The 230,686-nt window shown below is 71.7% G+C and carries 171 protein-coding genes, 7 tRNA genes, 6 rRNA genes, 3 pseudogenes and 2 riboswitches (2 of these 189 cut by a window edge); of the genes and pseudogenes, 111 read left to right on the top strand and 76 right to left on the bottom strand.

The features are described 5' to 3' along the window. Positions 1–149, bottom strand: the 5' end (the start) of a protein-coding gene (locus DB32_RS45950) for a hypothetical protein (RefSeq protein ID WP_053237310.1). The gene continues 382 nt to the left of window position 1, outside the view; only the first 149 of its 531 coding nucleotides appear in the window; the start codon lies at positions 147–149; the stop codon falls past the left edge of the window. Positions 150–525: 376 nt separating this feature from the next. Here DB32_RS45950 and DB32_RS36690 point away from each other — a divergent pair, with 376 nt between their 5' ends. Then, positions 526–1,191: a hypothetical protein gene (locus DB32_RS36690; RefSeq protein WP_053237308.1), complete on the top strand. Its 666-nt coding sequence runs from the start codon at positions 526–528 to the stop codon at positions 1,189–1,191. Between the two features lie 16 nt (positions 1,192–1,207). After that, a complete protein-coding gene (locus tag DB32_RS36685; RefSeq protein ID WP_053237307.1) occupies positions 1,208–2,080 on the top strand; it encodes a hypothetical protein in 873 nt (290 codons plus the stop codon). Positions 2,081–2,086: 6 nt separating this feature from the next. Here DB32_RS36685 and DB32_RS36680 read toward each other — a convergent pair whose 3' ends face one another. Then, positions 2,087–3,277: a hypothetical protein gene (locus tag DB32_RS36680; protein WP_157069854.1), complete on the bottom strand. Its 1,191-nt coding sequence runs from the start codon at positions 3,275–3,277 to the stop codon at positions 2,087–2,089. A gap of 91 nt (positions 3,278–3,368) precedes the next feature. Here DB32_RS36680 and DB32_RS36675 point away from each other — a divergent pair, with 91 nt between their 5' ends. Then, a complete protein-coding gene (locus DB32_RS36675) occupies positions 3,369–3,962 on the top strand; it encodes a hypothetical protein (protein WP_053237305.1) in 594 nt (197 codons plus the stop codon). Between the two features lie 311 nt (positions 3,963–4,273). On the opposite strand, the gene DB32_RS36670 is transcribed toward DB32_RS36675, so the two are convergent. Further along, entirely contained in the window at positions 4,274–5,188 is a 915-nt protein-coding gene (locus DB32_RS36670; RefSeq protein ID WP_157069852.1) for a crotonase/enoyl-CoA hydratase family protein, read from the bottom strand. Positions 5,189–5,268: 80 nt separating this feature from the next. Between DB32_RS36670 and DB32_RS36665 the strand changes: the two genes are divergently transcribed. Beyond that, the gene (locus tag DB32_RS36665; protein ID WP_053237304.1) at positions 5,269–6,078 is read left to right on the top strand and encodes a PaaX family transcriptional regulator C-terminal domain-containing protein; all 810 of its coding nucleotides are present in this window, start codon (positions 5,269–5,271) and stop codon (positions 6,076–6,078) included. A 26-nt stretch (positions 6,079–6,104) separates the two neighbouring features. Next, the gene (locus tag DB32_RS36660; protein WP_053239083.1) at positions 6,105–7,115 is read left to right on the top strand and encodes a fatty acid desaturase family protein; all 1,011 of its coding nucleotides are present in this window, start codon (positions 6,105–6,107) and stop codon (positions 7,113–7,115) included. A gap of 6 nt (positions 7,116–7,121) precedes the next feature. Here DB32_RS36660 and DB32_RS36655 read toward each other — a convergent pair whose 3' ends face one another. Further along, positions 7,122–10,823 carry a DUF3857 domain-containing protein gene (locus DB32_RS36655; RefSeq protein WP_157069849.1) on the bottom strand — a complete coding sequence of 1,234 codons (3,702 nt, stop codon included), beginning with the start codon at positions 10,821–10,823 and terminating at the stop codon, positions 7,122–7,124. Then, complete coding sequence (locus tag DB32_RS36650) at positions 10,820–14,545, bottom strand: DUF3857 domain-containing protein (RefSeq protein ID WP_053237302.1); 3,726 nt, start codon at positions 14,543–14,545, stop codon at positions 10,820–10,822. Before DB32_RS36650 ends, DB32_RS36655 begins: the two co-directional genes overlap by 4 nt. 213 nt (positions 14,546–14,758) lie before the next feature. On the opposite strand from DB32_RS36650, the gene DB32_RS36645 reads away from it, so the two are divergent. From DB32_RS36645 to DB32_RS36620, 5 genes and pseudogenes are all read left to right on the top strand, one after another. After that, positions 14,759–15,643, top strand: coding sequence for a UbiA prenyltransferase family protein (locus tag DB32_RS36645; protein ID WP_053237301.1), 885 nt, complete (start codon positions 14,759–14,761; stop codon positions 15,641–15,643). A gap of 105 nt (positions 15,644–15,748) precedes the next feature. After that, positions 15,749–17,254 (top strand): M66 family metalloprotease, encoded by a 1,506-nt coding sequence (locus DB32_RS36640; protein WP_053237300.1) that lies wholly within the window; start codon positions 15,749–15,751, stop codon positions 17,252–17,254. 238 nt (positions 17,255–17,492) lie between these two features. Then, the gene (locus DB32_RS36630; protein ID WP_053237298.1) at positions 17,493–17,975 is read left to right on the top strand and encodes a hypothetical protein; all 483 of its coding nucleotides are present in this window, start codon (positions 17,493–17,495) and stop codon (positions 17,973–17,975) included. A 49-nt stretch (positions 17,976–18,024) separates the two neighbouring features. Continuing rightward, positions 18,025–18,588: pseudogene (locus DB32_RS50345) on the top strand (HEAT repeat domain-containing protein); the annotation flags it as partial. 199 nt (positions 18,589–18,787) lie between these two features. Continuing rightward, positions 18,788–19,219: a hypothetical protein gene (locus DB32_RS36620; RefSeq protein WP_157069844.1), complete on the top strand. Its 432-nt coding sequence runs from the start codon at positions 18,788–18,790 to the stop codon at positions 19,217–19,219. Positions 19,220–19,223: 4 nt separating this feature from the next. Here the strand turns inward: DB32_RS36620 and DB32_RS36615 are convergent, their stop codons facing one another. Then, complete coding sequence (locus DB32_RS36615) at positions 19,224–20,555, bottom strand: threonine/serine exporter family protein (protein WP_053237295.1); 1,332 nt, start codon at positions 20,553–20,555, stop codon at positions 19,224–19,226. A 48-nt stretch (positions 20,556–20,603) separates the two neighbouring features. Then, the gene (locus DB32_RS36610) at positions 20,604–21,623 is read right to left on the bottom strand and encodes a zinc-dependent alcohol dehydrogenase (RefSeq protein WP_053237294.1); all 1,020 of its coding nucleotides are present in this window, start codon (positions 21,621–21,623) and stop codon (positions 20,604–20,606) included. Positions 21,624–21,718: 95 nt separating this feature from the next. Between DB32_RS36610 and DB32_RS36605 the strand changes: the two genes are divergently transcribed. From DB32_RS36605 to sugE, 6 genes are all read left to right on the top strand, one after another. Beyond that, the gene (locus tag DB32_RS36605; RefSeq protein ID WP_053237293.1) at positions 21,719–22,648 is read left to right on the top strand and encodes a LysR family transcriptional regulator; all 930 of its coding nucleotides are present in this window, start codon (positions 21,719–21,721) and stop codon (positions 22,646–22,648) included. A gap of 38 nt (positions 22,649–22,686) precedes the next feature. Next, on the top strand, positions 22,687–24,525 hold the full coding sequence (locus DB32_RS36600) for an AMP-dependent synthetase/ligase (protein ID WP_083458237.1): 1,839 nt from the start codon (positions 22,687–22,689) through the stop codon (positions 24,523–24,525). Then, a complete protein-coding gene (locus DB32_RS36595; RefSeq protein WP_053237292.1) occupies positions 24,525–25,094 on the top strand; it encodes a hypothetical protein in 570 nt (189 codons plus the stop codon). The genes DB32_RS36600 and DB32_RS36595 overlap by 1 nt, the downstream gene beginning before the upstream one ends. 132 nt (positions 25,095–25,226) lie before the next feature. Further along, positions 25,227–25,940, top strand: coding sequence for a DUF4230 domain-containing protein (locus tag DB32_RS36590; RefSeq protein WP_075098113.1), 714 nt, complete (start codon positions 25,227–25,229; stop codon positions 25,938–25,940). Positions 25,941–25,955: 15 nt separating this feature from the next. Further along, the gene (locus tag DB32_RS36585; RefSeq protein WP_053237290.1) at positions 25,956–27,128 is read left to right on the top strand and encodes a saccharopine dehydrogenase family protein; all 1,173 of its coding nucleotides are present in this window, start codon (positions 25,956–25,958) and stop codon (positions 27,126–27,128) included. 61 nt (positions 27,129–27,189) lie between these two features. Further along, positions 27,190–27,252, top strand: a riboswitch (guanidine-III (ykkC-III) riboswitch). A 19-nt stretch (positions 27,253–27,271) separates the two neighbouring features. Beyond that, entirely contained in the window at positions 27,272–27,592 is a 321-nt protein-coding gene (gene sugE / locus DB32_RS36580; protein WP_053237289.1) for a quaternary ammonium compound efflux SMR transporter SugE, read from the top strand. Here sugE and DB32_RS36575 read toward each other — a convergent pair. From DB32_RS36575 to DB32_RS47540, 5 genes are all read right to left on the bottom strand, one after another. Continuing rightward, positions 27,576–28,772 carry a sigma-54-dependent Fis family transcriptional regulator gene (locus DB32_RS36575; protein ID WP_053237288.1) on the bottom strand — a complete coding sequence of 399 codons (1,197 nt, stop codon included), beginning with the start codon at positions 28,770–28,772 and terminating at the stop codon, positions 27,576–27,578. The two genes, sugE and DB32_RS36575, sit on opposite strands and share 17 nt — an antisense overlap. A 49-nt stretch (positions 28,773–28,821) precedes the next feature. Further along, complete coding sequence (locus tag DB32_RS36570) at positions 28,822–29,679, bottom strand: tetratricopeptide repeat protein (protein WP_053237287.1); 858 nt, start codon at positions 29,677–29,679, stop codon at positions 28,822–28,824. Next, complete coding sequence (locus DB32_RS36565) at positions 29,676–31,211, bottom strand: serine/threonine-protein kinase (protein WP_053237286.1); 1,536 nt, start codon at positions 31,209–31,211, stop codon at positions 29,676–29,678. Before DB32_RS36565 ends, DB32_RS36570 begins: the two co-directional genes overlap by 4 nt. 276 nt (positions 31,212–31,487) lie before the next feature. After that, positions 31,488–31,561: transfer RNA gene (locus tag DB32_RS36560), tRNA-Pro, on the bottom strand. 8 nt (positions 31,562–31,569) lie between these two features. Continuing rightward, positions 31,570–31,652: transfer RNA gene (locus DB32_RS47540), tRNA-Tyr, on the bottom strand. A 510-nt stretch (positions 31,653–32,162) separates the two neighbouring features. Between DB32_RS47540 and DB32_RS36555 the strand changes: the two genes are divergently transcribed. From DB32_RS36555 to DB32_RS36545, 3 genes are read left to right on the top strand one after another with little or no spacing between them, the layout of a single operon-like run. After that, positions 32,163–33,278 carry a pectin acetylesterase-family hydrolase gene (locus DB32_RS36555; RefSeq protein ID WP_053237285.1) on the top strand — a complete coding sequence of 372 codons (1,116 nt, stop codon included), beginning with the start codon at positions 32,163–32,165 and terminating at the stop codon, positions 33,276–33,278. A 13-nt stretch (positions 33,279–33,291) separates the two neighbouring features. Beyond that, a complete protein-coding gene (locus tag DB32_RS36550) occupies positions 33,292–33,753 on the top strand; it encodes a hypothetical protein (RefSeq protein ID WP_053237284.1) in 462 nt (153 codons plus the stop codon). Then, positions 33,753–35,474 (top strand): hypothetical protein, encoded by a 1,722-nt coding sequence (locus DB32_RS36545; RefSeq protein WP_053237283.1) that lies wholly within the window; start codon positions 33,753–33,755, stop codon positions 35,472–35,474. The genes DB32_RS36550 and DB32_RS36545 overlap by 1 nt, the downstream gene beginning before the upstream one ends. Here the strand turns inward: DB32_RS36545 and DB32_RS36540 are convergent, their stop codons facing one another. The 4 genes from DB32_RS36540 to DB32_RS36525 form a co-directional block, all read right to left on the bottom strand. Next, the gene (locus DB32_RS36540) at positions 35,475–36,503 is read right to left on the bottom strand and encodes a M29 family metallopeptidase (protein WP_053237282.1); all 1,029 of its coding nucleotides are present in this window, start codon (positions 36,501–36,503) and stop codon (positions 35,475–35,477) included. Between the two features lie 28 nt (positions 36,504–36,531). Beyond that, entirely contained in the window at positions 36,532–37,239 is a 708-nt protein-coding gene (locus DB32_RS36535; RefSeq protein WP_053237281.1) for a DUF4272 domain-containing protein, read from the bottom strand. A 22-nt stretch (positions 37,240–37,261) separates the two neighbouring features. Further along, the gene (locus tag DB32_RS36530; protein ID WP_169791674.1) at positions 37,262–39,550 is read right to left on the bottom strand and encodes an FG-GAP repeat protein; all 2,289 of its coding nucleotides are present in this window, start codon (positions 39,548–39,550) and stop codon (positions 37,262–37,264) included. 148 nt (positions 39,551–39,698) lie between these two features. Continuing rightward, positions 39,699–40,169, bottom strand: coding sequence for a hypothetical protein (locus DB32_RS36525; RefSeq protein ID WP_053237279.1), 471 nt, complete (start codon positions 40,167–40,169; stop codon positions 39,699–39,701). Between the two features lie 189 nt (positions 40,170–40,358). Between DB32_RS36525 and DB32_RS36520 the strand changes: the two genes are divergently transcribed. Continuing rightward, positions 40,359–41,384: a hypothetical protein gene (locus tag DB32_RS36520; RefSeq protein ID WP_157069841.1), complete on the top strand. Its 1,026-nt coding sequence runs from the start codon at positions 40,359–40,361 to the stop codon at positions 41,382–41,384. A gap of 54 nt (positions 41,385–41,438) precedes the next feature. On the opposite strand, the gene thiC is transcribed toward DB32_RS36520, so the two are convergent. Continuing rightward, positions 41,439–43,223, bottom strand: coding sequence for a phosphomethylpyrimidine synthase ThiC (gene thiC / locus DB32_RS36515; protein WP_053237277.1), 1,785 nt, complete (start codon positions 43,221–43,223; stop codon positions 41,439–41,441). Positions 43,224–43,253: 30 nt separating this feature from the next. After that, positions 43,254–43,358, bottom strand: a riboswitch (TPP riboswitch). A gap of 162 nt (positions 43,359–43,520) precedes the next feature. Then, entirely contained in the window at positions 43,521–44,612 is a 1,092-nt protein-coding gene (locus tag DB32_RS36510) for a Ca2+-dependent phosphoinositide-specific phospholipase C (protein ID WP_053237276.1), read from the bottom strand. A 68-nt stretch (positions 44,613–44,680) separates the two neighbouring features. Here DB32_RS36510 and DB32_RS36505 point away from each other — a divergent pair, with 68 nt between their 5' ends. The 3 genes from DB32_RS36505 to DB32_RS36495 all read left to right on the top strand — a co-directional run bounded on the left by DB32_RS36505 (position 44,681) and on the right by DB32_RS36495 (position 48,137). After that, positions 44,681–45,547, top strand: coding sequence for a hypothetical protein (locus DB32_RS36505; RefSeq protein WP_157069839.1), 867 nt, complete (start codon positions 44,681–44,683; stop codon positions 45,545–45,547). Positions 45,548–45,567: 20 nt separating this feature from the next. Then, a complete protein-coding gene (locus tag DB32_RS36500) occupies positions 45,568–46,677 on the top strand; it encodes a hypothetical protein (protein WP_053237274.1) in 1,110 nt (369 codons plus the stop codon). Positions 46,678–46,778: 101 nt separating this feature from the next. Further along, positions 46,779–48,137: a phosphatidylethanolamine N-methyltransferase family domain-containing protein gene (locus DB32_RS36495; RefSeq protein WP_053237273.1), complete on the top strand. Its 1,359-nt coding sequence runs from the start codon at positions 46,779–46,781 to the stop codon at positions 48,135–48,137. A 7-nt stretch (positions 48,138–48,144) separates the two neighbouring features. Here DB32_RS36495 and DB32_RS36490 read toward each other — a convergent pair whose 3' ends face one another. From DB32_RS36490 to DB32_RS36475, 4 genes are all read right to left on the bottom strand, one after another. After that, the gene (locus DB32_RS36490) at positions 48,145–49,683 is read right to left on the bottom strand and encodes a PQQ-binding-like beta-propeller repeat protein (protein WP_169791673.1); all 1,539 of its coding nucleotides are present in this window, start codon (positions 49,681–49,683) and stop codon (positions 48,145–48,147) included. 115 nt (positions 49,684–49,798) lie between these two features. Then, positions 49,799–50,170, bottom strand: a complete 372-nt coding sequence (locus DB32_RS48775) for a hypothetical protein (RefSeq protein WP_053237271.1) — start codon at positions 50,168–50,170, stop codon at positions 49,799–49,801. Next, positions 50,167–53,610 (bottom strand): sigma 54-interacting transcriptional regulator, encoded by a 3,444-nt coding sequence (locus DB32_RS36480; protein ID WP_157069835.1) that lies wholly within the window; start codon positions 53,608–53,610, stop codon positions 50,167–50,169. Before DB32_RS36480 ends, DB32_RS48775 begins: the two co-directional genes overlap by 4 nt. Before the next feature lie 326 nt (positions 53,611–53,936). After that, a complete protein-coding gene (locus tag DB32_RS36475; protein WP_157069834.1) occupies positions 53,937–54,965 on the bottom strand; it encodes a LysR family transcriptional regulator in 1,029 nt (342 codons plus the stop codon). On the opposite strand from DB32_RS36475, the gene DB32_RS36470 reads away from it, so the two are divergent. From DB32_RS36470 to DB32_RS36460, 3 genes are all read left to right on the top strand, one after another. Continuing rightward, positions 54,964–55,923: an NAD-dependent epimerase/dehydratase family protein gene (locus tag DB32_RS36470; protein ID WP_053237268.1), complete on the top strand. Its 960-nt coding sequence runs from the start codon at positions 54,964–54,966 to the stop codon at positions 55,921–55,923. The genes DB32_RS36475 and DB32_RS36470 overlap by 2 nt on opposite strands. Before the next feature lie 220 nt (positions 55,924–56,143). Then, positions 56,144–56,800, top strand: a complete 657-nt coding sequence (locus tag DB32_RS36465; protein WP_157069829.1) for a hypothetical protein — start codon at positions 56,144–56,146, stop codon at positions 56,798–56,800. After that, on the top strand, positions 56,797–57,852 hold the full coding sequence (locus DB32_RS36460; protein ID WP_053237266.1) for a TolB family protein: 1,056 nt from the start codon (positions 56,797–56,799) through the stop codon (positions 57,850–57,852). The genes DB32_RS36465 and DB32_RS36460 overlap by 4 nt, the downstream gene beginning before the upstream one ends. Positions 57,853–57,927: 75 nt before the next feature. Here the strand turns inward: DB32_RS36460 and DB32_RS36455 are convergent, their stop codons facing one another. The 6 genes from DB32_RS36455 to DB32_RS36430 form a co-directional block, all read right to left on the bottom strand. Next, entirely contained in the window at positions 57,928–58,287 is a 360-nt protein-coding gene (locus DB32_RS36455) for a hypothetical protein (protein WP_053237265.1), read from the bottom strand. Between the two features lie 77 nt (positions 58,288–58,364). Beyond that, the gene (locus DB32_RS36450) at positions 58,365–59,615 is read right to left on the bottom strand and encodes an NHL domain-containing protein (RefSeq protein ID WP_157069827.1); all 1,251 of its coding nucleotides are present in this window, start codon (positions 59,613–59,615) and stop codon (positions 58,365–58,367) included. A gap of 2 nt (positions 59,616–59,617) precedes the next feature. Next, complete coding sequence (locus tag DB32_RS36445) at positions 59,618–60,808, bottom strand: NHL repeat-containing protein (protein WP_053237263.1); 1,191 nt, start codon at positions 60,806–60,808, stop codon at positions 59,618–59,620. Beyond that, positions 60,808–61,836: a WD40/YVTN/BNR-like repeat-containing protein gene (locus tag DB32_RS36440; RefSeq protein WP_157069824.1), complete on the bottom strand. Its 1,029-nt coding sequence runs from the start codon at positions 61,834–61,836 to the stop codon at positions 60,808–60,810. The genes DB32_RS36445 and DB32_RS36440 overlap by 1 nt, the downstream gene beginning before the upstream one ends. After that, the gene (locus DB32_RS36435) at positions 61,784–62,329 is read right to left on the bottom strand and encodes a cytochrome P460 family protein (RefSeq protein WP_169791672.1); all 546 of its coding nucleotides are present in this window, start codon (positions 62,327–62,329) and stop codon (positions 61,784–61,786) included. Before DB32_RS36435 ends, DB32_RS36440 begins: the two co-directional genes overlap by 53 nt. Continuing rightward, the gene (locus tag DB32_RS36430) at positions 62,326–63,237 is read right to left on the bottom strand and encodes an Fpg/Nei family DNA glycosylase (protein WP_053237260.1); all 912 of its coding nucleotides are present in this window, start codon (positions 63,235–63,237) and stop codon (positions 62,326–62,328) included. The genes DB32_RS36435 and DB32_RS36430 overlap by 4 nt, the downstream gene beginning before the upstream one ends. A 139-nt stretch (positions 63,238–63,376) precedes the next feature. Here DB32_RS36430 and DB32_RS36425 point away from each other — a divergent pair, with 139 nt between their 5' ends. Next, positions 63,377–63,574, top strand: a complete 198-nt coding sequence (locus DB32_RS36425; RefSeq protein WP_053237259.1) for a hypothetical protein — start codon at positions 63,377–63,379, stop codon at positions 63,572–63,574. 179 nt (positions 63,575–63,753) lie between these two features. Here the strand turns inward: DB32_RS36425 and DB32_RS36420 are convergent, their stop codons facing one another. Continuing rightward, the gene (locus DB32_RS36420) at positions 63,754–64,251 is read right to left on the bottom strand and encodes a MarR family winged helix-turn-helix transcriptional regulator (RefSeq protein ID WP_053237258.1); all 498 of its coding nucleotides are present in this window, start codon (positions 64,249–64,251) and stop codon (positions 63,754–63,756) included. A 132-nt stretch (positions 64,252–64,383) separates the two neighbouring features. Then, on the bottom strand, positions 64,384–64,608 hold the full coding sequence (locus tag DB32_RS36415) for a hypothetical protein (protein WP_053237257.1): 225 nt from the start codon (positions 64,606–64,608) through the stop codon (positions 64,384–64,386). 41 nt (positions 64,609–64,649) lie between these two features. Between DB32_RS36415 and DB32_RS47535 the strand changes: the two genes are divergently transcribed. After that, positions 64,650–64,802 carry a hypothetical protein gene (locus DB32_RS47535; protein ID WP_157069820.1) on the top strand — a complete coding sequence of 51 codons (153 nt, stop codon included), beginning with the start codon at positions 64,650–64,652 and terminating at the stop codon, positions 64,800–64,802. A gap of 259 nt (positions 64,803–65,061) precedes the next feature. On the opposite strand, the gene DB32_RS36410 is transcribed toward DB32_RS47535, so the two are convergent. Then, complete coding sequence (locus tag DB32_RS36410) at positions 65,062–67,755, bottom strand: putative metal-binding motif-containing protein (RefSeq protein ID WP_083458233.1); 2,694 nt, start codon at positions 67,753–67,755, stop codon at positions 65,062–65,064. 52 nt (positions 67,756–67,807) lie between these two features. Continuing rightward, positions 67,808–69,946: a serine/threonine-protein kinase gene (locus tag DB32_RS36405; RefSeq protein ID WP_053237255.1), complete on the bottom strand. Its 2,139-nt coding sequence runs from the start codon at positions 69,944–69,946 to the stop codon at positions 67,808–67,810. Positions 69,947–70,026: 80 nt separating this feature from the next. On the opposite strand from DB32_RS36405, the gene DB32_RS36400 reads away from it, so the two are divergent. Continuing rightward, entirely contained in the window at positions 70,027–70,908 is an 882-nt protein-coding gene (locus DB32_RS36400) for a hypothetical protein (protein WP_157069818.1), read from the top strand. On the opposite strand, the gene DB32_RS36395 is transcribed toward DB32_RS36400, so the two are convergent. The 4 genes from DB32_RS36395 to DB32_RS36380 are packed head-to-tail and all read right to left on the bottom strand — an operon-like array spanning position 70,909 to position 76,546. Further along, the gene (locus tag DB32_RS36395; protein WP_053237253.1) at positions 70,909–73,959 is read right to left on the bottom strand and encodes a putative metal-binding motif-containing protein; all 3,051 of its coding nucleotides are present in this window, start codon (positions 73,957–73,959) and stop codon (positions 70,909–70,911) included. It abuts the gene before it with no gap. 41 nt (positions 73,960–74,000) lie between these two features. After that, positions 74,001–74,486, bottom strand: a complete 486-nt coding sequence (locus tag DB32_RS36390) for a GNAT family N-acetyltransferase (RefSeq protein WP_053237252.1) — start codon at positions 74,484–74,486, stop codon at positions 74,001–74,003. 7 nt (positions 74,487–74,493) lie between these two features. Further along, positions 74,494–75,366 (bottom strand): DMT family transporter, encoded by an 873-nt coding sequence (locus DB32_RS36385; protein WP_053237251.1) that lies wholly within the window; start codon positions 75,364–75,366, stop codon positions 74,494–74,496. Positions 75,367–75,409: 43 nt separating this feature from the next. Continuing rightward, on the bottom strand, positions 75,410–76,546 hold the full coding sequence (locus tag DB32_RS36380; protein ID WP_053237250.1) for a hypothetical protein: 1,137 nt from the start codon (positions 76,544–76,546) through the stop codon (positions 75,410–75,412). An 81-nt stretch (positions 76,547–76,627) separates the two neighbouring features. Here DB32_RS36380 and DB32_RS36375 point away from each other — a divergent pair, with 81 nt between their 5' ends. Beyond that, complete coding sequence (locus tag DB32_RS36375; RefSeq protein ID WP_053237249.1) at positions 76,628–77,563, top strand: hypothetical protein; 936 nt, start codon at positions 76,628–76,630, stop codon at positions 77,561–77,563. Positions 77,564–77,734: 171 nt separating this feature from the next. On the opposite strand, the gene DB32_RS36370 is transcribed toward DB32_RS36375, so the two are convergent. Continuing rightward, positions 77,735–79,759 carry a hypothetical protein gene (locus DB32_RS36370; RefSeq protein WP_053237248.1) on the bottom strand — a complete coding sequence of 675 codons (2,025 nt, stop codon included), beginning with the start codon at positions 79,757–79,759 and terminating at the stop codon, positions 77,735–77,737. Between the two features lie 273 nt (positions 79,760–80,032). Here DB32_RS36370 and DB32_RS48770 point away from each other — a divergent pair, with 273 nt between their 5' ends. The 3 genes from DB32_RS48770 to DB32_RS36365 all read left to right on the top strand — a co-directional run bounded on the left by DB32_RS48770 (position 80,033) and on the right by DB32_RS36365 (position 82,291). After that, entirely contained in the window at positions 80,033–80,194 is a 162-nt protein-coding gene (locus DB32_RS48770; protein ID WP_169791671.1) for a hypothetical protein, read from the top strand. Positions 80,195–80,711: 517 nt separating this feature from the next. After that, positions 80,712–80,843, top strand: coding sequence for a hypothetical protein (locus DB32_RS50100; RefSeq protein WP_275935513.1), 132 nt, complete (start codon positions 80,712–80,714; stop codon positions 80,841–80,843). A 65-nt stretch (positions 80,844–80,908) separates the two neighbouring features. Beyond that, positions 80,909–82,291, top strand: coding sequence for a site-2 protease family protein (locus DB32_RS36365; RefSeq protein ID WP_157069816.1), 1,383 nt, complete (start codon positions 80,909–80,911; stop codon positions 82,289–82,291). Between the two features lie 504 nt (positions 82,292–82,795). Here the strand turns inward: DB32_RS36365 and DB32_RS36360 are convergent. Beyond that, positions 82,796–84,397, bottom strand: coding sequence for an aldehyde dehydrogenase family protein (locus DB32_RS36360; protein ID WP_053237246.1), 1,602 nt, complete (start codon positions 84,395–84,397; stop codon positions 82,796–82,798). A gap of 163 nt (positions 84,398–84,560) precedes the next feature. Here DB32_RS36360 and DB32_RS36355 point away from each other — a divergent pair, with 163 nt between their 5' ends. Next, entirely contained in the window at positions 84,561–86,018 is a 1,458-nt protein-coding gene (locus DB32_RS36355) for an amidohydrolase family protein (RefSeq protein WP_053237245.1), read from the top strand. Between the two features lie 133 nt (positions 86,019–86,151). On the opposite strand, the gene DB32_RS36350 is transcribed toward DB32_RS36355, so the two are convergent. Further along, a complete protein-coding gene (locus DB32_RS36350; RefSeq protein WP_053237244.1) occupies positions 86,152–86,775 on the bottom strand; it encodes a glutathione S-transferase family protein in 624 nt (207 codons plus the stop codon). Between the two features lie 247 nt (positions 86,776–87,022). Between DB32_RS36350 and DB32_RS36345 the strand changes: the two genes are divergently transcribed. The 3 genes from DB32_RS36345 to DB32_RS36335 are packed head-to-tail and all read left to right on the top strand — an operon-like array spanning position 87,023 to position 90,569. After that, entirely contained in the window at positions 87,023–88,459 is a 1,437-nt protein-coding gene (locus DB32_RS36345) for a TldD/PmbA family protein (protein ID WP_053237243.1), read from the top strand. A 6-nt stretch (positions 88,460–88,465) separates the two neighbouring features. Continuing rightward, a complete protein-coding gene (locus tag DB32_RS36340) occupies positions 88,466–89,860 on the top strand; it encodes a TldD/PmbA family protein (RefSeq protein WP_240481294.1) in 1,395 nt (464 codons plus the stop codon). Positions 89,861–89,873: 13 nt separating this feature from the next. Next, complete coding sequence (locus DB32_RS36335; protein ID WP_053237242.1) at positions 89,874–90,569, top strand: GIDE domain-containing protein; 696 nt, start codon at positions 89,874–89,876, stop codon at positions 90,567–90,569. A gap of 3 nt (positions 90,570–90,572) precedes the next feature. On the opposite strand, the gene DB32_RS36330 is transcribed toward DB32_RS36335, so the two are convergent. Further along, positions 90,573–91,619, bottom strand: a complete 1,047-nt coding sequence (locus DB32_RS36330; protein ID WP_053237241.1) for a hypothetical protein — start codon at positions 91,617–91,619, stop codon at positions 90,573–90,575. A gap of 21 nt (positions 91,620–91,640) precedes the next feature. Here DB32_RS36330 and DB32_RS36325 point away from each other — a divergent pair, with 21 nt between their 5' ends. Further along, a complete protein-coding gene (locus DB32_RS36325; RefSeq protein ID WP_053237240.1) occupies positions 91,641–93,098 on the top strand; it encodes an oxidoreductase in 1,458 nt (485 codons plus the stop codon). Here DB32_RS36325 and DB32_RS36320 read toward each other — a convergent pair whose 3' ends face one another. Together DB32_RS36320 and coaE are read right to left on the bottom strand one after the other, a co-directional pair. Beyond that, complete coding sequence (locus tag DB32_RS36320) at positions 93,099–94,235, bottom strand: SDR family oxidoreductase (RefSeq protein ID WP_053237239.1); 1,137 nt, start codon at positions 94,233–94,235, stop codon at positions 93,099–93,101. It lies immediately after the preceding gene. Then, on the bottom strand, positions 94,232–94,849 hold the full coding sequence (gene coaE / locus DB32_RS36315; RefSeq protein WP_053237238.1) for a dephospho-CoA kinase: 618 nt from the start codon (positions 94,847–94,849) through the stop codon (positions 94,232–94,234). Before coaE ends, DB32_RS36320 begins: the two co-directional genes overlap by 4 nt. A gap of 68 nt (positions 94,850–94,917) precedes the next feature. Between coaE and dtd the strand changes: the two genes are divergently transcribed. From dtd to DB32_RS36245, 14 genes are all read left to right on the top strand, one after another. After that, a complete protein-coding gene (dtd, locus tag DB32_RS36310; protein ID WP_053237237.1) occupies positions 94,918–95,367 on the top strand; it encodes a D-aminoacyl-tRNA deacylase in 450 nt (149 codons plus the stop codon). Continuing rightward, the gene (locus DB32_RS36305) at positions 95,368–96,426 is read left to right on the top strand and encodes an arginine N-succinyltransferase (RefSeq protein WP_083458229.1); all 1,059 of its coding nucleotides are present in this window, start codon (positions 95,368–95,370) and stop codon (positions 96,424–96,426) included. 603 nt (positions 96,427–97,029) lie between these two features. Next, a 16S ribosomal RNA gene (locus tag DB32_RS36300) occupies positions 97,030–98,586 on the top strand. A 180-nt stretch (positions 98,587–98,766) separates the two neighbouring features. Continuing rightward, positions 98,767–98,840 (top strand) — tRNA-Ile (locus DB32_RS36295). A gap of 43 nt (positions 98,841–98,883) precedes the next feature. After that, positions 98,884–98,956: transfer RNA gene (locus DB32_RS36290), tRNA-Ala, on the top strand. A 247-nt stretch (positions 98,957–99,203) separates the two neighbouring features. Continuing rightward, positions 99,204–102,163 (top strand): 23S ribosomal RNA (locus DB32_RS36285). A gap of 129 nt (positions 102,164–102,292) precedes the next feature. Continuing rightward, positions 102,293–102,409, top strand: a 5S ribosomal RNA gene (rrf, locus tag DB32_RS36280). 487 nt (positions 102,410–102,896) lie between these two features. Further along, positions 102,897–104,453 (top strand): 16S ribosomal RNA (locus DB32_RS36275). A 180-nt stretch (positions 104,454–104,633) separates the two neighbouring features. After that, positions 104,634–104,707, top strand: a tRNA-Ile gene (locus tag DB32_RS36270). Between the two features lie 43 nt (positions 104,708–104,750). After that, positions 104,751–104,823 (top strand) — tRNA-Ala (locus DB32_RS36265). Between the two features lie 247 nt (positions 104,824–105,070). Further along, positions 105,071–108,030, top strand: a 23S ribosomal RNA gene (locus DB32_RS36260). 129 nt (positions 108,031–108,159) lie between these two features. Then, positions 108,160–108,276 (top strand): 5S ribosomal RNA (gene rrf, locus DB32_RS36255). Together the 16S, 23S and 5S rRNA genes with 4 tRNA genes alongside form the textbook arrangement of a ribosomal RNA operon. A 112-nt stretch (positions 108,277–108,388) precedes the next feature. Next, positions 108,389–110,710 (top strand): transglycosylase domain-containing protein, encoded by a 2,322-nt coding sequence (locus tag DB32_RS36250; RefSeq protein WP_157069814.1) that lies wholly within the window; start codon positions 108,389–108,391, stop codon positions 110,708–110,710. A gap of 48 nt (positions 110,711–110,758) precedes the next feature. Beyond that, positions 110,759–113,236, top strand: coding sequence for an efflux RND transporter permease subunit (locus tag DB32_RS36245; protein WP_053237235.1), 2,478 nt, complete (start codon positions 110,759–110,761; stop codon positions 113,234–113,236). Here the strand turns inward: DB32_RS36245 and DB32_RS36240 are convergent, their stop codons facing one another. The 4 genes from DB32_RS36240 to DB32_RS36225 form a co-directional block, all read right to left on the bottom strand. After that, a complete protein-coding gene (locus DB32_RS36240; RefSeq protein WP_053237234.1) occupies positions 113,237–114,148 on the bottom strand; it encodes a hypothetical protein in 912 nt (303 codons plus the stop codon). After that, a complete protein-coding gene (locus tag DB32_RS36235; protein ID WP_053237233.1) occupies positions 114,148–115,209 on the bottom strand; it encodes a hypothetical protein in 1,062 nt (353 codons plus the stop codon). Before DB32_RS36235 ends, DB32_RS36240 begins: the two co-directional genes overlap by 1 nt. Positions 115,210–115,248: 39 nt before the next feature. Continuing rightward, positions 115,249–116,283 (bottom strand): VWA domain-containing protein, encoded by a 1,035-nt coding sequence (locus DB32_RS36230; protein ID WP_053237232.1) that lies wholly within the window; start codon positions 116,281–116,283, stop codon positions 115,249–115,251. Positions 116,284–116,414: 131 nt separating this feature from the next. After that, entirely contained in the window at positions 116,415–118,940 is a 2,526-nt protein-coding gene (locus DB32_RS36225) for an FG-GAP repeat domain-containing protein (RefSeq protein ID WP_053237231.1), read from the bottom strand. A gap of 250 nt (positions 118,941–119,190) precedes the next feature. Between DB32_RS36225 and DB32_RS36220 the strand changes: the two genes are divergently transcribed. From DB32_RS36220 to DB32_RS36205, 4 genes are all read left to right on the top strand, one after another. Further along, positions 119,191–121,311 carry a sensor domain-containing diguanylate cyclase gene (locus DB32_RS36220; protein WP_053237230.1) on the top strand — a complete coding sequence of 707 codons (2,121 nt, stop codon included), beginning with the start codon at positions 119,191–119,193 and terminating at the stop codon, positions 121,309–121,311. A 492-nt stretch (positions 121,312–121,803) separates the two neighbouring features. Continuing rightward, positions 121,804–122,889 carry an OmpA family protein gene (locus DB32_RS36215; protein WP_053237229.1) on the top strand — a complete coding sequence of 362 codons (1,086 nt, stop codon included), beginning with the start codon at positions 121,804–121,806 and terminating at the stop codon, positions 122,887–122,889. Continuing rightward, complete coding sequence (locus DB32_RS36210; RefSeq protein ID WP_053237228.1) at positions 122,886–124,013, top strand: hypothetical protein; 1,128 nt, start codon at positions 122,886–122,888, stop codon at positions 124,011–124,013. Before DB32_RS36215 ends, DB32_RS36210 begins: the two co-directional genes overlap by 4 nt. A gap of 30 nt (positions 124,014–124,043) precedes the next feature. Next, positions 124,044–124,718, top strand: a complete 675-nt coding sequence (locus tag DB32_RS36205; protein ID WP_053237227.1) for an alpha/beta fold hydrolase — start codon at positions 124,044–124,046, stop codon at positions 124,716–124,718. Here the strand turns inward: DB32_RS36205 and DB32_RS36200 are convergent. Further along, entirely contained in the window at positions 124,705–125,310 is a 606-nt protein-coding gene (locus tag DB32_RS36200; protein ID WP_053237226.1) for a Type 1 glutamine amidotransferase-like domain-containing protein, read from the bottom strand. The genes DB32_RS36205 and DB32_RS36200 overlap by 14 nt on opposite strands. A 7-nt stretch (positions 125,311–125,317) precedes the next feature. Further along, positions 125,318–125,815, bottom strand: a complete 498-nt coding sequence (locus DB32_RS36195; protein ID WP_053237225.1) for an MOSC domain-containing protein — start codon at positions 125,813–125,815, stop codon at positions 125,318–125,320. Positions 125,816–125,884: 69 nt separating this feature from the next. Between DB32_RS36195 and DB32_RS36190 the strand changes: the two genes are divergently transcribed. The 3 genes from DB32_RS36190 to DB32_RS36180 all read left to right on the top strand — a co-directional run bounded on the left by DB32_RS36190 (position 125,885) and on the right by DB32_RS36180 (position 131,431). Beyond that, positions 125,885–129,445, top strand: a complete 3,561-nt coding sequence (locus tag DB32_RS36190) for a hypothetical protein (protein ID WP_157069812.1) — start codon at positions 125,885–125,887, stop codon at positions 129,443–129,445. Between the two features lie 66 nt (positions 129,446–129,511). Next, complete coding sequence (locus tag DB32_RS36185; RefSeq protein ID WP_053237223.1) at positions 129,512–129,982, top strand: aminoacyl-tRNA deacylase; 471 nt, start codon at positions 129,512–129,514, stop codon at positions 129,980–129,982. A gap of 117 nt (positions 129,983–130,099) precedes the next feature. Further along, positions 130,100–131,431: a spinster family MFS transporter gene (locus DB32_RS36180; RefSeq protein WP_053237222.1), complete on the top strand. Its 1,332-nt coding sequence runs from the start codon at positions 130,100–130,102 to the stop codon at positions 131,429–131,431. Between the two features lie 22 nt (positions 131,432–131,453). On the opposite strand, the gene DB32_RS36175 is transcribed toward DB32_RS36180, so the two are convergent. Further along, positions 131,454–132,956: a hypothetical protein gene (locus DB32_RS36175; protein WP_157069809.1), complete on the bottom strand. Its 1,503-nt coding sequence runs from the start codon at positions 132,954–132,956 to the stop codon at positions 131,454–131,456. Between the two features lie 791 nt (positions 132,957–133,747). Between DB32_RS36175 and ltrA the strand changes: the two genes are divergently transcribed. From ltrA to DB32_RS36120, 11 genes are all read left to right on the top strand, one after another. Next, positions 133,748–135,199, top strand: coding sequence for a group II intron reverse transcriptase/maturase (gene ltrA / locus DB32_RS36170; RefSeq protein ID WP_205627106.1), 1,452 nt, complete (start codon positions 133,748–133,750; stop codon positions 135,197–135,199). Positions 135,200–135,313: 114 nt separating this feature from the next. Then, positions 135,314–136,243 (top strand): alpha/beta hydrolase, encoded by a 930-nt coding sequence (locus DB32_RS36165; RefSeq protein WP_053237220.1) that lies wholly within the window; start codon positions 135,314–135,316, stop codon positions 136,241–136,243. A gap of 47 nt (positions 136,244–136,290) precedes the next feature. Beyond that, the gene (locus tag DB32_RS36160; protein WP_053237219.1) at positions 136,291–138,108 is read left to right on the top strand and encodes a cation:proton antiporter; all 1,818 of its coding nucleotides are present in this window, start codon (positions 136,291–136,293) and stop codon (positions 138,106–138,108) included. A 105-nt stretch (positions 138,109–138,213) separates the two neighbouring features. Further along, positions 138,214–139,623, top strand: coding sequence for an OmpP1/FadL family transporter (locus DB32_RS36155; RefSeq protein ID WP_169791670.1), 1,410 nt, complete (start codon positions 138,214–138,216; stop codon positions 139,621–139,623). Positions 139,624–139,835: 212 nt separating this feature from the next. After that, positions 139,836–142,301 (top strand): family 10 glycosylhydrolase, encoded by a 2,466-nt coding sequence (locus DB32_RS36150; RefSeq protein ID WP_157069807.1) that lies wholly within the window; start codon positions 139,836–139,838, stop codon positions 142,299–142,301. Positions 142,302–142,527: 226 nt separating this feature from the next. Further along, positions 142,528–144,798, top strand: a complete 2,271-nt coding sequence (locus DB32_RS36145; protein ID WP_157069805.1) for an Ig-like domain-containing protein — start codon at positions 142,528–142,530, stop codon at positions 144,796–144,798. A 14-nt stretch (positions 144,799–144,812) separates the two neighbouring features. Beyond that, positions 144,813–146,450 carry a glycoside hydrolase family 10-like protein gene (locus DB32_RS36140; protein ID WP_053237215.1) on the top strand — a complete coding sequence of 546 codons (1,638 nt, stop codon included), beginning with the start codon at positions 144,813–144,815 and terminating at the stop codon, positions 146,448–146,450. Between the two features lie 14 nt (positions 146,451–146,464). After that, on the top strand, positions 146,465–147,400 hold the full coding sequence (locus tag DB32_RS36135) for a hypothetical protein (protein WP_053237214.1): 936 nt from the start codon (positions 146,465–146,467) through the stop codon (positions 147,398–147,400). Next, positions 147,397–149,784 carry an FG-GAP-like repeat-containing protein gene (locus DB32_RS36130; RefSeq protein WP_053237213.1) on the top strand — a complete coding sequence of 796 codons (2,388 nt, stop codon included), beginning with the start codon at positions 147,397–147,399 and terminating at the stop codon, positions 149,782–149,784. Before DB32_RS36135 ends, DB32_RS36130 begins: the two co-directional genes overlap by 4 nt. Next, a complete protein-coding gene (locus DB32_RS36125) occupies positions 149,781–151,637 on the top strand; it encodes a VCBS repeat-containing protein (RefSeq protein ID WP_053237212.1) in 1,857 nt (618 codons plus the stop codon). Before DB32_RS36130 ends, DB32_RS36125 begins: the two co-directional genes overlap by 4 nt. A gap of 152 nt (positions 151,638–151,789) precedes the next feature. After that, positions 151,790–153,337, top strand: coding sequence for a serine/threonine-protein kinase (locus DB32_RS36120; protein WP_053237211.1), 1,548 nt, complete (start codon positions 151,790–151,792; stop codon positions 153,335–153,337). Between the two features lie 44 nt (positions 153,338–153,381). Here DB32_RS36120 and DB32_RS36115 read toward each other — a convergent pair whose 3' ends face one another. Further along, entirely contained in the window at positions 153,382–154,242 is an 861-nt protein-coding gene (locus DB32_RS36115) for a hypothetical protein (protein WP_053237210.1), read from the bottom strand. 92 nt (positions 154,243–154,334) lie between these two features. Here DB32_RS36115 and DB32_RS49225 point away from each other — a divergent pair, with 92 nt between their 5' ends. From DB32_RS49225 to metK, 4 genes are read left to right on the top strand one after another with little or no spacing between them, the layout of a single operon-like run. After that, entirely contained in the window at positions 154,335–154,868 is a 534-nt protein-coding gene (locus DB32_RS49225; RefSeq protein ID WP_053237209.1) for a thioredoxin family protein, read from the top strand. Further along, positions 154,865–155,497 carry an alpha-ketoglutarate-dependent dioxygenase AlkB family protein gene (locus DB32_RS49220; RefSeq protein WP_205627105.1) on the top strand — a complete coding sequence of 211 codons (633 nt, stop codon included), beginning with the start codon at positions 154,865–154,867 and terminating at the stop codon, positions 155,495–155,497. The genes DB32_RS49225 and DB32_RS49220 overlap by 4 nt, the downstream gene beginning before the upstream one ends. Positions 155,498–155,527: 30 nt before the next feature. Next, positions 155,528–158,578, top strand: a complete 3,051-nt coding sequence (locus tag DB32_RS36100; protein WP_169791669.1) for a cation-translocating P-type ATPase — start codon at positions 155,528–155,530, stop codon at positions 158,576–158,578. Between the two features lie 7 nt (positions 158,579–158,585). Continuing rightward, positions 158,586–159,785 carry a methionine adenosyltransferase gene (metK, locus tag DB32_RS36095; protein ID WP_053237207.1) on the top strand — a complete coding sequence of 400 codons (1,200 nt, stop codon included), beginning with the start codon at positions 158,586–158,588 and terminating at the stop codon, positions 159,783–159,785. Between the two features lie 2 nt (positions 159,786–159,787). Here metK and DB32_RS36090 read toward each other — a convergent pair whose 3' ends face one another. From DB32_RS36090 to DB32_RS36080, 3 genes are all read right to left on the bottom strand, one after another. Beyond that, complete coding sequence (locus tag DB32_RS36090; protein WP_157069803.1) at positions 159,788–160,258, bottom strand: hypothetical protein; 471 nt, start codon at positions 160,256–160,258, stop codon at positions 159,788–159,790. Continuing rightward, the gene (locus DB32_RS36085) at positions 160,255–160,560 is read right to left on the bottom strand and encodes a DUF5132 domain-containing protein (RefSeq protein ID WP_205627104.1); all 306 of its coding nucleotides are present in this window, start codon (positions 160,558–160,560) and stop codon (positions 160,255–160,257) included. Before DB32_RS36085 ends, DB32_RS36090 begins: the two co-directional genes overlap by 4 nt. Positions 160,561–160,635: 75 nt before the next feature. After that, positions 160,636–161,604: a hypothetical protein gene (locus tag DB32_RS36080; protein ID WP_053237204.1), complete on the bottom strand. Its 969-nt coding sequence runs from the start codon at positions 161,602–161,604 to the stop codon at positions 160,636–160,638. Between the two features lie 61 nt (positions 161,605–161,665). On the opposite strand from DB32_RS36080, the gene DB32_RS36075 reads away from it, so the two are divergent. Next, complete coding sequence (locus tag DB32_RS36075; RefSeq protein WP_157069801.1) at positions 161,666–162,781, top strand: tetratricopeptide repeat protein; 1,116 nt, start codon at positions 161,666–161,668, stop codon at positions 162,779–162,781. A 14-nt stretch (positions 162,782–162,795) separates the two neighbouring features. Here the strand turns inward: DB32_RS36075 and DB32_RS36070 are convergent, their stop codons facing one another. Further along, entirely contained in the window at positions 162,796–163,740 is a 945-nt protein-coding gene (locus DB32_RS36070) for a hypothetical protein (RefSeq protein WP_157069798.1), read from the bottom strand. Between the two features lie 76 nt (positions 163,741–163,816). Between DB32_RS36070 and DB32_RS36065 the strand changes: the two genes are divergently transcribed. Beyond that, positions 163,817–165,415 (top strand): NAD(P)/FAD-dependent oxidoreductase, encoded by a 1,599-nt coding sequence (locus DB32_RS36065; RefSeq protein ID WP_205627103.1) that lies wholly within the window; start codon positions 163,817–163,819, stop codon positions 165,413–165,415. Here DB32_RS36065 and DB32_RS36060 read toward each other — a convergent pair whose 3' ends face one another. Continuing rightward, on the bottom strand, positions 165,416–166,162 hold the full coding sequence (locus DB32_RS36060; RefSeq protein ID WP_157069796.1) for a hypothetical protein: 747 nt from the start codon (positions 166,160–166,162) through the stop codon (positions 165,416–165,418). It abuts the gene before it with no gap. Between the two features lie 90 nt (positions 166,163–166,252). Between DB32_RS36060 and DB32_RS36055 the strand changes: the two genes are divergently transcribed. After that, the gene (locus DB32_RS36055; protein ID WP_157069794.1) at positions 166,253–166,528 is read left to right on the top strand and encodes a hypothetical protein; all 276 of its coding nucleotides are present in this window, start codon (positions 166,253–166,255) and stop codon (positions 166,526–166,528) included. 78 nt (positions 166,529–166,606) lie between these two features. Continuing rightward, the gene (locus tag DB32_RS36050) at positions 166,607–166,882 is read left to right on the top strand and encodes a hypothetical protein (protein WP_157069792.1); all 276 of its coding nucleotides are present in this window, start codon (positions 166,607–166,609) and stop codon (positions 166,880–166,882) included. Here the strand turns inward: DB32_RS36050 and DB32_RS36045 are convergent, their stop codons facing one another. From DB32_RS36045 to DB32_RS47530, 3 genes are all read right to left on the bottom strand, one after another. Next, a complete protein-coding gene (locus DB32_RS36045) occupies positions 166,883–167,491 on the bottom strand; it encodes a response regulator (protein WP_075097709.1) in 609 nt (202 codons plus the stop codon). Positions 167,492–167,778: 287 nt separating this feature from the next. Continuing rightward, positions 167,779–167,852, bottom strand: a tRNA-Pro gene (locus DB32_RS36040). Positions 167,853–167,971: 119 nt separating this feature from the next. Next, complete coding sequence (locus DB32_RS47530; protein WP_053237198.1) at positions 167,972–169,291, bottom strand: porin family protein; 1,320 nt, start codon at positions 169,289–169,291, stop codon at positions 167,972–167,974. A gap of 115 nt (positions 169,292–169,406) precedes the next feature. Between DB32_RS47530 and DB32_RS36030 the strand changes: the two genes are divergently transcribed. Beyond that, on the top strand, positions 169,407–170,324 hold the full coding sequence (locus DB32_RS36030) for a DUF481 domain-containing protein (protein WP_053237197.1): 918 nt from the start codon (positions 169,407–169,409) through the stop codon (positions 170,322–170,324). Positions 170,325–170,328: 4 nt separating this feature from the next. On the opposite strand, the gene DB32_RS36025 is transcribed toward DB32_RS36030, so the two are convergent. From DB32_RS36025 to DB32_RS36015, 3 genes are all read right to left on the bottom strand, one after another. Further along, positions 170,329–171,033 carry a hypothetical protein gene (locus DB32_RS36025; RefSeq protein WP_157069783.1) on the bottom strand — a complete coding sequence of 235 codons (705 nt, stop codon included), beginning with the start codon at positions 171,031–171,033 and terminating at the stop codon, positions 170,329–170,331. A 118-nt stretch (positions 171,034–171,151) separates the two neighbouring features. Beyond that, entirely contained in the window at positions 171,152–173,785 is a 2,634-nt protein-coding gene (locus DB32_RS36020; protein WP_053237195.1) for an amidohydrolase family protein, read from the bottom strand. A 1-nt stretch (position 173,786) separates the two neighbouring features. Further along, positions 173,787–177,362 carry a hypothetical protein gene (locus tag DB32_RS36015; protein WP_157069780.1) on the bottom strand — a complete coding sequence of 1,192 codons (3,576 nt, stop codon included), beginning with the start codon at positions 177,360–177,362 and terminating at the stop codon, positions 173,787–173,789. A gap of 2 nt (positions 177,363–177,364) precedes the next feature. Between DB32_RS36015 and DB32_RS36010 the strand changes: the two genes are divergently transcribed. The 8 genes from DB32_RS36010 (at position 177,365) to DB32_RS47525 (ending at position 190,711) form a co-directional block, all read left to right on the top strand. After that, positions 177,365–178,144: a P-loop NTPase family protein gene (locus DB32_RS36010; RefSeq protein WP_053237192.1), complete on the top strand. Its 780-nt coding sequence runs from the start codon at positions 177,365–177,367 to the stop codon at positions 178,142–178,144. 3 nt (positions 178,145–178,147) lie between these two features. Next, positions 178,148–180,157: an AAA family ATPase gene (locus DB32_RS36005; protein ID WP_053237190.1), complete on the top strand. Its 2,010-nt coding sequence runs from the start codon at positions 178,148–178,150 to the stop codon at positions 180,155–180,157. Positions 180,158–180,190: 33 nt separating this feature from the next. Continuing rightward, a complete protein-coding gene (locus DB32_RS36000; RefSeq protein ID WP_053237189.1) occupies positions 180,191–180,967 on the top strand; it encodes a MalT transcriptional regulator family protein in 777 nt (258 codons plus the stop codon). Further along, on the top strand, positions 180,906–183,122 hold the full coding sequence (locus DB32_RS35995; protein WP_157069778.1) for an AAA family ATPase: 2,217 nt from the start codon (positions 180,906–180,908) through the stop codon (positions 183,120–183,122). The genes DB32_RS36000 and DB32_RS35995 overlap by 62 nt, the downstream gene beginning before the upstream one ends. A 68-nt stretch (positions 183,123–183,190) precedes the next feature. Next, the gene (locus DB32_RS35990; protein ID WP_157069776.1) at positions 183,191–184,060 is read left to right on the top strand and encodes a hypothetical protein; all 870 of its coding nucleotides are present in this window, start codon (positions 183,191–183,193) and stop codon (positions 184,058–184,060) included. A gap of 66 nt (positions 184,061–184,126) precedes the next feature. Further along, positions 184,127–188,446, top strand: a complete 4,320-nt coding sequence (locus DB32_RS35985; protein WP_157069775.1) for a CHAT domain-containing tetratricopeptide repeat protein — start codon at positions 184,127–184,129, stop codon at positions 188,444–188,446. 2 nt (positions 188,447–188,448) lie between these two features. Then, the gene (locus DB32_RS35980) at positions 188,449–190,410 is read left to right on the top strand and encodes a DNA/RNA non-specific endonuclease (protein ID WP_157069774.1); all 1,962 of its coding nucleotides are present in this window, start codon (positions 188,449–188,451) and stop codon (positions 190,408–190,410) included. Between the two features lie 127 nt (positions 190,411–190,537). Further along, complete coding sequence (locus DB32_RS47525; RefSeq protein WP_157069773.1) at positions 190,538–190,711, top strand: hypothetical protein; 174 nt, start codon at positions 190,538–190,540, stop codon at positions 190,709–190,711. Here the strand turns inward: DB32_RS47525 and DB32_RS35975 are convergent. Continuing rightward, on the bottom strand, positions 190,680–191,066 hold the full coding sequence (locus DB32_RS35975; RefSeq protein ID WP_053237180.1) for a hypothetical protein: 387 nt from the start codon (positions 191,064–191,066) through the stop codon (positions 190,680–190,682). The genes DB32_RS47525 and DB32_RS35975 overlap by 32 nt on opposite strands. Before the next feature lie 168 nt (positions 191,067–191,234). Between DB32_RS35975 and DB32_RS35970 the strand changes: the two genes are divergently transcribed. From DB32_RS35970 to DB32_RS35910, 13 genes and pseudogenes are all read left to right on the top strand, one after another. Then, a complete protein-coding gene (locus tag DB32_RS35970; RefSeq protein WP_053237179.1) occupies positions 191,235–191,663 on the top strand; it encodes a gas vesicle protein in 429 nt (142 codons plus the stop codon). Positions 191,664–191,672: 9 nt separating this feature from the next. Continuing rightward, positions 191,673–191,885 (top strand): annotated as a pseudogene (gene gvpA / locus DB32_RS50340) (gas vesicle structural protein GvpA); the annotation flags it as partial. Positions 191,886–192,095: 210 nt separating this feature from the next. Next, positions 192,096–194,195, top strand: coding sequence for a PAS domain-containing sensor histidine kinase (locus tag DB32_RS35960; RefSeq protein WP_053237178.1), 2,100 nt, complete (start codon positions 192,096–192,098; stop codon positions 194,193–194,195). Then, the gene (locus DB32_RS35955; protein ID WP_083458219.1) at positions 194,192–194,647 is read left to right on the top strand and encodes a response regulator; all 456 of its coding nucleotides are present in this window, start codon (positions 194,192–194,194) and stop codon (positions 194,645–194,647) included. The genes DB32_RS35960 and DB32_RS35955 overlap by 4 nt, the downstream gene beginning before the upstream one ends. A 31-nt stretch (positions 194,648–194,678) precedes the next feature. After that, the gene (locus tag DB32_RS35950) at positions 194,679–195,668 is read left to right on the top strand and encodes a GvpL/GvpF family gas vesicle protein (RefSeq protein WP_083458217.1); all 990 of its coding nucleotides are present in this window, start codon (positions 194,679–194,681) and stop codon (positions 195,666–195,668) included. Further along, positions 195,665–195,970 (top strand): gas vesicle protein GvpG, encoded by a 306-nt coding sequence (locus DB32_RS35945; RefSeq protein ID WP_053237175.1) that lies wholly within the window; start codon positions 195,665–195,667, stop codon positions 195,968–195,970. Before DB32_RS35950 ends, DB32_RS35945 begins: the two co-directional genes overlap by 4 nt. A 13-nt stretch (positions 195,971–195,983) precedes the next feature. Next, positions 195,984–197,927: an ArsA family ATPase gene (locus tag DB32_RS35940; protein ID WP_053237174.1), complete on the top strand. Its 1,944-nt coding sequence runs from the start codon at positions 195,984–195,986 to the stop codon at positions 197,925–197,927. After that, positions 197,924–198,694, top strand: a complete 771-nt coding sequence (locus DB32_RS35935; RefSeq protein WP_157069771.1) for a GvpL/GvpF family gas vesicle protein — start codon at positions 197,924–197,926, stop codon at positions 198,692–198,694. Before DB32_RS35940 ends, DB32_RS35935 begins: the two co-directional genes overlap by 4 nt. Next, complete coding sequence (gene gvpJ, locus DB32_RS35930; protein WP_053237172.1) at positions 198,694–198,933, top strand: gas vesicle protein GvpJ; 240 nt, start codon at positions 198,694–198,696, stop codon at positions 198,931–198,933. Before DB32_RS35935 ends, gvpJ begins: the two co-directional genes overlap by 1 nt. Beyond that, the gene (locus DB32_RS35925; RefSeq protein ID WP_053237171.1) at positions 198,930–199,598 is read left to right on the top strand and encodes a GvpL/GvpF family gas vesicle protein; all 669 of its coding nucleotides are present in this window, start codon (positions 198,930–198,932) and stop codon (positions 199,596–199,598) included. Before gvpJ ends, DB32_RS35925 begins: the two co-directional genes overlap by 4 nt. 5 nt (positions 199,599–199,603) lie before the next feature. Then, positions 199,604–199,936, top strand: a complete 333-nt coding sequence (locus tag DB32_RS35920) for a gas vesicle protein K (protein WP_083458215.1) — start codon at positions 199,604–199,606, stop codon at positions 199,934–199,936. A 2-nt stretch (positions 199,937–199,938) separates the two neighbouring features. Then, on the top strand, positions 199,939–201,729 hold the full coding sequence (locus DB32_RS35915; RefSeq protein WP_053237170.1) for a two-component system sensor histidine kinase NtrB: 1,791 nt from the start codon (positions 199,939–199,941) through the stop codon (positions 201,727–201,729). After that, complete coding sequence (locus DB32_RS35910; RefSeq protein WP_053237169.1) at positions 201,726–202,106, top strand: response regulator; 381 nt, start codon at positions 201,726–201,728, stop codon at positions 202,104–202,106. Before DB32_RS35915 ends, DB32_RS35910 begins: the two co-directional genes overlap by 4 nt. Here DB32_RS35910 and DB32_RS35905 read toward each other — a convergent pair. Further along, complete coding sequence (locus DB32_RS35905; RefSeq protein ID WP_053237168.1) at positions 202,084–202,950, bottom strand: alpha/beta fold hydrolase; 867 nt, start codon at positions 202,948–202,950, stop codon at positions 202,084–202,086. The genes DB32_RS35910 and DB32_RS35905 overlap by 23 nt on opposite strands. Positions 202,951–202,978: 28 nt before the next feature. After that, positions 202,979–203,416: a hypothetical protein gene (locus DB32_RS35900; RefSeq protein ID WP_053237167.1), complete on the bottom strand. Its 438-nt coding sequence runs from the start codon at positions 203,414–203,416 to the stop codon at positions 202,979–202,981. Between the two features lie 390 nt (positions 203,417–203,806). On the opposite strand from DB32_RS35900, the gene DB32_RS45930 reads away from it, so the two are divergent. Continuing rightward, positions 203,807–205,057, top strand: coding sequence for a Kazal-type serine protease inhibitor domain-containing protein (locus tag DB32_RS45930; RefSeq protein WP_053237166.1), 1,251 nt, complete (start codon positions 203,807–203,809; stop codon positions 205,055–205,057). Positions 205,058–205,168: 111 nt separating this feature from the next. After that, positions 205,169–205,831: a glutathione S-transferase family protein gene (locus DB32_RS35890; RefSeq protein WP_157069770.1), complete on the top strand. Its 663-nt coding sequence runs from the start codon at positions 205,169–205,171 to the stop codon at positions 205,829–205,831. Here the strand turns inward: DB32_RS35890 and DB32_RS35885 are convergent, their stop codons facing one another. The 7 genes from DB32_RS35885 to DB32_RS35855 form a co-directional block, all read right to left on the bottom strand. Next, positions 205,832–206,803, bottom strand: a complete 972-nt coding sequence (locus tag DB32_RS35885; RefSeq protein WP_157069769.1) for a hypothetical protein — start codon at positions 206,801–206,803, stop codon at positions 205,832–205,834. A gap of 419 nt (positions 206,804–207,222) precedes the next feature. Continuing rightward, the gene (locus tag DB32_RS35880; RefSeq protein ID WP_053237163.1) at positions 207,223–208,956 is read right to left on the bottom strand and encodes an N-acyl-D-amino-acid deacylase family protein; all 1,734 of its coding nucleotides are present in this window, start codon (positions 208,954–208,956) and stop codon (positions 207,223–207,225) included. A gap of 14 nt (positions 208,957–208,970) precedes the next feature. Continuing rightward, entirely contained in the window at positions 208,971–209,864 is an 894-nt protein-coding gene (locus DB32_RS35875) for an MBL fold metallo-hydrolase (RefSeq protein ID WP_053237162.1), read from the bottom strand. Positions 209,865–209,977: 113 nt separating this feature from the next. Then, the gene (locus tag DB32_RS35870; protein WP_053237161.1) at positions 209,978–210,982 is read right to left on the bottom strand and encodes a glycosyltransferase; all 1,005 of its coding nucleotides are present in this window, start codon (positions 210,980–210,982) and stop codon (positions 209,978–209,980) included. Between the two features lie 42 nt (positions 210,983–211,024). Continuing rightward, entirely contained in the window at positions 211,025–214,435 is a 3,411-nt protein-coding gene (locus DB32_RS35865) for an ATP-binding protein (RefSeq protein ID WP_053237160.1), read from the bottom strand. Between the two features lie 59 nt (positions 214,436–214,494). After that, positions 214,495–215,253: an enoyl-CoA hydratase/isomerase family protein gene (locus DB32_RS35860; RefSeq protein ID WP_053237159.1), complete on the bottom strand. Its 759-nt coding sequence runs from the start codon at positions 215,251–215,253 to the stop codon at positions 214,495–214,497. A gap of 146 nt (positions 215,254–215,399) precedes the next feature. Beyond that, positions 215,400–217,031, bottom strand: a complete 1,632-nt coding sequence (locus tag DB32_RS35855; protein WP_157069768.1) for an adenylate/guanylate cyclase domain-containing protein — start codon at positions 217,029–217,031, stop codon at positions 215,400–215,402. Positions 217,032–217,156: 125 nt separating this feature from the next. Between DB32_RS35855 and DB32_RS35850 the strand changes: the two genes are divergently transcribed. Next, positions 217,157–217,804: a hypothetical protein gene (locus tag DB32_RS35850; RefSeq protein ID WP_053237157.1), complete on the top strand. Its 648-nt coding sequence runs from the start codon at positions 217,157–217,159 to the stop codon at positions 217,802–217,804. 17 nt (positions 217,805–217,821) lie between these two features. After that, on the top strand, positions 217,822–219,018 hold the full coding sequence (locus DB32_RS35845; RefSeq protein WP_205627102.1) for an MFS transporter: 1,197 nt from the start codon (positions 217,822–217,824) through the stop codon (positions 219,016–219,018). A gap of 9 nt (positions 219,019–219,027) precedes the next feature. Here DB32_RS35845 and DB32_RS35840 read toward each other — a convergent pair whose 3' ends face one another. Beyond that, entirely contained in the window at positions 219,028–219,564 is a 537-nt protein-coding gene (locus tag DB32_RS35840) for a hypothetical protein (RefSeq protein WP_157069767.1), read from the bottom strand. 65 nt (positions 219,565–219,629) lie between these two features. Here DB32_RS35840 and DB32_RS35835 point away from each other — a divergent pair, with 65 nt between their 5' ends. The 3 genes from DB32_RS35835 (at position 219,630) to DB32_RS35825 (ending at position 221,340) form a co-directional block, all read left to right on the top strand. Beyond that, complete coding sequence (locus tag DB32_RS35835; RefSeq protein WP_053237155.1) at positions 219,630–219,914, top strand: DUF167 domain-containing protein; 285 nt, start codon at positions 219,630–219,632, stop codon at positions 219,912–219,914. 134 nt (positions 219,915–220,048) lie between these two features. Next, a complete protein-coding gene (locus tag DB32_RS35830; RefSeq protein ID WP_053237154.1) occupies positions 220,049–220,495 on the top strand; it encodes a hypothetical protein in 447 nt (148 codons plus the stop codon). A 119-nt stretch (positions 220,496–220,614) separates the two neighbouring features. After that, positions 220,615–221,340, top strand: coding sequence for a hypothetical protein (locus tag DB32_RS35825; RefSeq protein ID WP_157069766.1), 726 nt, complete (start codon positions 220,615–220,617; stop codon positions 221,338–221,340). Here the strand turns inward: DB32_RS35825 and DB32_RS35820 are convergent, their stop codons facing one another. Further along, the gene (locus DB32_RS35820) at positions 221,341–224,154 is read right to left on the bottom strand and encodes an ATP-binding protein (protein ID WP_053237152.1); all 2,814 of its coding nucleotides are present in this window, start codon (positions 224,152–224,154) and stop codon (positions 221,341–221,343) included. A gap of 9 nt (positions 224,155–224,163) precedes the next feature. Beyond that, a complete protein-coding gene (locus DB32_RS35815; protein ID WP_053237151.1) occupies positions 224,164–224,922 on the bottom strand; it encodes a hypothetical protein in 759 nt (252 codons plus the stop codon). A gap of 32 nt (positions 224,923–224,954) precedes the next feature. On the opposite strand from DB32_RS35815, the gene DB32_RS49795 reads away from it, so the two are divergent. The 3 genes and pseudogenes from DB32_RS49795 to DB32_RS49785 all read left to right on the top strand — a co-directional run bounded on the left by DB32_RS49795 (position 224,955) and on the right by DB32_RS49785 (position 226,130). After that, positions 224,955–225,455 carry an alanine--tRNA ligase-related protein gene (locus tag DB32_RS49795; RefSeq protein WP_075097708.1) on the top strand — a complete coding sequence of 167 codons (501 nt, stop codon included), beginning with the start codon at positions 224,955–224,957 and terminating at the stop codon, positions 225,453–225,455. A 51-nt stretch (positions 225,456–225,506) separates the two neighbouring features. Beyond that, positions 225,507–225,620: pseudogene (locus DB32_RS50335) on the top strand (alanyl-tRNA editing protein); the annotation flags it as partial. 171 nt (positions 225,621–225,791) lie between these two features. Continuing rightward, the gene (locus DB32_RS49785; RefSeq protein WP_240481376.1) at positions 225,792–226,130 is read left to right on the top strand and encodes a DHHA1 domain-containing protein; all 339 of its coding nucleotides are present in this window, start codon (positions 225,792–225,794) and stop codon (positions 226,128–226,130) included. Between the two features lie 272 nt (positions 226,131–226,402). On the opposite strand, the gene DB32_RS35800 is transcribed toward DB32_RS49785, so the two are convergent. Both DB32_RS35800 and DB32_RS35795 read right to left on the bottom strand, forming a co-directional pair. Continuing rightward, on the bottom strand, positions 226,403–227,329 hold the full coding sequence (locus DB32_RS35800; RefSeq protein WP_053237148.1) for a hypothetical protein: 927 nt from the start codon (positions 227,327–227,329) through the stop codon (positions 226,403–226,405). 119 nt (positions 227,330–227,448) lie between these two features. Further along, complete coding sequence (locus tag DB32_RS35795) at positions 227,449–228,819, bottom strand: FAD-dependent oxidoreductase (RefSeq protein ID WP_053237147.1); 1,371 nt, start codon at positions 228,817–228,819, stop codon at positions 227,449–227,451. A gap of 83 nt (positions 228,820–228,902) precedes the next feature. Here DB32_RS35795 and DB32_RS35790 point away from each other — a divergent pair, with 83 nt between their 5' ends. Beyond that, positions 228,903–230,686: the start of a serine/threonine-protein kinase gene (locus DB32_RS35790; protein WP_053237146.1), read on the top strand. It continues 2,104 nt past the right edge of the window; only the first 1,784 of its 3,888 coding nucleotides appear in the window; the start codon lies at positions 228,903–228,905; its stop codon lies beyond the right edge, outside the window.

Genomic DNA, 230,686 nt, shown 5'->3' with positions numbered 1-230,686 from the left:
TCGACGTCGCCCTCGCGCTGCTTGCCGACGGTCTGGAGCTCGCCGCGACCGCTGCCGCTCGTCGCGCACGCACCGAGCGCGAGCGCGGAGCCGAGGAGCGCTGCCGCGCCGTTCCGGTGGATCGAACCCTGACGTCGTTCGGGTCGCATCGTCGTGCCTCGTGCGAAGGGCCGTGATGCAGGGACGAAGCAGGCGACGTGCCTCGTGACGAGCGTGAGCTGCGCGTCGCGCGATGCCCTCGCGCACCGCGAGCGCACGGGCGGCGCGCCTCGGAACGAATCGCGCGATCCCGCGCGACGTCGCGGCGTGATCCGACGTGTCGCGAGGCGAGCGCGGTGCAGCGCCTCGCCGGCGCGCCGCTCGCGTGCGTGGCGTCGGTTCGCGCGACCGTTCGCGGCTCGCGGCGTGGGACCTCGAATCGCGAGACGCTGCTCGCGTGATCACGCGAGGATCGTCGGTGGATCACGCCGTGCTGAGCAGCCCTCGCCAGCGATGCGCGCTGGAGCGCGTCCGGGGAGGTCGACGATGCCGAAGGCATGGACGAACGAGGTCGTGGCGCGGTCGCTCGGCGTCGCGCTCTGCGCAGGGTGCGCCGCGCAGCCCTCGAGCCCTCCGGCGACGGTGGTCACGCACGGCGGAGAGCAGGCGCGCGCGACCGCGCCCGCGCTGATCGAGGTCGACGAGTCGGCGCTCGCCGCGCTGCCCGAGGTGACCGCGCCGGGACCCACGACGGTCGCCGCGCCGACGCCCGACGCGACGCCCGCGCCCATCGAGGCCGCCGAGGTCGACGCCGACGTCGAGGAAGACGCGACCGCGCTCGCATGCCCGAGCGACGTGGCCGGGCTCGAGGCGCGAGCCGTCACGACCGCGCGCGGCGCTGCGCTCGTGCTCCGCACGTCCGAGCCCGAGCAGGTCGACGAGCTGCGACGCCGCGTCCGCGAGCTCGCGAGCGCGCTCGACGAGGAGCGACGCGAGCGCGCGACGATCACCCACACACCGCGCTTCGCCGCGTCGGGGGCGATGCACGAGACGCACGAGGTCCGCCTGCACGACGTCGCGCGCGGCGTGCGCATGGAGCTGATCGCCCGCGAAGGCGACGCCGCAGCGCGCCGCGAGCTGCGCGACGAGCTGCGCGACGACGCGCGCGTGCTGGGCGAGGGACGCTGTCCGCTGCGCTTCCAGACCACGTGACGGAGGAGGAGGACCCATGCAGCACGAGCGATCGAACGTGGGTGCGTGCTGGCTGGCCGCGATCATCACGGTGGCCGCGAGCGCCGGGGCGTCGCGCGCGAGCGCGCAGGTCGCGGAGGGGCAGCTCGTCTACGTGCAGGGCGACGACGGCGCGCTGCAGCTCTATCGGCGCATCGACGCGCCGGACGAGGGCGACGGGCGCGCGCGCTTCGTGCGCGTCGATCGGACGCAGCCCGTCGAGGGCCAGACGATCCCCGTGGTGCCGCGCACCGCGGTGCTCGCGTCGGTGAGCACCGACACCGCGCAGATCGAGATCGTCGAGCCGCCTCCGATGACGACGACGACGAGCGGGGGCGTGGAGCTCGGCTCCGAGCCGCGCACCGAGGGCCCGATGTACATCGAGCAGCCCGCGCCGGAGCTCGCGCGCTTCCGGCTCGGCGCGTCGGCGATCGGCGGCGGCATCATCGGCGACCTCGACGGCTGGCTCGTCGGCGCGAACCTCCGCGTGGGCACCCAGCTCGGTCCGTGGTTCGCGTTCTACTACGCGCCGACGTTCCTCTACGGCGGGCTCAGCGACTCCGACGGAGCGTTCGTCTTCTGGAGCTCGTTCGTCGGCGAGGTGACGCTCTGGGACATCGTCTCGGTCGGCGTCGGGCCCTCGGTCGACATCTACGACGACTGCGACCCGCGGGTGCGCGCGAACGCCGCGTGCTCGCGCGTCGACGAGACGTTCTTCGGCCTGCACGGGCGCGTCGCGCTGAACCTCGGCGCGGGGGGCCCGGGCGAGCGCGGCGCGGTGAGCGTCTCGTTCGAGGTGCACCCGACGTGGTTCGGCGAGGATCTCTCGGCCGTCGCGATGCTCGGCGGCGTCGGCGCGGAGCTCTACTGAGCGGACTCAGCCCATCAGGCCGCGCAGGCGCTTCACGATCTCGACCATCGGCAGCTGCTGCAGGTAGACCGCGAGCATCGGCACCGCCGCGCACGCGAAGAGGAGGATCAGCGTGGTGCGACGGACCGGCGCGCGCCGCATGTCGATGCAGTTCTGGAAGCTCGACGACATGTCGATGTGCGTCGACGGCTCGTCGGCATCGACGGGGAAGGGCGTCGCGCTCCTGCCCGCGATGTGCTTCGCCACGTAGCGGCGCGAGAGATCCGCGGCCGCGACGCCGTAGTCGTCGTGACGCTCGCGCCGCGCGCGCTCGAGCGGCCACGCGAACACCGTCATCGGCGAGACCGCGAGGAGCGGCGCCGCGATGCAGAAGAGCAGGACCGTGGGATCGAGCGCGTCCACCGCCTCGCCGGTGTGGCGCAGCAGCATGATCAAGCTCGCGGCGAGCGTGCACGAGAGCGCGAGCACCAGCCACGCGAGCGACTCGTGCGCGTCGGACAGGAAGCGCAGCCCCGCCATGCGATCGGGGTGCGTCGCTTCGAGGCGCAGCGGCACGCGCGCGACGCGCGCGAGCAGGAGGAACCAGAGAGCGAAGTGCCACAGCCAGCGCCCCACCAGGAACCGATACACCGGCAGGCTGAAGCAGAGATCCCACGCACCCGCGAGCGAGAGCGTCGCGCCCGGCACGAGCGCGGGCTGCATCCATCGCTCGAGCCGCCCCGCCGTGATGTCGTCCACGGCGAACGCCGCGACGAGCCCGACCAGCACGACGTCGGGCCACACCGCGCGGTGCAGCCGCTCGACCGAGGCGATCGCGGCGCGATACGCCGCACGTCGATCCTCGGGCACCAGCCCGGCGCGCTCGAGGTGCTCGAGCGCGGCCCCGAAGCGCCGCGCGACGGCGTGCTCGCCGATCATCAGGAGCGGCACCGACACGAGCAGGCGCACGTGCACCAGGATGTCGCTCGCGAACGATCCCGGCGCGCCGCGGAACGTGCCCTCGGCGTACGACGCGACGGCGAGCGGCGCCCACGCGATCAGCACGATCGCGGCGCAACGCTCCACGACGCGGCGCTTCGGCCCGGCGCGCGGGTCGAGCGCGTTCAGGATGCGATCGAAGGGGTCGCCCGCGAACAGCGCCGGCTGGGCCATGCGCAGCCACGAAGCGCGCGCCGTGCCCACGGGCGAGAGTGGCACGCGCGCTGCGAGAGCACGCGTCGAGAACGCCGATGGTCGAGCCGCGTGGAGCGCTCCAGCGCGGCTCGAGCGCGCGCGGGGAGGTGTCGTCATGCGAGTCGAGCGTTGCGTGCTGGTGTCGCTCTGCCTCGCTCTGGTGAGCGTCGCGGGGCGTGCCGCGGCACAGGGCGACGAAGGCTTCTGGGTGCGACCGCGCGTCGGCGGATCGCTCGTCCTCGGCGGCACGCTGGGCGAGCCCGAGGGCTGGCTCGCCGGCGGCAACGTGCGCGTCGGCGCGCAGCTCGGCGAGTACTTCGCGACGTACTACCAGGCGAACCTGATGTACGCGGCGCTCGCGGGCGGCACCGAGATCGACGATCGCGACGACGACGGCGACTCCGACAACGCGTTCGTGATGTGGAACGTGTTCCTCTTCGAGGCGACCGTGCTCGACGCGATCTCGTTCGGCGTGGGGCCCTCGGCCGATCTCTACGAGGACTGCGAGGACGACGTGCAGGCGAACCGCGGATGCGCGCGCGACTCGCTCTACTTCGGGATGCACGGGCGCGTGTCCGTCGGCTTCGGCGCGACGGATCGCGGCCGACGTCAGGCGCTGACGCTCTCGTTCGAGGCGCACCCGACGTGGTTCGACGAGGACCACATGACCGTCTCGATGCTCGGCGGCATCGGCTTCGATCTCTACTGATCGAGCTCCAGTGTTCGCACTCTGGTGATCGCGCTCTACTGATCTCGCGGCCGGGTAAAAATCGGCTCACCCGCCGGTCCCTGCCGTCCGCGCGCTTTGCGCGCTCCCGTCCGGAACCGACGGGACGAGCACTCCTGCTGGGACTCGGCTCGCCCGCCGGTCCCTGCCGTCCGCGCGCTTTGCGCGCGTCCCGTCCGGAACCGACGGGACGAGCACTCCTGCTGGGACTCGGCTCGCCCGCCGGTCCCTGCCGTCCGCGCGCGTCGCGCGCTCCCGTCCGGAACCGGCGGGACGAGCACTCCGGCGAGGACTCAGCCCTTGAACGTCGACAAGCCGAAGTCGCCGAACGGCTCGTCGCGCTCGCGCACCGCCTGCTTGAAGCCGACCTCGGCCGCGCGCTGCTGGAACGCGTAGCCCTCCTTCGTGTGGCGGGTGATCCCGTCGAACACGGTGCCGACGAGCTGCGTGGTGTGGAGCCCCTGCGCCATCAGCGTCTGGTTGAGGAGCAGCTTCATCATCACGAGCTGGTTGATCGGCATCTTCGCGATCCGCGCGAGCAGGATCTCGAAGCGCTCGTCGAGCCGATCCGGCGGCGCGGACTCGATCGCGAGGCCCCACTCGTGCGCTTCCTCGCCCGAGAGGCAGTCGCCGGTGAAGAGCAGGCGCTTCGCCTTCTCGAGCCCGATGCGGTGCACCCAGATCGACGTCGTCGGCGAGCCCCACACGCGCGCCGGCGGATATCCGATCTTCGCGTCGTCGGCGATCACGAGCAGATCCGAGCAGAGCGCCATGTCGGTCCCGCCCGCGACGCAGAAGCCGTGGACCTTGCACACGACCGGCTTCTCGCCGTGGAACAGGCTCATGAAGCCGCGGACGTTGCGGCTCATCATCGCGTAGTCGACCATCGGGTCCCACGCGCCGTTCGGCACGTGGTTCTGCAGCTGCACCGCGGGGTCGAGCGGTGAGCCGGGGACACGCGAAGCATCCTCGCTGCCGAGGGTGAACGTCTCGGCGCTCTCGACGAGGTCGTAGCCGCCGCAGAACCCGGAGCCGTTCCCCGAGAGCGCGATCACGTGCACGGACGGATCGAGGTTCGCGCGCTCGACGCACGCCGCGAGCTCGCGCGGCATGTCCATCGTGATGCCGTTGCCGCGCTTCGGGCGGTTCAGCGTGATGCGCGCGATCCGCCCGGTGACTTCGAACGTCATCGTCTTCAGCGTGTCCACGACGGTCTCCTCCTGGATTACGATCGATTGCAGGTCATGCGATCGTCCGTTATGTTACAACTCGCCGCAAGAGCTGATGTGTGCGTGTAGCAACGCCTCCGAACCCGCGTGACCTCATCCTGAAGCTGCTCCTCGGGGCGGAGGGCGGGTCGTTCTCGGCGCGCGACGCGGTGGCGGCGTGCGCGCTCTTCGGCATCCGCGAGAACAACGCGCGGGTCGCGCTCGTGCGGCTCTCGGCGACGGGCATGATCGAGGGCACCGGGCGCGGCGCGTACCGCATCGGGCCGAGCTCGTCGGATCTCGCCGAGGAGGTGCGCGCCTGGCGCGCGGCCGAGTCACGCGTCCGGAAGTGGAACGGCGCGTGGCTCGTCGTGCACTCGGCCGCGCTCCTCCGGAGCGATCGTGCCGCATGGCGCCGCTGCGATCGCGCGCTGCGGATGCTCGGCTTCCGCGAGCTCGAGAAGGACCTCTTCGTGCGTCCCGACAACCTCGTCGGGGGCGTGAAGTCGGTGCGCGCGCGGCTGCGCAAGCTCGGGCTCGCGGCGGAGGCGCCGGTGTTCACGGCCGACGACCTCGACGAGGAGCTCGACGCGCGGGCGCGCGCGCTGTGGACCAGTGACGCGCTCACCGAGTCGTACGCCCGGACGCGCCGTGAGCTCGAGCGCTGGCTGCAGCGTATGCGCACGCTCGAGCCCGAGGTCGCCGCGCGCGAGTCGTTCCTGCTCGGGAGCGACGCGATCCGGCAGCTCGTGTTCGACCCGCTGCTGCCCGACCCGCTGGTGGACGTCAGCGAGCGGCGCGCGTTCGTCGACGTGGTGAAGCGGTTCGACGAGGCCGGGCACGCGATCTGGCGCACCGTGCTCGGCGCATCGGCCAAGGAGGTCCCGTGACGATCGACTCATCGACGCCGACCGAGATGCCGGCGAGCACGATCAAGACCGTCGGGCGCATCTTCACGCGCGACGAGATCCGGATGTTGAACGAGCGTTCCAATACGATGGGGATGCTCGCGGTCGGCTCGACGTGGGCGGTGATCGTCGCGACGCTCGCGACGTTGGCGTGGGCCAGCACGCAGCCCGCATGGATCGCGATCCCGACGTTCGTGCTCGGGCTCGTGATCCTCGGCGGACGCCACCTCGCGCTCGCGATCCTGCACCACGACGCCGCGCACCAGTCGCTCTTCCGGTCGCGCTGGCTGAACGACTTCGTCGGGGACTGGCTCTGCGCGCGCCCGGTCTGGAACGACCTCGCGAAGTACCGCGCGCATCACTTCGTGCATCACCGCAAGACGAGCCAGCCCGAGGATCCCGACCTCTCGCTGATCGAGCCGTTCCCCACGACGCGCGCGTCGCTGCTGCGCAAGCTCGCGCGCGATCTCGTCGGGCTCACCGGGCTCAAGTACCTGCTCGGGCGAGCGCTGATGGATGCCGGCGTCGTTCGCTGGACCGTCGCGAGCGACGCGGTGTGGCTGCCGCGCGAAGGACGCCGCTGGTGGAGCTATCCGCTCGAGCTCGTGAAGAACGCTTGGGGCATGATGCTCACGAACGCGCTGCTCTTCGCCGCGTGTTGGGCGTGCGGGCACGCGTGGCTCTACGCGATCTGGGTGCTCGCGTACGTCACGCCGTATCCGCTCTTCCTGCGCATCCGCTCGCTCGCGGAGCACGCGTGCACCGAGCGCAGCACCGACATGTTCGCGAACACGCGCACGACGCGCGCGGGCTGGCTCGCGCGGATGACGGTCGCGCCGATCCGCGTGAGCTACCACCTCGAGCACCACGTGCTGCCCGGCGTGCCGTACTTCCGACTGCCGCTTTTGCATCGCATGCTGCGCGAGCGCGGCGTGGTGCCGGAGCCGCCCGGGTACCTCGACGTTCTGAAGATCGTGTCGTCGGGCGCGCCGCGGGATGCGACCGCGACGCGCCCCTGACGACGATCACATCGCGACGCGCAGCTCGATCGCCTCGGCCTCGTCGTAGGCACGCGCGAAGCGCGCGAGCTCCGGGTACTGCTCCGGCGTCACGCGCGCGCGCGGCAGGCGCACGCGGCGCTCGACCGTCACGACGTTGCCCTGGGTGCCCGCGCGCCACGTCGCCTGCATGCCCGAGGGGCCGCTCATCGTGCGCTCGTCGGGCAGCACCGGCGCCTGCGCGCCCTGCGGCAGGTGCACGCGCATCGTCACGTCGCGTGCGCCGCCCGGCATCACCTGCGTCGTCGCGCGTCGCGCGAGCGGCGCGTAGCTGCTCGCGAGCTCGAGCGAGTAGAGCTGCGGCACGAGGTGCGCGTCGCCGGTGAGCCGCCCCAGGCGCGCGACGTCGAACGCGTAGCGCAGCACGAGCGGCTGCTCCGCGTCCTCGCGGCCGGTGATGCGCAGCTCGGTCATGCGCGCGCCGCCCGCGATGCGCGCGACGTACTGGCGCTCGAAGATCTCCTCGAGGTGCGCCGCGGGCACCCCCTCGAGCTGGTTGCGCCACGCGACCGCGGCTGCGCCGTGGAACGTCTCGACGACCTCCACGTGCGCGCCGCCCTCGCCGTCGAGCCGCACGTCGAGCTCGATGTTCGTCAGGTCGCTCTCGATGCCGGGATCACCCACGGTCGCGCGCTCACCGCGCTCGTTCAGCACGAGCGCCTGCTGGCCGCGGATCGCGGGCTCGAGCGGGAGGAACCCGAACGGCGCGCCGCGCGCGCCCGGCCACAGCCAGATCGGCCCCGACGATCCCTGCATGCGCACCACCAGGAACGCGTAGGTCTCGTCGTCCGCGACGTCGCTCTGCGTCGCGTCGCCCGCGAAGCTGCGCGCCAGCGCGAGGTCCGCGTCGATGCCCGCGAGGTGCAGCAGATAGAGCAGCACGCGCGAGCGGTTGCCGGTGCGCGCGTGCACCATCGTCGCGGCCTGACCGAAGGGATCGTTGGTGTCCTCGACGTTCGTCAGGACCCACTGGTAGATGCGCCGCGCGCGCTGCTCGGGCGACGCATTGCCGTCGGTGCCGACGATCTCGCGCACCAGACGCACGTGCGCGGGGTCGCGCACCTCGCGATCCGCGAGCACGTCGCGCAGGCTCTCGACGTACGCGGGCCACGTCGCGTTGTGCGCCCAGAGGATCGACGGCAGGTACTCGCGCGCCGCGACGGCGCCGGGCTCCTGGGTGTGCGGCCGGCTCTCGCGCACGCGCCAGCGGCGCACGCGGAGGCCGTCCTCGGTGGTCGTCTCGGTCTCGGGCGCGGGGCCGCGCGGATCGACCGCGAGCTCCATCGACGGCGGCGCGATCACGGTGAGCTCGCTGCGATCGAAGGGCACCTCGAACGACGCGAAGTAGAAGCGATCACCGAGCGCGCCGTTCGGGAAGCCGGCGGGCGCGGGCGATGCGCGCAGGTACTCGTACTCGACGTAGTCGCCCACCGCGAGGTTGGGCATCGAGATCGTGTCCTTGCCCTGGATCTCGTCGGGCTCGAGGCGACGACCGTCGGCCTTGATGGTGCGCAGCGTGAGCAGCTGCGCGTCCTCGGGCGGGCTGAACTCGCCCTCGGCGTCGACGGCCTCTTCGCTCTGCACGCGCACGATCTGATGCGTGAGCTCGAGCTGCGAGCCGTCGTCGAACACGCGCACGACCGTGTAGTCGAGCACGAGCACCTTCGGACCGTCGTAGCTGCGGCCCGACGCCTCGTACTCGCGGATCACGCGCGCGCCGTCCTGGCGGAACGGCTCGATCGGGCTCGCGCCGCCGATCGCGCGCAGGATGCGGCGGAGGTCGCCCATCGACTCCGGCTCCTCGTGCAGCGCGGCCTCGATGCGCTGGTGCGCGGCCTGCGCGTCGCCCGCGGCGAGCATGCGATCCGCCTGCATCATCACCACGCCCTCGGCGCGCGGACGGAGCGCCGCGAGCTCGCTCAGCAGGCGCTCGACCGCGGCGTCGTCGCCGCGCTGGCGCGCGAGCGTGAGCTCCGCGTCGGCGGTCTGATAGCGGCTCGACTCGGGCTCGAGCGACGCGATGCGCGCGACCTCGCGCTGCGCGTCCTCCCAGCGGCGCTGACGCACCGCGTGCTGCAGGCGCGCGTCGCTGCGCGCGTCGCACGCGACGAGCGCCTCCGCGAGCTCACCGACCTCGGCGGCCCGACCGCGACGCAGCGCCGCGTTGAGCGCCGCGCGGCGGGGACGGCACGCGGTCGGCGCGACCTGACGCGCGTGGGTGATCGCCGCGTCGGTCTGCGCCTCCCAGCCGCGCGCCTCGAGCACGTCGATCAGCGTCAGCGGCATCACGAGCACCTCGGGCCACTGCTGGATCGCGTCGCGCAGCATGCGCATCTTCGTGAGCTCGTCGGGCTCGAGGTTCGCGAGCTGCATCCGCGGGTACCACGCGCGCGGATCGCGCTGCGCGGCGAGCGTGAGCAGCCGGCGACCCTCGTCGGCAGCGACCTGCTGGCCGGTGAGCGGATCGGAGAGCGCGACGATGCTGCCGAGCACGAGCATCGCGCCCGTGGCCTGGTCGTCGCGCACGTGCGGCGCGAGCGTCTCGCGCGCACCGACGAAGTCCGCACGCGCGATCGCGCGCGCCGCGCCCAGCGCCACACCGAGCGGGCGATCCGCCGCGGGCGCCTCGTCGCTCCACTCGGCGCCGAACGTCGACGAGGGCAGCACCGAGACCACGAGCAGCGGGTTCGGATGACGCGTCGTCGTCTTCACCATCACGCGATGCGCGCCCGCCGTGAGCTGCACCGGGTGATAGGTGATGCGCGACACCATCTCGCTGCGGCGATCGATGCGCACCACGCGCGCGTCGTCGACGCTGAGCTCCACCGAGTTCGGGCTCTCGAGGCGGATGAGGTACTCGCCCGCCGACGGCACCGTGATCTCGGTCTCCGCGTACGTCGTGCCCGGCCCCGCGACCGGACCGTTCCCGAGGTGCAGCGAGCACGCGCGCGGCTCGAGCGTGCGCGTCGGGCGCGTGCCGCGGCCGGGCCCGAGGTCGTAGGTCTCCGCGAGCGGCCCCGGCTCGTCGGGCGCGAGCTGCTGATCGAAGCCGAGCAGGTGCCGCGGACCGAAGGGCCCGGCGACGCGCCACTGCGTCGAGCAGCCCTGCGCGGTCGTGATCGCGCGCACCGCGTCGAGGTTCCCGTCGCGGTACGCGAGGTCCGAGAGCGCCGACCCGATGCCGTGACGCGCCGACGGGCCGATCGCGCCGGGCTCGGCGTGGATCGGCGTGAGCGCCTCGCGCACCCGGCGCGCGTAGTCGGGCACCGCGTCGTCGAACTCGAGCACGAACGCGACCGACACCTCCGCGAGCGACGCCGCGAGCGGCGTGCGCCCGGCCCGCGCGAGCGCGATCGTGCGCAGGTGCGCGTCGAGCGACGTGTCGAGATCGCCGTGGAGCTGGCGCTCCATCGCGTGCAGGAACTCGATCTCCGCGCTCTCGGGATCGAGCTGGCGCGCCCGCGCGATCGCGCGCTCCGCGGCCTCGCCGTCACCGCCCGCCATGAAGAGCTCGGCCTCGGCCCACGCGGCCTGCGCCGCGGGATCGTTCGGACGCTCCTCGGCGCGACGACGGATCGCGTCGATGCCCTCGCTCTGCCCGGCGTGCTGCGCGCCGCCGCACGCGATGACGAGCAGCGCGGCGATCACCATCCAAGCCCGACGCATCATCGACGCCCCCCGATCGCGATCCGCTGCCGAAGGATCAAGTCCGCCTGCTCCACCCATCGCCGGAACGCCTCGTACTCTTCGGGCGCGATGCGATCGCGCGTCAGCGCCATCTCGGTGCGCGCCACGATCTCGCGCTCGCTCTGCTCGAAGCGCAGCGACAGGCGCCCGTACTCCGAGCTCACCTCGCCGCCCTCCGGGACGTGCAGCACGCGCATGCCCTGCGGGACGCGGATGCGTCGTTCCTCGATGTAACGAGTCGTGCCGCGCAGATCGAGCGGATGACGGCGCGTCGCCGAGCGCGCGAGGCTGCGCGTCAGATCGTCGAGCACCGTCGCCTGCACCCGCAGCCCGTCGGCGTCGGTCACCGCGAGGCGCGGCACGTCCGCGGTGTAGCGGATGCGGATCGGCTCCTCGTAGTTCGTGAGCCCCGAGAACTCCTGCGTGCGCAGCTCGATGCCCGGGAAGAGGCCGCGCAGCGCGCGCTCGAAGCGCTCCCGGCGCGTTCCTTCGGCCTGGTACGTCACGCGATAGCCGGGCGCCTCCGAGCCGCGCACCTGCTCCGTGACCTCGATGCGCCCGGTGCCGTCGTGCTGCAGGTCGATCGCGATCTGTCGCGAGCGCTCGTTCTGCTCCGCGGGGAGCACCGGCGTGCGGCGCAGCTCCGCGCCGTCGGGCCCGACGATCAGCACCGTCACGCCCTGATCCATCTGCGGGAACTCGTTCGTGCCGCTGTACTCGGCCGTTCCATCGAGGAACAAATCGAGCTCGGGCACGTACGCGATCGCGTGATCGAACACCGCGAGCGACGCGGGGAGATCGTGGATCGCGCCGTTGTTGCGGGTGCGTACCAGCACGATGCGCGCGTCGATCCCGGCCTCGCGCAGCATCGTGTAGATGAGCGACGCCTTGTCCTTGCAGTCGCCGAAGCCGCGCTGGACGATCTGCGGCACGCGGTACGGCAGGAACCCGTGGATGCCGAACTCGAGGCCCACGTAGCGCGTGTTCTGGATCACCCAGCCGTAGATGCGCTGCACCTTGGTGCGCGTGTCCGGCGCGTCGCGCACCAGGTCCGCGACCACGCGGCGCAGGTTCTCGTCGGCGTAGAGCTGATCGCGGATCAGGCCCCAGTACCAGCGGCCGACGTCCTCCCACGTGCGGTAGGTCGACACGTGCAGGTAGGGCGCGACCTCGGTCATGCCCGGCATGTTGTCCTCGCTCTGGATCGCGGGGACGTCGGTCGCGACGAAGCGATCGATGCGGCGCCCGTCCTCGACGCGCTGCTCGTGCTGCAGCCCGCGGAGGCGCGGCTCGTTGAAGTGGAACTGCCGCGACGCGGGCGTCATCAGCACGTACTCGATGCGCGCGTTCGGGACCGGGCCCGCGAAGTACGTGAGGTCGCCGTAGTAGTCGTCGAACTGGTTGCGCTCCGCGACGTCGTCGATGCGCCAGCGCAGCTCCACGACGTCGCCCGGCTCGAGATCCGGGAACACCACGACGAGCGCGCGCGTGTCGTAGTAGATGCGGTACCAGGGCTCGCCGAGCTGCTGCTCGAACGTCTGCATCGCCTCGAGCCGCTGCCCACCGCGATACACGCGCGCGGTGCGGATCGTGACGCGCTGCACGTCGGGATCGAACTGGATCGGGAACGTGCGCCAGTCGCGCGCGCCCTCTTCGTCGGCGATCTGCACCGCGAGCTGGCGGAAGCTCGTGCCGAGCCCGCTCTCGAACACGGTGTTGACCGTCAGGTTCTGGAGGACGTGCGCCGGATAGCCCGACTCCTCGCGCACCCGCGCGAGGATGTCGCGCTCGCTCGCCGCGAACGCCTCGTCGACGCGCTGCGACTCGGGCGCCATCGTCTCGAGCAGCTCGCGCGTCTCCGCGTCCTGCGGGCGCAGCGCGAGCGCCTCGCGAAGCATCGTCGCCGCGACGTCCTGCTGTCCTTCGCGCAGCAGCGCACGCCCGTACGCGACGCGCACGTCGGCGTCCTCGGGGGCGAGATCGAGCGCGGCGCGATACGCGCCCATCATCTCCGCCTCATCACCGAGCGCATCGAGCACCTCGGCGGCCGCGACGTACGTGGTGACCGAGTCGGCGCCGAGCCGGCGGTACACGTCGAGGTGACGCATCACCTCGTCGCGATCGCCGCGCTGCAGTCCGTCCGCGATCAGCGCGCGACGGTTGCCGAGATCGTCCCAGCGCAGCTGCGCGAGCTCCGCGCGCATCGCGACCGCGTCGTCGCGACGCTCGGTCGCGCTCGAGGCCGAGATGCGCATCGCGAGCCAGCGCGGCGTGCCCGGCGCGAGCGCGGCTGCGCGGTTCACGACCGTCCGCGCGCTCTCGGGCAGGCCCATCGACATCAGCAGCTCGGCGCGCAGCGACACGCCGTCCATCCACTCGAGCGTCCCCTCGGGGATGCGATCGAGGATCGGCAGCGCGGCCTCGGGCGAAGGGCCCGTGCTCGCGAGGCGCGCCTGCGCGAGCAGCACGCGTCCATCCGCCGGCGCGACCTGCGCCGCGCGATCGAGGAAGCGCATCGCCTCGCCGCGCTCGTCCGCGAGCTGCGCGGCGAGCACCAGGTGCTCGACGATCGGCTGCATCTGCGCGGCGCGCGCCGCGAGCTGCTTCGCGCGCTGCTCCGCGGGATCGTCGGCGCCGGTGAACGCGAGGAAGCGCGCGAGATCGAAGATCGCCGACGCGCTCGCGCGCTCACCGCTCGCGGCACGCTCGAGCGCGGCGAGCGGCGCCTCGGGCGGATTCGGCAGCCGCACGCCGGGCGCGTGCCCGCTCGGGAGCGACTGTGACGTCGGCATCGTCGCGCTGCGCACGCCCCGCGCGGGCGCGCCGGTCGCGTCGCCGAGCCGCGCGAAGAAGCCCCACGTCGTGCTGGTCACGCACGCCTTCACGAGCAGCACGTTCTCGCCCTGGTGCGCGCCGACCATCGCGACCGCGCGGTCGGGATCGGGCTGGCGGTACGCGCCGTCGTCGATCACGCGCTCGCCGTTCCACCACGCGCGCACCGCGCCGCCGCCGCCGAGCCACAGCGAGAGCGGCTGCGCGCGCTCGCTCGTGACGATCGTGCGCGCGTAGCCGCACACGTTCGTGTCGGGGCGGTACACCGCGTCGAACGAGACGTAGCCGTACTGCGAGACGTCCGGGAAATCACGCCAGTCGACGGCGCGCACGCGGCCTTCGAAGGGCCCGGCGTCGGGTGTCGTCTCGGGCTCGAACGCGCGATCGAAGCCCGCCTTGCCCTCGTTGTCGAAGGGCCCGACCACGCGCCACTGGCGCAGGTACCCGAGCTCCTCGAACCCACGCCGCGACGCATCGGGATCGCCCATGCGCGTGCGAGCGCGCGCGAGCATCTGTGCCGCGTACTGCCGCACCGCGACGTTCAGCCGGCGGTCCGCCGCGATGCGCTCGAGCGACGCGACCGTCGTCGCCGGCGGCACGTCGTTCCACATGCGCCACAGCTCGATCAGCGGGAGGATCGCCCGCGACGAGCGACCCGCACGTCCGATCTCCGCGACCAGCTCGCGGTGGCGCGCCTCGTACGGGCGCGCGCTGCTCGTCGTGGTCGCGCTCGCGGTCGCGCGGCGCTGGCCGTCGGCGGGCGAGGCGTGGATCGAGGCAGCGAGGGAGAGCGCGAGGCCCAGCGCGGCCGCGCTGCGCCGACGAGAAGGATCGGGGCGCAGCGCGCGCGCGGCGAGGGTGCGATCGTGCAAACGAGTCCTCCGGCGAGAGCCAGGAAACGGCAGAAGACGACGACGGGATCGATGGGACCCCGCCGATCCGGGCGACCTTAGTGGGCGGTGAAACGCTGGACAAGCGCGCTCCCGGGGATGTTCCCGGTGTGTCCCTGCGCGGAAGGGGCGTGGTCGCGCGAAGATCCGGGCGAGCGGCGGCGGCGAGAGTTCCGGCTATATTGCCGCGCTCTCATGCTGATCGGTCTCCTCCGCACGATGCGGCCGCACCAGTGGGTGAAGAACCTCGTGGTGCTCGCGCCCCTCGTGTTCGCACGCGAGCTCTTCGACGTCCCGGCGTTGTTGCGGGCGCTCGCGGGCTTCGCGCTGTTCTGCGTGCTCGCCGGCGCGGTCTACGTGCTCAACGACCTCGTCGACGTCGAGGCCGATCGCGAGCACCCGAAGAAGAAGCACCGACCGATCGCGAGCGGCCGCGTCACCGAGGCGCAGGCGAAGGGCGCGCTCGTGGTGCTCGCGACGATCGCGGTGGTCGGAGGCCTCGCGCTCGGCGGCGCGTTCCTCGCGGCGGCGCTGGGCTACCTCGCGCTCAACCTCGCGTACTCGTTCAAGCTGAAGAAGATCGCGTACCTCGACGTGCTGTGCATCGCCGGCGGGTTCGAGCTGCGCGTGCTCGGTGGCTCGTTCGCCGCGCAGGTGCCGCCCTCCTGGTACCTGCTGATCGTCATGTTCCTGGCCGCGACGTTCCTCGGCCTCGGCAAGCGCGCGCACGAGCTCGCGGCGATGGAGGAGCACGCGGGCGGCAAGGCGTCGAAGACGCGCGCCGCGCTCGGTTCGTACGACCTTCGCGTGCTGATGCCGCTGCTCTACGTGATGGGCGTCGCGACGCTCGTGACGTACGTGGTGTACACGCTCGATCCCGACACGATCGCGGCGTTCGGGACGCGCTGGCTCGCGGTCAGCGTCGTGTTCACGACGATCGGCGTGGGGCGCTTCCTCCATCTCGTGCGTCGCAAGGCCGACGCAGACAGCCCCACGGACGCGATGCTCAAAGATCCGCCGTTCCTCGCGAGCGTCGGCGCGTGGGCGCTCTGCGTCCTGCTCGTCCTCTATTTCACCTGATCGGCCGGGGCCGTCGGACCCCGCCGGGGTCGATGCTCCCCGCGTGAGCGCGTGAATTCGCCGCATTTTCTCGGTGGATCGGAACGTGCTCGACGCGCGCGCTCGATGCGATGCGTGACGTGGGTGCTCGCGAGCTTCGCGGTCGTCGCGTGCACCGGCGAGATCCGCGAGGAGCCAGCGCGCGAGGATCGCGCCCAGCACGACGCGAGCGTCCTCGCGAGCGATGCCGCGACGGCGCGCGACGCGGGCGCTCCGCCGATCGACGCTGCGCCCGAGGGCGTGCGGCTCGCCGAGGGCGTCGCGATCGACGGGCTCGCGCTGTTCCAGGGCGTTCGCGTCGCGCTCGCGGCGGACGGAGCGGCGGTCGCTTCGCGCAACGCGCCGATCGTCGCGCGCCGCGCCGCGATCGTGCGCGTCTACGTCCGCGTCGACGCGCCGCGTGCGATCACCGCCGAGCTCGAGGTGCGCGACGGCGATCGTGTCCTCGACGTCCTGCGCGACACCCGAACGATCGCGACGACCTCGCGCGACGACGACCCCACGTCGGTCCTCCAGCTCGAGATCGCCGCCGAGCACGTCACCGAGACCACGCGTTTCGCGGTACGCCTCGTCGATCCCGCGGGCACGCTCGCGCCGACCGGCGCCTCGCACGACGCGCGTCTGCCGCGCGACGGAAGCGCGATCGATCTCCGCGCGCAGGACGACGGCGCGGGGCTCGAGCTCGTGCTCGTCCCGATCCGCTGGGATGGCGACGGGAGCGGTCGTCTGCCGATCACCGACGACGCGTGGATCGCGCGGGTGCGCGCGCTGCTCACGTCGCTCTATCCGCTGGTCGACGTCGACATCACGGTGCACGCGCCGGTCGCGTGGAGCGGCGGGCTCAGCTTCGGCGCGATCAACTCGATGCTCGTCGATCTGCGCGAGCGCGAGGGCGCGTCGCCGCGCGCCTATTACTACGCGCTGGCGCGTCCCGAGGAGACGTTCGGCGAGTACTGCTCGTTCCGCTGCACCACCGGGCAGAGCTTCGTCGTCGACGATCCCGAGGATCACGACATCCGCGTCGGCACCGGCGTCGGGTTCGGCACCGAGGGCTCGGCGTGGACGCTCGCGCACGAGCTCGGGCACATCCACGGCCGACGTCACGCGCCGTGCGGCGGTGCCTCGAGCCCGGACCTCGCGTTCCCCTACGACGAAGGCGGCGTCGGCGTGTGGGGCTTCGACGCGCGCGACGCTTCGTTCGTCGATCCCGGCGAGGCGAGCGACTTCATGAGCTACTGCGATCCCGAGTGGATCAGCGACTACACGTGGAGCGCGCTCTTCGCGCGCACGATCGCGGTCAGCGCGCTCTCCCGGCACCACGCCGCGCACGACGTGCTGCTGGTGCGCGACGGAGACGAGCTCGTGCTCGCGGGCCGCGCACGGATGCGCGCGCCGCGGACGCGCGATCACCGCGCGTATCGCTACCTCGACGCGATCGGTCGCACCATCGCGCGCGGCCTCGCGCCCGCGATCGCGCAGTCGCACACCGACGAGCTCGTGCTGGTGCTCCCCGCGCCGCCGCAGCGCGCGAGCCACGTTCGCGTCGGCGATCGTGTGCTCGCGATCCGCTGACGCGCGCACACGGCCTCCATCGATCGCGCGTGAAGGATTCGCGACGCGCGGACGTGAACGAGAGCCCACGCGCATTTCCGCGATCACTGCAGCTCGCCAGCGCCGAGAGCGCGCTCCGCTCCGCGGGAACGCGTCCCGCGGTCGAGCCGCGCGCGCCGTGCGCGCCGGATCACGCGCAAAACTGCGCAGATTTCGTGCGGCCCGGAACGTGCTGAACGGGACCTCGACGGAGGTTCCCATGGCGGACGAGGCGCGCAGCACGGTGGAGAGCAACGAGTGGTCGGGTCGTGACTCGGGCGTGTTCGAGCAGGCCCGACCGGATCGCGCGCGCGTGCTGCTCTGCGTGCTCGGGATCCCCGATCGCGCGACGGAGCGCGTCGTGAGCCGCGCGCTCGATCGCTTGCCGTGGACCGAGAGCTCGCGCGATCTCGTCGAGCGCTTGATGCGCTCCGAGGACGGCGAAGCGCGCGCGCGTGCGCTCGTCGCGAAGGCGCGCGGTGAAGGCGCGTCGGTGGTCGCGGAGGTCCTCCGCGAGATCGCGCGGCGCACCGAGCACGGCGCGCCGGTCGATCCCGAAGAGGCGCGCCTGATCGGCGTCGCGCTGGGCGCCGCGGATCGCAAGCGCGCGATCGACATCGTGCGCGCGCAGATCCTCCGCGCGCGCAGCGCCGACCACCGCGAGATGTGGAAGCGCGTCGCGGTCGGCGTCGCGAAGGGCTGACGGCGGCGCACTGCCTGGTTCGACGACGTGCGCGCGGTACAACGCACGCATGGAGCTCGATCACCGCGAGATCCGTGAACGCGCCGACCGCACGGCGACCGCGCGATGCCTCGCGGCGCTCGCGGAGCCCGAGCTCCCGAGCGACGAGCGCGCGGAGATCGAGCGCACGCTCGCGGTGCTGGACGATCCGCGAGCGTGGGCGCCACTGCTCACGCTGCTCGAAGATCGTGCGATGCCCATCGCGTCGCGCGAAGCCGCGGGGCGCGTCCTGCGCGACCTCGGGCATGGCTTCGACCGACGGACGCTGCGCGATGCGTGGCGCGACGGCGACGAGGTGCTCCGGGCGCACGCGCTGCTCGAGATGAGCGCTGCCCATGCGGACATCGTCACCGCGGTCGCCGCGGATCGCGGGCACCCGCTCCACCTCGAGGCGATCGAGTGCCTCGCGTTCGGCTTCGAGGCACCACGCTACCAGCCGATCAAGATCGCGGCGCTCACGCACGGCGATCCGCGAGTACGACGCGCGGCCGCCCACGCGATCGTCTGGGACGAGCCCGTCGCCGCCGAGGAGGCCTTGCTCGCGTGCCTCGACGATCCCGATCGCGACGTGGTCCGCACCGTCGCGGATACGCTGCAGTACTACCCGAGCCTCCGCTGCTTCCGCGCGCTCGCCGCGCGTCGCGATCGCGACGGCACGATCGCGTGGGCTCTCGACGGCCTCCGCGGCCAGATGCGGGACGAGCTCGGGTTGGCCGAGGACGACGCCCGTGCGCGGCTGCGCGCGTGGATGGAGGCGGTGCGAGCGCTGCTCGGTGAGATCGACGACCACCCACACGAGCCGTCGTGTGTGCCCCGCGCGAGCGCAGATCGACGATGCACGCGTCGCAGCGCGCGCGTGGGCGCACCTCCTCGACGTCGAGACCTCGGGCGCGAACGCGGTCGAGACGCTGGACACCTACGTCGCGCACGCGTCGTCCGACGCGTCGGGGCGGTTGCTCGAGCTCGTGCGCCACGACGAGCGCGACAACGTGCGCGCGCACGCCGTCCATGCCGCGTCGAAGCTCGGTCGGGTGGGGGATCTCCGCGAGCTGCTCGACATCCTCGAGCAGCCGCCCGCCGTCACGTGGAGCGTGCACATCGCACTGCTCGACGCGTGTCGCACGCACGCGCTCGCGCCTCGCGGCCTCGATGCGCTGCGCGACGTCGACCGGCTCGACGTACAGAGCGCGCTCGCGTCGCTCTGAGCGGTCAGAGCGCTTTGCGCGGCGGCACGGCCGCGGTCGCGACCAGGATGCCCGCGGCGAGCGCCATCGCGACGATCGACATGCGGAACGCGGTGCTCACCGCGCCCTCGACGTCGTGCTCGAGCAGCGATCGGATCGACAGGAACCCGATGCTCCCCGGCACGAGGAACAAGATCCCCGGCACGAGCATCAGGTTCACCGGGCGATCGCGCCATCGCGCGAACACGTGCGACGCGCTCGCGACCACGAGCGCGCCGACGAACGCGCCGAGCTCCGCGCCCATCAAGCGACCGCCGAGCTGCGATCCGGCGAGCGCGAGCACGACCGCGAAGAGCACCCAGACGCCATCCGCCGGCTTCGCGCGGAGCAGCACCGTGAACCCGAGCGCCGATCCGAGCGGCGCGACGAGCACGGCCCACGCGGGCAGCGCGTCGGGCGGCGGCGGCGCCGGGATGTGCGGCAGCATCTTCGCGATCTCGAGGCCGAGCGCGACGCCGAACCCGAGCTGCAGGAACGTCACCGCGCCGCCCATCAAGCGCGCGGTGCCGGACACCAGGTTCGCGGTCGCGAGCTCGAGCGTCGCGGTCGTCACGGTGAGCCCGGGCAGCAGCACGACGATCGACGCGAGCAGCACGACGCTCGGCCGCACCGGCACGCCCTGCCACGCGAGCATCGACGCGAGGAACGACACCGAGCTCGCCGCGAGCGCCGGCAGGAGGCGCTGCACCGCAGGGACGCGATGTCCGATCGCGTCGAGCACGCCGACGAGCACGCCGAGCGCGCCCGCGATCGGCAGATCGAGCCCGCCGCCGCCCAGCAGGATCGACGCGGCCATCGACACCAGGCCGAACGCGAGCGCGATCGACGTGTCGTTCCAGCGCGGGCGGCGCGCGAGGATCGCCTCGATGCGGCGCGCCCCGTCGCCCGGCGTGATCTCGCGGCGCTCGACGCGACCGACGAGATCGTGCAGCGCGCTCAGCCGCTCGAGATCGGTCTGGCCCGGCTCGACGCGCACCACGCGCGTGCGCACGTCGTGCGGTCCGGTCGCGCCCTCCTTCGACATCGTGACGATCAGCGCGGTCGGCGTGCAGAACGCGTCGATGTCGAAGCCGAGCGACTCCGCGAGCCGGTAGAGCGACTCCTCGACCCGCTGTGCGGGCATGCCGCACCCGAGCAGCGCACGTGCGAGGCGCAGCGAGAACGCCAGAGACGGGTCCAGGCCGTCCGCCGCGTGCTCGGCGAGCGCCTCTCCGTGCACGAGCGAGTCGAGGCTTCCGCGCTCGCTGCGCCGCCGCCGGTCGAGAACGCGAGCGGCCTGGAGAATCCAGAGATCCACGGCGCGCGCTCTCTAGCGCAGCGCAGCGCGACGTGCTTGCGACCGTCCTCACTCGCGCGCGACGACCATCTTCGTCGCGGGCTCGCCCCACGCGTCGCGCGCATCGCCCCACATCACGCGCGCCATCGTGACCGCGTCGATCGCGAGGGTGCGATCCGCGAGCTTCGCGAGGACCTCGGGCAGCACGGCGCGCGCGTGCGCGCGGCCGGTGAGGAAGCGGACGCCCTTCGAGTAGAGCTCGAGCAGCGGCAACGACACCTCGGTGGTGTAGACGCCGACGCTCGTGCACGTGCCCTCGACGTCGGTGCACGCGAGCGCGAGCCGCAGCCCCTCGGTGCGTGCGCTCGCGTCGACCGTGATCGCGAAGCGGCCCGGCTTGGCGTCGCGCGCGAACGGCACGACCCGCGCCCCGAGCGCGCTCGCGATCGCGAGCCGCGCCTCGTCGTGATCGACGTACGCCACCTCGCTCGCGCCGAGCGCGCGCGCCGACGCGACCGCGTACAAGCCGATGCTCTCGGCCGCGCCGCCGACCACCAGCACCGGCGCGCCCGGCAGCTGCGCGAGCGGCTCGGCGACCGTGCGCCATCCGTCGCTCACGTTGTCCGCGGCGCCCGCCGCGATCATCGGATCGAGCCCTTCCGGGAGCGCGACCAACATCGCGTCGGCGTAGGGCACGCGGATCACGTCGGAGAGCGCGCCGCCCCACTCACGACCCGACAGCGGTCCGAGCCCGAACGACGATCGCAGCGGCACCTCGCGGCACGATCCGGTGAAGCCGCGCGCGCAGCGATCACACGCGCCGCACGAGATCTGGAACGGCACCACCACACGATCCCCGGGCCGCACGCGCGTGACGCCGCTGCCCACCTCGAGCACCTCGCCGACCGTCTCGTGGCCCACCGCGAACGGCCCGGCCATCGGGAACACACCGGTCACGATCGCGCGATCGAGATCGCACCGCGTCACCACGAGCGGCCGCACCAGCGCCTCGCCCGCGCCTTCGACCCGCGGCGCGTCGCGCTCCCGCCACTCGAGCTTCCCGCGCTCCACGAAGACCAGCTCCTGCATCGTGCACCTCCGTCGATCGCAAGGTGCGCCACGGTCGTTCGCGACGGTGTTGCGAAGATGCAAGACCCCCTTGCGAGAACGCTACACTGCCTGCGATGGACTGGGGCGATCTCGCGTTCTTCCTCGCGGTCACGCGCACGGGGTCGCTCGGCGCGGCCGCCAAGCGGCTCGGCGTCGCGACCACCACCGTCTCGCGGCGCATCGACGCGCTCGAGGCCTCGCTCGGTCTCCCGCTGCTCGAGCGAAGGCCCGACGGAGTGCGCGCGACCGCGCACGGCGCGCGCATCGTCGCGCTCGCCGAGCCGATCGAGGCGCAGGCCGCCGAGCTGGAGCGCGCGGCGCTGACCTTGCGCGAGGGTGGGATCGCGCGGGTGCGCGTCTCGGCGACCGAGACCGTGATCGCGGATCTCCTCGCGCCTCGCCTGCCGCGCCTGATCGAGCGCGCGCCCGACGTGCGCGTCGAGCTGCGATCGAGCGCGGCCCTCGTGAGCCTCGCGCGGCACGAGGCCGACCTCGCGATCCGCATGTCGCGTCCGACCGACTCCGCGCTGATCGCGAAGCGACTGCCCGCGCTGCGCCTCGGGCTCTGGGCGAGCGCGGGCTACCTCGGCCGTCGTGCGCCCGACGCGATCGATCTCGCGTGCGAGCGCTTGCTCGGGTACGACGAGGGATACGGCCTGATCCCGGAGGTGCGCTGGTTCCGCGAGAGCGGCCTCGACGACGCGCTGGTGATGCGCACCACGAGCACGCGCGCGCTCCTCGCGAGCGCGGTGGCGGGCGCGGGGATCGCGCTGCTCCCCGAGGCGCTCGCGCGCCCCGCGGGGCTGATCGAGGTGCCGAGCCCGCGTGGCCTGGTGCCGCGCTCTCCGTGGCTGCTGGTCCATCGCGATCTCGCGCGTGTGCCCGCGGTGCGCGCGGTGAGCGCGTGGATCGTCGAGTCGATCGAGCACGCGGTGCGCGGTGGTCGGCCGCCTCGGCCTGCGAATGGCCCGGATCGCCGGTTCCGCGCGCGCCCGGGGGGCTAGATGGACGGTGTCGGCGCTGTTACCCTCCCGAAACTCCCATGGAAACGACGACGGAACCCAGCACCGCCACGCGCTCCCGCAAGGCGACCGAAGGCTTCAAGCCGCGCTTCGACTCGCTCGTCGCGATCTACGAGCACGCGACGACGAGCTTCGCCGAGAGACCGCTCTTCGGCACGAAGAAGAACGGCGAGTGGAAGTGGCTGACCTATCGCGAGTTCGCGCAGCAGACCGACGAGGTCCGCGCGGCGCTCGCGGAGCTGGGCGTGGGCGTCGGCGATCGCGTCGCGATGATCGCGAACAACCGCGCGGAGTGGGCGATCGCGGCGTACGCGACGTACGGGCGCAAGGGCGCGTTCGTCCCGATGTACGAGTCGCAGATGCCGAAGGAGTGGGAGTACATCCTAAAGGACTGCGGCGCGAAGGTCGTGATCTGCGCGAGCGAGAAGATCCGCGACGCGATCCTCGGCCTGCGCGGCAACACGCCCGACCTGCAGCACGTCGTCGTCGTCGACGGGAGCGCGAAGGACGGGTCGATCGGCTGGAGCGATCTGCGCGCGAAGGGACGCGGCAAGAAGGTCCCGAACGAGAAGCCGCAGCCCGACGACCTCGCGGGCCTCATCTACACGTCGGGCACCACGGGCAACCCGAAGGGCGTGCGCCTCTCGCACGCGAACCTCGCGAGCAACGTGAGCGCGATGCACGAGGTCTTCCCGATGTCGCCGGAGGACCGCTCGCTCTCGTTCCTCCCGTGGGCGCACAGCTTCGGGCAGACCGTCGAGCTCCACGGCCTGTTCTCGATGGGCGCGTCGATGGGCATCGCGGAGAGCGTCGACAAGATCATCGACAACCTCGGCGAGGTGAAGCCCACGCTGCTCTTCAGCGTGCCGCGCATCTTCAACCGCATCTACGACCGCCTGCACAAGCAGATGGCCGAGGCGACGCCGCTGCGCCGCCGCATCTTCGAGAGCGCGGTCGCGAACGCGGCGCACCGAAAGAAGCTCGCGGAGCAGCGCCGCACGAGCGGCTTCGCCGACTTCAAGCAGCGCATCTTCGATCGCGTCGTGTTCCAGAAGGTGCGCGATCGTTTCGGTGGCCGGCTGCGCTACGCGTTCTCGGGCGGCGCGGCGATCAGCAAGGAGGTCGCCGAGTTCATCGACAACCTCGGCATCACGGTCTACGAGGGCTACGGCCTCACCGAGACCTCGCCGATCGCGACCGCGAACTGGCCGGGCGCGCGCAAGATCGGCAGCGTCGGCAAGGCGATCCCGGGCGTGCGCATCGCGATCGACCTCGGCGCGACGGGCGATCCGCGCAACGGCGAGGTCGTCGTGTTCGGGCACAACGTGATGCAGGGCTACTACAACCTGCCCGAGGAGAACGAGAAGGTCTTCACCGAGGACGGCGGCTTTCGCACCGGTGACATGGGCTATCTCGACGACGACGGGTTCCTCTACATCACCGGGCGCATCAAGGAGCAGTACAAGCTGGAGAACGGCAAGTACGTCGCGCCCGCGCCGCTCGAGGACAAGCTGAAGCTCTCGCCGTACGTGGCGAACACCTTCGTCTACGGCGACAACAAGCCGTACAACGTCGCGCTCGTCGTGCCGGAGATGAAGGAGATCGAGGAGTGGGCGCAGGCCCAGCAGATCCACAAGCGCGGCAGCGAGCTGCTCGAGGACGAGAAGGTCGTCGCCCTGCTCCGCGGTGAGATCGACAAGTACAGCGGCGAGTTCAAGCAGTTCGAGAAGATCAAGAAGATCAAGCTGATCGCCGAGGACTTCACGCAGGAGAACGGCATGCTCACGCCGAAGCTCTCGCTGAAGCGCCGGGTGGTGATGCAGCGCTGGGGCGCGGAGATCGAGAAGCTCTACACGTGATGCGCGCGCGCATCGCGGCGATCGTGGTCGCGCTCGCGTCGTCGGCGTGCGGCGGCGCGAGCGGAGAGACGGCGCAACCCACGACGACGTCGGGCGCGGAGACCGCGCGCTCGGCGTCGTCGCCGTATGCGAGCGGGCCGCTGCCCGAGACCGTCGCCGCGAACCAGCAGGGCGAGCGCGTCGCGAGCACGTCGAGCGAGGGCGCGAGCGCGCCGAGCGAGGCCGACGTGCTCGGGCGCTCGGGCTACGGCGGCGCGGGTCGCGGTGCGGGCGGTGGCTCCGCGCTGATCGGCGCGGATCGCGAGCACCCGGTGCCGACGTGCGGACCGCAGGAGAGCTATCTGTTCGTCGCGCGCGACTTCCAGTGCCCGGGCGGACAGCCGAACCCGTTGGGCGGCGATCCCGGCGCGGGCGCGGCGGCGCGACGAGGGAACGTCGGACCGCACTCGTACACCGGGCCGCGCAGCGGGGACCCGCTGCAGGACGCGCACATCGTCGACGTGTACGAGGTGCCGTGCCCGAGCGGGCCCGTCGAAGTGTTCGTCTGCATGTACCACTGCGCGCCGTGACGGGATTTCTCGAGGTCACTCGCCTTCGCTGAGCGCGCGGCGCGAGTGTTTCGCGCTCACGGATGCGCTTGGATGCGCGATGATCGCGGCGCGTCGTACGCGGGATGTGCGGCGTCGAGCGAGGTCGTTTCGATGCACGACGAGAAGACCGACGTGAGCCACGAGCGCGAGCCGCGGGCGCCGAGCGGAACGCAGCGGCGTGTGGTGCGGGGCGGGGCGTGGGTGTTGGTCGTGCTGCTCATGGCGTCGATCGGCGCGGGCGTGGTGCAGCTCGGATGGAACCTCGCGCACGTCGCCGTGCCTTCGAGCGAGGCGCGCACCGTGCGATCGGGGCCCGACGTGGTGGTCGCGGTGCGCGATCTCGCGCGGCTCGAGTCGGCGTCGTTCCACATGGAGCGCGTGGTCGAGCTCACGAGCACGCAGCGTCGCGTCTTCGGGCTCCTCGAGGCGGAGGACTCGATCCTGCTCGTCGCCGCGGCGGACGTGGTCGCGGGCGTGGACCTGAGCGAGCTGCGCGATGGAGACGTGGTGGTCGATCCCGAGACGCGTCGGGTGCGCGTCACGTTGCCGCCCGCGCGCGTGCTCTCCGCGCGGCTCGACTCGGAGCGGACGTTCGTGCACTCGCGGCGCACCGACGTGCTCGCGATGCGGCGCGAGCAGCTCGAGAGCGAGGCGCGACGCGAGGCCGAGCGCACGCTCCAGGCGAGCGCGATCGAGGCCGGGATCCTCGATCGCGCGGCGACGAACGCGGAGCGCACCGTCGAGGCGCTGGTGCGCTCGCTCGGGTTCGAGCACGTCGACGTCGAGGTGCGCGCGGCCGGGCCGGTGATCGACGCGCCGCGGTGATAGCCTCTCGCGCGCATGGCGGACACATCTCGCGCGCTCGACGTCGTGGTCTTCGGCGCGACCGGGTTCACCGGGCGCCTCGTGTGCGAGCACCTCGCGCAGCACGCGCCCGAGGGCACACGCTGGGCGATCGCGGGGCGCGACGAGCGACGGCTCTTCGCGATGCGCGGCGAGCTCGAGACGCGACCTCGTCCACCCCGCGAGGTGATCATCGCGAACGTCGACGACGCGCGCTCGCTGCGCGCGATGGCCGATGCGGCGCGCGTGGTGCTGTCGACCGTCGGGCCCTATGCGCGCTACGGCGAGCCGGTCGTCGAGGCCGCGGTCGAGGCGGGCAGCGACTACGTCGACATCACGGGCGAGCCCGCGTTCGTCGATCGCTGCATCGAGCGCTTCGACGCGAAGGCGCGCGAGCGCGGCGCGCGCATCGTGAACAGCTGCGGCTTCGAGAGCATCCCCGACGATCTCGGCGCGCTCTTCACCGCGAAGATGCTCCCGCAGGGCGCGCCGATGACGATCGAGGCGTTCGTCCGCATGCGCGCGACCTTCTCGGGCGGGACGTGGAACACCGCGATCGCAGGGATGGCGAACGCGCGCGAGAACACCGTCGGTCGCAAGCGGCCGCGACCGCGCGACGCTGCGCGACGCGTCCGGCTGATGCCGCGGCGCGTGCGATGGGTGCCGCAGCTCGAAGCGTGGGCGGTGCCGATGCCGACGATCGAAAACGAGGTCGTGCTGCGCAGCGCGCGCGCGCTCGACGTGTTCGGGCCCGACTTCCAGTTCGGGCATCACCTCCGGATGCGCCACCTGCGCGGCGTGCTCGGCCTCGCGCTCGGCGTCGGCGGCGTCGCGGCGCTCGCGCAGCTGGGGCCGACTCGCGAGCTGCTCGAGCAGGTGCGCAAGCCTGGCGAAGGGCCCGACGCCGCGGCGCGCATGCGCTCGTGGTTCGAGCTCACGCTGATCGGCGAGGCTGCGAGCCATCGTGTGATCACCACCGTGAGCGGCGGCGATCCCGGCTACGACGAGACCGCGAAGATGGTCGCGCAGTCCGCGCTCTGCCTCGCGCTCGATCGTGCGTCGCTGCCCCAGCGTGCCGGCGTGATCACGCCCGCGGTGGCGATGGGCGATCGACTGCGCGAGCGCCTGCAGCGCGTGGGCGTGCGCTTCCAGGTGAAGGAGAAGATCTGAGAGAGCGTTCGAGCGCTCCAGCTGGACGAGGCTGGACACGGCGCGCGAGCGCCGTAGATCTGGCTCGGCGCCGCAGCGCCCCGGACGAGGCGCGTCGTACCCGGTGAGGACAAGACGACGCGAGGAAGGACGTTCCTCTCGTCATGGCATGGGGTCTTCTCGTCGTCGCCGGTCTGCTCGAGGTGTGCTGGGCCATCGGGCTGAAGTACACCGAGGGATTCACGCGTCCGCTGCCGAGCGTGCTCACCGCGTCGGCGATCGTCGCGAGCATGTATCTCCTCGCGCGCGCGGCGCGCGAGATCCCGATCGGCACCGCGTACGGCGTGTGGGTCGGGATCGGCGCGCTCGGCGCGGCGGTGCTCGGCGTCGTGCTCTTCCGAGAGCCGCTGAGCGTCGCGCGCGTGGCGTGCCTCGTGATGCTGGTCGCGGCGATCGTCGGGCTGAAGCTCACCGCACCGGCGTGATGCCGTACTGCTCGAGGTAGCGCCGCACCTGGCGTCGCGAGCGCCGCATGCGCCGCGCGACCTCGCTCACGTTGCCGTCGGCCTCGCGCCACGCGCGCTCCACGTCCTCGCGGCTCGGCGCGCCGAGCTTCGACCGCACGCCCGACGCCGGGCCGATGCTCGGTGTCGCGGCGTGCGGTGCGTCGAGGCGCGCGGCGACGAGGTCGAGCTCGAGGCACGTCGCACCGACACCGCGCACGCGCAGCTCGGTCGCGACCGTGAGCAGCTCGCGCACGTGGAAGGGCCAGTCGTGCGCGAGCAGCGCCTCGACGAGCGAAGGCGCGAGCGGCGGCGCGTCGGCGCCGAGCGCGTGGCGCAGGATCGGGAGGATGTCCTCGCGTCGCGCGCGCAGCGGAGGTGTCGCGAGGGTGCGCTCCGAGAGCTGCGCGTGGAGATCGGATCGGAGCCGCCCGTCGGCGATCGCGCGCCCCAGATCGCGATGCGACGCCGCGACGAGACGGACGTCGACGGAGATGCACGCCAGGCGCGTGGAATCGTGCACGAGCGTCGACTGCACGGCGGACGGGAGCTCGTCGACGTCGCTCAGGAAGAGCGTGCCGCCGCGCGCCTGCTCGATCAGCGCCGTCACGACCGAGGGCGCCATCACCGCGCTGCCGCGCATCGCGACGAACGCGCCGGCGCGCCCGCTGCGCGCGTGGAGCGCGCGCGCGACCGTCGACTTGCCGGTCCCGCTCTCGCCGGTGACGAGCACGCTCGAGCGCGAGGCGGCGAGCGCGTCGACCGCGGCGCGCAGCGCGACGATGCGCGGGGCGCGGCCCAGCACGCCGTCGATCGCGACGTCGTCGTCGGTGCTCGGTGCTTCTCGCAGCAGCAGGAACGTGTCGCCGACCCGCAGCACGTCGCCGTCGGCGATCACCGCCTCGTAGCGGACGCGCCGGGCTCTCGCGCCCTGGCGCAGCACGAAGGTGCCGTTGGTGCTCGCGTCGCGCACGCGTGCGCCGCGCCCGTCGCGCATCACCGAGAGATGCCATCGCGACAGGCGCGGATCGCGGATGCTGATCGAGCGCCCACCGTTCGTCGCGCGGCCGATGACGAGCGGCTCGTCGCGCAACGGGAGCTCGACGGGCAGATCGCGATCCGGCGCGTCGAGCACGCGCAGCACGAGGCGGGGCGAGAGCATCCTTCGAGGCGTGGGTCGACGCGCGCTCGATGGATTTTCGAGCCCGCGATCAGGGGCGCTCGACCTCGATCGCGCGCGCGCCGTCGCCCGCGAGCAGCAGGATCACGTCGATCACCACGAGCACCGCGCCGAGCGCGGCGACTCCGATCGAGACGTTCGTGAGGTCGGTCGCGAGCATGCCTTCCTCGCGCAGCGCGAGCGTCGCCTGCCCGGGCGTGTGGTACGCGTCCCAGAGCGACTGCGCGTGCACGCCGAAGCCGACGATGCCCCCGGCGCCGATCGCCGCGATGCTCGCGCCGACGTACGTGAGCCAGCCCGGATCGCGCAGGACGAGGCGCGTCTCGCGAGGTGGCGGCGGTGTGATCGCGACGGGCGCCGGGAGCGAGAGCGCCACGTCGAGCTGCTCGCCGCGCTCGACGGTGATGCGCCGGATCGACTCACGATCGGCGGCGCGCGCGGTGAGCACGTGCGGACCGGGCGCGAGGCGCACCTCCAGCGGTGCGGGGCCGACGGGGTCGCCGTCGATGCGGAGCTCGGCGGGCTCCGACGTCGTGACGCGCACGACCGCGAGGCGCGCCTCGAGATCGGCGAGCAGCGCTGCCGCGTAGGCGCGCTGCGCGTCGTCGAGCGCGTCGCTGGTCGTCAGCGAGCGGTACTCGCGCCACGCGTCGCTCCATCGTCCGAGCCGCTGGAGGCAGATCGCGACGTTGAAGCGCACCGCGTCGTGAGGATCGAGCTGCTGCGCGCGGACGAAATGCTCGAGGGCCTCGGCGTAGCGCTCTTCGCCGTACGCGACCTCGCCCGCGTGGAACTCCGTGCGGGCGCGCGCCTCGAGCGACACGTCCTGCGCGCGAGCGACCGGCGCGACGAGGAGGAGGAGAGCGAGGATCGCGGCGCAGCGGGTCATTCGCGGTAGGGCGAAGGAAGCAGGTGCAGATCGGGCGCGCCGCGGGGCGCTTCGTCGGGCTCGGGCGCGGCGGGCGCGATCGGCGCGGGCTCGAGCGCGGGAGGGACGACGCGCGGGCGCGGACGGATGGTGGCGCGCACGGGCTCGATCGCGATGGGCTCGGTCGTGGTGGGCTCGGTCGTGGTGGGCTCGGTCGTGGTGGGCTCGGTCGTGGCGGGCTCGATCGTGGTGGGCTCGATCGTGGTGGGCTCGATCGCGGCGGGCTCGATCACCGCGGGCTGGCTCGGCGGGACGAGCGCGGGCGCGGCCGCTGGGGCGACCTCGTCGCGCCGTGTGGCGAGCCACACGCTCGTGCTCACGCCGACGAGCACCGCGATCGCGAGCGCGACCCAGCGCCGCGTCGCGCGACGCGGCGGCGGGCGCCGCGACCGGCGTACGCCCGATCCGGGCGCTGCGTCGTCCGCGGCCGGCGCGTCGTCGTCGGGTCGATCGCGCGCCACGCTCGCGCCGCCGGGCAGCGTGCTCTCCTCGATCGCCGCGCGCGCCCGGATGCGCGACGAGAACCGCGCGCGCATCCACTGCTCGACGTGCTCGGTGCTCGCGTGTCCGCCCGACTCCGCGGCCCTCGCGAGCCCACGCGCGATCGGCTCGAGCGACGCGACGCGCTGCGCCACGTCGCGCGCGAGACAGCGCTCGACGAGCTCCGCGATCGACGGGTCGATCCCTGGCGCCTCGTCCGTCAGCGCGGCGATCTCGCCTGCCTCGACCTGCCGCATCCGCGCGCTCGCGCCGTCGGCGTCGAAGAGACGTCGCCCCGCGAAGCACTCCCACGCCATCACGCCGAACGCCCACACGTCCGCAGCGCGCGTCGCCGGTCGTCTGCCGCTCGAGAGGAGCTCGGGCGCGAGATAGCCGATCTTCCCCTTGAGCTCGCCGGTCGCGGTGTGCGCGAGACGACCTCGCGCCGCCGCGATGCCGAAGTCGACGACCTTCACGCGACCGTCGAGCGCGACCAGCACGTTCTGCGGGCTCACGTCTCGGTGCACGATCCCGAGCGGCGCGCCCGACGCGTCCTTCGCCTCGTGCGCGGCGTGCAAGCCGAGCGCGGCGCGCGCGAGCACGTGCGCGAGGAACGCAGCGGGTGGGCGCTCGGCCGCGACCTCGACGAGCGAGCGCCCGTCGATCAGCTCCATCACGAGCCAGGGGAGCCCGCGATGGATCCCGGTGTCGATCACCTCGACGACGTTCGCGTGCGCGACCTGCGACGCGATGCGCGCTTCGTCGAGGAACATCGCGACCATCGCGGGATCCACCGCGTGGTGCGGGTGCATCACCTTCATCGCGAGGTGCTTCTCGAAGCCGCCCGCGCGACGCCGGCGCACCAGCAGCACCTCGCCCATGCCGCCGCCCGCGACGAGGCCGACGATCTCGTAGCCGTCGACGACCTCGCCGGTTCGCGGCCGCTCGGGCAGCGTCCCCGACCCGTCGTGCGAGCGCCCCTCCTCGCGCGACTCTGCGAGCCGATCCCCCATCGACGTGGCCGCGCATCCTGTACCGAGAATCCCGGCGACGCCCGCCCCCGCGAGCGCGTCGGCTCCTCGCGCGGCGAGTCGCACGGAAGTCGGAGGTACCGCCCCTCACACCCCGAAGGGTGCGCACCGGCTAGCAACCGGGCCCGGGCCTCGCCCGGTTCGACTTCCAAGAAGAGAGGAGGGCGGAAGAGTCGAACTCCACACCGCGAAGGTGCCCTCGGTTTTCGAGACCGCGCCGATCCCCGGATCGGATCACCCTCCGAACGAACGCACTGATCGGCACGGCAGGGCTCGAACCTGCGTCGTCTCCGCCCCAAACGGAGTGCCTGAAGCCACTAGGCTACGCGCCGAGAACGAATGGAGCGGGAAGGACTCGAACCTCCCGTGCCCCGAAGGGCCGCGGCTTTACAGACCACCTGCCGCACCTGCGGCGTCCGCTCCGTGGTCGAAACAATTGCGATTGAACGCGCGCGACAATCGCAATTGAGTGCGCGTCGATCCAAGCCGCAACACGCGCTCGGTCACCCAGCGCGCCGGGCGTGGTCGCACTGCTGGACGTCCTCGGTCCTGCCGGGCGCTCTCGGTCCCGGTTCCGCTCGGCGAGAGCCGCGGAAACGACGAAGGCCGCCCGGGGATCCCTGGGCGGCCTTCGCGCAGCACACGGGTGCGACGACGATTTCCGCCTAGGAGCTCGGGCTCGGAGAATACGGCGCAGGGCGACTCGACGGGCGAGCCGGGATCTCCACCACGCACGGGAGCGAGCCCGCGCGACCGGAAGAACCGGAGCAGCCGGAGCGCGACGAGCGCGCGATCGAGAGCAGGAGCGCCATGACGTTGAGCCTGGTCTACGGGATGTCGTGTCGCGCGTCAAATCAAAAAGTGATCGTCGCTCAATGAAGCAATCTGCACGTGCTTGGAGCACACGGATGCTTTCGGCACAATCGCGAGCTGATGGCTTCATCGACGCGCTCCGTGCTCACGCTCGTCCTGCTCTCGTCGCTCGCGGGGTGTGGTGACGACTCCGACGCGCCGCCGCTGCCGCGCGCCGAGGACCTGCCGCCCGGCGAGTGGACCGAGATCGCGCCAGGCGGCGACACGATCTGCTCGCGCGGCGACCCGTACTCGTTCTTCGTGCGGCCGGGCAACGTCGATCGCGTGATCGTCGACTTCATCGGCGGCGGCGCGTGCTGGGACGAGTTCACGTGCGGCGTCGCCGACGCGATCTTCAGCGACTCGGTCGACGAGATCCGCGCAGCGGTGCAGAGCGGCGACCGCGCGGGCCTCTACGATCACGAGAACCCGGACAATCCGTTCGCCGACTACTGGCACGTCGTCGTGCCCTACTGCACCGGCGACATCCACTGGGGCAACGCGACGACGACGTACGGCGAGGGCGACGCGGCGGTCACGATCCACCATCGCGGCGCGGTCAACGCGCGCGCGGTGCTCGACTGGGTCTACGACTCGTTCGAGTCGCCGGAGCGCATCCTCGTGACCGGCTGCAGCGCGGGCTCGTACGGCTCGGTGCTGTGGAGCGCGCACATCATGGAGCACTACCAGGACGTGCCGATCCTGCAGTTCGGCGACAGCGGTGCGGGCATCATCACCGACGACTTCTTCCGCAACAGCTTCCCGTCGTGGAACGCGCTCGAGGTCTTCCCGACGTGGATCCCCGCGCTCGATCCCGACGAGCACGACATCTTCTCGATGGCGCTGCCCGACCTCTACGCGGGGATCGCGAACGCGTACCCGACGCAGCACATGAGCCAGTACAACACCGCGCTCGACGACAACCAGACGTTCTACTTCCGCGCGATGGGCGGCAGCGGCGTCGAGGAGTGGAGCGAGCGCATGCAGATGTCGATCGCGGAGATCGAGGAGCGCGCGCCGAACTTCTCGTCCTACCTCGCGCCCGGCCAGCAGCACTGCATCGTTCCCTACGAGAACTTCTACACGGTGAACGTGGGCGGGCGTCGCCTCGTCGACTGGCTGCGCGAGCTCGAGCGCGGAGAAGACCCGCCGAGCGTCGCGTGCAGCGGAGACGAGTGCAGCGCGGCGACGCCCTGACCGGAGCGAGCGGATGGCTGGATACGTGCTCCTCGACCGCTTCGTGCCGGTGCTGGTGTCTCGTCGTGTCGGTCCGATGAACGCAGAGACGATGGCGTCGCTGCGGAACGAGGTGAACGCGCGGATGCGCGCGTCGAACGAGAAGATCGCGCTCGTCTACGACGCGCTGCCGAGCGCGGCGGGAGCGCCCGACGCCGCGGCGCGCAAGGTCGTCGCGGACTGGTGGCGCGAGGACCGTGAGCTGCTGATCCGGCGCTGCGCGTGCATCGAGTTCTGTCTGCCCTCGGCGGTCTCGCGCGGCGTGCTCACCGCGATCCTGTGGATCGCGACGCCGCCGATCCCGACAGGCGTGCACAGCGACTCGCGCACCGCGGTCGAGGCCGCGATCGAGCGCGCGGGACGGCGCGGGACGATCGAGCCGATCGCGGTGCTGAAGGCGCTCGACGCGCTCTCCACGCCGGTGCGCGCGTCCTGATGCGCGCGCTCACGATCGTGCTCGCGTCGCTCGCGCTGATCGCGTGCGGTGACGACGACGGGGACGTGACGGACGCGAGCGCGAGCGACGCCGGTGGGATCGATGCGGGCGCGCCCGATGCGGGCGCGTTCGATGCGGGCGTGTTCGATGCGGGCGCGAGCGATACCGGGCCGCCGCTCGACCCCGAGGAGCCACCGCGCACCATCGCGCTCGAGGGCGATCCCGCGGCGCTCGGTGCGCACGGCGGAGTGACCGCCGGCTGGGACTTCGACGGGGACGTCGACGGGTTCGACGTGGTGGTGCCCGACGGGGGGCCGTTCGTGCTCTACGCGTCGCTGGAGCCCCGCATCGACGACATGGTCGAGCGGACGATAAGCCTCGGGCTCTCGTCCAGCGACGGCGCTCCCATCGGAGATCGCGCGACCGGCACGCGATACGCCGCCATCGCGCGCCGCGTCCCGAGCGCGAGCACGGTGCGGCTCACGGTGTCGAGTGATCGTGCCGCCTATTACGTGCTCCTCGTGGCGCTCCTGACCGAGGCCGACGAGGGCGAGCTCGACGACGCGACGTCGCCGCGGCGCACGCTCGCGATCTCCCCCGCGCCCTCCACGACGACGCTCGCGCTGGGGCGCCCGAGCCATCCGGGTGACGTCGACGCGGTGCGCGCCGAGGTGCCGGCGCACGCGGTCCCGCAAGTGCTGCGCGTCGTCGTTCAGGAGCGAGAGGGCTCGTACCCCCGCGTGGGGCCGCTCCCCGGCGATCAGGTGTTGCGTGTGCTCCTCGGCGGCTGGGCCGACGCTGCGTCGTGTCGCGCATCGTGCCCGCGCGATGCGAGCGCGTCGCCGGCGCTGCTCGCGGAGGTCGACGCGGCGTGCGAGCAGCGACAGTGCCTGGTCGCGCGGCGGGTCGACCGCGCTTCGCCCGACGAGCGGGCGTCGTTCGACGTCGTCATCCCGCTGCCTCCCGCGAGCTCGACGACCTCGCTCACGATCACCCGAGATGCCGGAGACGCCGCGGTCGACGTGGAGTCCGACCTCACGCTCACGCTCGAGGAGGACACGGACGAGGCCGCGCGGTACGCCGGAGGCGCGGAGCAGCCGTCCTCCGCGACGATGGCGTACGACGCGACGGCCGCGGACTACCCGATGCCTTCGCTCGCGAGCAGCACCGTCCTGCGAGGCGAGCTCACGTACGGCGGCGGCGCGGTGCAGGGCGCCGGCGACTACGACGCATGGCCGAGCGACGTGGACACGTACCTGCTCCAGCTGCCGTCGAGCGATCCCGGCGGCGGGCTCGGGTGGATGGTCGCGTGGTACTTCGCGGGCGCCGCGTCGGCCGCGCCCGGCACGCTCGCGATCGACGTCGAATTCTGCGACGGCGACGTGCTCACCGGGGGCGGTGGGTGCACGCCGGTGTCGACGCACTCGGGCGGCGCGCCGATCACGCTCGTCGACGACGGCGCGAGGACGAGCTGGCACTCGACCGAGCCGCTCCCGCAGTGGTCGGTCCGCCCGACCGGAGCCACCGTCGCGAGCGCGGCGCAGTGCAGCTGCATCGAGCCGCGTTTCGTGCGAGGCGGCACGCTGCGCCTCGCGGTGCGCGCGCACGAGCGGCGGAGCGTCGAGCCGATCGAGTACTCCGTCCACACCGCCCTCACGACGTACCCGCGCCCCTTCACGGGCGGGACCTGCCCCGCGACGTGCGCCTACACCGATCGCTGATCAGCGGAACGGATCGATCCCGGTGACGAGATCGTCCACCAAGCGTCCTGCACGAACGAGCGCGCGGCTGCCGGCGTCGACGTCCATGCGCCGCGCGAGCAAGCGCAGCTGCACCGGGCACGCGAAGGGCGCGCGCGTCTCGGCCTCGAAGCTGTAGCCGAGGCCCACGCTCACCCCGGGCAGCAGCGCGTCCTGCACCTCGAGCCCGGACTCGGCGCGCGCGAGATAGTTCGTCGGCAGCCCGATGATCCCGACGCGTCCCGCGTTCGCGTGGCTCGCGAGGTACTCGTCGAGGTCCGCGCGCAGCTGCGCGTCGTCGCAGTGCACCGCGCGCACGCGCCCGCCGTCGAGCTCGAAGCGGATGCGCGCGCTCGGCGCGCGATCGCGTCCGATGCGCAGCGCGCCGAGCACGCCGCGATCGGGCGCGAACGTGCCCGACACCGACGCCGGGTGGAAGAACGCGTGCCCCGCCGGGAGGTTGTCGGGCTTGCCCGGCGAAGGCCGCCCGTCGGACGTGAGGATCGGATACGCGCGATCGAGCGTGACCGTGATGTCGGTGCCGCCCGGCGCACGTGCGCGCAGCTGTCGCGAGCCCTCGAGCGCATCGCGCACCCGCGTGTTGATCTCCGCGATGCGCTCCGGCTCGGCGCGGTACGACTGCGCGAACAGCTTCGCGTCCGCGCGCGTGAGGTGCAGGTGTCGCACCCGCCGCTTGCGCGCGACCGCGAGCACCGCCATCGAGAGCGACGGCGGCAGGCCGTGCTTCGCGATCAGGATGCTCGCCGGCGCGTCGCTCAGCGCGTCCTCGACCCAGCGCTCGACCTGCATCGGGCTGCCCTCGGGCGCCGCGTCCGCCGACACCGACTCGCCGCGCGCGCCGGCCGCGGCGATCGCGTCCATCAGCCAGCGCGCGAGGGGCGCCGCCTGCCAGTGCAGCACCACCACGCGCTCGTCCGCCGCGACGGCGAGGCATCGTCGGACGACGTTCTCGGCCCCGCGCCGCGACGAATTCAGATCGAGATCGTCCACGAGCCGCGATGCTGCCGGATCGCGACGTTCAGGTCGAGACGTCGACCTCCGAGTAGATGGGATCGTCGCCGTTCAGCCAGTTGATCGCCTGGTGCCGCTCTCGCGCGATCGACGCCACGCGCCGGAGCGCTTCCGCGCTGGCGCGCGCGATCGGCGCGCCGTCGATCCCGAGATCGCCGTCGATCAGCATCGACGAGTCGATCTCGAGCGGCCCGAACCACGCGGTGCGCGCGAACGAGACGAGGTCGATCGTGCCGGGGCGCAGCCGCTGCTCGACCACGCGCCAGTGGATCGCGAAGAGCCGCTCCCGCATGCGATCGATCGAGCGCGCGCTGCGCAGCGTCGGCGCGCGGAGCGCCTCGGGCAGCGAGCCGCCGACCGCGAGCGCGGTCGAGACCGCGCCCACGTCGTTCACGCGATCGTGCGCCGGCAGCTGCATCAGCCCGAGCGCCCAACCGAGCACCGCCGCGCCCTCGAAGCGCCACACCGACGCGACCGTCGCCTCCGCGCCGAGCGCGCCCACGTCCGACTCGATGCGGGCGCGCTCCTCGGGCTCGACCTCGCCGTGCAGCCCTTCGTTGCCGATCCAGCGGCGGATCTGCGCGAGCACGCCGCGCGCGCGATCCCGATCGCGGTCCTGCTCGATCAGACCTCGATGCGCGATCGCGGCGAGCACGCGGGCGCGACGCAGCACGCGATCCGCGCTCGGCGGTTGGTTCTCCGACTCCGTGTCCATTCGGCGCGGAGAGTAGCGTCCTTCAGAGCGGGAACGAGTAGACGCCGCCGTCGCCGTCCGCCGTCGCGGCGATCACGCGGTCTCCGTCGATCTGCACGACCGCGCCGAAGCCGCGGTTCACCACGGGATCGAACGCGCGCAGCACGTTCTCCACCGCGTAGGTGTCGTCCTCGGCGCGTCGGTAGACGCGCACCTCGCCGGCCCCCGCGATCGACGCGACCTGCATCCCGGGCACGCCGATCGCGAGGAGGTCGCCGTCGATGTCGATCATCTGGCGCGACGAGCTCGAGATCGACGCGTCGATCACGACGCTCCAGATCTCGCTCCACACGCCCGCGGTGCGGCGATACACGCGCACCGTCTTCGTGGTGCGCGTGAGCACCGCGAGCAGATCACCGCTGATCGCGGCCGACGAGCCGAACCCGTCGAGCACCGCGGGCGTCGCCTCGGTGAGCGTCTGCTCGAGCACGTAGGGGCCCTCGCCGTCGCGCACGTACACGTGCACCTTGCCGTTGCGCGTCGAGCCGCCGAGGCCCGACGAGGGCACCTCCGCGATCATCAGCGTGTCGCCGTCGAGCTGCACGACGCGCCCGAAATTCATGTCGAAGTTCGTGAGCTCCTCGGCCGATCCGAGCGGCGCCTGCAGCTGCGACCACACGCCGCCGGTCCGCGTCCACACGAAGGCCCGACCGTCGCCGCCGTTCCAGCGCGGCGCGCCGATCGCGAGCGTCTCTCCGTCGATGCTCACGCAGCCGCTGTTCGCGGCCTCGAACGGGCCCGCCGGCGACGTGAGATCCGGCTCGATCGCGGCCTCGAGCGTCCACCCGCTCGCGCTCGCGCCGAAGACCTGCACGGTGCCGACGATCTCGTCGACGTCGATCTGCCGGCGCGCGAACACCGCGATCGACGCGCCGTCGGTCCCGACGCCCCAGAGCTGCGAGCTCGCGGGCGGCGGCAGCGGCAGCGCGAGCGAGAGCCCGTCCGCGTCGATCTGGAACGCATCGGCGCGCACCGGGCTCGCGGCGACGACCGTCGCGCCCGCGATCGCGATGGCGCTGCCGTAGTACGTCGTCGCGCTCGGGTTGTGCGCGGCGTGCAGCGCGTGGCCGTGCGCCCACGTGCCTCCTTCGTGCTCGCGGAACGCGTGCACCGCGCCGCTGTCGGTGCCGGTCGTCGCGCCGACCTCTTCACCGGTCGCGCCGATCAGCGCGTGCATTCCCGCGATCGCGACCGACGTGCCGAGGAACGCGCTCGCGTCGCTCGGCGATCGATCGAGCCGCACGACCTGCGCCCAGCTGCCCGCGCTCGCGGCGAACACGTACGCCGCGCCCGCGGACTTCGATGCGCCCGACGCGCCGACGACGATGCGATCGCCCGAGAGCGCGACGTCGGTGCCGAAGATCGCGTTCGCCGCCGGATCGCTCGCGACGAGCTTCGCGGTCTGCGCGAACGATCCGCCCGCGGGCGCCTCGAACACGTACGCCGCGCCCGCGTTCGCGAAGCCCGGCGCATCGTCCGACTCCGCGCCGACCACGAGCCGGCGATCGCCGGTCTCCGCATCGACCTCGAGCGCGACGCTGGTGCCGAAGAGATCGCTCGGGCCCGCGTCGGTCGCGGTCAGCGTCTGCACGAGCGACCAGCTCGAGCCGCTGCGCTGGTACACGAACACGGCGCCCGCGTCGATCGCACGACCGACGTTGCGACGCAGCGCGGAGACCGCGATCGTGTCGCCCGCGATCGCGACCGCCGAGCCCATCTTGTCCGACGCGACCGGCGACGGCGCGGTGAGCGTCTGGGTGAACGACCACGTGCCGCCGCTGCGCGTGAACACGAACGCCGCGCCCGCGTCGACGACCGCGCCCGCGTCGCGATCGACCGCGCCGACCACGATCGTGTCGCCGTCGATCGCGACCGCGCCGCCGAACGCCTCCCACGCCTGGTGCGTGCCCGGCGACGCGAGCTGCGCGACCGAGGCCCACGCGCCGTCGCTCGGCGTGAGCACGTAGACGCGCCCCGCGCGCACCGCGCCCGGCTGGTGATCGAGCGGCGCGCCGACGACGATCGTCGAGCCGTCGATCGCCACGTCGTCGCCGAACTGCTCGTCGGCGGGACTCGGCGACGCGATGCGCGCCGAGTGCGACCACGCGTGGCCGTCGCCGACGCGCGTGAGCACGTAGACCGCGCCCTGCGAGCCGTCCTCCTGGTATGCGCCGACCACCGCGGTGCGATCGGAGATCGCGATGCTGCGCCCGTAGCGCGCGAAGTCCGAGAGACGGCTCTGATCGACGCGTTGCTGTGGAGCGCACGACATCGCGAGGAGCGCCGCGAGCGCTGTGTTTCCGCGCGAAAGGAACGAGCGAGTCCGGCCTGTGTGCACGAGCACCTCCGACGCGCAGGTGCGCGCGCTGCGCATCATGTCGCACAGCGCGCGCCGCGGAGCCAGACCGCAGATGGCGCTCTTACGTCAGCTCGAGATCGCAGAGCGACCACTTCTTCGAGTCGCTGCCCACGACGGGCTGCATGATCTTGCACGCGACCGTCCATCCGATCCCGCGCGCGCGACATCCCTCTTCGACGGCCTGCTTCGCGAGCCGCAGGCAGCGCAGGTGCGCGTCGACTTCCTTCGCGGCGTCGACGCCGAGGGCCTGCAGATACGCGCCGCACTCCAGGTGATCGACGAGCCAGATCTCGCGAATCGTCGCTCCGTGCAGCTTCTTCGCGACTTGCACCTGCGACCAGAACGCCGGGACCCAGCTCGGAAAATCGGTCTGCAGCGACACCTCTGCGAGGGCAGCCGCAGCGCCTGGCAGGATCAGGTGATCGTACTTGTCCTCGCCGATCCGAGCGCGGAGCGCGCACACCAGATCGTCCATGTGCCGGTAGTCCATGCACGTCAGCACCACGTGCGTCGGACCCTTGTCGTGCTCCATCGATCCACCTCCTCTCGGCGACGATACACGAGCCTCGCGTGCGCGCTGCGCGTGGCCACCCGCACGGGTGATCCGTCGACGAATCGACGTGCGTCGCGCGGTGCGGTGAGGCTCGTCACCGCGCCGCGCGGCGCGATGACGAGCGCGCGAGCTCGCCACCAATGCGATCGCACCACAGGAGCTCTCGCGATGTCGCGGATGGCGTTCTTCCTCGTTCCACTCCTCGCGCTCGGGGGGTGCAGCTGCAGCGACTCGGGCCCCAGCGTGCTCGACGACGCCGGAGGCCACGACGCCTCGACGGTCGACGCCGCGCAGACCGACGCGCAGAGCCCGATGGACGCACCGATGACCGACGCGTACGTCGTGAACGTCGACGCCGATCTCGGCGCGTGCGGCGAGCCCTTCGAGCTCACGCCCGACCCCGGCGCCGAAGCGCGCGCGGCGACCGCGCTCGCCGCGCTCGACCCCGCGGCGTCGCTCACCTGGGTCGCGAACCGCGGCACGCTCTCCTCGATCACAGGCCTCGCGATCCCGCTTCCCGAGTGCGACGGCGCCGAGGACGCGTACGACGCGCTCTTCGAGGTCCTCGAGGCCTCGCCCGATCTCTTCCAGATCGATCGCGACGAGTGGCGCCCGGACTCGACGTACCCGTGCTCCGCCGTTACCGAGAACGTCGACTTCCTGCGCATCCGCCGCGTCGCGTACGGGCCCTACGCGATGGTGAACGACGTGTTCACGGTCGCGGTCGAGCGACGCGCGGGCGTGGTCACGCTGTTCGGGTTCGGCGGGCAGTACATCCCGAGCCCCGACGCGACCCTCGTCGACGGGCTCGAGGCGTGCCCCGAGCGCCCCGAGGAGGTGGTCGAAGCGATCGTCCGCGCGACGCCGTTCCACTACACGCACTTCGCGCCCCCGCCTGCCGACGGCTGTCAGCCGGTCGGGGAGGGCATGTACACCGCGGCGCCCGGCGACGCGGTCACGTTCGACGACGCGGTCGAGCTGCTCTGGGACGACGCCGCGCCGATCCGCATGCGCCGGCTGCGCGCGGTGACGCTCGAGCTCGCGACCGCCAACCACACGGCCGAGCTGATCCAGAGCGATGCGAACTGCTCCATCGAGGGCCGTCGCATCGGATGGATCCGCATCTACGACGAGGTGACCGGCGAGATCGTCTCGGAGATCAAGACGCCGGTGCGCGGCTGCATCGTGTGCTGAGCGCACGGGTGTGCTGACAGCACACGAATGTGTGCTGTCAGCATCGATCGCCGCTCAGTCCTCGGCGGTCGCCTCGTCCTTCGCGCGGATCTGCACGAGGCGATCCTTCTGGATGCGCTGCGCGATCTCGGGCTCGACGAAGTCCGAGTGGCAGAGGCCCTTTCCGACCTCGGCGTCGACGGCCTTGCGCGTCTTGCTCGCGAGCTTGTGGATCTCGTTGGGCGAGAGCACGCCGCGCTGCTCGAGCACGCGCTTCTGCTCCTCGGTGAGCGCCGCGCTCTTGATCACCTTCTCGCGCTCGAAGCCCTCGGCCTTGCCGCTCGCGAACTCCACGATCTCCTTGCTGATGCGCACGCTGCACCAGTCGTGGCCGCACATCGCGCAGAAGTCGGTGTCGACGTCGAGGTCCTCGTCGTGCAGCGCGCGCGCGTACTCACCGTCGAAGGCGAGCGCGAAGTGCTGCTCCCAGTTCAGCGCGGCGCGCGCCTTCGTGAGCGCGTCGTCCCAGTCGCGCGCGCCCGGGATGCCGAGCGCGACGTCCGCCGCGTGCGCCGCGATCTTGTACGCGATGCAGCCCTGCTTGACGTCGTCCTTCTTGGGCAGCCCGACGTGCTCCTTCGGCGTCACGTAGCAGAGCATCGAGGCGCCGTGATAGGCGGCCGCGGTCGCGCCGATGCAGCTCGTGATGTGGTCGTAGCCGGGGAACACGTCGGTCACGAGCGGCCCGAGCACGTAGAAGGGCGCGCCGTGACACAGCGTGCGCTGCAGCTTCATGTTGAACTCGATCTGATCGAAGGGGACGTGCCCCGGCCCTTCGACCATCACCTGCACGCCCTTGCGCCACGCGCGCTCGGTGAGCTCACCGAGCGTCTCGAGCTCCGCGAGCTGCGCCGCGTCGCTCGCGTCGCTCAGGCCCCCAGGGCGGAGGCCGTCGCCGAGCGAGAAGCTCACGTCGTGCCGGCGCATCACGTCGCAGATGGCCTCGAAGTGCTCGTACATCGGGTTCTCCTTCCCGTGCACGAGCATCCACTTCGCGAGCAGCGAGCCGCCGCGCGACACGATCCCGATCAGGCGCTTCTGCACGAAGGGCAGGTGCGCGCGCCGCACGCCCGCGTGGATCGTGAAGTAGTCGACGCCCTGTCGCGCCTGGTGCTCGAGCGTCGCGAGGATCACGTCGAGCGTGAGCTCCTCGATCTTGCGCCCGATGATCATCGAGTAGATCGGCACCGTGCCGATCGGCACCGAGCTCGCCCGGATGATCGCCTCACGGCACGCGTCGAGATCACCGCCGGTCGACAGGTCCATGACGGTGTCGGCGCCCCAGCGCACCGACCAGCGCATCTTCTCGACCTCTTCGTCGGTGCCGCTCGAGACCGGCGACGCGCCGAGGTTCGCGTTGATCTTCGTCTTCGTCGCGCGGCCGATCGCCATCGCGTCGAGCGCATAGGAGAGGTGCGTCCGGTTCGCGGGGATGATCATGCGTCCCGCCGCGACCTCGTCGCGCACCTGCTCCGGCGTGAGGTGCGCCTCGCGCGCCGCGACGCGCTCCATCTCGGGCGTGACGATGCCGAGGCGCGCGTGCTCGAGCTGCGTGATCGGCTCGAAGCCCGCGGGCGCGATCGCGAAGCCGGTCGTCGCGTCGCGCGACCATCCGTCGGGCAGGAAGTCCCACGCGGTCTTCGCGCTCGGCGCGGGCATCCCCGGCGTGTCGGGCGAGCTGAACGAGAGCGGGCCACCGACGTTCGCCGCGTTCGCGAACGACCCCGGCGTGGTGCCCTCCGCGCGCGACGACGGGTTGTGCGCGCCACGCAGCGGCAGCGTCCACTTGCTGATCGACATGACGGGATCTCCTCCGCGACGCCTCGCGGCGTCGTTCGATCGTCGCGTTCCCTACGCCGGTCCGAACCGGATCAGGTTCCCGGGTGCTTCTCAGCGACCTCCGACCATCCGGAGGACGCGCCCCGAGCGACGAAATGAGCGGAAGACGTATAGCGCCGGTCGCGCGCGCGCACCATCACGCGGAATGACGCGTCGCGTCGTCTCGGGCACCAAAATCGGCTCGCCTGTGGGTCCCTACCGTCCGCGCGCTTCGCGCGCTCCCGTCCGGGACCTGCGGGACGAGCACTCCGCAAGGACTCACCGAGCTTCGATCGCCGCCGACGTGCAGCTCTCCGGCGCCGTCGACGGATTGCAGCGCGACGGAGACCCCTCGGGGATCTCGACGAAGAACGTCGTCTCGTCGACCTGCGCCGGGAAGTCCGAGCTGATCACGTGCGCACCGCTCGCCAGCGCGCGCTCGAGGTGCGTGCGATCGCCCTCGAGTGCGCGCTCGACGCTGTCCTGTCCGAACACGCGAACGAGGAAGTGCGCGTCGAGCGCGGCCTCGATGCGCTCGCTCGCGAACGCGTCGTTGATGATCGCGTACGCGCCGAACGTGTCGCCGGGCTCGGAGTCGACGAACATCACGCGGCCTTCGAGGCTCGGCGCATCCGCGACGTACGCAGCGCGCAGTCCCTCGGAGTCGTCGATCGCGAAGAGCACGTGGCCGCGCGTCTCGCCGAGCGTGGGCCAGCCACCTTCGGCGAGCGCCTCGGGCAACGTCGCGTGATCGCCGCGCACGCGATCGGGCGTGAGGATCAGCTCGTCGGGCCACACGCTGCGGATCTCGTTCTCGATCGCGAGCATGCGCGCGAGTCGCTCGGCCGCGGTCGCACCGCCCTTCGGCTCGAGGTGGATGACGAGCGGGACGTGGTCCGCGTGCGCGTCCGACCACGTGCGCACGATCGCGAGGCACTCGACGAAGAGCTCGCACGTGCTGCGCGCGTCGACGGTGGGGACGTGGAGGACGCGGTGCACGCCGATCGCCTGGTCCCAGTGGAGATCGAGCTCGAGGCCGCGCACGCCTTGCTCCTCGAGCTGCACGTCGAGCGGTGCGTGCTCGTAGTCCCAGTCGACGATCGGATCGTCGCTCGGGCGCAGGTGATAGCTGTTGTGCGTCGCCTCGAGCTGCACGTGGAAGAGCGAGAGCGTGTCGTCCTGCGTGTACTGCTCGAACGACGCGTCGGGGCGCGGCGCGAAGTTGCCGTCGAACGCGAACGGCTGGGTGTACGCGTCGACCGCGGGCGCGTCGGGCGGAACCGAGGCGTCGAGCGCCGACGAGTCGCCACCGCACGCGAGCAACGTCGAAGGAGCGAGAAGGAAGAAGAACGTTTGCGTGAACAAGCGCATGCGCGCGACGCTACCAGAACGCGAGGCGCGGATGAGCGAACCGCATGCGCGCGTTGCAGAGTCTCGAAATGAACGAGCTAGCCCTCCACCCAGCTCCGCCCCAGACCGACACGCCGGGGTATCGGCGCGCGCGGGCCTTGCTGCCGGCGCTCTTCGTCCTGCTCGGGCTCGTGTCGGTGCTCCGCCGCGAGCCACCCGGCGGCGATTGGCTCGCGCCACGGCCCGGCTCGTTCTTGCTCTGGCTCGCGATCGTTCCGTTCGCGCTCGCTTCGATGGCGGCGTGGGGGCGCCTCCAGCGTGCTCGGTTCGCGTCGCTGCGGCTCGTCTGGGATGGCGACGAGATCTCGCTGCGTGAAGGGTCGATCGTGCGCGCGACGATTCGCTGGTCGGACTCGCGCGTGCACCTCCGCCGACGCGACGACGCCTCGATCGCTGCCGTCACGATCCGCGACGACGGCGATCGCGCCATCGAGCTGTGTGGGCCCGAGGTCGCGGGTCGTCCGGGGCGGAGCCACTGGATCGACTCGTTCGATCCGATCGAGCCTGCCCTGGCGCGCGCGCGGGAGGTCACGAACGGCATGTACGAGCCACCGCAGCTCCGGTGGTCGTGGTGGCTGCTCTACGCGCCCACGCAGTTCTTCCTGCTGCCGTTCTCACAGAACGTGTTGCTCACGTTTCCGGCGCTCGGCTTCGCGATGTGGCTCGGTCGCGGCCCGTTGGTGCTCCTCCGAGATCGACATCAGGCTCTCCGTGATGCGGCGCTCCCGCGCGTCAGCGATGCGGGCGCGAGCACCTATCGCGAAGCGCCTCTCGTGCGTCGTCTTCCCGGCCCGACCGACGAAGAGCGCCGCATCCAGCTCGAGCGCGCACGCTTCGCGCTGATCGACTGCGCGCTCGGCGTGCTCGCGGCGCTGGCGTTCTTCGCGCTCACCTGACGCGCTACGCTGCGCGTCCCGTGAGCGACGACGACATCTCCGAGACGCGCGGCAAGGGCGAAGGTGAGCTTTCGCTCGACTTTCCACGCGGGCGCATCGTGCGTCTCGGCGCGCTCGGCGCGCTCTTGGGGTTCCCGGGGCTCGGGCTCTGGGTCGCGCTGATCCCCGCGGCCTTGCTCGCGAGCTCGCTCTCCGACGGCGCGCTCACCGCGCTGCTCGCGATCACCGCGCCGCTCACCTTCGCGATCTCGCTCCTGCTCCCGCCGATGCTCCAGCGCGCGCGCGCGCCACGTCCTGCGCGCGTGACCTGGGATCGCGAGGGCATCACCGAGCACGACGGCCCGCACGTGCGCACGGCGATCCGTTGGCTCGACGCGCGCGCCCGGATCGACGACGCCGAGCGCGGCCGCGTGCTGCAGATCACCGACCGCGACGGACGCGCGATCACGCTCGCGACGCCGCGCGCCGCCCCGCGCTGGCTCGCGCGCCGCAAGGCGTGCACGCCCGAGCTCGATCGTCTGGCGCGCGTGCTCGTCGACGTCGAGACCGGCCCCGAGATCGCGCCCGACGCGCGCGACGCGCGACGTCCGACGATGGGCCCGCAGGTCGCGCTCCTCACGGTCGCGCTCGCTGCGATCGCGCTCCCGATGATGTGGCTGGTGCCGGATCTGCGCCGGATTCTCCCGGCGTTCGGCGCGCTCCTGGTGTGCATCCTGTGCGCCGCGCCCGCGCTGCGCCCGCTGCACGAGCTGCTCGATCTGCTCGCGCTCGGGCGCCGGTTCGAGCGCAGCGACGAGTCGACGATCGAAGAGGGCGAGGGGCGCGAGGCGATCGTGAAGCGCAAGGAGGGCACGTGGCTGCGGCTCGACCTGAGCGCGGCGCGCCATCCCGACGCGTGGCTCGCGACGCGCGTCGAGACGCTCGTCCATGCAGTGCTCCCGCTCGCCGGATGGGTCCCGTCGCCACAGCGGCTCGGCATCGGGCCCGCGGTCGCGGTGACGGACATCGAGACCGCGCACGAGCGCGAGGTGCGACGCGATCTCGTGCGCGCCGCGTCGATCGAGCTCGCGGCGCGAGGCGCTGCGGTCGTGTGGTGGGCGATCGCCTCGCTCCGGCCGCTCTGGGAGTGACCTCGGGTTGAGCCGCACCGTTCGCGCGCATAGGTGCGAGGCGACGGGGCCCCTCGGCGCAACGATGCGCCGCCGGCGTGGTGCGCCCGCAGGAGGGACGAGTGTCGGCCGAGCGCATCGCGTCGTGGATCCTCACCGGCCACGGTCCCGTGTCCCGGCCCGCTCCGCCCGCTCGTACGGCGGTCGAGATCCCGGCGCTCCGGCGGTGGATCGGGCCCGCGTTGCTGCTCTCCACGACGCCGATCCTCGTCGTCGTGCTGTGGATGACCTGCGCGCACTTCGACGGATCGATCGCGCTCTTCCTCGCGCAGATCGACCTGGGCACGTTCGTGCGCCTGTTCCCGAGGCCCACCACGAGCGCTGGCGCGATCCTCGCGCTCTGGGTCGTCGCGCAGACGCTCCTGCTCGCGGTGCTGCCCGGTCGCGAGCACCTCGGGCCGGTCACGCCCACCGGGCGACAGCCTCGTTATCGGCTCAACGGCGTCGCCGCGTGGGCCGTGACGCACGTCGCGCTGATCGGCACCTGGGCGCTCGATCTCTGGTCGGCGAGCACGGTCGTCCGCGAGCTCGGCGCGATGATCGTCATCCTCAACGTCGCCGCGCTGCTCTTCTGCGCGTTCCTCTACTGGAAGGGCCGACACTACCCGTCGTCGACCGACGCGACGTACACCGGATATCCACTCTTCGACTTCTTCCAGGGCATCGAGCTGCATCCGACGCTGCTCGGAGCGAGCCTGAAGCAGCTCGTCAATTGCCGCGTGTCGATGATGGGGTGGAGCGCGCTCTTCCTGTGCTTCGCGCTGCACCAGTGGGAGACCTACGGATTCATCGCGAATTCGATGCTCGTCTCGAGCGGTCTGGTGATGCTCTATCTGCTCAAGTTCTTCGTCTGGGAGAGTGGCTATTTCGGCTCTCTCGACATCATGCACGACCGCTTCGGTTACTACATCTGCTGGGGCGTGCTGGTCTGGGTGCCGTCGGTCTACACGATCTTCGGTCAGTATCTCGCGCATCATCCGCGCGCGCTCAGCCCGCTCGCCGCGATCGCGATCACCGCGCTCGGGCTCGCTGCGCTCTGGGCGAATTACGAGGCGGACGCGCAGCGCCAGCGCGTCCGCGCGACCGGTGGGAAGACGACGATCTGGGGTCGTCCGCCGAAGACCATCGTCGCGCGATATCGCACGAGCGAGGGAGTCGAGCGCACGAATCTGCTGCTCGTCTCCGGCTTCTGGGGCGTCGCGCGGCACTTCCACTACGTGCCGGAGCTCGTGCTCGCGCTCTGTTGGGCGCTGCCCGCCGGGCACACCCACGCGATTCCGTATTTCTATCTCGCGTTCCTCGCGATCCTGCTCTTCGATCGCGCAGCCCGCGACGACAAACGATGTGAACGGAAGTACGGCGCCGCGTGGGAGGAATATCGACGCCTCGTGCCCTACAAGATCGTCCCCGGCGTCTATTGATCGCCAGTCAGTCGGGCCCGATCAGCCGGCCCGGCGAGCTGCCCGGCGGCGTCGCCCATCGCGCGCACACCGGTCCGACCACCGCGAGCCCCGCGCTCGGCCCTTCGTCGCGTCGATCGTGGTTGCCATCCCACTCGGACGAGATGCCGACGAGGATCTCGCCCGAGCCGTCGCCGTCGACGTCGACGAAGAGCGGGCGCTCGGTGCGCGTCCGCGAGAGGCGCGGCGTCGAGACCCGCACCGCGCCGGTGCGCGCATCGAGCAGGCGCAGCGTCGTCTGATCCGCGTGCAGCACCTCGAGCGCGAGGTCTCCGTCGACGTCGACCACGGTCACGCCGGTGACGCCGCTGAGGCCGTCCTCGATCGCGATCGACCAACCGTCGATGGTGCACGAGGGGTCGTGGCACCGCGGGTCGTAGAGCGCGAGCCGGGACTCCGACGCGACGAGGATCTCGTCGTCTCCGTCTCCGTCCACGTCGACGAGGGTGGGCGGCCCGCCGGCGGGCCCGGTCGCGCCCATGCGCAGCCCGCCGGCGAGCATCGTCGTCCACCGCACCGCGCCGTCCTCGCGATCGAGCAGGAAGAGCCTGCCCTCCGAGACGAGCGCGATCGCGGTCTCGCCGATCGCGCAGAAGCCGTCGCTCACCGCGGCCTGCCAGAGCACGGAGCCATCCGCGCGGTACGCCGTGCCGCCCGCGACGATCTCGAGCACGCCGTCACCGTCGAGATCGCCGGCGCAGGGCATCGGGCCGTACACGCGGTTGATCCCGCGATGGCCCGACGCGCGCCAACGCACCTCGCCGGTGCGGCCCTCGACGAGCCCATAGCCCAACGCGACCTCGACCTCACCGTCGCCCTCGAGATCGACGACGAGCGGCGTGCCCGAGAGCGAGCGCGGACGACCTTCGGGCAGCGGGACGTCGAGCATGCGCACCTCGTCGAGCGAGGGCAGGTCGGCGCGCCATCGCACGTGGCCTTCGTGATCGAGGGCGATCGCGCCGGAGAAGCGGCCGAACGCGACGAGCTCGGGCTTGTGGTTCGCGTCGAGGTCGGCGCTCGCGAGCGTGCCCGTCGCGGCGATCTCCGCGTCGTCGAGGGGCAGCGTGAGCACGCGATCGCGCGCCCACAGCCGCAGCATCCCCGCGCCGTCCCACGACGACGGCATGTCGGGCGCGCAGGTGGTCGCGTCGCCGGCGCTCGCACACCGCGTCGGGTCGAGCGCGACGTCGCCTTCGCCCGCGTTGGTCAGCGCGCCGTGGGTCACGAACGCGACCGTCGTCTCGTGCCCGCTGCGAAACGCGATCGGCATCGCGGTCACGTCGGCGACCGCGTCGGGCGACACGGGCTCGACGCGCAGCGTCCACGGCGAGCAGATCGTCGTCGCGTCGCGTGGCTCGCCGGCGTCCGCGCCGGGAACGCCCGCGTCGACCTGGTGTGGGTCGCCGTGGGGCCCGCGCTCGAGCTCGTGAGAGAGGTGACAGCCCGCGACCATCACGCCGCCCGAGACCAGCGCGGCGAGGGCGCCCGAAGACGAGTGGAGAAGCATCGTGAAGCGCTCCGTCAAACGGCGTGCCGCGCGAAAACCTCCCCTCGCGTGGGCGCGCGATCGCACGCGCGTCATCGCGGGCACGCTCGCACGTGCGCGCCGCGACACCGCGCGGTCACCACCAACGGCGCGACCAGTCGAGCATCGGCTGCGGCTCGGGATCCACGCCGCGCGGTCGCGGCAGGAGCACCGGCGTCCGCGGCTGCGACATGACCCGCGGGCCCTCGAACGCGATCGTGTCGATGCATCGCAGCCGGCCGCGCAGGTCGACGCCGACCACCAGCTCGTCCGCGCCCGCCGCGCGGCGATATCCGGCGACGTCCTCCGCATCCCCGCACGCGATCGGATCGATCGCGCGCCACGCCGCTTCGGGCACCCGCTCGTCGGAGACGAGCGCTTCGGCGACCGCGCCTTCCGCCGACTGTCCCGCGCATCCGCTCAGCACCGCGAGCGCGGCGGCGAGCGCGTACGTCCAGCGCGTCTTCATGACGACCTCTTGCGGAGCCCGTACTCCTTGGCGAGCTGCGACAGGCGTGGACGTTTCATCCCGAGCCGCTGCGCGGCCTGCGAGAGGTTGCCGCCCGCTTCGTCGATCGCGCGCTCGATGGCGCGCCGCTCGAGCGAGCGGCGCAGCTCGTACACCGAGTGACCGTCGCCGAGGCTCGCCCAGTAGAGCGTCTCGAGCTCGCCGCTCTCGGTGCTCGGGTCGCTCGGCGCCCCGTGCTGCGGCGAGACGTGCTGCGGCGCGACCAGGTGCGGCGCGACGTCGTCGATCTCGAGCGTCGCGCCGGGCGCGAGCACCGACGCAGCGCGCAGCACGTTCTCGAGCTCGCGCACGTTGCCCGGCCAGCGGTGCGCGCGCATCCGCGCCGTCGCGGCGGGCGAGAGCCGCTTCGGCGCGGCGCGCTCGTCGCGCGCGATCCGGGCGAGCAGCGCGTCGGCGATCGCGGGGAGATCGTCGATGCGGTCGCGCAGCGCGGGCACCTCGAGCACGATCCCGCGCAGTCGGTAGTAGAGGTCCTCGCGCATCGCGCCGCGCTCGACGAGCTGCTCGAGGCGCCGGTGCGTCGCGGCGACGACCCGCACGTCGACGCGGATCGGCGTGGTGCCGCCGACGCGCACGATCGTGCGCTCCTGGAGCACGCGCAGCAGCGCGACCTGCGTGGGCGGCGAGATGTCGCCGATCTCGTCGAGGAAGAGCGTCCCGCCCTGCGCGGTCTCGAACAGGCCGAGCTTGCGCGCGCTCGCGCCGGTGAACGCGCCGCGCTCGTGGCCGAAGAGCTCGCTCAGCAGCAGCGACTCGGTGAGCGCCGCGCAGTTGACGCGCACCAGCGGACCGCGGGCGCGCGGGGACAGACGGTGCAGCGCTTCCGCGACGAGCTCCTTGCCGGTGCCGCTCTCGCCGAGCACGAGCACCTGCGCATCCGAGCCCGCCACGCGCTCGATCGAGCGCCGCAGCCGATCGATCGCGCGCGATCCTCCGACGATGATCCGCGTCGCGGCGGTGCTGCTCGGCTGCGGGCGCGCGCCCCACGCGCGCTCGCGCAGCGAGTGCAGGGCGCGCGCGTCGGTGCGCTTCGCGAAGAGCTCGCGCGAGTCCTCGGGCACGTGCTCGGTGACGCGCGCCTCGAGCTCTCCGGCGCGCTCGAGCGAGGTGCGCGCGCAGTCGAGCGCGCCGTCCGCGAGCTGCGCGCGCGCGAGGTGACACCACACGCGCAGCTCGACCTCGACGTGCTCGGTGCGCGTCGCGAGCTCGCGCGCCGCGCGTGCCAGCGAGGCCGCGGGCCCGCCGGTCGCGATCGCGAGGAGCACCTCGAGCTCCTGCCGCTCGCACTCGAGGCGCGGCGACGTGCTCGTCCGAGACGCGTCGTGCAGCGCGCGGCGCGCGAGCGCGACGTCGCCGAGCTCCAGCGCGCAGCGCGCCACGCCGAGCGCGCCCTCGGCGAGGCTCGACGGCTCGCCCTCGCCGGAGCGCACCATCTCGAAGAGATCGCGCGCGTGCTCGACGTCGCCGAGCGCGAGGAGCACCGCGCCATCCACGAGCGTGGCGCGACGGGCGAACGCACGGCGCGGCTCGTCCCCCACGACGCGCCGCGCGCGCTGCACGAGCTCTCGCGCGCTCGCGGGATCGCCGAGCGTGAGCTCGAGCGACGCGCGGTTCAGGAGGAGGCGCGCGAGCCAGTCGCGGTGCCCGATCGGCTCGAGGATCGCCGCCGACTCGCGATAACAGCGACGGGCCGCGCTCCAGCGCCCGCGCAGGTGGTGGAGCACGCCGAGGTTCTCGAGCGCGATCGCGCGGTGCCACGCAGCGCCCACCGAGCGCGCGAGCTCCGAGCTCACCTCGAAGTGCGTGGCCGCGTCGTCGAGCGCGCCCTCGCGCATCAGCACGATCGCGAGGTTCTGGCGCGCGACGCACTCGTGGGTGCGCAGCGCGCCCGCGAGCGACAGCGCGAGATCGTCGCCGAACCACGCGCGCGCGGCGCGCGTGTCGCCGGTCGCCAGCGCGATCTTCCCGAGCACGTTCTGCGCGTCGATCCGGAGCGCCACGTGATCCTGCGCGGACGCGTCGGCGAGCGCGTGCCGCGCGTCGCGCTCGGCACCGGCGAGATCGCCCGTCGTGTAGCGCGCCTCGGCGGCGAGGACGCGCGCCTCGACGTGCTCTCGCGTCGCCGCGCCGACCGTGACCGCCTCGAAGCACGTGATCGCCTCGGCATGTCGTCCTGCGCGCAGCAGGATCTCGCCGCAGCGCAGCCGCACCGCGAGATCGTGGGGCGCACGCTCGCACACGGCGCGCGCCGACTCGATCGCGCGCTCGGACTCGCCGAGCGTGCTCCACACCCGCGCGAGCCGCGCATCGAGCACCACGCGCTGGGCCGCGTCGTCGTCGAGCCGCGCGCGCGCCGCGGTGAGCAGGTCCGCCGCTTCTCGCGCCCCGTGACGCGCCGAGAGCGCCGGCTCGGCGGCGAGCGCGAGGCGCACGTGGAGCATCACGTCGTCGGAGCGCGACGCGTGCCACGCCGCTTCTTCGATGGCGCCCATCCGCTCGAGCGCGCGCGCCGCGTGCGCGTGCACCGCGCCCTGCACCGCACCGTCGAGCATCGGCGCCGGGCGGGGCCACGCGACGGCGGGCGCTCCGTCGCGATCGCGCGCGAGCGCGCCGAGGCGCTCGAGATCGCGCTCGAGCACCGCGCGATCACGCGGCTCGCTCAGGAGCGCCGCGAGCGGCACGGAGCGCCCGATCGCGCGGGTGACGCCGAGCGCGAGCGCGACACCGGATCGCGCGTCGGGGGCCTCGGCGCGCGCGACGGGCTCGGGCGCGGGATCGGCCGCGGTGGTGAGCCAGCGCTCGAGCGAGCGGACCCGACCTCCGGTGCGCGCCGTGATCCACGTGGCGATCTCCGGCTCCGCGAGCCAGCTCGCGAGCGCGCTCGCGTCGAACCGCCCGGCCTCGCACGTGATCGCGCGCGGCGCCTGGATCAGCGTCGCGAGCGCGCCTCCGTCGGTGCTCGCGCGCGACGTGGTGCCGAGCACGACGATCGCCGGCTTCGAGGGTGTCTCCGCATCGACGCGCGGCTCGAGCCAGGCGCGGAGCACCTCGGCGGTGCCGTGGTCGACGTGCTCGACGTCGTCGAGCACCAGCAACAGCGTTCCGCGCTCGGACGCGCGCTCGACGACCATCCGGATCGCGTCGACGAAGCGCACGCGTCGCTCGGCGTGGAGCGACTCGCGTCGCGCGAGCGGCGCGTCGCGATGGAGCCGCACCACGTCCTCGGCGGTGCTGTGCTCCCACCAGCGTGCGTGGCAGCCAGGAGCGCACGCCAGCGCACCGTCGAGCTCGTCGTGCACCGACGCGAGCGAGAGCGCGCTCTGCACGATCGGCGCGAGCGCCGCGTAGGGCCGGCCCGGGACGCAACGCCCACGGAGCACGGTCGTGCCGGCTCGTGCCGCGTCGACGAGCTCGGATGTCGCACCTGGATCGGCGCCCAGGACGAAGAGCGCGCGTGGACCCGCGCGCGTCGCATCGGCGATCGACGCGCGAAGCGCGCGTGATGCCGTCGTTTCCGGGAGCTTCGGTGGAGGTGCGGACCACGACGCGCGAGGAAGCGATGGCTGCATCGTGTGTGCGAAACAGCACGTCGCGTGCCCGCGAGATCGCAAGAAGACCGCGAGCGCGGATGCGCGGAGCGTCACGCCTCGCACGCACGACGTCACGCCCCGCACGCAGCGCGTGCGATCCGCGACGTCGTCCACGCTCACCGCTTCCGGCGCGCGTGTTGCGCCTTCGTCATGCGCTCGAACGACTCGTCGAGGAACGACCACACCGCGGCGATGCGCGGGACGTCGCGGAGGGCGCGATGCCCGACGAGCCAGAGCTCGTTCTCGGCGACCTCCGCGAGCGACCTCGCGAGCGGTCGCGCGAGCGGCACCTCGACGAGTCGATATGCGTGCACGAACGGGCTCGGCGCGACGAGCACGCCGAGCCCGGCCTCGGCGGCGCGCGCCTGCGCCGAGAAGTCGCTCGTCGCGAGCACCGCGGTCATCGCCGGTGCCTCGCGCTTGAGCCATCGCATCGTCGGGAGCGACGCGAGGTCGTCGGCGTACGTGATCCAGCGTGCGTCGGACACCCGCTTGAGCCGGCCCAGGCGCGTCACGTAGGCCGGCGCGCCCAGCACCGCTTCGCGCGCCGTGAAGATCCTCTTCGCCACGAGATCGCCGGAGCGCGGCCTCGCCACGCGCAGCGCGAGGTCGGCGTCGCGTCGTGCGAGGTCCGCGTAGCCGATGCTCGCGTCGAGCTCGATCGAGAGCCGCGGGTGCTTCGCGACGAGCTCGACCAGCAGCGGTGCGACGAACGCGTCCGCGAGCCCCGGCGGCGCGGTGATGCGCACCCTGCCTTCGATCTCGCGCTCGAAGGTCTCGGCGTCGCGCGCGAACCCCGATGCGCCGGCCTCCATCGCCTCCGCCGAGGGGAGGAGCCGCTCCGCGGCCGCCGTCGCGCGCAGCCCTTCGCGCGTCCGATCGAAGAGCCGCAGCTCGAGCGCGTCCTCGAGCGCGGCGAGGCGACGGCTGACGGTCGACGCATCGACCCCGAGCCGCGCGCCGGCCCGCGCGAGGGAGGGCTCGCGGGCGAGCGCGAGGAAGAGCTGCACGTCGTCCCACCGCAGCGGCGTCGAGCCCGTGGCTTGCACGATTGCAAGGATGGCTTGCAGCGCGACCCGTGGCCATGCATCCGCGCAATGCTCCGCTCGTGGCGCCCAGAGCGCGCCAGGAGGAACGGAAGACATGTCCAGCTCGCTCCACGTGGTCCTCGGCGCCGGTCAGATCGGCACCGCTGTCGCGCGCTTCCTCGCCGAGCGCGGCCACCGCGTGCGCCTCGTCGCGCGCAGCGGCGGCGCCGCGATCCCGGGCGTCGAGCGCGTTCGGGGCAGCGTCGCGGACCCTGCGTTCGCGGCCGAGTGCGCGCGGGGCGCGGAGGTCGTCTACAGCGCGACCAACGTCCCGTACGATCGCTGGCACCGCGAGCTCGCGCCGCTCGTGGAAGGCGCGATCGTGGCGGCGAAGAGCGCGGGCGCGCGCCTCGTCGTGCTCGACAACCTCTACGCGTTCGGCCGCATGGGCGGCGCGCCGATGGGCCCCGAGGGCCCGTTCGAGCCCTGCTCGAGGAAGGGCGTGCTCCGCAAGCAGCTCGCCGAGCGCGTGCTCGCGGCGCACCACGCGGGCGAGGTCGAGGCGGTGATCGCGCGCGCCAGCGACTTCGTCGGTCCCGAGATCGTCGGCGCGCACCTCGGCGAGCGCTTCTTCACGCGCGTGCTCGCGGGGAGCCCCGGTGAGTGCCTCGGCGACGCGGATCTGCCGCACGCGTTCACGTACGGGCGCGACGTCGTGCGTGGGCTCGCCGCGCTCGGACGCGCGCCCGACGTCGCGGGTCGCATCTGGCACCTGCCGACGCTCGAAGCGCGCTCGATGCGCGCCTGGGGCGAGGCGCTCGGCCGCGAGCTCGGGGTGGACGTGCGGATCACGAAGCTGGCCGGCTGGCTGCTCGCGATCGCCGGCGTGGTCGTGCCGATCATGCGCGAGCTCCGCGAGATGACGTATCAGTGGGAGGCGCCGTACCTCGTCGACGACTCGGCGTTCCGCCGCGTGCTCGGCATCGAGCCCACTCCGTTCGACGAGCAGGTGCGCGCCACCGCCGCCTGGGCGCGCGCGAAGTACGGCGCGGAGGCGACCGCGCGCGCGGCGTGATCTGCGAGGCATCCGCGGCGTTCCCGTGTAGCCTCGGCTCGTGGCACTTCGATCGCGGCTCCTCGCTCTCGCCGTCCTCCTGATCGCCTGTGGAGATCCGACCCCCGGGCCCACCGACGGCGGCACACGGACCGACGCGTCCTCGTTCGACGCGTCTTCGTTCGACGCGAGTGCCGACGCCGCGACCGACGACCCCGACGCCTCGACGGACGATGCGGCGATGGATGCAGGGCTCGACGCGGGCGCGCCCGACGCCGGGCCGCCCGTCGAGGGGATCGTCTCCGGCAGCTGCGACGAGATCGACACGGAGCTGCTCGATCCATCGGAGTTCCTCTTCGAGAACGAGATCACGTTCCCGGTGCGGATCACCGAGGCGGACCTCGTGCACTTCACCGAAGGCGCGCGCGAGGTGCTCGAGGCAGGGACCGTCGGGGGCAGCAGCGTCTACAGCGAGGCGATGTCGTTCGAGGTCCTCGCGCGGTGCGAGGGCGCGACGCTCCTCGCGAGCGAGCCCGGCATTCGCTACATGGACCCGAACGGCACGCGCACCGATCTCCTCGTCGAGATCGACGGGCACCGCGTCGGCGTCAGCGTCACGCGCGCGGTGCACTTCCCGCGCGACGCACCGTATCCGGCGAGCGAGGCGCAGCGCATCCTGATGAACAAGCTCACCGACATCCACGCGAGCACCGCGAACGTCGACGAGCGCGATCGCTGGGTGAAGCAGATCCTCCACGTCATGGCGTACGCCCCGATGCACGCCGAGCAGCTCCGCGCCGCGTGGGCGGGGCTCTCGGAGGAGACGCGCGGCGACACCATCCTCCTCGTCACCGTCACGAACGGCGAGGACGCGTTCATCTACGACAACGAGCTGTGACCATCACGCGGGCTCTGCTCCTCTGCGTCCTCCTCGCCGGCTGCGGTGCGCGCACCGATCTCGGTGCGCCTCCGCCCGTCGAGCCCTTCGACGCGGCGCCGCCGCCGATCGACGCGGGCCACGACGCGCCGCCGCCGATCGACGCGCCGCGCTGCACGAGCGACGCGGACTGCGACGATCGGCTCGCCTGCACGCTCGATCGCTGCATCGACGGTGCGTGCGTCGCCGAGCCCGTCGACATGTGGTGCGACGACGCGCTGTTCTGCACCGGCGTCGAGCGCTGCGACGTGCGCGTCGGGTGCGTCGCGTCGCCGCCGGCGTGTGGCGACGCGATCGCGTGCACCGTCGATCGTTGTGACGAGGCGATCGACGCGTGCGTGCGCGAGCCCGACGCGGATCTCTGTCCGATCAGCCACCGCTGCGATCCCGTGATGGGCTGCGTCGCGCGCGCGCTCGCGCACGATCGCACGCGCCTCTACGAGATCGATCTCCCGAGCGGCGCGCTGCGCGAGCTCGCGCCGACGCCGGTCACGCTCACCGATCTCGCGCTCCATCCCGACGGCACGCTCTACGGCGCGGTCGCGGGCACGCTGGTGCGCGTCGACCCGGAGGCCGGCACCGTCGAGCGCCTCGTCGACGTGATGGGCGCGTTCGTCGGCCTCGACATCTCGCCCGACGGGACGCTCTACGGCTCGGTCGACGAGCGCGTCGTGCGCTTCGATCTCGCGCGCGGCGCCGCGATGCGCGTCGCGACGTTCCCCGGTGGGCTGCGCGCGAGCGGCGATCTCGCGTTCGTCGAGGGGCGCCTGTACGCGACGGTCACCGGTGGACGCGGCGGCGACTGGCTCGTCGAGGTGCCGCTCGACGGAGGCATTCGCGCGCGTGTGATCGGCGCGACGGGCCACGAGATGATCTGGGGGCTCGCGCCGTTCGGCGAGACGCTCTACGGGCTCACGCGCGGCGGCGTCCTCTTGCGCATCGACGTCACGACCGCGCGCGCGACCGTGCTCGCGCGACCGGGCGCCGAGTTCTTCGGCGGCGGCGCCCGCTAGGAGCTCGGCCCCTCCCGTCCGCGCGCTTCGCGCGCTCCCGTCCGGGACCCGCGGGACGAGCGCTCCGGTCGATGATCACCGCAGCGCGACGCGTCGCTCGCCCTCGGCGCGCGACTCGACGAACTCGAGCGGCATCCCGGTCGCGAACGCGAACACCGAGCCCATCATCCGCACCGCCGACGACGTGGAGATCGCGACCGCGCGCGCCAGCGCGTGGTCCTTGAGCGCGCGGAACATCTCGATGCCCGGCGCACGCACCTCGGCCGAGTATCCCTCGACCTCGAGCGTGTCGAAGAGCACGGCGCTCGCACGGCGCTGCATCAGACAGCGCTTCACGCCGTCGGTGGCCTGCTGCATCGCCGCGCCGTCGATGTATCCACGGTAGTGCACTCGGATCACGTCGCCGTCCCAGTGCACGCTCGCGCTCCCCGCCATCGGAGCGAGTCTGCCCGCGCGCGACGCGCGGGCTCAATCTCCTCGCCCGGAGCCTCCGCGTTCGACGACGATGGCGATCACGTCGCGGGGACGATCACGCGCACCCGGTGGTTGTGCGTGTCGGTGACGTAGAGGTTCCCCGTCGCGTGATCGATCTCGATCCCGTACGGGCGATCGAGCAGCGCCTCGCGCGGATCGCCGCCGTCGCCCTCGAACCCGCGCGTCCCGCAGCGGCCCGCGACGCCGTCGATCGTGCCCGCGTCGAGATCGATCGCGCGCACGCAGTGGTTGAACGTGTCGGTCAGGTAGAGCGTGCGCTCGTCCTCCGAGAGCTCGACGTCGACCGGGTTGTCGAGCTGCGCCGCGCTCGCCGGGCCCCCATCGCCCGCGTAGCCCCGCGTGCCCGTGCCCGCGAGCGTGTCGATCATCCCGTCGGGCGAGATCACGCGCACCCGATGGTTGTGGCTGTCCGCGAAGTAGATCGTGCCGTCGCCGGCGATCGCGATGCGGCCCGAGGGCTCCGCCGACTGCCCGAACGGCATCGCGAAGCGCGCCTCGAGCGCGGGCCCACCGTCGCCCCCGTACGCGCGCGCGCACGGCAGATCGCAAGCGCTCACGTCGGCGCCGCAGTGCGTGCGGCCGCTGCCCCCCGGGCACGCGACCGGCGTCTCGCCGTCCGCGCACTCGTTGGTCACGCACATGCCCGCGACGCGCTCGATCGTGCCCGTCGTCGTGATCCGGCGGATCACCTGGTTCGCCTGATCGACGAAGTAGAGGTTCCCCGCCGCATCGAAGTCGAGGCCCGCGGGAAGGTCGAGCACCGCGCTCGACGCCGGCCCGCCGTCGCCGAAGTAGTTGCGCCCGCCGGTGCCCGCGACGTCGCTCAGCGTGTCCGTCTCGAGGTCGACCATGCGCACTCGGCTGTTGTGCCAGGCCGCGATCCACATGTGGCCCGACCCGTCGAACACGATGTCGGTCGGATGATTGAAGTCCGCCTCGAGCACCGGGCCCGGCGGTCCGTCGCCGAGACGACCGCTGCCCGCACACGTCTCGATCACGCTCGTCTCGAGCGGGTCGCTCACCACGCGGATCCGGTGGTTGTTCCAGTCGACCACGTAGAGGTCGCCGTTCGGACCGATCGTCGAGTCCATCGGCAGGTAGAGCTCGGCCTCGCGCGCGAGCCCGTCGTCGCCCGCGAGCCCCGCGCGCCCGGTGCCGACGATCGTGCAGATCGTGCCCGGCGCGGGCTCGCACGCAGCCGGCGTCTCGGGCTCGCACGCGGTCATCGCGAGCAGCGCGCACGCCGCGACCTTCTTCGTCTTGCTCATCGTCACAGGGGCACCCTCAGGAAGCGGCTGTTCTCGGTGTCGGCGACGTAGAGCGCGCCATCGGGCCCGAACGCGATGCCCATCGGCCGCGCGAGCTGCGTCGCCGTCGCGTCCGCGCCCTCCGCGCCGGTGCCGCGCTCGCCGGTGCCGACGATCGTGGTCACGACGTCGGCGTCGCGATCCCACGCGCGCACCACGTGGTTCTCGGTGTCGGCGAAGTAGAGCCGACCATCGGGGCCGATCTCGAGATCGCGCACGTGCGAGATGCGCGCGCTCGCCGCGGGGCCTCCGTCTCCGTCGTAGCCCATCTCGCCGGTTCCGAGCACGGTGTCGATCACACCGGTCGCGAGATCGACCGCGCGGATGCGGAAGTTCAGACCGTCGGCGATGTAGAGGACGTTCGTGTCCTCGTCGAGCGCGAGCCCACCGCTCGGCTCGGGATTGCCGCCCGCCTCGAAGCGCAGGCGCGCGCTCGTCGCGGGACCGCCGTCACCCTCGAAGCCCGGCATCGGCATCGTGCCCGGCATCGGGGGCGTGCCCGCGACGGTCTCGATCGCCCCGTCGGGCGTGATGCGTCGCACCAAGAAGTTGCGCTGATCGAGCACGTAGAACGTGCCGTCGCTCGCGCGCACCAGCGCCTTGGGCTGGTTGAAGCGCGCCGCCGCGGGGTCGCTCGACCCGTCGCCGCGATAGCCCGGCGCGCTGCCGCACACGACCTCGACGAGCCCGGTCGTCGGATCCCACGTGCGCAGCTTGTGGTTGTGCCAGGCCATCAGGTAGAGCCGGCCCCGATCGTCGAACTGCAGATCGGTCGGGTGGTTCAGCGAGACCTCGCGACCGGGCACGCCGGTGCCGTCGAACTCGCGCTCCGGATCGAGCCGCGGCCCGTCGCCGATGAAGTCGCCGATCACCGTCTCGACCGTTCCGTCGGCGCGCACGCGCCGCACGAGGTGGTTGTTCCAGTCGAGGAAGTACGCGGTGCCGTCGGGCGCGAACTCGAGATCGATCGACCAGTAGATCGCGGTCTCGCGCGGCGGCAATCCGTCCTCGCCGAGCGCCTGCTCACCGGTGCCCGCGTAGACGCACGCGACGCCGCGCTCGTCCGGGCATCCGCTCTCCTCGCACGCGCCGAGCCCCGCCGCGGTGATCACACCGCCCGCGAGCACGCCCAGCGTTCGCAGCCTCGCTCCCATCACTCCCCCTCGTACGACGCGATCTCCTCGCGCCCCTGATAGATCAAGAGACCGCGCTCCAGCGGCTCTGCGAGCACCTGTCCGCCCGCGGCCCACACGCCGCCGTCGGGATCGATCCACACGGAATGCAGAGTCTCTGCCAGCGCGAGCCCGGTGTCCTCGACGACCCACGTCGCGCTCTCGCGCCGCACGAACGTCCCGTTGATCCCCACGGCACGACCGCTGTCGCGCGTGAGGAACACACCGAACAGATGGGGCACCAGGTCGGGTGCCACGTCGTGCCAAGCACCCTCGGGATCGCGCACGACCAGCACGCCCGAGCCCGCGCCACCCACCGCCGCGACGCTGCCGTCGGGCCCGACGTGCACCGTGAAGAGCGTCCGCGTGGTGCCCGCGTCGTGCATCGCGAGCTCCTCGCCGTCCCAGTGCAGCACGGCTCCGTCGGTGCCGACGATCCACGCATCGCCGCGCCCGCGCCCCCACACCTTGAAGAGCGATCGCCCCTCGAGCGCCTCGGGCAGCTCGATCGCGCGCCACTCGCTCCCGTCGTAGTGCCACACGAACCCCGCCACGCGGCCGAGCCCGCCGACCGCGAGCACGTCGTCCGGCGCGCTGCCCCAGATGCCGAAGATCGTCGGCGCATCGCTCGGCGTCTCCATGCGCGCGAACGACGTCCCGTCCCAGCGCAGGATCATCCCGCCCTCGCCGCCGACGAGCACCGAGCCATCGCTCTCGAAGCCGTGCACCCACCACGCGTCGCCCTGCGCGCCGGTCGGGATGCGCGTCCACCCGTCGCCGTCGTAGCGCAGCACGTACGGACCGTCGCCGGGATCGGCGCCGACCGTCCACACGTCGCGCGCGCTCGTCCCCCACACCGAGAGCAAGCCCGCGGGCAGCTCCTCCATCACGACGCGGTGCACGGGCTCTTCGCTCGGCCCCGGGCACCCGATCGTGATCAGCGCGACGAGCGCGATCTCAGCGCGGAGTCGGCTCGATCGAACCGGGAGGGCACGTGTAGTCCCAGCCATACGGGGGCTCCTCGCAATGCCAAGCGTGGCAGTCGATGCACGTCGTCGGGATCGCGCGACGATCGAAGACCTCGCGGCGCTGCGCGTCGAAGCGGCGCCACGTCCAGTCGTGCTCCTCGGTGGGCGTGGTGCCCGCCTCGAGCTTCTCCATCAGCACGAACGAGAGCAGCTCGGTGCACTCGGGGTCGTCGTACTCCGCCTTCAGCAGCGCGGCGCCGACGGGGTAGGGCGCGTCCTGCTGCGTGTAGGGCCCGAGCGCGCCGTCGTTCGCGAACACGCGGATGTAGCGCAGCTCGTGATCGTGGCTGAGCGTGCAGCCGTCGCGCGCCTCGGTCCACGCACGCTCGTAGTCGGTGGGGAAGGGCCCGTCGTCGGGATCCGGCTCTCGGCACGAGAGCGAGATCATCGCGATCACGACCAGCGCGGTGCTCCCACGTGCAACAGAGCGGCACATCGAGGCGCCCGCCTGGCAGTGAGCGTGCCAGTCGCTCAACGACCTTCGAGCTCCTCGATCGTCTTGGGCCAGTTGCCCTTCAGCAGCCGCGAGAGCGATCGATCCGCGAGCAGCTTCCCTTCGGTCTGGCAGCGCGGACAGTAGTTCGACTCGTTCTCCGCGTACACGATGCGCTGCACCTTCGTCCCGCACACCGGGCACGGCTGTCCGTACTTGCCGTGCACCGCCATCTCGGGCCGGAACGCAGTGACCTTCGCAGGGAAGCCGCCGGCGAGCTCGGCGCGCATGCGATCGATCCACTCCTCGAGCACCTCGATCGTCGCGCGATGCAGCGTCGCGATCGCCGCGTCGTCGAGGCGATCGCTGCGCGTGACCGGCGACATCTTCGCGCGGTGGAGGATCTCGTCGGAGTACGCGTTGCCGATGCCCGAGAACAGGCGCGGATCGGTCAGCGCGCGCTTGAGCGTGTGGCGCTCGCGGGTGAGCGCGTCCTTGAACTGCTCGAGCGTCGAGCCGAGCGGCTCGAGCCCGCCGCGATCGAAGTCGCGCAGCGCGGCCTCGCCGCGCACGAGGTGCAGGCTCGCGCGCTTCTTCGTCGAGGCCTCGGTGAGCAGCAGCGTCCCGTGCTCCGCGCCGTCTTCGCTGACGAAGTCGAACGCGAGCAGGCCCACCTTGCCGGGGATCTTCGCCTTCGCTTCGTCCTTCCACTGGAAGCGTCCGGCGATCATCAGGTGCACGACCGCGAACACGTCGGGCTCGATCGCGAAGACGATGCGCTTGCCCATCCTTCGCAGCCCGATCACCTCGTGCCCCACCACGTCCGCGATCTTCGGATCCACCGAGCGCAGCACGAAGGGCGACGCGAGCCGGATCGACGCGAGCGTGCGTCCGATCACGCGCGCTTCCAGCGCTTCGATGTAGAGCGTGATGTCGGGGAGCTCGGGCATGGGGAGCCCGATACTAACCGGCAACACCGCTGACGCGCTGCGGCGCGATCTCTACGCGCTGCGTCGTGGCGCGCACCGTGCTCGAAGGGGCGCGACGCATTCGCGGCGCGACGCAGCCGCACACACGAGGAGGACGATCATGGAGACGCACGAGCACGAGCTGCTGCAGTTCGAAGCGATGGGACACTTCACCGACGATCGCGCCGAGTCGCTGGTCGCTCGCGCGTGGCGCCGTCCCAACGAGACGCGCAACGCCAAGCGCGACGACGTGCGCGCGACGAGCGAGCTGGGCGCGCTCGCGCTGCCGCTCGAGCATTCGTGCCCGCGGCTCGCGTGAGCCGCGTGCGCGAGTCGCGCGTCACTGCGTAGCGGTGGCGCCAGCGACTGCCACCGTGACGACGCGTCTCGGCCGATCGCGCACGCTCGGCTGACGCGCCGCGGCGAGCAGTCTGTAAGGGCGAGAAGGTGGCGCGCGCGGTGCTCGGATGGGGGAGAGCCCGCGCGCACAGACGTCAGTCAGTCTGCGCGACGTGCGCGGGCCCGCGGCGCTGCGCGCGCGTCCTCCGCGCGATCGAGGTGCACGTCGATGCGCGCGAGCGCGTCGTGCAGCGCGCGCATGCGCTCCTTGCCGATCGCCTGCTCGAGCTCGCGCTCGACCTCGCCGAGCTCGTCGAGCAGCGATCGCCCCTTCTTGCTCGTGAAGCGGACGCGCGTCGCTCGCGCGTCCTCCGGGTCGGGCGCGCGCTCGACCAGCCCGAGCTCCTCGAGCTCCGAGACGAGCTGGTGGATCGCCTGCTTGCTCACGCCGGCGCGCCGCGCGAGCTCCGTCTGTCGCGTGCCCTCGAGATCGAGGTGCCGGAACAGCGCGGCGTGCGCGGGCCGGATCGCGATGCGCGTCCTGGCGGCGATGCGCTCGAGGGCGAGCTCGTCGATGCGTCGCGCGCACCGGGCGAGGAGCTGCGCCGGGCTCGCGCGCTCGTCGCCGCAATCGGGATCGAAGGGACGACGGACCATCCCCCGATGCTACCCGCACATGGTCAAGCTCGCCGACCATGTGCGACCGAGCCGAATCCACCACCGAGCTCACGCAGAGCCGCAGAGATCGAACCGAAACGATCTCTTCTCTGCGGCCCTCTGTGGTTGGATTCAGAACCGCCCGGCGAGCGAGAGCCCCGCGTGATGCGGCCCGGCGCTCGGCAGGATCGAGAGCGCCGGCTCCTCGTCGCCGCCCGACGTCGCGATGCCGGCGATCAGCAGCGCTGCGCCCGCCGCCTGCAGCAGGCCGTCGAAGATCAGCCACGTGCCCCGGTCGTCCGAGTCGAACGCGGTCGGCTTCACCGCCAGCTGGATCCACGGCCCGGCGATCGGCACCCAGCTCGAGTAGCGGAACGCGTCCCCAGCGATCGCTCGACGTGCCGTCGAGCGTCGATCCCGCGAAGATCCCGACGAAGCCGTTCACGATCCAGCCGACGCCCAGCATCACCGCGCCGGTCACGATCAGCCCGACGTTCGGCCCGCGCTCGCGGCGCGGCGGCTCGGCGGTCACGGGCGTGTACGGCGAGTAGCCCGGAGCGGGCTGCTGCACGATCACGATCTGTTGCCCGGGGTTCACGGGCTGTGCCTGTGCCGCAGCACGTCCTGGCACGTGCACGAGCGCGAAGCCGAGCGCGAACGTCAGGGCGATCGCGATCTTCGTGCAGAGCGCGTGCGTGCCGGTGTGTGAGTCCATCGTTCCTCCAGCTCCCCCGAGCTGCAGTCTCCGCAACGTCCGTGCCCGCGATCAACAAACCGGGTTGGTCAAGGACACTTGACCAACCGCGATCGTCAGAGCGCGCTCAAGAGCCCGTCGTAGCTCGCCGACAGGCACACGCGCGACGACACGACGCCGGTCGGCGTGCGCAGGTACGCGAGCTCGCATCCGAGGCCGGTCGGGCACGAGTCGTCGCTCGTGCAGAGGTCGATGCACACGCCGAGCGAGCGCTCGCACAGCTGGCTCTCGCAGTCGCCGTTCTGTGCGCACGCCGCGCCTGCTTGGCGGTTGTGCAGGCCCGCGCCGGTGTTCGCGAGACAGACCGGCACCGTCTCGACCGCGGTCATCCCGCGGATCGCCGCGGGCGCGTCGCTGCCGAACGTGCCGATCGTCGTCGCGTTGCCGCGGACCGAGCAGTGCGTGCCGCTCGGGCACTGCGCGTTGACCGCGCACGGCTGCGCGCACACGCCGCTGACGCAGCTCTGCGCGCCCCACATGCACCCGGGCTGACCCGCGCGACCGCACGCCGCGCCGGTGGTGCCGGTGCCGTTGTCGTCGAGCGCGCAGCGCGCGTACATCAGCGGCGAGGTCCCCGCGACCGACACGATCTCGCAGACCGTGCCGCTCGCGCAGCTGCCCGACGTCCCGGGCGCGTGGTGCGTGCAGTAGTCGACGCAGCGCTGCGTGTTGCACCCCGGCCCGATGCAGTAGCGATCGCAGTCGCCGCTGCGGCACTGCGCGTCTCCGCTGCACACCGCGCCGCCCATCAGCGTGCCGATCGGATCGGTGCTCTCCGCGCAGCCGTGCAGGTTGTCGGTGATCGTCACGCGATAGCGGCACGTCTGCGTCGCGGTGCAGCCCGCGCCGAGCGCGCCGGTGTAGCTGCCCTCGCAGAACGACGTGCAGACGTAGTTGCCGGTGCACATCCCGCCGCCGCCCACGACGCATCCGCAGAGCAGATCGTCGCCGCAGACGTCGGCGCCGCTCGAGAAGTTGCACGGCTCGCTCACGCCGCAATTGTCGACGGTGAAGCGATTGCAGTCGGTGTCGGATCCGTCGCAGCGCTCGGCGACGCGCGGCGAGACGTTCGGGGTCGTGTCGTCGCAGTCGCCCGCGCACTCGCTCAGACCGTCGCCGTCGTCGTCGCGCGGGTCACACGGATTGCACAGCTCGTCGAGGTATCCGTCGCAGTCCTGATCGATCCCGTCGCCGCGCCCGTCGGCGCCGCAGAGCTCGGGCGCGCCGGGGTACACGCTCGCGCGCGTGTCGTCGCAGTCGCGCTGGGTGGGATCGCTCGAGCAGGTGCCGAACGTGTCGCGATCGGCGTCGAACGCCTCGTCGATGCGTCGATCGCAGTCGTCGTCGGTGCCGTTGCAGAGCTCGGCGCGACCGGGGCGCACCGCGCCGTTCGCGTCGTCGCAGTCGAGGCACTCGTTCGATCCGTCGAAGTCGCGATCGACCGCGGGATCACACGCGCAGAGCTCGTCGGCCGCGCCGTCGCAGTCGTCGTCGACGCCGTTGCCGCAGACCTCGGTGCCCGGCGTGCCCGGCGTGCAGGTGCCGGGGTTGCCGCTCGTGCACGCGGTCGCGGTGCGGCGGCACGCGCCCAGGCCGCAAGTGAGCTCGGGCAAGCCGTCGTCGACCGTGCCGTCGCAGTCGTCGTCGACGCCGTTGCACGCCTCGGCGCTCGGCATGCCGGGCGTGCACGTCGCGGGGACGCCGCCGACGCAGCCCGCCTGCATGCGCGCGCACGCGCCGACGCCGCAGCGCACGGGCGCGATCCCGTCGTCGACGGTGCCGTCGCAGTCGTCGTCGAGGCCGTTGCAGATCTCGGCGGTCGGCGTGCCCGGCGTGCACGTGCCTCCACCGCTGCCCGAGCACGCGAGCACGACGCGGCGACACTCGCCGACGCCGCACACCGTGGTGCCGAAGCCCTCGTCGATCGTCCCGTCGCAGTCGTCGTCGGCGCCGTCGCAGGTCTCGCTGCCGGCGGTCCCGGGGATGCACACGCCCGGCGTTCCGTCGGCGCACGCCGCGACGGTGCGCGCGCACGTGCCGCGGCCGCACGCGATCGTGCCGAGCCCTTCGTCGATCATGCCGTCGCAGTCGTCGTCGTCGTCGTCACACGACTCGACGGCCGGCGCGCCCGGCGTGCACACGCCGACGACGCCTTCCGCGCACGCCGCCACCTCGCGCTCGCACGCGCCGGTCCCGCAGATCGAGCTGCCGAGCGCTTCGTCGATCGCGCCGTCGCAGTCGTCGTCGGCGCCGTTGCACGCCTCGCCGAACGCCGCGAGCGGCGTGCATTCCTGCGCGACGCCCGACGCGCACGCGGGCACCGTGGTGCGGCACGCGCCCTCGCCGCACGTGAGCTCGCCGAGCGCCTCGTCGAGCGTGCCGTCGCAGTCGTCGTCGACGCCGTTGCACGTCTCGTCGCTCGGCTCGGCGACGTCGCCGCACGCGCCCCACACCGGGAATTCGAACGTGACGACGCACGTCTGGGTGCCCATGCCGCACGCGCCGACGCCGCCGGTCGAGCACGATCGCGTCTCGCCCTCGGCCGCGCAGGGACAGCCCTCGCCGGTCTCCGCGCTGCACGTCGATCCGTCGGGGCGCTCGAGCTGCGCGTCCGCGCCGGCGTCGAGCGACGGGATGTACACGTCCTCGAGCGGCGCGATCGGCACACCGCAGGTGCAGCCGCTCGCGAGGACCGCGAGCAAGCACGAGACGACCATGCTCGCGGCGCGAGCACGACACGACCACGACATGCGGGACCCCCCCGAGGCGATCCCGGTGTATGGCCGTGCCCTTCGTCAGCCTTCACTCGTCGAGGTCGTAGAACACGCTCTCGTCGCCGCCCGGCTGCACGCGCACCGTGCGCGAGAACGTGCGCCCGTCGCGATCGACGATGCGCAGCCGCACCGTGCCCGAGGGGACGTTGGCTTCGCCGATCGGCGTGGTGCCGAGGAGGCGCGAGCCCACGTAGACCTTCGACCACGGACGCGTGTTGATCGAGAGGTGCCCGGGGCGCGCGACCGGCCCGCGCGCTTCCGCGGCGGCGCGCGGCAGCGGGGCCCACGCGAGCTCGACCTCGATCGACTCGCCTGCCCGCACGTCGATCCCGACGTCGTACGATCGATGATCCGGTCGCTCGGCGTGCACGAGATGCGCGCCCGCCGGCAGCTCGATCGGCGCGGCGAGCTCGTCCGCGCGCAGCGTGCGATCGCCGATGCGCACGATCGCGTCGGGGGGCGCGCCGCGCAGCACCAGGTGGCCGCTCGTCGCTGCGGGCGGCGCCGCGATCGTGGGCACGACCTCCTCGGGCGGCGCGACCACCGCCGCGGGCGCGCTCGTCACCGCGGGATGCGACGACGTCGCGCTGCTCGCGATCCACCCCGCGCCGATCAGCGCGAGCACCGCGGCCGCCGCGGCGCTCGCGATCCACGCGGTGCGCGAGCGCGTCGCGCTCGGCTCGTCGATCGTCGCCGGCATCGGCGTGCCCTCGACGCGCGCCCCGGCCTGCGGCGGCGACACACGCTGCGCGATCGGCGAAGGCCGCTTCCGGAAGCTCTCTCCGAAGGGCGTCGAGTCGACCAGCGGGCCCGCGTGGATCTGCTCCTCGAAGAGCGGCTCCATCAGCGACGCGATGCGCGCCGTCGTCACCGCCTTGCCGATCTTCGCGAGCCAGTCCTCGAGCGCCGCCTGCATCTCGCCCGCGGTCGCGAACCGATCGCGCGGCTCCTTCTGCAGGGCCTTCTGCACGATCGCATCGAGCTCGGCCGGCAGCGCCGCGTTCACGGTGCGGATCGACGGCACCGGATCTTCGATGACGGCGCGCATCGTCTCGTACTCGGTCGCGCGGTGATAGAGCGGCTCGCCGGTGAGCGTCTCGTAGAGGCAGATGCCGAGCGCGAACACGTCGGCGCGCGCGTCGATCGGCTTCCCGAGGCACTGCTGCGGCGACATGTACGAGAACTTGCCCTTCACCACGCCCGCTTGGGTCTTCGTGGTGTGCGACTGGGCCTTCGCGATGCCGAAGTCGAGCAGCTTCACCTGCCCGTCGAAGCTCACCATCACGTTGTGCGGGCTGACGTCGCGGTGGACGATCCCGAGCGGCTCTCCGTTCGCGTCGCGCGCGCGATGCGCGTAGTGCAGCGCCTCCGCGACGTACGCGACGATGCGCGCGCCGAGCTCGGGCGCGATGCCGCCGCGCCCGCGCGCCTTGCGGATCAGCTTCCCGAGCTGCGCGCCGTGGATCCACTCCATCGCGATGAAGTAGGTGCCCTCGAGCTCGCCGAACTCGTAGATGTGACAGATCTGCGGGTGCGTCAGCTGGATCGCGAGCCGCGCCTCGTCGAGGAACATCGCGACGAAGCGCGGGTCGTCCGCGACGTGCGCGAGGATGCGCTTGATCGCGAGCAAGCGCGTCGCTCCGACGCTCGTCGTCTCGCGGCCGAGGAAGATCTCCGCCATGCCGCCGAACGCGACGCGCCCGAGGATGTCGAACCGCCCGTAGGTGCAGATCGCGGGCATCTGCAGCGAGCCGCGGCCCTGCGAGGTCGGTCGTGCGCCGGAGGTCGGAGGCGGCGTGGGCTCGGCGTCGAGCGGGACCTCGACCGAGTCGGTCCCGATCGGCGCGTGCTCCGCGTCGTCGATCGACTCGATCGCGCGCGGTGCGAGCTCGTTCGCGAGCAGCGGCGAAGGCGGCGGCGGGATCGCGACGGGTCGCGGCGGGGGCGGTCGCGAGGAGGGATCGGAGCGCCGCGCGCCCTGCACGACGCGCGCGTGCTCGAGCACGTGGCTCGGGATCGCGCGCTTCGGCGGGAGCGTCGAGCGGCTCGCGTCGTCGGCGGGACCGAGCGGCTTGCGCACCTCGGTCCGAGCGTCCGCGTCCTCGTCGATCTCGGCGCGCGCCGGATCACCGTCGGCGCCGCTGCCCCTGGGCCCCGCAGAGGACATCCTGGTCGAAAAGCTACCACAACTTCGGATACGCTTCGCGGATGACACGCGGCGCGTCTCACCGAGGCTCGATCGTCGCCGTGATCGTCATGCTGGCGGCGTGGGCGCCCTTCGCGCATGCGCAGGACGCGACGCCACCGAGCGCTCAGCTCGCCGAGGTGCGCGAGCTCGCGTTGCGCGCCAACTACCGCACCGCGCTGCCCGCCGCGCAGGCGCTGCTCGCGCGCACCGATCTCGACGCCGCGACGCGCAACCAAGCGCTCGAGGTGCTCGCGACGATCCACCTCGCGATGCGCGACGAGATCGCGGCGCGCGACACGCTCGCGACGCTCTATGCGCGCGACCCCGCGCACCGCCTCGCCGATCCCGACGCGAGCCCGGTGGTGCAGTCGGCGTTCGCGCGCGCCCGGGAGTCCGCGACGCCGCTCGCGATCACGATCGAGCACGTGCCGCCGGTGCTGGCGCGACACGACGCGGCCGAGATCGGCGCGCGTGTGGTCGACCACGCGGACGCGGTGCACGAGATCCGCCTCGCCCACCGGGCGCGTGGCGCAGCGCGCGCGAGCGTCGTCGTGCTCGCGCTCGATGCCGACGGTGCCGCGTCGGGCCGCATCGCGCTTCCCGGCGACGACGCCGCCGCGGCGATCGAGTACTGGATCGAGGCGGCCGCGCCCTCGGGGCACGTGCTCGCGCGCGTCGGATCGCCCGACGCGCCGCTGGTCGTCGAGGTGCCCGCGGCCGCGCCGGTCGTGGTCGCGCGCGCGACGACGACGGTGGACGAGCCGCGCGATCACGTCGAGCCGGCGAGCGGCGACGTGACAGGCGAGTGGTGGCTCTGGACGCTGATCGGCGTCGCGGTGGTCGGCGCCGGCGTGGGCATCGGCGTCGGGGTCGCGGTCGCGAGCGAAGGGCCGAGCGACGGATCGCTCGGCAACGTCACGCTGCCGCTGCTCGCGTTCTGATCACAGGCCGCCGACCGACAGCGAGTAGGCGCCGCACGGGCAGTCCGAGTCGCCGCTCTGGTAGCCGTCGACGAACAAGTAGTAGAGGCCCGGCGCGAGCGTCGCCGACATCGACGAGCGCAGCCCGCCGCTGCAACCGTTCCCGCTGCAGCCGTCGTCGTTGCACATGCGCTGCGCGGTCGTCGATCCGTCGCTGCACACCGAGCGGACGTAGAGCGTCGAGTCGAAGCTCGTCCCCGCGGTGCACCCGCTGAACGAGACGGTGCGGCTCGTCGGCCCGGGCACGACGAAGTAGTAGACGCGCTCGCGCGCCGCGCCGGTGCCGACGTAGTCGCAGTCCGCGACGCTCGCGTTGACGTAGTCCGCGCCGAACGCGCAGGTGTCGCCGCTCAGCGTGGTCGCGCCCGCGGGGATCGCGGTGGGATTGCCGCAGCGATCGCTCTGCGTGCCCGGCGGCGTGATGTACACGTCGACCGGGATCGTCCCGCTCGCGGCGCTCCGCGTGTCGACGAACACCTGGTACGTGCCCGCGGGCAGATTCGTGAGGCGGAGCGCCGACGACGTGCGCCCGTCCGCGTCGTCGTTGCACGCGCGCTCGGCGCCGGTGCAGTAGCAGTTGCGCACGTAGAGCACGGTGTCGACCGCCGACGCGTGCGTCGTGATGAAGACGTCGCTCGCGCTCGCGAGCGTGAACGTGAGCACGCCTTCCGCGCCCGCGCCGCCGCAGGTGCCCGCGTGGCTGCTCGACGAGAGCATCACGTCGTAGCGGCCACCCGCGCCCGACACCGCGATCGCGCCGGTGCACCCGACGCACGCGCCGCAGCCCTCGTCCGTCAGCATGTTGCAGTCGTCGTCGACGCCGTTGCACGCCTCGGCGGGCGGCGTGCACGAGCCCCACGCGCAGTCGCCGCCGCAGGTGCGGGTGCCCGACGTGCCGCACGACGTGGTGCACGGACCGGTCGCGCCGGGCGAGCACGCGAAGCCCTCGTCGACGCGCGTGTCGCAGTCGTCGTCGCCGCCACCACACGCTTCCGGCGGCGCGGCGCACGCGCCCCACGAGCAGTCCCCCGCGCACATGCGCGAGCCGGTCGAGCCACACGACGTCGTGCACGCGCCGGTGCGCCCCGCGCAGCACGTGAAGCCGTCGTCGCACGCGCCGTTGCAGTCGTCGTCGACGCCGTTGCAGCTCTCGGCGGGCGGCGAGCACGTGCTCCATCCGCACGATGCGCTGCAGGTGCGCGAGCCCGTGGTGCCGCACGACGTCGTGCACGTCCCTGCGCTGCCCGCGCAGCACGCGAACGTCTCGTCGCATCGCGTGTCGCAGTTGTCGTCGGCGCCGTTGCACGCCTCGACGGGCGCCGTGCACGCGCCCCAGGTGCACGACGCGCTGCACACGCGCGCTCCGGTCGTGCTGCATCCCGTCGAGCAGGTGCCGGTCGCGCCGGGCACGCAGGTGAACGTCTCGTCCACGCGTCCGTCGCAGTCGTCGTCGTTGCCGTTGCAGCTCTCCGCGGGAGGCGTGCACGCGCTCCAGGTGCAGCTCGCGCTGCACGCGCGCGAGCCGGTCGATCCGCAGCTCGTCGTGCACGCCTCCATCGCGCCCACGCTGCACTCGACGGTCTCGTCGGTCTCGCCGTCGCAGTCGTCGTCGACGCCGTTGCATCCCTCGGCCGGCGGGGTGCACGCGCCGAGCGCGCAGCTCGCGTCGCATGCCCGCGAGCCCGTCGTGCCGCACGTCGTGGTGCACGCGGCCGTCGTGCCCGACACGCACTCGAAGCCCTCGTCGCTGCTCGCGTCGCAGTCGTCGTCGCGTCCGTTGCACACGTCGTCCGGCGCGACGCACGCGCTCCACGTGCAGTCGTCGCCGCAGGTGCGCGCTCCGCTCGAGCCGCACGCCGTCGTGCACGGCTGCGTCGCGCCGCGCACGCACGCGAACACGTCGTCGACGCCGCCGTTGCAGTCGTCGTCGATCGCGTTGCAGGTCTCGGCGGGCGGCGAGCACAGCGACCAGCCGCACGTCGCGCTGCACACCCGCGTGCCGGTCGTGCCGCACGTCGTGTCGCACGTGCCGGTCTCGCCGCGGCAGCAGGTGAACGACTCGTCGCAGCCGCCCTCGCAGTCGTCGTCGATGCCGTTGCAGACCTCGGGCGCGCCGGGGAACACCTCGGGGTTCGTGTCGTCGCAGTCGCTCGCGGGGACCGCCCCGATCACCGCGCACCGTGCGTCGCCCGCGCGATCCCCGTCGGCGTCGCGGGTGCGGTGCACGCACTCGCCGCGCATCGCTTCGTCGCACGCGTCGTCGGTGCACGCGTCGCCGTCGTCGCAGTCGATCGCGGCGCCGAGCGCGCACTCGCCGTCGACGCAGCGCTCGAGCCCATTGCACGCGCGATCGTCGTCGCACCCGTCGTCGTCGGTGCACGCGCGCGGCGGGCATCCCTCGAGCGGATCGCAGCTCGCGCCGACCGCGCAGGTGCTGTCGTCGGGCACGTTCTCGCACGCGCCGTCGGTGCAGCGATCGATCGTGCAGCCGACCGCGTCGTCGCAGTCTCCGTCGGTGCCGCACGTCGCCGCGTCGCGCATGCCCCCGTCGCCGCGGCCCGCGTCGCCCGTGCCTCCGTCGCGGGTCGGCGTCTCGCAGCGCCCGTCGATGCAGTCGACGCCCTCGTCGCAGCGCACCTCGCGGCACGCGCTCGTGAGCTCCACGTCGACCACGCGCTCGACGCCGGGGACGAACGCCGAGCCGACCACACGACGCAGCACGAACGCGCCGCCGCGCATCGCGGTCACGGTGATCGTGACCTCGCCCGACTCCATCTCGCCGGGCCGCACCGAGAGCGTCTGCGGCCACCCGTCGCGCAGCGCGACCTCGCGCTCGACCGTCGCCCCGGTGCGCCCGCCGCGCACGTCGATCTCGAGCGCGTCGATCTCGCCCGGCACTGCGAGATCCGAGGTCACGCGCACCAGCAGCGACGTCCGATCGGAGCAGGCCCCCAGCGTCAGGAGCGCGGCGACGAGGGCGCACGCTCGCACGAGCGGCTGGTGGCACTGCACGAGTCGGATGGTACCGCGCGAGGAGCAGCGCGCGACAGGCCTCAGCCGTTCGCCAGCCGCGCGAGCGCTTCGCCGTCGAGCCGCATCGTCTCCCACTCGCCGAGCGCGCTCGCTCCGAGCCGCCGGTAGAACCCGAGCGCGAGCTCGTTCCAGTCGAGCACGCGCCACTCGAGCCGCGCACCTCCGCGCGCGATCAGCGAGCGCGCGATCGCGCGCATCAGCGCGAGCGCCACGCCGTGACGCCGCGCGTGGGGCTCGACCCAGAGATCCTCGAGGTGGATCCCGGTGCTCGCGCGCCACGTCGAGTACGTCGCGAAGAACAGCGCGAACCCGACCGGCGCGCCGCTCATCTCCGCGACGAAGCACTCGAAGGGCGGGCGCTCCGACGCGAGCTGCGCGCGCAGCACCTCCTCGGTCGCCTCCACCGCGTCCGGCTCGCGCTCGTACGCCGCGAGCGCGCGCACGAAGCGCAGGATCGTCCCCGCATCGTCGGGCGTCGCCGCCCTCACGGTCACGTCGTTCGACATCCGCTCCTCACCACGCCAGCACCGCCGCGACGCCCGCGATCGCGATCGCCGCGCCGATCCATCGCCGCGACGGAACCACCTCGCCGCTCATCCGCGAGAGCACGAGCACGAACACCGCGCCGCTCTGGTTCAGCAGCGCCGCGCGCGACGCCGCGCCGTACTTCATCCCGCCGAGCCACAGGATCATCGCGACGTACGAGCCGAGCACCGCGCCCGGCACCGCCCACTTCCACGACGCGCGCTCACGGAACAGCGCGAGCACCTCGCGCCGCCGCCCCGCGATCGTCTCCCACGCGAAGAGCGCGATCGATCCCGCGACGAGCCTCACCGCCGTCGCCTCGATCAGCTCGCTGCGATCGAGCGCGCGCTTCGCGAGCACCACCGCGACCGCCGTCGTCATCACCCCCGCGACGCACAGCACGAGGCCGCGCCGATCGATCGGCTTCGCCTCGCCGCGCGGCTCCCACCCGACCACCGCGAGCCCGAGCACCACGAGCGGCGCGCCGATCCACAAGCCGGTCGTGATCGGCTCGCCGAGCGCGAGCACCGAGAGCGCGAGCACCGTCGGCGCGTACGCGCAGTCCGCGACCGCCGCGATCGACGCGTCCACCCGTCGCAGCCCCGCGAGGAAGAGCGTGTCCGCCACCGCGAGCCCCAGCACGCCGCTCAGCGCGAGCGCGCCCCAATCGCTCCACCCGCGCGCGAGATCGAAGCGCAGCCCGGTCGCGAGCATCGTCGCGAAGAGCAGCACGCTCGCGAGCGTGTTCTTGAACAGGTTGAGCGCCGCCGATCCGACGCCCTGCACGCGACGGAACGCGAGCACCGCGAGCGCCCACGCGAGCGCGCACCCGAGCGCCATCGCATCACCGAACGCCTGCATCGCTCACCCTGGAAATCGGGGCGCGCAGGCTAGCCCACGATGGTCAAGGGCGCCGGCAGATCGCCACGTCGGGCACACCGGGGACCGGCACGCACGACCAGCCGGTCGGGCACGTCCCGTCGCCGCACAGGCGCGTGCAGTACCCGCCGTCGGACGCGCACAGCGCGCTGTGGCACTCGCTGCCTCGCGCGCACGCCGCGCCGATGTCGCGCGTGCCCGCGCGCTGACACGCGAACACGAACACGTCGCCTGCCGGCGTCGGCGCGCAGCCGAGCCCGACCGCGCATCCGCCCTGCTCGGTGCACGACTGCGTGCACATCGCGGCGGGCGTCGCGCCGGGATCGCACACGCCGCTGCGGCACGCGTTGAGGCTCGCTTCGCCGTCGCAGAAGGCGCCGATCGGATCGTCGCCGAGGATGTCGTCGGGCGGCAGACAGATCGTCCCGGTCACGCCGCTCGCGGTGCCGCACGTGTACGCAGGCACGCCGAGCTCTCCGAACCGTCGCGGGCAGTCGCCCGCGCTGCGGCACTGCCCGGTGCACCCGATGCCCGGGATGCAGATCCCGGTGCGACACTCCGATGCCGCGTTGCACGGGCGCTCCACGTCGATGCACACCCGTCGCCCCGATCCGTCGAACGTGGTGCACGCGTGGCCGGCGGGACAGTCCGCGGCGCTCGCGCAGTCGCGCACGCACTGACCGCTCGATGCGTCGCCGAGGCACAGCGTCGTCGAGCACGTGCCCGGCGTCGCGGTGTTGCACGGCTCGCCGGTGTCGTCGGGCACGCAGACGCCTCCGACGCAGAGGTGCTCGCGCGCGCACTGCAGGTGGTTCGCGCAGGCACGCGTGCAGAAGCGCGTTCCGCCGCGATCGTCGACGCAGCGTCCGTCCGCGCACTGCGCGTCGGTGGTGCAGCGATCGAGGTACGCGCCGGTGCCGGGCGGCGGGCCTCCGTCGATCGGAGGGGCCACCCACGCGTCGATCGGCGGCGGCGTCGACGCGTCGAGCTCGACCGTCTGCGCGTCGATCGGCGTCGTGCTCGCGTCGCTGCTCGAGGCGTCGAGCTCGGGTGGCTGCGCGTCCGCGCCGCGCGCGCCGCCGTCTGGATTGCGGATCGGCCCCGCCTTCGCGCAACCGATCGCCAGCACCACCGCGCCCACCCACAGCCACCGCGACGACATCACCGGGCATCATCGCATGAGCCATCGCCCCTCGTGATACCGTCGCGTCCCGGAACTCCGAAGGAGCGAGAAGAGCCACTCATGAAACGTCTCGTCGCGATCACCGCGCTCGTCGCGCTCGGCGGCTGCTGCTTCGGCGGCGGCAACTTCACGGTCACCGGTCCGACCACGAGCATCGGCCCGGGCTTCGCGCCCGACCCCATGATCCTCGCCGGCAGCGCGGGCGGCCCGACCGACGCGAGCACGCTGAGCCCGACGTGTCGCGGCCACGTCGGCATCATTCCGAGCCACACGCTGCAGATCACCGGGCCGATGCCGCAGCTCAACGTGCTGGTGCGCGCCGATCAGGACACCACGCTCGTCGTGCGCCAGCCCGACGGCACGTACGTCTGCAACGACGACAGCGACGGTCTGAACCCCGCGGTCGCGCTCACGAACCTCGCGGCCGGCAGCTACAACGTGTTCGTCGGCACCTACGCCGCGGGCGCGAGCGCGTCGTACACGCTCGGCCTCACGACGAACCCCTCGGTCACTCCGTCGACGCTCGGCGCGGGCGGCGTCGTCCCGCCGTTCCCGCCGCCGGTCGGCGGGGGCCCGACGCTGCCGCCCCCTCCGCCGGTCGGCGGTGGTGGCACGCCGGGCACGGTGCTGCGCAGCGGCGTCGCGACGGTCGCGCTCGTCAGCGGCAACGTCCCGGGCGTCGCGGCGGGCACGCAGTGCACGTACACCCAGACCGCGGTCGACGCCGCACAGTACGGCTTCGACTGCCGCTGGCAGGTCACCTGCGGGAGCCACGTCGTCTACGGCGAAGCCGAGGGCGGCTTCAATCCGTGCACCGATCCGAGCTGGCCGCCGGGCACGCTGGTCGCGGACGTGAACACGAGCGGCAACGATCGTGATCCCTCGCTCGTGATCAACGCGGGCGGGCTGATGGTGCGCGACGACGCGCAGGGCGCGCGCGGCGAGTACCAGATCACCGCGACGATGGCGGCGCCGACCCCGATCCCGCCGGGCTGAGCGCCGATCGCGCGATGCACGACGAACGGCCGGCGCGATCGCGTCGGCCGTTCGTGTTTGCGCCGATCGAAACGGCCGACCACGACCACGTCGACGACCACGACCACGTGCGCCGCGCGAGAGCCGGCCTCGTCGTCGTGAGCGTGGTCGTGGTCGGCTGTTCCGCTCAGCTCAGTCGCAGCTCGCGCCGGGCGCGATCACCACGCCGCCTCGCCCCTCGATCACGCTGCGCAAGAAGCACCCGTACTGGTGCCGCACCGCCTCGAGCTGCACGAAGATGTCGTGGGGATCGCTGAACCCGTCGCCCGCGTACTGCACGACCACGCCGGTGTACGCGTCGCCGCGCTCCGACGTTCGATTCCCCTGCACCGGATACCCGAGCACGCCCTCGCGCCCGTCGAGCGCGAGCGCGTCCTGCATCGAGCTCCACACCACGTCGCCCGCCTGCGCGTGCCCGTACGCGAGCGCGACCGCGTCGTACACGCGCGTCGGGAAGTACGAGTCGCCTTCGCCCACCGGCTCGTAGACCGGCCGCGACGCCACGCCCTCGAGCGGACGCCGCGACAGCCGCGGCATGTACACCAGCGGCTCGGCCGGCTCCCACGCGAGCTCCAGCAAGAAGAGCGCGGGGTGCAGGTGCGTGAGCGTCCTTCCGTTCGCCCCGAGCAGCGCGCCCAGCAGCCCCGCCGCGCCCGGCACGAGGCTCGTCTCGAGGATGAAGTACGACCAGTACCCGCCCGCGCCGGTCGGCACGAGCGCACGGAAGCGCGGCTCGATCGCGCCCACGACGTTCGTGTACATCCCGCCCATCGACTGACCGAGCGCGACGAACGCCTCGCCGTCGAACCGATGCTCGCCCGCGCTCGCGCCCTCGCACGACGCGATCACCTCGGGCGCGATCGTCGTGCGCGTCATCGCCTCCACGAGCAGGCGCGACTCGAGCGCGCCCTGGCGGAACGTGTCGCGGAACGCGCCGAGGTTCTCGAGGTTCAGGTACGCGGTGTCGCCCGCGCCGGGCAGACGATCCGGGCTCAGCGGCAGCGCCGCGCCCACCGCCGCGAAGCCGTGCGCCGCGATCACGTGGGCCGGTCCCTCGCCTGCCGCGGGCTCGCCGCCTTCCACCCGCGGCCCGCGATCGACCACCTGCGACGCGACCCCGCCCGAGCCGTGGAAGTAGACCATCAGCGGCCATCCGTCCGCCGGCATCGCGCCGCGCGGGATCGTGATCACCACCGGCACCGTCTCGCGTCGCTGCTCGATCGGCGTTCCCTCCGCGTCGAGCTCGAACGTTCCTTCGGTCGCGAACGGCGGCGTGCCGCGCTGCATCTGCGGCATCGAGATCGTCCCGCGCAGCTCGCAGTAGCGATCCCACGTCCGCTCGAGCGCCAGCGACTCGAGCGTCACGTCGTGCGCCGCGATCACGCGCTCCGACATCGCGTGCAGGTCCGCGACCACGTCGCCGGTCGTCAGCACCGTCGCCGCCGCGACGTCGCCCGCGTCGACGTTCATCGTCGCCAGCGTCTCGAAGAGCGGCGCGTGGATCTCCGCGGCGCGAGTGCCCCACGGCGCATCGGGCGTCTCACCGCGCGCCAGCGCCGCGAGCGCGTCGGGCACTCCGAGCGGGCGCCCCAGCGCATCGCCGAGCGTGCGCATCACGACCACCGCGTACGTGCGATCGGGCGCGAGCACGAACCCCGGCCGAGGCGAGACCGCGAGCAGGTGCGCGCCCGTCGATCCGTCCTCGGGCATCGTCGCCGCGACCACCGGCACGAGCGACCCGCGCGCGGGCGAGTCGCGATCGACGTCGACGAGCAGGATCGGCACATCGGGCTCCGCCGCGATCACGTCGTCCGCCGATCGCGCCCCGAGCGGCGCCGAGAACCGCGCGTACACCACCGGCACCACCGGCCAGCCGCGACGCTCGTCGGCGAGCGGCAAGAGATCGTTCACCACGTCGGCGCCGCGCGGGTTCGGATAGCCCGCGAGGTCCGGCGTCCCGTCCTCCTCGAGCCGCAGATCGGACGGGAAGGGGAACGCGAAGAAGTCGTCGCCGATCGCGCCGAGATCGAACCGCGCGATCGCCTCGCCGGGATCGACCCAGGCGTCGCTCGTGCCCGCGTCGACGACCGCGCCGTCGTCGTCCCCGCACCCCACGAGCGCCACGGTCACCAACACCCACGCGAGACGCCACTGCATCCGCGCGATGCTACGCGCGCCGTGAGAGCCCGTCGCCGACCCACGTCACGCAACCGTGCTGGGCGCGCGTCGTAGCCCGCCGACGTGATCGTGGTCGTGCTGACGCGTCGTGGTGACGCCGGGCGCGCGCACAGTCGTGATCCGACGGGCGCGATCGGTCTCACGTGCGCGCCAGGTGTCGCACCGACGAGACCGAGCACGAGCTCGCGCGCGCAAGATCGCGATCCCACGCGCCGAGATCGCGCTCCGCGATGTGCAAAGTCGCGTTCTGGCGTGTCCGATCGCGATCTCGCGCGCGCCCAGTCTCGTCGGGACCGGCCGGGACGCGGCTGGGCGCTCGCCGACCACGACGGCATCGATCGACCCCACCTGCGCGCGGAGCGCCAGGCGCTCGGGGAGCACCGCGCGCGCGGCGCTGAGCGCTGGAAATGGTGAGCGAATTCGCGTCCGCCGAGGTGGACGGATTCGAGCGAGCTCGGCGCGACGTCGACCCTCGCGTGCTCGCTCGATCGCGTCGGGTTCGAGCCACCTCCGAGCGACTGCCCCGGACAGGAGCGCGTCGTCGGCCGCCGACGTGATCGTGGCGGTCCGCGACCACGTTCACGACGGAGCGCGCGTCGTCGGCCGCCGTCGTGGTCGTCGGCGTGGTCGATCGTGCGGCCGTCGAGCGGCCGTCCACGACCACGCTCACGACCACGACCACGTTCACGTCGGAACGCGCGTCGTAGGCCGCCGACGTGATCGTGGTCGTCGACGTGGTCGATCGTGCGGCCGTCGAGCGGCCGTCCACGACCACGACCACGGTCACGTCGGAACGCGGGGCGCGTCGTCGGTCGCTGACGTGGTCGTGGTCGTCGACATGGTCGATCGTGCGGCCGTCGAGCGGCCGTCCACGACCACGCTCACGACCACGATCACGTTCACGTCGGAACGCGCGCCGTAGGCCGCCGACATGGTCGTGGTCGTGGTCGTGGTCGTGGTCGTGGTCGTGGTCGTGGTCGTGGTCGTGGTCGTGGTCGTGGTCGTGGTCGTGATCGTGGTCGTGGTCGGCCGTGCTGTCGCCGGAACGCCGCGCGCGTCGTAGGCCCCCGACGTTCGTCGACGCGGCGCGTGAACGACGACACGGTCCTCGCTAGGATCGCGCTCGCGATGCGGTTCTCGCTCTTCGGCGTCCCGGTGCTCGTGCGGCCGGCGTTCTGGATGGTCGCGGCGCTGCTCGCGTCGCCATACCTGCAGGCGGGGGAGTGGCCGCTCGTCGCGACGTGGGTCGCGATCGTGCTCGTCTCGGTGCTCGTGCACGAGCTCGGTCACGCGTGGGCGATGCGCGCGCTCGGTCGCTCGCCGCGCATCGAGCTCTGGGCGATGGGCGGCCTCACGCACTGGGGCGAGGGGCCGCGCATCTCGGGCTGGAAGCGCGCGGTGGTCTCGCTCGCCGGCCCGACGGCGGGCTTCGCGCTCGCGCTCCCGATCGCGATCGCCGCGCGATGGGGCGCGTTCGAGCCCGGCTCGCTCGCGCACACCGCGGTCGATCAGGCGCTCTTGGTGAACCTCTTCTACGGCGCGCTGAACCTGCTGCCGATCCTCCCGCTCGACGGCGGCCACGTGATGGAGGTCGCGCTCACCTCGATCTTCGGCGCGCAGGGCCCCCGCCTCGCGCGCTACGCGTCGATCGCGCTCGCGGTGATCGCGGCGCTCGTCGCGATGACGTGCTCGGTGCCCGGCCTCGCGTTCATCGCGCTGTTCGCGGGGCTGCACTCGATGCGCGCGCTCGGGGCTCCCGAGGGCGATGGCTCGATCCCGGCGCGCGCCCCGATCGATCCCGCGGTCGAGCGCGCGATCGAAGACGCGTGGGACGCGATCCGCGGCGGCCGCGAGGACGACGCGATCGCCGCGTGCGACGCGATCCTCGAGCGCACGCCCGACGACGAAGCGAGCGCGCCCTTGCGCGCGCGCCTGCTCGAGACGATCGCGTGGGCGCACCTCGAGGCGGGCCGCGAGCGCGAGGCGAGCGGCGTCGCGCGACGCATGCCGGCGCGCTTCCGTCCGAGCGCGCTCCTCGCCGCGCGTCTCTTGCTCGCGGAGGGCAAACACGACGAGGGCATGCAGGCGCTCGAGCGCGCGTGGCAGGACACGCCGGGTGATCTGCCGGGCCTCGTGCTCGCGGCCGCGCACGTCGACGCGCGCCAGCCCGAGCGCGCGGTCGTGATGCTCCGCAGCCTCCGCGGCGCGCGCCTCTCGACCAACGCGCACCTCACGATCAGCGCCGCGCTGTTCTACGCCGAGCACTACGAGCACGCGCTCGCGGTCAGCGAGCTCGCGTGGAACCGATTCCACGTCGCGACCCACGCCTACAACGCGGCGTGCTCGTGCGCGCGGCTCGGACGCATCGCGCAAGGCCTCGACTGGCTCGCCATCGCGACGAACGCGGGCTTCGACGACGTCGCGAAGCTCGAGACCGACGACGATCTCGCGCCGCTCCGCGCCGATCCGCGCTGGCGCGAGGTCACTTCCGCGCGATCTTCGCCCCGCTGACCGTCGAACACGCAGCGAGAGCACGCGTTTTCGCGGACAATTCACGCGATCCCGCGGCGGTGGTGGATCGATGGGCGGCCGGTGGTGCAGTGACCACCGCCGCGGTGGTGGCGTGATGGGCTCGCGGTGGTGCGACGACCACCACCGCGGTGGTGCGGACGGGAGCTCGCGGTGGTCGATCGCAGGGTCGGCGCCCATCGAACGACCTCTTCGATCCCATCGACGGACCAGCGCTCGCTCGTCCGTGCACGAGCACGCGCTCGTCGCACGAGGACGAGAACGGCGACGGAGCGCCACCTCGAGATCACGAGCACCCCCCTCGCCACCTCCCAATCGGCCCCCAGCCGCGCGGAGCGCGCTGCCGTCCGCGGCGCGCTCGATCCCGCGCGACGCGCGGGACCGAGCCGCCGCTCCATCCAACCACCACCGAGGCGCGCGAGACCATGCAGGCCGAAGCGCCACCCGCCCCCCGCCGAGACCTCCTCGTCTCGAGATCCGGAGCGATCAGTCTCCGAGCTTCTTCAGCTTCACCATCCCGACCAGCGCGCGCGCCATGTTCCCACTGAGCAGCCCGTGGAAGACCTCGCGCATCGCGGGGTACTTGCGGCCGTAGGGGAACCAGAACGGCTCCGACTTCGCCCACCCGCGGTCGACCATGATCGCCTTCTGGTGCGTGAACGTGAGCAGCCCCTCGGGCCCGTGGTAGCGCCCGAAGCCGCTCGACTTCACGCCGCCGAACGGCAGCGCGGGGTTGCCCACCGACACGATCACGTCGTTGACCGTCACCTGCCCGCACTCCATGCGCGACGCGATGGCGAGGCCCTTCTCGACGTTCTTCGTCCACACGCTGCCGACCAGCCCGTACTGGTGCTCGTTCGCCATGCGCACCGCCTCGTCGACGTCGCGCACCTTCACCACCGGCAGCACCGGGCCGAACGTCTCGTCGGAGTAGATCTCCATCTCCGGGCGCACGTCGGTGAGCACCGTCGGCGCGTAGAACTGCCCGGGGCGCGGCAGGCGCTCGCCACCGAAGAGCACCTTCGCGCCCTTGCTGATCGCGTCCTTCACGTGGCGCTCGACGGTCTCGATCTGCTTCGGGAACGTCATCGGGCCCATGTCGGCGTGCTCGTCGGGCCCACCGACCTTCACCTTCGCGACCTCGCGGCGCAGCAGCTCGACGAAGCGATCGTGCACCGGCGCCTCGACCAGGATGCGCTCGATCGAGACGCACATCTGGCCGCAGTTGACCAAGCCGCCCCAGACCGCTGCCTTCGCCGCGCGCTCGAGGTTCGCGTCGGCGCAGATGATCATCGCGTCCTTGCCGCCGAGCTCGAGCTCGACCGGGATCGGCTTCTTCGACGCGGCCTGCATCACCTTGCGCCCGGTCGCGACCGAGCCGGTGAAGAAGATCTTGTCGACCTCCGCCTCGACCAGCGCCGCGCCGGTCGTGCCGTCGCCCTGGACGACCTCGACCACGCCGCTCGGGATGCCGATGCGGCGGAAGATCTCCGCGATGATCTCGCCGGTGATCGGCGTGACCTCGCTCGGCTTGAGCACCACCGTGTTGCCCGCGATCAGCGCGGACACGACGGGCACCATCGAGAGCTGGAAGGGGAAGTTCCACGGCGAGATGATCCCGACCACGCCGACCGGGAAGTGCTCGACGTAGCTGGTCTTGCCGGGGAAGAGGATCGGCGTCGCGACCTTCTTGCGCGCGAGGATCTTCGGCGCGTGCTTCCGGTAGTAGTCGATGTAGAGCGGCACGCTCATCAGCTCGGTGAGCAGCGAGTCGACGAGCGGCTTGCCGGTGTCCTCGGAGATGCGGCGCGCGTACTCCTCGCCGTGCGTGCGCACGACCTCCTTGATGCGATCGAGGATGACGAGGCGCGCCTCGACGCTCGTCTCGCGCCAGCTCGCGAACGCGGCGCGCGCGCGTGCGACCGCGGAGATCACGCCCTCGCGCGACGTGATGGGGAACTCGCCGAGCCGCTCGCCGGTGACCGGGCTGCGCTTCTCGATGATCCCGCCCTCGTAGGCGCCCACCGACTGCCCGTGCCCGTTGACGTGACTGCCGTTCGCGTGTCCGTTGGTGCGCGTCTGCTCCATGGCGCGACTTCTCCCGAAGGCGAGGGTGAATCTCGGTTCAGCTGGAAGCGCCATGATGCCCTCGCTGGTGGTGCGTAGCCAATCCCCGCGCATGGGGCGCGCGTCGTGGTCGCGCGTTGTCGTCGCGCGTTGTCGTCGCGGAAGGCGTGCTCACGTCGCCGCGATGGCGCGCAAGTCCGACCCCGAGCTGCCGCTGCGCCTGCCGATCAAGCTCGATCCGTGCTCGAACGGCGAGTACACGCCACGACCGTGCTCGCCGGTGATCGCACGCGCGCAGCGGGTCGCGCACGAGATCGCGGCACGGAGCGCGCGACGGCTCGGCATCTCTCGACGGGCGTTCCTCGAGTCGAGCTGCGGCGCGGCCGCGGTGCTCGTCGCGCTGAACCAGGCGAGCGGATGCGGCGGCGGGCGCTACGCGGTCTCGTCGCAGGCGACCGAGGAGCTCGCGCTCGCCGACGCGACGATGCAGGGCGACGAATTCGTGTTCGACGTGCAGACGCATCACGTCGACGTGGACCGCGCGTGGTACGCGTCGGCGCGCCCGAACATCGGAGGCTTCCTGCGCCGCACGGCGCGTGCGTGGTGCGACGAGCCGAGCTGGGTGCAGTGCTACTCGCGCGATCGCTACGTGCGCGAGGTCTTCATGGACAGCGACACCGACCTCGCGGTGCTGAGCGCGCTGTGGGGCGACGAGGAGATCAACGCGAACACGATCGAGGGGCTCGCCGAGACGCGCGAGCGCCTCGATCGGCTCGGCAGTCGGCTGCGCATCCACGGCATCGTGCTGCCCGAGGCGCACGAGCCCGCGCGCACCCACGAGCGCATGCAGTCGCTCGCGGAGCGATGGCGGGTGAGCGCGTGGAAGCTCTATCCGGTGTGGGGCCCCGAGGGCGACGGCTGGTGGCTCGACGGCGACGACGGCATGCGGGTGATCCGTCGCGGGATCGAGCTCGGGGTGCCGCTCTTCGCGGTGCACAAAGGGCTGCCGCTGGGCGGGCTCGATCCCGAGTACGCGAAGCCGCGCGACGTGGGCCCGGTGGCGCGTGCCTTCCCCGACGCGACGTTCCTCGTCTACCACTCGGCGTACGACGACGCGGTCACCGAGGGCCCGCACGATCCGCGCGCGGAGCGCGGCGTCGACGCGCTGATCAACACGCTGCGCGATCACGACATCGGGCGCGACGGCAACGTCTACGCCGAGCTCGGGAGCGCGTGGCGCGAGGTGATGAGCCGCCCCGACGAGGCGGCGCACCTGATCGGCAAGCTGCTCGTGCACCTCGGCGAGGATCGGATCCTCTGGGGCACCGACTCGATCTGGTACGGCTCGCCGCAGGATCAGATCCAGGCGTTCCGCACGTTCGAGATCACGCCCGAGCTCCAGGAGCGCTTCGGCTATCCGGCGCTGACGCCCGCGATCAAGGCGAAGATCTTCGGGCTCAACGCGGCGCGGGTGTACGGCGTCGATCCCAGCGAGATGCACGCGGCGCACGCGGGCGACGAGCTCGCGCGTGCGCGCGAGGAGCATCGCGCGCGCACCGCACCGAGCTTCACGACGTACGGCCCGCGCACGCGACGCGAGCTGCTCGCGCTCGATCGCGCCCGCGGAGGTCGGCCCGACTGATCGATCGGAGTCGGTCCAGCTGGAGTGCTCGCTGGCGGAGGGTCCGTACGCGAGCGTGCGGCGCACGCGGACGGGAGGCCCTGCGCCGGCGAGTCGATGTTTCGACACACTCCCGGTCCTCGAGGGCGGGACCTCAGGTGCCGAGCCCGCGCTCCTTCGCGATCGCCCGATTGCGCTCGTCGGCGCGCTTGGCCGCGGGGCGTGCACGCAGGCGATCGGCGTACGCGGAGAGGCTCGGTGTCGGCGCCATCATCTCGAAGTCGAGCATGTAGCGAAGGGTTCCGCCGAAGATGCAGTCGGCCATCGAGAACTGCGATCCGAGCAGCCACTCGCGGCCCGAGATCGCCGACTCGATCGCGGCGAGCATCTCGTCGTAGGCGCCCCATCCGACCTGGGCGGGCTTGGCATTCCAGCCGTACAACTTCGCAGTCGAGCCGGGCTCCACGACCGAAGGCGCGAAGAACGACCAGCGCAGGTACGTGCCGCGCGCAGGATCGTCGATCTTCGGCGCGAGCCGTCCGCTCGCGTAGCGATCCGCGAGGTAGAGCCCGATCGCAGCCACCTCGGTCACGATCAGGTCGCCGTCCTTCAGGATCGGCAGCTTGCCCATCGGGTTCATCGAGCGGATCGCATCCGTCTTCTGCTCGCCCTGCATGATGTCGACGAATCGGAGCTCGTACGGTGTCTCGAGCTCCTCGAGCATCCAGACGACGTTCGCCGCGCGCGAGTAGGGATGGTGATAGAGCGTGATCGACATGGCGTTCTCCTTCCGACGGCGCGGCAGGCGTCGCGACGTGCATCGCGGCGGTCCGACGCGGAACCGGAGCGGAGCACAGCGGCCCGATGCACGCGATGCGCACCGCGCTCGAACCTGACTCGCGAGTGTCAGCTGAACGCTCCGGCGACGGCGATGCGAGCGCCCGGGGAGGTCGCCCCGACGGATCGATCGGGGACGAGCACGCTTGGATCGCGACACCTCGCGCCTTAGAGTCACTCGACCGCACATGAGCCAGCGCTATCAGGCCCCGTTCGGCCCTCAGGGCACCTCCCCGATCGACCCGCGCCTCGCCGAGAAGCTCCTCGCGGTCGCCCTCTCGAAGGGCGGCGACTACGCGGATCTCTTCTTCGAGTACGAGGTGAGCGGCAGCTACGGCTACGAGGAGGGCATCCTCAAGAGCGCGGGCCGCGGTGTGTCGATGGGCCTCGGCGTGCGCGTGCGGAAGGGTGACGCGACGGGCTACGCGTACTGCGAGGACTTCGAGGTCGACGCGATGGAGCGCGCCGCGAAGACCGCGGCGCAGATCGCGGATGCGGGCGGCAAGGAGCCGGTGGGCCTCGCGCCGCTCGACACGCCGAAGCGCTACCACGTCGAGCTCTACTCGCTCGACGTCGCGGGGGAGACGAAGCGCGAGCTGCTGCGCCGCGCCGACGAGGCCGCGCGCGCGGCGGATCCGCGGGTGTCGCGCGTCGAGGCGTCGCTCAGCGAGAGCCTCCGCGAGATCCTCGTCGCGACGAGCGACGGCACGATGGTGCACGACGTCCAGCCGCTGATCCGCTTCGGCATCCGCGTGATCGCGGAGCAGAACGGCAAGCGCCAGGCGGGCAGCTCGGGCGGCGGCGGCCGCATGGGCCTCGAGTACTTCGAGCAGCGCTCGCCCGAGTGGCACGCGAAGGAAGCAGTGCGTCAGGCGCTCACGATGCTCGACGCACGCGAGGCGCCGGCGGGCGAGATGGAGGTCGTCCTCGCGCCCGGCGACAGCGGCATCCTCCTGCACGAAGCGGTGGGGCACGGCCTCGAGGCGGACTTCAACCGCAAGAAGACGAGCAACTACACCGACCAGATCGGACAGCGCGTCGCGAGCGACCTGTGCACCGTGGTCGACGACGCGACGCTCGCGAGCTCGCGCGGATCGGTGAATGTCGACGACGAGGGAAACGTTCCTCGGAGCACGATGCTGATCGAGAAGGGCATCCTGCGCGGCTACATGCAGGACCGTCAGTCCACCGAGTTCTTCGGCGGGGCCCCGACGGGCAACGGACGGCGCGAGTCGTTCAAGTCGCACCCGATGCCGCGCATGACGAACACGATGCTGCTCGCGGGTCAGGACGACCCCGAGGAGATCGTGAAGAGCGTCAAGAAGGGCGTCTTCGCGCGGAAGTTCGGCGGCGGTCAGGTCGACATCTCGAACGGCGACTTCGTCTTCTCGCTGACCGAGGGCTACCTCATCGAAGACGGGAAGATCACGGCGCCGCTCAAGGGCGTGAACCTGATCGGCAACGGTCCGGACGTCATGCGCAAGGTCGTCATGCTCGGGAGCGACATGGAGCTCTCGGACGGGATCTGGACGTGCGGCAAGGAAGGGCAGTCCGTGCCCGTCGGCGTGGCGTGCCCGACGGTGAAGATCAGCGGGATGACGGTCGGCGGCACGCAGGTCGGGTGAGGACGAATGACGCGTGAGAATTGGGACGCGACGCAGTCGCGTCTGATCGCGCTCGGCGAGCGCATCGTGGACATGGCGAAGAAGTCGGGCGCCGATGTCGCGGAAGCAGTGATCGGCGAGGGCTCGCATCTGTCCGCGAAGGTGCGGATGCGCGAGCCCGAGCTGGTGGAAGAGGCAGGGTCACGCTCGGTCGGCCTGCGCGTGATGATCGGGCAGCAAGTCGCGGTGTCGACGACCAGCGACCTCAGCGAGCGCGGCATCCGTCGCTTCGTCGAGGACGCGATCGAGCTCGCGCGCTTGTCGCAGCCGGATCCCTCGGCGGGCCCGCCGGACACGACGCTGCTCTCGCGACGGGAGCAGCACGCGGAGCTCGATCTGCACGACGACCGTGTCGACTCGATCGACGGTGCGTCGGCGATCGGGCACGCGCGGCGCGCGGAGTCGGCGGCGCTCGAGTACGACGCGCGCATCACGAACTCCGAGGGCGCGAGCTTCAGCCGCGCGAGCGGGGCGCGCGCGCTGGTGACGAGCGGCGGGTTCCGCGGCGTCTCGCGCGGCACGTACGCGTCGCTCTCGGTGCATCCGGTCGCCGACGACACGACCGAAGGGCAGGGCGGCAAGAAGCGCAGCGGGTACTACTGGACCGCGAAGCGCCACTACGCGGGCCTCCTCGCGGACGATCTCGTCGGTCGCGAGGCCGCGCGACGCACCCTCGCGAAGCTCGGCGCGCGCAAGGTCGAGACCCAGGAGTGCGCGGTCGTCTTCGATCCCGACGTCGCGCGCTCGATCCTCGGCCTCATCGCGGGCTGCATCGGCGGCGGCGCGATCTGGCGGAAGTCGAGCTACCTCGTCGATCGCGTGGGCACGAAGGTCGCGAGCGATCTCGTCTCGATCATCGACGATCCGCTGATCGCGCAGGCGCCGGGATCGCGCGCGTACGACGGTGAGGGCCTGCTCTCGCGGCGCAACGTCGTCGTCGAGAAGGGCGAGCTGAAGACGTACCTCCTCGACACGTACAGCGCGCGGAAGCTCGGCCTCGAGAGCACGGCGAGCGCGGCGCGCGGCGGCTCGGGTGGGGTGTCGCCGACGACGACGAACTTCGTTCTCCAGCCCGGCGCGACGACCCCCGAGGACATCGTGCGCGCGACGAAGAAGGGCCTCTACGTCACCGAGATGATGGGCTTCGGCTTCAACGCGGTGACCGGCGACTTCTCGCGCGGCGCGGCGGGCTTCTGGATCGAGAACGGCGAGAAGACGTTCCCGGTGAGCGAGGTGACGATCTCGCTCAACCTCGATCAGATGCTGCAGCGCATCGACATGGTCGGCAGCGACCTCGATCTGCGCACGTCGATCGCGAGCCCGACGTTCCGCGTCAGCGCGATGACCCTCGCGGGCAAGTGAAGGAAGCGCGGGGATGCTGCTCGTCGCGTCCCCGCTGTTCCTCCTGATCGCGCTCGGCGCCGCCGGCGCGATCGCGCTCGGCGCGTGGTGGTTCTCGCCGTACCAGCAGACGCTCCGCGCGATCCGCGCCGCGCCATTGGTGCGCGTCGCCGATGCGCCGGACGGGCAGCTGGTGCGCATCGTCGGCACGCTGCGCGCCGGTCCGCGCACCCTCGACGCGCCGCTCTCGCACCGCACCTGCGCGGCGTACCGCGTCGAGGTCGACGTGCGCGTCTCGACCGGCAAGAGCTCGAGCTGGCGCTCGTTGATCCGCGACCGCGAGAGCGTCGATTTCGTCGTCGAGGACGAGACCGGTCGCGCGATCGTGAAGGCGCTCCAGCTCGAGCCCGCGATCGTGCTCGATCACCACCAGCGCTCGGGCACGTGGAACGACGCGACGCCCGAGCTCGACGCGTACCTCGCGCGCCACGGCCACTCGAGCACCGACTTCTTCGGCTTCAACAAGGGAGTTCGCTACCAGGAGGGCGCGCTCGAGCCCGGCGAGACCGTCGCGATCCTCGGTCTCGCGCGCTGGGAGGACGATCCTCACCCGGGCGCCGCACAGGGCGGCGCCGGGTATCGCGAGACCGCGCGGAAGAAGCGTCTCGTCATCGAGCCGAGCGCGCTCGGCCCGGTGCGCGCCAGCGACGATCCCGCCGTGCTCTCCTGAGCGTCACTCGCTCTCGCTCTCGTCCTCTTCGTCGTCGTCCGCCATCGGGCCCTCGACGAAGACCTGCATCCCGCTCGCGGTCACGAGCTCGGCGCGCACTCCGTCGACCTCTTCCTCGTCGTCCTCCGCGAGCGCGACCGTGATGTTCGCGATCGCCGTGCAGATCGCGGTCGCGAGCTCGTAATCGCTCGCGCTCACCGCGACCGTCCCGACGCCGCGCTTCGAGCGCGAGAGCACGGGGATCCATCCGTCCGCCGGCACGTCGAGCTCGTGCTCGCGCGCGAACGCCTCGAACGCGGGCCCGAGATCTTCGGCGCGCTCGTAGGCGAGGGCGATCACGCTCGCCTTGTCGCGCGGCGCGCTCCCGTCGATCATCGCCTCGCTCAGCGCCGCGAAGTCCTCGGGCGACTCCACGAACATCCACCCACCGGGCGCCTCGCCGGGCGTGAGATCGTCGTTCTCGATCCCGACGGCCTCTTCGCCCTCGAGCTCGTCATCGTCGTCCTCCGAGCTCAGCACGAACGCGCCGCCCTCGGAAATTCCGAGCGAAGGCGCCTCCACCGAGAACGACGTCGCGGGCGGGAAGAACCCCCACGGCGCGACGTGCCGCATCACCTGCGCCGCCGCGAAGAACGTGTTGAGGTGCGCGCTCGTCGTGTCCTCGGCGTCGAGCGGACCGGGCATGCTCGCGAGCGCTGCCGCGTCCTTCTCGAGCTCTTCCATCAGCGCATCGAGCTTCGGCGTCGCGCCGACCGTGATCTCCTCGCGCACGCCCGCCGCGCGCACCGCCTTCGCGAGCGGGCCCGTCTTCACGACGAGCTTGCGCGGCCGGCCCACCTCGCCGAACAGCTGCTTCAGCGACGTCGCGACGGCGTCGCCTTCGCCCATCGACGCCCAGAGATCGTTCGCGACGAGCCCGCCTTCGTCCTCGTCCACCACGAGCACGGCCGTGCCGTTCTCACCCTCGTCACCCGTGATCGCCACGGTCCCGACGCTCCACACGCCCATCCTCGCCATCGCACGCTCCACGCTCGCGAAAGCGGCGAGCATGCCATACCGTCCTCGCCTCGCATGCCCGCGCCCCGCGCCCGCGAAGACAAGCGGCTCCTCCGCCTCCTGCCCGTCGAACGCTGGCCCACCGAGGACGAAGCGCGACGCTCGCGCTGGCTCTCCCCGGTGCGCATCGGCCCGATCGAGGCGCACGAGCGCACGTGGATCCCCGCGATGGTCCCGTGGCGCGCCACCGAGGACGGCTTCGTCACCGAGAACGTGATCGGCTGGTACCGGCGCTTCGCGGAGAGCGCGCCCGGCGTGATCGTCGTCGAAGCGACGGGCATCCGCGACGTGCCGAGCGGACCGCTGCTGCGCATCGGCCACGATCGATTCGTGCCCGGGCTGCGTCGCCTCACCGAGGCAGTGCGCGACGCATCGCGCGGGCGCACCCGCTTGTTCCTGCAGATCATCGACTTCCTCGCGATCAAGCGCCGCCCGCCGCGCGAGAAGTTCCTCGAGCGCTTCCTCGTGATCGACGACGCGCTCCGCGCGCGCGTTCCGGGCGCGAGCGATTCCGAGATCCGCGCGTTCCTCCTCGCGCAGGACGACGACGCGCTCCGCGACTATCTATCCCCGCGCGATCACGAGTCGCTCACGATCGGCCATCGCGAGCGCGTCACCGACACGCACCTCCCGCACATCCGCGATCTGCCGCGCACGATCCCGCCGCTCTTCGCCGATGCGGCGCGCCGCGCGCGCGAAGCAGGGTTCGATGGAGTCGAGCTGCACTACGCGCACGCGTACACGATGTCGTCGTTCCTCTCGCGCCTGAACGATCGCGCGGACGGATACGGCGGCCCCCGCGAGCACCGCGTGCGCCTTCCGCTCGAGACCTACCGCGCAGTGCGCGACGCCGTCGGCCCCGACTACGTCGTCGGCGCGCGCTTCCTCGGCGACGACGTGGTCGAGGGCGGCTCACGCATCGACGACGCGACCTTCTTCGCCCTCGAATTCGCCCGTGCCGGCATGGACTTCCTGAGCATCAGCAAGGGCGGCCGGTTCGAGGACGCGAAACAACCGAAGGTCGGCGAGGCCGCGTATCCCTACACCGGCCCGAGCGGCCACGAGTGCATGCCCACCGTGCACAGCGGCCCGCCCGGCCCGTTCGGTCGCAACGTCCTGCTCGCCGCGACGATCCGCCGCGCGCTGCGCGATCACGATCTCACCACGCCGATCGTCACCGCGGGCGGCATCGCGACCTTCGATCAAGCCGAGTCCATCCTCGCGCGCGGCGACGCGGACATCGTCGCGATGGCGCGCCAGGCGCTCGCCGATCCCGACTTCTTCGAGAAGCTCCGGCGCGGCCGCGGCGACGACATCCGTCGCTGCCTCTTCACGAATTACTGCGAGGCGCTCGACCAATCGCACAAGGAGGTCACGTGCCAGCGCTGGGATCGCGAGTCCCTCGACGACACGACACCTCGCAGCGCCGACGGCAAGCGCCGCCTGCTCGCGCCGCCGTGGGTCGCATCCTGATCACTGCAGCGGATCGCTCGCCTCGTCCTCGCCTTCGATCTCGAAGCTGTCGGGCCGACGCTGTCGCTTCGCGCTCTGCTGCGCGCGCACGTAGCTCACCATCACGTCGACGTACGACTCGAACCCCGGGCACTTGATCCCCTTGGGATCCAGCAATTCCCGCGCGCCGCGATCGTCGTACACGACCTCGGTCGCGAGCTGCTCGAGGAACGCGCGCGGCACGTGCGCGAATCGCTCGAGCCCCGGCGTACGCAACAGCGCGGTCGCGAGGTTCGTCGGCAAGAACCCGCGCGGCAGCGGACGCCCCGCGGCCTGCGCGATCAGCTCGAACACCCGTCGCGCCGACTGCGGCGTCGGATCCACGAGATGGAACGTGCGCCCCACGCTGCGCGCGTCGTTCGCGATGGCCCACCCCGCATCGACCACGTAGTCGATCGGCACGAGGTTGAGCGGCACGTCCCCGCGCCCCGGCAGCGGCACCCGCAGATCCACGGGCGAGCTCAGCATCAAGAGCACGAGCAGATACGGCCCTTCGAAGCGATCGATCTCGCCGGTCACCGAGTCGCCCACGAGGATCGCGGGCCGCAGGATCGTCGTGCGCAGCCCACGCTGCATCGCTGCGCGCACGAGCTGCTCGCCCTTGAAGCGCATCTCCTCGACGACGTTGCGGAACCCCTCGGGCGCCTGCAGCTCGTCCTCGAGCACGTACCCGCGACGCCCACCGCTCACCAGCGCGCTCGACCAATGCACGAGCCGTTCGAGCTTCTTCGCCTCGCGCGCGAGCTCGAGCACCTCGCGCACTCCGTCGACGTTCACGCGTTGCGCGACATCGCGCGCCACCCCGAGGTACGTCGCCGCCGCGCAGTGATGGATGACCTGCACCTCTTGCGCGAGCGCCACGTGCTCCTTCCCCGAGAGCCCCATGTCCATCGACGCGACGTCGCCCTCGAGCAGCGTCACGCGCTCGCGATCGCGCACCGGAAGCGCGCTCACGATCTCCTGCGCGCGCTCCCAGAACTTCTCCTGCACGACGCAGCGCACCTGCGCGCTGCGCTCCTCCGCGAGGATCTTCCGCACCATCCGCGTGGCCAGGAAGCTCGTCGGAAACCCCGTCACCAGCGTGACTCGCCCCGTCATCGTCCCATCCCCCCGAATCGCGCGAGCAGCGCGTGATGCACCTCGTCGGTGCGCGCGCGCAGCGCCGCGAGATCTCCATCGTTCCAGATCACGTGATCCGCGACCGCGATCTTCTGCTCGAGCGGAAGCTGCGCCGCGAGCCGCGCCCTCGCTGCGTCTTGGTCGAGCGCATCGCGCGCCGTCACGCGCGCGACCTGGACCTCCGCGCTCGCCGCGACCACCACGAGCGCCTGCATCATCCGGTACGACCCGTTCTCCACGAGCAGCGCCGCTTCGTAGATCCCGTACACGTCCCCGCGCTGCGCCAACGCCGCGAGCTCGCTCATGCTGCGCGCCGCGATCCGCGGATGCGTGATCGCCTCGAGCGCTTTCCGCTTCTCCGCGTCCGCGAACACGATCGCGCCGACCTTCTTCCGATCGAGCGACCCGTCCTCCGCGAGCACGTCCTCGCCGAAGACGCGCACCACCTCGGCGAGCCCCTCGCTCCCTTTCGCGACGACCTCGCGCGCGACGAGGTCCGCATCGACCACGTGCACGCCCAGCTCGCGGAAGATGCGCCCCACCGTGCTCTTCCCCGACGCGATCCCGCCCGTCAGCCCCACGATCGCCGTCATCTCGCCTCCCGCTCTACCCGCGGCGACCTTCCTTTCGCAAGCCGTCCGTCGTAGCGTCCGCGTTCTCCATGCGAGCCGTCGCACAACGCGTCGCGCGCGCCGAGGTCGAGGTCGACGGCGAGATCGTCGGACGCATCGATCGCGGCCTCCTCGTGTACCTCGGAGCCGCGAAGGAGGACGCCGAGCCCGACGTCGACTACGTCGCCGGAAAGCTCGCGAACCTGCGCGTCTTCGAAGACGACGAAGGCAAGATGTCGCGCTCCGTGCTCGACGTCGGCGGTGCCGTCCTCGTCGTCTCGCAGTTCACGCTCTTCGGCGACGTACGCCGCGGCCGTCGCCCGTCGTTCGACGACGCCGCACCGCCCGATCTCGCGCGCCTTCGCTACGAAGAAGTCTGTACGCGCCTTCGCGCGATGGGCCTCCGCGTCGAGACCGGCCGCTTCCGCGCCCACATGGACGTGCGCTCCCAGGTCGACGGCCCCGTCACCATCCTGATCGACAGTCGAAAGCTCTTCTGAATGACGACGACCGACCCTCGTGTCCGCTACGAGATCCGCGCCGCCACCCGCGCCGACAAGGCCGAGATCCTCGAGCTCGCGCGCTTCCTCGACTCGGTGAACCTCCCGAACGACGAAGCGACGATCGAGGAGATCCTCGAGCACAGCGAGCAGTCCTTCACGGGCGAGATCGGCGATCCACGCCGCCGCAACTACGTCTTCGTGCTGCGCGATCTCGAGCAGAAGCGCGCGGTCGGCACGTCGATGGTGATCGCGCAGCTCGGCCGAAAAGACGCGCCGTACATCTACTTCGACGTGCACGTCGAGGAGCGCTACTCGGCCACGCTCGACAAGCACTTCGCGCATCAAGTGCTCTCGATCGGCTACTCGTACAACGGCCCGACCGAGATCGGCGGCCTCGTGGTGCACCCCGCGGTGCGCCGCAGCCCGGAGCGCCTCGGGATGCTCATCTCGTACGTGCGCTTCTTGTGGATCGCGCAGCACCGCGACGACTTCCAGGACCGCGTCCTCGCCGAGCTCCTCCCGCCGCTCGAGCCCGACGGCACCTCCCACCTCTGGGAGTCGGTCGGCCGCCACTTCACGGGCCTGACCTACCGTGAGGCAGATCGCCTCTCCAAGCGGAACAAGGAATTCATCCGCGGCCTGTTCCCGGACGGCGACATCTACGCCTCGCTGCTCCGCCCCGAAGCGCAGGACGTGATCGGCAAGGTCGGCCCGCAGACCCGCGGCGTCGAGAAGCTCCTGCGCCGCATCGGCTTCCGCTACTGGAACCGCGTCGATCCGTTCGACGGCGGCCCGCACTTCATCGCGCAGACCGACGAGGTCCTGCTCGTCCAGCGGACGCGGGGCGCGCGCCTCCTCCGTGGCACCACCGACCCGCTTCCCGGCGCAAAAGCCCTGATCGCGCGCGAGCACGATGTCGCCCCGCATTTCCACGCGGTCCCGTCGCACTTCCAGCTCGCCCCGGAGGGCGCCGGTCAGGTCGTGCTCCCGGAGGAGACCTGCCGCCATCTCGGTTTGCGCCCTGGGGACGAAATCGCGCTGCTCCCGCTCGACTGAGGCGCCCGAAAATCCCGCGCGCGGATCGCGCCCCGAGCGGTCCGCGAGCCCCCGCACCCGGCGGAAAGGTCTCGAAAATCCCGGGTGCCGCGAAAGAAAATACTCCGAAGCTCGGATCGGATTTGACAGCCCGGAGGCCGATGCTAGATCGGGCCTCCCTCGCGACGGCGACGCCCTGAAAAGCGGACCCGAAGCGGCGCTGAAAAAAGAACCGAACGAACTTGACAGGTGCCGCGAGACAGATAGTCTCCGCCGCCCTGACCGGGAAAAAGCCAAGTGCTTCCCCGGTGGTTCGCTTCCCCGGTCCTGAACCGGCGGCGAAAAAAAGTTCTGGACGTAGCAGCGACGATCCGCTACGCTCCTCAGCCCGAGTCGAAACGGCGAAAGCCTGACGGCGAAGGCACTCTGACTCGCAGCTCACCAGACTGAGCAGCAGGTCGGATCGGTCTCTGAAAACTGAATCGGAAGACTCCGCGTGATCACGGGTCCCGCGAATCATCCACGGATGATTCGCAGGTCGAGATCGAAGTCGAGCAACGAACTCTAAGGAGTTCAGGACTCGCTCAACAGTTAGGCGTTCTCTTCGGAGAGTGCCGCCAAATTCAACTGGAGAGTTTGATCCTGGCTCAGAGCGAACGTTAGCGGCGGGCTTAACACATGCAAGTCGAACGCGAAAGGGATTCGTCCCCGGTAGCGTGGCGTCCGGGTGAGTAACACGTAGGGAATCTACCCTCGAGCGGGGGATAACGTTCCGAAAGGAACGCTAATACCGCATAAGACCACGGCAGCTCTGGCTGCTGAGGTCAAAGATGGCCTCTGTATACAAGCTATCACTCGAGGATGGCCCTGCGGCGCATCAGCTAGTTGGTGGGGTAACGGCCTACCAAGGCGAAGACGCGTAGCTGGTCTGAGAGGATGATCAGCCACACTGGCACTGAAACACGGGCCAGACTCCTACGGGAGGCAGCAGTGGGGAATATTGGTCAATGGGCGCAAGCCTGAACCAGCCACGCCGCGTGAGTGATGAAGGCCTTCGGGTTGTAAAGCTCTGTGGGGAGGGAAGAAAACGGCCAGTAAGAAACGACTGGTCCTTGACGGTACCTCCTTAGCAAGCACCGGCTAACTCTGTGCCAGCAGCCGCGGTAATACAGAGGGTGCGAACGTTGCTCGGAATTACTGGGCGTAAAGCGCGTGTAGGCGGGACCGCAAGTCAGATGTGAAATCCCCGGGCTCAACTCGGGAACTGCATCTGAAACTGCGGACCTTGAGTACTGGAGAGGGCGGCGGAATTCCTGGTGTAGAGGTGAAATTCGTAGATATCAGGAGGAACACCGGTGGCGAAGGCGGCCGCCTGGACAGTCACTGACGCTGAGACGCGAAAGCGTGGGGAGCAAACAGGATTAGATACCCTGGTAGTCCACGCTGTAAACGATGGGTGCTAGGTGTCTCGGGTATTGACCCCTGAGGTGCCGTAGCTAACGCGTTAAGCACCCCGCCTGGGAAGTACGGTCGCAAGACTAAAACTCAAAGGAATTGACGGGGGCCCGCACAAGCGGTGGAGCATGTGGTTTAATTCGACGCAACGCGCAGAACCTTACCCGGGCTAGAAAAACACGGAACCCTTTAGAAATAGAGGGGTGCTCGCAAGAGAGCCGTGGTCCAGGTGCTGCATGGCTGTCGTCAGCTCGTGTCGTGAGATGTTGGGTTAAGTCCCGCAACGAGCGCAACCCTTGTCCTTAGTTGCCATCAGTTCGGCTGGGCACTCTAAGGAGACTGCCGGCGTCAAGCCGGAGGAAGGTGGGGATGACGTCAAGTCCTCATGGCCCTTATGTCCGGGGCTACACACGTGCTACAATGGTCGGTACAGAACGCAGCTAACCCGCGAGGGGGCGCTAATCGGCAAAAGCCGACCTCAGTACGGATTGCAGTCTGCAACTCGACTGCATGAAGCTGGAATCGCTAGTAATCGCTGATCAGCAGGCAGCGGTGAATACGTTCCCGGGCCTTGTACACACCGCCCGTCACACCATGGGAGTCGACTGCTCCAGAAGTGGCTGAGCTAACCCGCAAGGGAAGCAGGTCCCCAAGGAGTGGTCGGTAACTGGGGTGAAGTCGTAACAAGGTAGCCGTAGGGGAACCTGCGGCTGGATCACCTCCTTTCTAAGGAGCGAATGCTTCGTGTCTCTGATGCGAAGCCAGCTCGGTCAAACCCGTGAGCGTCGAACTGGTTTCGACGGAACGCCGGAGTCCATCCGATTCAGTTTTCAGCAACTGATCCGACAGGGTCGGTTCTTTGAAGGCTGCTGTCTCTCCTTCCGAGGAGGGGCCCTCCCAACCCGAGGGGCTATAGCTCAGGTGGTTAGAGCGCACCCCTGATAAGGGTGAGGTCGTTAGTTCGAGTCTAACTAGCCCCACTCTCTTCCCTCAGGGCGAGCTCGAGCCAGCAGTTCCACACACGGGGCTGTAGCTCAGCTGGGAGAGCACCGGCTTTGCAAGCCGGGGGTCACCGGTTCGAACCCGGTCAGCTCCAAATCTGCCGAATCAGCCGTCGGCAGCGAGTCTTCTGATTCGTCAGTGCTCATGAGCATCGAGCTCGTGGTCACCGACGAGGCGCAAGCCTCGAGTTCTCTGAAAATCGAATAGGAAGCGTAGATTCCGTAATCGCGAGAATGGCGCGAGGACGGGGTGAGCGCGAGTTGTCGTGCAGACGTGTGCGTCTGTCCGGAAGCTCTTGCGACGAACCCTGGTCTCGAGTCACGACGCGTGCCTTAGGGATAGGTCAAGCTACAAAGGGCGCGTGGTGGATGCCTAGGCGATGGGAGGCGAAGAAGGACGTGGACAGCTGCGAAAAGCTCCGGGGAGCCGCTAACAGGCATTGATCCGGAGATCTCCGAATCGGGCAACCGAGCACCGTAAGGTGTTAGTCATCGAGTGAACACATAGCTCGATGGCGGCCAACCCAGGGAACTGAAACATCTCAGTACCTGGTGGAAAAGAAATCAACCGAGATTCCCCTAGTAGTGGCGAGCGAACGGGGACGAGCCTAAACCGGGTGACGCAAGTCATTCGGGGTTGTAGGGCTCACGACATGGGAGAGCGGAGGCTAGTCGAACGGTCTGGAAAGGCCGGCCATAGAAGGTGACAGCCCTGTATGCGAAAGCTGAAGCTCCCCTAGTGAGTACCTGAGTACCGCAGGACACGAGCAATCCGGCGGGAATCTGGGGGGACCATCCTCCAAGGCTAAATACTACCCATCGACCGATAGTGCACAAGTACCGTGAGGGAAAGGTGAAAAGAACCCCGGCAAGGGGAGTGAAATAGTACCTGAAACCGCGCGTCTACAAGCAGTGGAAGCACTATGCCGCAAGGAATGTGCGACCGCGTACCTTTTGCATAATGGGCCTGCGAGTTACGTTTCGTCGCAAGGTTAAGCCGCTAGGTGAAGCCGTAGGGAAACCGAGTCCTCACAGGGCGACATAGTGGCGGGACGTAGACCCGAAACTGAGTGATCTATCCATGGCCAGGTTGAAGGGAGGGTAACACCTCCTGGAGGACCGAACCCACTAACGTTGAAAAGTTAGGGGATGAGCTGTGGATGGGAGTGAAAGGCTAATCAAACTCAGAGATAGCTGGTTCTCCCCGAAATATATTGAGGTATAGCCTCGGACGAACTCCACCGGAGGTAGAGCACTGGATGGGCTAGGGGTCCTACCAGATTACCAAACCCAACCAAACTCCGAATGCCGGTGAGAGCTATCCGGGAGACAGGCTGCGGGTGATAAGGTCCGTAGCCGAGAGGGAAAGAGCCCAGATCGACAGCTAAGGTCCCAAAGTCCAGGCTAAGTGTCAAAGGATGTGGGAGCGCTCAGACAGCCAGGAGGTTGGCTTAGAAGCAGCCATCCTTTAAAGAAAGCGTAATAGCTCACTGGTCGAGCGAGCCTGCGCCGAAAATACAACGGGGCTAAGTCTGGCACCGAAGCTTCGGGCTTCTTCGGAAGCGGTAGGGGAGTACTCTCAAGCAGATACACGGCGTACCGGCAAGGAGCGCTATCGGGCTTGAGAGGAGCTTATGCAGGCATGAGTAGCGATAAACAGAGTGAGAAACTCTGTCGCCGTAAGCCCAAGGTTTCCTGGGGAAGGATAATCCTCCCATGGGTTAGTCGGACCCTAAGCCGAGGCCGAAAGGCGTAGGTGATGGGAAGCAGGTTAATATTCCTGCACCACTAGGGATGACGTCGAAGCAAGCAGGGACGGAGAAGGATATGCCGAGCCAGCCGTTCGGTCGTGCTGGTTCAAGCGCGTAGGAGGATCCTGTAGGAGGCAACAGCCACAAACGCAGGGTCAACTCCGAGACGTGATGAGGTGAGCCTTCGGGCTCAGAACTCGGTGATTCCATGCTCCCGAGAAAAGCTGCGTGCAGAGTCCCTCTAGTGTCCGTACCGCAAACCGACTCAGGTGGGCGGGGTGAGTATCCCAAGGCGCGTGAGAGAACGCTGGCTAAGGAACTCGGCAAAATAGCACCGTAACTTCGGGAGAAGGTGTGCCCGCGGCGGTGAGAGGACTTGCTCCTCGAGCTGCTACGGGTCGCAGTGAAGCGGGGGTTGCGACTGTTTACTAAAAACACAGGACTCTGCGAACTCGCAAGAGGACGTATAGGGTCTGACGCCTGCCCGGTGCTGGAAGGTTAAGGGGAGGAGTTAGCCGTAAGGCGAAGCTCCGAACCGAAGCCCCAGTAAACGGCGGCCGTAACTATAACGGTCCTAAGGTAGCGAAATTCCTTGTCGGGTAAGTTCCGACCTGCACGAATGGCGTAACGACATCCCCACTGTCTCGGCCAGCGACTCAGCGAAATTGTATCGGGGGTGAAGATACCCTCTACCCGCGGCAAGACGGAAAGACCCCATGAACCTTTACTGCAACTTGACAGTGAGGCTCGGGACAGTCTGCGTAGGATAGGTGGGAGGCTTTGAAGTCGGGGTTCCGGCCTCGATGGAGCCAACGTTGAAATACCACCCTGGCTGTTCTGGGCTTCTAACCGACACCCGTCATCCGGGTGCGGGACACTGTCTGGTGGGCAGTTTGACTGGGGCGGTCGCCTCCCAAAAGGTAACGGAGGCGCGCGAAGGTACCCTCAGGCTGATTGGAAACCAGCCGTAGAGTGCAAACGCAAAAGGGTGCTTAACTGTGAGAGGGACACCTCGAACAGGTGCGAAAGCAGGCGTTAGTGATCCGGTGGTCCCGCATGGAAGGGCCATCGCTCATCGGACAAAAGGTACTCTGGGGATAACAGGCTGATCGCGCCTGAGAGTTCATATCGGCGGCGCGGTTTGGCACCTCGATGTCGGCTCATCGCATCCTGGGGCTGGAGCAGGTCCCAAGGGTTTGGCTGTTCGCCAATTAAAGCGGTACGCGAGCTGGGTTTAGAACGTCGTGAGACAGTTCGGTCCCTATCTGCCGTGGGCGCAGGATACTTGAGAGGAGCTGTTCATAGTACGAGAGGACCTGAACGGACGCACCTCTAGTGTTCCGGTTGTCACGCCAGTGGCATAGCCGGGTAGCTATGTGCGGAACGGATAACCGCTGAAAGCATCTAAGCGGGAAGCCGGCCTCAAGACCAGGTATCCCGGGCCGCAAGGCCCCTGAAGGCCCCTCGAAGACCACGAGGTAATAGGCGGGGTGTGGAAGCGCAGCAATGCGTGGAGCTGACCCGTACTAATCGGCCGTGCGGCTTGACCTACCTCTAAGGCAAACGTCAGATTCGAGGTCAGGGTTGGGAGTAAGAGCAGTCCGCTACTTCAGCGGAGCTCGCCCGACCCGACACTCGCACCAACAACGCGAATCGGTTCGGGATCACGCTTCCACATTTTCCGGTGGCAACGTCGGAGGGGCCATACCCGATCCCATCCCGAACTCGGAAGTCAAGCCCTCCAGAGCCGATGGTACTGCTCGCGTGAGTGAGTGGGAGAGTAGGACGCCGCCGGGTCTTCTTCGAAGCCCCGTGCTGCCCAGCGCAGCACGGGGCTTCTCCTATTTGTGCGAACCTGCCGACGCAGGGCGCTTCCTATTCGTGCAAGCCCGGCAGTTCAGGGTACGCACTTCGGACTTGACGGCGCGGTAGACCGCGCTACAGTCCGCGCCCTTCTGGCTCCGGCCAGAAGCCAGCAAAGCAGGCCAGAGGCCGCGAGCTGGTGGGTGAAAAAAGTTCTTGACGACGCTGGGTGAGTCCGCTAGGTTCCCCAGCCCCGAAACGGAGAGCGGTCGTCGCAACCGCGGTGCTCAGGCGCTGCGCAGACGAGCTCGAAGGTCGGATCGGTCTCTGAAAACTGAATCGGAAGACTCCGCGTGATCACGGGTCCCGCGAATCATCCACGGATGATTCGCAGGTCGAGATCGAAGTCGAGCAACGAACTCTAAGGAGTTCAGGACTCGCTCAACAGTTAGGCGTTCTCTTCGGAGAGTGCCGCCGAATTCAACTGGAGAGTTTGATCCTGGCTCAGAGCGAACGTTGGCGGCGGGCTTAACACATGCAAGTCGAACGCGAAAGGGATTCGTCCCCGGTAGCGTGGCGTCCGGGTGAGTAACACGTAGGGAATCTACCCTCGAGCGGGGGATAACGTTCCGAAAGGAACGCTAATACCGCATAAGACCACGGCAGCTCTGGCTGCTGAGGTCAAAGATGGCCTCTGTATACAAGCTATCACTCGAGGATGGCCCTGCGGCGCATCAGCTAGTTGGTGGGGTAACGGCCTACCAAGGCGAAGACGCGTAGCTGGTCTGAGAGGATGATCAGCCACACTGGCACTGAAACACGGGCCAGACTCCTACGGGAGGCAGCAGTGGGGAATATTGGTCAATGGGCGCAAGCCTGAACCAGCCACGCCGCGTGAGTGATGAAGGCCTTCGGGTTGTAAAGCTCTGTGGGGAGGGAAGAAAACGGCCAGTAAGAAACGACTGGTCCTTGACGGTACCTCCTTAGCAAGCACCGGCTAACTCTGTGCCAGCAGCCGCGGTAATACAGAGGGTGCGAACGTTGCTCGGAATTACTGGGCGTAAAGCGCGTGTAGGCGGGACCGCAAGTCAGATGTGAAATCCCCGGGCTCAACTCGGGAACTGCATCTGAAACTGCGGACCTTGAGTACTGGAGAGGGCGGCGGAATTCCTGGTGTAGAGGTGAAATTCGTAGATATCAGGAGGAACACCGGTGGCGAAGGCGGCCGCCTGGACAGTCACTGACGCTGAGACGCGAAAGCGTGGGGAGCAAACAGGATTAGATACCCTGGTAGTCCACGCTGTAAACGATGGGTGCTAGGTGTCTCGGGTATTGACCCCTGAGGTGCCGTAGCTAACGCGTTAAGCACCCCGCCTGGGAAGTACGGTCGCAAGACTAAAACTCAAAGGAATTGACGGGGGCCCGCACAAGCGGTGGAGCATGTGGTTTAATTCGACGCAACGCGCAGAACCTTACCCGGGCTAGAAAAACACGGAACCCTTTAGAAATAGAGGGGTGCTCGCAAGAGAGCCGTGGTCCAGGTGCTGCATGGCTGTCGTCAGCTCGTGTCGTGAGATGTTGGGTTAAGTCCCGCAACGAGCGCAACCCTTGTCCTTAGTTGCCATCAGTTCGGCTGGGCACTCTAAGGAGACTGCCGGCGTCAAGCCGGAGGAAGGTGGGGATGACGTCAAGTCCTCATGGCCCTTATGTCCGGGGCTACACACGTGCTACAATGGTCGGTACAGAACGCAGCTAACCCGCGAGGGGGCGCTAATCGGCAAAAGCCGACCTCAGTACGGATTGCAGTCTGCAACTCGACTGCATGAAGCTGGAATCGCTAGTAATCGCTGATCAGCAGGCAGCGGTGAATACGTTCCCGGGCCTTGTACACACCGCCCGTCACACCATGGGAGTCGACTGCTCCAGAAGTGGCTGAGCTAACCCGCAAGGGAAGCAGGTCCCCAAGGAGTGGTCGGTAACTGGGGTGAAGTCGTAACAAGGTAGCCGTAGGGGAACCTGCGGCTGGATCACCTCCTTTCTAAGGAGCGAATGCTTCGTGTCTCTGATGCGAAGCCAGCTCGGTCAAACCCGTGAGCGTCGAACTGGTTTCGACGGAACGCCGGAGTCCATCCGATTCAGTTTTCAGCAACTGATCCGACAGGGTCGGTTCTTTGAAGGCTGCTGTCTCTCCTTCCGAGGAGGGGCCCTCCCAACCCGAGGGGCTATAGCTCAGGTGGTTAGAGCGCACCCCTGATAAGGGTGAGGTCGTTAGTTCGAGTCTAACTAGCCCCACTCTCTTCCCTCAGGGCGAGCTCGAGCCAGCAGTTCCACATACGGGGCTGTAGCTCAGCTGGGAGAGCACCGGCTTTGCAAGCCGGGGGTCACCGGTTCGAACCCGGTCAGCTCCAAATCTGCCGAATCAGCCGTCGGCAGCGAGTCTTCTGATTCGTCAGTGCTCATGAGCATCGAGCTCGTGGTCACCGACGAGGCGCAAGCCTCGAGTTCTCTGAAAATCGAATAGGAAGCGTAGATTCCGTAATCGCGAGAATGGCGCGAGGACGGGGTGAGCGCGAGTTGTCGTGCAGACGTGTGCGTCTGTCCGGAAGCTCTTGCGACGAACCCTGGTCTCGAGTCACGACGCGTGCCTTAGGGATAGGTCAAGCTACAAAGGGCGCGTGGTGGATGCCTAGGCGATGGGAGGCGAAGAAGGACGTGGACAGCTGCGAAAAGCTCCGGGGAGCCGCTAACAGGCATTGATCCGGAGATCTCCGAATCGGGCAACCGAGCACCGTAAGGTGTTAGTCATCGAGTGAACACATAGCTCGATGGCGGCCAACCCAGGGAACTGAAACATCTCAGTACCTGGTGGAAAAGAAATCAACCGAGATTCCCCTAGTAGTGGCGAGCGAACGGGGACGAGCCTAAACCGGGTGACGCAAGTCATTCGGGGTTGTAGGGCTCACGACATGGGAGAGCGGAGGCTAGTCGAACGGTCTGGAAAGGCCGGCCATAGAAGGTGACAGCCCTGTATGCGAAAGCTGAAGCTCCCCTAGTGAGTACCTGAGTACCGCAGGACACGAGCAATCCGGCGGGAATCTGGGGGGACCATCCTCCAAGGCTAAATACTACCCATCGACCGATAGTGCACAAGTACCGTGAGGGAAAGGTGAAAAGAACCCCGGCAAGGGGAGTGAAATAGTACCTGAAACCGCGCGTCTACAAGCAGTGGAAGCACTATGCCGCAAGGAATGTGCGACCGCGTACCTTTTGCATAATGGGCCTGCGAGTTACGTTTCGTCGCAAGGTTAAGCCGCTAGGTGAAGCCGTAGGGAAACCGAGTCCTCACAGGGCGACATAGTGGCGGGACGTAGACCCGAAACTGAGTGATCTATCCATGGCCAGGTTGAAGGGAGGGTAACACCTCCTGGAGGACCGAACCCACTAACGTTGAAAAGTTAGGGGATGAGCTGTGGATGGGAGTGAAAGGCTAATCAAACTCAGAGATAGCTGGTTCTCCCCGAAATATATTGAGGTATAGCCTCGGACGAACTCCACCGGAGGTAGAGCACTGGATGGGCTAGGGGTCCTACCAGATTACCAAACCCAACCAAACTCCGAATGCCGGTGAGAGCTATCCGGGAGACAGGCTGCGGGTGATAAGGTCCGTAGCCGAGAGGGAAAGAGCCCAGATCGACAGCTAAGGTCCCAAAGTCCAGGCTAAGTGTCAAAGGATGTGGGAGCGCTCAGACAGCCAGGAGGTTGGCTTAGAAGCAGCCATCCTTTAAAGAAAGCGTAATAGCTCACTGGTCGAGCGAGCCTGCGCCGAAAATACAACGGGGCTAAGTCTGGCACCGAAGCTTCGGGCTTCTTCGGAAGCGGTAGGGGAGTACTCTCAAGCAGATACACGGCGTACCGGCAAGGAGCGCTATCGGGCTTGAGAGGAGCTTATGCAGGCATGAGTAGCGATAAACAGAGTGAGAAACTCTGTCGCCGTAAGCCCAAGGTTTCCTGGGGAAGGATAATCCTCCCATGGGTTAGTCGGACCCTAAGCCGAGGCCGAAAGGCGTAGGTGATGGGAAGCAGGTTAATATTCCTGCACCACTAGGGATGACGTCGAAGCAAGCAGGGACGGAGAAGGATATGCCGAGCCAGCCGTTCGGTCGTGCTGGTTCAAGCGCGTAGGAGGATCCTGTAGGAGGCAACAGCCACAAACGCAGGGTCAACTCCGAGACGTGATGAGGTGAGCCTTCGGGCTCAGAACTCGGTGATTCCATGCTCCCGAGAAAAGCTGCGTGCAGAGTCCCTCTAGTGTCCGTACCGCAAACCGACTCAGGTGGGCGGGGTGAGTATCCCAAGGCGCGTGAGAGAACGCTGGCTAAGGAACTCGGCAAAATAGCACCGTAACTTCGGGAGAAGGTGTGCCCGCGGCGGTGAGAGGACTTGCTCCTCGAGCTGCTACGGGTCGCAGTGAAGCGGGGGTTGCGACTGTTTACTAAAAACACAGGACTCTGCGAACTCGCAAGAGGACGTATAGGGTCTGACGCCTGCCCGGTGCTGGAAGGTTAAGGGGAGGAGTTAGCCGTAAGGCGAAGCTCCGAACCGAAGCCCCAGTAAACGGCGGCCGTAACTATAACGGTCCTAAGGTAGCGAAATTCCTTGTCGGGTAAGTTCCGACCTGCACGAATGGCGTAACGACATCCCCACTGTCTCGGCCAGCGACTCAGCGAAATTGTATCGGGGGTGAAGATACCCTCTACCCGCGGCAAGACGGAAAGACCCCATGAACCTTTACTGCAACTTGACAGTGAGGCTCGGGACAGTCTGCGTAGGATAGGTGGGAGGCTTTGAAGTCGGGGTTCCGGCCTCGATGGAGCCAACGTTGAAATACCACCCTGGCTGTTCTGGGCTTCTAACCGACACCCGTCATCCGGGTGCGGGACACTGTCTGGTGGGCAGTTTGACTGGGGCGGTCGCCTCCCAAAAGGTAACGGAGGCGCGCGAAGGTACCCTCAGGCTGATTGGAAACCAGCCGTAGAGTGCAAACGCAAAAGGGTGCTTAACTGTGAGAGGGACACCTCGAACAGGTGCGAAAGCAGGCGTTAGTGATCCGGTGGTCCCGCATGGAAGGGCCATCGCTCATCGGACAAAAGGTACTCTGGGGATAACAGGCTGATCGCGCCTGAGAGTTCATATCGGCGGCGCGGTTTGGCACCTCGATGTCGGCTCATCGCATCCTGGGGCTGGAGCAGGTCCCAAGGGTTTGGCTGTTCGCCAATTAAAGCGGTACGCGAGCTGGGTTTAGAACGTCGTGAGACAGTTCGGTCCCTATCTGCCGTGGGCGCAGGATACTTGAGAGGAGCTGTTCATAGTACGAGAGGACCTGAACGGACGCACCTCTAGTGTTCCGGTTGTCACGCCAGTGGCATAGCCGGGTAGCTATGTGCGGAACGGATAACCGCTGAAAGCATCTAAGCGGGAAGCCGGCCTCAAGACCAGGTATCCCGGGCCGCAAGGCCCCTGAAGGCCCCTCGAAGACCACGAGGTAATAGGCGGGGTGTGGAAGCGCAGCAATGCGTGGAGCTGACCCGTACTAATCGGCCGTGCGGCTTGACCTACCTCTAAGGCAAACGTCAGATTCGAGGTCAGGGTTGGGAGTAAGAGCAGTCCGCTACTTCAGCGGAGCTCGCCCGACCCGACACTCGCACCAACAACGCGAATCGGTTCGGGATCACGCTTCCACATTTTCCGGTGGCAACGTCGGAGGGGCCATACCCGATCCCATCCCGAACTCGGAAGTCAAGCCCTCCAGAGCCGATGGTACTGCTCGCGTGAGTGAGTGGGAGAGTAGGACGCCGCCGGGTCTTCTTCGAAGCCCCGTGCTGCCCAGCGCAGCACGGGGCTTCTCCTATTCCGTCGTCTTGCACGCGCTCGCGCCGCTGGGCTCGATCCGAGTTCCGTGATAGGCACCGTCGCGTGAAACGCGGTCGAAATGCGGCCGTCGTCGCAGCAGTCGCGGGGGGCGTTCTCGGGGCTGGTGCGCTTGGCGGCTGGCTGGCATTGCCCGGGATCGTGCGCGAAGAGGTCGTCGCGCGCGCCGAGCAGCGCGGGCTTCGTTGCTCGGTTCGCGACACCGACGTCGGGCTCGGCTCGATCGTGCTGCGCGGCGTCGACCTGCACGATGACGCCGGGCTGCTGCGGGGGAGCCTCGGAGAGCTCGAGATCGTCGGTGGGCTCTTCGGGCTCGCGACGAGCGGACTGGACGCAATCGAGCGCGTGGAAGTGCGCGGCGGCGAGGTCGTCGTCGATGCGAGCGCTCGGCGGAAGTCGCCGCAGGAAGCTGGCGCGGGGGACGGTGGCCCGGTTCGCGTGCTGCCCGCGATCGCCGCGCGCGACGTGCGCGCCGTGTTGCGTGACTCGCGCGGCGAGCTGGGGAGCGGCGTCGTCGAGGTCAGGCGTGATCCCGCGGGTGGTTTGGAGATCGTCGCGAGGGACCTGGTGCTCGGGGCGGGCACCTCGGAGTCCACGACGATCGGCGAGCTGAGGGTCGTGGCGAGTGGCTCGGTGCTCGACCGCGTCGAGGCACGCGATGTCGTGGTCGAGGTTCGTGACCGCGAGGGCGAGGACGACGAGGGGCTGCTCGCGCGCGCTCGCGCGTTGCGGGGCGCGTCCGACGAGGAGAGCGGGGCACAGGAGGGCGCGGGCGCAGCAGCCGGCGCGTTCGGGTTCCTGGGCGAGGCGTTCGAAGGGCGCGTCCAGGGGCTGACCGTGCGGCGGAGCACGGCCGACGGATCGCGCGACGTGCTCACGAACCTGTCGCTCGACGTGCGCCGGGACGGCGCGGATGCGTTCCGCACGCGCGGCGAGGGCGCGCCCGATCACGGTGGTCGGCTCGGATGGGATCTGCGGGTCGAGCCGCTGTCGTTACGGGCGGTCGGGTCGATCGAGCTGCGAGACGTGGCGGTGGCGGTGGTCGAGCCCTTGCTGCCCGACGCGCTGCCGCTGCATCGCTCCGAGGACGCGCGGCTCGAGGGCGCGCTCACGATCGAAGGTGCCGGCGACGCGCTGCACGCGACCGGGCGGCTCGCGGTGCGGGATCTCGCGCTGCAATCGGAGCGCATCGCGCCGGCGCCGATCGCGGGGATCGCGCTCGAGCTCGAGGGAGAGTCGACGTTCTTGCCCGAGCAGCGGCGCCTGGAGATCGCGCGGCTGCGGGTGCGCTCCGGGGCTGCGCACGTGGACGTCTCCGGTGCCGTGGAGTGGGCCCCGGACCACTATCTCTTCGACGTCCGCGCGGAGATGCCGGCGACGCGCTGCAACGACGCGATCTCGGCGATTCCGCGCGATCTGCTGCAGGAGATGGCTGCCTTCTCGCTGACGGGGTCGATCGGGGGGCGTATCGAGGCGCGGGTCGACTCGCGCGATCTCGATGCGACGCAGCTGAGGATCCGGGTCGCGGACGGCTGTCGGTTCGAGATGGTGCCGCCGCTCGCGGATCTGTCTCGCTTCGACGCGCCGTTCGTGCATCGCGTGGAAGAGCCGGACGGGGCCGTCTTCGAGATGACGACCGGGCCGGGGACGCCCGAGTGGACGGCGATCGCGGACATCAGCCCCTTCATGCTGCATGCCGTGCTCGGGCACGAGGACGGCGGGTTTTTCCGGCACTCGGGGTTCTCGCCGTCGTCGATCCGCGAGGCGCTGGTGCGGAACCTGCGCGCGGGGCGCTACGTGATGGGCGGCTCGACCATCTCGATGCAGCTGGTGAAGAACGTGTTCCTGCGCCGCGAGAAGACGCTCGCGCGGAAGGTGCAGGAAGTGCTGCTCGTGTGGTGGATCGAGAGCGCCTGGCCGAAGGAGCGGATCCTCGAGCTCTATTTGAACGTGATCGAGTACGGGCCGGGCGTGTACGGGATCCGGAACGCGGCGCAGCACTACTTCGGAGTGCAGCCGTCGGAGCTCTCGCCCGCGCAGGCTGCCTATCTCGCGACGATCCTGCCGAACCCGAAGGCGTACCACTCGCACTGGGAGCAGGGCGCGCTCCCGAGCTCGTGGGCGTCGCGCGTCGCGCGTTTCATCCGCACGCTCGGAGAGCGTGAGCGCTTCGATGCGACCGCGGTCGACGAAGGGGTGCGCGAGGCGGAGTCGCTCCAGTTCCATCGCGGCGGGGAGCCGCCTCCGGTTCGCGAGTTCGCGGGGCGGACGACGCCACTCCCGATCTCGGGCGCCGCGAACGAGGTCGTCTGGGACGAGGCGCTCGACGGAATGGTGGCGGAGGAGCCGGTCGACGAGTACGAGTAGGCACCCGATGACGCTGCGAGCCGACGGTGCGACGAGCGGGGCCGATCGGTGAGCGAGGCGCGGCGAACGGGAGAGCGGATCGTCGCGATCGTGCGGCACCGCGGCGTGGTGCGCGCGATCGTGTTGATTGTCGCGGCGCTCTTCGCGCTCGCGATCCCGCGGCTCGAGATGCGCTTCGCGCCCGAGGAGCTCGTCGCGGGCGACGACGATGCGGCACGTGATGCGGCCGCGATCGCGCGCGACTTCGGCGCGCAGGAGCAGGCGCTCGTGGTGCTCGTCGAGGCGGACGACGTGCTCGCGCCGGACGTGCTCGCGTGGTCGCACTCGATGGCGCGATTCCTCGAGTCGCAGCGCGGCGTGATGCGCGTGGAGAGCCTCGGGACGACGCCGCTGCCGCGACCGACGCGCGACGACGAGCTGACGCTCGAGGCGCTCGATGACGTCGAGGACGCACAGCGCGTGCGCGCGGAAGACGCGATCACCGCCGCGGTCGCCAGCGATCCCGAGCGTTTTCCTGCGGGCCTCGCGTCGCTCGCGGAGCGGGGACGCGGGCCGGTGGAGGTCCGTCCGATGGTCGCGGGAGATGCGCCGACCGAGGTCGAGCGCGCCGCGATCGAGGCGCTCGTCGCGTCGAGCGGGCTCTTGCGCGGGCGGATGATCAGTGAGGACCGGCGCGTGACCGTGATCGCCGCGGTGCTCGGGTCCGATGCGAGCGAGCGCGACGCGGAGGCGCTCGTCGCGAGCACGAGCGCGCGCATCGCCGCGCAAGCGCCGCCTGCGGGCGCGCGGGCGCGGCTGGCGGGACTGCCCGCGATGCGCGTGTCGATGATCGACGCGCTGCGGACCGATCAAGTGCTGCTCGTGTCGCTCGCGGTGCTCGGGAGCTTGCTCGTGTTGATGCTCGGGATGCGCACGCGCGGTGGCGTGCTCCTCCCGATGGGCACGGTCGGGATCACCCTCGCGATCACGATGGGCGGGATGGCGCTCGCGGGAGAGCCCATCAACCTGCTCACGAACGTGATCCCGCCGTTGCTCGTGACGATCGGGCTCGCGGACTCGCTGCACCTCGTGATCCGCTACCGCGAGGAGCTGCGCGAGGGCGCGCCCGACGCGCGCACCGCGGCGTCGCGGATGCTGCGGCACATGTGGCTGCCGTGCTTCGTGACGTCGTTCACGACGGCGGTCGGGTTCGGCGCGCTCGTAGTGCAAGGAACGCCGATCCTCGTGCGATTCGGCGCGATCGCGGCGATCGCGAGCATGACGTCGTACTTGGTCGCGATCGTGTTCGTCCCGGCGTCGCTGCCGTCGTTCCCCGGAGAAGCGAAGGTGTCGCTCGAGGCGGGGCGCATGTCGCGCGGGCTCGATCGCGCGATCGTGCTCCTCGCGCGCGCGAACGCGCGGCATCCGCGGATGACGATCGCGGTCGCGTCGGTGCTGATGATCGTGTCGCTCGTGATCGCGCGTGGGGTCGTCGTCGACAGTCGTCTGCTCGATCAGTTCGGCGTTGGATCGGAGATCGCGCAGGTCACGCGCGTGATGGAAGAAGAGCTCGACGGCGTGCGCGAGCTCTCGATCGCGCTCGACGCGGACGACGGGCGCTTCGCGACGCCCGAAGGGATCGCGCAGCTCGAGTCGCTCTCGCGATGGCTTCGCGATCAGGAAGGCGTGCTGCGCGCGACGACGATCGCGGACTGGCTGCACGAGTCGTGGGTGCTCGTGACCGGAGAGGAGACCGCGCGCTCCGAGCCGTTCCGCAGCGATGCGCAGGTGCGCGCGCTGCGTGCGTTGCTCGCGTCGGGCGGCGTCGATCCGCTCGATGCGTTCGTGACCGACGACGGACGGCGCGCGCGCATCGAGGTGCGGCTGCTCGATCACGGCGCGCGGCGGACGCTCGCGATGCTCGAGCGGTTCCGCGCGCGAGCAGACGAGATCGACGGGGCGCGTGTGAGCTTCGGGGGCGAGGCGTGGATCGCGTCGCGCGGGCTCGAGCGCATCGTCGCGGCCCTCGGCGGGCTGGGCTCGGCCGTCGTCGTGATCTTCTTCGTGATGACGCTCTTGTTCCGCAGCGTGCGGCTCGGGCTGCTGAGCATCCCGCCCAACGCGCTGCCGCTGGCCATGACGCTCGCGTACATGGTGCTGCGAGGGATCCCGCTGCACGCCGCGACGGTGATCGTGTTCACGGTGACGGTCGGGCTCGCGGTCGACGGCGCGACGCACGTGATCGCGCGGTTCCGTGAGCAGCACGCGCTCGGAGGGACGCCGGAGCAGATCCTGCTGCGCACGATGGAGACCAGCGGGCGCGCGGTCGTGCTCTCTGCGCTCACTCTGTTGCTCGGGTACGGCGCGCTGCTCTTCAGCGCGTTCGAGCCGATCCGGCTCTTCGGCGAGCTCTCGTTCGTCGCGATCGGCGGCGCGCTGATCGCGCAGCTGGTGCTCTTGCCCGCGCTGCTCGCGGTCGGCGTGCCGCGGGAAGGGGCGCGCGCCGCGGGTGATGCGCTAGCGAGCGAGCGCAGCGTCGCGGAGTGATCACGCGCGCCGGAGCGAGGGCGCGCGGAGGATGCGATCGCAGGTGAGGAACCGGCCGCCGACCCAGCGGTCGTAGGCGCGGACCTCGAGCACGTCGCGACCCGCGAGGACCTGATCACCGAGCGCGGTGCGGCGCACGCGCGCGAAGCGCATCGAGATCGGGCCCTCGAGCTCGAGCTCGATCAGCTTCGTCGGCTCGTCGTCGTCGTCCTGATCACGAGGGTGCTTCGCAGGACGGTGCTCGGCGAGCTCGAGAAGCCGTCGCCAGAGCACGACATCTCCGACGCGATTCGCATCGTCCTGCGAGGCGAACACGCGACTGACGACGGGCACGACGCGCGTCCACTCGCTCCCGACCGCGTCCAGCAGGCGCACGTCGACGAGGTCGAGCCCGCGCGCGTCAGGCAGGAAGTCGCGCATCCGCGCACAGAGCTCGGCCCACGGGCGCCGTGCCGGTGTGACGGACGCGATCGGAAGCGTCAGCGCATCGTCATCGCGCGCGATGACACGCCGGAGCGCGCGGAGCGGCTCGAGGTCCTCCGCGATCGCCTGCGCGTCGCGCACCGCGCTCACGACGACCTCCGCGGGCGCGAACACGGGGACCACCGCGAGACGCACCCGCTGCACGTCGCTGCCCCGCTGCGTCATCGCGTCGATCCACCAGAGTGACGCGGCGAGGCTGGTGAGATCCTGCCTGGCGAGCAGCACGACGTCGTCGTCGAGCAGGCCCTGGTGCTCGTCGAGGACGTCGAGGTCACTCGGCAGCCCCGCCGCCTGCCTCAGGAGTCGCTCGACGTTCGTGTCGACGTGCTGCGGACCGACAGTGAAGAGGTCGTAGAGCGGGCTCGCGTACTCGAACGGCAGCTGGCCGTCCGCCCCCACCAGCCCGTGCTGCACGACCCACGTCGTCATCAGAGCCCCACGCGGCCGAGGATCGAGAGCGCGAAGTCGCCTTCGCCGGGCCACACGTCGAGCGTCGCGACGAACGCTGCTGCGAAGAACGTCGCGCTGCTCTCGATGCGGATGCCGACGGTCGACGGATGGTCCTCGGTGCTCGTCACGCGCACCGGCACGCCGACGCCCAACGACAAGCTCGGGATGAGCACCATGCCCCAGCTCGCGAGCTCGACCTGCGGCGTGACGATCGCCTGCTCCTCGAAGTCGGTGTCGACCGCGACCGAGACCAGCACGAACTCGCCGAGGCCGATCTCGTAGCCCACTCGGCCGCGCACGCCTGCGTCGATCGTGCCGCCGAGCGCCAGGAACGGGCCTCCGTGCCGGAAGAAGTCGCCGCGGCTGCCGCGCGTGAGCTCCATGCCGATGCGGCGCGGCGCGTTCTCGCGCGGCGACTCGTACGTGAGCACGCGCGCCTCGTCGGTCGCGCGCAGATCGGCGCCCGGGTGCCATCCCTCGGGCACGCGCACCCGCACGTGCGTCGGGCCGATCGACGCGAACCGCAGATCGTCGGGGCGCACCCACACGAAGCCGCGACGCACGCGCACCCACGGCGTCGCGAGCAGCGGATGGCGCGCGTAGAGCGCGTCGAGCGACTCGAGCGGTCCCTGGACGCCGCTCTCGCCCGCGACGTAATTCCAGTCGAGCGTCAGCGTCGCGCGCAGCTCGACGGTCGTGGTGCTCCCCGGCGCGACGACGACGGTGAGCGGGCGGATCGTCGGCAGCTCCGCGATCTCCGCGCCCTCCACGGTGAGGCGCGCTTCCGCTTCGTGCGGCCAGCTGAAGACGATCTGCGGGGTCTGCGCGGTCTCGCTCGTGTTCTCGAGCGTCCACGTCACGTGCAGCGCGCACTCGAGCTCGTCGGGCGCGCCGGCGGTGCAGTCGAGCTCGACCTCCTCGCGCGCGACCGCGACCTGCGTCGTGTTCGCGGCGCGCAGCGAGCCGGTGCGATCGTATTGCGCCTCGGCGACGGCTGGGAGCGACGCGAGGACGACGAGCACGGCGAAGGAGCGCGACACGCGCGCGAGTATGCACGCGTGTCGCAGCTCTGCGAGCGATCAGATGAGGATGACGTTGCAGGGGAACCGCGCGTCGATCGTCGCGCCGCGGCTCGTGAGGAACTCCTCGCACGCGTCGCCGAGGATCTCGATGTGCGTCTCGTCCACCGCGCGCCAGTCGGTGTTGCACTCGAGCTCGCCGCGGCCGGTCATCTCGACGACGCTGCCCGAGCACGCTTCCTCGGGATCGATGCGCCCCGCGAGCTCGAGCGTGCAGCTCACCTCGCCCGCGATGATCGAGCGCAGCGCGGTGCGCAGGCCGACGTCGTCGCCCGCGACCCAGTACGGCGCGTCGGCACCGCTCTCGCGACCGACGCCCGCGTTCGCCATGTCCTGCATGTGCGTCTCGGAGATCTCGCGGCCCACCGAGAGCAAGTACGTGCGGATGCCCGAGCGGAACCCGCGGCGGACCGCCGCGAGCGCCTCGGCCTGGCCGTTCTGCGGGTTCGGCTGCTCGCACGTGTCGGGCTCGCCGTCGGTCGCGAGGATGAAGATCGTCGGATCGGGATCGGGATCCGGGATCGCGAGGAGATCGTCGAGCAGCGCGTCGAGCGCGTCGCCGGTGGGCGTCTCCTGCAGCGGCCGCTCGTCCGCGTACATGTCGCGGATCGAGTCGAAGTTCATCATCGCCGGCGCGACGCTCGTGATGTGCGGGCACTCGACGGGCACGCTCGGGTCGTCGTCGAGCCCGGTGTAGAGCGCGATGCCGAAGCGCACGCTGCTCTCGAACTCCTGGATCAGCCCTTCGTCGTCGAGCAGCGCGTTGCGGAGCGCGTTCCAGCGATCGGTGCCGCCGAAGTTCTCGGTCATCGAGCCCGACTGATCGACCACCACGACGACCGTCGGCACCACGCGCGTGGTGCTCACCTGCGTGATCGCGCAGGTGCCGGGCGGGAGCGCGCCGTCGCGCGTCGAGACCACACGACCGTCGGGCAAGCGCGTGAACGTGCCGCCGTCGTCCGCGCCGCCGCTCGTGCCTGCGTTGCAGCCGGGGGCGAGCGGGAGAGCGAGCAGCGCAGCGACGATCGACAGCAAACGAAGCGATGAGGGCACACCGACCTCCGCGCGCCCTCTCTGCAGACGATGTGCCCGGATGATCACGCCGGATCATTCGGGAGCCAGGGCGCACGGAGCGTTCCGTGCGCCCCCCACGGCGCGCTCCGTGATCACCCGAAGCCGGGGCAGCGATCCATCGCGGTCGACGCGTTGTCGTCCTCGTTGCACTCGATGACGGGATCGGTCGCCGTCACCCCGTCGACGCGCACTTCGTACGCGAGGTCGGTGTCGAACGGCACGTCGCTCACCGTGATCGTGATGCGCTCGCTCGCGCCGGGGAGCAGCGGGCGCGTGGTCGCGCTGGTCGTGATCGTGCGCGCGGTCGGCGCGGTCTCGACGAACTCGACGGGCACGCCCGCGGGGACGCCGCGGCTGCCGGCGTTCGTGATCACCGCGCTCAGGCGGATGCTCGACGAGCCGCAGAGCGCGACCGCGTCGAGCGTCACCGTGAGGTTCGGCGCGTTGAACACGCCCGCGCCCTGCACGTTCTGGCGGTAGTTGTTGAGGCCCGGGGCCGTCCAGTTGTCGTCCTCGTTCGTCGGGATCGCGCCGCGATCGTCGACGTTGGTCACGTGGTACGCGAACTGGTTCCAGATCGGGCGCGTGCGCACCCAGCGATCGTTGGGATCGCCGAACGCGAAGATGCCGAACGAGCCGCTCCGGAACTCGGGCGGCAGCGCGGCGACGTTCGGCACGCCGAGGGCGGTGACCCACTGCGCGAGGCAGCCGTCGCGATCGCCCTGGTCGTTGTTCGCCGGGAGGACGATCTCGGAGTTGCCGTCGCGATCGACGTCGACGACCAGCGGGTACTCGAGGATCGTGCGCGACGAGTTGGGGCGCGGCGTGGCGAGCAGCTCGCGCCCGTCGCGTCCGTCGTAGACGTGCAGGAAGCACTCGTCGTTGTAGACGACCTCGGCGACGCCATCGCCCTGGAAGTCGAAGACGCTCGAGCCGGTGAGCGAGCTCGAGATGTCCTGGGTGCGGCGCGCCCAGCGCAAGAACGCGCTCGGCGAGTCGTCGCAGGTGTCGCCGGGCATGTCGGCGCGCGTGCAGTCGCCGCCGCTGCGCGGGCGCGTCGCGTCGGGCAGGCAGTCGGGATCGTAGACCGCGTAACAGCCCTGGCCCGCTGCCGCGACCTCGGGCATCCCGTCCCCGTCGAAGTCGGCGACGGTGGGCGCGCCGCCGTTGCCGCCACCGGGGATCGCGACCGCGCTGCCGAGCCACGTGCCGCCCGCGCCGACGAGCACCGCGCCCGTCGCGCCGTCGCGCACCGTGATCGTGCCGCTGCGGATCGTGATCACCTCGGGGTCCCCGTCGACGTCGAGATCCGCGACCGCCGCGAGCCCGTGCTGGGGCGTGCCGCTCGCCGGCCAGAGGCGCGTGCCGTCGATCCCGTACGCCGCGCCGCCGCTCGTGAGCTCGAGCTCCGGATCGGCGTCGAGGTTCGCGATCGCCGGGCTCGCGAACTGCTGCCCGGGCTCGCCGCACGCGCCGCCGTCGCCGCGGGTGCGCAGCGTCCAGCCCGCGCCCATGCGCTCGAAGCTCATCACGTGACAGCCCGCGGCGATCTCGGGCACGCCGTCGTGATCCATGTCGGCGATCGACGGGCCGCTGCGCGACGACGCCGCGCTGCCGGTCGTGATGCGCGCGAGCTCGGTCGTGCCGTCGCCGTCGAGCACGCGAAGCCCGCTGCCGCGCAGCTTGTAGACGACCTCGAGCGCGTCGTCGGCGGGGTCGAGGTTCGCGAGCGCCGCGACGCTGCGGGGCTGCGGGCCGTCGGTCGGGCCCACGCTCCAGAGCAGCGCGCCGGTGCCGCCGTGGATCGCGACGAGCACCGTCTCGTCGTCCAGCGGATCGCCTTCACCCTCGACCGGCACGCCGTACACCGCGACCACGACGTCGGGGATGCCGTCGCCCGACACGTCGCCGACCACCGGCGTCGCGCCGACGTTCTGGTAGCGGCGACCGCCGACGTCGACGCCCTGCCAGTGCCACTCGACCTCGAGCTCGACGTCCTCGAAGTCCGGGCGCACCTCGCAGAGCGGCGGCGCGGGGTTCGCGAGGCAGCGGCCGATCGTCGGCTCGCAGTACGTGCCCTCGTCGAGGCAGTCGTAGTCGTCGGCGCACGTCGCGCCCGGGGTCGCGCACGCGTCCTCGACGCAGACCTGGCCCTCGTCGCAGCACGTGTCGAGCGCCTCGCCGCAGAGCGCGCGACCGGCCTCGCACGAGGCCGCGCACACCACGCCATCGAGGCAGATCTGGCCCGCCTCGCAGCACACGAGGTTGTTGTCGCCGCAGCGCGTGTTCTCGCAGACCGGCGCGCACACGAAGCCGTCGACGCACTCCTCGCCCTCGGCGCAGCAGACGCGGCCGCCGCGGCACTGGCGCTCGGGCGCGTCGGCGCAGCTTCCCGCGTCGCCCCCGGGGACGAAGCCGTCGGGCAGGGCGCCATCGGCGCGCGGCTGACAGGTGCCGTCGCGGCAGGTGAGATCGCCGCGACAGTCGCTCGCGCTCTCGCACGGGTCGCCTGGGCCGCCGGGGCCTTCTCCGGCGCAGTCGCAGCCGGTCGCGAAGAGGAGCGAAGAAGAGACGAACAGGAACGAGAAGAGCGCCGAAGAACTACCGCCGATGCGCATCGAGCCTCCGCCGCCGAATCTATCAGAGGCTGATTTTCCAAGGGGGCTCCGCCCCTTTCGAGCCCGGCCGCCGCGTTCGGCGCTGCGCGGGGCCCCTACGCCCCCTTGCGCTCGTTCGGAGCGCCCGTGTCGAGCCCGCGCTGCGCCCCTTGCTCCCGTGCGGACCGCGGTTCCCTCACCGCGCCATCTCGTCGCGAGCCCGGTTTTTTGACCCCGCACGTGCCGATCCGGTACCCGACCGTGACCCCCGATGTCCTCGCTGGTCCACGCCGCGCTGACCATCCGCCGCACCGCGCGCGCATCGTTCGGGCTCGTCGCCGCGGGCGCGCTGATCGCGCTCGATCTGCTCGGTGTGTTCCGCGGTGCGCTCGACGTGGAGCACGGCGTCGTCGCGGCGGCGTTCGCGGCGATCGCGATCACGCGCGGCGTCGCGCGGTGGAAGCTCGAGCAGCAGGAGCGCGAGGGCGCGCACCGCGAGACGATGCTGCTCGAGCTCGAGCTCGGGCTGATGCTGCTCGCGGGCACCCACGCCGCGGTGCAGGCGCTCGGTGGGCTCGAGGGCCCGCTCTATCCGATGGTCTACGTGGTCGTCGCGTTCCTCGCGGCGTTCGCGAAGAAGCCGATGGGCACGGTGCTGGTGCTCGCGGCGATCGCGCTCGAGGGCGCGATCTGGATCCTCGGCGAGCCCTTCGTGCCGGCGCGCACCGTCGCGCTGCACGCGCTCTTCGTGATGTTCTTCGGGGTGCTGAACCTGCTCTTCACGCGCGCCGAGATCGCGCGGGTGCGCGAGCGCAGCAAGAAGGAGCGCGCGGAGGAGCAGCAGAAGGCGCAGGAGGACGCGCGGCTCTTCCGGCTCGTGGCCGCGCCGAGCGCGGGCAACAGCGAGGAGCACGACGACGAGCGCATGTTCCGCTCGAGCGTCGAGGAAGTGCGCGACGCGCTCTATCACGTGCTCGATCTGCTCAAGCGCTCGCTCGAGCTGCACACGTGCATCCTGCTCTTCAGCGATCCCGATGGGCGGCTGCGCATCGTCGAGCTCGTGACCGACAGCGACGACGTCGCCGACGGGCCGTTCGACGCGGGCGCGGGCGCGGTGGGCGCGGTCGCGAGCCGCGGGCTCACGATGAACCTCGAGCACGTGAAGCCCGGGTACAAAGGGCTCTGCTACTACCGCTCGCCCGCGCTGGTGCGCGCGTTCTGCGGCGTGCCGGTGATGGAGAACGGGCACCTGCGCGGCGCGCTGTGCGCGGATCGTGTCGACGATCGGCCGTTCACCGCGCGCGAGGAAGAGCTGCTCAAGAGCGCGATCGGCCAGGTGCTGCGCGCGCTGACGAACGAGCGCGTGTTCGTGCAGCTGCAGCGCAGCAAGCGCGAACAGGCGGTGCTCTTCAAGGCGTCGCAGGCGCTCGGCGGCGCGCTCAGCGAGGACCAGGTGATCGAGGCGGGCCTCGGCGCGGCGACGAGCATCGCGCGCTACGACTTCGCGGCGATCACGCGCTGGGACGACGAGAAGAAGCAGCACCACGTGCTGCGCGCGGTGGGCGAGGGCAGCGAGACCGTGAGCGGGCTGGCGTTCCGCGACAACGCGTCGCTCACCGCGATGGTCGTGAAGAACAAGCACTACCTGCCGTACCGCGGCGAGTTCGATGCGCGGCAGCAGACGCTCTTCACGACGAAGGCGAAGCTGCCCGAGCTGAAGAGCGTGCTCGTGCTGCCGCTCGTGGTGCGCGAGGACGCGATCGGCACGCTCGCGGTCGCGGCCCAGCGGCCCGATGCGTTCCCCGACTTCACGCGTCCGACGCTGCAGGTGCTCGCGAACCAGATCGCGATCTCGCTCTCGAACGCGCGCGCGGTGAAGCGCCTCGAGGAGATGGCGACCACCGACGGTCTGACCGGCTGCCTCAACAAGCGGGCGTTCCTCGAGGAGCTCGACGCGAAGATGCGCAGCGCCGAGCGCTTCAAGCGGAAGCTCTCGCTGCTGGTGACCGACATCGATCACTTCAAGAGCGTGAACGACACGTACGGGCACGCGACCGGCGACGTGGTGATCAAGGCGCTCGGCCAGCTGCTCATGAAGATGAAGCGCGAGACCGATCGTGTGGCGCGCTTCGGCGGCGAGGAGTTCTGCGTGCTCTGCGAGGAGACCGACACCGACGGCGCGGTGCTGCTCGCGGAGCGGGTGCGCGAGGAGCTCGGCAAGACGGTGTTCCAGACCGAGCTCGGCAAGCTCAAGGTGACGTGCTCGATCGGCGTCGCGACGTACCCGCGCGACGCGAAGAGCGGCGCGGAGCTGTTCGAGATCACCGACAAGGCGCTCTACGCGGCGAAGCGCGGCGGGCGCAACAAGGTGTGCACGTCGAAGGACGTCTGAGCGCGCGCGCGGCGCGCGCTGCGAGGGCGGGGGCGACGGCGACGGCGGGTGCGGCGGCGACGGCGGGGGCGACGGCGCGTCGGGCGGAGGAGGTCGCGCGATGCGCGAGCGAGGTCGCGCGAGGCGCGGGAGAGGTCGCGCGAGGCGCGGGAGAGGTCGCGCGAGGCGCGGGAGAGGTCGCGCGAGGCGCGGGAGAGGTCGCGCGAGGCGCGGGAGAGGTCGCCGTGCGCGTGGAGGACGTCGCGTTGCGCGTGGAGGACGTCGCGTTGCGCGTGGAGGACGTCGCGTTGCGCGTGGAGGACGTCGTGCTGCGCGTGGAGGACGTCGTGGGACGCGTGGAGGAGGTCGGGGGAACGACGGAACAAGTGCCGGAACCGACGGAGAATCTCGAAGGGGTCGGAATCGTGGCGGTTTCCGGTGGTATCAGGCGCGCGACGCGATGTGGGTCGGAGCACCGGGTGGAAACTCCGGGCGGCTACGACGACCGCGGGCATGGTGCGATGGCTTTGCGCGGGGCTCGCGCTCTCGGCGTGTGTCGTCTCGCGACCCGCGCTCGCCGACGACGTGGAGGCGCGCTGGGCGCTCCGCGGATCGATCTCGGGCGGACTGATGATCTCCGCCGATCAGCGCGACGTCCTCGCGCTCGACGGCGGGGGTGGGACGCTGCGGATCTCGGGCGCGGGACGGCCCTTCGACGGCGTCGACTGGCTCGAGGGCGAGATGAGCCTCGGCGGCTCGCTCGTCGGGCCGGGGGAGGAGCGGCCGGGCGGGGCGATCGACGCGCTGCTCGCCGCGCGCATCGCGCCGCGCATCGACGACGTCTCGCCGTTCGCGGTGATCGGGCTCGGCGTCGCGTTCACCGGGACGCTGATCCGTCCCGCCGCGTCGCTCGCGCTCGGCGCGGCGCTGCACCTCGACGACGAGCTCGCGGTGTCCGCCGAGGTGTCGCTCCTGCACGTGATGCAGAACGACGGGGTCGACCAGAGCGACGACGCGCTCTTCCTGAGCGCCGGGCTCGGCCTCTGGTGGCGACCGATGGTGCGCGCGCCCGAGCCGCCGCCGCCTCCCGCTCCGCCCCCGCCGCGACGCGTGCGGGTGCGACCGCCGCCGCCGCCGTCGCCGTCGCCACCGCCGCCGCCGCCGCCGAGCGAGGATCTCGACGCGCTGCTCGAGCGCGCGATCCCCACGCGCTCGCTCCACGTCGTCATGCTCGTGCCGCCGGTGCTGTTCGAGCACGGCGAGTCGGCGCTGACCGCGGCGGGCGAGGTCACGATGCACGACGTGCTCGAGCGCGTGATCGCCGCCGACCCGAGCGCTCGCATCGTGCTCCAGGGCCACGCCGACACGACCGGCACGCCCGAGGTCAACCTGCCGCTCTCGATGCGTCGCGCCGAGGTCGTCGCGCAGTGGCTCGTCGCGCACGGCGTCGATCGCGCGCGCATGGTGCTGCGCGGCGAGGGCACGACGCGCCCGCTGGTGCAGGGCGGGAGCGACGACGTCGCGACCCTCGCGCCCGATCGCCGGGTGACGATCCGGCTCGAGCTCGAGCAGACGCCCACCGAGGAGGGCGCGCGATGAGGCGCCTCGTGCCGCTCGTGGTGCTCGTGCTCGCGGGGTGCGACGCGATCGAGCCGTGGGTGTCGTCGCGCGTTCCGCCGGGCGGGCCGACGGACGTCCCGCCGTGCGTGCGCCTCGTCGAGTGCGCGATGCTCGACGAGCTGATCGCGGGGCACGTCACCGAAGCGGCGGATCCCGCGCCGCGATGTCGCGACGGGCTCGCTCCGACGACGTTCGACGTGAGCGAGGACACCCGGATCGACGCAGCGAGCGTCGCGTGCACCGAGCTCACGATCGAGGTCGCGCCGGGCGAGGCGCCGCTCGTGATCGCGCTCGAAGGAGCGTCGCTCGAGGACGCACACGTCGTGGTGCACGGAAGATCGCGCCCGGTCGAGGTGCGGCTCGAGGTGTCGCGGGTGGTCGACGCGACGATCGTCGGCGAGGGAGCGGTCGTGATCGCGACGGCGGGCGCCGAGCTCGAGCGTGCTCGCATCGAGGCGCTCGAGGTGCACGTCGAGGGCGGCGAGCACCGCGACGTGGCGATCACGTCGCCGCACGGCGTGCTGCGGCTGCGCGAGGCGAAGCTCGATGTCGCGCGGATCGACGTCGCGCACCTCGCGCTGGAGCGCGGTGCGATCTCGGACGGCGTCGTCCGCGCCACACGCGCCGAGCTGATCGGGGCGGACTTCGTCGACGCGACGCTCGCGATCGACGAGCTCGCCGCGGGTGGCGGCGACTGGCTGCGGAGCGAGCTCGCTCGGTGCGGCGATGCGCTGCTCAGCCGCGTGCACCTGGCCGCGTCGCGCATCGCGGCGTGCGAAGGGCGCGTGGTGCTCGACGAGGTCGAGGCCGACCTCAGCGCGTTCCGCGGCGATCTCGAGGGCGAGTGGGGGTACTACGCGCAGTGCGCGTTCGGCGGCACGACGATCGAGCTGCGCAGCCGCATCGCGGACAGCGCGCTGTGCGGGGTCGCGAGCCTGGTCGCGAACGACATCCAGTGCGTGCGCTGCGAGCCGGAGTCGCCGCCCGACGTGTGCGGCCTGGTCGACGGCGACACGTCGTTCTGCCCGGGGATCTGCGAGGCCGCGTGCGAGATCGGGACGCTGCGGTTCGGAGGGCAGGCTTGTCGCCAGGCGGACCGATGAGATCCTGCCGTCGGGAGCGTCTCTTCTCGCATGGCGACCTACGTGCTGATCCCGGGCGCGACCGGGGACTCCTGGTACTGGCATCGCGTGGTGCCGCTCCTGCGCGCTCGCGGGCACGACGTGATCGCGCCGGATCTGCCGGCGAGCGACGACTCCGCGGGGCTCGATGCGTACGCCGACGTGATCGAGCGCGCGATCGGGGACCGGCGCGAGCTCGTGATCGTCGGTCAGTCGATGGGCGCGCTGACGGCGCCGATCGTGTGCGCGCGGCGGACGTGCGAGCGCTTGGTGCTGGTGGCGCCGATGATCCCCGAGCCGGGCGAGACCGGGCACGCGTGGTGGTCGCGATCGGGACAGACCGACGCCGAGCGCGCGATGGCGATCGCCGAAGGGCGCGATCCCGATGCGCCCTTCGATCCGCTCGTGATGTTCCTCCACGACGTGCCGCAGGCGGTCGTCGCCGGGTCGGCGTCGCGCCCGCACGCGCAGTCGTCCCGTCCGTTCGAGGATCCGTGGCCGCTCGCGTCGTGGCCGGAGGTCGAGACCCAGGTGATCGCGGGCACGCGCGATCGCCTGTTCCCGATCGAATTCGTGCGACGGCTCGCGAAGGAGCGGCTCGGGATCGCGCCGATCGAGATCGACGCCGGGCACCTGATCGCGCTGGCGCAGCCGGAGGCGCTCGTCGCGCGGCTCACCGGCTCGTGACGATGTGCGACCGACCGTCGCCGTCGACGATCAGCGCCTCGTCGTCGCGCAGCGGGGTCAGCGTCCATCGGGCGCCGTGCTTCTGCTTCGCGACGTCGTGCAGGAGCGCGCGCTCCTCGCGATCGTGGTGCGGCAGCACGACGTGCTCGGTGAGGCCGAGCCCCTCGAGCGGCTGACCCTTCGCGGGCGCGAACGGGCTCGTCAGCACGTGGGGCTCGAGGCTCGGCCCGACGAGGATCGCGCCCGCGCTCACGCCGACGTACGGCAGATCGGCGCGCGTCTGCAGCGCACGATCGAAGCCGCTCGCGCGCGCCCTCGCGAGCAGATGGAACGGATCGCCGCCGGTCACGATCACGAGATCGCTCGCCGCGAGCCGCACCGCGATGGTCGGGTCGGCGTCGCGATCGAGCTCGACCGGGAGCAGCGAGAGCCCGATCGACTCGAGCATGCCCGCGAAGAGCGCGCGGACTCGCTCGCGATCCTCGAGCGGATCGGCCGCGGTGGGCACCCAGGCGGCGCGCCGGCCGCGCGCACCTCCGAGGAATTCCGGGAGCCCGTCGAGCGAGAGCGACGCGAGGAAGAGCCTTCGCATCGCGCGATCATCCCACGTACGAGAGCGCGCGCACCGGATCGCCGATCGCGATCTCGCCGCCCTCGATCACGCGCGCCGTGATCCCGCCGTGGCCGCGCATCGCGTGGAACGCGCCCTCGCCGAGCGCCGCGTCCATCTTCGCGCAGGGCTCGCACGTGCCGGTGCCCTCGAGGATCACGGCGCCGCCGATCGCGAACCGCATGCGCCGAAGCGCGATCAGGTTGACCCCGGCGACCACGACGTTGCGGCGCAGCAGCGCGGGATCGATCGCGCCCTCGCGGCCGAGCAGCCGCGCGATCACGTCGAGGTGCTCGGCCTGGATCAGCGTGACCTGGCGCTTGCCGCCCTGGCGGCGCGACACCCGATCCCGCTCGAGCCCGCGATCCGCGAGCACCCCCGCGCGCTCGAGCACCTCGATCGGCGCGCCGTGCTCGGGCCGGACGCCGATCCACGTCACCCGGCCGACCTGCGGGACGTTCTCGAGGCGCTCGCGAAGGGTCTCCATCCTGCCGGAACGTACGGGATCGGATCGATCTTGGCGCGGACCACCGGGATCGGCGACGATCGAATGTGGGTGACTGCGAGCACGCAGAGCGCAGCGAAGGATCGTCCGACGCTGCTGATGGTCGGGCACGGCGAGCCGATGGACGCCGCGCTCCGCGTCGCGCTCGATCGTCACGGCCTCTTCGTGGAGGAAGCGTCGACCGCCGATGCCCCCGGCGCGGTGCGCATGTCCGCGCCCGATCTCGTGCTGCTCGTGGGCGATGCGTCGAAGGACGGCGGGCGCACCGTGCTCGAGGCGCTCTCGCGCGATCCCGCGACGAGCGTGGTGCCGGTCGCGCTGCTCTCGGACGATCAGGGCGCGCTCGACAAGCGCGTGCTCGCGTTCCGCTACGGCGCGATCGCGGTGGTGCCCAAGACGCCGAGCGTCGACGAGATCGCGCGGCGCGTCGCCCAGCTCGCGCGCGAGCTCCCCGATCGCGATGCCGACGCGGCGGAGCTCGGGGAGGCGACGTTCGACGAGCTGGTCGGGCTCGTCACGCGCGAGCTGCGCAGCGGGATCCTCAGCGTCGGCCGTCAGGGCGGCGATCCGATGCGCATCGTGCTCGGCGCCGGGCGACCGGTCGCCGAGGCGGTGCAGGAGTTCGTGCAGCGCCTGCGCCCGCTCGTCTCGCGCGCGGAGCCGCTCGTCTACGAGTTCCACAAGGACGGCGCGGGCGGCGCGATCGAGCTGATCGATCCCGAGGGCCCGCGGCGCGCCGATCTGACGATCTTCCGCGGGCTGCGCGTGCTGCTCGTCGATCACGACCCGTCGCGCGCGGACGCGCTCGCGCAGGAGCTGCGATCGCGGGGCGCGACGGTCGCCGTGAGCGACAACGGCGGCGTGGGGCTCGAGCGCGCGGCGGGGCTCGATCCCGAGGTCGTCGTGATGGACGCCGCGGGGATCGACGGGCCGGGGTTCGAGGTCGTGCGGCAGCTGCGGCGCGACGTGCGGCTGCGCTGGGCGTCGATCCTGGTCGCGCCGTGGGACGAGCTGTGGCCCGATCCGCGCGGCGCGCCGGATGCCGAGCGGCTCGCCGAGAAGATCGCGCCGCTGGTCATGCACGATCGCGCGCTGCGGGAGCGCGCGGGGAGCGAGAGCGCGTTCGACGCGCGCCTCGAGGCGACCGGCCCGTGTCGGCTGCTGCGCGCGATCGCGGGCGCGCCCGGGACGTGCCACGTGATGGTCCGGAGCTCGAAGGCGGTGGTCGAGGTCGACCTCGCCGAGGGGCTCGTCGTCGGCGCGACCGGGACGCGCTCGACGGGCGAAGGCCTCGAGGGCACGCGCGCGCTCGCGGCGCTGCTCGCGATGGGCTCGGGGCGGGTGCACGTCGAGCAGCGGGCGCACCCCGCGACGGCGAACGTGATGGCGCCGGTCGACGAGGCGCTCGCGCGCGCGTCGCAGGAGTCGCCGCCGATCGCGCCCTCGATGCTGCCTCCGTCGTTCGCGGGGAGCGCGTCGTCGATCAGCAGCGCGCCGGGGCGGCGCCGGCCGTTCCCGAACGCCAGCGAGCTCGGGAAGGAGCTGATGCCGATCGGCGACTCCGGGCTGGACTCGGAGAGCGATCTGCCGGCGCCGATCGAGGCGGCGAGCGTCACGCGCATGTCGCAGAGCGTGAAGCCCGCCGCGCCCGAGGATCTGAGCTGGGGCGAGAGCGAGCCGCCGCGCCCGAAGCAGCCGGTGATCCCGCCGGCGAGCGCGCTGCCTCGCCCGACCCCGCGCGAGGCCGCGCCGATGACGGCGCGCCCGGCGAACGTGCCCCGCCCGACCGGCGCGGCGCCCGCGCGCGGCGCGGCTCCGGCGCGCGGTGCGGCCCCGGCGCTGCAGACGACGCTCAAGGGGCCCGCCCTCGCCGCGCCGCCGGCCGCCGCTGCTCCGGCGCGCCCGACCTCGGAGAAGCTCCCCACCGGCGTCCTGGGCGGCGCCGCGCCCCCGCCGCAGGCCCCGGCGGCAGCGCCGCGCCCGGGAGCGCCCAACGCGCGCAAGCAGACGCTGGTCATGGGCGTGATGCGCGGCTCCGGGCAGTCCACGCAGGGCATGCCCGCGGCGCGCGCGCCGATCGCGCCGCCCGCGAAGGCTCCGACAGCGGCCGAGCCGCCGCGCGCGCCCGTGGCGCCGACCGCGCCGGTGGTCGCCACGCCCGCGGCGACCACGCGCCCCGATGCGCCGGCCTCCGATCGTCCGCGTCGTGTGCCGACGCGCCGCGCGACGCTGCAGATGACGTCGTCCGAGCTGCCGCCGGCCGCGCTCGCCGCCGCGAGCCAGCCGCCGGAGAGCGAGCCCGAGTCGGGCGAGACGCGGCGCTCGTCGTCTCCCGACGTCGGTGATGCACGCAGCAGCGCGACGCTCGGGCGCATCGCGACCGCGCGGCGATCGACGGCGAGCGATCTGCGCGCGATCGAGCGGCGCGCCGTCGCGGAGGAGATCACGTCGCGCGGCGCGTCCGATCCGCGCATCGAGTCGCACGACGAGGGGACGGCGTCGTCTCCGTCGGCCGAGATGGACAGCGCCGATCTCGTCGAGCTGGGATCGTCGTCCAGTGAGCAGATCGCGCCGGAGACGCCGCGGGATCGGCCGCTCTCGGTGCATCCGGCGCCCGCCGGGGCGCCGAGCGCGCCTGCGGGCATGCTGACCGGGCCGCCGCCCGTCGCTCCGCCTGCGCCGCCGGCCGCCGCGCCGCCCGCGCCTCCGGTCCGGAGCTCGAGCCCGCCGCGCATCTCGAGCCCGCCCTCGCGCACGTCGTTCCCGCCCCCGCAGCGCCCGACGCCGGTGCCCCAGGCCACGTCGGAGACGGGGCGCGGCGGTGGTGCGATGCGGGTGCTCGGGTTCCTCGTGCTCGCGCTCGCGCTGATGACGGTGATCGGCGTGGTGGGGCTGATCGTCGCGCGGCGGATGGGCATGTGGCCGCCGCAGCCCGCGATCGTCGTCGGCGTCGGCGAGCCGACGATCGAGCCGCCGCCCGAGCCCACGCTGCCGGTGGCGGAGCCCGAGCCCGAGGCGCCGATCGTCGAGCCGCCCGCCGAGCCGCCCGTCGAGCCCGAGGCCGCCGCGCCTGAGGAGCCGATCGCCGAGCCGCCGTCCGAGCCCGCCGTCGCCGAGCCCGTCGCGGTCGAGCTTCCCAGCGAGCCGCCCCCTGCCGCCGAGCCCACCGCGGCCGAGCCCGCTGCCGCCGAGCCCGCTGCCGCCGAGCCCGCTGCCGCCGAGCCCACCGCGGCCGAGCCGCCCGCCACGTCGCCCGAGGACGCGCTCGCGCCGGTCGAGGGCGAGACCGCCGACGATCTCGTCGCGCGCGCCCGCTCGGCACCGCCCGCGTTCGCCGAGACGCTCTATCGGCGCGCCCTCACGCTCGACCCGCAGAACCACTACGCGATGGTCGGTCTCGCGCGCCTGCTCCTCGATCGCGGCGCGCCCGGCGACGCGCTCCCGTTCGCCGAGGACGCGGTGCGCCGCCGCGCGCGTCGTGCGCCCTATCGCATCCTGCTCGGCGACGTGCGCCGCGCGACCGGCGACGAGAGCGGCGCCCGCGAGGCGTGGGAGGCTGCGCTCGAGATCGAGCCCGACAACGCGCAGGCGCTGCAGCGCCTCGGCCGCTGAGCCTCCGGCAGGAGCGCGCGTTCCGTCGGTCCCGACCGGCTTCGACCCGCGCTACACCTCGCGCGAATGCCGAAGACGAACGCGTGCCGCGTGCTCGATCAGCTCGGGATGACGTACGAGCTGCGCGAGTACGACGTCGACCCCGACGATCTCAGCGCCGAGACCGTCGCGCAGAAGGTCGGCATGCCGCTCGAGCAGGTCTGGAAGACGCTCTGCTGTCGCGGTGACGGCAAGGACATCGGGTTCGCGGTGATCGCCGCGGGCACCGAGCTCGACCTCAAGGCGTACGCGCGCCTCGCCGGGCACAAGAGCGCGGAGCTCGTGCCGCTGAAGGAAGTGCAGCCGATCACCGGCTACATCCGCGGCGGCGTCACCGCGCTCGCCGCGAAGAAGCCGTACCCGGTGTGCTGCGACGAGACGATCGAGCTCTTCGACGTGATCAGCGTGAGCGCGGGCGTGCGCGGGACGCAGATCCTGATCGCGCCCGCGGACTACCTGCGCACGACCGGGGCGAAGGTCGGACCGATCGCGCGCTGATCGCCGCCGTGTCGCGCCGCACAATGCGGCGGAGCCGCGATTTTCCGGGCGCCCAACTCGCTGTTTGTGCAACGCAGCAAATCTCCGCTACCGTCAGGGCAGGGAAGAGGGGATGTCGTGAACCAAGTCCGAGTCGCTGCTCCGCAGCAGGCTGCGTCGCCCGCGTACCGCTACTACGTGCTCGCGGTCCTGACGCTGATCTACACGCTCAACTTCCTCGACCGTCAGATCATCGGCATCCTCGCGACGCCGCTGAAGGACGAGTTCGAGCTCTCCGACAGCCAGTTCGGCCTGATGGGCGGCCTCGCGTTCGCGCTGCTCTACTCGAGCCTCGCGATCCCGATCGCGTGGGCCGCCGATCGTGTGAGCCGCGTGTGGATCATGACCGTGGCGCTGACGATCTGGTCGGGCTTCACCGCGCTCTGCGGGCTCGCGGGCAGCTTCACGCAGCTCTTCCTGTGCCGCATGGGGGTGGGCATCGGCGAGGCGGGCGGCGTCGCGCCCGCGTACTCGCTGATCGCCGACACGTTCCCGAAGTCGCAGCGCGCACGCGCGATGGCGGTGTACGCGTTCGGGATCCCGCTCGGGACCGCGGCGGGCACGCTCGTCGGCGGGCTGCTCGCGGCGACGTACGGATGGCGCGTCGCGTTCGTCACCGTCGGGTTGCTCGGGGTGATCGTCGCGCCGGTGCTGCGCCTCTCGGTGCGGGATCCCGAGCGCGGCGCGATGGACGAGCGCGCCGCACCGAAGGAAGCGCCGCCGTTCGCCGAGGTGCTGCGGACCGTGTTCCCGAAGCGCAGCTTCTGGCTGCTCTCGTTCGGCGCGGCGTCGTCGTCGGTGTGCGGCTACGGCGTGGCCGCGTGGCTGCCGAGCTTCTTCATGCGCAGCTTCGAGCTCAGCCTCGCGCAGACCGCTTGGTATTACTCGGGCATCTCGCTGGTCGGCGGCGTGATCGGGATCTGGCTCGGCGGTGCGATCGCGGATCGCCTCGGGCGCCTCTCGAAGGCCGCGTATCCGCTGACGCCGGCGATCGCGTTCGTGATCTCGGTGCCGTGCTTCTTGCTCGGCATGAACTCGGCGTCGCTGATCCAGGCGTTCTTCCCCGACGCGGGCGCGAACGGCTGGCAGGCGCTCGCGATGGCGTTCGTCGTGTTCGTCGTGCCGACCGGGCTCAACCTCGCGTGGCTCGGCCCGGTGACGGCGGCGGTGCAGCAGCTCGTGCCCGCGCCGATGCGCACGACGGCGTCCGCGCTCTTCCTGCTGATCAACAACCTGCTCGGGATCGCGGTCGGCGTCTTCTACTTCGGCTGGATGAGCGACGTGCTGCGTCCGACGTTCGGCGAGGAGAGCCTGCGCTGGTCGATCTACACCGGCATGGCGTTCTACATGCTCTCGTCGTTCCTGCTGTACCGCGCGTCGCGCACGCTGCAGCACGACTGGGTCGACTGAGCTTCCCGGGGTTGCGCGCGGCTCAGCCGCGGCCGCGGCGCGTGCTCGAGAGCTCTTCGCCGACGAGCTCGACCATCGTCGCGCGATCTTGCGGCTCCTCGGCGGGATCCCACCAGCCCTCTTCGAAGTCGGCGCGCAGCGGCGCGCCGCGCGCGCCCGCGATGCGCGCGAGCTGACCGAGATCCTGGGCCAGCGCGGGGTGGGGCGGGACCGCGCGCGACAGCGCGGCGTCGAGCGCGTCGGGATCCAGGAAGCGCGTGCGCGCATCGCGCCCGAGGCGCTCCACCTCCGCGGCCATCGCCGGCTCGGGGAGGGCGCGCGCGATCTCGCGCACCGCGTGCGCCGGCGCGCGCAGCTCGAGCCCGCTCGTCGCGGTGATCACGATCGACGACGTTCCGTCGGGCTTCGTGTGCTCGACGATCGTGCGCGGGCTCGGGTCGCGCACCCGGCGCAGCGCGCCCATCCAGCCATGAGGCCCGGGCGCGCCGAGCCGATGTCGCAGCGCGCCCGCGATGCCCGCGAGCGCGTGCTCGTCCTGCGCGAGGCGATCCGCGTCCATCTGCGGAACCACGCGCTCGACGAGCTCGAGCAGCACGCTCAGCACCGGGACCAGCGCGGGATCGATCGGACGGTCGAGCACCGGACCGAGGACCTGCAGCGCGCGCTCGATGAGCGATCGCCGCAGCTCGGGGCTCTCGAACACGCGCGATCCGGGATCGAGCCCGCGCGCGACGACCGCGACGAGGAAGCTGATCGCGCGGCGATCGCTCGGCGTCGCGTAGGGAAGCAGCAGCGCGTCGAGCGCCGGGAGGTTGCGCGCCGCGATCGCCGCGACGTCGTCCCACGAGACGCCACCCTTCACGCGCGCGAGCGCGTCGGCGACGATCGCGACGGGGGCGCTCTCGACCGCGCGCAGCACCGCCGGCGCGCCCGCGCGCGCGATCCACGTCTCGAGCGCGCGACCGCGCACGTCCGCGCCGTGCTGCGCGAGCGACTCGTGGAGCTCGAGCGCGAGCAGCGGGCCGCCCTGCGCGATCCGTCGCTCCAGCACCGCGAACCGCAGATCCGCGTCGGCATCGCCGCGCGCGAGCAGCGCGTCGCACCCCGCTTCGATCAGCGGCGGTGCGCGCTCCGGCAGCGCCTCGACGAGCGCGCGCAGCACCGCACCGTCGCGCTCGTGCGCGAGCCGATCGACGAGCACCTGCACGGCCGCGCGCTCTTCGCCGGCGTGCTTCGCGAGCAGCGCGCACGCGGTCGCGCGCAGGCGCGCATCCGGATCGTCGCGCCCGATCGTGACGATCGTCGCGAGCTCGTGCTGGCGCTCGAGCACGCCGAGCAGGTGCTGCCGCACGCCGACGCTGAGCCCGCTGCCGGGATCACGCGCAGTGATCGCGCTCGCACCGAGCCGCGCCGCGAGCGCCCACGCGGCGCGCACGCGCGTGATCGCGTCGTCGCTCTCGCGCTGCAGCGCGCGCAGCTCGTCGTCGGAGCGCGCCGCCGCATCGGCGTCGCTCGTCAGGCGCATGCGCGTGCTCCGCTCGCTCACGACGCGAACGCCGCCCCGATGGAGTCCGAGCCCCGCAGCGCACGCGTCAGCGCTCGTGCGAAGGTGCGCGCCGTGTCCCGGTCCACCGCGCGATTGTAGGAGCCGAGCGATGCTCGCTCCAATCTCTCGTCACGCGGCGCTCGCTGCTTTTCTCCGGAGGGCGCGTGCGGCGCGCCCTCCCTCGTCGGGCGGAGCCCGCCGAGCCTCCCTCCCGCCCGAACCCCGACGACCTCGCGTCGAGGTCGACGCAAGTGGTCTTCGGGGTAGAGTCGCGCGCGATGGTGCGTCGTGACGCAGACGAAGGTCGAGCCGTAGGGCCGACGTCTGCTCGCTGCGCTTCTCCTGCGGGTGAGAGTCCCGCCTCGGTAGGCGCCGGAGCGCCGAGTAGCAGGCCCCGGGCGTCGGGAGAGATCCCGTCGTCCCGAGCGGGGCGTCGAAAGCCCGTCAGGCAGCGAGAGCTGTGCAGCGGGGAGCAAGATCGCGGGCCGCAACATGAAGTGAAGCCTGCAGCCTCGTCAGATGAACAATCCGAGAGCCGAGCCGCTCATTTCACGGCGAAGGCCACGCTCGAAGCGTCTGTTCCGGAGCGCGCATCGAGTCTCGGCGGGGTATGGGGCGCAGCACGCGATCACGGAGAAGCGCGGAACACGAGAGGCCCGTCTGCGCAGCCCTCGTCGGGGCGAAGCGCGCCGTATAAGCCGAAGGCGAAATCGGCCGCCGCGCAGCGGGAGTCCGAGGGGATCGTAGTACCGCACGGCATCGCCACGGTGATGTCGACGAACGTCGTGCAGAACAACGCGACGGGAGGGAAGGGTCCCTGGGGCAGTCACGTCGAGGAAGCAGGTAAGCGCGAGGGAATGGCCGGCAGGACCGGACCTAACGACCCCGGCGGCCGTAGGCCGCGCGAAGAAGTGCGACAACTGCAGAGGCGACTGTGGGTCGCGGCCAAGCGAGCACCTGGAAGACGTTTCCACGCTCTTTATGACCACATCTGGAGGAGTGACGTCCTTCGGGAAGCGTGGAAGCGAGTCGAGGCGAACAAGGGCGCGGCGGGCGTCGATGGCCAGACGATCGCCGAGGTGAAGCAGTACGGAGTCGAGCGCTTCCTCGAAGAGCTCGGCGACGCACTGCGGAGCAAGACGTACCGGCCCGAGGTGGTGCTGCGCCGGTACATCCCGAAGGCAGATGGAAGGAAGCGGCCGCTGGGGATTCCGACGGTCCGGGATCGAGTGGTCCAGATGGCGGCGAAGCTGGTGCTGGAGCCGATCTTCGAGGCGGACTTTCTTCCGTGCTCGTGGGGCTTCCGGCCGAAGCGGGGCGCGCTGGGTGCGCTGGAGACGCTGAGGAAGCTCGGCGCGAAAGGGCATCTCCACGTGCTCGACGCCGACATCCGCGACTACTTCGGGAGCATCGATCACGACAAGCTGATGAAGCTCGTCGCTCGACGCATCTCGGATCGGCGGATGCTCAAGCTGGTGCGGCAGTGGCTCGAAGCGGGGGTGATGGACGAGGGCGTCGTGGCTCGCAACGTCGCGGGCGCGCCGCAGGGCGGAGTCATCTCTCCGCTGCTCTCGAACATCTACCTGCACGTGCTCGACGTGACGTGGATGCGCAGGAGCGCCCCGCCCGGGACGCTGGTGCGCTACGCGGACGACTTCGTCGTGATGTGCAAGACGAAGCGCGAGTGCGAAGAGGCAGAGAGGCGCATTCGAGTCATCCTCGGGCGCCTCGGTCTCGAGCTGCATCCGGACAAGACGAGGCGAGTCGAGCTCTACGATGGCAAGCAGGGCTTCGATTTTCTCGGACATCACCTGCACAAACGCATGAGCGGAGCGCTGTGGGAGAAGAAAGGCAGACGCCTCTATTTCCTGCATCGCTGGCCGTCCGCGCGCGCGATGAAGCGGGTGAGACAGCGCGTGAAGGAGCTGACCCCGAGGAGGCGGTGCCACGCGGATCTTCGCGAGGTGATCGCCGATCTCAACCCCGTGCTGCGGGGCTGGGGCAACTACTTCCGCACCGGAAATGCCGCCAAGAAATTCAACCAACTCGACAGCTACGTCTGGCGTCGGCTGCGGGACCTGCGCGTGGAGCGCAAGGGCCGGCATCTGAAGCCGGGGGAGTCGAGCAGGTGGACGCGCGAGTACTTCTGGAGCCTCGGACTTCATCGCCTGCGAGGGACCGTGCAGTACCCCGAGCGAGCCTTCTTCCGGGAGGTCGCGTAATGCAGCGACTCGAGAGACTGCCCGTAAGCCGTGTGCGGGAAATCCGCACGCACGGTTTGAACGGGGGTCTTGACCAACCGCCGGCGCAGGCCGGTAGCAGGTAAGGATCTACCAATGACGACGACCGAGACGTTCATGCTGCGGGCCGACGACGGCGTGGAGATCGCGGTGCATCGCTGGCTTCCTGCAGGGAAGCCGCGTGGAATCGTACAGATCGCGCACGGCATGGCGGAGCACGGCAAGCGCTACGCGCGCCTCGCGCAGCAGCTCAACGACGCGGGCTGGGCCGTGTACGCGAGCGATCACCGCGGCCACGGGCTCACCGCGAAGACGGACGCCGAGGTCGGTCACTTCTGCGACGAGGACGGCTGGAACCGCGTCATCGCCGACCTCCGCATGATCGCGCAGCACGCGCGCCGCGAGCACCCCGGCGTGCCCTACGTGCTCTTCGGGCACTCGATGGGCTCCTTCCTCGCGCAGACGCTGGTGCTGCGTCATCCGCAGGAGCTCGACGCGCTCGTGCTGTCGGGCTCGACCGCGGGCGGCGGTCCGCTCGTCGCGGCGGGCAAGCAGGCCGCGAAGCTCGAGCGCATCCGGGTCGGCAAGCGCGGCACGAGCCCGCTGCTCACGCAGCTCTCGTTCGGCAGCTACAACCGCGGCTTCGAAGGACGCACGAAGTACGACTGGCTCTCGCGCGATCCCGTCGAGGTCGACCTGTACTGCGCGGACGCGCGCTGCGGCTTCGAGGTCACGACCCAGACCTGGATCGATCTGCTCGGCGCGCTCGAGGAGCTCGGGCGCGGACAGTGGTCGCGCTTGCCGCGCGAGCTGCCGATCCTGGTGTTCGCGGGCGAGCTCGATCCGGTCGGCGAGCGCGGCAAGGGCGTGCGCCGGCTCGTCGACACGATGCGCAAGGCGGGCCTCGGGCGCGTGACCGATCGCCTCTATCCCGCGGGCCGCCACGAGATGATCAACGAGACCAACCGCGACGAGGTGATGGGCTCGCTCGTGCGCTGGCTCGACGAGCACGTGCCGCGCGCGTGAGCGGTTCCGGTCGAGAGCTCGTGAGGAGATGCAGTAGTCTGCGCTCCGTGGATCGTCCCCGACGACGCGCATGGGGCCACGTCGGCGTGCTCGTCGCGTCGGCCGCGCTCCTGCTCGCCACGTACGAAGCGCCGGCGCGCGGTCAGGACGTCGACGCAGGTCGGCGCCCCGACGCGGGCGAGGCCACCGCGACGACGAGCGACGCAGGCGCTGCGCGAGAGCGCGACGCCGGCGCGACGCGCGAGCGAGACGCGGGAGCGGCGCGCACGGCCCCGGCTCGTGCGCGCGACGCCGGGCCGCCCGACGCGGGCGTGCTCGCCGACGCGGGGGTGGACGACGCGGGCATCCCCGACGGCGCGATCGTCGACGACGCGGGCGTCCCCGACGCGGCGATGGAGCTCGACGCGGGCACCGATGCCGGCGCGATCGCGCTCGTCCCGATCGAGCCCGCCGAGGGCGAGGTCCCGACCGAGATCCCGTCGATCACCGGCGAGAGCGACGGAAGCCGCGTCATCCGCACGCTGCTGGGCCTCGTCGCGCTGCTCGCGCTCGCGTGGATCGGCGCGCACCCGCGCGTGCAGCGCCTCGAAGAGCGCATGGGCATCTCGCAGGTCGTCACCAGCGGCCTGCCCTTCGTCGCGCTCGGCGTGATCTGTCGTGCCCCCGGCATCGACATCCTGAACGACGAGGTGCTCATCGCGATCACGCCGCTGCTCCAGTTCGGGCTCGGGTGGATCGGGTTCCACACCGGCTTCCAGTTCGAGGGCGCGGCGATGGACGAGGTGCCGAAGGGCACGTCGTCGGTGGTGATCCTCCTGACCGGCGCGTCGTTCGCGACGATCGCGGTCGCGTGCGGCGTGCTGCTCTTCGCGACGGGGCTCGGCGGCGATCCGTTCCGCATGACGACGTTCGTGCGCGACGCGGCGATCGTCGGGCTCGCGGGCGCGCTCTCCGCGCCCACGCTCGAGCGGCTCGGCGCGCAGCGCGTCCCGGCGCGCGCGATGGAGCTCGCGCGCACGATCGGCGTGCTCGACGACGTCGTCGGCGTGGTCGCGCTCGCGATGCTCTTCGCGTGGCTGCATCCCTCCGAGGGCGGCAGCTGGAACCTGCCGGGCGTCGGCTGGCTCTTCGTGACGTTCGGCATGGCCGCGACGCTCGGGCTCGTGATGTACGCGGTGCTCCGAGGGACCGAGTCGGCCGCGGAGAGCTCGGCGCTCCTGATCGGCTGCGTCTGCTTCACCGCCGGCATGGCGGGCTTCTTCTCGCTGCCGCCGCTCGTCGTGTGCTTCCTCGCCGGCATCCTGCTGAAGAACATGCCGGGCGGCGACAAGCCGCGTCTGTCGGCGGCGTTCGCGCGTCTCGAGCGGCCGATCTACTTGGTGTTCCTGGTCGTCGTCGGCGCGCTCTGGCGCGTGGACGACTGGCGCGGCTGGGTGCTGCTGCCGGTGTTCGTCGTCGCGCGCATCGTCGGCCGCGCGCTCGGCGCGCGCGTCGCGCGGCGCCTGCCGCACGACGCGCGTCATCCCGGGCTCGACGAGATGCCGACGCCCGACCTGATCACGCCGCCGATGGGCGCGCTCGCGCTCGCGTTCGTGATCACCGCGCGCACGCTCTACGAGAGCCCCGCGACCCAGGCGATCGTCACCGCGGTGATCGGCGGTGCGGTCGCGACCGAGATCATCGTGCAGATCACGTCGCGCAAGTCGCGCGCGCGCCGCGCGGGCGCGACGCGCTCGGGCGAGACGAGCATCTCGTCGGCCGGCGTCCGCCCCTCGACGCCGACCCCGCTGCCCGCCGCGCCCCCTCCGAGCGAGCCTCCTCCTCCGCACGCGGGGACGGACGAAGCGGATCGTTCATCCAATTGACGCGACGCGTCTTCCGCGGCGCGGCCGGTTCGGATAGCGTGCTCGGCCGTGACGCGCACTTCGCTTCGAACGCTCGCGCTCGTCGCGGCTCTTCTCCTTGCCACGTTGCCGGCTCCACGAGCCCGCGCAGGCGGGTTCGAGGTGCCCGATCAGAGCGCGGTCGCGGGGGCGACGGGCGGCGCGGGCACGGCCCGTCGCGACGATCCCTCGGCGGCGTTCTACAACCCCGCGGCGCTCGCCGACGGGGGTGGCTTCCGCGGTGCGCTCGGCATCCTGCTGGCGGTGCCGAACATCTCGATCGAGCACCTCGAGGGCGAGATGGAGACGTCGTCGACCGTCTCCGGCGTCTCCCCGCCGCCGCACCTCCACCTCTCGTACGCGGAGAACGAGTGGGCGGTCGGCGCGTACCTCGGCGTCTCGCACGGCACGAGCGTGTCGTGGCCCTCGGCGCCCGACGCGTGGTGGGGGCGCTTCGAGGCGATGAGCACGAACCTCCTCGTGTTCCGCGCCGCGCCGTTCTTCTCGCTGCGGCTCGGCGGCGAGCACGGCCTCCTGCGCGACTTCCCGGACATCCGGCTCTCGATCGGCGCCCACGTCGACACCGCGCGCGCCGAGACGCGCCGGCAGCTCGACTTCATCGACGTCGAGGGCTCGGTGCACGTGCTGATGTGGGGCGCGGGCGTGGGCGGCGACGCGTCGATCTTCTGGCAGGCGACCCCGGAATTCGCGCTCGGCGCCTCGTACAAGAGCCGCACCTGGATGCGCGCGACGGGCGACGCGGACTTCACGGTGCCCCCGCCGTTCGTCGGACGGGCCCCCGACCAGCACGCGTCGACCGAGCTCGTCATCCCGGATCGCCTGACGTTCGGCGCGGCGTGGCAGCAGCGCGAATTCGGGGTGTTCGCCGACGTCGGCTGGACGGCGTGGAGCGTGCGCGACCGGCAGCGTGTCGACTTCGAGCGCGAGACCACCAGCGACAGCGACGTGGCCCAGGACTGGCGCGACACCTGGGTGTTCCGGCTCGGCGGCGAGGTCACGCCCATCGACTGGTTCCACGCCCGGGCCGGCCTCTTCTACGACATGGAGGCGTCGCCGCCGGAGACGCTGGGCCCGGCATCGCCCGACATGGCGCGCTTCGGCGTGACGCTCGGGACGGGCTTCGACGTCACGCGCGAGATCGGGATCGACGCGAGCTACTCGTACGTGACGTTCGTCGGGCGCGAGTCGACGAGCCAGGACGCGCCCCTGGCGCGGTACTGGGGCGATCTCCACGTGGTCTCGTTCACCGCGCGGCTGGTGGTGGACCCGACGCCGGAGCCCCCGGTCGTCGAAGAGGTCGTCACCGACGTTCGCCCGGCGGATCCGACCGTCGCGGACGAAGGCGCACCGCCGATCGACGATGCGCCCGCGGTCGAGCCGCCCGCGGCCGAGACGCCGGAGACGATCGCCCCGCCGCCCGCGACCGAGGCCACGACCGAAGCGCCCGCCGCGCCGCGCCGCCAGCGCGCGCGCTGACCCCGAGCGCTCTCCTCGAGACCCGGACGCCGCGCGAGCCCCGTGTTTCGCGCGGGTTTCGCGCGTCCGCTCGCGTCTGCCCCGGAATGCCAGCGAGAGCGGATCAGAACGCCATAGCTACAATGTGCGGCTCACCGTTGACGGGTGCTCGCTGACTGCGCAAGGCTCGTACACCTGTCGAATCCTCGGCAGTTCGTACTCGAGGAGGCTGAATGAGCACCCGTCGTTTTGCTGTGGCTCTCCTGGCCCTCGCCGCGCTCGGTCCAGCCGGCTGCACCTCGGAGGGCCCCCTCGGCGCCCACGACGACGCGCTGGTCGAGACCCCCGTCGACACCTTCGCGGCCGTCGCCCAGGCGAACCACCCCGAGAGCGCGGGTGCCTACGGCGTCTGGTACGACGCGACCCACAACACGTTCGGCACCCCGTCGCGCAGCACGCTGGCCGGCGCGCCCGCGATGCGCATCGACGACGGCGGGTTCGCGAACGGCGTCTACACGATCTACCGCGCCGCGATCCCGGCCGACGGCACCTACCAGATCTCGGTCCCGGTCCAGGTCGTCGAGACCGGCGCGACCTCGACGAACGGCATCCGTGCGTTCCAGGTCGGCGTCGCGGTCGGATCGACCGCGCGGCACCGCGGGCCCAACCCGAGCTCGCTGCCCGGGCTCGGCGTGTCGGCGAGCTACACGGGGCTGACCACCGCGGACGACACCGCGCTCGGCCCGCAGACGCTGGTCACCGGCGAGTTCGACGCGCACGCGGGCGACGACCTGCTCATCGCCTTCGGCACCGACGTGACGAGCGGCACCTGGAGCGCCGGGTCGGCGACCTGGGGCGGCCACGTCCTCGTCGGCGCGATCACGCTGGTCGCGGCCGGTCCGTCGGACGGCTCGACGATCGTCGACGACGACGACGGCGCGCCCGACTTCGTGCAGCAGGGCGCGTGGACGGTCAGCGGCGGCATCGGCCACGGCGGCGGGCACTACCGCTTCGCGTCGTCGGGCAACGCGACCAGCGTCGCGACCTGGGAAGCGACGGTCGAGCCCGGCTACTACGACGTGCAGGTCACCTACCGCGCGGGCGCGAACCGCGCGACGGCCGCGCACTACACGATCGAGTCGAACGGGACGAGCGTCTCGACGTCGGTCAACCAGCGCACGCGCGACCAGCAGTGGGTCTACATCGGCGGGGTCGACGCGTCGGCGACCGGCGTGGTGCGCGTGACGCTCTCGGCGGCGCAGAGCCTGCCGGTCGGCTCGGTGGCGATCGCGGACGCGGTGCGCCTCGTGCCCGGGACCTCGCCGGGCGTCGACGAGCCCGAGATGCGCGTCGCGGCGGTGACCGTGTTCGACGGCCTCTCGGACGTCGGCGCGATCCAGTCGATCATCGACGAGATCGCGGCGCATCGATACAACGCGATCGCGGTCCACACGCGCTACCGCGGCGACGCGACGTACATCCCGAACCGCGCCGACGCGACGTACCCGAACCACGAGCCGCGCAGCACGGCGGTGGGCGACGTCGACGTGCTCGCGGAGTTCATCGCGCGCGGCCACGCGCGCGGCCTGAAGATCTTCGCGTACGTGAACACGCACCTCGTGACCGAGGGCGCCGCGTCGCCGAGCGATCCCGGGCACGTCGTGAACGCGCACCCGGAGTGGCGGACCTACGCGTACAACGGCGGCGCGCCCGTCGTGCAGACGCCGGCGCACGACCCCGAGGGCATGTGGCTCGAGCCCGCGCTGCCCGACGTGCGCGAGTACCTCGCGGACGTCGTCGGCGACATCGCGACGAACTACGAGATCGACGGCGTCATCCTCGATCGCATCCGGTACCCGCAGACCGCGTTCACCCGCGAGAACCGCGACTTCGGCTACCACCCCGAGGCGATCGAGCGCTTCAACCGCCGCTTCCACCGCCGCGGCGTGCCGAGCCCGCGCGACGCGGACTGGATCACGTTCCGCCAGGAGGCGATCACCGACACGGTCGCGGCGATCCACCGTCGCCTCGAGCGCATCGACGGCGATCTGATCCTGCTCGCGTACCCGATCGGCCGCCTCACCGACGCGCGCCAGTTCAACTACCAGGACTGGCCGACGTGGATGACCGAGGGCGCGATCGACGGCGTGCTCCCGCAGATCTACACGGCGGACAACGCGGCGTTCGCGACGAGCCTCGCCGCGCATGCCGAGGCGTACGGCGGTGATCGCCTGCTCGGCGTGACGCTCGATGCGTTCCGCGCGGGCGTCGATCTCTCGGGGCAGATCGAGACGGCGCGGCTCGCGGGCTTCGCGGGCACGTCGCCGTTCCGCCACGGCACGATGGGCGATCTCGGCTACCTCGAGCAGGCGCGCGCGGCGTGGCCCGGGTACGCGGAGTGGCCGGCGATGCCGTGGAAGAACGCGCGCGTCGAGCGGCTCGAGCTGCGCGGTGTGTGCGCCGACGACGTGACGCGTCGCCGGTTCCGCGTGTCGAACCCGAACGCGTGGTCGATCCCGGTCGAGTGGAGCATCGTCGGGACGACCGACGAGGGCGCGTACTTCGCGCCCCCGGGTGACTCGTTCTACGAGGTTGCGGCGGATCGACTGCTGCCGCGCGTGTCGCTGCTGACGTGGCGCAACGAGCGGCGGATCCAGCTGACCGCCGCGGCGATCGCGCTGCCGAGGCGCTGCCGCTGACGCTGCGTGCGACGCGCGGTGTCGGCGCCTCACATCGCCCACACCGCGCGCCGCTGCGGCACGTGCGCACACGGAGTTTTCGCCTGTCAGGGAAACCCCGTATCCGGAGGTCGCTCCGAGGTGACAAGGTCGCTCCCCCGGGCGCGCCCCCCGCGTTCGGTCGTCGCCAGGCACGACCGACGCGCGCCCACGGACGCTCGAACCATTTCTGTTTGGAGGTGAGCTGATGAGACTGCGTCGAGCTTGGTGGAACGTGACCTTGATGGCGGCGCTCGCGCTGCCGTTGGTCGCGTGCGGCGACGACGACGGTCCGGTCGACGAGACCGACGCCGCGATGAACGCGGACGCGGGCGGCGGTGACGCCGGCACGCCAACCGACGGCGGCCGCGCCGACGCGGGCAACGATGCCGGCGGGAGCGACGCGGGCCCCGACGCGTGGGTGCCGACCGAGGGCCCGGTGGTCACGGCGGCGGATCCGACGAGCGTCGCGCAGGGCTCGGGCCTGGTGCTCGACGGCCTGCGGCTCGCGGACCCGACGGGCGTGACGATCGGCGGTGTCGAGCAGACGGTCTCGGCGAGCACCGAGACGTCGATCACGATCGACGCGGTCGCGGCGACCACGCCGACCGGGACGCAGCCGGTGCTCGTGACGACGGCCGACGGGACGAGCCCGTCGTTCGACGTGACGGTCCTCGAGCCGCTCGCGGTGGTGATGGCCGCGGGGCCGACCGCGACGTCGGTCGTGGTGACGTTCTCGCGCGAGGTCGACGCGGCGAGCGTCGACGCGGCGAGCTTCACGATCGACGGGCTCACGGTGAGCGCGGCGAGCGCGTCGGGCGCGATGGTGACCCTGACGACGAGCGCGCAGACGCCCGACGCCGACTACACGGTCGAGGTCGCGGCGGACGTGACCGACACGTTCGGCAACGGGCTCACCGGCGAGAACGAGGCGGACTTCACCGGGTTCGCGCCGACGGTGCCGGTGATCTCGAGCATCGCGCCGATGCACGTGGTGCCCGGCGACTCTCGGCTCACGCTGACGGGCACGAACCTCGCGGGCGCGACCGTGACGATCGGCGGCGCGGCGCAGGTGATCACGAGCAGCACCGCGACCGAGATCGTGATCGGCACGGTGTCGGCGAGCACGGCGCTCGGTGAGCAGCCGGTCGTCGCGCGCCTCGGCGGCATCGACAGCGCGCCGGTGAACGTGCAGGTCGTCGACGCGTTCCGCATCGTGAGCGCGACCGCGACGAGCGCGACGACGGTCGAGGTCGAGTTCAACCGCAACGTGCACGCGCCGGTGACGACGCCGGCGCGCTTCACGATCTCGGGCGGGCTCACGGTGAGCGCGGCGACCGTGGCGGGCGACACCGTCACGCTGACGACGTCGGCGCAGACCGCGGGGACGACCTACACGCTCGCTGCCGACGACATGCTGCTCGACACGTTCGGCATCCCGGTGACCGCGGACACCGCGGCGTTCACCGGCTACGTCGCGCCGCCGCCGAGCGACTTCGTCGTGGTGCGCGTGGGTGACGGCAGCGCGCCCCTCGTGGGCACGAACGGGCCGGCCTACCCGGTCTTCATCGAGCGTCGCTCGCTCACGAGTGGAGCGCTGGTGAGCACGCTGGCCATGCCCGTCGCGGCGAGCGGCGCGAACCTGCCGTTCACTCTGTCGGGAAGCATCGCTGATGGCAGCCTGGCGCGATCGCAGGACGGATCGGTGATTTCGCTGACCGGCTATCAGTCCGTTCCCGGCACGCCGAGTGTGCAGAACGAGACCGACGACGTGCCGCGCGTCGTCGCCGTGGTGGGCGCGGACGACTTCACGGATCCCGCAGGGGTCGACACGTCGACGACGCTCGGTGGCGCGTTCGACACGACCGCGGTGCGAGGGGCGGTGGTCGACGGCACGAGGATCTGGGCGAGCGGTGGGTTCGGCGGGATCTTCACGGCCACGCTCGGCGGCACTACGTCGACGCAGATCGTCGCCGTCCCGAGCCCGGGCCGCACCATCGGCATCTTCGAAGGTCAGCTGTACGCGACCGCGACGTCGGCCGCCGGCCCGCCCGCGTCCGAGGCCGGCGTCTGGGCGATCGGCACCGGCCTTCCGACCGCTGCCGGCACGACCGCGACCGTGGTGCAGGGCACCACCAGCAGCCCGTACGGCTTCGCCGTCTTCGACGTGGATCCGACCGAGCCGGGCGTCGACCGGATCTACCTCGCGGATGACGCCATCGGTGTGCGCCGCTACCGGCGCGTGAGCGGCGCGTGGATGTCCGACGCGGCGACGGACGTGTTCGGCGGGCCGGTTCGCTTCCTCGCGTGTCAGCGCGACGGCGCCGACGTCGTGTGCCTCGGCACCACGGCGGCGGCGGTGCTCCGCATGCGCGACGTCGGTGCGAGCTCGGCCGGCAGCACGACCGCGTTCTCCTCGATCGCCACGGCGCCGACGAACACTGCGTTCCGCGGCGTCGCCATCGCTCCCGTTCCCTGAGGTCGCATCACCGAATGAGCCACCGCATCGGTCCCTTCTGGTCCCGTTTGCTCCTCGTCGCCGCATGTCTCGTGTCGCTCACGACGGCATGCGGTGACGACGACGGCATGCAGCTCGACGCCGGATTCGATGCCGGCGGGCACGAAGAAGACGACGCAGGTCCTCCCGACGCCGGCGCGGACGAGGACGCAGGGACCGATGCCGGTGGGCTCGACGCGGGCTCGGACGCGGGCGAGCCCGACGCCGGGCCGGACGCGGGCGCGCTCGATGGTGGCCCTCCCGCGCTGCTCGACGTCTCGCACGACCGCGAGCTCCGCGCGATGTGGCTCTCGACCGTGTTCCGCCTCGACTTCCCGTCGGCGGCGGGCGTCGGCGCGACCCAGGCGCGCGCGGAGTTGACGGCGATCGCCGACGTGTGTCGCGCGGCAGGGATCAACGCGATCTTCTTCCAGGTGCGCCCCGAGAGCGACGCGCTCTATGCGTCCACGCTCGAGCCCTGGAGCCGCTTCCTCACCGACGTGCAGGGCGTCGGGCCGGGCTGGGATCCGCTCGGGCTGCTTCTCGAGATCGCGCACGAGCGCGGGATCGAGGTGCACGCGTGGGTGAACCCCTATCGCGCGCTCACGTCGACGTCGGTCACGCCTGCGGCGAGCCACGTCACGCAGCGCTTCCCCGACGCGGCGATCACGTATGGAGGCGCGGTCGTGATGAACCCCGCCGCCGACGCGGTCCGCGCGCACATCGTCGCGGTCGTGACCGAGATCGTGCGCGAGTACGATGTCGACGGCGTCGTGTTCGACGACTACTTCTATCCGTACCCCAGGCCCGGGGAACCGCCCTTCGCTGACTCCGAGTCGTACCAAGCGTATGTCGACGCCGGAGGCGTGCTCTCGCTCGGCGACTGGCGTCGCGACAACGTGAACCGTCTGGTCGCCGGGGTCTCGGATGCGATCAAGACGGAGAAGCCGTGGGTCATGTGGGGCATCGCGCCCTTCGGCATCTACCGCCCCGGGATGCCCCCGGGTGTGGCCGGCACGGACGCGTACGAGGTGCTCGCGGCCGACTCGGTGCGATGGATCAGCGAGGGGTGGGTCGACTACCTCGCGCCGCAGCTCTACTGGTCGACCGTCTCGAGCCAGCAACCGTTCGGTGCGCTCGTCTCGTGGTGGGCCGACCTCGCACCCCCGGGACGCTTCGTGATCCCGAGCCTCGCGCTCCACCGCGAGGGCGCGGAGTGGAACGCCGCGGAGTTCGAGCGCCAGGTGATGCTCACGCGCGCCGAGGCCCCGCGCACCGCGGGCAACACGTGGTTCCGCTACCGGATGCTCGCCAACGACTTGCACGGCTCGCGTGCGATGATGGCGCGCGTGTACTCGACGCCGGCGCGCCCGCCCGCGGTGATCGAGACCGCAGGCGATGCCGTCGAGCCCCCCGTCGTGATGCGCACGGCGGGCAACGTCACGCTCTCGCACCCGAGCCCCACGACGATCCGCGGGTACGCCGTCTACCGCGACGTCGATGGCAGCTTCGAGATCGATCGATGGATCCCCGCGGGCTCTCCTGCCACGTCGCTCGGCCGAGGTCGCTGGGCGATCTCCGCGATCGCGCGCGGCGGGGCGGAGAGCCAGGGCGTCGAGGTGCTGGTTCCTTGAGAAAGGCCTTCCCGATGATCGCTCGGCGTTCTCTCTCTCCTCTCACGGTCCTCGCGTGCGCGATCGCGGTGTGCGCGCACGTCGGGGTCGTGCACGCGCAGGACGCGGACGCGCGCGCGCAGTCGCGCGCCCGCTTCGAGCGCGGCGTGCAGCTCCTCGCCGACGCGGCGTACGCCGACGCGGTGCGCGAGCTCGAAGCCGCGCGCTCGCTCTATCCGACCGCGTCGATCCACTTCAACCTCGGCCTCGCGTACCGCGGCACCGGCCGCGCGCGCGACGCGATCGACTCGTTCGAGCGCTTCCTCGCGGCGGTGGGCAGCACCGGCGATCCGGCGCGCGTCGAGGAGGTGAACCGCTACCTGCGCACGCTGCGCTCGACCCTCGCGCGGTTGCGCATCCAGGTGTCGCCGTCGGACGCGCAGGTGTCGATCGACGGACAGCCCGCCGCGGTCGGCGCGGCCGAGATCGCGCTCGATCCGGGGCGCCACGTGATCGTCGCGACGGCGCGCGAGCACGCGGAGCTGCGCCGCGAGGTGGAGCTCGCGCCGGGCAGCAGCACGACCGAGGTGCTCGCGCTCGAGCGCGTCAGCACGCGCGGGACGCTGGTGCTCGACGTGACGCCCGAGGACGCGGCGGTGAGCCTCGACGGTGCGCCGCGCGGCGCGGGCGATCAGCAGATCGAGCTCGACCCCGGCGCGTACACGCTCGCGGTGAGCGCGGGCGGTCGCGACGTGACGCGCGCGTTCTCGATCGCGGCGGGCGAGCGCCTCGGGCTCTCGCTCGAGGTGCCGCAGGGCGGCGAGGACCTCACGTGGCTGTGGGTCGTGCTCGGCGTGGTCGCGGTCGGTGCGGCCGCGGGCGTGACCGCGGCGGTGCTCTACGAGCCCGACGTGCAAGCGCCGCTGATGCCGAACCTCGGGGTCGTCGTGACCGAGCTGGGGGCGCGATGAAGCACGCGATCCATCTCGCCAAGGCCGCGCTCCTCGTCGCGATGCTCGCGTCGTGCACCCAGGCGCGCACCCAGATCATGCTGCGGGTCCGCACCGACATGGAGCAGGGCCCGAGCGCCACGCTCGCCGCGATCCGCATCCGCGTGAGCAACGACGGCGCCGCGACGCCCGCGCACGATCAGCGCTACGTGCTCGGCACCGACGTGATGCTCCCGAGCACGCTCGGCCTCGTGCCCGACTCGGCGCGCGACGCGCTGCTGTCGATCGAGATCGACGCGCTCGGCCCGGGCGACACGCTGCTGTTCACGCACCGCGCGCAGGCGCGCTACGTCGAGGAGAGCACGCTGCTGCTCGACGTGTTCCTCGCCGCGCGGTGCCGCGAGGCGGTCGCGCGCGACTGCGACGAGGGACAGACGTGCGGCCCGAACGGCTGCGAGCCGGTGCTGCGCAGCGATCTGCCCGCGTTCGATCCCGACGCGCCGGTGCCCGACGCCGGCATCGTCGGCGACGGCGGTCCGACCGACGCGTGCACGGCGATGTGCAGCGGCGCGTGCGTCGACACCACGACGAACCCCGAGCACTGCGGCGAGTGCGGGACGGAGTGCGATCCGCCCACGAGCCACGGCGAGCCGAGCTGCTTCGAGAGCACGTGCACGTACGCGTGCGAGCCCGGGTACCACGTCTGCGACGACGACTGCGTGTCGAACCGCTCGCTCTCGACGTGCGGCGACTCGTGCGAGCCGTGCGCCGCGCCCTCGGGCGGCAACGGCGTCGCGTCGTGCGATGGATCGCGCTGCGGCTTCCGCTGCGACCCCGGCTACCAGCGCACCGGCGACGGCTGCGTGCCGGGCCCGAACGTCGAGCCGCCGCGCCCGATCTCGCCGCTCTCGCTCAGCCGCGTGACCTCGCTGCGCCCGACGTTCCGCTGGGCGCTCGCGTCGGGGAGCGACGGCGCGCTGGTGCAGATCTGCGAGGACCGCGCGTGCTCGCGGATCATCGCCGCGGAGGAGGTCGGCAGTGGCGCGACGAGCCTGCAGCTCTCGGCCGATCTCACGCTGCCCGCGAGCGGCTCGCGGCGCGTGTACTTCCGGCTGTTCGGGCGCTCCGGGCCCGCGACGGGGTCGAGCCCGAGCGTGGTGTGGGCGTTCGAGCTGCCCGCGCGCAGCGCCGAGCACGAGACCGCGTTCGGCACGGTCTACGACGTGAACGCCGACGGTCACTCCGACCTCGCGGTCGGCAGCGAGGGCGACTCGGTCGTGCTCTACAACGGCTCGGCGAGCGGGCTCACGCGCGTCGCGGGCGCGCTCACGCAGGCGGGCGGCTCGATGTTCGGCGCGTCCGTCGCCGCGGCCGGCGACGTCGACGGCGACGGGTACGGCGATCTCGTGCTCGGCGCGCCCGCGTTCCGACGCGCGTACCTCTATCGCGGCAGCGCGGGCGGCCTCGGCACCACGCCGCTGTCGTTCGTGGGTGCCGCCGCGGCGACCGAGTTCGGGCGCACCCTCGCGCCCGCGGGCGACGTGAACGGCGACGGCTACGCCGACGTGCTCGTCGGCGCGCCGAGCGCGGCGATGGTCGCGCTCTATCTCGGCGGTGCGACGCCCGACTCGGGCGCCGACGTGATGCTCGCCGGCCCGACGGGCTCGGGCTTCGGCGCGTCGCTCACGTCGCTCGGCGACCTCGACGGCGACGGTCGTCACGAGTTCGCCGTCGGCGCGCCCGGCGAGGATCGCGTGTATCTCTTCCGCGGCGCGGCGACGCTCCCCGCGTCGCTCTCGCAGACCGATGCGTTCGCGTCGCTCGAGGGCCCGGCGGGCGCGGACTTCGGCGCTGCGATCGCGGGCGCGCTCGACGTGAGCGGCGACGGGCGTCCCGATCTGCTCGTGTCGTCGCCGAGCGCCGGTGCGGGCGAGAGCGGCGTCCGGCTCTTCCTCGGCACCGCCGAGGGCACGATCGCGACCGAGGTCGCGAGCGAGTGGAGCGCGCCGGGCGCGCCTTCGTCGACGACGCAGTTCGGCGCGTCGCTCCACGGCAACGGCGACGTGAACCGCGACGGCTACGACGACTGGGTCGTCGGGGCGCCCGGCGTCGTGCGCGCGTTCGTGTATCGCGGCGGGCCGAGCCCGTCGGCGACCGCGGCCGCCGAGTACTCGTCGAGCGCGGGCTCGCGCTTCGGCGCCGACGTGACGAGCACGGGCGACATCGACGGAGACGGCCACGACGACACCGTCGTCGGCGCGCCGACCAACCGTTCGTTCCAGCTCTATCTGCACACCGCGGCCGGTCTCGCGACCAGCGGCACGTCGTACAGCGACTCCGCGACGACGGGCTTCGGCGCCGCGCTGGCCGAGCTCCTGTGGCGTTCGATCGAGGAGGCGACATGACTGCTCTGCGCTCGTTCTCTCGCGCGCTGTGCGCGCTCGCGGCGCTCACGACGATCGCCTGTGGTGGCGACGACGACGCGCCCGCGACGGACGCGGGCACCCGCGACTCCGGCGGCGCGTCGATCGACGCCGGTCGCGACGACGCGGGCACGACGCCCGACGACGCCGGCGAGGTGCACGACGACGCCTCCGCCGCCGACGCGGGCTCGGACGCGACGACCGAGATGCCCGACGCCGGCACCGACGCAGGGGACACCACGCCGATCCCCGCGCCGCGCCCGATCCTGCCGTGGTCGACCGCGCGCACGACCTCGCCGACCGTCACGTTCCGCTGGGCGCTCGCCGAGCCTGCGACCGGCGCGCGCGTCGAGATCTGCGGCGACCCCGCGTGCGTCACCGTGATCGAGATGCAGGACGTCGACGGCGAGGAGCTCACGACGCTGGTGCCGCCCGATCCGCTGCCCGCGTCGCGCGTCTTCTACTGGCGCCTCACCGGTCGCGCCGGCACGCGCGTCGGCACCGAGCAGAGCCCGATCTGGTCGTTCAGCGTGCACGGCCGCGCGACCGTGACGGTCAGCGCGACCTGGGGCTCGACCTACGACCTCGACGGCGACGGCCTCGCCGAGGTCCTCGCGGGCGCGCCGGCCTCCTCGGTCGTGCGCCTGTGGCGCGGCCGCGCGCCGATCGGCGGCGCGCCGCCAACGCCGAGCACCGAGATCTCCGGCGCGACGCCGCTCCAGCTCGGCACCGCGATCGCGAACGGCGGCGACCTGAACGGCGACGGCCTCGGCGATCTCGTGATCGCCGGCGCCGAGAACGCGTACGCCTTCCACGGCGTGAGCGGCGCGTTGCCCGCCGCGCTCAACGTCACGGGCGCGAGCACGACGCTCGCGTCGCTCGGCGCGCTCACGCCGGCGCGCCTCGCGATCGCGGGCGACGTCGATCGCGACGGCTACGCCGACCTCGTCGTCGGCGAGCCGTCGATGCGCCGCGTCGTGCTCTTCCGCGGCGGCGCGAGCGGCCTCGCGACGACCGGCACGCCGATCGCGAGCGGCGCGGCCGGCTTCGGTCGCAGCGTCGCGGGCAGCTGCGACGTGAACGGCGACGGCTACTCCGATCTGATCGTCGGCGCCGACGAGGCGGCGTTCGTGGTGCTCGGCGCCGCGAGCGGCATCGGCGACGAGCGCATCACGCTCACGCCGGCACCGAGCAGCGCCGGATTCGGCGCGTCGGTCGCGTGCGCGGGCGACGTGAACGGCGACGGTCATCCCGACGTCATCGTCGGCGCGCCGATCGATCACGCGGCGTTCGTCTACGCGGGCAACGCGAGCGGGGTCGGCGCGACCGCGGTCGGCGCGGTCCGCAAGCAGCCGGGCAATCCGGGCGGCGGCGTGACGACGTCGCACGGCGACGGCTTCGGCTCGATGGTCGCCGCCGCAGGCGACGTGAACGGCGACGAGTACGGAGACGTCGTGGTCGTCGCGCCCGAGCTCGTCGCGGGCGTCACCGGCTTCGTCGGGTACGCGTTCGTCTTCCACGGATCGGCGGGTGGTCTGCCGATCACGCCCGCCGGCGCGTCCACCACGCACCCGCGCGCGTTCGGCTCGACGCCGGTCGAGAACCGCATCGCGACGTCGCGTCTCGCCGGCGACGTCGACGGTGACGGCATCGACGAGGTCGTGAGCGGCATGCCGTTCCGCAGCGGCGGCGCGGGCGGACTGCAGGTGAACCAGGGTGTGCAGACGACAGGTCTGCCGCTGGCGCCGGTGTGGCTGATCGAAGGTGGTGTGACCACGGCGCTGGGCACCACCGTCGCGTGGCTGTGGGGAGCGACGTGGTCGCGCGGATCGTGAGCGACGTCTCTCCCACCTCGCCGCGTAGGGATCAGTCCCTACACGGCGCGGGCACGATCGCGGTACCTTCGCCGGCGATGCCTCACGCTGCCGGCGCTTCTGCCGCTCCACCGATCGTCGTAGCATCGCGAAACGCTGCTGGGAGCAGAGCGTTGGGCACGCTGATCGAAGCCAGAGGACGTCGCTTCGGACGGTACGTACTGCTCGGCCACCTCGCCGACGGCGGGATGGCGAGCGTCTATCTCGCGCAGCTCCGCGGGAACAACCAATTCGCGAAGTGGGCCGCGCTCAAGGTCGTCCATCCGCGGCACGCCGGCAACGACCGCTTCCGGAAGATGTTCATCACGGAAGCGCGCATCGTCGCGCAGATCGATCACCCGAACGTCGCGACGGTGTTCGACTGCGGCGAGGACAGCGGCACGTACTACCTCGCGATGGAGTACCTGAGCGGGCAGACCTTGCGGAAGGTCGCCCAGCAGGCGGTGCTCCGCGATCGTCCGGTGCCGCTGCCGCTCGCGGCGCGCATCGTCGCGGACGCGGCGAGCGGCCTGCACGCGGCGCACGAACTCAAGAACGAGCACGGCGAGAGCGCCGGGATCGTCCACCGCGACGTGTCGCCCCACAACATCTTCGTGCTCTACGGCGGTGGCACGAAGGTCATGGACTTCGGCATCGCGTTCTCGAACGAGCGCAGCGACGACGAGCACACGGAGATCGACGAGCTCAAGGGGAAGATCGCGTACATGTCCCCGGAGCAGCTGCAGCGATTCCCGATCGATCGCCGCAGCGACGTGTTCTCGCTGGGCATCGTGCTGTGGGAGCTCGTCACCGGCAGCCGTCTGTTCAAGCGCCGCACCGAGGGCGAGGTCGCGCTCGCGCTCATGCGCGGCGAGATCGAGGCGCCCTCGACGGTGCGCCACGAGTGCCCGCCCGAGCTCGATCGCATCGTGCTCAAGGCGCTCGCGAAGAAGCCCGAGGATCGCTACGAGACCGCGGCGGACTTCGCGGCCGACCTCGAGGAGTTCATCATCTCGACGGGCCGTGCGGCGGGCGCGCAGATGGTGCGCGAGTACATGCACGAGCTCTTCGCCGACGAGATCGAGGAGCACTCGACCTCGCTGCGCAAGGCGAGCGAGATCGTGAAGCAGGTCGAGTCGTCGGAGCACGAGCTCACGACGACGACGACCTCGCAGGACGTGCCGACGATCGAGATCGCGTCGGTGCGTCCGCCCGCTGCGCCGGAGCGCGGCTCGCGGCCGCTCGTGTGGCTGGTCGCGGGCGTGGTGATCGCGGCGTCGGGTCTCGGCGTGTGGCGCGCGCTGCAGTGGGCCGACGCGGCGAACGCGAGCGCGGCGAGCGGGGCGAGCGAGGTCCACGTCGCGAGCCCGCCGCCCGAGACGTCGCCCGAGGCCGCCGCTCCGGCAGCGCCCCAGGTCACCGACGAGGTCGCCGCGAGCGCGGCCGACGTCGAGGCGGCGCGCGACGACGATCCCGAAGCGCCGCAGCTCGCGGCCGACGGGCCGAGCGACGTGCGGGCTCGACGGCCACGTGCGCGCGGTGGCGCGCAGCGGAGCCCGGTGAGCAGCGCGCCGGCGGCTGCGCCGGTCGTGCGCGAAGCGCCGCGCGAGGAGCGCGTCGAGCGTGCCCCGAGCGCGCCGGCGGCGTCGGGCGGACCGCGCCCGATGACCGAGTTCGAGTGATCGACTGACCCTCGCGACGCGCGCTCGCGCGGCCCCGCGGGGGGCTACACCCGGCGCAGCCGGCGCAGCACCGCGACCTTCGCGCCCCCGGAGACCGGATCGCGCGGCGGCAGCGACGTCACGAGCCGCTCGATCACCGGCATCGCGTGGATGAGCGCCGCGTCGGCGTGCAGCTCCGAGAACGGCGCGTCGAACACCAGCACGACGCGGTAGATGTTCGCGAAGGACCGCACCAGCGCGTGCATCCCCTCGGCGCGCGGCTCCGCGCTCGCGCCCTCGGACTCGCGCACCGCGGCCACCGCGCGCATCGCGAGCAGGTGCGCGCGATCGAGCACACGACGACCGAGCTCGCGCACGCGCTCGACGTCGCGCGCCAGCGCGGCGGCGTCCGACGCGCCCGCCTTCTGGAGCTCGCCGCGCACCTCGTCGGGCTCGCGCTTGAAGAGCGCCAGCGGGTCGAGCCCCAGCGCCTCCACCGCGGCCGCGATGCGCGTGACCCACGTCGCCTCGTCGACGTCCTCGGGCCCGTGGGGCACGAGCGAGCTGCCCCAGATCACCGGCGACGCGTCGTCGACCACCAGCGCGCCCAGCGCGCGCGCCCGCTGCGCCAGCAGGTCGAGCGCGTCGTCGAGCTCGTGGCCCGCGCCCACGCGCGGCGGCGGAGGAGGGCTCGCCTCCTCGCGCGTGCCGAGGCTCGCGAACGACTCGAGCAGCGCGCGCAGCTTCACCCGCTTGTCGTCGAGCTCCACGGGCGGCGCGTCGTACACCGCGACCACGCGGATGCCGCCCGGCATCGTCCCCCAGATGACGTCGGGCCCCGGGTCGCGCCCTCCGATCTCGCCGCGCACGTCGTCCGCTTCGAGCTCGCGCCGGACGACTTCGAGGAAGCGGAGCAGCGCCTTCATGGGAGCGCGCATCGTACACCGATCGCGCGATCGACGCCCGGATCGTGCCGCACGCTTGCGGCGAGCGGGGCGGGGCTCCTACGTTTCGCCACGTGCGCTGCCTTCTCGTGATCGTCGGGTCCCTGTTCGCGCTCGGCTGCGGCTCGGCGGTGATGGCATCGCGGGCACCGGAGCCCGCGCGCTCGGGCGACGTCGTCGGGCCCACCTCGCGCGCCGAGATCGAGGCCGCGCTGCCCGCGTGGCGCGACGCGATCGCGTCCGCCGACGTCGAGGAAGACACCGCGCGTGCCCTCGCGAGCGTCCCGCCCGGCGCGCACGTCGACGTGTATCTCGGCACGTGGTGCGGCGACTCGCGCCGCGAGATCACGCGGCTGTTCCGCGCGCTCGAGGTCGCGCCCGAGCCGCATCCGTTCACGATCTCGTTCGTCGGGGTGGATCGCGCGAAGCGCGCGCCGGAGCTCCCCGCAGATCTGGGGCTGCGCTACGTGCCGACGATCGTCGTGCGGCGCGACGGCGCCGAGGTCGGGCGCATCGTCGAGAGCGCGCCGCGCGGCATCGAGCGCGAGCTGCTCGATCTGCTGAGCGGCGCACGCGCGGGCGTGATCACCGCGCGCAGCGACCTGTGATCTCGAGCGACGCGGTGCGCGCGCGGCTCGCGGAGCACGTCACCGAGCTCGGCGAGGGCGCGTGGATCACGCTGGCGCGCGAGGCGGTGGAGGAGCCCGACGCGCTCGCGGCGCGGATCGTGGAGAGCTCGCCGCTCGGTGCCGAGACGCTGCGCATCGGCGCGCGCGAGGTGCTCACGCCGCGGCGCACCGCGTGGCACGGCGATCCGGGGCGCGTCTACGCGTACTCGGGGCGCACCTTCGAGCCCGCGCCGTGGACGGCGCCGCTCGTCGAGATCCGAGATCGCGTGGAGGCGCTCACCGGCGTGCGCTTCGACTCGGTGCTGGTGAACGAGTACCGCGACGGGCGCGACTCGATGGGCTGGCATTCGGACGACGAGCCCGAGCTCGGCCCGCACGCGCCCGACGACGTGCTGATCGCGTCGGTGTCGCTCGGCGCGCATCGCCGCTTCCTGCTGCGACACCGCCGGCGCGGCGAGACCCACGAGCTCCCGCTCGGGCACGGCGATCTGCTGGTGATGGGCGGCACCACGCAGCGGCGCTGGCAGCACTCGGTGCCGAAGACCGCGAAGCCGGTGGGCGCGCGCGTGAGCCTCACGTTCCGGCTCGTTCGTCCCCGTCCTGCGTGAGCACGCCGCGACTAGATGTCGACCGCGCCCATGCGGGACGCGGACGAGAGCGCCATCGGCGGGACGCGGGTCGTGCACGCGCGCGTGCCCGGGCGCGTGCGCCTCGCGATCGGCGCGATCCGTCGTCGCGGGGACGAGGCACGACGCGTCGAGGCGTGCGCGCGCGCGCTTCCCGGCGTGCACGCTGCGCGCGCCCGGGCGCACACGGGCGCGCTGCTGATCGAGTTCGATCCCGCGCGCACGAGCATCTCCGCGATCGTCGGCGCGCTGCGCGTGAGCGCGCCCGAGCGTCACGCGCCGGGCGTCACGCGCGTCGGCCCGTTGCACGCGCTCGCGTCGGCGCTGCGCGCTCGCTCGCTGATCGACGACACGTGGGAGATCGATCTCGTCGCGCTCGGGCGTGCGCTCGCCGCGTCCGCGCCCGCGTCGGCTGCGCCCGTCGCGCCGGCGCCGAGCACCGCGCCCGCATGGCACGCGATGTCCGCGCAGGACGTGCTCGCCGAGGTCGGGAGCTCCGAGCGCGGGCTCGACGACGCCGAAGCGAGCGCGCGCGGCGAGCACGACGGGCCCAACGCGCTCCGCGCCGAGACGCGCCGATCGGAGCTCGCGATCTTCGTCGCGCAGCTTCGGAGCGGGCCCGTCGCGCTGCTCGCGGGCTCGGCGCTCCTCTCGGTCGCGACCGGCGGCCTCGCCGACGCGGGCGTGATCGCGCTCGTCGTCGCGGCGAACGCGGGCATCGGATGGCTCACCGAGAGCCGCGCCGAGCGCACGCTCGGAGAGCTCGGACGCACCGGTCCGCGGCGCGCGCGCGTGCTGCGCAAGGGCGCGGTCGTCGAGGTCGACGCCGAGGCGCTGGTCGTGGGCGACGTGCTGGTGCTCGCCGCGGGCACGCTGCTCGCGGCCGACGCGCGCGTGATCGCGGCGGACGCGCTTTTCGTTGACGAGTCGTCGCTCACGGGCGAGAGCGCACCGGTCGAGAAGCGCGCGATCGAGAGTGAGCGCGAGGACGTCCCGCTCGCCGATCGACACGCGATGGTGTTCCGCGGCACCGTCATCACCGGAGGGAGCGCGCACGCGGTGGTGATCGCGATCGGCGACGCGACCGAGATCGGCCGCATCCGCGCGCTCGCCGCGGAGATCGGCGCGCACGAGACGCCGATGCAGCGCGAGCTGCGCGAGCTCGGGGCGAAGCTGGTGTGGACCGCGAGCGCGGTCTGCGCGGGCGTGCTCGGCGTGTCGCTGCTGCGCGGCCACACGCTGCGCCAGGCGCTCACGAGCTCGATCTCGCTCGCGGTCGCCGCGGTGCCCGAGGGGCTGCCGACCGTCGCGATCACGACGCTCGCGCTCGGCGTGCGGCGCATGCGCGAGCACGGCGTGCTGGTGCGCCAGCTCCACGCGGTCGAAGCGCTCGGCTCGGTGCAGACGCTCTGCCTCGACAAGACCGGGACCATCACCGAGAACCGCATGTCGGTGGAGCAGGTCTGCGTCGCCGGGCGCTGCGTGCGCGCGGGCGATGCGACGCTCGGCGACCACGACGTGCGCGCTCTGCTCGAAGCGCTCGCGCTGAACAACGAGGTCGAGCTCGATCACGCGCCCGACGGCACGCCGGTGCTCGTCGGGTCACCGACCGAGACCGCGCTGGTGCGGCTCGCGCTCGACCGCGGGCTCGACGTCGCGGCGCTCCGCGCGGAGCGACCGATCGAGCGCGTCCGTCCGCGCAGCGAGGGTCGCGGCACGATGGCGACGCGGCACGGCGCGTTGCTCGTGGTGAAGGGAAGGCCGTCGGAGGTGCTCGCAGCGTCTGCCCGGCGGCTGCGCGACGGCCAGGAAGAGGCGCTCGACGAAGCGGCGCGCGCCGCGCTCGAGCGAGCCAACGCGACGCTCGCGGGGGAGGGCCATCGCGTGCTCGCGCTCGCGCGGCGCGCGCTCGCGGACGACGACGATCCGGACGACGAGCGCGATCTGGTGCACCTCGGGCTCGTCGCGATGTCCGATCCGCCGCGCGAAGGGCTCGAGGCGCTGATGCGCACGTTCCATCGCGCGCGCATCGAGACCGCGATGATCACCGGCGATCAGCCCGCGACCGCGCACGCGATCGCGAAGCGCGTCGGCCTCGCGCACGAAGGGCGCGTCGATCTCCTCGACGCGACGCGCATCGACGCGATGGATCCCGCGCTGCTGCGCGCGCTCGCGCCGCGGGTGCAGGTGTTCGCGCGGGTCAGCCCCTCGCAGAAGCTCGCGATCGTTCGCGCGCTGCAGGAGGGCGGGCGCATCGTCGCGATGACCGGCGACGGAGTGAACGACGCGCCGGCGCTGCGCGCCGCGAACGTCGGCGTCGCGATGGGGCGCGCGGGGAGCGACGCGGCGCGCGAGCTCGCGGACGTCGTGCTCCTCGACGATCGCCTCGAGACGATGGCGATCGCGATCGAGCACGGCCGCGCGATCCACGACGACGTCGCGAAGGCGGTGCGCTTCGTCGTGGCGACGAACGCGAGCGAGATCCTGCTGACCGCGATCGGCGTGGCGAGCGGCCTCGGCGAGCCGCTCACGCCGCTGCAGCTGCTGTGGCTGAACGTGCTCACCGACGTGCTCCCCGAGCTCGCGCTCGCGATCGAGCCTCCCGAGCGCGACGTGCTCGGACGCCCGCCGCGCGATCCCGACGCGCCGATGTTCGGTGGTCGCGAGCTCGGACGCGTCGCGATCGAAGGCGGCGTGATCACCGCGTCGGCGCTCGCGTCGTTCGTGTGGGCGCGCACCCGCTGGGGCCCGGGCCCGCGCGCGAGCTCGTTCGCGTTCGCGAGCCTGTCTGCGAGCCAGCTCGTGCACGCGGTGCACGCGCGCTCGACGCGCCACGTGATCTGGGATCGCGAGCGCCTGCCGCCCAACCGCGCGGTGCCGCTGACGATCGCGGGCTCGCTCGCGCTGCAGATGGCGGCGGAGCGGCTGCCGCTCGTTCGTCGCGTGCTCGGGACCGCGCCGATCGGGCCCGGGGGTTGGCTCGTCGCGCTGGGCAGCGCGGCTGCGACGCTGCTGACGAACGAGGCGCTGAAGGCGCGCTGGCGCCGCGACGAAGAAGAGTGAGGACGTCATGCAGTCGGGCTTCGTGTTCTCGTCGGAGTCGGTGAGCGAGGGACACCCCGACAAGCTCTGCGATCGCATCAGCGACGCGGTGGTCGGGCACTACCTGCGCCTCGATCCCCGGGCGCGCGTCGTCGCCGAGTGCGCCATCTCCACCGGCATCGTGTTCGTGAGCGTGCGCGCGCGCTCGCGCGCCAGCTCGGTCGACGTCGTCGACGTCGTGCGCGCGACGATCCGCGGCATCGGGTATCGCGACCCCGCGCTCGACGCCGATCGCTGCGCCGTGATGACGAGCATCGCCGAGGTCCCGCCCGCGTGGCGATCCGGAGAGCGCGTGAGCCCGCCGCTCGACGACGACGAGATCGACGAGCTGACCGCGCAGGATCAAGCGACGGTCTTCGGCTACGCGTGCCGTCAGACGCCCGAGCTGATGCCGCTCCCGATCGCGCTCGCGCACGCGCTGGTACGCCGCATGGACGTGCTCCGTCATCGCGGCGATCTCCCCGAGCTCGACGCCGACGCGAAGGTGCAGGTGAGCATCGAGTACGCGGAGCGCCGCCCGCGGCGCGTGCACGCGATCACGTTGCTCGCGAGCCAGCAGAGCGACGGCGACGGCCTCACGCGGCGGCTCGAGCGTCATCTTCGCGAGCGCGTGATCGAGCCGGTGTTCGCCGAGCGCGAGATCCGCCCCGACGCGCACACCCGCATCGCGGTGAACCCCGACGGACCGATCGTGCACGGCGGTCCGGCGCACCACGCCGGGCTCACCGGACGCAAGACCGCGGTCGACACCTACGGCGAGTACGCGCGCCACAGCGGCGCGGCGCTCTCCGGCAAAGATCCTTCGCGCATCGATCGCTCGGGCGCGTACGCCGCGCGCCACGCCGCGAAGAACGTCGTCGCCGCCGGGCTCGCGGATCAATGCGAGATCGCGCTCACCTACGGCATCGGTCTCGCCGATCCCGTCAGCGTGCAGGTCGAGACGTGGGGCACCGCGACGATCCCCGAGGACGAGCTCGCCGCGCGCGTGCTGCGCGCCATCGATCTGCGGGTGGGCGCGATCCTGCAGCGGCTCGCGCTGCGTCGCCTCGCGCAGCGCGACGAGCGCGGGTTCTATCCCGCGCTCGCGACGTACGGGCACTTCGGGCGCGAAGATCTGCGCGCGCCCTGGGAGGTGCTCGACGCCGTCGACGCGCTGCGCGCGTCGTGACGTCAGCCGGTGTCGTCGTCCTCGCGATGCTCCACCATCGAGAACGCCTTCGTGAGCATCGAGACGCCCGCCGGCAGGATCGAGCCGCTCGCGACCTGGAAGAGGCCCGCGCCGAGCAGCGCGAAGAACGCGATCGAGTCGAGGCTCCACCGGCCTTGCGTGCGCGCGTGCAGCTCCGCGTCGGTGGCGCGCATCCGCTCGCGGAGCTCGGCGAGCACGTCGCGATCGCCCTGCTCGCGCCACGTGACGAGACCGCTCCGCGTCGCGTGCGCCGCGATGACGTCGAGCTCTCCGTCGTGGCGCACCAGCACGCCTGCCGTGCGGGGATCGGCGCGCACCTCGATCACGCCGGGCGCGGCGCGCAGCGCGTCCGCGAGCCGCTCGAAGAACGCGGCGTCGCCGCGACGCTCGGGCACGCGCAGTCGCGCGCGGCGGCGCGTGCGGTGGACCGCGAACGCGTCGGGCACCCTCACGAGGGCTCGGCTCCGCGCTGTCGCGCTCCGTCTCCGCCGCGGCGTGCGCCGCGACCGCGGGGCTCTTCGCGCGCTTCGATCGCGATCCGCGCGTCCTCGCGGGCTTCGGCGATCAGATCCTCGAGCGCCTCGAGCGCGACCGCGCCGCGCTCGCGCGCGAGCTCCGCGACGACGAAGCCGAGCTTGATCGTCTCGCGCACCAGCGGTCGCGCGATCGCGCCCGCGACCGGCAGCACGAGCGGCGCCGCGAGCACCGCGCCGGCGCCGACTGCGATCCCGATCCACATGTCTCTCTTGCTCATGCGCCCCCGCGAGCACATGGGCGCTCGCGACGCGACGCAGAGACCGAGATCGAGCGTCTCCCGACGCGCACACGCTCACGGAGCGACGTCCGTCTCCTCGCTCGGCACCACGGGCTCGGTCTGCGGCTGCGGCGCCGGGTCCTCGACGACCGAGAACCGCGTCGCGACGTAGAGCGTCACGACCGGTCCGCCGGTCTGTCGCGAGAGCGCGAACATCCCGCCTTCGATCGTCGCCCCGATCCACCAGTCGCGCTCGAACGGATAGTCGATCTCGACCGCGAAGCCCGTGTAGTTGGTCCCGCTCCCGATCCCGCTCGGGCTCTCGTGGTAGCTGCTCTCCGCGCCGTTCCCGATCGAGTGCCATCCGACGAAGCGCACGCGCAGCGAGAGCCCGAAGTCGAACGTGCCGCCGCCCTCGGCGCTCCACGTCGCGACGTGATCGAAGTCGCCGGTGCGCGCGACGTACCCGCCGCTCCCCGCGAGATAGAACCCGTCCCACGCGTAGCCGATCGAGAGCGCGAGCGGGACGTCGAACACGCCGGTGCCCACGCGCAGCGCGCCGATCTGCTCGTGCGGCGGATCGCGCCCGTACACCGGCTGCACCTCGCCGCTCGGCGCGAACGGGAGGCGCACGCCGGCCTCCAGCGCGCTCGCGAAGCGCCCGGCGCGCAGGAACCTCCAGCGCAGTCCGATCGCGGGATCGCCGATCACGGTGTGATCGCGGACGTGCCCGCGCCGCGTGTCTTCGAGCAAGAAGGTCTCGACGACCGGCCAGTGCACCCACGCCGCGAGCCCCGGCACGATCCCGATCTCGCCGTACGCGTTCGCGAAGATCTCGGTGTAGAAGCCGTAGTCGTACGTGCTGCCGTCGCTCGCGACGTAGCCGAACCCGCAGTTGCAGGTCCACTTGAGCCAGAGCTTCAGATACCCGTGCCCTGGCTCCGGCGTCCACGGTCCCGCAGCGGCGCGCGGCGGTGCGACGAACGGAACGGCGAGGACGACGAGCAGCGCGAGCCCCCAGCTCGCGATTCGTTGCGCGCGCACGCTCCGACTCTACTCGGGACGAGTGCCCGGGGCCCGCTGCGTCCGCTATGTTCGCGCGTCCGTGGTCCGTCTCGCCCGAACGTGCTCTCTCGCGCTGGTGCTCGCGTCGTCGCTCGCGGCGTGCGGCCCGCGCGGCGGCTATCCGATCGAGCGCACGATCGGCGGCGAGCGCAGGCTCGGCGTGTTCGTCGGGCCGCACTCGTACGAGCACTTCGTCCGCGGCGAGCTCGCGCGCGAGGCCGGCGACCTGCGGGCGGCCGCCGATCACTACGAGCTCGCGCGCGCCGGCGCGATCGACGACCCGCTGGTGATCGCGCGCCTCGCCGACGTGCGCGATCAGCTCGGTGACCGCGATGCGGCCGAGCGCGCGCTCGACGAGGGCGATCGCCTCGACCCGCGCTCCGAGGCGATCGCCATGGCCCGCGGCGCGATCGCGGAGCGCCACGGCGAGCTCGCGGAAGCGGTCGACGCGTACGCGCGCGCGGTCGAGAGCGGCGAGGGCAGCGAGGAGCCGGTGATCGCGCTCTCGCGCGTGCTGCGCGAGAGCGGCGCGGGCGAGCGCGCCGACGCCGTGCTCGAGCGCTACCTCGCGGAGCACGAAGGCGGCGTCGGGGCCGCGCGCGCGCGCTTGTCGCTCGCGATGGCGCGCGGCGACGCGGCGACCGCGGGGCTCGCCGCGCTCGAGCTCGCGCGTCGCTCGCCGCAGCATCGCGACGAGGTCTCGCGCGCGGCGGAGCAAGCGCTCGAGGCGGGGCATCCGATCCTCGCGTACCGCCTGCTCGCGCTGATGCCCGAGGGCTCGGTGAGCCGCGCGCTGCGGCTGCGGGTGCTGATCGCGGCGGACGCGCGCGCCGAGATCGAGGCGCTGCTCGCGTCGTGGACGCCGGAGCGCCCCGACGAGATGCTCGAGGTCGCGCGCGCGTGGCTGGTGCTCGGCGAGCCCGAGAACGCGGCGGAGCTGGCCGAGACCGCGCTCGCGAGCGGCAGCGGCGCCGATGCGCGCGTCGTGCTCGCGCGCGCCCGCCTGGCGCAAGGCCGGCTCGGTGATGCGGCGACGATCGCCGCGGCGGTGCCCGCGGGCGCGTCGGCGTACGAAGAGGCGCGCGCGATCGTCGCGGACGCGATCACCCAGGGCGGCCTCCCTGCGCTCGCCGACGAGCTCCGCGAAGGGCGCTGACGATCGCAGCGCGCTCAGGGCAGCGACTGCAGCACTTCGTACGCGACCGCCGCCGCCGCGCCCGCAGCCGTCATCACCGCCGTCATCACGCGCGCCGCGCGCACGTCGCCCATGTCGCGACGCAGCGGCACGCCCGCGATCTCCGCGAGCAGGTGCGCGCTGTCGTGCAGGCGCTGCGCGTCCCAGTCCTTCTGCGGCTCGACGCGCATCACGTGCTCGCCCGCTTCGATGCGCAGGAAGCTTCGCCGCCACGACGTCGGCGCGGCGTACACGATGCGTGTGATCGACTCGTACGGCAGCAGCACGCGCTCGCTCGCGAACGTCGTCGCGATCGCGGGTCCGTCGGCGTGCAGCACCAGCGCGCCCTTGCGCGTCCCTTCCGCGCTGCGCACCCGCACCATCGGGCGCGGCGGCGGCTGCAGCAGATAGAAGAGCGCGTAGGGACGCTCGAGCTCGGGGCGCGCGGGCGCCGACGTGCGGAGCGCCTCGATCTGCTGCGCCCACTCGCGGTGCGGTCCGGGCCCGACGTCGAGCTGCAGATAGAGCGCGAACGGCGGCCGCGGATCGGGCAGCGGCAGCGCGAGCTCGAGCCCGATCCAGCCCGGCAGGCGCGCCTCGAACGCGCGTCGCACCGTCTCCAGCGGGATCTCGATGCCGGGCCGCGCCCGCGCCGCGAGCTGCGCGTTGCGATCGCGCGCGCGGCTCAGCAGCCGCGCGATCGGGAACGCGTCGAGCACCGCGGGCTTCACCCGCTCCCACAACGTCGCGAGCGCACGCTGCAGCGGATCGCCGCGCCGCACCTCGCCCATCGCGCCGGGCACGACGATCAGCCGCTGCGACGTGAGCACCGCCGAGCCCTCGAGCCCGCCGAACGCGCCCGGCGACGCGGCGATGCGCACCGGTGCCGCCTTGAACACCGGCTCGCCCGCCGCGAGATCGAGGTCCGGCGTGCTCTCCACGTCGAACACCGTAGCGCTCGCCGCGACCCGTCGCACTCGCGGGCCAACCTGGGCGTGCCGCACTACATTCCGCCCCGTGCGCCGCGCGCTTCCCGAGGAGATCGAGCTCGATCTCGGGCTCGACGAGCCCGACGATCCGATGTCGCTGCGCGCCCGCGCCGCGCGCATCCTGCGCGTCCCGCCCGACGCGCTGCCCCACGTCGCGTTGCGCAAGCGCTCGATCGACGCGCGTGGTGGGCGCGTGCGCTTCCACGTCGTGCTCGGCCTGCGTGAGCCGAGCGACACGATCGCGCTCGCCGATCCCCAGCCGAACGACGTGCGCGGCGAGCCGCGCGTCGTGATCGTCGGCGACGGACCGTGTGGTCTCTTCGCGGCGTACCAGCTCGCGCGCGACGGGATCGCGTGTGTGGTCGTCGATCGCGGCAAGACCGTCCAGCCGCGCCGCCACGACCTGAAGGGCCTGCAGCGCCGCGGCGTCGTCGACCCCGACAGCAACTACTGCTTCGGCGAGGGCGGCGCGGGCACGTACTCCGACGGCAAGCTCTACACGCGCTCGCACAAGCGCGGCCCGGTGCGCGACGTGATGGAGATCCTCGCGCTCCACGGCGCGCCCGAGGACATCCTCGTCGACGCGCGCCCGCACATCGGCTCGAACAAGCTGCCCAAGGTCGTCTCCGGGATCCGCGAGCGCCTCGAGCAGCATGGCGTGCGCTTCGAGTTCGGCGCGAAGGTCGTCGACCTGATCACGACGCCGCACGGCCGACACCGTCGCGTCACCGGCGTGCGGCTCGACGACGGTCGCGAGCTCGGCGCGGACGCGGTGGTGATGGCGACCGGGCACTCCGCGCGCGACGTGTTCGAGCTGCTGCTGCGCGCGGGCGTGACCCTCGAGGCGAAGCCGTTCGCGCTCGGCGTGCGCATCGAGCACCCGCAGCCGCTGATCGATCGCATCCAGTACGGGCGCGACTTCGAGCACCCGAAGCTCCCCGCGGCCTCCTACAAGATCGTGCAGCAGGTCGAGGAGCGCGGTGTCTTCTCGTTCTGCATGTGCCCCGGCGGATGGATCGTGCCCGCGTCGACCGAGCCCGACGGGCTCGTGGTCAACGGCATGAGCCTCTCGCGGCGCGACTCGCCCTACGCGAACTCGGGGCTCGTGGTGTCGTGCGAGGTCGAGGACTGGGAGCGCGCCGGCTTCCGCGGCCCGCTCGGCGGCGTCGAGCTCCAGCGCACGATCGAGCGCGCCGCGATGCAGGCGGGCAACGGCATGCTCAAGGCGCCCGCGACGCGCGCCACCGACTTCGTGCGCGGCCACGCATCGAGCAGCGCGCCGTCGTCGAGCTACCTACCGGGGCTCGAGCCGACGAACGTCGCCGACGTGCTCGACGTCGCGGGCATCTCGTTCAGCAAGCGCTTGCGCGAGGCGCTCGGCGCGTTCGATCGCCGCATGCGCGGCTACGTCGGCGAGGACGCGGTGCTCGTCGGCGTCGAGTCGCGCACCAGCGCGCCGGTGCGCGTGCCGCGCGACCCCGAGACGCTGCTGTCGCCGTCGCTCGACGGGCTCTATCCGGCGGGCGAGGGCGCGGGCTACGCGGGCGGCATCGTGAGCGCGGCGCTCGACGGCATGCGCGTCGCGCACGCGATCGCCGAGCGGCTGCGCATCACGATCAGCGCCTGATCATCGTCCCGGGGCACCTGGGCAGGGCAGCGGGTGTCGCGCCAGCGCGACGTCGTCGAACATCACGTCGCGCACCCCGGCGCGCTCGCCCACCGCGCCGAGCATGAGCCGCCGGAAGCCGCCCTCGGGGATCGTGTCGATCGCGTCCGCGCTCACCAGCGTCCGATCGCCCTCGGAGAGCCTCGCCGCGCCTCCGTCGTCGCGCAGATCGACCTCGAAGCGCAGGCACATCCACTCGTCGCGGCGGATCGTGCCCGCGGCCGTGCCGTTGCGGACCGCGGGGTGCGCCGTCGTCGCGGTGAGCCCGATCGCATCGCCCTGGAGGAGATCGAGCGACACCTTCTGCGTGCCCGCGTCGTTGCCGTCGTCGAGCTGCACGAGCACCACGAACTCGTCGACGTGCGTGCGCGCGCCGATCCGCACCCACACCCGCCCGTGCAGCGATCCCTCGGTCACCGGCGCGAAGTACGTCTCGGCGACCGCGAGCCCGTGGCCCGTGCCCTCCGACGTGACCGCGAGCGCGCCGCCGCGCTCGGGATCGTCGACGACGCGCACGATTGCGTCGCTGTCCGGCTCGATGCGCACGCCCCACCCGCCGAGCGGGCCTTCGAACGCGCCGCACACGATCTCGTCGGTCGCGCACGCCGCATCGAGCGACGCGTCGGACGGGTCGTACCCGACGCGCCCGCACGCGGCGCACCCAAGGAGCGACGAAACCAGCAAGAAACGAAAGCGGTCAGCGATCACGCCGCCTGTTTCTCAGATCAGGCCGGCCTCCGCCTAGGCCTCCCCCGCGAGAAAATGCGTGAGCCCGACCGCGGCGGTAGGCTCGCGTGCGTGAGGCTCAACGTCACGTTCGGTGCGCGCGCGCTCGTCGGCGCGAACGACGGGCTCGACGCCCAGGCCTGCGCCGCGCGCTACGCGGGGCTGCTGCGCGATGCGCTCCGGCGCGACCACCCCGACGCGTCGATCGAGGTGACGTGGAGCGACGATCGCGCGCCGACGCACGTCGACGTGCAGGGCGTCGACGAGGAGCGACGGGCGCGCGCGATCGAGCGCGACGCGCTCGACGTCGCATGGGTCGTCAAGCAGATGGAGCCCTGGGGCGCGTGAGCACGCCCGCGTGGCGTGTCGCGACGTGCCACGGCCCGGCCTCCATCTTGCGAAACCTCCGCGGCGGAGGTGGCAAGCATGCGGAATCGAGCCCTGCTCACGCTCGTGATCGGCGGACTGCTCGCGCTCGGAGGCTGCGGTCGCGAGAGCGACGAGACGCTCTCGGAGGAGCACCGCCAGGACCCCGGCGCGCTCACGCCGACCGAGCGTCAGGAGAACGTCCACGTCCCGAACGAGCTGGACGATCCCGAGATGACGCACACCGGGCAGGGCGAGGACACGCCCCCGGGCACCATCGATCCCGGCACGTACCCGCCGGGCGCGCCGGTGGTCGAGGCCGACCCCGAGCGCTGATCAGAAGTCGCCGAACAGATCGCCGATGCGCACGTCGAGCGCGACGGCGATCTTGTAGAGCGAGCTGATCGACGCGCTCGACTCCGCGCGCTCGATCTGGCTGAGCAGCGACACGCTGAGCGCGGTGCGCCGCGCCATCTGCTTCAGCGTCAGGTTCCGCTCCTTGCGCAGGTTGCGGATCGTCTCGCCGATGTGCCGGTGGAGGTTCTCCTCCGGCGTGCGGATGAGACCCTTCTTGCGCATCACGCGGTCGAGCACCGCGCGGAACTCTTCGGGGTTGAAGGGCTTCCGCAGGTAGTCGACGGCGTCGAGCTTCATCGCCTGCACGGCGGAGTCGAGGCTCGGATAGCCGGTGAAGATGACGACCGCGATGTCCGAGTCGACCTTGCGGATGCGCTTGAGGACGTCGAGCCCGTCCATCTTCGGCATCATCAAGTCGAGCACGACGAGGTGGTAACCGCCGATGCGGACCTCTTCCTCGACGTGTGTCGGATCGTTCTTCGCGGTGACCTGGAAACCGTCCTTCGCGAGGAAGGTCTCCATGTAGTCGCAGATCTCCTTGTCGTCGTCGACGACGAGGACCTTGACCGCAGGAATCGGCTTGCTCACTCCGCCCTCCCTCGAAAAGCCGTTCAGGTCGAGAAGACAAGAAGCGGCCGCCCCCGCCGAGACGGCAGGACAGAAACGCTCGAGGCGGCGGTGGCCCTCCGTTTCAGCCCCGCCTCGGGCGGGCCCACGGAGCGGCCGGGTCGAACCCGTCGAAAGGGGGCTGGAGCCACCCCCCGGAAGACGACCCGCGGTGCGACCGGGGTCGAGGGAGGCGAGCCCCCCTAGGAAACGACCCGCGGAGCGGCCGGGGTCGAGAGGGGGGTGGAACCCCCCGGGGAGAAAGAGAGTCGGGGCGAAAGGATTTGAACCTTCGACTCCACGGTCCCGAACCGTGTGCGCTACCAGGCTGCGCTACGCCCCGGTGAAAGAACGGCGGTTTACCTACCCGGCAAAGCTCGTGGTGTCAAGTGTGGCTGTACTCACGGCTGAGAAGAATTCGATCTGCCGTTGGAAAGCCGGGGTCCCGAAGCGCGGAGCGGATCAGAAGTAGAGCGCCGATCCGAGGTGCAGCGAGATCTCGTGCACCTGCGTGTCCACCTCGACGATCGAGATGCCCTCGCCCATCTCGGGCATCGTGTCGAACTGCAGGCCGCCGATGCGCCCGACGCCGACCGCGTAGCGGAGCGCGAACGTGTTCACGAACACGATGTCCGCGGCGTTCTCGCCCTCGCCGAGGCGATGCGGGTTCCGCAGCTCGAGGCCGTACGTCCCGCCGAAGAAGTCGAGCTGAGTCTGTCCGTAGTCGCCCACCGCGCGCGTCGCGTCGAGATCCGTGAACAGGCCCGCGCCCATCGAGATCGTGCCGTCGATCTGCACGCGACCGCCGATGCGCACGCCGCCGACCCACTCGCGGTCCACGCCGATCCCGGGGCGCACCAGCGCGTGCTGCACGTCGCCGTCGATCCCGATCCAGCCGCCGTCCCAGCGATACGCGAGCCCGACGCGCAGCCGCGCGGGCGTGACCATGTCGATGCGCGGCTCGAGCCCGCTGCCGTCGGAGATGTCGAGCTCGAGGTCGTCGGGGCCCGCGGCGAAGCTCGACGACGTGACGCGATAGAGCGAGCCGAGCAGCAGACCTGGAGAGCGGAGCGACGCGCCGAAGAGCACGCCCGGGACGATCTCCCACTGGATCCCGGCGCCGACCTCGATGCTGACGCTCTGGATCGACGTGAGGCTCGCGACGCCGAACGCGACGAGGTCCTCGCCGCCGCGCTCCGCGCCGCCGAAGAACTGGGTGGTCAGCGCGAACTGGCGGTAGGTGCCGTAGAGCGTCACGCCGATGCGCACGTTCGGCGCGAGCGCGACGCCGAGCGTGATGCCGCCGTAGTAGGTCGAGCTCGACTCCTGCTGCGTGAGCTGGAAGCGCGCGAGGTAGTCGGGCGTGAGCTCCTCGAGGCCGACACGATCGGTGTGGCCCGTGAGCTGCGGCACGAAGATGCCGAGGCCGAGCGACGTGATGCAGTCGAGGCGGCGCACCAGCGTCACGGCGCTCGGGATGCCGAGGAACTCGTAGTAGCCGCCGTTCGCCTGCGCGCCGGTCGCGGAGCGGAGCAGGCCGGGCGTGTCGGCGATGCGCAGCATCGTCGCGCTGCCGCTCAGATCCAGCGTGTCGCGATCGACGGCGGCGATGCCGGCGGGGTTGTACCAGGTCGCCGATCCGTCGCTGACGACCGCGCTCACCGCGCCGCCGGCCATCGCGGCCTCGTTGCCGAGCAGCACCGCGTCGTCGTTGCCGGCGCGGGCGCGCGATGGGGCGATCAGGGCGAGCACGACGAGCGCGGCAGCGAGGGCAGGGCGCATGGGAGCGGCATCGTCGGACGCGGCTCGCGCGCCCGCAAGCGACGGTTCCTTGCGTTCCGGGGCCCCAGCCTCTAGCCCTGGGCCGCCGGTGCGGACGTCATCGGCGGAGGATTCCATGCTGTCGAGGATCGAGACCGTCATCGCCGCGCTCGCGCTCGCGGGCATCGCATCGTTGGGCTGGGCCGAGCCCGCGCTCGCTCAGCCAGCCGCGGCCGCGCAGCACACCGAGGCGATCGCCGCGCCGCCCGAGGAGGACGCCGACGACGAGGTGTTCACGATCCAGCTCGGCGGTACGCTGAACTTCGGCAACAGCCGCTCGCTGCAGCTCGCGGGCGCGACGAACTTCCTGATCCACCGCGACCAGCACCTCTTCACGCTCGATCTGCAGGCGACGCTCGGGCTCGCGGCGCTCCGCGACAACACGACGCGCGAGTGGTCGGACTTCGAGGACAACGCGCGCAACATCCTCGGGCGCCTGCGCTACGACTTCTTCCTCGATCCCGACGACGCGCTCTTCGCGTCGGTCGGCGGGCGCCACGACACGTTCGCGGGCCTCGACTTCCGGTTCCAGGGCCAGCTCGGCTACCTGCGGAACATCTTCCGCGAGGGCCCGGCGAACGAGCATCGCCTCTGGGGCGAGCTCGGCTTCGACGTGACGGTCGACGATCGGTATCCGAACCCGCTGCCGAACCCCGCGGCGGATCCCGAGACGTGCGGGATGGTGATCGACGGGATGCCGACGCCCGCGTGCTTCCTGCCGAACCTGCAGGACCAGTACTCGGTCCGCGTGTTCCTCGGCTACGACAACCACATGAACGAGGCCTGGCAGTTCCGCACCGGCCTCGAGGCGCTCTTCGACGTCGTCGACGGCGAGAACGTGCGCCTCACGTCGATCAGCGAGTTCCGCCTGCGCATCGACAACAACCTCGCGGCGGGCCTGCGCTTCACGCTGCTGTTCGACAACGTGCCGGTTCCGGGCACCGACTCGGTCGACACGACGACCGTGCTGACGCTCGTCTACACGCTGCTGTGATCGATCAGTCGTCGGCGGGCGCGGCGCCGTCGCAGTAGCCGGTGAGCGGCGCGCAGACGCCCTGGACACCGGCGCGCGGATCGGCGCCTTCGCACCTTCGGCTCTGGCACTCGTCGGCGGCGTTGCACGCGGCGCCGTCGGCGAGCCGCGCCTCGCAGCTGCCGCGCGTGCAGTAGTAGCCCTCGGTGCAGCGGTAGGTGCAGGGCTCGCCGGGGCCGGGGATCGTCTGGCAGTTGCCGTCGCCGATGCCGCCGGTCTCGCAGAACCCGGTCTGGCACTCGTAGTCCTGCGTGCACAGGCCGCCGGACGGCACGAGGGCGGTGAGCGCTTCGCCGCACGCGCCGGAGATGGCGGCGACGGCGAGCACGCCGCCGCGGTACTCGCTGCACGTGAGCGCGCTGATCGAGTCGATGCATGCGCGCGCGGCGTCGGCGTCGTACGCGGCGCGCGTCGCGCCGACCGACGCGCTGATGCCCTCGCCGGTGATGCGGCCCCGGAGGAGCGTCACGCACTCGTCGAAGGTCGCGGGCGGTCGCCCGAACGGCGCGAACTCCTCGCGCAGCTCGGTCGTGTCGCAGCAGTCGAAGGCACGCTCGCAGGCGATCGTGATCGCGTCGGCCTCGAACTGCGCGGGGTCGACCTCGGATGGACCACACGCGGAAGCGAGGAGCGCGAACGCGAGAGACGTCGAAGACGAAGACTTGCGCATCCTGCTCCGTCGCTTCGGCCCGCGGCGCGGCGATCGCAAGCGCGTCGTCGCGCGCACGCGCATTTCGCAATTCGGACCGGCGTGATGTCGGCACTGGGCGCGACGAGCTGTCGAGACCTCACAAGCGTCGCCTGGCTTCGGAGACGGACCGACGGGCATACGATTTCTGCCGGTCGCTCACGGGGAGACGGTCGATGAACCGGAGCAACTCTGCGGGCACCGCGCTCGCTCGGAGCGTGAACCGCGACCGGAGCCCGTTCTCTCGCACGCGCGCGAGCCACGCGAGCGCGTCCTGGCTCGAGAGCCCCGAGCGGATGAGCGCGAAATAGATGTGCGCGAACTCGTCCCCGATCGACGTCGCGAACGTCAACGGGTTGTCGGTGTTGACCGTGAGGAGCACCGGCACGTGCCCCGCTTCCTCCCTCCCGGGAATCGGCTGGAGCCGGAACGCCGGGTGGTCGTCGATCGCGAGCAGATCGCCGATCAGCCAATTGCTCGAGGGGTTGCTCTCGATGACGATCTCGAGCCGTCCGAGCTCGCCGCGCAGCTTGCCCTGCACGCGCTCGAGCAGCTCGAGCTCGTCGGGATCGGTCCGCACCTCGACGAGCTCGATGCTCCGCTCGAAGAGGTCTCGGCTGGTCACGTGAGCGTGCATCAGCCGCTCGGCCTCGCTCAGCCCGGTCGGTTCGGGCCCGATCGGGAAGGGAAATCCGAGCGCCAGCAGCCGATCGCAGTCGTGGCGCAGCCGCCGCGCGCGACGCACGTCCGACAGCGACGCGCCCCGGAGCGCGCCGCCGAACAGCCGGCTCGCGAGCAGCTCCGCTTCCTGCTCGACCTTCGCCAGCCGCTGCGCGCGCGCGTCGATCGCTCCCGACGCGTAGAGATCGATCTCCCACAAGAGGTCATCGAGCCGTTCCTCCAGCGGCTGCGGCATCACCTCGGCGCGCTCCGCCGCGCGAGCGGGGTGCATGCCCAACGCGACCGCGTGGCCGATCCGATCGCCCGGTCGGAGCACCCGGAACTCCACCAGCTCGTGGATGCGACGGAGACCCTCCGTCAGCCGTCGGTACTCCTCGCCCGCATGAAACGTCAGCCGCAGCGGCTCCACGTTCCACTCCGGCTTCCGCGTCGCGCAGCGCTCCGCCGCCCGCATCCCCGCCTGTCGCAGCCGTCGGAGCAGCGGCAGCACCGGCCACAGCGGGATCGCCAGCTCCTCCGCCGCGACGTCGAGCCCTCGCAGCAAGAGCAAGAGCTCGGGGGTTCGCTCGAGCGCGTCCTCGGTCGTGACGACGAGCGTCTCTTGCTTGCGATACCAGGCGCCATAGCGCGCGCCCGCGTGCAGCGCGCGCGGGTCGCCCGTGACGTGTTTGCGGAGCGTGGCGTCCTTCGTGACGTGGAGCACCAGGCCGACTTCGGTGTCACGGTGGAGCGGCGCGCGCCGCTCGTTGAAACGAGCGGCCGCGAGCGCGGCGCGATACGCGATGTCGTAGAGCTCGCCGGCCGTCGAGGGCGGCTTCAGGCGCAACTCAAGCGAGCGCAGCGCGACGCCCTGCGACTGATGCTCGAGCGCGGTCTGGAGCGCGTTCTTTCGCGCGTGGCCCGAGAGCGCGGCGGTCCGCCGCGAGTAACGGCTGAACCAGCCGAGCCCCCCGGTCCCGGCTTCCATCGTGACGGATCGAAACACGGCGCTGCGTGCGCGGACGTATTGCCAGAAGAGCTGCGCGAAGAGCGGATCGCCGACGTCGTCTCGCTGTCGCAAGTAATCGAGCGCGTCGTACGTGAAGCACATCTCGGCGGGGAGGCGCGAGCTCCCGTCGTCCAACGGGTCGTCGATCGACCCCGCGTCGCGTGGGCACCGCGGCGCGAGCCGCGAGTACGCGGCGCGCAGCACCGGTGCGTCGGCGTGCGTGCCCGGACGGCGCAGCAGAACGTGCCTCGCGTCGGCGATCGGCGCGGCGAACACGCCGAGATCTTCGCGCAGCGTTCGCTCCTGATCGTCGAGGTGCTCCGCGAGCCTGGTGGCGCGGGGGCAACGGAGGAAGCGCGCGAGCAGCAAACGCACGATCGCGGTCGCGACGAGCACCTTGTTGAACTCACCGGGCGAAGGCGCCCAGGTCTCGGTGGCGCGCAGCGGGGGCAACGCGCCCCGTAGCTCGCCCATGAGGTTGCCCCAGACGGTGGAGAATCCGACCGCGGTGCCCGCGTGCAGGTGCGTCTCCGCCACGCCGCGCGAGAGCTCCTCCGCCAGCGCCGGCGACGCGAGCGACACCGTCGCGGTGATCGGCGGGCGGCGCGCCCGCGACCACCACGCGGCCACGATCAAGTCGCTCGGCAGCTCCAGCGAGAGCCAGCGGAACCGGCGAACGCGAACGTCGCGATCAGCGCCGCGAAGCCCCATCGCCGCCGCATCGACGTCGCGCTCGTCGGCGTCGCGGATCACGAGGACGCCGCCCGCGAGGTCGAGGTGCTCGCGGGCGAGCTCTTCGACGTGCCGGCGCAGCGGGATGGTCGCGTCCAGCCCGATGTTGCCGAACCATGCCGACGACACGAGCGCGCGGATCGCGTCGAGCGAGAGGCCGCGCGCGCTGCGGGCGAGCTCTTCCTCGAGCGCGTCGTAGAGGGGCGCGGTGGCTCGCTCGGGGCGGCCGTTCTCGCGCTTGAGCTCGACCGTGCGCGCCGCGAACGCCGCCGGGCTCGCGAGCGGCCACGCCAGCGCGCGCGCGATGAAGCGATGCTCGTAGCCGTCGCGCATGTCAGCGCGCCCACTTGAGCCACGGGTGATCGGGCACGCCGTCGTCGATCGCGCGGAGGATGGCGTTCGCCACCGCCGGCTTGTGACCTTGCGCGACGATCGCGCGCTTCCGGCGCTCCTGGCGCTCGGCCCACGGCAGCACTACCGGGCTGTGGTTCGAGAGCGCGTCGAGCAGGAAGAACGCCCGATCGGGCGAGAGCCCGCTCTCGGGCGCCGCCATGAGCACGAGTCCTTCGTACAGCCAGCGCTGCCACGCCTCGTAGCGCGGTCCGCGGTGGTCCACCGAGCTCCGCGTGAAGGCGAGCTTGACGAGCTCCTGCCATTCGTTCGGGGGCATCGGCGTGACCTCCGCGACCCGCGATCCGCTGGTCCGCTGCCTCTTCCCGAGCGAGACGCACGCGTCGATGAAGACGAACGCCAGCGCATCGACCACGGGCTGATCGAGGGGGCGCTTCCGCCGCGCGAGCTGGTCGATCGCGGCGTACCACCGGTCGTCCATCAGCTCCCAATCGTAGAGCGCGGGCCACGGCGGGGCGGGCCACTTCGTGACGAACGAACGGTCGGCGACGTGGTGCTCGAGCTCGAAGCCGTCCCACACGTCCCTGGCGCCGAGCGAGGGCATGTCGTCGTCGCCGAGATCGCGCGAGAGATCCCACAGCATGCGGAGGAACGTGTCGGCCAGCGGGTCGAGCGAGGAGTCGTCCGAGCCCTTCAGCACGCGCTCGATCTCGAGCGCCCGCGCCGTCGCTACGCGTGAGAGCGCCCCTTCCAGCTTCGCCGCGGCGACGCGCTCGACGCGGAACGCGTCCTGGGTCGGATGGTCCGGGTCGAAGAACACGCGCGCCTGCGACGCCTTCTGCCTGCCCAGCCAGCGCCAGACCTCGAGGAGCACGTCGCGCGGACCCTTCTTGGGGTCGCTCCGCACGTGGCCGATCAGCGTCGCGAGGAGCTGCTGGAGCGCTGGCGGAGTGCGCGCGAGCAGGGCCTCGCGGCGGCGGGTTCGCGCGTAGCCGAGCAGCGTTGCGGGCACCTCACGCGTGAACGAGTCGGTGTGGACCACGGGCACAGCGTCGAGGACCGCCTGGAGGAGCTCGTCTGCGCTCCGCTGGCGCACGGGATAGCCCGACACACTCGCGTCGATCTCGCTCGCGATCTCGTCCGCCTCACCGTCGCGCACCGGGTCGCGCCTCGCCGCGGCCGCGCGCCGGAGGGCGTCTGCGATCACCCTCACTCGGCGGCGTGCGACGCGCTCGACCCAGCGCTCCTCGTTCTCGCCCCAGTAGCGGACCGCACCCCGGATGGCGTCGTAGACCGCGCTCGCGTCGCGCGCGCCGAGCCCGTACTCCGGTGCGCACACGACCGGCAGCGCGTCCACGACCCAGCGCCGGACCGGGTCGTCGCGGTGCAACGCCGAGCGCAGGTCTTTCGAGATGCGGTCGATCACGAAGGCGTACGCCTTCGCGGGATCCGACTTGAGCTCGGGGACGAGCGGCTCGCGGAGGATGCCGGCGGCCGCGAGCACCGCCCCCACGTACACCGCCAGAACACAGCCCCCGTGGATCTTGTCGTACGCGATCTCGGCGAATCCTTTGCCATTCGCGACGTTCTCCCACTCGTCGCGGAGCCGCTCCGACCAGACGAAGCCCATCCACTCCGGCTGCGGCCAGGCCAGCTCGAGGGGCTCCCGGCGCCCGTGCTCGTAGCGGGTCTTCACGAAGAGGCCGTCGAGCTCACGCGGCACCGGCGCACGGCCTAGGAACGCCGCTCGCCCTCGCGTCGACGCGACGTCGACCGCGAGCACGAGCGACGCGAGCAACGCGCTCGGCAGCGGCGCCTCGTGGCGCCCTCGGTCCTCGCGCCACGCCGCGTTCGTCCAGAACAGACGCCCTCGCGCCGGAGAGCGGAGCACGATGCTGGCGGGCCCGTGAAGCTCGATCACGTCGATCGATCGGAAGCCGCGCCGGATCTCCAGGGACGCCGCGGCGATCGAGAGCTCGCCGCGCTCCCCGAGCGTGACGACCTCGTCGAGCTCGCGTTGCTCCGACGTGGAGAGGCCGCTCCGGCGCACCGCGTCGCGCCAGAGCTCGTGAACGAGCCGTGCGACCGTCGTTGCCGGCGTGGTGCCGTCACCGCTCCGAGATCGATCTGCGACGAAGCGGACGAAGTCCTGCAGCGCGCGCAGGCGATCCGGGAGCAGCGCGGCGAGCCGTCCCGGGCGCTTGCCGTCCAGAGTGAACAGCTGCGCCATGTTGAGCTCTTGGTCCCCGAGCCGGATGCCGCTCGGGTGATGCAGGGCGAGCATCACGGTCGTGCCGTGACCCACGCTTCCGCGCCCGCCTCCCTCGCTCCAGATCTTGAGGCGATCCGCGGGCGCGATCGGGCCCACTTTGCACCGATGGTGCGGCGGGATCGCGCGATCGTAGTGCTGGACCGCGAGGTCGGTCGCGCCGTGCGGCTCGAGCCGCGCGCCCTCCGCCCAGTGAGGGTGGATGTTCCGCAACGGCGCGTAGAGACCCGCGAGCAGCTCGGCGCGTAGCACCGTCTCGAAGAGCGTGGAGTCTCCCGTGAAGATGAAGGCGAGCCGCGGGTGGTAGAGCACTCGCGCGAGCGAGAGCAGCTCCCAGATCCGCCGTGGGTTCATGTCCGCGTCGTCGACCGGGATCACGAAGAGCGGCTCGCCGCAGCCGTCGAATCGACCGCGCTCGTAGCGCTTGCACAGCGCGTCCATGAAGCCCCGGAACGTGAGGTCGAGATCGAGCCCCAGGCGCGCTTCCTCGATCAGCTCCATCGCGTAGACGGAGGGCTCCACGTGCGCCTTGCGCGCGCCCGCCGTGCCATCCCAGCTCGCGAGCGAGAGCGCGAGCTGCTCGCTCGCGCGCTCCAGCTTCTCGCGCTCTCCGCGGTCCACCTCGCCATCGCGGCGCGGCGGCGACGCCCCGCGCTCGCCGCAGCGTCGCTCGCTGCCGAGCTCCTCGGCGACTCGGAGCAAGCGTCCGATCACCAAGGCACCGAGGTTCGCGCCGTCTGGGAGGGGCTGCAGATCGAGGATTGGCAGCGGGATGATCCGGCCGCGCGCTTCCCGTCTCTCGACGAGCTCGACGTACCCTCTCGTCCGCGCGTCGTACTTCGCCGCCGCTTCGTCCCGGTCGTTCCGGAAGCCCCCGAACGCCGCGGCCGCGAGGCCTTCGATCAGCGACACGAGCACCGCGGTCTTGCCGGATCCACGCGACCCGTCGATGAGGATCACACGGTTCTCGCGCTCGAAGTCCACCGCCGCGGCGAAGCGCGTATCGCGGCTCCGTGGGTGTGGTCCCTTGAGGTCCGACGTGGCCATCGCGGCGAGCAGGTCGAGCATGCGAACGACCGCTTGCTGCTGGACCGAGATGAGCTCGTCGTACGGGAAGACCGACGCTTCTCGTCGTGGAGCGAAGACCTGATCGGGCACGCGACCCCCTCGTGTCGTGTCGGCGCGAGATTGTACGCGACGGCCGCGTGAGCGGAAAATTGTCCGCCACCTCGCGGAGCGCTCGCCGGGTGAGAAGTCGACAGCCGCGTCGCGGAGCGCGCAGACTCGCACCGATGACGCCGCTGCCGTTCGTTCGGGCTTGGGAGACCGCCGTTCGGACCGCGCTCGTCGCCAAGCCCCAGCAGGCGTTCACGAACCCACTGCTCGTCCACGGGCCGAAGCGGTACGGCAAACACACCGCGATGATTCGGCTCGAGGGCCACGGGCGCGTGCGCTGGGCCAGCGCACGCGAGGTGCCCGCGCTGGTGAAGGACCGCCGCGTGGACGCCGACGTGCTGGTGCTGAGCGGTCTCGAGGAGCTGCCGGTCGACCTGCTGCAAACGATTGACGACTGGGCAATCGATATCAGCAGAGGCACGGCGGATCCGGTGAGACTGGTGCTGGTCTCGAGCGTCGCGCCACTCGAGTTCTCCCCGTCGTATCTGCTCGCGGGCGTGACCCCTTTCGCCGTGCCTCCGGTCAGCTCGGCCGAGGCGCATTCACTGGCCGCTGCGGTCGGCGCGGCGATCAGCCCCGCCGACCTCAGCGCCGTGCTCACGCTCGCGGGCGGCCACCCCTACCTGATGGTCCAAGTGCTCTCCGCCGTCGCGCGCGGGGTCCCTGTGCTGCACGCGCTCGATCCGAAGCGGTCGGACTGCCCGTTCGACGACTGGGTGCGGGCGCTGTGCCGCGAGATCGAGGGCGGGACGCTGGAGGAGCTGTTCCACCTGCCGAGGTACGGCGGGGCGTTCCGGCCCGACGAGTGGATGAGGTTGCGGAGCTGGGGCTTGGTCGACGGCTCGCCTGGCAATCCCACTCTGGCGGTGCCGCTCTTGTCGACGCTGGCGAGGTGAACGATGGCAGCTCGGTTCGTCGCAGGGCGCCCGGTCCGCGTCGGCCGCGATCTCTTCGTGCCGCGTCCCGAGATCGCCGCGCTCATCGATGCGCTGCGCAAAGGCCACGCGTGCACCGTCTTCGGCCCGGCGCGGCTCGGCAAGACGAGCACGTTGCTGCTCGCGCAGGAGGAGCTTGAGCGCGAGGGCCGGCGCGTCGGCTATCTCAAGCTCCATGAGCGGGAGGTCAGCGATGCCGAGCACGCAAACAACATCGTCCAACAGCTCGCGACAGAGCTTCAGATCCCCGACCGCCCATCGGGCGACCTCCGCGCGCGCCTCACCGCCGTGCTCGCCGCGGCGCTCGCGGCGCCGAAGCCGTTGGTGCTTTTGATCGACGAGATCAACTTCCTCGGACCGCAGCTCGCGGGCGACGTACTCGGCACCCTACTCGACGTCTGCGAGCGCGCTGGCGGCCGCCTCGCCGTCGCGCTCGCGGGCATGTGCCGGCCCAGCGATCTCGGGCCTGCCGCGGCAAGCGCCCTGGCCCTCTTGCCCAACGTGGACCTTCGCGACCTCGACCCCGCGGGCATGAGGGCCGCGCTCGAACAGAGCGAGCTCCAAGGGACCATCGACATCCCGGTGCTCGCCGATCGGCTCGGCGAGTGGACCGGCGGTCATCCCTACCTGTTCCAGCGCCTGTGCGAGGCGATCGCGCGTGGCGACCGAGAGGGCTCGGTCGATCAGCGGGTCCACGCGGCCGCCCAGAACCTGTTGGGCAGGAACAAGGCGCAGAAGTCGAAGGACGCCGATCCACTCCTCTCGTTCATGCGCGATCAGATGGAGCAGCTTCACGCAGCGCCCGCGCAGCGCGCCCAGGCGCTGTCGCTCTACCGGCGCCTGCTCGATGGGGAGCTTCCCGTCATCGACGCGCGCGACGCGGCGCAGCGCGAGGCGGCCGAGCTTCTCTGGTTCGTCGGTCTGGCGCGCCGCGTCCCGATCGAGGGTGACGCGTCGCGGCTGCGCCTCCAGCTCCGCGGCAGGTTGATCCAAGAGGCGTTCGACCGGCGCTGGCTGGACCGCGAAGAGGCGCTGCTCGAGCGCCCGTTTCGCGATGTGAGCCGTGAGTGGCTCGCGTCCGGCCGATCGCCGCGACACCTCCTGCGCGGTGACGCGCTGGCGCGCGCGAGGCAGTGGCTCGCGGCGAACGAAGCGACGCTCGAGGAGCAAGCGTTCCTCGACGCGAGCGAGCTCGCAGTGCGCACACGCCGCCTCAGGGTCGCGCTCCTGGCGACTGCGTCCACGGTGATCGTCTCGCTCGTGGCCGTCGTCGGGCTGTCCGTCACGAGCGCGGAGCGGGAGCAGCGGATCAGGGATCTGGAAGCGCAGCTCGCGCCGGTGGAGCCGCGCGGCGATGTGCAGGGCATCGAGGACCAGCTCGCAGCCTTGCGGAGCGCGATCGGGCAGGTCACCGAGCCGCAGGAGCGTGAGGCGTTCGAGGCGCACATCAGCCGGATTGAAGGCGAGTTCGAACTCTACGTCCGAGGAACCGACGCGCACGCACAGACGATCATCGAGGAGCGCGAAGCGCTGCGACGCGATCTGGCGGTGCGCACGCAGCAACGCGACGATGCGCTCCGCGACCTGGCGACGCACACGGAGGAGGCGTATCGAGCGCTGACGACGCGAACGCGGGAACGCGACGACGCGCGCGACGCGCTGGCCTCGCGGACGCACGAGCGTGATGATGCGCGCCGGGACCTGACGACGCGAACGGCGGAGCGCGACGAGGCGCTCGCAACGCTGGCGACGCGCACCCAGGAGTGCGCTCAGGCGTTTGCGGCGCTGACGACGCGCATCCAGGAGCGCGATCAGGCGAGTGCTGCGCTGACATCGTGCACGCGAGAGCGCGACCAGGCTCGTACCGAGCGCGACCAGGCGAATGCTGGGCTGGCGTTGCGCACGCAGGAGCGTGACCAGGCTCGCGCGGCGCTTGCGACGTGCGAGCAGGAACTCAGACCTGAGCGTCCTTGAAGCGGCCGCTCGACGTCGGCGACACTCGCGGTGATGACCTCCGCTCCGCCGCTGAAGCGCGCCTGGGAGACAGCCGTTCAGAACGCGCTCGCCGTCAAACCCGAGCAGGGCATCCCGAACTCCGTGCTCGTCCATGGGCCGAAACGGTACGGCAAGCACACCGCGATGACGCGGCTCGCGGGCTACGGGCGCGTGCGCTGGGTCAGCGCCCCGGAGGTGCCCTCGGTCGTGAAGGACCGACGTGCGGATGCCGGCGTTCTGGTGCTGAGCGGTCTCGAGGAGCTGCCGGTCGATCTGTTCCAGACGATCGACAACTGGGTGATCGACATCGTCAGGGGCAAGGTGGAGCCCGTGAGGCTGGTGCTGGTCTCGACCCTCGAGCCACTCGAGTTCTCTCCGCCGTACCTGCTCGCGCGCGTGACCCCGTTCGCGGTGGCTCCGCTCAGCTCGGCAGAGGCGCAGTCACTGGCTGCCGCGCTAGACGCGCCGATCAGCCGCGCCGACCTCACCACGGTGCGCACGCTGACGGGCGGTCACCCGTACCTGATGCTCCAAGTGCTTTCTGCCGTCGCGCGCGGGATGCCCGTGCTGCACGCGCTCGATCCCAAACGGTCGGATTGTCCGTTCGACGACTGGGTGCGGACACTGAGCCGCGAGATCGAGGGCGGGACGCTGGAGACGCTCTTCGAGCTGCCTGGTGGGACACTCCGGCCCGACGAGTGGCTGAAGCTTCGGAGCTGGGGCTTGGTTGCCGGTTCGCCTAGCAACCCCACGCTGGCCGTGCCGCTCCTGTCGAAGCTGGCGAGGTGAAATCATGAGTGCTCGTTTCGTCGCAGGGCGCCCGGTCCGCGTCGGCCGCGACCTGTTCGTGCCGCGCCGCGAGATCGCGGCGCTCATCGACACACTGCGCAAAGGCCAAGCGTGCACCGTCCTCGGCCCGGCGCGGCTCGGCAAGACGAGCGCGTTGCTGCTCGCGCAGGCGGAGCTCGAGCGCGAGGGCCGGCGGGTCGGCTACGTCAAACTGCCCGAGCGCGACCGCGAGCGCGACGTGAGCGACGCCGAGCACGCGAAGACAATCGTCCAACAGCTCGCGAGCGAGCTCCAGGTCCCCGAGCCCCCGCCGGGCGAGCTCCGCGCGCGCCTGACCGGCGTGCTCGCCGCGGCACTCGCGGGGCCGAAGCCGCTCGTGCTCCTGATCGACGAGGTCAACTTCCTCGGACCGCAGCTCGCGGGCGACGTGCTCGGCACCCTGCTCGAGCTCAGCGAACGGGCTGGAGGTCGGCTCGGCGTCGCGCTAGCTGGCATGTGCCGGCCCAGCGATCTCGGGCCTGCCGCCGCGACTGCAGTCACGCGCCTGCCGAATGTCGACCTCCGCGACCTCGACCCCGCGGGCATGAGGGCCGCGCTCGAACAGAGCGAGCTCCAAGGGACCATCGACATCCCGGTGCTCGCCGATCGGCTCGGCGAGTGGACCGGCGGTCATCCCTACCTGTTCCAGCGCCTGTGCGAGGCGATCGCTCGAGGAGAGCGAGAGGGCTCGGTCGATCAGCGGGTTCACGCGGCCGCCCAGAACCTGTTGGGCAGGAGCAGGACCCAGAAGCCGAATGACGCCGACGCGTTGTTCGCGTTCATGCGCGATCAGATGGAGCAGCTTCACGCTCCGCCCGCGCAGCGCGCGCAGGCGCTGTCGCTCTACCGGCGCCTGCTCGACGGGGAGCTCCCCGTCGTCGACGCGCGCGATGCCGCACAGCGCGACGCAGGCGAGCTGCTCTGGTTCGTCGGGCTGGCGCGCCGCGCCGCGATCGAGGGCGACGCATCGCGGCTGCGGCTCGAGCTCCGCGGCAAGTTCATCCAGGAAGCGTTCGACCGACGATGGCTGGATCGCGAAGAGGCGCTGCTCAAGCGCCCGTATCGCGACGTCAGCCGCGAGTGGCTCGGGTCGGGCCGGGCACCGCGTCACTTGCTGCGCGGCGACGCGCTGGCGCGCGCGAGGCAGTGGCTCGTCGAGAACGAGGCGACGCTCGAAGAGCAGGCGTTCCTCGACGCGAGCGAGCTCGCCGCGCGCACACGTCGCCACAGGGCGGTGCTCCTGGCGGCGGCGGTCACGGTGATCGTCGCGCTCGTGGCCGTCGCCGGGGTGTCGGTCGTGAGCGCGGAGCGGGAGCAGCGGATCAGGGACCTGGAAGCGCAGCTCGCGCCGGAGGCGCCGCGCGACGACGTACGAGGCGTCGAGGACCAGCTCGCAGTCCTGCGGAACGCGATCGGGCAGGTCACCGAGCCGCAGGAGCGTGAGGCGTTCGAGGCGCACATCAGCCGGATCGAGAGCGAGCTCCGCCTTTTCGTCCACGAAGCCGACGCGCGTGCACAGACGATGCACGACCAGGCGGTAGATGGGGGAATGCGTGCCCTGGCGACGCGTACAGCGGAGCGCGACCAGGCGCGGGACGCGGTCGATGGGGGAGCGCAGCAGCTTGCCCGAATGCGACGCGAGTTGGACGCAGGAGTGCAGGCGCTTGCTCGGGTCATCCGGGAGCGGGAGGATGCGCTCGACGGAGGAGCGCAGGCGCGCGGCGCGCTGGCGACGCGCACCCGGGAGCGGGAGGATGCGCTCGACGGAGGAGCGCAGGCGCTTGCTGCGCTGGCGACGCGCACCAGGGAACGGGACGACGCGCTCGACGGAGGAGCGCAGGCGCTTGCTGCGCTGGCGACGCGCACCCGGGAGCGGGACGATGCGCTCGACGCAGGAGCGCAGTCGCTTGCCGCGCTGGCGACGCGCACCCGGGAGCGCGACGACGCACGCGACGCAGGAGCGCAGGCGCATGCTGCGCTAGCGACGTGCACAGGCGAGCTCGACGACGCGCGCGCGGCGCTGCGGGCCTGTGAGCGCCGATGTCCCTCCGACTCGACGACTCCCACCTCGCCGCCGCCTCACGACACCTCGCCGTCACAGGAACCTCCCGGATAACCCTCGGGCCCTTGACGCCCCCGCGCGTACCGAGCGAGCTTGACGCGTCCACAGCACGGGGGAGCAACGTGGCGACCGCACGCGGGAAGAAGAACGCCGGTGGGGCCAAGAGGAACGCCGGTCGGGCCAAGAAGAACGCCGGTGGGGGCCGGACGGACGCCGCCGAGCCTCGGACGAATGGCGCCGAGCCCTCAGCGGTCGCGGAGGCGGACGAGTTGGAGCGGCCGCACTTCGAGCCAGTCGTGCTCGCGCCGGCGGAGCGCTCGGATCGCTCGGTGGAGAGCTTCGACGTCGCGCTGAAAAACGCCGAGGTCCGCTTGAAGCTCGCGTGGAAGTACCGCGCGATCCTCGACCCGGCGCTGCCGCGAGGCTTCCATGCCGCGGCGTGGACCGCGTTCGACCGTCTCGACGCCTCGCGCCGCGATCGGATCGCGGGCGCGCCCGGGGCGGCCTCACCGCTCGGCGAGCTGGCGCGCAAGCTCTCGACGCTCCGCGCGATCGTCGAGGACACCACGCGCCCCGGCGACCCTGCGCGCGACGCCCTCGGCTTCGGCGCTCCGATCAAGCCCACGCGCGCGTTGCCGAGCGAGGCGCGCGCGATCGTGTCCGGCGCGCGCAGCGTGCGTGCCCGGTTCCCTGCGCTGACCGATCAGGTGCTGCAGGCCGCCGAGGACGCGATCGAGCTCGCGGACTCGCATGTCACGGGCGCGAAGCGCGCCGAGGTCGACCGCGCAGTAAGGCGCGCCGATGACGCCGACGACCTGCAGATCGCGCTCGACGTGCTGCTCGATCGCCTGGACCACCTCCGCGCTGCCGCGCGCGCCACGTTCTCCGAGACCCGGCCTCGCCTCGCCGACGCGCTCACCGCGCCGATCGAGCCTCGGGCTCGCGAGACCGCAGCGGCGAGCCCCGCGCAGCCGGTCTCGCCCGAGAGCTGATCGACCCGTTCCTCTGCTGACGTTCACGTCCGCGCGGGTGCGCTCGGACGCGGGAGGGTGCGCGCGATGGCCGAGCGGCTTGGAAAATTCGGCTCGATCGAGATCGTCCAGGACCCGACGCGCTCCGCGGTGGATGGCGATGCGCCATCGAGTGCGTTGCGCGTCGTCGAGGACGAAGACGAGCACGGCTACCGACGGTGGGCGAGGTCGGCGTCGGTGCTGCCCACGACGCGATCGAGCCAGCGGCGACTGCTGCAGCTGAAGCTCGACGTGGACCCCGCGGATCTCTCCGCGGTGGTCGAGCACTTCGGTGAGCTCGCTGGCGACGTCGGGGTGAAGCAGATCTTGGCGCTCGAGCGAAAGCTGCTCGGGGCAGGCGGAGATCGGCTCGAGCAGTGGAACGGCGAGTGGGAGACCGTCGCGGGCGCGGCGAGCACCGGCGAGCGCGCGACCGTGTTCATCCACGGCTTCGCCTCCACGCCGGAGGCGGCGTTCAAGAACCTCCCGGCGTCGCTCGGCGGTCCACTCTTCGCACTGCGGCACCACACGCTCGGCAAGAGCCCGATCGACAACGCGATCGCGCTGGCGAACGCGCTGCCTGGCGGCGCCATGATCGATCTCGTCACCCACTCGCGCGGCGGGCTCGTCGGTGAGCTGATGTGCCGCGCGAACCTGTCCCGCGACGAAAGGCAGGACGCGCTCGTTTGGCTCGCGCGCGCCGAGAACCCGGAGGCCAGGGCGCTCGCCGGCGTCCTCGAGACGCTCGACGGCGTGCTGATACAGAAGAAGCTGCGGGTCGGGCGCTTCGTGCGCGTCGCGTGCCCGGCGGCCGGCACGTCGCTGGTGGGGCGCTTGCCCGCGGTGCTCGGGCACATGCTCAACGTCACGCAGTGGGCGCTCCAGCTCGGCGGTGCGGACGAGGCGGCGTCGAATGCGTTCGCGTTCGCGAAGGCCGCGTTCCTCTCGATCATCGGGCGGGGGATCGACGCGTCGGTCCTGCCCGGCGTCGCGGCGATGCGCTCCGAGGGGCCCTTCGTCCGCGCGCTCGCGGCGACACGTCCGACCGAGCTGCCGCTTACCCCGATCGGAGTGGCGGCCGCCGCGGAGCTGATGACCGGTCCGGCGCGGTGGCTCTCGCTGCAGGCGTCGCGGCTGGTGTTCGCGAGCGACCACGACTTCGTCGTCGACACCACGTCGATGAGCGCGGGCTTCCCGAGACGAGCGCGGGAGCGCGGGTGGGTCCGCCGGCACCGCTCGCTCCACCACCTCTCGTACTTCGGCGATGGAGAGGCGCGGTCGGTGATCGAGCGCGCCGCGAAGGGCGAGGCAGTGCCGGAGGACGCGGTCGTGCGCATGCGCGCGTCGAGCGCTCCGCGCGGGAAGGTGCTGCTGCTGCCCGACGCGAGCACCACGCACTTCGAGCACAACGGCGAGGCGCGTTGGCCGTCCACCGCCAGCGTGCTCCACCAGCGCGACCCGAAGGGGGAAACGTGGACCGCGGCCCGGGCGGCGCCGTCCGCGCGGTACGACGATCTCGCGCAGGCGCTCGCGAGCGCGGGCTACGAGCTGGTCGCCGAGGGTGCGATCGAGCCGGACCAAGCTGTCGCGGTGATCGGGCACGGCACCGGTGCGGCGCGGCTGCCGAAGGATCATGGGCGCGCGCTCGCGCTCGGGCGCGCCGGGAACGTGGCGCGCCGTCGCGCCCTACTCCGCCGGCGGCTCGTCGAGCTCGCTCCGGCGAGCACCGAGCCGCTCCGCGACGCGCTCGTCGAGAGGGTCGTGGTCGATGCGAGCGAGGCTCCGCCTCCGGGGGTGCCGGTGGTGCTCGCCGCCGAAGACGAGGCGTGGCCGCATCGCGATCGCCAGGTCCGCGCCGGCGCGACGTTCGGGCGCTTGCTCGCCGATCCCGCGGTGCACGGCCTCGTGGTGCGCTTCGTCGAGGACGCAACGCTCCCGCCGAGCGCGCCCCCACGGGCGATCCCCGTGGCCGACGGTGCAGACATCCCCGCGCTGCTGCGGCTGCCCACCGAGCACGATCTCGTCGCCGCGGCCCTCGGTGACGAGCCCGCGGCGCCGGCGAGGCCGAAGGTGATCGCCAAGGTCGTCCACGGCGCGCTCTCGAGCGCCAAGGATCGCGGCGACGATCCGCCCACCGCGCTCGTGATCCCCCACTACGACGGCGAGCCTCTTCCGCGGCTGGGTCGGGTCGAAGGGTGGAGCCTCGTCGAGCGCCACCAGCAGCTCGGCGTCCTTCCGATCGGCGGCGAGGTCCTGGTGACGGAGGACGTCGCGATCGTCTCGCTGGGCTCGTCGTACGCGGTGACGGCGCGCTCCCTCGCGGCGATCGTGCAGCGCGCGCTGCTCCGGCTCTTCGTGCCGCGCGAGAAGAAGGCGGAGCAGAAGCTCGAACGGCTCGCCGTCGGGGTGCAGCTCGTCGGGTCGAGGCCCGGCGAGGGCGTGAGCGTGGAGGAAGCGGCGGTGGCGATCGCCGAGGGCGCGCACGACGCCGCGGACCAGCTCGGCATCGAGCTCGTCGTGAGGATCACCGAGCGGCACGAGGACCTCGCGATCCGCGCGACGCGGGCCCTCGCGCGCTACGCGTCGCGCGGCGAGCGGATCGCGACCGAGGCGATGGCGCGGGGGAGCGGGTACCTGGGGGCGCGCGCGGCGAGCGCGGGCGAGCGCCGGCTGACGCGCTGGAGCATCGAGTACCACGGGGCGCAGAAGCTGCGGTTCCGCGTCAGCGACGGGGGAGCGGCGCCGCGGACCCTCGAGCACACGGTGCCGAGCACGGTCGTGGACGGGCTCGCGCTCGTCCCACCCGACCTGAGGAAGGGCGCCACCGCGCTCGAGCTCGAGCTCGACGAGGTGAGCGCGAGCTACGCGTGGGAGTCGATCGTGGTGGACGGTGCGCCGCTCGCGCTGCGCCATCCCATCGTGCGGCGGCTGCGCGACGTGCGGGGGGGCGAGGGGCGCGAGGCGGTCGCTCATCGCGCGGTGGTGATCGGTGACCCCGCCGACGGCGGGGGAGAGCTGAGCGAGGCGCGGCTCGAGGCGATGGGCGTCTCGGGCCTGCTCGAGCGGGCGGGCTACGAGGTCACGACGCTGGCGCAGAGGAGCGGTGAGGACGCGGTGCGCGCGCTCTTCGCGGCGCCGGTGCGCATCCTCCACGTCGCCGCGCACGGCACCGCGCAGAGCGGCGGCAAGGTCGCGCTCGGCGGCGGGCTGTTGCTCGACGGAGCGCTCGCGTCGGCGATGGAGACGTGTCCGACCGTCGTGGTGTTGAACGCGTGCGAGGCGGGGCGCGTGGCGAGCAGCTCGATGTCGAGCTTGGCGGCGGCGTTCATGAGCCGAGGGGCACGGGTGTTCGTCGGCGCGGCGCGCAAGGTGCCCGACTCGCTCGCGCGGGTGTTCGCGATGGAGCTGTACCGCGGTCTCTTGGCGGGCGCGACGCTCGCCGACGCGGTGTGCTCGGCGCGCATCGCGCTGGAACGCGAGGACCGCGGGCGCGAGGTGTGGAGCGCGTACCAGTGTTACGGCGATCCGGCGTTCACGCTCCGCGGCGGGGGGAGCACGGAGCCCGGTGCGTTCGTCTCGGGCGCGGAGGTGATCGAGGTGGCGATCTCGATCATGGGGGACGCGCAGGTCGGCATGCGCGGCGAGCTGCCCGCACTGCGCGAGCGCGCGGCGGCGTTGCGCGCGGTGCTGGACGCGCCCGCGCTCGCGACCGGGAGGGCACTCGAGCGTGTCGCGGCGGTGCATCGCGCGCTGGGCATGGACGAGGACGCCATCGAGCTGTTCGTGCGCGCGCTGGGGTCGGAGGAGCCGCCGCTCACGACGGTCGAGTACCTCGCCGATCTGCTCTCGAGGAACGAGGCGAGGCCCGACGTGGAGCGCGCGGCCGCGCTGCTCGACTCGCTGCACCAGGTCCATCCGACGTCGGAGCGGTGCCGGCTCCTCGCGCAGGTGCGGCTGCATCAAGGCAGGGCCGATGCGGCCCTCGAGCTCTACGGCAGAGCCGCGGAGCTGGTCGAGCGCGAGCGCCGAAGGGACATCGACTCCCAACGCCTGCGCATCTGGGCGGAGCACCAGCTCGCGCGTCGCGCGCTCGGTCGAGGTGCGATGACGCACCCTCGACCGGATCTGCTGTCGGGAGGAACGACGACGGCGCGCGAGCGGCTGCCCGCGCTGCTCGCCGATCTCGCGACGGCGAAGGGCGAAGCCGTCGCGGAGATCGCCCGAGCGATTCACGCGGACGTGTCGCGACGCGCGATCGTGCTCGGGCAGCGCGCGACCCGCGATCTGCTCCGACTCTTCGCAGCGATCGGACCGGGGTTCCGCGAGCTCGCGGACGCTGCGAGCGCGCTGGAGAAGGAGGAGGCGTGACGATGATCCACCCGTACCTGCCGTACCTGATGCCGTACGATCCGAGCTTCCTGGGACGCGGCTTCGAAGTGTCGTTGCCGACGCTCGAGCCGAGCACGCTCGCGCAGGCCTATCGAGGAGGCGAGCCGCTCGACTACATCCACTACTCGCTCGTGCTGAACCGCCGGAGGCGCCTCGCTGTTTACGCGGCGTGCAACATCGATGGCGCGCGACGCGTGCGGGGCATCTCGAAGCGGCCTCGCTGGCAGCCCGATCCGCGAGCCGAGAGCGCGCAAACGAGCGATCGCGACGGCTACAGCGAGAGCGCGTTCGATCATGGGCATCTCGTGCGCCGGCTCGACGTGGTGTGGGGCGAGACGCCGAAGGAGGCGAAGCACGCCAACGACGCGACGTTCTTCCTCACGAACTCCGCGCCTCAGCACAAGAACTTCAACCAGGACGAGTGGGCGGAGCTCGAGGACTGGGTGCTCGAGCGCGCCGCGGACAACTCGTACCGGCTATGCGTGTTCACCGGGCCGGTGTTCGAGGACGACGACCCGCGATACTCGGAGCTGAGCGAGGAGGTGCTGGAGCGCATCGCGCCGGGCTATCGCATCCCGAAGGTCTACTGGAAGGTCATCGTCCTTCGTGACGAGCGCGGTGGGGACTCGCTTGCCGCGGCGTGCTTCGCGATGAGTCAAGTCGACGCCTGGAACGACAAGCAGGGTGCGAAGTACAACGAGCTCAAGACGTACCAGGTTTCGCTGCGGCGCATCGAGAGTTGGTGCGGGCTCCGCTTCGCCGATGCGGTGCGACGCGCGGACGTCCTCTCGGATCACGAGCTCGATCGCAACGCGTCGGTTGCGCCGGTTCCGATTCTCTCGGCAGACTCGATCCGGTTCCGGAGCCTGGCGTCCGAGCGCTCGCGAGGTACGTCGCGAGCGAGCGACTGCGGCTGCGAGGGCCCGGACCGCATCGCGGCGCTGGAGGAGAGGATCGCCGTGCTGGCGGCGGCGGTCGAGGCGGCGACGAAGGCGCAGAACACCGGGTCGGCAGCAGGGGACTGGCCCGAAGCGCCGCCGGTCGCTCCGCCCGAGCGGATCGCATCGCGCGCGATCGCGCGTGACTGGACTTCGGTCGTCGAGCTCGCAACGGACCAGCACGCGAAGGCGCGCTTGCTCGAGATCGGCGCGAGCGCGCCGCGAGTCGCGCGCCAAGTCGAGAGCGCGGATCGAATGGCCGAGCGAATTCTCGGAGGCGCTCCCGCCGCCGCCGGGGAGTTCCCCGACTGCGCGTGCATCGAGCTCGAGGGTCGCGGTTGGCAGTGCAGCGGCGTGCTGATCGCCCCGCGGCTCGTGCTCTCGGCGGCGCACTGCGACGCCGCGGGCCGAGTGACGCGCGTGCTGCTCGGCGGGCGCAGCGTCCACGGCATCTTCCTGGAAAGCGGGGATGTCGTCGAAGCAGAGGGGTCGGTGCGCCATCACGAGTACCGGCGCGGCATTCCGGGCGGCGACCTCGTGCTCGTCGTCCTGGCGAAGGAGGCGAAGCAAGCGGCGCTCTCGATCGCTTCGCGCGAAGAACTGATGAAGGAGAACGAGATCACTGCAGTGGGGTTCGGGAACGCAGACCAGTGGGGCAGCACCGGCTTCGGTGAGAAGCGGAAAGCCATCCTCCCGCTCGGCCCGGTGCCCCCCCGCGACAGCGTGAGTGCATACGAGGGGCTCGCACGCACGCTCAACTACTCTCCGCGTCTCGAGTTCGTCGCGGGTCGCAAGGGGCTCGACATCGACACTTGCAACGGCGACTCCGGCGGGCCCGTCTATGTGAAGATCGGGGCTGAGTGGAAGCTGGCCGGCATCACGTCCCGAGCGACGCGCGAAGCTGGGAGGCCGTGCGGTGACGGCGGCATCTACACACTCGTATCCGAGTACGTGAAGTGGATCGCTGACGTCGCTGCCCGACACGACATCAGCTTCTCGATCTGAGCCGCGGTTCGCGTTGCGCGCCGGACCCTGGGAGTGAACCGCGAGTCCCTCCCTGGGTCTGCACGCGCGGCGTTGCTCTCGGCAGAGGGTGCGCGAACCGGGTCGCGTCCCGGCGGCGAGACGGCGCATGCGTCGCGACGTTCCGATGCCGCACCCGGCGCGCAGCCCCTGCGACGGCGATCGCGACGCGGCGCGCGCGTTCCTCGTCGAGGCCCGCGCGATGCCCGGCGCCGCGGGTGATCCGTGGATCGCGGCGATCGACCGCGCGCTCAGCGAGGGCGTGTCGTGCGCGGGGAGGTGATGCGCCCGCGGGGCGTGTGGAGGCGCGGCACGCGCGGGCGCAGCGTGGTCGATCGCGCGACCGCGCCGAGCCGGCGGGGCGACATGACGCGCGGCGTGCGCCCGCTCGCACGATCGAGCGCGCCCTCGAGGTAGACGTGCGAGAGGCCGCCGACCCAGTAGTCGACGGCATCGAGCGAGGGCTGCGTCGTCTCCCGATCGGTCGCGATCGTCGCGCCGTCCTCGAGCGGCACGAACACCAGCCACGCGTCCCACAGGTCGTCGTCCGGGCGCGGTCCTGCGCACGCGAACGCGAGGTACGGCGCGCGGTCGTGCGCGCGGACGATCGCGTCGAATCGATGGACGAAGCGAACCACGATGGCCTCCTGATCTCGGGTCCACCTGCTCCTACGCAACGGATGTGCCCTCCGTGAACTCGTGACCCAGAGCACCGGGTCGCTGGGTAGAAACGCCACGGATCGTGAGGGGACGCGAGCAGCCCCTTGTGAGGCGCTCGTGCGGGGACGAGGTGCGGACGCTCCCTCATGGCGACGGACCTCACGACACGGTCACGCTCGACGGGCCTCGTCGACGTGCTCGATCGCGTGCTCGACAAAGGCCTGGTGATCGCCGGCGACGTGCGCGTGTCGCTCGCCGAGGTCGAGCTGCTGACGATCCGGATCCGGCTGATCGTGTGCTCGCTCGACAAGGCCGAGGCGATCGGGCTGGACTGGTGGAAGCACGATCAGCACCTCGCGCCAGGGCGCGCATCGGCGCTCGCCGAGGAGAACGCTGCGCTGCGCCGCGAGCTACGCGCGCTCGAGGAGCGCGTGGCCGCGCTGGGTCTTCCGCCCGCCGCTGCGTCGCGTCCGGTGCGAGCGCGCGTCGGTGCGGAGCGCACGGCGCAGGCGGCACGCAAGAAGACTTCGCGGCGATCGGACCGCGAACCGGCCAAAACCGCGAAGAAGGGGTGAGGGGCACACATGGCCGTCGAGCGGACTCCGGGAGGAACCAGCCTGATCGACGTGCTCGATCGCGTGCTCGACAAGGGCATCGTGATCGACGCGTGGGTGCGCGTGTCGTTGGTCGGGATCGACCTCATCACGGTCGAGGCGCGTGTGGTCGTCGCGTCGATCGACACCTACCTCAAGTACTCCGAGGCGGTCGGGCAGACGACGTCGCTCTCGCGCCCAGCGCCGATCGTCGAGACCGTCTCCGTCTCGAGCAGCCGCGAGGAGCTCCTCGCCGAGAACGCGACGCTGCGCGCCGAGCTCGCAGCCCAGACGCTTCCGTCCACCAACCGTCGCAGGGCTCGCGTCGCGCGCTGAGTGAGCATGTCGTCCGAGGGAGCGACGCGACGTCGAGCGACGCAGCGATCGAGGGACTCACGATCGCCGCGCTCGGGTGTGCGCGAGATCCGGGGGAGGGCGACGAGCGAGCAGCGCCTCGCGCTCGTCCAGTCGGTGCTCGGCGCGCAGGACGCGAGCGCGTGCGCGAGCGAGGTGCTCGCGTGGCTGGGCGTGGTCGCGGGCGTGTCGCGCGGGTGCGTCGGGCTCGTCGATCTCGAGGCGCTGCAGTGCGTGACGATCGCGTCGGCGGGGCTCGATCCGCGCGAGGTGAGCCCGGCGATCCCGCTCGATCGTGCGGACGAGCCGATCGCGTCGGTGCTCGTGCAGCGCGACCCCGTGCTCTTCCGCGCCGGCGACACGGCGCTGCTCGGGGGCGCCGCGTTCCACGCGCTCGTGCTGCGCGCGCGTGCGAGCGACGACGAGATCGCGCTCGGGCTGATGCTCGTGTCGTGCGCGGGCGGCGATGCGCTGTGCGACGACGTCGTGTGGGCCGCGGGGATCCTCGGTGACTGGCTCGCGCAGCCGAGGCGACGAGCCGACTCGCGCCACGTGCGCGAGCGACAGCTGATGCTCGCGGTGCTCAACGCGGTGCCCGATCCCGTGCTGCTCACCGATCCCGACGGGCGCCTGCTCGTCGCGAACGCGCGCGCCGAGCGCCTCTTCGCGTCGCGCGACGAGGAGAGCGAAGGACGACGCCGCGCGATCGCGCTCAACAACATGCTCTTCAGCGCCGCGCTCGCGAGCATGGTGTTCTCGGGGCCCGAGCAGCCCGCGCCGAGCGAGCTGCTCCTGGTCGATCCGACCGAGGGCAGCGACCTGCTCTTCGAGCTGATGTCGCACGTCGTGAAGGACGCGGCCGAGGGCACGTGCGTCGTCTCGGTGCTGCGCAACGTGACGGACCTCGGGCGCGCCGCGATGGAGCTCGAGCTCGCGTACAAGAAGCTCCGCGCGTCGGAGGCCGACGTGCGCACGCAGCGGCACCGTCTCGAGCTGATCATCGACTCGGTCGCGGACCCGATCGTCGTGACCGATCCGCAGGGCGAGATCCTGCTCATGAACGAGCCCGCGGAGCGCGTGTTCACCGTGCCCGACGACGCACCAGGAGAGGCGCTGCGAGCGGTGCGCGGCAACGAGGCGCACTTCTCGTCGTTCGTCTCGAACCTGCTCTTCAGCGGGCACGAGGAGCAGCGCTACCGCGGCGAGCTCGGGCTGGTGTCGCCGCTCACCGCCGAGCCGCTGCCGGTCGAGGCGATCGCGGGCAAGGTGCTGAGCCAGCAGGGCGAGCTCAACGCGGTCGTCACGATCTTCCACGACCGACGCGAGGCGCTCGAGAAGGCGCGGCTCTACGAGCAGCTCGAGAAGGCGGCGAGCGAGCTCGAGCAGCGCGTGCAGGAGGCCACCGCGGAGCTCGTTCGACAGAACGAGCTCCTGCGCCGTCAGGCGGTCGAGCTCGAGCGCGCGTCGGCCGCGAAGTCGCAGTTCCTCGCGAACATGTCGCACGAGCTGCGCACGCCGCTGAACGCGATCCTCGGCTACACGTCGATGCTGCTCCAGGGCGTCAGCGGAGAGCTCACGCCGCCGCAGAAGCAGAAGGCGCAGCGCATCGAGGACAACGGCAAGAACCTGCTCGCGATCGTGAACGAGGTGCTCGACATCTCGCGCATCGAGGCGGGGCGCATGCCGCTGCACGTCTCGAGCTTCGAGATCGCCGACGTGGTGCGCGAGGTCGTCGCGGAGCTCGAGCCGATCATCGCGCGCTCGCAGCTCGAGGTCGGCGTCGAGCTGCCGAAGGCGCTCGCCGAGTTGCGCAGCGATCGCCAGAAGGTGAAGCAGATCGTGCTGAACCTGCTCGGCAACGCGCTGAAGTTCACGCGCGAGGGCGCGGTGCGGATCCGCGCGCGCAGCATGCGCGGCAGCGTGTCGGTGACGGTCGCCGACACCGGCATCGGCATCGCGCCGGAAGATCAGGAGCGCATCTTCGAGGAGTTCCAGCAGGGCGACAGCTCGCCGACGCGTCGCTACGGCGGCACCGGCCTGGGCTTGGCGATCTGTCGCCGCCTCGCGCGGATGCTCGGCGGCGACATCTCGGTCGTCAGCGTGCTGGGCGAGGGATCGACGTTCGAGCTGAGCTTGCCGACACGGATGAAGAAGCGATGACCGCGAAGAAGACCACGAGCGCGAAGAAGCCGGGCGCGAAGCGCGCGACCGGCGAGCACGCGAAGGGCGCGGGCGACGAGCCGCTCGTGCTGATCGCCGACGACTTCGGCGATGCGCGCGAGATGTACCGCGAGTACCTCGTGTTCTCGGGGTTCCGCGCGGCCGAGGCGCGCGACGGCAAGGAGGCGATCGAGCGCGCTCACGAGCTCGCGCCGAGCGTGATCCTGATGGACCTCGCGATGCCATCGATGGATGGATGGGAAGCGACGCGGCGTCTCAAGGCGGACGCGCGCACGAAGAAGATCCCGGTGATCGCGATCACCGGGCACGCGCTGAGCGGCGATGCCGAGAGGGCGCGCGCCGCGGGCTGCGACGGCGTGCTCAGCAAGCCGTGCCTGCCCGAGCGCGTGGTCGAGGAAGTGCGGCGCGTGCTCGCGCGCCGGCGCGCGTGATCGAGCGACCCGAGGGAGACGGAGCACGACCATGGCGAAGCAGAAGCCCCGAGCCGCAGCGACGAAGACCGCGCCGAAGACGAGCGCGCGCAGCGCCGCGACCGAGAGCGGCGTGAAGCCGGTGCGCACCAAGAGCGCGAAGAAGCCCGGGGCGGCGACCGCGAAGGCGGCGGCTGCGACGAGCGATCGCACGCGCGCCCGCAAGCCCGTCCCCGAGGCGCTCGCGGCGGTCACCCCCGCGCCGGTCGCGCCGTCGCACGAGAGCGCGGTCCGCGGGAAGTACGTCTACTGCATCATCCGCACGGATCGGCCGGTGAGCTTCGGCGCGATCGGGATCGGTCAGGAGCCCGCCGAGGTCTACACCGTCGCGTACCGCGATCTCGCCGCGGTGGTCTCCGACACCGCGCTCGTGGTGCACGACCCCACGCGCGAGAACGTGCTCGCGCACCAGGGCGTCGCCGAGACCGTGATGCGCGGCTACACGGTGATCCCGATGTCGTTCGGCACCGTCTTCAAGACGCGCGAGGACATCGTCGAGCTCCTGCGCTCGGCCGAGGGCGCGTTCCGCGACGTGCTCGAGAAGATGCAGGATCGCTTCGAATTCGGCCTGAAAGTGCTGTGGGATCGCGATCAGATCGTGCGCGAGATCGAGCGCGAGGACGAGAACGTGCGGCGCCTCAAGGACGAGATCTCGGCGCAGAAGGGATCGACGTACTTCGCGCGCATGCAGTACGGGCGGCTCGTCGACGCGACGCTGCAGTCGCGCACCGAGCAGTACGTCTCCGAGGTGTTCCACGCGCTGCGCGACGTCGCGGTCGCGTCGCGCACCAACAAGCCGATCGGCGACAAGATGATCTTGAACGCCGCGTTCCTCGTCTCGCGCGATCAGGAGCAGGCGTTCGACGCGCGCGTGAAGGAGATCGGTCAGCGCTACGACGGACGGCTGACGTTCAAGTACACGGGGCCGTGGCCGCCCTACAACTTCGTCAACATCCGGCTGAAGCTGGAGCGCGCGCAGTGATCGTCCTCGACCGCCTGCTGATCGGCGGGATCCGCTTCGTGCTCGACAAGGTCGTCGCGGCCGTCGATCGCGAGCTGAACGACGACACCCAGCTGCGCGAGCGATTGCTCGAAGCGCAGATGCGCGCCGAGCTCGGCGAGATCGACGAGGAGGAGCTCGCCGCGATCGAGCGCGAAGTGATGGCGCGCCTGCGCGCGATCCAGGAGGCGCGCGGGGACGCCGCGATGACGATGGATCCGCGCACGATGCGCGTGACCGGCGTCGAGGCGAGCGTGGTCCACGACGACGACGACGAGCGCTGACCGCGAGACCGCGATGCAGTACCGGTTCTTCGCGGGCAAGGGGGGTGTCGGGAAGACGAGCTGTGCGGCAGCGACCGCGCTCCGCGAGGCGGAGCGGGGCGCCGACGTGCTCCTCGTCTCGACCGACCCCGCGCACTCGCTCGGCGATGCGCTCGGGCGCGCGCTGGGGCCCGAAGCGCGCGGCGTGCCGGTGCGTGGTCGAGGTCGGCTGCGTGCGCTCGAGATGGACGCGGACGCCGCGCTCGATCGCTGGATCGCGGCGCGCGAGCCGCGGCTGCGCGAGATCGCGTCGCGCGGCACGTACCTCTCGCGCGAGGAGATCGATCGCTTCTTCCGGCTCTCGCTGCCGGGCGTCGACGAGCTCGTCGGGCTCGTGGAGCTCGAGCGACTGCGCCGCGAGCTCGAGCCCGAGCGCGTGATCGTCGACACCGCGCCGACGGGACATGCGCTGCGGCTGCTCGACACGCCGGCGCTGCTCGCGCAGCTCGCGCGCGTGCTCGACGACATGCAGGAGAAGCATCGTCAGGTCGCGAGCGCGCTCGCCGTGGGTCGCTATCGCGAGGACGCCGAAGACGCGCTGATCGCGGAGATCGAGGGCGAAGCGCGCGACGCGCGCGAGCGGCTGCGCGATCCCGAGCGCGCCGCGGTGCGGTGGGTCGCGCTGCCCGAGGCGCTCTCGGTCGAGGAGACGCGCGATGGGCTCGATGCGCTCGCGTCGATGGGCGTGCGCGTCGACGAGATCGTCGTGAACCGCGTCACGCCGATGCCGCGCGCGCGGTGCGCGCGGTGCGAGGCGAGGATCGCGAGCGAGCGCGACGCGATCGGCGCGCTGCTCGATCGCGCGAGCGCGCCGGTTCGGCTCGTGCCGCGGCTCGAGGGGGAGCCGCGCGGGATCGACGGGCTGCGCGCGCTCGGCGAGGCACTGGGGCGCGACGATCACGGGCGCGGGCTGATCGCCACGAAGACGCGCGCGACGCGACCTGCGCCGCGCGCGCGCCCGGCGCACCCGATCGGGTTCGTCACCGATGCGTCGCTGCGGCTCGCGCTGTTCGGCGGCAAGGGCGGCGTGGGCAAGACGAGCTGCGCGGCGGCCGCGGCGATCGCGATCGCCGAGCAGCACCCCGACCGACGTGTGCTGCTGCTCTCGACCGATCCCGCGCACTCGCTCGGCGATGCGCTCGAGCTGCGGCTCGACGACGAGCCGCGCCCGGTGCCCGGCGTCGAAGGCCGCCTCGACGCGCGCGAGATCGACGCGACGGCGGAGCTCGCGCGCCGCAAGGAAGAGCACGCGCGCGGCGTCGACGCGGTCTTCGACGCGCTGCGCGGCGGATCGCGGCTCGATCCGGTGCTCGATCGCGCGATCGTGCACGACCTCGTCGACCTCGCGCCGCCGGGCATCGACGAGCTCTTCTCGATCGTCGCGATCCTCGACGCGCTCGACGACGCCTACGACCTGGTGATCGTCGACACCGCGCCGTGGGGGCACACCGAGCGACTGCTCGCATTGCCGGCGACGGTGCGGGAGTGGGTGAAGGCGCTGCTCGCGGTGCTGCTCGAGTACCGCGGTGTGATCGGCCTCGGCGGGCTCGCCGAGGATCTCGTCGCGCTGTCGCGCTCGCTGGGCCGCGTCGTCGAGACGTGGCGCGATCCCGCGCGCACCGCGTTCGTCCCGGTCACGCGCGCCGCGGCGCTGCCGCGCGCGGAAACCGAGCGATTGCTCGGATCTCTCGCCTCGCGTGGGATGCGCGTTCCGTCGGTGATCGTCGTCGCCGACGACGATCGCGATGGGGCGCCGCGGTGCGGTCCGTGCGCGCGCGCGCTCGCGGACGAAGCCGACGAGCGCCGCGCGCTCCGCACCGGGGACGCGAAGATGGTGCGCGCGCCGCTGCTCGCGGTGCCGCCGCGTGGAGTGCGCGGGCTGCGCGCGTGGGCGCGCGAGTGGGAGGTGGCGAGATGAAGGGCCGCGCGATCTACGCGTACTGCATCGTCGCGGGCGTGTCGCCCGATCGCCTCGAGCGCGCGCCGCGTGGCGTGCCCGATGGATCGCCGCCGCGCCTGCTGTCGATCGCGGACGGGATCGACCTCGTGATCGCCGACGTCGACGCGAGCGCGTGGTCGGAGGACGTGATCACCGCGGGCCTGCGCGACATCGACTGGGTCTCGGAGCGCGCGCTGCGTCACGAGGAGATGGTCTCGTTCTTCCTCGACGCGGACGCGCTCGTGCCGATGAAGGCGTTCACGATCTTCCGCTCGGAGGCTCGCGCGCGCGATCACGTGCGCGAGCGCGAGGCCAGCGTGCGCGCCGCGATCGATCGCGTCGGTGGCTGCGTCGAGTGGGGCGTGCGGATGCGCTTCGACGAGCGTGCCGCGCGCGTCGCGCGCGAGCGCGATGCCGCCGCGCAGAAGCCTGCGAGCGGTGCTGCGTTCCTCGCGCGCAAGAAGCAGATCGCGGACGCGACGCGCGGCGCGCGCGTGGAGGCCGCCGAGGTCGCGAGCGCGATCGTCGAGCGCCTCGCCGCGCCGGCGCGCGCGCACCTGCGGATCCCGCCGCCCGAGGGCTCGCCCACGCAGCTCGTCGCCGAGGCCGCGCTCCTCGTGCCCCACGATGCGCAGGCCGAGCTCGAGCGCATCGCCGAGGAGGCGCGCGCCGAGCTCGCGCGGTACGGCGTCGATCTCGAGCTCAACGGACCGTGGGCGCCCTACCACTTCTCGCGAGGCGCGTGATGACCGATCGCATCGACGACCTGGTGCGCGCCCACGCCGATCGCGACGACGTCGAGCACGTGCTGCCGCCCGACACGACGCTGCTCGATCTCGTCGACAACCTGCTCGACAAGGGCCTGCTCGTGCACGGCGAGCTCGTGATCGGCCTCGCGGGCGTGGACCTCGTGTACGTCGGGCTGAGCGCGATGATCTGCGCGGCCGATCGCCTCCTGCCCGAGACGCGGAGGAAGCCGCGATGAGCGTGTGGTGGGCGCTCGCCGTCGTCGATCGCGCGCCCGATGCGCTGCCGTCGATCGACGGAGCGCGCGTCGAGGCGTTCGCGCTGGGCGATCACGCGACGCTGATCGCCGCCGAGCTCCCCGCGATGCCTGCCGCAGGCCTCGACGCGCTGCGACGCCACGACGCGGCGGTGCGCACGCTCGCGGAGCAGGTGCCCGCCGTGTTGCCCGTTCGCTTCGGCGCGCACGCGTCGGAGCCCGCGCGCCTCGTCGAGCGCCTGCGCGGTCGCGAGGACGCGCTCCATCGAGGGCTCGAGCGCGTGCACGGTGCGGTGCAGGTCACGGTGCGCGCGATGCGCGGGCCTCCGCTGGTGGTCGCGCCGGTCGACGAGCGCGATGCGTCGTTCGGTCCGGGCGCGCGGTTCTTGCGGCAACGAGCGCGGGCCCCGCGACCTCCGGGGTGGGACGCGCTGACGCGCGCGCTGCGTCCTCACGTCCGCGCGGAGCGCGTCGACGAGGGCGACCCCCGCGTCGACGCGTGGCGCGTCTATCACCTCGTCGCGCGCGACGGCGAGCCCGCGTACCGCACGGAGCTCGCGCACGTCGTCGCGCTGGTGCCCGACTGGCAGCTCGTCGCGGGCGCGTCGTCACCGCCCTATGCGTTCGCCGCGGAGGTGCTGTCGTGAGCCGCATGCGCGCCGTGGAGATCGCCGAGGCCGAGATCGCGAAGCTCGGCGAGCGCCTCGAGAAGGACGCCGAGCGCGCGCGCTGGAACGCGAACCCCGAGGACGCGCAGCGGGCGCTCGTGAAGCTCGTGCTGACGCTCGTCGAGTTCCTGCGGCGCTTGATGGAGCGCCAGGCGATCCGCCGCATGGAGGACGGCACGCTCGACGACGACGAGGTCGAGCGCATCGGGCTCGCGCTGATGCGCCTCGAGGAGACCATCGTGCAGCTCTGCGAGCAGTTCGGGATCGATCCCGACGAGCTCGGTCTCGATCTCGGCCCGCTCGGGAAGCTCTTCTGACGATGTTCGCGCAGCGCAGCATCTCGGGCTGGCTGCAGGCCGTACAGCGCGACTGGCGGGCCGCGCAGCTCGGTCTGTCGTGGGTCGCGATCTCCGTCGTCGTCGCGCTGATGGTGCTCGTGCCGTACGTGCTCTACCTGCGTGGGCGCGCGATCCGGAATCGCCTCACGTTCGAGGTCGGCGCGATGGAGCTCGCGGTCGAGCGTGCTTCGCGCGCGATGGCCGAGCGCGAGCGTGCGCTGCGCGCGTTCCTCTACCGGCCCGACGAGAGGCGTCTCCACGATCACGCGTCGGCCGCGATCGCGCTGCGCGCCGCGCTCGACAGCGTCGAGGCGATCGCCGCGACCGACGACGCCGCGTGGCGCCGCGACGTCGCGCGGCTGCGCGCGCTCGAGGGCGCGTGGGAGCACGCATCGCGCGATCTCGTGGAGCGCGCGGCGCGCGGCGAGCGCGATCTCCTCGACGATCCCGACACCGCACGCCCGGGCCCCGTCTACGCGGAATTCCAGGCGGTCGCGGCGACGCTCCTGGGCGCGCTCGACGCCGAGAAGCGCTCGCTCGTCGCCGCGATGAGCGGGGCCGACGACGCGCGCCTCGCGATGCCGTTCGCGCTCGCGCTGCTCGGCCTGCCGATCCTCGTCTACGTGGGTCGTCTGTCGGTCGACGTGATCCGCCTCCTCGCGATCGCGCGCGCCGAGCAGGAGCGCCTCGCGCGCGTGCTCGAGCACATGGTCGATCCGGTGCTCGTCACCGATCGTCGGGGGACGATCACGCTCGCGAACCCTGCGGCGCGATCGCTGCTCGGCGCGCACGACGGCGCGCCGGTGAGCGCGCTCGCAGATCGGCTGCGCGACAGCGAGCGCGGCACCGCGATCTTGTCCGCGATCGCCGGCGCGGAGCCGCTCGCCGCCGCCGAGGTGGAGATCACGAGCGGCACCGAGGAGCGCTGGGTCAGCGTCAGCAGCGCGCCGATCGCGGTGCGACGCGACGTCGTCGGAGCGGTCACCGTGCTGCGCGATCTGAGCGACCGCGTGCGCTACGAGCAGGAGCGGCTCAAGACCGAGCGCTTCCACGCGCTCGGCGCCATGGCCGAGCGCCTCGCGCACGACTTCGGCAACTACCTCGAGGCCGCGTCGGGCGCGGCGGCGATGCTCGAGCGTCCGAGCGCGGCCGATCCCGCGAAGCGCTCGCGCTGGGTGCGCCTCATCCGCACCACGATCGACGAAGGGCGCAACGTGCTCGCGGGCCTGCGCACGCTGAGCTTCATCTCGTACCGCAGCCCGCGCTTCACGTCCGTCGAGCTGCACGGCGTGGTCTCGCGCGCGCTCGACGTCGCGCGGCTCGCGCGCCCGGATGCCGGCGCGATCGAGCTCAGCGACGAGGTGCCGCCGGGGCTGCGGGTGCCCGCGAGCGAGAGCGATCTGGTGCGCGCGCTGGTGAACGTCCTCGTGAACGCGATCGACGCCACCGCGTCCGGTGGGCGCGTCGACGTCGCGGCGCGCGTCGAGGACGGGAACGTGCGGCTCGCGATCCGCGACACCGGCGTCGGCATCCCGCCCGAAGATCACGAGCGCATCTTCGACATGTACTTCACGACCAAGGGCGCGCGCGGATCGGGCATGGGCCTCGCGCTCGCGCGCGAGGTCGTCCATCTGCACGGCGGCGACATCCTCCTCGAGAGCGCGCCCGGCGCCGGCTCGACGTTCACCGTCGTGCTGCCGCTCGCGCACGACGAGGCATCGACGTCGCCGCGCACGCACGAGGGCGCGGCCCTCGAGGAGGCACGATCGTGAGCGAGCAGCCGTCCGTCCTCGTCGTCGACGACAACCGCTTCATCCAGGAGAGCTTGCCCGCGCTCCTCGAGGAAGAGGGCTACCGCGTGACCGTCGCGCACAACGGCGAGGACGGGTTCCGGCGGGTGTGCACGCAGCCCGTCGATCTCGTGATCACCGACGTCGCGATGCCCGAGGTCGACGGCGTCGAGCTCATCCGGCTCATGCGGCTCGATCCGTTCTTCCAGCGCGTGCCGATCGTCGCGATCACCGCGTACGGCGGGCGCCGCATGCAGGAGGCGAAGGACGCGGGCGCCGACGTCTGCTTCGAGAAGCCGGTCGATCACCCGCTGCTGCTCGACACCGTCGCGCGCCTCACGCGCGCGGCGTCGCGCTGACCTGCCGCGCCATGTCGAGGACGAGCCGCGCGACCAGCGCGGGATCGTCGAAGTGCGGGCAGTGCCCGACCGCGTCGGGCTCCTCGATGCGCGCGTGACGCGGGAGGTGCTCGCGGAAGTACGCGAGCCCGCTCGCGGGCAAGAGGCGCTCGGAGCAGCCCCACACCAGCGTCACCGGCATCGCGAGCGCGGCGAGGTCGTCGGGCGTCGCCGCGTGATCGGGGCTCGCGTCCGCGAGCAGGCCCTGCACGACCGCGCTCTGCATGCGCGCGCGGATGCCGCTCGCGAAGAGCGACGTGAGCGGCGGCGTGCGGTGGTAGACGCGGGCGACGAACGCGCGTGCGTCCGCGGTCGTCGGCATGTGGAACGCGCGGCGCACGTCCTCGAGCTCCTCGTCGCTCATGCGCGCGCCCGCGGGCGAGAGCAGGACGAGGCCGCGCACCTTCTCCGGTCGATCACGCGCGTAGCGCAGCACGATCGCGCCGCCGAGCGAATTGCCGCAGAGGATCACCGGCTCGTCGATCACGCGATCGAGCACGTCGCGCATCACGTCGAGCAGCGTGTCCGGCGTGAGCGCGCGGTGCGGCGGCGCGCTGAAGCCGTGGCCCGGCAGCTCGGGCGCGACCACGCTGCGCACGTGCGGCAGGAGCCGCGCGAGCACCGGCCCGAAGGGCGCGCCCGCCGAGCCGATCCCGTGCACGACGACGACCGGCGGGAGCGTCCCCGCCCCGCGTCCTTCGTACACGTTCACGCGCCCGACGGGCGTGTCGATCATGCGGCCGCGGATGCCGCGCGCGCGGAGCGCGGCGCGCGCGAGACGCTCGGCGATCGGAAGGAAGACCATGCGCCGGAGCGTACTCGACCGCGCTCGATCAGTTGCCGAGGTCCTGGCAGATGCCGCCCATGCACGTGTAGCGGTCGTGGAGGCAGTCGAGATCGGTCTCACAGTCGACGAGCGCGCACGAGGGCGAGTCGGTGTACGTGGTGCGCGCCGCGCGATCGATGCACGCGCCGCAGCTGCGCAGGGTCCAGATCTCGGTCTCGAAGTCGTAGTCGTCGTCGAGCACGAACGCGGGCTCCTGGCCCTCGGTGCAGGTGACGACCGTCGTGGGGTCGGCGTCGCAGGTTGCGGTGTAGCTGATGTCGAAGAGGTCGACGGTGCACGAGCGGCCGGCGCTGTCGGTGTACGAGCGGACGTCGGTCCCGTCGGACACCTCGCAGCCGGCGCTCGCGCCGGCGAGCACGAGCGTGGTGAGGAGCGCGAGACCGCGAAGCGTGAGCGCGAGAGGACGGCCGATCGTGTTCTCCATGAGCACCTCCTGGAAACGGATGGAAACGCGAGCGGCCTGTATCCACGAGCCGTTCCAGCGGAAAAGTCCGGAATAAGTGCATTGAGGGCCGACCGAGGTTGAGGTGCCGGACACCACAGGCGTAGGTGGGCCAGGCCACGCTCGGAGGCGCGCGAATGCGGACGTCGAGCCCAACCCCGGTCGGCTCCCTGGGGTGCCGGAACCGAACGTCGGTCGGCAAAACCTGTGAGAAAACCACGTCCTCGACGCGCGATGGCCGCGCCCGCCCTCACCGGCGACCCGACCCGCCACCACCGGCGCTTCGTTTCCGCGACGTTTCGCAGATCTGCGCGGATGTACGCACTGGTACGTGCTCTGCTACGCGGCGCGGCCCGGAGGGTTCTGGCTCACATGACTCGTTCGTTCGTCCGCGCGCACGTCGCGCTCTCGCTCGCCGGCCTCGCGCTCGCGGGCTGCATGATGGACTCGGCCGCGAAGGTCCCCGCCGACGGCGTGGAGCCCGCGCTCGACGTCGCGTCGCTCGGCGCCGCCGACTCGGCTCGCTCGATCCCGGCCGCGCCCTGGTGCCAGCTGGTCGAGGGCGAGCTCACCCGCGCGCGTCCCACTGCGCTCTTCACGTTCGAAGGTGGTTGTGACGACACCTTCGTCGACCTCGCGAACCGCGACGGCAGCGACGTCTTCGTCGCGCTCTACGAAGAGCGCGACGGCCGTTGGGCTCTCGTCGCGCGCAACGACGACTGCAGCGCGGACACGCTCAACGCGTGCCTCTCGACGTCGACGCGCGCCGGCGTGCGCTACCTCGTGATGGCCACCTCGTACTCGTACGCGGTGCGCAACCGCCCCGAGGCGATGTCGTTCCACCTCACCGTCTCGTGCAACGGCGCGGACGGCGAGTGCGCGGCGCCCGGCTCGCAGCAGGCGTGCGGCAGCCGCGGCCTCCCCGAGTGCGGCGAAGGCTTCTTCTGCGCGTTCGAGGCGGGCTCGATGTGCGGCGCCGACGATCGCGGCGGCGTCTGCGCGCGCCGTCCCGACGCGTGCATCGAGATCTACCAGCCCGTCTGCGGCTGCGACGGCCAGACGTACGGCAACGCGTGCAGCGCGGCGTCGGCGGGCGTCAGCGTCGCGCACGACGGCGAGTGCCCCGCGCCGGGAGGCGAGGGCGAGCCCTGTGGCGCGCGCCTCGGCGACACCTGCGACGAGGGCTTCTACTGCGCGTTCGCGCCCGAGGCGATCTGCGGTCGCGCCGACGCGACCGGCACCTGCGCGCGCCGTCCCGACGCGTGCATCCAGGTCTACGATCCCGTCTGCGGCTGCGACGGACGCACCTACGGCAACGCGTGCACCGCGGCGTCCAACGGCATGAGCGTCGACCACGCGGGCGAGTGCGAGCGCGTGGGCCAGGGCGAGGGCGAGACCTGCGGCGGCATCGCAGCGCTCGAGTGCGCGGCGGGCCTCGCGTGCGACTACTCGGCGAGCGGCTGCAACATCGCGGACGTCGCGGGCGTGTGCGTCGTCGACGAGCCGCGCGCGTGCACGCGCGAGTACCGCCCGGTCTGCGGCTGCGACGGCAACACGTACTCGAACGACTGCGTGCGCCGCGCGGCGTACGTCGGCCTCGCGCACACCGGCGCGTGCCGCTGACCGCGATCTGATCGCGTGAGCGAGCGCCCGCTCGACCTCGTGTCGGGCGGGCGTTTCGTCGTTCCGTCGGCGGACCTTGCGGCGCGGATCGCGCGCGGCAGAGTCCCGCGCATGACCATCGAGCTCTATCGGTTCGCCTACAGCTGCTACGCGAGAAAGGTCCAAGCCGCGCTCGAGCTGGCGCGCGTGCCGTTCACGATCGTCGACGTGCCCTATCTCGATCGCGACGTGATGACGAAGGTCGCGCCGGGCTACCCGATGGTCCCGGTGCTGCGTCACGGCAGTGACGTGATCACGGGGTCGCGCGAGATCCTCGAGGCGCTCGTGCAGCGCGAGCCCGCGATCGCCGCGCTGGTGCCGGAAGGACGCGAGGCCGTGGTGTGGGCCTATCACGACTTCGCCGACTCGACCCTCGAGACCCCGATGTTCCAGGCCGCGACCCCGGGCATCCGCGCGCGCTTCGCGACCCACAACGAGCGGCTCTTCTTCACGTTCATCAAGGAGCGTCGCTGGGGCGCGGGGTGCGTCGAGCGCTGGGCGCGCGAGCGTGACGAGCTGCTCGAGAGCGCGCGCACGATGCTCGCCCCGACGCGCGCGTCGCTGCGCCGTCATGCGTTCGTCGCGGGCGACGCGCCGACGCTCGCCGACGCGTCGCTCTACGGGCACGTCGCGATGCTCGCGTATGCCGATCGCGCGCTCGTCGCTGCGCTCGGCGAGGAGATCGTCGCGTTCACCGCGCGCATGCAGGCGCTCGGGGTCGCGCCGCCGGCGTGATCAGCGACGCGTGCCGTGGAGCACGACCGGGCAGAGCGTGTCGCGGAGCTGCACGACCGCGTCGCCCCCGGTCGTGCGGTCGAAGCAGGTGGACTGCGCGACCGAGTAGCTCGTCACGCCGACCGCGATCGGATCGGAGGCGAGCGCGACGTCGTGGATGCGCGGCGTCGCGTTTCCTCCGCCCGGCATCACCGCGGTGATCGCGAAGAGCCCTTCGCCGCGCACGAGCTCGTGCGAGAAGCCGAGCTCGATCGAGCCGCCCTGGGTGCGATCGAGCACGACGATCACACCACCGCGCGCGAGGAACGCGCGCAGGTGCGGGTGCCACGCCTCGGCGATCGTCTGCATGCGCGCGCGCTCGGCGGACTGCGCGTAGACGAGCAGCACGTCGACGTCGTCGTCGAGCGCGTCGTCGAGCTCGAGCCACGACGTGAGCTCGGTGAACGTCACGTCGCGGCCGGTGGCGTTCATCACGCCGTCGCGGATGCGCGGGCGCAGCAGCGTCACCGGGTTCCAGCTGACGCGATCGGTGTACTGCGTGTAGTCGAGCACGCGGATCGCGCCGGTCCCGCGCGCGAGCGCGACGGCATTGCCGAGCACGCGATCGCCCTGCGAGAACGCCTGGAGCAGGTCGTGGCCGATCAGAACGAGGTGCCCGGTGCCGCGCGTGCCTGCGTCTGCGTGCCCGGCGTCGCGCATGTCGCTCTGCGCGTCGGGCATGTCGCTCTGCGCGTCGGGCATCTCGCTCTGCGCATCGGGGATCTCGGTGGACGCGTCGAGGCCGGCGTCGACCTCGACGTCGCCGCACATGCACGCGCCGAACGCACCGTCGACGCAGACCTGCGCGCCTGCGCGCCCGTCGGCGCACGCGCAGGCGACGCTGAGCCCGTCGGTGCACTCGCTCGACTCCGCGCACGCCCACGCCGCGCACGCGATGACACACGCCGCGATCCCGTTCCTCGTCACGCGCATGACGTGATGCTCGGAGGAACGGTGCGCGCACGTCAAACCCCCGGGTGGGTGATCTCGTGCGTCGTCCTCGACGAGCAGCACCATCGCGCGCCCGAGGCCGGTGCCGCGCGGAGGGCGGCGAGCCGCCGCCCATGCCGACCACCGCGAGACGGATGACGCGAACACCCGCGCGCGCCAGACGCGCCTTCGGCCGGCCGCGAACCCGCGCTTCGTCGAGCGCGCGGTGGATCTCGTGGTGGTGCGAGGGCTCGAACGCGTCGAGCGAGATCGCGCCCGCTGGGAGCGCGAGCATGTCGCGCACCGGCTCGGCGCCCTCGAGCTCGCCCCGCTCAATGTCGAGCTCCCAGTGGCGACCGGCTGCTCGTCGCCGCGCGTGGGCCGATCCGCCAGGGCCGCGTCGGTTCTCCGCTCGCGCGGGCTCACCCCGCGCGGAGGAGCGAGCCGCTCCGCTCGCGACCGAGCACGTCGAGCGGAGCGCCCTCGCGCACGACCTCGCGGCCCCCGACCACCACGCTGCGCACCGCGCGATCGTTGCGGCGCACGAGGCGCGACAGGCCGTCGAAGCCCGGCATCTCCACCTCCACGATGCGGTCGACGTCGCTCGTGAGCCCCGCGGGATCGATCACGACGAGATCCGCGCGCGCCTTCTCCGCGATGCGCCCCGCGTCGATGCCGAGCCACGTCGCGAGCTCGCCGGTCAGGCGATGCACGGCGCGCTCGATCGGCATCACGCGATCGTCCTTCGCCATGCGCAGGAGCCGCAGCGGGAAGTTGTAGTGCGCCATGTTGCGGAGGTGCGCGCCGGCGTCGCTGAAGCCGATCAGCACGGCGGGGTGCGAGACGATCCAGCGCAGCCACTCCGGTCGATCGTTGCCGATCACCGTGTACCAGCGGAGCGCGCGGCCGTGCTCCGCGACGAGATCGAGCAGCGCGTCGATCGGGTCGACGCCGCGCTCGCGCGCGACCTGCCCGATGCTCTTGCCGACGAGCGCGCGATCGCCCGGGCACTCCTGGATCTCGGTGTCGTCGAGATCGCGATGGTAGGCGCGACCGAGCAGCCAGCTGCCCCACTCGCGGCGGAACCGGCGGCGGAACGCGGGATCGCGCAGCAGGCGCGCGCGCGTCTCGTCGTCGCGCTCGTGCAGCGCGGCCGTGCCCGCGCCGATCTCCTCGAAGATCGGCGCCTCCATCCCGTCGACCCAGAGGTCGAACACGTTCGGCAGGGACTGGAACCGCAGGTCGGCGCCGAGCAAGCGATTCACGAGCGACGCGAGGAGCCCCGCGGCGCGGAACGGAAGGCGCGCGGCCTTCGCGTCCATCATCGTGATCAGCATCGTCTTGAGCCCCGGGCGCATCACCCCGAGCGACTCGAGGAAGAAGAGCAGCACGTTCACCTTCGTGCTGACGTTGGGCACGCCCTGGAGGATGCGGCCGCGCGCGCGCAGCTGACGCGCGAGCCGGCGGTACTCGCTCCACGTCGCGAACACGCTCGGCGTCGGGCGCGATCGCAGATCGCCGTCGCCGTCCATCTTGTCCCAGGTGAGCGTGTTGATGCTGAGGCCGAGGTACCCCGCGTCGAGCGCCTCCGAGAGCAGCGCGTCCATGCGCGCGAGCTCGAGCTCGTTGGGGCGCACGCCGCTCGTCAGCGAGCGCTCGAGCCCCATCGACGCGGCGCGGATCGCGCTGTGGCCCAGCAGCGCCGCGACGTTCGGTCCGAGCGGCAGCGACGCGAGGTGATCGAAGTACGCGGCGGGCCCGTCCCACGTCTTCACGCGCTCGAGCATCGGCTTCACGGTCGCGCGCGGGATGCCCTCGACGCGGCAGAACATGTCCGCGAGGTCGACGGGATCGCCCACCGCCATCGAGAGCCCGCACGAGCCCATCACGACGGTGGTTACGCCGTGCCGCACCGACTCGGGCAGCCCGGGCAGCAGCTCGACCTCGGCGTCGTAGTGCGTGTGCACGTCGAGGAAGCCCGGGGCGATCCATGCACCGGATGCATCGATCACGCGTGCATCATGCACGCGCTGCATGGGTGGGAGGATCGCGGCGATGCGCCCGTCCTCGACGACGACGTCGGCAGGACGGCCGGGCGCGCCGGTGCCGTCGAAGAGCGTGCCGTTCTGGACGTGGAGGCGCTCGGGCGAAGTCATGCCCAGAGCATAGGCTATCGCGCGATCTCCACGCTGCGCGGAGGCGGCGGACGCATCGCGCGGCGCGGCACGGCGGCGGAGCGCCCGGAGAGCCGCTCGAACTCGCGCACGTCGTGCGAGCAGATGATCTCGACGCCCTCGTCGCGCCCGTTGAGCTCGCGCAGCCGTCGCTGGTTCGCGAGGCGCGCGCCGCGATCCTTCTCCATCATCCACTGGTAGAAGCGCAGGCCGGGCGTGCAGCGCGGGCGCTTGGGATCCATCTCGGCGTGGAAGAAGTACGCGTCGCCGGACTGCAGGAGCCAGCCCGCGCCGCGCCGCACCGCGATGCCTGCGTGGCCGAGCGTGTGACCGAGCAGCGGCACCATCACGACGTCGTCGGGGACGCCCTCGAGGGCGCGCACGCGCTCGAAGCCGTGCCAGCGCTCGCCCTCGCTCGCGCGGTACGTGCGCCAACCGCTCGAGGTGCTCCACTGCTGCGGTCGATATCGCTGGCGATCGAGCCAGGTGCGCTGCGCCATCGCGCTCTCGCGCTCGCTCTCGAGCAGGTGGACCTTCGCCCACGGGAAGTCGTCGAGCCCTCCCGCGTGATCGAAGTCGAGGTGCGTCATCACGATGTGCCGCACGTCGCGAGGCTCGAACCCGAGCCGCTCGACCTGGCGGATCGCGGTGAGCTCCGCGCGGAACTCGGGCGCGAGCAGCGCGAGGAAGAACGCGGACAGGCGGCTCTTGGGATCGGCGACGTCGCGCAGGCCGAAGCCGGTGTCGACGAGCACGAGGTCGCGCCCTGCTTCGATCAGCAGGCAGTGACACGCGAGGCGGCCGCGACGGACGATGGACGCGGTGCGATCGTCGAAGAGCCAGCCGCCGACCGGGCACGTCGAGATGCAGTTGAGGTGATGGATGCGCACGTGGCGCGGCGCAGCACGCCGCGTACCCGTGCACGTGCCGCGCGAGGCGTCGGATCGCGCGGCACGAGCGCGAGGCGCGCGGCCTCGTCGCACGTCGTGCGCGTGGCGCTGCGCTACTTGTACTCGATGAGCCCGCTGCGCCGGCCGCGCACGCGGCCGAGGTGGTACTTGAGCGCGCCTTGCAGCTCCGCGAAGCGCCCGACCGGCACCGAGACCGCGTACGCCGCGGCGTCGGCGCGCGAGCGCCCGCGCGCGCGTGTCGATCGATAGATGCGCGACGCGCTCACGGGATAGGCGGCGAGCAGCGCGAGGCTCGCGCCCAGCGTGGGCACTGCGGCCCCGATCGCGACGCCGGGGACGACCGCGCCCCAGAAGAAGATCCGGCGCGTCTCGCGCACCCAGTGTCGCTGCTCGGACGCGCCGTGCAGCGCGGCGCCCTCGGCGAACGCGTGCCCCGCGCGCACGGAGCGCTTCCACCACTGCGAGACGTGCGTCATCGCCGCGTCGTGCAGCGTCATCTCGGCGTCGAGGCGCTCGATGCGATGTCCCGCGCGGCGCAGCCGCACGCAGAGCTCGGGCTCCTCGCCGGCGATCAGCGATCCGTCGAAGCCGCCGACCTCGACGAACGCCGAGGCGCGCATCATCGCGTCGCCGCCGCACGCGCTCGCCTCGCCGACCGGCGTGTCCCACTCGACGTCGATGATGCGGTTCCAGACGCTCGCGTCCTTGAAGCGCTCGCGCCGGCGCCCGCACACCACGGCGAGCGAGCGATCCTGCTCGAGCCGAGCGCGCGCGGTCTCGAGCCAGCCCTCGACCACCTCGCAGTCGCCGTCGACGAACTGCACGTAGCGGAGCTCGGGCGCGATCTCGCGGAGCCGCGCGAACCCCTCGTTGCGCGCGCGCGCCGCGGTGAACGGGATCGAGAGATCGAGCTCGACCACGTCGGCGCCGAGCTCTCTCGCGCGCGCCGCGCTGCCGTCGGTCGAGGCGGAGTCGACGTAGACGACGTGCGCCACGCGCCCCGCGAGCGAGCGCAGGCAGCGCACCAGACGTTCACCTTCGTTGCGGCCGATCGCGACGCACCCGACGTCGCGCGCCCTGGCATCGTGTGGAGGCACGGCGCGAGGATGCCGCAGCGCGCGGGAGGGCGCCAAGACGGCTCAGCGCGCGCGACGCGGCGTCATCTCGGCGATCGCGCGGGCGACGGTCGCGGGATCGGCGGGCTTCGCGAGGTGCGTCTGGAAGCCCGCCTCGCGGGCGCGCCACGCGTCCTCGGGGCGCGCGAACGCGGTCATCGCGATCGCGGGGACGTTCCCGCCGCCGACCTGCGGTCGCGCCCGCACCGCGCGCAGGAAGCCGTAGCCGTCGAGCACCGGCATCGCGACGTCGCTGACGATCACGTCGGGCACCGCGCGGTCGAGCGCGCGCAGCGCCTCGGCTCCGTCGCGCGCGTCGACGACCTCGGCGCCCGCGGCGGAGAGCGCGACGCGCAGCGCCTCGCGCGTGTCGTCGTCGTCCTCGACGAGCAGGACCTGCACTCCGTCGAGGCGCACCACGCCGTTGAGCGCGCTGGGCTCGGGCAGCGCGTGGGTCGCGCTGTCCGCGCCGTCGGGCCGCGCCGGCAGCCGCACCACGAAGCGCGTGCCGCGATCGCGCCCGTCGCTCGCGACCGAGACGGTGCCGCCGTGTGCTTCGACGAGGTGCCGCACGATCGCGAGCCCGAGCCCCACACCGCCCTTGCCGCGCCCCGGGGTCGGTCGCGCCTGGCGGAACCGCTCGAACACGTGGGGGAGGAACGAGGGCTCGATGCCGATGCCGTCGTCCTCGACGACGATCTCGAGCGCGTCGCCGTTGCGGCGCAGCGTCACGCGCACGTGCCCGTCGTCGCGGGAGAACTTCACCGCGTTCGAGACGAGGTTCCACACGATCTGCTGCAGGCGCGACGCGTCGGCGCGCACCCGCGGGCAGGGATCCTCGGCGACCAGATCGATGCGCACGCGTCGCGCGTCGGCGGCCGGGCGCAGCGCGTCGATCGCGGCGCGCGCGACGAGCTCGGGCTCGAGGTCGGCGCTCTCGAGCCGCATCGTGCCGCCGACGATGCGCGCCACGTCGAGCAGATCGTCGACCAGCTTCGCCTGCGCGCGCGCGTTGCGCTCGATCGTCTCGAGCGCGCGCGTGATCAGCGTCGCGTCCTCGGTGCGCGCGCGCGCGATCGCGGCCCAGCCGAGGATCGCGTTGAGGGGCGTGCGCAGCTCGTGCGAGACCGTCGCGACGAGCTCGTCGCGCATGCGCGTCGCGTCCTGCGCAGCGCGGAACAGGCGTGCGTTCTCGATCAGCAGCGCGGCGCGGTGCGCGATCTCCTCCAGCAGCTCGATGTCGAGCGACTTGCCCTCGCGCTCGCTGGTCACGGCGATGGTGCCGATCACGCGACCGCGCACCTCGAGCGGCGCGGCGACCACCTCGCGCGCCTGCGCTTCGTCGATGTAGCGGCGCCCGGCATCGGTCGCGACGTGCGGATCGCGAGGGCCGTGCTGCATGCGCACCACCTTCCCGGTGCGCACGGCTTCGCCGTTGAGCGAGCCCTCGACCGGCGTGGGCCGCGTGAAGATGGCGTGGGCGAGGGCCTCGCGCGCGGGATCCAGGTGGTGCAGCGCAACCGTCTCGAGCCACTCGCCGTCGTGCGAGAGCAGGTTGATCGCGGCGAGGTCACCGAGCTTCTGCGCGGCGATGCGCGCGATCGCGTCGTACGCGAGCTCGGGATCGAGGCTGACCTCCGCGAACACGCGCGAGATGTCGGCGAGCGCGCGCAGGCGCTGCGCGTCGCGGGCGCGCTCGGTCGCGGCCTCGCGCGCTTCGGTGTAGAGGTGCGCGTTCTCGAGCGAGATGGCGGCGCGCGCCGCGAGCCGCATCGCGAGCGCGCGGTGTCGTGGCCCGTGACGACGCCCCGAGCGCGCCATGCCGAGGTGCAGCACCGCGAGCGTGCGTCCGTGCGCCGCGATCGGCACCGCGAGCGAGGTGCGCGCGCCGAGCTCGCGCAGGATCGCGAGCTCCTCCGGATCGCGCGCCATGCGATCGACCAGCGCGTCGTCGAGCTCGGTGATCGCGGGCTCGTCGCCCGGGCGCTCGATCGCGCTGGCGATCGGCGCGAGCGGATGCTCGGACCACCGGCGCAGCGCGCGGAGCCGCGCTTCCTGCGCGTCGTCGTCCGCGGCCTCCGCGACCTGGCGATGCCGTCCGTCGCGCTCGACCACGCCGAGCACGCACAGGTCGCCGAGCATCGGCACGGCGAGCCGCGCGATCCGACGCAGCGTCTCGTCGACGTCGAGCGACGCCGACAGGATGTGCGCGGCCTCCGCGAGGAACGCGTCGTTCGCGCGCGCCTCCTCGAGCGCGGCGTGCGCGTGCGCGCGATCGAGCGCGGTCTCGCCGAGCCGCGCGATCTCGTGCGCGAGCGCGACGTCCTCCGACGCGTGCACCCGTCCCGAGCCCTGCGCGCGGGTCAGCTCGAGCGCGCCGCGCGTGCCGCCGCCGAGCGCGAGCGGGACCACGATCACCTCCGACGACGCGATCGCCTCGGCGCGATCGATCACGTCCGCGATCGCCGCGACGTCTCGGGTCGGGGCAGGCGCGTCGCTCGCCCGCTCGACGACGCGCCGCACGGTTCCGTCCTCGTCGCGTCGATGCACGATCGCGCGATCCGCGAGCGTGGGGACGACGGCGTCGGCGAGGCACGCGAGCGTCGCGTCCGGCGTGCGCGTCTCCGCGAGCGCGCTGCCGACGCTCGCGAGCAGATCGCGGCGTCGCGCCGCGAGCGCGCGCTCGGTCACGTCGAGCGAGAACGAGATCACGCCCTCGATCCCGCCGTGCTCGTCGCGCAGCGGCTGGTACGTCGAGTCGAACACCCGCTCGCGACCGTGCAGCACGTAGTGCGTCGCGGGCGTCCGCACGACCGCGCCCTCGCGGTACACGCGGTCGTAGAGCGCCAGCACCGGCGCGCCCATGCCGAGCTCCTCGACGACGTCGCGCAGCGGGCGCCCCAGCGCGGCGAGCGGCCCGAGCGCCTCGATCGCCGACGGGCTCATCGCCGCGAGCACGTGATCGGGGCCCAGCGCGAGCGAGACGATCGCCGGCAGCTGCGTGAACGCGTGCTGGATGCGCGCCCGCCCACGCTCGACCTCGCTCGCGGCGTTCTTGCGATCGGTGATGTCGGTGACGGTCACCACGAAGCCGTGCACGCGACCGTCGTCGGCGCGCCGCGGCAGGTACACGACCTCGACCCAGCGCGCGCCTCGCTCGGCGTACGGGATCTCGGTGTCGAAGCGCTGCGTCTCGCCCGCGAGCGCGCCGCGGATGTGCTCGTGGACGATCGCGTACGCCGTCTCGCCGAGCACCTCGCGCGCGGTGTGCCCGACCACCTCGTCGACACCGCGCCCGTGCCACGCGACGTACGCGCGGTTCGCGAACCGGAAGCGCTCGCCGGCGTCGATGTACGCGATGCGCGTCGGCACGAGCTCCATGATGTCGGCGAGCGCCGCCGAGAGGTCGTTCGCCGGCTCGCCGGGTCCGTTCAAGAGCTGCTCCTGGGGCTGCGGACCTAGGCGCGCGCGGCGCCCCCCGCAACGAAGGTCGATCACTTCCGACGGGTCAGGAACGCCTTCACGGCGTCGACGTTCTCCGCGCTGCCGTAGCGCGTCGCGAGCACGCGGTTCTCTTCGTCGATCGCGTGCTGCATGTCGCTCTGCTCGCCCTTGTCGACGAGGCGACGGCACTCGAGGATCGCGCCGGGCGGCAGCGCCGCGACGTCGTTCGCGATCGCCATCACTTCGCTGGTGAACGACTCGCGCGGGAAGACGCGCGTGACGAGCCCCCAGTGCTCCGCGGTGCGCGCGTCGATCGGCTTCGCGCGCAACAGCAGCTCGCGCGTGCGCTGGTGCCCGATGAGCCGCGGCAGCGCGAACGAGCCCGCGTACTCGACGACGAGCCCGAGCCGCACGAACGGCACCAAGAACGTCGCGTGCTCGGCGGCGTACACGAGATCGAAGTGCGGGAGCATCGTGACGCCCATGCCGACCGTCGGGCCCTGCACCGCGGCGATCACCGGCTTCGTGCATGCGCGCAGCGGCTCGTAGAGGCGCGCGACCTTGCTGATGTCGCCCTCGAGCCCGCCGGTGCCCGCCTGGAGGAACAGGTTCACGTCGGCGCCCGCGGAGAACATGTCGCCCGCGCCGGTGACCACGACCACGCGCACGCTCTCGTCGGCGCTCGCGCGCTCGAGCGCGCTCCAGAGCGCCTCGGTGAGCGCGACGTCGAACGCGTTCTTCTTCTCGGGGCGGCTGAGGGTCAGCACGCGCACCGCACCGTGATCTTCGACCCGCAGCACGTCGTTCATGGCGGGCTGCACGGTACTTCACCCCGTGGAGACGAGGAAGAAGAAGAGGATTCCGCTCAGGAGGGCAGGAAGTGCAGGTGAGGGTGGGAGAGGGACGCTTCTGCTACGAAATCCGTAGCGCTACGGATTCCGTAGCGCCGAGACACCTAGCGTCTCATCGCGCGGAAGCGCAGCGGGTGCTCGACGTTCTTCACCTTCGCCTCGCGCCACGCCTCGAAGCGCGCGTCGTCGTCGACCACGCCCACCAGCGAGTCCATGCACAGGATCTCACCGCCCTTCGCCTGGCCCTGTAGGCGCGCGGTGTTGTTCATGCCCGCGCTGAAGCCCGTGTAGTCCTCGTCGGGCCCGAACACGCCGACGAAGAGCGGGCACCAGTGCAGGCCCGTCGCCACGTCGAGCGGCTCGGCGCCCGCGAGCTCCGGCAGATCCTCGTGCGTCGTGAGCGAGCGCGTGAAGTCGCGGATGCGCGCCGCGGCGTCCATCGCCGCGAGGCAGAGCTCCTTCGACGATCGATCGAAGAAGGGCGGGCCCCAGATCCCGATGATGCAGTCGCCGACCATCTTGTCGAAGACGCCGCCGGTCTCCCACAGGATCTCGACGACGCGCTCGCTCCACGTGTCGACGAGCCGGCCGATCGCCTGCGGGCGCACCAGCACCTGCTCGCAGACGCGCGTGAAGCCGCTGATGTCGCAGAACATCACCGCGCACTCGCGCTCGCGCGGCGTGAGGTACTTCTCCCGATAGCTCTCCTCGCGCAGCAGGCGATCGCACGCGTCGCGCGGGAACGCGACGCTCAGCGTCTTCCACTCGCGGTTGAAGTCGACGATGCGCTGGCGCAGCGAGTCCGCGAAGCGGTCGAGCAGATCGCGATCGAACGTGTTGAACTCGCCGCGCTTGCTCGAGACGACGAGACGACCGACGACGCGCGCGGACCGCACGCCGTTGATCAGCACCTCCTCGCGGTAGCGACGGATGCCGAAGCGCTCGCGCACCTCGGCGTCGTCGCCGGCCATCATGCGGAACGCACGCGAGCGGAGGAACGCGTCGATCTCGGGATCCGCGCGCGTCGTCGAGTCGTGCACGAGCACGCCGTTCTGGATGATCTTGTAGTGCAGCGTGCGGCCCGACGCGTCGTCCTCGTGTCGGAAGACGAGCAGCATGTCCTCGAAGGGCACGTTCGCCTGGAGGATCGCGAGCGCGGCGCGGAGGCCGTCGTCGAGCACCGGCTCGGCGAGCGCGTCGCTCATCGCGTCGATCGCGAGCGCCTTCTTCCGCGCGAGGGCGATCGACGCGAGCGTGTTGTCGATCTCCTCGCAGAACACGTGCAGCAGGCCGCGCACTCGCTCGGCCTGCCTGTCGTCGAGCGCCGTCGGGATCAGCACCGCGGCGGTGCCGAACGGATCGCCGGCGACGTCGATCCGCTGCGCGACCACGGTGCTCGAGCCGACACGCTCGAGGACGGCCCCGGCATCCGCGCGCGCGGCGAGCGCGTCGAGGTCGATGGGCAGCGTCGCTTCGTCGCCGGTCGCGTGCACGTAGTCGTGCAGCGAGAGCGTCTCGTCGTAGGTGCGGATCCATGCGACGCGCGCGTCGACGGCGTCGCAGAGCACCGGCATCAAGAGACGCATCGCGTGATCGAGCGGGAGCCGATCGCGCACCGCGATCTCCGCCAGCCGATCGACCGCGTCGTTCAGGCGCCAGCGCTCCTCGAGCAGCGCGACGCGCGCCTCGAGCTCTGCGATCCGCGCACCGGCATCCAGGTTCGTCGTCCCCGCCATCGCGTCCATTGTCGCCGCGTCCGGCGCGCGAAAGAAGCGCGATCGTGGCGGTGCGCCACGACGAAGCGCGCCACGGGTTTCCGCGACGAACGTCGGCGCCCATGCGCTCTCGAAGAGGAGAGAACATGCGCCGCATCCCCTCCAAGCTGCTCTCGCTCGCGCTCGTGCTCGGTCTCGCCGGCTGTGGCGCGACCACCGAGCTCACGCCTGCCGGCAAGGCCGATCGTGTCGTCGGTGCGCCCGACGCCGCGTGGGCGGAGGCCGCGGGCGTGCGGTGGATCGTGCAGGGCGACGCGTGGACGGGGCGCGATCAGATCGCGCGCGTGCTCACGCCGGTGCGCGTGCGCATCGAGAACGTCGGGCCGCGACCGATCCTGATCCGCCACGGGCACTTCGCGCTCACCGACACGAGCATGCGCCGCTACCTCACCGTCGCGCCGTACCGCGCGCCCGACGCGATGCCGCAGCCGATCCCGGTCGCGCGCGAGATCGACGCCGAGGGCTTCGAGCCGTCGCCGACGTTCGACGCGTTCTACACCGCGCCGGAGAGCGAGGCCGCGGCGGTGTGGCAGGACGTGCAGCTGCCGGTCGAGGAGATGCGCCGCCGCGAGCTCCCCGAAGGGCTGCTGCGTCCCGGCGGCTTCGTCGACGGGTTCCTGTTCTTCCAGCACGTGCCCGCCGACGCGGGGCGCATCCTCTTCCGCGCCGACGTGACGAGCCACGACGGACGTCGCCTCGGCACCGCGCTCGTGCCGCTGGCTGCGAGCGATTGATCGCGCATCCTCGCGGCGTGGCTTCGCCGCGCTCTCCGACGTCGCGCGCACGTCTGCCCGTCGCGGTGATCGCGCTCGGGCTGACGAGCTTCTTCACCGACGTCGCGTCCGACATGATCGTGCCGCTGCTCCCCGCGTTCCTCGCGACGCTCGGCGCGAGCACCGCGATGCTCGGGCTGATCGAGGGCGCGGCCGAAGCGACCGCGAGCTTCCTCAAGCTCGGCTCGGGCTACGTCGCGGATCGCGCGCCGCGCAAGAAGCCGCTCGTCGTGGTGGGCTACGCGATCGCGACGTTCGCGCGCCCGCTGATCGCGCTCGCCGCGATCCCCGCGCACGTGCTCGCGATCCGGGTCGTCGATCGCGTCGGCAAGGGCGTGCGCACCGCGCCGCGCGACGCGATGATCGCAGCAGCGGCGGAGCCGGGCGAGGCCGGGCGCGCGTTCGGGTTCCATCGCGCGATGGACCACGCGGGCGCGGTCGTCGGACCGCTGGTCGCGACCGCACTGATCGCGCTGGGGCTCACGGTGCGCGGCGTGTTCGCGGCGGCGCTGATCCCGGGCGTGATCGCGCTGCTCTGTGTGCTGAGCGTGCGCGAGCCCGCGCCCGAGGCGATGCCGGTCGCGAAGGGCGAGGCGCCGACGATCGCCGGGCCCGCGGTGCCGCGCTCGCTGCGCGGCTATCTCGGCATCCTCGCGCTCTTCGCGCTGGGGAATTCGTCGGACGCGTTCCTGCTGCTGCGCGCGCAGGATCTCGGCGTGCCGGTCGCGATGATCCCGGTGCTGTGGGCGGTGCTCCACGTGTCGAAGGTCGCGAGCACCTGGATCGGCGGGGACCTCGCGGATCGAGTGCCGCGGCCGCGTCTCGTCGCGATCGGATGGATCGTCTACGCGCTCACGTACCTCGCGCTCGGCGTCGCCACCGAGGCGTGGCAGGCGTGGGTCATCTTCGTCGTGTACGGCGCGTACCACGGGCTCACCGAGCCCGCGGAGAAGGCGATGGTGAAGGACCTCGCGCCGCCGAGCGCGCGAGGACGCGCGTTCGGGCTCTATCACTTCGTGATCGGGGTGACGGCCATCCCCGCGGGCCTGCTCACGGGATGGATCTGGGAGGCGTTCGGGCCGCTGCACGCGCTCGGGCTGGGGGCGCTGATCGCCGCGATCTCGGGCGCGCTGCTGATCGCGTGGGACGCGCGCGGCGGGCTCGTCAGAGCGTGAGCTGCGACGTCACGGGCGCTGGTCGCGCGAGCTGGTCACGAACAACGTCGCGTCGATCGTCGTGCCTGCTGCGTGAGCGCCGATCCAGACGTCGTATTGGCCGGGGCGCGGCGCGAACACGTCGACCACCGCGTTCGTCGTGCGGCCGGGGACCGCGTCGTCGTTGCAGAGGAAGCGCCCGCCGGGATCGGCGATCACGAGCGTCACGTCGGTCGTCGCGCGCACGAAGAAGCGGAGGAGCGGCGCCGATCCCGAGAAGCGCACGATCGCGTCGGGCTCGGCGGCGACGTAGCCGCGACAGCCCGCGCCGAGGCGGAGATCGGCGACGTGGATCGGTCCTCCGGGATGGGCCGCGACCGAGAACGGATCGGGCGTGAACTGCGCGCGCAGCGGGTGCACGCCGGACCGCGCGCGAGCACCGCCGACGGTCAGTGGGGCCGAGGCTGGAGCCTGCGCGCTGGTTGGATGCTGCACGCCCACTGCGATCACGAGCGCGCACATCAGCGCTGCGCTCGCGACCACCACCCCGACCCGCGTCTGCCCCACGACGGGAATACTTACGCACGAAGGGTCTTCGCGAAAGCCGCGCGATCGACTACGTCCGCAGCGACATGCTGTCGATCGAGGAGGGGCCCGGGGTGGTGCGGTTCGACGTGCGGGTGGCGCCGCGCTCGAGCCGCGACGCGATCCTCGGGGTCCATGACGGCGCGATGAAGGTCGCGCTGACCGCGCCGCCCGTCGAGGGCGAGGCGAACGCGGCGCTCGTCGCGCTGCTCGCGAAGAAGCTCGGGGTCGCGAAGCGCGACGTGGTGCTGCTGCGGGGCGAGACGTCGCGCGCGAAGCGGGTCGAGGTGCGCGGCGTGGCCGCCGACGCGGTGCGCGCGCTGGTGCCCTGACGAGCTGTCATCGACAGCTGCTCGGCCGTCGAGCAGCTCTGGACAAGTTGTCATTTTCCTCAACCCCGGTCGGCCGAAATCGCGTGATTTGCGCGATTTCTGCGGTTGGCACGTGAGCTGCTCAACCCCCGGCCATGCAGTGGGGCCGATTCGCAGTGTGGGGTCTGATCGCGACGGTGGCGGTCGGTGGTGTCGCGCTCGCCGCGGACGCGCTCGTCGAGAGTGACGAGGAGCAGATCGCGGAGATCGCGGACGCGCTGACCGGCGCGCGCGTCGAGCGGCGCGTCGACGCGGTGCTCGCCCACGTGGACTCCGCCCGGGCGCCGATCACCGTGCACGCCGACGACTGGGGCGCCGAGTTCGGCGAGGACGACGAGGATCCCGCCGACGCGATCCGCGACGCGCTGTCGCCGCTCGCCGAAGGGGACCTCGAGCTCGTGCAGCGCTCGGTCGACGTCGAGGGCGATCGCGCGCGTGTCGCGCTCCGCGTGCGCACCGGCGAGGGCTCGATCGTCGACGCGCAGCTCGCGCTGCGCCGCGACGGGCAGTCGTGGCTCATCGACGCCGTTCGTCGCCTCTGAGCTGCCGCGCAAAGACTTCCATCCGTTCCATCCGTTCCCGTTCCCATCCATCCATCCCATCCCTCCCCAACGATCACGGCGTGCGCGTCGCAGCGACGTGCGCGGTACAGTGCGCGCCGATGCGCCGCGCCGCCGTGATCGGTCTCTTCGTGCTCGCCCTCGCGGGATGCGACGACGGCCCGCGCAGCGCGACCTCGAGCGCGTCGAGCGAGGACACGAGCGGCGGTGAGCGCCTCGAGCGCGCACGCCGCGAGATGGGCCTGCGCGAGGTCGCCGAGGAGGACGAGGACGACGGCGAGCTGCCCTTCGCGCTCGGCCCGGAGCGTCTCCCCGAGCTGCCGCGCGAGGTCGACGCCGAGGAGGCGCCGCTCGCGCCCGGGCTCGCGCGCGCGATCGACGCGCTGATGCTCGCGCGGCCCGAGCCCGAGGCCGATCTCGACCGCGCCGGGTACCAGACCTTCGTCGAAGAAGACTACGCGCGCTGGGTCGCGGCCCGCGCCGACGCGCTGCGGGTCGCGCGCACCGCGCTCGCGCCCGCCGAGCAAGGAGAGGTCGGCGAGTACGTCGTCGCGTCCGCGGTGATCGGGCTCATGCTCGCGCGCTTCGCCGACGCGATCGCGACGATGCCGGTGCCCAGCACGATCGACCTCGTGCCCGCCGATCGCCTGCGCTTCCGCGACGCGTACCTGCGCGCGGCGGCGCCGCTCTGGGATCGCGCCGCCGATGCGTTCGGCGCGTGTGCGAGCGCGAGCGCGCGCGCCGACGATGCCACGTTGTCGCCGTGGCAGCGCTTCTGCGACGAGCGCCTCGAGCAGGCGCAGGACGCGCCGCGCCCCGTCGAGTGATCACTCGTGCGTGACGACGGGCACGTCGGCCGAGATCAGGTACGCGCCGCCTCGGGTGATCAGGAGCTCGCGAAGCCCGGCCTTGCGTAGGCCGTTGATCGCGACGCGCAGGCGGATCGCGGCGGCGCGATCGAGGATGCGCTCGCCGGGCCAGCCCGCTTCGATCAAACGCGAGGGCGCGACCGGCACGTCGGGCGTCTCGACGCGGGCGCGCGCGAGCGCGGCGAGGATCGCGGGGAGCGCGCGTCGGTGCTCGAGCTCGACGCGCTCACCGCCCGGTGTGCGGAACCATCGACCGCCGGCGCCGACCTCGAGCACGGCGCCGCGCTCGGCGCGCGCGATCGCCGAGGCGAGACGTCGTGCTGCGGCGCGCGCTTCGACGGGCACGTCGTCGCGCCCTTGCAGCTGCGCCACGCGGCCGCGCGCGGTCGCGATGCTGCGCCGCTGGGTGCTCGTGAACTCCCCGGTGTCGCTGCCGCGTCGCGCGATCGCGAGATCGAGGAATCCGCGCTGCACCGCGAGCGCGACGCGCGGGCGCGGATCGGTCACGCCCGCGAGGCGCGCCTCGACCTGGGCGAACTTCGCGTCGCTCTCGTCGACGCGATCGCGCTCCGCTTCGAGCGCGGCGAGCCAACCGGAGAACACGAGGCCGATGCCCGGGTGATCCGCGAAGAACGACTCGGCGCGCGCGAGATCCGCGTGCGCGGCCTCGAGCTCGCCCTGCTCGAGACGGATCGCGCCGCGATAGCCGATCGCGAGCGACTCCATCGGACGCTGCCCCGTGCCGCGCGCGAGCACGAGCGCGCCCTCGATGGTCGCGCGCGCTGCGTCGATCGCGCCCTCGGCGAGCGATGCGAGCGCGCGCTGCACCGCGACCGCGACCTCCGCCGCGGGATCGCCGGCCTCGCGCGCGGTGCGCTCCGCGTCGGCGAGCAGCGCGCGCGCGCCGGGGAGATCGCCTTCTTCGATCGCGAGCTCGCCGAGGTACGAGAGCGTGAACGCCTCCCAGCGACGATGCCCCGCGCGACGGTGCGACTCGAGCGCTTCGGTCCAGCGCCGTCGTGCTTCGTCGCGGCGGCCGAGCCCGTGGTACGCCGCGGCGACGCGATCGAGCGTGACGCCGATCGAGAGGCGATCGCCGTGCGTTTCCTGGATCGCGAGCGCCTCCTCGAAGAGCGGGAGCGCGTCGGCGGTGCGGCCGCTGTTGAGCGACATGCCACCGAGCAGGCGCAGGCTCGTCGCTTCGAGCGCGGCGTCGCCGGTCGCGCGCGCGATCGAGAGCGCATCGCGGGCGTAGAGCGCGCACGCCTCGGTCTCGGCCATGCGCCACATCACGGCCGCCTGGGTCGCGCGCGCGAGCCCTTCGAGGCGACGTCGTCCGGCGGCGCGCAGTCGTTCGTGGGCGATCGCGAGATCGTTCGCGGCTTGTCGCTGCGTCGCGTGGGCGAGCGCGCGGAGGCGACCGCGGCCGAGCAGGAGCTCGTCGTGGCGCGGATCGCCCTCGGGCACGTGCACGATCACGCGCTCGAGGCGATCGAGCACGGAGCGCGCGCCGCCGACGAGCTCCGCGAGCGCGACGAGCGCGAGCGTCACGTCGACGGCCGCGCCGACGTCGGCCTCGGCGTCGTCGGCGATGCGAACCAGCTCGTCGCGCTCGCGACGGAGCCAGCGCGCTGCGTCGAGCCCGTCTCGTTCGTGGAGCGCTGCGGCCGCGCGGCGTGCGCCGGCGGCGAAGAACGCGCGATGACGCGCTTCGGCGCGCGGGGCGAGGGCGAGCTCGTCGAGCTTCTCGCGCGCGTAGGCGCGGACGAGCGCGGGCACGCGGAAGCGCTGCGAGCCGTCTGCGCGTGATCGCCAGGCGCGCACCAGCGACCACTCCACGAGCTGCGAGAGCGCGCCGAGCACCGTGCCGGTGCGGATCTCGCCGAGGTCGACGATGGCCTCCGCGGTCTCGCGCGAGAACGCGCCTTCCAGCACGGAGAGCTGCGCGAGCGCGGACTGCTCGGCCGGGCGGAGCAGCGACCACGACTCGTCGAGCGCGCCGCGCACGGTCGCGGAGCGCGCGGGCAGATCACGCCGCACGTCGGCGAGCACGTCGAGGCGTCGCGCGAGGCCGCGCGAGAGATCGTCGATGCCGAACGTGCGGGCGCGCGCGGCGCAGAGCTCGATCGCGAGCGGAAGACCTTCGAGCTGTCGCACGATCGCGTCGACCTCGGCGAACGCGTGCGCGTCGTCGGTGAGCTCGGCGCGCTCGCGACGCGCGATGGTGAGGAAGAGTCGCGCGGCGTCGCTGGGCTCGCCGTCGCGGCGCGGCTCGGTGGAGAGCGGCTGCAGCTCGTGCACGTGCTCCATCTCGACGCGGAGGCGCGCGCGGCTCGCGACGAGGAAGCGCGCTTCCGGCGCGGCTTGGAGCATGCGAGGGAGCGACTCGGCGGCGGGCTCGATGACGTGCTCGAGGCCGTCGACCAGCACGAGGCAGGGGCCGTGGTGCGCGAGCGCGCGTGCGATCGCCTCGATGTCGTCGTCGCGGTCGCCGGTGGGCTCGTCGATGTCGAGGCCGATGCGGAACGCCTGCGCGAGATCGCACTCGATGCGCGCGCGCTCGGCGTCGACGCGCACGACGCGCTCGGGCCACGCGGCGGCGACTTCGCGCGCGAGGCGCGTCTTTCCGACGCCGGGCGGGCCGACGATCGAGACGACGCGTCCTCGTGCGAGCGCGGCGCGCACCGCGCGCACGTCCGCGTCGCGCCCGATGAGCGGCTCGGACGCGGGCGGGATCGTCGGAATCTGCCGGGTGGGCTCCCCCTCGCGCACGGGGACACTCTATCGCAGGCGAGCGCCGGTCCGGCGAATCACGATGCGGGTGCCGGGCGCGTCGGCGATCACGAGACGCAGGGGGCGAGGCGCGCTGCGATAGCCCGCGGTGCGGGCGCGGAGATCGAAGCGGCGCTCGGCGTCGTCGGGCATCCACGTGAGGCCGAGCACGTCGACGGTGTCGCCTTCGTGGATCTCGACGACCTGCGCGGTGCGCAGGCCGTCGCTCGCGCGGACGAGCGCGTCGCGGCACGCGGAGGACACGAACGGCGAGACGGCGTCGAGGTGCTCGTCGAGCGTGCGGGTCGTCGGTGCGGCGACGATCAGCGGGGCACGCGCGAAGGCGATGACGATCGGCTCGCCGTCGTGGGTCTCGATCGCGAAGTGCGCGCCGTCGAGGAGGCGGACCGTGGTTGCCCAGAGGTCGCGGAGGACGACGGTGTCGCCGGGCTCGCGCGGGGGGAGGCAGGTGACGCGGCCCGATGCGAGTCGGGTGGCGCCGATGGGGTCGTCGTGGCCGTCGAGGAGCGGGACGGTGGGAGGGAGGAGGGTGAGGATGTCGCGGCCCGTGTGGTCGAAGGGGGCGCGGAGGGTTTTGGGACGAACGTCGGTCGGCCGGAAACGCGAGAAAATGCGCGACATCCACGTGGGTCCGGCGAGGTAGGGCGCGGATTCCACGTGACCGAGCGTCTCGAACGACTCGGGGTCGAACCGACGCTCCACGAGACCGCGGGCGTCCGAGGTGAAGAGGAACGCAGAGCGCGGCATCGCGAGCGGGGCGCATGCTACCACCCTGCGCGATGAGCACCGTGCGCCTGGAACAGGAAGACGCGCTTCTCGCGGAATTCGACGCGACCGTGGTTGAGCATTCGCGGCATGGCGAGCGTTCGTCTTTGGTGCTGGACCGGAGCGCCTTCTACCCGGAGTCCGGCGGGCAGATGGCGGATCGCGGCCTGCTCGCTGGAGCGCGCGTGCTCGACGTGCAGATCGACGACCACGGGCGCGTGCATCACGTCGTGGAGGGGCCGCTGCCGGCGATTGGCGCGAGCGTGCACGGGGCGATCGACGTCGCGCGGCGGCGGGTGCACATGGCGCTGCACACCGCGCAGCACCTCTTGTCGCGGGCACTCGTCGAGGTCTCGGGCGCGGAGACCGTCAGCTCGAGGCTCGGCGAGTCGGTGTGCACGATCGACGTGGATCGCGACGGCATCGCGGAGGCGCGCATCGCGGAGGCGGAGAGCTTCGTGCACCGGGTGATCGACGAAGATCGTGTGGTGCGCGCGTGGTTCCCGACGAGCTAGGAGCTCGCGGCGCTACCGCTGCGTCGCGCGCCGAAGGCCGAGCATTCCCGGGTGCGCGTGGTGGACGCGGGCGGCGTCGACGTGTCTCCGTGCGGAGGGACGCACGTGCTGCGTACGGCGCAGATTGGCGTGCTGCGTGTGATCGGAAGCGAGCGCTACAAGGGCGGGACGCGGATCTCGTTCTCGGCGGGCGCGAGGGCGCGGGGAGAGCTGCTCGCCGAGAGCGCGGTGCTCAGGGACCTCGCGCGCGGCCTGCAGACGGGGCCGCTCGAAGTGCGAGGCGGTGTCGAGCGCGTACGTGAGTCGCTCGAGGGGGCTCGTCAGGAGCTCGGACGGATGCGCGCACTGCTCGCGAGGAGCATCGCGAGCGGTGCGCGCATTGAAGAACGCGTGTGGGTCGAGGAGGGCGGAATCGAGGTGATCCGGCAGGTCCCGGCGGAGATGACGCGCGAAGGGGACCGGCTGGTCGTCGTCGCGGGGCCGGTCGACGGCGGAGTGCACGTGGTGGTGGCACGCGGGCCCGGATCCAGCGCTGACGCGCGAGTGCTGTTGGGCGAGGTCGCGAAAGCGACGGGAGGACGCGGCGGAGGTCGCGCGGAGCGCGCCGAAGGTCGGATGCCTAATGGGGCGGACGTGCGTCGGATCGTGGAGACGGCTGGGCGGGGAGAAGGATGACCCACGTTCGTTTCGCGCCGTGAGGGCCGACCGACGTTGCGTCGGAGATCGATCGCGCGGCTCCGAACGGACGAGACCGGTTCGCGTCGCCTATTGGGGATGCGAACACGGCGCTTCGTCGCGCAGCCGAGCGATTTGGCCGCTTGCAACGAACGAGAGCCGGCGCGCGGACGTGCAGGAGCGCGCAGCTCGACAGATCCCGCCGGCGACGCCCGGATCGTCTCGCGCCCCGTGCGCACCCGGGCCAGCGCGCACGCGCACAGCGACTCGAATCAGGCAGCGACGCACGCCGGCGCGACGAGTGCGCCGTGCGTCTGACGCATCGACCACGTGCCCGCTGGGAACGGCACGTCGCGTCGTCCCGTGCGCCAGGACTCGAATGCGTGTCGATAGCTCAATCGGAACGCGCGCAGCCGCGTCGCGGATGCGATCAATGCGTCGCGATTGCCGCGCCCCACCGCAAACGCAGGCGCGAGAGACCGTAGTGGCTCGGGCGAGCGCGCCCGTCGGAACGGCGAGAGCTTCGCGCAACGATCCGCGCCGAGGAACGCTCCGCCGCGCTGGCTCACCTCCGCGCGCGCGGTCGACTCGAACGCGGCGACCTCGTGCGCGATGAGCTCTCGGAACTCAGCCGCAGCCATGCCGAGCTCGCCGGCAGCGCGCGGCATCTCGAGGCGCAGCACGACGCTCGACGGCCATCGTTCGTCGTCCGGCGCGAAGTACTCCGCTGGGCGCTCGATGCGCCACTCGCATTGGCCAATGTCAGTCGATCGCGTGGTCACGCCCGGCCAATCACGCGCACGGCGCACGAGCGCCGCGGCGACGGGATTCGCGATCGCATAGGCGATCTTCTCGGCGACTGCGGCCGGAGTGCGCAGCTCGACGACGCTGGTCGCTTCGTGGTCCCACACCGCGCCGTCCCATTTGCGAAGAGCCTTCGTCGCCAGCGCGACGTGACGGTGCAGATAATGAAGGAACTCGGGGAGTCTACCTTCCGGATCAGTCACCACGAGATGCTCGTGAGTGCTCATGAGCACGGCCGTGTGGACGAGCACGCCGGCACGCGCTGCCGCGACGGCGAGCGTGTAAAGGAAGATGCGATTCATGCGCGCGTCGGGCGCGAAGAGGTGATATCGGCGGAGGACGCGGCGCGTGATGAGGTAGACGCTGCCCGGTTCGATGAGGCGTGGCTGAGTCACGGGTCGGCGACTGAGCACGTCGCGTACCGGGCTCTCACTGTGTGAATCCTACAGGAAACCGAACGTGGGTCGGCGAAGTGGCGGCGAGGTGGCGGCGGAGCCGCCACCTCGCAGGTCGCTCACCTCGTCCGCCGATATCCCGGACACTGACGCGCTTTCGCGCTCTTCTTCTCCTGCGTCGGGAACATCACGCTCTGGATCTGCTGATAGTCCTCGAGCGCGTCCGACTGCGTGAACGGGAACGTTCCTCCGAGCTCCGGCCGAGTGCCCACGACCATACCGCTCGTGATCACCGCATCCGCGCTCGCCCACACCGTCGAAGTCCCGCAATGCCAGGTGTTCATGTTTCCCTGGATCGAATGGAACTCCGACCGCGCGCCCGTCTGCTTCAGCGTCGCGAGCTCGTGCTTCCACTGCTCGTACGCGAACACCTTCGACGGGTCCGGCCGCTTCGCCGTCGAGTCGTGATTGTACCCGGTGATGATCGTCGGGCCCGCGCTCGCCGGCAGTCCCAGACCGACACCGACGTTGAGGCTGAACACGCCCTGCAGGTCCGGCTTCACGTCGTCGCCGTCGTACCAGTACTGCGAGCACAGCTCGTGCGGCAGGTGCTGACTCAGCACGCTCGTATCGCTGTGCAGATAGACATCCGCCTTCTGGAAATCGAACGCTCCGAGGATCGCTTTCTCCTCCGTGGTTGCGTCCGCGAGCAGCTGCAGCGTCAGATTCGCCTGAGTCGCGAAGATCACCTCGTCATACTGCTCTTCACCGATCGAGTCCGTGATCAACACGCTGTTCCCGCTGCGGCGCACCTTCTGCACCGGGCGCTCGAGCAGCCATCGCGCGGGCGTGTCGTTCGCCATCGCATCGACGTACTGCCGCGTTCCCTTCGGGAACAATCGCCACGTCGTCCCATTGAAGAACGACAGCTGCTTGTCCGAGAACAGCCCCAGTATGTTGACGATGGGCGCCGCCAACAATCCCGCCCTCGTCACGACCAGCAGCGTCAGCACCGGAGAGAGCGCCTTCGCCGCGAATTCCTCATTGTATCCGAGCTTGTTCAGCCAGTACTCGACCGACCGGAGTTGCTCCTCGACGGGCAGATGATCGATCCGCGCCGCGTCCACCTCGAACCGCGAGCACTGCTCTCGCAGCCGCTGCCACAGCGCAGTGTCCGGCCCCCCGGTCCACCACTTCTCGTCCTTGAAGCTCGCGCCGATCGTCCAGCCCGCCGCGCGCGTCTCGATCTTGTATTTGTCGATGATCGCGTAGAGCACCGGATAGGTCCACGGGTCGGTCAAGAGCACGCCCATGTCGATCGGCCGCACCACGCCGTCCGCGCCCTTCACGTCCACCGTGTGCGCGTGTCCGCCGAGTGTCGATTTCGCTTCGTACACCGTCACGTCCGCGGCACGCCCCAGCACGTACGCCGCGCCGAGACCCGCGCCACCGCCGCCCACGATCGCGATCTTCTTCTTCTTGTCCGCCATTCGTCGCCCCTCCGTCAGGTCGACTACCAGAGCGTTCGCGACGCCCGCAACGCTGAACGTTCGCTCTCCCGACACGAACGTTCTTGCGCGACGTCGAGCCCGCGGCGACGATCCCCGGTCCAGTGCGGCCCGGGGATCTCGTCGCGAATCGTTTCGAGGTGCTCGTGCGCGCCGGCGCCGGCGGCATGGGCGTCGTCTATCGCGCGCGTGATCGCCTCACCGACGCCTCCGTCGCGATCAAGGTGCTGCACGATCCCGATCCCGATCGCGACGCGCGCTTCACACGCGAGACGCGCGTGCTCGCGACGCTCGCGCATCCCGCGATCGTCTCCTACGTCGCGCACGGTACGACGGAGCACGGCGAGCCGTTCCTCGCGATGGAGTGGCTCGAGGGCGAAGACCTCGCGCAGCGTCTCTCGCGCGAAGGGCTCGAGCTGCACGACACGGTGCGTCTCGCGCGTCGCATCGCCGAGGGTCTTCGCGCGGCGCACGCGCAGGGCGCGCTCCACCGCGACGTGAAGCCGAGCAACGTCTTCCTCGTCGGCCGCGATCCCGCGAGCGCGAAGCTGCTCGACTTCGGCATCGCGCGCACCAGCCACGCGACGCGCGCGGTGACCGGCACCGGCGCGATGGTCGGCAGCATCGGCTACATGGCGCCCGAGCAGGTGCGCGGCGAGCGCGACATCGACGTGCGCGCCGACGTCTACGCGCTCGGCTGCGTGCTCTTCGAGTGCCTCACCGGACGACCGGTGTTCGTCGGCAACCACCCGGTCTCGATGCTCGTGCAGGCGCTGCACGAGAACGCGCCCTCCGTCTCCGAGATCCGCCCCGAGGTGCCGAGCGATTTCGCTGCGCTCGTCGATCGCATGCTCTCGAAGTCGCGCGACGCGCGTCCGCGCAACCTCGACGAGGTGCTCGCCGCGCTCGACGCGCTCGGTCCGATCACCCGCGGTCCGGTGCTACGCGCGCCGAAGCGCAAGGTCGTGAGCACCGGCGAGCGCCGCGTCGTCAGCGTGGTGCTCGTGCAGCTGCCGCATCTTCCGGTCGCGACCGAGGACCGCGCGACGGTCGGCAGCGACGAGCACGCACGCTTCCTCGAGCCGCTGCGCGCCTGTGTAGAGCCGCTCGGGGGCACCGTCGTCGTGCTCCCGCGCGGCACCGCGCTGGTGCTGCTCCGCGGCCGTCCCAATGCGAAGGACGAAGCCGCACAGGCGGCGGCGTGCGCGCTCGCGATCCACGCGGTGATCCCCGACGTGCGCGTCGCGCTCGCGACCGGACCGGCGGAGGTCTCGGGTCGTTGGGCGGCGGGACCCGTCGTCGATCGGGCGTCCTCGCTTTTGGACGAAACCCTCGAAAGAAACGTGGGAAACCCGACCGGGGTTCGAATCGACGAGGTCACCGCGTCTCTCCTCGACGGACGTTTCTCGGTACACGGTCGCATGCTCACCGGCGCTCGGGCGTTCGCCGGCGAGTCGCGCAGGCTCCTCGGCAAGCCCACGCCGTGCGTCGGCCGCGAGCGCGAGATGGCCTATCTCGAGAGCACGTTCGCGTCCTGCGTCGCCGAGCGCGAAGCGCGCGCCGTGGTGCTCGTCGCGCCCGCGGGCATCGGCAAGTCGCGCCTCCGCCGCGAGCTCGTCGCGCGCATCACCGCGCGCGACGAGCCCGTCACCGTGCTCACCTCGCGCTGTGATCCGCTCTACGCCGGCTCGCCGCTCCACGCCGCCGCGCAGCTCGTGCGCATGGCCGCCGAGATCCACGAGGACGCGACCCACGAGCAGCGCCACGCCGCGCTCCGCGCGCACGTCGACGCCGTCATCCCCGCGCCGGAGCGCGCGCGTGCGCTCGACTTCCTCGGCGAGCTCGCGCA

It is taken from the genome of Sandaracinus amylolyticus, from assembly GCF_000737325.1.
GTDB classification, from domain to species: domain Bacteria; phylum Myxococcota_A; class Polyangia; order Polyangiales; family Sandaracinaceae; genus Sandaracinus; species Sandaracinus amylolyticus.
Note: the sequence above shows the minus strand (reverse complement) of the source record. Positions and strands in the feature narration are given on the sequence as shown.

Bases quoted from the DNA above. Each gene is read 5' to 3' on its own strand.
- DB32_RS36690 (WP_053237308.1), top strand. From the start codon at position 526: ATGCCGAAGGCATGGACGAACGAGGTCGTGGCGCGGTCGCTCGGCGTC.
- DB32_RS36685 (WP_053237307.1), top strand. From the start codon at position 1,208: ATGCAGCACGAGCGATCGAACGTGGGTGCGTGCTGGCTGGCCGCGATC.
- DB32_RS36675 (WP_053237305.1), top strand. From the start codon at position 3,369: ATGCGAGTCGAGCGTTGCGTGCTGGTGTCGCTCTGCCTCGCTCTGGTG.
- DB32_RS36660 (WP_053239083.1), top strand. From the start codon at position 6,105: ATGCCGGCGAGCACGATCAAGACCGTCGGGCGCATCTTCACGCGCGAC.
- DB32_RS36655 (WP_157069849.1), bottom strand. From the start codon at position 10,823: ATGATGCGTCGGGCTTGGATGGTGATCGCCGCGCTGCTCGTCATCGCG.
- DB32_RS36645 (WP_053237301.1), top strand. From the start codon at position 14,759: ATGCTGATCGGTCTCCTCCGCACGATGCGGCCGCACCAGTGGGTGAAG.
- DB32_RS36640 (WP_053237300.1), top strand. From the start codon at position 15,749: ATGCGATGCGTGACGTGGGTGCTCGCGAGCTTCGCGGTCGTCGCGTGC.
- DB32_RS36630 (WP_053237298.1), top strand. From the start codon at position 17,493: ATGGCGGACGAGGCGCGCAGCACGGTGGAGAGCAACGAGTGGTCGGGT.
- DB32_RS36610 (WP_053237294.1), bottom strand. From the start codon at position 21,623: ATGCAGGAGCTGGTCTTCGTGGAGCGCGGGAAGCTCGAGTGGCGGGAG.
- DB32_RS36605 (WP_053237293.1), top strand. From the start codon at position 21,719: ATGGACTGGGGCGATCTCGCGTTCTTCCTCGCGGTCACGCGCACGGGG.
- DB32_RS36600 (WP_083458237.1), top strand. From the start codon at position 22,687: ATGGAAACGACGACGGAACCCAGCACCGCCACGCGCTCCCGCAAGGCG.
- DB32_RS36595 (WP_053237292.1), top strand. From the start codon at position 24,525: ATGCGCGCGCGCATCGCGGCGATCGTGGTCGCGCTCGCGTCGTCGGCG.
- DB32_RS36590 (WP_075098113.1), top strand. From the start codon at position 25,227: ATGCACGACGAGAAGACCGACGTGAGCCACGAGCGCGAGCCGCGGGCG.
- DB32_RS36585 (WP_053237290.1), top strand. From the start codon at position 25,956: ATGGCGGACACATCTCGCGCGCTCGACGTCGTGGTCTTCGGCGCGACC.
- sugE (WP_053237289.1), top strand. From the start codon at position 27,272: ATGGCATGGGGTCTTCTCGTCGTCGCCGGTCTGCTCGAGGTGTGCTGG.
- DB32_RS36575 (WP_053237288.1), bottom strand. From the start codon at position 28,772: ATGCTCTCGCCCCGCCTCGTGCTGCGCGTGCTCGACGCGCCGGATCGC.
- DB32_RS36570 (WP_053237287.1), bottom strand. From the start codon at position 29,679: ATGACCCGCTGCGCCGCGATCCTCGCTCTCCTCCTCCTCGTCGCGCCG.
- DB32_RS36565 (WP_053237286.1), bottom strand. From the start codon at position 31,211: ATGGGGGATCGGCTCGCAGAGTCGCGCGAGGAGGGGCGCTCGCACGAC.
- DB32_RS36555 (WP_053237285.1), top strand. From the start codon at position 32,163: ATGGCTTCATCGACGCGCTCCGTGCTCACGCTCGTCCTGCTCTCGTCG.
- DB32_RS36550 (WP_053237284.1), top strand. From the start codon at position 33,292: ATGGCTGGATACGTGCTCCTCGACCGCTTCGTGCCGGTGCTGGTGTCT.
- DB32_RS36545 (WP_053237283.1), top strand. From the start codon at position 33,753: ATGCGCGCGCTCACGATCGTGCTCGCGTCGCTCGCGCTGATCGCGTGC.
- DB32_RS36535 (WP_053237281.1), bottom strand. From the start codon at position 37,239: ATGGACACGGAGTCGGAGAACCAACCGCCGAGCGCGGATCGCGTGCTG.
- DB32_RS36530 (WP_169791674.1), bottom strand. From the start codon at position 39,550: ATGTCGTGCGCTCCACAGCAACGCGTCGATCAGAGCCGTCTCTCGGAC.
- DB32_RS36525 (WP_053237279.1), bottom strand. From the start codon at position 40,169: ATGGAGCACGACAAGGGTCCGACGCACGTGGTGCTGACGTGCATGGAC.
- DB32_RS36520 (WP_157069841.1), top strand. From the start codon at position 40,359: ATGTCGCGGATGGCGTTCTTCCTCGTTCCACTCCTCGCGCTCGGGGGG.
- thiC (WP_053237277.1), bottom strand. From the start codon at position 43,223: ATGTCGATCAGCAAGTGGACGCTGCCGCTGCGTGGCGCGCACAACCCG.
- DB32_RS36510 (WP_053237276.1), bottom strand. From the start codon at position 44,612: ATGCGCTTGTTCACGCAAACGTTCTTCTTCCTTCTCGCTCCTTCGACG.
- DB32_RS36505 (WP_157069839.1), top strand. From the start codon at position 44,681: ATGAACGAGCTAGCCCTCCACCCAGCTCCGCCCCAGACCGACACGCCG.
- DB32_RS36490 (WP_169791673.1), bottom strand. From the start codon at position 49,683: ATGCTTCTCCACTCGTCTTCGGGCGCCCTCGCCGCGCTGGTCTCGGGC.
- DB32_RS48775 (WP_053237271.1), bottom strand. From the start codon at position 50,170: ATGAAGACGCGCTGGACGTACGCGCTCGCCGCCGCGCTCGCGGTGCTG.
- DB32_RS36470 (WP_053237268.1), top strand. From the start codon at position 54,964: ATGTCCAGCTCGCTCCACGTGGTCCTCGGCGCCGGTCAGATCGGCACC.
- DB32_RS36475 (WP_157069834.1), bottom strand. From the start codon at position 54,965: ATGTCTTCCGTTCCTCCTGGCGCGCTCTGGGCGCCACGAGCGGAGCAT.
- DB32_RS36465 (WP_157069829.1), top strand. From the start codon at position 56,144: ATGGATGCAGGGCTCGACGCGGGCGCGCCCGACGCCGGGCCGCCCGTC.
- DB32_RS36455 (WP_053237265.1), bottom strand. From the start codon at position 58,287: ATGGCGGGGAGCGCGAGCGTGCACTGGGACGGCGACGTGATCCGAGTG.
- DB32_RS36450 (WP_157069827.1), bottom strand. From the start codon at position 59,615: ATGAGCAAGACGAAGAAGGTCGCGGCGTGCGCGCTGCTCGCGATGACC.
- DB32_RS36445 (WP_053237263.1), bottom strand. From the start codon at position 60,808: ATGGGAGCGAGGCTGCGAACGCTGGGCGTGCTCGCGGGCGGTGTGATC.
- DB32_RS36440 (WP_157069824.1), bottom strand. From the start codon at position 61,836: ATGGCTGGGACTACACGTGCCCTCCCGGTTCGATCGAGCCGACTCCGC.
- DB32_RS36430 (WP_053237260.1), bottom strand. From the start codon at position 63,237: ATGCCCGAGCTCCCCGACATCACGCTCTACATCGAAGCGCTGGAAGCG.
- DB32_RS36425 (WP_053237259.1), top strand. From the start codon at position 63,377: ATGGAGACGCACGAGCACGAGCTGCTGCAGTTCGAAGCGATGGGACAC.
- DB32_RS36420 (WP_053237258.1), bottom strand. From the start codon at position 64,251: ATGGTCCGTCGTCCCTTCGATCCCGATTGCGGCGACGAGCGCGCGAGC.
- DB32_RS36410 (WP_083458233.1), bottom strand. From the start codon at position 67,755: ATGTCGTGGTCGTGTCGTGCTCGCGCCGCGAGCATGGTCGTCTCGTGC.
- DB32_RS36405 (WP_053237255.1), bottom strand. From the start codon at position 69,946: ATGTCCTCTGCGGGGCCCAGGGGCAGCGGCGCCGACGGTGATCCGGCG.
- DB32_RS36390 (WP_053237252.1), bottom strand. From the start codon at position 74,486: ATGTCGAACGACGTGACCGTGAGGGCGGCGACGCCCGACGATGCGGGG.
- DB32_RS36385 (WP_053237251.1), bottom strand. From the start codon at position 75,366: ATGCAGGCGTTCGGTGATGCGATGGCGCTCGGGTGCGCGCTCGCGTGG.
- DB32_RS36380 (WP_053237250.1), bottom strand. From the start codon at position 76,546: ATGTCGTCGCGGTGGCTGTGGGTGGGCGCGGTGGTGCTGGCGATCGGT.
- DB32_RS36375 (WP_053237249.1), top strand. From the start codon at position 76,628: ATGAAACGTCTCGTCGCGATCACCGCGCTCGTCGCGCTCGGCGGCTGC.
- DB32_RS36370 (WP_053237248.1), bottom strand. From the start codon at position 79,759: ATGCAGTGGCGTCTCGCGTGGGTGTTGGTGACCGTGGCGCTCGTGGGG.
- DB32_RS50100 (WP_275935513.1), top strand. From the start codon at position 80,712: ATGGTCGTGGTCGTGGTCGTGGTCGTGGTCGTGGTCGTGGTCGTGGTC.
- DB32_RS36365 (WP_157069816.1), top strand. From the start codon at position 80,909: ATGCGGTTCTCGCTCTTCGGCGTCCCGGTGCTCGTGCGGCCGGCGTTC.
- DB32_RS36360 (WP_053237246.1), bottom strand. From the start codon at position 84,397: ATGGAGCAGACGCGCACCAACGGACACGCGAACGGCAGTCACGTCAAC.
- DB32_RS36355 (WP_053237245.1), top strand. From the start codon at position 84,561: ATGGCGCGCAAGTCCGACCCCGAGCTGCCGCTGCGCCTGCCGATCAAG.
- DB32_RS36350 (WP_053237244.1), bottom strand. From the start codon at position 86,775: ATGTCGATCACGCTCTATCACCATCCCTACTCGCGCGCGGCGAACGTC.
- DB32_RS36345 (WP_053237243.1), top strand. From the start codon at position 87,023: ATGAGCCAGCGCTATCAGGCCCCGTTCGGCCCTCAGGGCACCTCCCCG.
- DB32_RS36340 (WP_240481294.1), top strand. From the start codon at position 88,466: ATGACGCGTGAGAATTGGGACGCGACGCAGTCGCGTCTGATCGCGCTC.
- DB32_RS36335 (WP_053237242.1), top strand. From the start codon at position 89,874: ATGCTGCTCGTCGCGTCCCCGCTGTTCCTCCTGATCGCGCTCGGCGCC.
- DB32_RS36330 (WP_053237241.1), bottom strand. From the start codon at position 91,619: ATGCTCGCCGCTTTCGCGAGCGTGGAGCGTGCGATGGCGAGGATGGGC.
- DB32_RS36325 (WP_053237240.1), top strand. From the start codon at position 91,641: ATGCCCGCGCCCCGCGCCCGCGAAGACAAGCGGCTCCTCCGCCTCCTG.
- DB32_RS36320 (WP_053237239.1), bottom strand. From the start codon at position 94,235: ATGACGGGGCGAGTCACGCTGGTGACGGGGTTTCCGACGAGCTTCCTG.
- coaE (WP_053237238.1), bottom strand. From the start codon at position 94,849: ATGACGGCGATCGTGGGGCTGACGGGCGGGATCGCGTCGGGGAAGAGC.
- dtd (WP_053237237.1), top strand. From the start codon at position 94,918: ATGCGAGCCGTCGCACAACGCGTCGCGCGCGCCGAGGTCGAGGTCGAC.
- DB32_RS36305 (WP_083458229.1), top strand. From the start codon at position 95,368: ATGACGACGACCGACCCTCGTGTCCGCTACGAGATCCGCGCCGCCACC.
- DB32_RS36240 (WP_053237234.1), bottom strand. From the start codon at position 114,148: ATGACGACGTGGGTCGTGCAGCACGGGCTGGTGGGGGCGGACGGCCAG.
- DB32_RS36225 (WP_053237231.1), bottom strand. From the start codon at position 118,940: ATGCGCATCGGCGGTAGTTCTTCGGCGCTCTTCTCGTTCCTGTTCGTC.
- DB32_RS36220 (WP_053237230.1), top strand. From the start codon at position 119,191: ATGTCCTCGCTGGTCCACGCCGCGCTGACCATCCGCCGCACCGCGCGC.
- DB32_RS36215 (WP_053237229.1), top strand. From the start codon at position 121,804: ATGGTGCGATGGCTTTGCGCGGGGCTCGCGCTCTCGGCGTGTGTCGTC.
- DB32_RS36210 (WP_053237228.1), top strand. From the start codon at position 122,886: ATGAGGCGCCTCGTGCCGCTCGTGGTGCTCGTGCTCGCGGGGTGCGAC.
- DB32_RS36205 (WP_053237227.1), top strand. From the start codon at position 124,044: ATGGCGACCTACGTGCTGATCCCGGGCGCGACCGGGGACTCCTGGTAC.
- DB32_RS36200 (WP_053237226.1), bottom strand. From the start codon at position 125,310: ATGCGAAGGCTCTTCCTCGCGTCGCTCTCGCTCGACGGGCTCCCGGAA.
- DB32_RS36195 (WP_053237225.1), bottom strand. From the start codon at position 125,815: ATGGAGACCCTTCGCGAGCGCCTCGAGAACGTCCCGCAGGTCGGCCGG.
- DB32_RS36185 (WP_053237223.1), top strand. From the start codon at position 129,512: ATGCCGAAGACGAACGCGTGCCGCGTGCTCGATCAGCTCGGGATGACG.
- DB32_RS36175 (WP_157069809.1), bottom strand. From the start codon at position 132,956: ATGCGCCTGACGAGCGACGCCGATGCGGCGGCGCGCTCCGACGACGAG.
- ltrA (WP_205627106.1), top strand. From the start codon at position 133,748: ATGTCGACGAACGTCGTGCAGAACAACGCGACGGGAGGGAAGGGTCCC.
- DB32_RS36165 (WP_053237220.1), top strand. From the start codon at position 135,314: ATGACGACGACCGAGACGTTCATGCTGCGGGCCGACGACGGCGTGGAG.
- DB32_RS36150 (WP_157069807.1), top strand. From the start codon at position 139,836: ATGAGCACCCGTCGTTTTGCTGTGGCTCTCCTGGCCCTCGCCGCGCTC.
- DB32_RS36145 (WP_157069805.1), top strand. From the start codon at position 142,528: ATGAGACTGCGTCGAGCTTGGTGGAACGTGACCTTGATGGCGGCGCTC.
- DB32_RS36140 (WP_053237215.1), top strand. From the start codon at position 144,813: ATGAGCCACCGCATCGGTCCCTTCTGGTCCCGTTTGCTCCTCGTCGCC.
- DB32_RS36135 (WP_053237214.1), top strand. From the start codon at position 146,465: ATGATCGCTCGGCGTTCTCTCTCTCCTCTCACGGTCCTCGCGTGCGCG.
- DB32_RS36130 (WP_053237213.1), top strand. From the start codon at position 147,397: ATGAAGCACGCGATCCATCTCGCCAAGGCCGCGCTCCTCGTCGCGATG.
- DB32_RS36125 (WP_053237212.1), top strand. From the start codon at position 149,781: ATGACTGCTCTGCGCTCGTTCTCTCGCGCGCTGTGCGCGCTCGCGGCG.
- DB32_RS36115 (WP_053237210.1), bottom strand. From the start codon at position 154,242: ATGAAGGCGCTGCTCCGCTTCCTCGAAGTCGTCCGGCGCGAGCTCGAA.
- DB32_RS36100 (WP_169791669.1), top strand. From the start codon at position 155,528: ATGCGGGACGCGGACGAGAGCGCCATCGGCGGGACGCGGGTCGTGCAC.
- metK (WP_053237207.1), top strand. From the start codon at position 158,586: ATGCAGTCGGGCTTCGTGTTCTCGTCGGAGTCGGTGAGCGAGGGACAC.
- DB32_RS36085 (WP_205627104.1), bottom strand. From the start codon at position 160,560: ATGAGCAAGAGAGACATGTGGATCGGGATCGCAGTCGGCGCCGGCGCG.
- DB32_RS36050 (WP_157069792.1), top strand. From the start codon at position 166,607: ATGCGGAATCGAGCCCTGCTCACGCTCGTGATCGGCGGACTGCTCGCG.
- DB32_RS47530 (WP_053237198.1), bottom strand. From the start codon at position 169,291: ATGCGCCCTGCCCTCGCTGCCGCGCTCGTCGTGCTCGCCCTGATCGCC.
- DB32_RS36030 (WP_053237197.1), top strand. From the start codon at position 169,407: ATGCTGTCGAGGATCGAGACCGTCATCGCCGCGCTCGCGCTCGCGGGC.
- DB32_RS36025 (WP_157069783.1), bottom strand. From the start codon at position 171,033: ATGCGCAAGTCTTCGTCTTCGACGTCTCTCGCGTTCGCGCTCCTCGCT.
- DB32_RS36020 (WP_053237195.1), bottom strand. From the start codon at position 173,785: ATGCGCGACGGCTACGAGCATCGCTTCATCGCGCGCGCGCTGGCGTGG.
- DB32_RS36010 (WP_053237192.1), top strand. From the start codon at position 177,365: ATGACGCCGCTGCCGTTCGTTCGGGCTTGGGAGACCGCCGTTCGGACC.
- DB32_RS36005 (WP_053237190.1), top strand. From the start codon at position 178,148: ATGGCAGCTCGGTTCGTCGCAGGGCGCCCGGTCCGCGTCGGCCGCGAT.
- DB32_RS36000 (WP_053237189.1), top strand. From the start codon at position 180,191: ATGACCTCCGCTCCGCCGCTGAAGCGCGCCTGGGAGACAGCCGTTCAG.
- DB32_RS35985 (WP_157069775.1), top strand. From the start codon at position 184,127: ATGGCCGAGCGGCTTGGAAAATTCGGCTCGATCGAGATCGTCCAGGAC.
- DB32_RS35980 (WP_157069774.1), top strand. From the start codon at position 188,449: ATGATCCACCCGTACCTGCCGTACCTGATGCCGTACGATCCGAGCTTC.
- DB32_RS47525 (WP_157069773.1), top strand. From the start codon at position 190,538: ATGCGTCGCGACGTTCCGATGCCGCACCCGGCGCGCAGCCCCTGCGAC.
- DB32_RS35970 (WP_053237179.1), top strand. From the start codon at position 191,235: ATGGCGACGGACCTCACGACACGGTCACGCTCGACGGGCCTCGTCGAC.
- DB32_RS35955 (WP_083458219.1), top strand. From the start codon at position 194,192: ATGACCGCGAAGAAGACCACGAGCGCGAAGAAGCCGGGCGCGAAGCGC.
- DB32_RS35950 (WP_083458217.1), top strand. From the start codon at position 194,679: ATGGCGAAGCAGAAGCCCCGAGCCGCAGCGACGAAGACCGCGCCGAAG.
- DB32_RS35940 (WP_053237174.1), top strand. From the start codon at position 195,984: ATGCAGTACCGGTTCTTCGCGGGCAAGGGGGGTGTCGGGAAGACGAGC.
- DB32_RS35935 (WP_157069771.1), top strand. From the start codon at position 197,924: ATGAAGGGCCGCGCGATCTACGCGTACTGCATCGTCGCGGGCGTGTCG.
- gvpJ (WP_053237172.1), top strand. From the start codon at position 198,694: ATGACCGATCGCATCGACGACCTGGTGCGCGCCCACGCCGATCGCGAC.
- DB32_RS35925 (WP_053237171.1), top strand. From the start codon at position 198,930: ATGAGCGTGTGGTGGGCGCTCGCCGTCGTCGATCGCGCGCCCGATGCG.
- DB32_RS35920 (WP_083458215.1), top strand. From the start codon at position 199,604: ATGCGCGCCGTGGAGATCGCCGAGGCCGAGATCGCGAAGCTCGGCGAG.
- DB32_RS35915 (WP_053237170.1), top strand. From the start codon at position 199,939: ATGTTCGCGCAGCGCAGCATCTCGGGCTGGCTGCAGGCCGTACAGCGC.
- DB32_RS35905 (WP_053237168.1), bottom strand. From the start codon at position 202,950: ATGGTCTTCCTTCCGATCGCCGAGCGTCTCGCGCGCGCCGCGCTCCGC.
- DB32_RS35900 (WP_053237167.1), bottom strand. From the start codon at position 203,416: ATGGAGAACACGATCGGCCGTCCTCTCGCGCTCACGCTTCGCGGTCTC.
- DB32_RS45930 (WP_053237166.1), top strand. From the start codon at position 203,807: ATGACTCGTTCGTTCGTCCGCGCGCACGTCGCGCTCTCGCTCGCCGGC.
- DB32_RS35890 (WP_157069770.1), top strand. From the start codon at position 205,169: ATGACCATCGAGCTCTATCGGTTCGCCTACAGCTGCTACGCGAGAAAG.
- DB32_RS35885 (WP_157069769.1), bottom strand. From the start codon at position 206,803: ATGCGCGTGACGAGGAACGGGATCGCGGCGTGTGTCATCGCGTGCGCG.
- DB32_RS35880 (WP_053237163.1), bottom strand. From the start codon at position 208,956: ATGACTTCGCCCGAGCGCCTCCACGTCCAGAACGGCACGCTCTTCGAC.
- DB32_RS35860 (WP_053237159.1), bottom strand. From the start codon at position 215,253: ATGAACGACGTGCTGCGGGTCGAAGATCACGGTGCGGTGCGCGTGCTG.
- DB32_RS35855 (WP_157069768.1), bottom strand. From the start codon at position 217,031: ATGGCGGGGACGACGAACCTGGATGCCGGTGCGCGGATCGCAGAGCTC.
- DB32_RS35850 (WP_053237157.1), top strand. From the start codon at position 217,157: ATGCGCCGCATCCCCTCCAAGCTGCTCTCGCTCGCGCTCGTGCTCGGT.
- DB32_RS35835 (WP_053237155.1), top strand. From the start codon at position 219,630: ATGCTGTCGATCGAGGAGGGGCCCGGGGTGGTGCGGTTCGACGTGCGG.
- DB32_RS35830 (WP_053237154.1), top strand. From the start codon at position 220,049: ATGCAGTGGGGCCGATTCGCAGTGTGGGGTCTGATCGCGACGGTGGCG.
- DB32_RS35825 (WP_157069766.1), top strand. From the start codon at position 220,615: ATGCGCCGCGCCGCCGTGATCGGTCTCTTCGTGCTCGCCCTCGCGGGA.
- DB32_RS35815 (WP_053237151.1), bottom strand. From the start codon at position 224,922: ATGCCGCGCTCTGCGTTCCTCTTCACCTCGGACGCCCGCGGTCTCGTG.
- DB32_RS49795 (WP_075097708.1), top strand. From the start codon at position 224,955: ATGAGCACCGTGCGCCTGGAACAGGAAGACGCGCTTCTCGCGGAATTC.
- DB32_RS49785 (WP_240481376.1), top strand. From the start codon at position 225,792: ATGCGCGCACTGCTCGCGAGGAGCATCGCGAGCGGTGCGCGCATTGAA.
- DB32_RS35795 (WP_053237147.1), bottom strand. From the start codon at position 228,819: ATGGCGGACAAGAAGAAGAAGATCGCGATCGTGGGCGGCGGTGGCGCG.